Raw genomic sequence first — 230,686 nt, 5'->3', positions numbered from 1 at the left:
TGTAATTTACTAGAGTATATGAAAAAAGGAAATAACCTGCACCAGAAGATGAATAAATATGATAATGCTGTGATAACGGCAAGTTTATTTGTCCGGCTTTTCACGATTAATCCAGTTCTATAAAATATTGATCCTTTCTGTAAGACACTGCCTCCATGGTTGCAATCAGGTTTTGCTCATGGAAAATATCAATGCGATAGAATCCTGTACGATAATTTCTTTTAATTTCTTTTGCACAAGCTACTATCTTGTCACCAGGTTTTGCAGATTCAATAAATTGAATGGTTGTCGAAAGGCCTAATGATGTTTTTCCATATGCATTACAGGCTACAGAAAAAGCATGGTCTGCTAATGCATAAATAACTGCCCCATGAACAGTTCCATATGCATTTTCCATATGGTTTTTCACTTCAAGAATGGCTTCTGCAAATCCAGCCTCAAATTTAGTTAATTGAATACCAAGCGACTGAGCAAACGGATCATTTTTTACTTGCTGGAATATTTGCTCGTAGTATTTTTCATAAATTTGATAATCATCAACTTTCTTCTTCACAAATCCTCTACTCCTTAAATAGTATTAATTCCAAATACATATAAATTATTATTCTCTCAGCTATTAATAGGAACATCTTTTTCTTCAAATATGTAGGAGTCCTACAATCGAAATTCCAATAAATATAGAGACAAAATGATTTCCTGATTTTAATCGTATTTCCTTAAAATCTACACTACAGACAGAATTATATTTTTATTTCCTCTTTTTTCTCTAATTTAAGTTATACAATTTTTCATGCCAATGTTTTAATGCAGTTACTATATTTTCTCGTAACTTTAAATTACTATTTTTGTATAGAAGCCGAAAATAAAATCCCCGTAAGAAATTTACAACATTGGACCTTTTCCTAAAGAAGTTTAAACTATAACCTTCATTTTCTAGTAATTCATTTAATTTATTCGAAAGTTCCACTACCCAAGATTCAATCTCATTACTAGTTATTCCTTTTTCCATAAGGGCTTCTACAGCAAGTAATAGCCTTTCCTCTTCATCATCAACATATGGTGTATCACCTGTACTTTCTTTGAATAAACAATGTTTAATTGTTTCGAGACATTTAGAAGAAAACTTAGTGTTAAAAAGTGGATGTCGTATTGTTTCTGACAGTAAATCTGCTCCATGTGCAATACTATGTGCCCATCCCTTCTCTTCTACATAGCCACGAATGTCTGTTTCAAGATTCAAATACTCAATACTTCCATTAATTATCTTTAAGATGATATCATCTGATAAAAACCTTTTTTCTCTATCTTTTTCAATAATAAGTGCTATAACTAAAGCCGAAAACGAACGTGTAAACACTGTATCACTAGCTTTTTGACCAATGTCAAAAAACAAGTTCTTGTAACAGACATCAATAATGTGCTGCATTTGTTTCACAGTTAAAAAATCCTCCATAATTAACTTTCCAAAAGTATTATAAATTAATTTGTCCCTTAGTTCAGAGTCGACTGAGCCAATACTTCCTAACATTTTTTCAATAAGAGTATCCATATCAATATCACTTTTTTGTAAAGTCTTGTCTATATTTATTAGTTCCAGTTTTAATGTCATTTTCTTTCACCACTTTTATTTATAATTGAACTACCGAACAACAAAAGAAAAGAATGCAGCTAATCCTCAATTGAATCTTCATCTTATTTGCCATTAATACATTTGTTCATTAAGAAAAAGTTTTATTTCACTTCACATAGATTCCATAATTTTAAACATTTTGCCCATAATTGCAATCATGAGTTGATAATAACGTACTATAATCACATCCTTTTATCATCCATACAAGGAATTTTTAGCAAACTCGTTTTCTATGGGATGGATGTACATTTAATTTTTACAAGTGACATTCTTTAACAGCTGTTTCATACTTCTTATTGTCTTAACACCTCTGAGTGTAACTAGTCATAGTCTTAAATGACTCATTATTTCTATTGGCAATCAATGGTTTCGGATTGTTTTATATCTTTACCTATTTCTAAACCCTTACCAATAAAATCACCCTTCTAATTTTATTTATTTAAGAGCACCAGATAAATGATCCTTCTTAACTTAGCTGCCATATGAGTTAACTATATCAACAAAAAGATGTATCCAATCTATTAATGTTTATCGTACCTTTTATATACATCTTCAAATTGTTTTATTCTAGAGTGTATAATTAATTCATTTTTTTATACTTTAGCGAATTTTTAGTAACTAGTCTAATAATCGGAGGTAAATGGCATGACTTATGATGTAATCGTCGTTGGAGCAGGTTCCATGGGAATGGCTGCAGGATATTTTTTATCTAAGAGTGGGAAAAAAACTTTACTATTAGATTCATTTAATCCACCACATAACAACGGCAGTCATCACGGGGAAACAAGAATTATTCGGCATGCTTATGCTGAGGACGAGCAGTATGTTCCATTTGTCCTGAAAGCTCAAGAATTATGGCATGATTTAGAAAGGGAAACAGGAAAGCAATTATTTATCAAAACTGGAGTTTTGAATGTAGGAAATAAAAATTCGGACTTTATCCAAAATACTGTTTCTAGCTCTGATAAATATTCTTTACCCCTTGAAATTATTGAAACAATAGAAGTTCATAAACGCTGGCCTGGTATTACTTTATCTAATGATTTGATTGGCTGCTTTGAACCAACTTCCGGCGTATTAAAATGTGAAGAGAGTATTAAAGCATACCAAAAACTTGCTACATTAAATGGTGCTACGATACTGACTAATACTAAAGTAAAAGAGATCTCTATTCATGATGATAAAGTGACGATCAAGACAGACAAAAAGACTTTTTACTCAGATGCATTGGTTATTTCGGCAGGTGCATGGGCAAAACAGCTCCTTTCTATGCTAAATTTGGAACTTCCCCTTACACCCGTGAGAAAGACATTCGCTTGGTTTAACGCTAATGAACAAATCTATTGTCATAAGCATTTTCCAGCATTTGCTTTTGAAACACTTCAAGGTCTATATTATGGTTTCCCAAGTATTGATGGCTCTGGTTTAAAGGTAGGGCGTCATGATGGCGGAGACCAAATAAATCCAGATGAATCAATTAGAAAATTTGGTGCTTTAGCAGAAGATGAAGGAGATCTGGTACATTTCTTGAGTCACTATATTCCTGATATTGGGCAATTGAAGTATGGTAAAACTTGTATGTACACACTTACTCCTGATGAGAAATTTATTGTAGATTTACATCCTAAGTATTCCAATGTTGCGATTGCAGCTGGATTTTCAGGACATGGATTCAAATTTAGCAGTGCTATTGGTCAAACTTTAAGCAATTTAATCATTTCAGGGAAAAGGGAAAAAGATATTGCTCCGTTTTCAATCAATCGTTTTAATACTAAATAACGAACAAGTTTCTAAAATAATTATTTAAGCACATCCTATCAATAGGATACTAAGGAATTGGGATTTTTTTAATTATTGTTTTTCTCTTCATTTGTATATAAGCATTTTTCTTGAATTCTAGTTAAAACTAACCACTACCAGTAATAGAATAATAATGAGAACTGTTGATCATCAACTTTTGCAGTCCTTTTTTCAAGAAGAAGAAACATTATTAAAAAACGTTTAAGTTTAATAAAACGCTCAACAAAGTTTTATGAAGTAACAATATCAAGAATCTTATTTGATAAAGTTTCACTTTCAATGTGATTAAATTTTTTTGGATCGGCTGTTATAACAATTGAAATCCTTTCCTTGGGATATGTAAGAATTTGTTGACCGCCTGAACCTAAAGCACGATAAATTTTACTATCTTTATACGTTTTTATCCACCATCCAAATCCGTAATCACCGTAACTCAAATTCGTTCGGATGCCATTTTCAGTAGACAGATTTATCCAATCATTAGGTATAATATCATTTGTTTTTTCTATCCCATTTGTAACAAGTATTTGAGCTATTTTTATTAAGCTTTCAAACGAAATTTTTAATCCTGTACTCCCTACTGTCACACCTTGAGGGTCAGTTTCCCATTCAATATCATTTATTCCGAGTGGTGAAAAGAGATTTGACTGAGCAAATTTGGACATCGATAAACCCGTTGTCTTACTAATAATTGCTGATAGGAGGTGATAATCAACTCCTTTATACCTAAAAGTGCCTCTTCCTGCTAACGGAAGGTTTAAGATATCTCTTACCCAATCATTACTATTTTGAACTAGTCGATATAAATCCTTGTCATCAATATCGAAACCAGAACTCATTGTAAGTAAATCTTTTATTGTTATTTGACCAGGGGCATCATGCAGGATGGAATGAATCGGAGTTTCGATCGAATCAATATATTCTTTTTTTAATGCAATTCCAATTAAAAGTGATACAATACTTTTTGTCATTGAACGAATATTTATTAAATGAGCACTTTTCTTATCATGTAAACTAATTATTTCTCTATTTAATATGGAAACATATAAATTATGAATGGATTCATTTCGTTCATATATATCAAGAATTTCTTTATTCAAAAAACTCATTCCCTTTATATTTATATCCTTTTTTTTCGATTGATTTGCTATATATCATTAGATAGTGTAATATTTCTTTTTTTAAATTCTATGTGTAAAACTAAAACTACCTTCTATAAATAATCTAACATTGTACAAAAATTTATATTTTCAACCATGTTATATGGAGTCTGATAGTTTTAATGCCTCTTTTATTATATGAATTGATAATTCATGATCGTCCAAAACATATTGAATTTCCTCAGGTTCAACCCAAATGCGAGTTAAAGTTTCGTTTTCTCGAAGAAATGGGAATACCTTTTTGACATCCACTCGATAAAATAATTGATAACCTATCATTGGATATGGACCATTGTGTATAAAATTTTCGTTTTCTTTATGGTTTACTTCTATAGCACCAAGATACTTAATTGTTCCCGTAACATAGCCTTCTTCATAAACTTCCCTATGAAGGGCTTGTTCAGGATCTTCGTTTAATTCAATGTGTCCACCAGGTGCATTAAATCCTCTTCCTTTAACTTGGACTAGCAAAATTTTCCCATCCTTGAAGCAATAACCATGCACACTAGTTATTAACTGAGAGTTATCTATTTTCTTAGAAGGAAACCATGTCAGACAAACTTTACTTCCTTCCCAATTAACAGCTATTTGATTATTCACATTACACCTCATTTAACTCTAATTTTCACTTTAATTATTTTCTATGTAAACATAGAAATTCCTAGTTCAGCCTACCAGCTTACGTTAGTTGTCCGCTTTATTTTCTATAATCAAAACAAATCGAATTGAAAGATTCAAACTAGAAGCATGAAAAGAATATCCACTTCATGTTTTTGCATTTGAAATGATCCAAAATGACATGTAATAGATTATTAGATTATGTGCTTCCCCCTTAATAAACATATATAGCCCTATTATTGAGAGTATAATTCCTATAAAAAACGGCCAAGGATTATCTTCTTTTTCCTTATCAAATGTAAACATCGTTACTATGCAGAAGATAAGGGTAATAACAGGAATAAAACCAAATTTGGGTCCAAATGCGAAAGCAATTGCACCAATTATTAAACCTATAATTCCATAAGGATTTTGAGTTGGCAGACTGTCGATATGTTCTTTATCTTTAGCAGATAATCCTTCATATCTGTCTCCCATAATATCTATGTTTTTTAATTTGTTAAGGTATACGATTATATTTTTAAATACCTTCATAATCCCACCTTCTTTCTAAATCCTAACTCTTTTGCAGGACTAACGATCTATTTTTAGGTTTGTATTCCATTACATAATTCCTTAACCTGCAATATTCAGCTAAGCCCCTCTACTTCCTTTTCTCTGCCTGTTTGAAGTCCAAATCGTTCACAAATAAAGAGTGAATGAAAAAAGATCTTTTGTTTATGTACGATTAAAACAACAATAAGTTCTTTTTTAAAGATCGTATTCCTTTTCAAGACTACAGTCAGTCCTAGCTCAAAAATGGATTTATCAGAAATATATTTATTTAAGGCTCTTTTCTCAAACTTTGTTGCTTTTATCATAATTGGGTAGAAGTTGATTTGCGCTCCAGGATGGCAGCGACCCGCGGGGTGGGCGCTGAGCTTCCTCGCCGCTAACGCTCCTGTGGGGTTTCACCTGTCCCACTCCTCCCGCAGGAGTCTCGCACCTTCCGCTCCAATCAACTAGTCTTTTGGTAAACGGAAAATTTCTCTAAAACAACAATCTTTTAGAAAACAGCCTTATTTAAAAAAAGCATCATGTATAAGTTGATACGTTATTTAACTAATTCTACGATAGAAGAATAAACTTTCACACCCTATTAATGTGAAAAAAGGCCGTTATCAGATTAATAACGCCCTTCTTTACAAAAATAATTAATGAGTTATATTATAAACCAGTATATCAAATATCTTTCCATCAACATAAAGTATTATCGCCCACTCCCCTGACTGCGGTAAATTCACACTTGAGGGAGCATGTGCATCTGCTCCTTTATTCTCTCCTCCAAGCCCAATTGACCATCCTGCTGTTAAGATTTGATGGACCGTTTGCGTTTCTCTATGAAAGCCAACAACTGTTACTTTCGTTTCTTTTGGATTTTCTATGCCCCAAAGAAGCCACATCCATTTTTGATTTATGCCCAAGCTTGGCTTATCCGCACCAATAACACCGGATTTATTTTCATTCCCCATAATATGGTTTCCTAGATTTACAGCCCTCCGATTCCAGTCAATCTTCTCAAAGTCTCTTCGTTGAACAAAATTAGGGATATTTACAGGTAAAGTACTCTCATCCCGAACTTCTAGTACTACATCTCCATATAATTTATTATTGAAGTAGAACTCATATCTCCAAAGTCCACCTTTAGGAATCAACAGTCTTGTGGTAAACCTCCCTAAACTTGTATAACCAGAAGAAGGTTCAGTAATCTTGGTTGAAGGCAATACCTTTACCCGCTCACCAGTTTCCTTATGGATTGCAAAAATTTCAAGTTTCTTCCCCTTATATTTTTCAAATGGCTCCTTAAAACTAATCATATAGCCAAATGTTTTGCCAGCATACAGATAAGGATCAGGAAAAACACTGAATAGTGTCTTGCCATTTCTTGAGTAGTGATACCTAACCTCCCACTCATTTGCTAACCTCTGGTTGGTTCCTTGGATGTTATTTTTATTAATTGATAGATTGTCAATTATATTTGTATAAAAGAGGAGTACGAACAAAGAAGCAGCCAAAGTGGTGATTAAGTAGATAGATAATTTTGGTTTTTTCTTTACAGCTAGATTTTCCCGATAAACGGCTGCTCTAATTTTTTCTTTATGGCTTTCTGTAAAATGGATTCCTTTGTGAGTGGAGGAATCCATTGCCTTCCGCAAGTTATTAAGATCCTTTTCCATTTTATCTCCACCTTTCCATTAAAGACTTTAATTTTATTCTTGCCCTACTTAGTCTAGTCTTTATTGTATTTGGATTTATTTTCAAGATTTCACTTATTTCTTCAATTGATAATTCCTCATAATAAAATAACGTAATAACCTCACGATATTTTATTGACAGTTCCAATACACAAGCAGACAAAAACTCCTCTTCACTTCGCTTCATTATCGTCATTTCTGGAGTTAATTCTGAAGACTTTATAAATGCGAGTAAGTTTGAATCTGCGATTACCCTCTTAATAATCGAACTCTTTAATACATCTTTACACTTGTTAATCGTGATCCTATATATCCACGCTTTAAAAGATACGATTTTATCCAGATTTTCATATTCTTTATAACAAGTAACCATAACATCCTGAACAATATCTTCTGCAAGACACCAATCTTTTGTATAGTTATAGGAAAGTTTCATTAACTTCTCACCATATTGATTCATTATTTCTTCAAACCAACTATCTCTATCCCACTTTATATTTTCTGTACTTATTCTTCTGTTCAACCTAATACCACCTCAATTCTCACTTACTGCTAAGACGACTAAATGATGATTTGGTTTCATTTTAAAATAAAATTATTTGATCATCGTTTAATACAATTTACAATTTTCGGAAACTAAAAAGCCGACTAGTTTTTATTCAAACCAGTCGTCCATATTTGAAACTATATTCAATCTCTCCTGTGTTGTCATTACGTACCTGTCTATTTGAAAATCCCCTTACAAACCTTGTATTAGGTATCTTTCCCTTTTTATTTCAGTTTATGCTTATTCAGCTTTTCCTTTATTCGAATGCATTTATTTAAGTGTAAAAAATTGTGTCTTGTCGCTGGCATTAGTATTAATCCCGCAATCGTTTTTTTACTCCAGTAATCTGCTAACCATTGTGATTCTAGTAAAATTGCATTTTCGTCAAACAGTCGTTTGATTCTGTTTTGGTCAACCTTCATTTTAAATTGGCCCACGTCCATTGTAGAAATAATCTTACGTGTTTGCCTACCTACTGCTTCTCTATATGCCAATAATTCTTTACAATCGATAGTTGAACTTAGCTTTGTCATATCCTCATTGTTCATATCATTGCCAGAGTGAGAGAAATCGATATTCATTTTTTTAACCAGCAATCACTAAAAAGTATTTGTTCAACATTCCCGATCAATATATTCATAGTCCTATCTTCGATTCGAGCAATATGCCATAAATGCCAAACTATTGAGTTTTTCGTATCAGAATTAGGTACTGGATATTTTCTGTTAATCTCTTCATCAAGGTTTTTTACCAATACATCTACAAGTGTCACCACACTTGAATCATCAATTGCGGAAGAATGCAGCAAAGCATGGTGCGATAGGAACAATTGTATAGCTTGAGAATGTTTTTCAGGTTTATTTATTATATTTGTCAATAGCTTATGGTTTTCATTCCATCTTATTCGTTCTTTTAAGTCCATTCGTACCCACTCTCTTCAAATAATAGTTACGTAATAATTCGAGGTTGACACTTCCGTTTCCTGTTAATATGAATATTTTCCCATCTCAGGACCTTCTGCCATCAACTCTCACCATAACTAATAGGATGAATGGTTTCAGATTCACCTAATCAAAATTGATCATTTCGATAGACAAGTGACAAAAAGCCACAGATGATGAAAAAGAAGTATGTTATATACAGATAAGAGTGTAAATAACATACTTCTTTTTCCAACTTTTATTTTGTTTTATTAATAAGGTTCATATATTGTGAATCTCCATAGCCTACTGTTGGGAACAGAGCAAATAACCTTTTAATTAATTCTGATAATGGTAAATCTTTATTTTTAGAAATATACCTTATTACTTCATTATCTTCTTTTAGCATTTCTAAATAAATGTTTATTGCCTGATACATTACAGGAAGTAATTCATTTGATGGTTTTTTATGATTAACCAATACATCCTTGTAAACTGAATCATAATAACCTAACCGAAGTTCAGTTTGACTAACTTTAAAATCATCTTCTCTAAAGCAATTTAAGTATACTTTTCCTTCATACCCAGACTGTTCAAGATAGGAAAGGATAGTAAGCAGGTTCATCTGACAGAACATGTCTTCACCAAACCATAAAACGATGCATTTATACTTTTTATTAAAAAGATTGTCTAATGGACTTATTACCTTCTTGATATAATTCTCTATTGATTCATTATGCCCAGCAGCACGTATGTTAATAAACTCTCTATCAAATACTTGTTTAGTAGCCGCGTTTACACACATTGCTTCATTAAAAGGTGCGTAATGAGAATCTTCCATCAGCCTATTTTCTTTAAACATCTCATACATAGCTTGACCATTCAATATATTGAGTACATCTTTGTCAAACAATTCACTCCTTACACTTCGCAGCCGTTCAACCTCAATTTTTCTTGAAATATTCATGCTATACCATTCCCCGTCTTTATTAATAGAGAGTTTAACAAATGACTGGACAGGCAGCTTGCTAAGTTGATATTCCCTAGGATTGATACCAAAAACAGTTTTAAATGCTCTGCTGTACGCTTCTTGCGAAGAATATTCGTATTCAAAGGCAACGTCAATTATTTTCCTTTTTCTAGCCAAGTCTTCCGTTGATAAAAACAATCTTCTAAGAAGAATATAGCGCCTAATACTTATACCTGTTACTTGGTGAAATTTAAACGAACAATAATATGGGGAATATCCCATATAATTAGATAGTTCATTCAAAGAAAATCGATTTTTTAAATTGTCTTCAATCCAATCTATCATTAGCTGTATCTGTTCATTCATTTATCTCACTCCTAATTAAAATTATAAGAGTTATTAATTCCATGTTTTGATATTTCTTGTGATACATTAAATTAAACCATCAAAAAACATTGTCCATAAAAAAGCTTTATTACATAAAAGCAATTTCTATTAAACTTAAATATTAAAATTTGCTGGTAATATTCCATTTTCTACATCTTAAAATAATAGTAATCAAATAATTTACATTGTCTTCGACTTCGGTTACTGTTGTTGAAAACAAATTAGATAATACCTAAAAAATCCTAAGGTAGTGGATACTTTCATTTGTTATTGCAATTTAATAAGAAAGACTGCTTTATTTTTGGGATTTGCATAACTAAATGCAAGTAGTAAATGTCCATTAACTCGTCCACTCTAATAAATTATCTGGTCAGTATACCCCCTCAATTTCTTATTCTCAACTGTATGTGCATTGCTCTTGGATTTAAAGCGCACATATTATTCAAGATTTACTTATGAATATGTAGGTAGGTAGCCACCTCTCATTGTTATAGAAGTGTTTATTAAAGCTTAAATAAAGCACAAATTAACGGGTGTCTGTACTTGACCATTCTCCTCAGTAAGTACAATAAAAAAGATCTGCCTGTTTTAGCAGCCAGATCCTAATGTAATAACACCTTTTAGCTCAAAGAAACGAACCTTTCAACAAAAAGCCAATCGTTTGAATTTATTCTTTTTTCGTCATATGTACTAATCATTTAATCCCTTTCCATTGAGGATTTGCTGCATACATTTTTCAACCCTTGATACTCGAGTTTTGGATTGTTTCGGCTGAGAAAAGTGAAAAATATAGGCTCTTTGTCTTCCTGGTGTCAGTTCTTCAAATGCAGCTTTCAATGCAGGGATTTCATCGAACTTGGTTTGAAGCTCTTCAGGTATCTCGTATTCTGTATGCTTTTTGTAATTTACTTCTAAACCTGCTTTTTCTACTTCGATGGCTTCATTAATATACGCTTTAATAATTGGTTCCATATCAACTATTTCTTGAACATTAGTAAACCGAATTTGGCGAGCAGCTTGGACATTCTCGGTTTGTTGGATTAGAATCCCATGTGTATCCTTTAATAAGGCACCTTTGTGAAACAGAAGCGCGCAATATTCTTTAAATCCATGGATTAAAACAATATTTTTGTTTTCGTACATGTAACAAGGATGCATCCACTTAATATCTTCAGTTACCTCACAGTCAAGAACAATATTTCTTAACGTCTCAAATTCTTCCTTCCACTTTTTTGCTTTTCTTAAAAAGCCATCAACCTTACGATTCTTTTTATTATTTGTCATTTGAGCACCTACCTCGAATTTTTCCAATCAGCTAACAGCCAAGATATGGATTCTAAATTTTTTCTATTATTTTTTATTTCCTTAAATATCCACCTTTTATTCCAAAAGTTTTCGTAAAAAGATAGACAATCTTTAACTGCCAGTATATGTGCTGAATTTAGTCGATAGTATGTTTCTCTCCAGCTTTTAATTCTGAATTCTAGACTAGATTTTAAGGATGGGCAAATGTTTATAAACACCGGAACGCCTTTTTGAAATTTGCCGTTATATTTGAGAAAGGGGAATTCTTTTGGAACCGTCAATAAATGACTCGTAGGATTTGTAATAGCTGCCTAATCTTTTGATCTATATCCTTCCGCAAAAAACCATCCTTTTTTAAGAAAAAAGGCACTTAATCTCTTTTTTAGATTAGCACCCCTTGGTCAAATTATGGATATTAAAGCCTCCAAAAATAATCAGTTTCAAATCCAAATTTAGATGGCTGCACACAATTTAGACCCTTAGTGACGCACGAAATCCCCTAGCTGCATAGTAGGAATCTGCTCCATTGTGATACATGAAGACATGCCCATATCGCCAGTCACAAAAAATTGCCCCGCCGAGTTCTCTAATATCAGAGGGTGTTTGCACCCAACTAGACGTTTTCTTATCGAAATTGCCAAGTTTCTGTAACGCCCGATATTGTTCTTCCGTCAAAAGTTCAATGCCCATTGCAGTCGCCATTTCAATTACACTATTTTCTGGTTTATGTTTTTTTCTTGACTCCAGCGCTTCATGATCGTAGCAAAGACTTCTCCGGCCTGCAGGACTCTCCGCTGAACAATCAAAAAAAAGGTACTCGTCCTTCTTTTCATCATGTTCAACAACGTCTGGTTCACCGCCAGTTCTTTCCATTTCATTGAGTGACCACAATTTTTCTACATTAGCTTCTAACTTTGTTTGGATTTTAGCCCATTCAAGACCTTTATGGCGGTTCATGTTATTCTCAAAACGATCTTTCAATATTCTTAATAATTCCTCGTGCTGGTCCGGTGACAATTCCACTTTATTCTTTGACATATTAGCTTCCCCCTTTAATTTACTAATAATGATAATTCATTCTTATGTAATAATCTAAAGAATCACGATATTATCCACTATATAAGTAAGATAAAGCCCCTTTGTAAGCTTATCTTAATTTTACCTTAAGACAAAGATTTTTTGAAATACGTTTAACATTTTTCTCGCTGCACCCATTGACCTAAATGTTAGGTTTAAACTCTTAACTCCTATAATTCTAATTACAAAAATATTAAGAAAAGTACCGACACACTTTAAGCGTCTTAAGTTTAGGAAAGTAGTTTTCCCAGTTAGTGAATCAAATGATCCATGAGAATATGTTCCCTGATCAATACTTGCAAATGAATAGAACTATTTTTTTATAGCCAAGTTCCAATATAGTTAATTCAAATATTAGGTGAAGTGTTTTATATCTCTTCCACAAAAAATTCCCCCCTTTTAAGTTGGTTACTTAAGTTTAGAAATGTTAACTTTTAATACTCATCATATTTTTTCTTTTTTCTTTATCCTAAGAATACATACTATAGCAACCAAAATCGAGAAGGTTACAAACATAAAATAAGTATTTAAATTAAAGTATTGATTATTTACATGGATGGACAGTACTTTCGTAATTGTCCGAACATATTCCTCGTCTACATTGCCGTACCTTTTGAATAACGTATTTTTTATAACCTGCCGATATTCGTTTATTTCTCTTTTTTGATAGGAAAAGGCTATAATCTGGTGGATGATTATCACAAATAACCACCCAAGAGAAAAAAAGGTATTTATCGAATACCTACGTAAAATTCTGATCCATAAAAGAACCGAAAAATAAAGTAATGGCAGTATAACCCACGCTAAGAGCAAAGCAGGATTACCGTTTCCAGATGAAGCACTTGGAGTTGGTGTCATTTGGTTAATTACAAGAAAGACTCCTAATACTAAAAGGTAAACAATAAGCAGAATAATTTTAACGCCCTTCACTTAACCCACCTTCCATTGTACAAACTAATACAAATTATTTGTAAGCAGCAGATAGTGAATAAATTTTTGAATAAAAAACCAATTCTTTTTTTGTTAACGTATATGGCAATTTTAATTCATCTTCACAAACACCATTCATTTTTTCACAATATGTGAAATCGAGTCTTCTATATTTTCCGAAGGTCCTGTAAAATCCTTAACATCAATTCCCCAATCAGAAGAAATATTCATAATATCTAAAAGGTCCATATATGCTCCTCCACACTAAATGATACTGGTATATATTCTGCTATTTCTATTTAAAACCCTCTGAAATATGGAAATTCTCATTACCAAATCCCTTCTATTTTCAATAAAAAAAGCTATTCTCCATCTTGAAGAATAGACTCTGTTAACTAAATAAAAACATCCTCTTAATTTAACTTTTATCTTATAAAGATTCAACTAATAACAAGTGCAGAAAACAGGAACTTTCTCAGTCTATTCATCCAGTACTACAAGTATCTGCACTTTTGCTCATCCCAGGGATAAGGAGTATTGGAAACATACAATTATTATAAAGAATAAGATTCTTACACCTATAATAAATAGATGAATAAGCGGTCGCCGATTTAGTCCTTTCTAATTGCAAAAGTTAATTTTCATGGTAGTTTAATATCTCAAGTAATTCTTCTCTTGATTTGTTGTATTTAAGTTTATAAGTACCGGACCTAGTATCACTTTCTAATAAGTCATAATCTAGACCAAAACCTATCCAAATTCTAACAGTTTCATTTGTTTCATCTGGGTAGAATAATATTAATTTATAGTCTTCGTGGAATTCCTTTTCATATATAGTGTTTTGGTGATTTGCCTTATTTAATATCCTTGTAAGTTTATTAATTGTATCATTATCTTCAATTTCAATCAGTTCACTAAAATTTCCATCAGAATGATTATATTTTTGATAAACTATCCTGGTGATTTTTGAAAAATCATTAGAAAACAGGAAAACCATTATCGTAACAATTAAAAACACCAAAATCATAACACCTACAGCCTTTTTCAACTAGTTCCCCCCCATAACTATTCAATTAAATTATCAAATATAGAAAGTTTGTGTTTTTATTTGGTTTTAACTGTTTTCTTTTAAACATTTGTGCTGTGAAGTGGAAAAACAAAGAAACAATCATTCCTAAAAAATATCTTTTTCTATTCCTGTTTATATGAAAAAGTGAACACTGCAAATACAAAGGAAGTTACTGTAGCAAGAATGATAAAATTTATAATAAAAAATGCAAATTGCTCTGTTGTTGACAAAGCAATTGGGTCTAGAAGAATTATAGAGAGAGTAACTAGTAAACTTAATATTAAAAAGGAGTAACTTCTCTATGAAAATCTCATATACATTTTAATCCCCCTTACTGATGAACAAACTTAACTGATCTCTAAGTTATTCCCTCATAAATATATTAAGAGTCATTCTTTGTAAAGTGCTTTTCTTATTAATTGTTTAAAGGCTATCTCATAAACAAAATCAAATTTTTATCAAAATCTACCCCGTTTTATACAAGTATATTTTTTAAGCTCACTAAATTTTCTTCAAGAAATACAGCATTTTTTTCAATCCCACGGCGTTTACACCAACCGATGCTATTGAAAGAATCTGTAAATCGATAAAAAGGCAAAACAACCTCTAAATCAATTAAGGATCTGATGCTGTTATAGCCTTCTTGATAAGCATGAAACAAGGTATTATCGAAGCGTAGGAAGTCACGATACAGTTTGGTAAAATCGATCTCTGTTGAACCAAATCGAACGCTTTCAAAATCGATCATGCCTGAAACTTTATTTCCATCAACAATTATATTGGCTGGACGAAAATCCATATGTATTAAGCTTGGACCGTCTGGATGAGGGAGGAGCTGCTTCATTTCTTCAAATTTATCAATGGCTTGGTTATATAAATGAACATCCAATACATCCCTTACATCTTCAGCAAAACTATAAAATTGCTTTTCAATAAAATTGGACCAGTTCTGAAATTCATTTTGTATGCCGGTTAATGTAAGCTCAACGGGCGGCTGGATGGTATGCATTGAGGCATGAAGGACTCCTACTTGAAACGCAACCGACGGTGAAGCGTCAGATGATAATGGTTCCCCTTTTAATTCCGATAATAAAAAAGCACCAGTACACTCCTCATCACCAGACCAATAATCCAACATTTCTGGAATGGCAACATGCCCTTTTAACATTTCATAAGCTTCTAACTCCCGCTGATATTTCAATTTCGTATAAGGGATTTTTAAAAATACATGTTGACCATTAACCAAATGACATTTATAAACTGTTGAACTATAGGAATCTTCCACCTCATTAATCGATCGTACATGTAACCCAAATTGTTGAATAACACGATTTATCATTAAGCTTACCCCCTATATTAAAACGGTGTTCCACTTATCTAATTCCCTATATAATTTCTAGCCTTTGACTATATCGAACACAAAGCGTTTTTCTGCAATGCATTTAACCTTCCACTTAGCAACATAAAAAACTGTCATTATGACAGCTTTGCCCATAACCGTTTACGGTAAGGAAGTTTGTTTGAAAGAGTACTTGAGCCTTTGCTTAGAAAAGTTTTTTTCAATGTTATAATAATAGTTTTACAGAATCCTCTTCCTCTTATTTGAGCTATTCGTTAATCAGCTTTTTTACTTTTTTACAGCTTTAATAATCATAGTTGTAGGGAATCTCTTTGCTTTGTATAAAGAATAGTAGCGATCGGACACTTCTTCTTTTATCGAATGATCATTTGCTGATACGTCACTTTCAATGACAGAATCGATTGTAAATCCTGCTTTTATCAATTCATTTATATATGTACTCAGTTTTCTTTTATGAATCACCATTGGTGCATCTTCACCTTTAAAGGTTTCGTAAGTTACCACTTCCTCATTCTGGTAGGACCCAGTAAGGGATATTTCTCCGTCTTTGCTTGTTATGTGAGCGTATAAAGGATGATCCCAGCTAAATATAAAGCTGCCTTCTTGTTTCAAATAAGAGTGAATTAATTTAAAAGTAATTTGTAAATCTGTTGTCCATCCAATTGCATAAATGGAGTAAACATAGTCAAAATATAATTTGGGCAATCCTATTTCCTTTTCCATTGGTGAACAAAATAATTGTGCATCCAAACCACTTAGCGTTTCTTTTGCTGTATTTATTTGTGACTGGGAAAAGTCAACTCCCCACAATTCACCAGCACCTTTATTAGCCATATAAAGTAATGAGTGTCCACTTCCACAACCAACATCAAGAACTTTTTTATTCTTCATTTCTCTAAATAATCCTAATTCATCTTCTGTTTGGGTAAAAGGTCCATAACTAGGTAAAGCGTCTTTTCCATTAAAATGATGGGATACGGTATCCCAGCTTTTTTGATTTTGTTTAATAATTTCGATATTCATAGTTTCCCTCCACTATCTATTAACCTGTTCAAATGATTCAAAAAATTATTCTATAAATATAAATGGATTGATTGTCTATTTTCGATAGTTAAAAGCTTCATTCATAATGGAATCTAGATTTTCATTTACATACCTCTAATACTATTATTACTTCAACAAAAAAAGCGTTAATCCTTTGATCAACGCACAAATTCATGCCTAATGGCTAATAAGCAGTTTCTTAATTGTACTTACAAGTCTCATCTTTTAATTGAATGAACGATAATAATAAATAAACTCATGATATTGATCATTTATTTTTTCATTTAAGCCTTTAGATTGGTTATCAACCTTAAAACCATTCTTTTCTAAAACTTTTTGTGATCCAATATTATCAACCGTTGTTTTTGCTGATAAAAGTTTTATCGAATTCTCTTGAATGATCATCTCTTTTAGCAGTTTTAGTGCTTGGCTTGCAACCCCTTTACCTGTGTATGAGTAACCCACTCTATAACCTAAGTTACCATGGCCATTGGAAGGATCAATATCTACTATATTCATCCTTCCAAGTATCGTTCCTATCTCATTCTTAATTAAATAAAAATTACATTCACCATTGTCTTGTTCCTCTAAAAGTGAATCTAAAATAATAATAAACTTATTATAATCATAATAATCATCCCCTCTTGATGGGACTGACTTTTCGAAGAATGCTCTGTTTTCACTTTCAAATTGATATAAATCTTCAGCATCTGCTATAGATAATCTTTTCAAAATTACTGTCATATCGTTTAACTCCAATCCCAAATTTATAAATGAGTATTTTTTATCTATTTTAATAGAAAATTCTTACGAATAATAGACAATAAAAAAGACAGGAATATAATCTGCGTGTTTTGGTTCTTAAAAAGAGTATGATTCCCCATTCTCCGGGACGAAAAAATTAGTGGATATCTCTTTTTCATTAATCCTTCTCTAGATAATGTCCAATAGTTACAGCTTCCATATGGCTTGCGATATTTTTTGTATTGGGTGCTGCAGCCATATACAAATCGTAAATATTCTCTATGCCTATTACTAGTAAACCGCCTTCTAAGAATTGATTGTCACCAGCATTTACAACTATAATATCTGGTTTGTGTGTATCGATTACTTATGCCTTACAGTGTCTCCAGCTACATATAAAGTTTTTCGTTTGGATGTTTAAAGACAACTCCACTCACGAGTCCTGCTAGTTTAAAATATCTCCTCTGCCCATGCTCGCCTTGTGTATTTTTAGTTAGACATTTTCAAAGACTGTCCCTTCCTGTAATACTTCTACATAAAGAAAATCATCATTATTAATTACTTTGGCATCTTCATCATTTACACACACATTTTTACATCTTTTGGCAATGCTTTTTTGGCTGCGTAATCATAATGATCTGGGGATAAATGAGTTACAATAACAGCAACAGCGTTATTTATTATCTCATCAATGGAAGTTGGTAAGTTGACTAGGGGATTAATTTTGATCTTGTCTTCCTTATTTTTATCCTTCATCCACTTATTGAACGACCTTTCCTCGGGCCTTTCTCTCGTTTTCGTCCTTCATACGCTTTATGAACGACCTTTCCTTGGGCTTTTCTTTCGTTTTCGTCCTTCAACAGCTTTATGAATGACCTTTTTCAGTGCTTTTCACTCGTTTCTGTCCCTCATCCGCTTTATGAATGACCTTTCTTCAGGCTTTTCTCTAGTTTTCGTCCTTCATACGCTTTATGAACGACCTTGCCTCGGGCTTTTCTCTCAATTTCGTCCTACATACGCTTTATGAACGACCTTTCCTCGAGCTTTCTCTCAATTTCGTCCTACATACGCTTTATGAACGACATTCCGTCGCTTTTTTCACTCGTTTCCGTGTTTCATCTACTTTATGAACAACATTATCTCGCTCTTTTCACTTGTTTTTGTCCTTCATTCTCTTTATGAACGACCTTCCTACGCTTTTTCACTCGTTTACGTCCTTCATCCACTTTATGAACGACCTTTATCAGTGCTTTTCACTCGTTTCTGTCCCTCATCCGCTTTATAAACGACCTTCCTACGCTTTTTTCACTCATTTTTCTTCCTTCATCCACTTTATGAACACCTTTCCTCGGGCTTTTCTCTCGTTTTCGTCCTTCATCCGCATTATGAACCACCATCCCATTCACAAATCCCATTCCAAGGAAACATTAATTGTGTTTTGTTGTTTGATACCAGTTCATTGCTTTTGCTTCTATTTCTTTAACGAAATGGTCCTTACCATTAATATAAGATTCCACATCATACGGAAATTGTTGTGCCAGCTTCTCTTTTAGTTCCCCATAATTCTTTTTTATGTCTGGATGATTTCGCAGATAATCCCGAAAAGCTAAATGGCGATTTATTTCAGGACTTCCAACCTGATATATGTGTACATGATGGCTACGATTGTCTTCACCTTTTTGAAAGTATCTTCGACCAGGTATTCCATTTTCCCCTTTGCATTTGTATCCAATCTTCTCCATCTCATCATTGTATGAATCAACAATATATATATCATAAACAACTGGCATAATGTCTATTATTGGTTTAGCCTTTAACCATTGAACAGATGTACTGCCAATGTGATATATGTCTACAATTTCTTCCCCAAAAATTTGTTTAAGTTTTTCTGCTTCTTCCGCAAACATTAGAACCCATTTTTCATTATACGAACACACTTCAACCTTTCTCAAAATGTTACCCTCCTACCTATCAATCCTTCCCAATTATTACATAACTTCAATAAACGGATTTTCTTTTCCTCCATATTTTTGGCAATTGATATTGGGTCAGTAAAACCTTTTGAAATAAAACGACCTGAATATTTTAACCTATGTCTCTTATAAGATGGAGACTATCATAAAAATAGATTAGACTATTTGGTTCCCTTAATTAATTATTTAAGAAAATGGATTCTGCTTTTTTAATAATCCTTAATTGTTGCCAAAAAAAAAGCTGCCAAAAATGGAAGCCTTTGTTTAAATATAACTCAGTGTTTATTTGTCATTATCTAATTCTTTATGAAGAATTGATTGTTTATTCTCATTGACACCATACTTTTTTTCGATCAGCTGACCAACCACTGACTTGTTTATACCAGCTTTGACTCCAGCTGAAATGACAATGTACAGTAGAAATAGACCAACAATCAAGAAAATAATATTAAACACTAGAACGATACTAGAAGCTCCTATATTTGCTAACATATTCTCCCCTCCACCTCCATGTTAGCCTATATTTACTATCCATGAACAAAATAATTTGAAAATTTTGGTACAACTTAATGATCTCTTAGTTTTACGAAAATTACAGTTGTTGGACTACGTCCTCTTTACTATTGAACCCTTTCCCTTATAAAAATTAAATGAACCTTCACTTTAGGCAGACTGAGTTGCTCGATATAATTCAATGAATTGTAAAACACTTTGTGATCCTTTAAATGTTTAAATTAGAAAACCGCCAATTGTATCCAGTTTCAATGGCGGCGGTTTTCTTTATTTGTATAAACAGAGATATAACAATAATCAAGGACAAACAAATTCTTGAATTACGTTTCTAAGTTAAGCCTGAGAGGTAATGGGATGTTTGAAATACTTAGGAAATTTAATATTGCCGGTATTCCTCACAAAAAGGACATTTTCCCCCATAGTTTTTTCCTTATGAACGCCATCAATGCCAGGGGAAAAATGGAATTCTACTTTCGATGTAGTCTCCGCACTCAATTGGTTTATTATTTCCTGCAAATTGACTTGATCACTAGAGATCACATCATAAAGATGAAGTATTTTGCCATCAATCTTGTAAACTACGATAACCCTTTCCTGTTCTAGATAATACATATCCTCTGCGAAGACGTTTATTGCATAAAACATAAACAGTTCTTCTGCCTCTCTTGTTCCGAAATGACATATAGGTTGCCTTCTTTTCATGCATTCGTAAATAAAATCTAAATCTCGTATTTTAGGAGGAGGAATGTTCCCTTTAGGCTTCACATCTATGCTATAAAGTGTCTCATCCATCCGCTCAAAACCAAATTTCGGATAAAAGTCAAGAACTGTCTCATTAGCAAAAAGATACATCAAATCAATATCCTTATAATCACTAAGCACTTTTTCCATAAGCTGTCTTGAAAGTCCACGGCTCTTGTATTTTTCGTCGGTCATGACAGTACCAAGTTGAATGGCTGGAACTGTTTGTCCGTCTATAACCAATTGAAGGATGTTAACAGAAACATTGGCAATAACTTTTCCTTTTTCAACAAACGAGTATGGAACATATTTATCTGTCCAGTAACCCAATTGATACCAATCCTCAAATTTGATCCCAAAGGTTTTCTTAGCAAGTTCATTAAAGCTAGCTCTTAGTACTGCATTTTCTTTATACCCTTTTATAAAATCCATTGCCGCTCTCCCGTCTGATACTAAATGAGATGAATTCAACTAGGATGTTAAACCATTATGTTTCAATATTCATATTCTTCTAATCTAGCATCAGACGTTTTGAAAGTCTAGGCGGCGGTTCTATGTTCCCTTGCCATTGCCGGTCTGGTTAATGAAAAGACAGCACATAGTAAAGCGATAATAACAATAACACTTCCAAACCATGCCGTACTTGAAACGCTGCCTGTTTGGTTTAACACGATTCCACCAATGGCCGATCCTAGCGAAATACCAATTTGCAATGCTGAATTATTAAAACTTTGCTGGATATCCGAAGTTGCAGGATCCGTTTGAATCAAATAACTCTGTTGCGGTGGAGCAAGACTCCAGCTTAGTGCCCCCCAAACCATCATGACTGGAATAAATAAGACAAGTGAGAAAGTCGTTAATGGTAATAAACATAAGACAATTGCAAACGCACTGATGACAATGATAATGCTTTTAGGAGCTCCAATCCAATCTGAAAGTGTTCCTCCAAATGCACCGCCAGCTACAGCGGCAATTCCAAAAATAAAATAACAAATACTAATCCAGTTGGAATTCAACTGAAGATTTGTTTCTAAAAACGGAGTGAAGTAAGCATAAAGTGTATAATGTCCTGCCAGCATAAACATGGTTGCTAGATGCGCACTGCCAAGTTTTGCACTGGCAACTGCTTTTAACTGCTGGGAAAGCGGAATCGTTTTTTCCCCGGGAATACGTTCCAAAAATAGTGTAATCAATACCATTGATCCAATTGATAATACAGCGATTCCAAGGAAAATGATACGCCATCCGAATGTATTCGAAATTAAGATACCTAATGGAACACCAAGCACAAGTGATGAACTTATCCCCATATAGATAAGTCCAAGCGCCTTTGCTCGGTGAGCAGGAGTGACAATTTTCGCAGCAATCGTTAAAGAAAGTACGACGATAAGTGCTGTACTTGTAGCAGTCAATACCCTTGCAATCATCATAAAGGTAAAATTAGGACTGAAATATGTCATTACATTCCCAAGGAAAAAGATAAATAAAGATGAAAGGTACAGTTTCTTCCGTTCGATTTTGCTTGTTATTACAAGTAATACAGGTCCGGCAATAGCATATATAAGTGCAAACACAGTAATCAGCTGTCCGGCAGCGCTTAATGAAATCTTGAAATCGTCAGCGATTGTAGGCAAAATTCCGCCTACAACTAATTCTACCAACCCCACTGCGACAGTTGATAAGGCTAAAATAAAAACTTTCAAATTCATATTCTTTTTTCATCCTTTCTTATAAACTTTAAAAGAAATAGGCTTGAAGGGCCCTTTTTAGAAAACATAAAAAATCCTGATTACAAAAAATGATTCATTCATTTTCTGTAATCAGGATTTTTAAGGTTCCTGGTAGAGACCCCCAAGCCATATTCTTGAGGTTATACAGGTAATATTAATTTATTTTTGATCACTTTTTACATGTTACTACGCATTAATTTATTTTTCAAGCAAAAAACTTTTTTAACACAAATTTTAGGACAAACACTGCTTTCATTATTCAAAATTAAGCACGGATAGATTCTTCCAAAGCAAGGATCATCTTTTATTCAATTTTTTGATCCTCGGATTCATCTTTGCGTTTTTAAGATCAATCTAAACATCCTTTGTCGCGTTATGTGTACAATTTCTAAGTCACCTAGTTAAGTGGTTAGCCTTTTTAGCCGTTGGAGCAAAAAAATTGCAGGAGTCATCTATATCAGTCTTGGTCTAAAAGTCGACCGTAAAAAGAAAATTATTGCAATAAGGCTGTCCAATGATGCATGGACAGCCTCTTACATTTAATCTAAATTCAAACTATTGTGTCATATTTATCTCAGAATCATTATGAGTTGCTTTTCTTTTCTTTATTATCCAAGAATAAAGAATAGCTGCAATAAGGACAAAGCCTAGATATCCTGTTAACGGATACACTGTACTGACTAGCGTAATAAAACCGATAAAGCTGGCACCGAAAGCAGCAATCCCAAATATACTTACATACAAATTGAACTGATTACTTTCTCTTTTTACAAATCTAGCTGTAAATGCATACAGCATACCAACCGCCGTATTATAAATCATCCCCAACAATACGATAAACATTACTATACCAAAGACTGGTGAAATTTCATTGGCTAGAGCCAGAATCGGCATTTCTGATCCTTCAATCACATCAATTTTTACGAGCATAGATAGATTCATAAGTATAATAAGAAGACCTAGTCCAAGTCCGCCTAAGATTCCACCTAAACCTGCCTGCTTTTCATTTTTTGTTGTTCCTCCCATGACTGTCAGCATCGCAGCGCCCGCAGCAATATTATAGGAAACATAGAGAAGTGCCCCCATAAACCAATTGGATACAGCAGGAGTTTGTGCTTTTGCCAATTGCTGTACTTGACTAAACTCAATATCCATTGTTGCGAATGAATACCCTCCTAAAATGATGACCATCAAAAGTAAAAATGGTGTCACGATACCGATAATGGAGATGACTTTTTGGATATTCAGACAGACCGTAGCAATAGTTAAAATAGTCATAATAAAACTGCCAACAATATGTGGAATGCCAAACTGTTCTTCAAAAATGGAACCTGAGCCTGCGAGCATAACCACCGCTACACCAAAAAGGAAAAACGAAATAATGAAATCGACTGCCAGTCCTAAATATCGTCCACAAATAAAGTAAATAACCTCTTTATGGGAATTAGTTTGTAAACGGCTCCCAAGCTGTGTTAAACTCATGCCCAGAAAAGCAAATAATACAGTAGCAATGACAGCACCAAAAACTCCCATCCACCCAAAGCTCGTAAAAAACTGTAGAATTTCCTGACCGGACGCAAAGCCTGCACCAACGATAACTCCTATAAATGCACCTGCAATCTGGATACTCTTTTTCATGCACACCCTCCTTTTGTTTGAATATTAAGATAATTTATGGTAAAAGGATAGAGAGTATGCTTCTCTATCCTCCATTTCTATATTAAGAATATGTCTTTTCATAAACTGTAAATTTCTTGATCGTTTCCAAATTGGGTGCATAACCGATTCCGGGCTTCTCTGGGACTGTAATCATTCCGTTTTCAACTTCAACTGCTGGATCAATCAAATCTTCTTCCCAATATCTTGAGGAAGCTGCTGTATCTCCTGGCATAACAAAGTTTGAAAGAGTTGTTAGAGCAATATTATGAGCACGTCCAATCCCCGCTTCGAGCATGCCTCCACACCATACTGGTATATGATGTTCTAGACAAAGATCATGAATTCTCTTCGCCTCTGTTAACCCGCCAACTCTGCCAATTTTTATGTTGATAATTTTGCAGCTTCCTAATTCTATCGCTTTTCTGGCATCTTCATACGAATGAATACTTTCATCTAAACATATCGGTGTATTGATTTCTTTTTGTAAGATAGCATGATCAATAATATCATCTGATGCTAACGGCTGCTCGATCATCATGAGATTAAATTCATCCAGCTGTTTGAGTAAAGAGATGTCCTTTAGACGGTATGCTGAGTTGGCGTCTGCCATCAGTGGAATATTTGGAAAGTGCTTTCTGACCTCTCTCATCACCTCCACATCCCATCCTGGCTTAATCTTTACTTTCATTCGCTTATACCCTTCATTTACATATTCTTCAATGAGACGAAGCAGGTCTTCGATTGTATTTTGAATGCCGATGCTAATTCCAACCTCGATTTGGTTTGCCGATCCACCGAGTGCTTTAGCAAGTGGAATTCCCTTTTGTTTTGCATATAAATCCCAGATAGCTCCTTCAATTGTGGACTTAGCCATATTATTTTTCCTGATGTAAGATAGTACTTCTGAAACATCGTCAGGGTGTTCGATTTCTTTCTTTAATAGATTGGGAATAATAAAGTCTTCTAACATATGCCAATTTGTTTTTAACGTTTCTTCATTATACCAAGGGGAATGAAAGGCTACAGATTCACCCCATCCACTCAGTCCCGTTTCATCCCTCGCTTCCAGTAAAAGAAATTCTTTATCCTGGAATGTTCCAAAGCTTGTAGTAAACGGGGATTTCATTTTCATTTTCATCTGACGTAAAACAACTTCTGTCACTTTCATCATCATATCCACCTTTATCTATTATTTAATATCCAGTCTGTTTTTTGGAACCATTACATAATGATGTACAGGTTTCTCTTTCTCTTTCAAAAAGCTAACCAACGCATAATCTTTAGCAAATAATGATTGCAGCACTTTTCTTATCGATAGGCGCCAGTTCAAAGCGAGCTGATAATTCTTCTTTTTTATTATTTGAAAGTTTGCTGGAATAGGGACGAGGATTGGTTCGTCATTATTTTCAGGAATTAAATCAAGATCTTCATATGGCAAGAATTCTGGTAAACTTTCTTCTGTCATTCGCCATTGAAATGGACAGTGCATCTTTTCAAAATTAATCACGTACGGTTCTTTGACATGTGAACTAGAAATCCACCATTCTACTTTTAAACGATCTGATGGAAGCCCGTTGTTCAAGCTATCCTCCATTTCTCCGTAACAATTTTCAACATATGTGGAACAGATCGCACGTAATTTAGCAAGATTTAAATAAGCATTTCTGCTTTCAAGCGGATCAAAGGTCCAAGTAATTAAGTCATATCCAAGTTCGGCTGCAAATTGTTTTTGTTTCGCTTTTAAGAGTGCACCAATCCCTTTATCTCGATGCTTTGGATCAATGCCAAGCATGTGCGAACATAAATATCCTTTACCACTTTGAAAACCCGCAAAACCGTAATTGAAACCGATCAGCTCTTGATGTAGAAAGGCACCAAGTAACAAACCGCCATTTTGGGAGGCTGTAATCGTTTGATGAACGGGAAGTGGATCCATATTCCAAATCTCGCGCTCCAATTTTTGTATAAGATACATGTCAGCTGATGTTTTTAAAATTCTAATCTCAATTTCTGAATTCATCATTACTCCTCCTTTCGACTTTCTTCTAACGTGTATACCAGCGTTTTTGCCAGTATTTCTATTCCATCGCATATGGCATTTTTATTAAATGTCATTTTGGGATGGTGGAGGCCGGGTTGTAAATCACAGCCCAATCCGAGCATGGTTGCTTTTATATACGGCTTCTTTAAGGTGTAAAAATGGAAGTCCTCACCACCACTTGAAATGATCGGGGGCGTCAAATGCTCTTTCCCTAGTACCTCAATGATGGCTTTTTCCATAAAACCAGCTGCTTCTTGATTAACGATAGCTGCAGCAACGTTTGCTCCTGTTTTTAATGTAATTTTCACACCATATAATTTAGATAAGGATTCTGTTATAGTTGAAATTTTTTCAGCCAATTGATTGATTACTTCATTCGTTTGCGCACGTAAATCTAAGCTGAATACTGCTTTACCAGGGATAATGTTCCCTGAGTCACCTCCAGCATGAAACTTCGTCATTTTTGCTGAGTGAGGAATCATTGGATCTAAATGAATATTTTTTATTTCGTGAATGAGTGAAGCCCCTATTTCTATCGCATTCTGCCCAAGATGAGGACGTGCCCCATGTGCATCTTCTCCAATAATTTCTCCTGTCAAAAATCTTGCAGCTCCATGATATATAGCAGCAGACGCATACCCATTTTGAATCTCTTGAATCGGTCTAAGATGGACACTATATAAATAATCCACGTCATCTATTAGACCTAAGTCGATCATCTTTAAGGCTCCAGTGCCTTTTTCTTCAGCTGGCTGAAAGATAAATTTCAGTTTCCCATTAGAAGGAAAGCCCATTTTTTGAAGAAGAAGCAAAGCTCCCACGCCCATAGTCATATGTGCATCATGTCCACATGAATGAATCGCCTGAAATTGTCCATCCACCTCCTGCCAAAGGGCATCCATATCTGCCCTTAATCCCACACAAGGACTGCCTTCTCCAACTTCAACCACTAGTCCTGGACAATCTGCGAATGTCTGTACTTGAAAGCCTTTATTTTCTAAAAGACCTTTTAAGTACTCCGTTGTTTTATATTCATTCCAACTAAGTTCAGGATTCTTATGTAAGTGAGAAAATATATCATTGATTATCGGCTTTAACTGTTCTACATGGTCTTTCAATCTAGCTTCCTCCTATCTATCTGAAAAGTGATCTCCATCTAGTTTTTTCATAGTATTCCTTCTTTTTTCAAAACACTTCTATACCCTATATTGCCAATTGCCTCGAAATCACTTAAGTGATCCATTAAATACGTACCAGTCCTTTGCAGGAACTATATCAGCCAAATGAAGTCACTTTGAATGATTTCTTCCTTATTTTATCATTCTATCTCAAAAGAGAAGTTTGTACTTTATTACCAAACAACATGAAGTTGTTACTTCATTTATAAAAATCTAACACATTTCCAACGTTAATACAATGATAATTCTGAAAATTATTGTCATTACGAAGAAATAAGACAGATGGCTTATTAACACCCTTCTGTCTTATTTTTTAAGTTAGCAACGAGTGACTTGCTCATCATTCAAAACGATCTATTGCTCAAAGATGTTATTTAAAGTTCCTTTCTTCATTTCGAGATTAAAGTGACCGCCTATAAACTGGAACATCTGCCCATTCCCCATGTCTTTTCCATTTATCCATTATTCATTTAGTAACAACATATTCATTATTTTTAGAGACATAAAACCTTGTCCCAATCCTAAACATAATAAAGGACAAGCGAACTGACGATAAAACCTAAGGAACTATCTTCTAAGGGGTGCTTGTGTTCAAATTTTTAAACATAAGACTCCTTCATCCATCGTTTTGTTACTTCGACCATCTCTGGACTAATATCAGCTGCTACAACAATCGCCACTAAATAAATGTATCATTGTTCACGTGTCATAATCGTATAAAGCTGATTGTATGCTACTTTTACAATATTATTAAAAAACTAATATTTTTTTTCTAAAAGAAATATCAAATGATCTTTCACTTTATCCCACTCAGTATCTAGGATGCTGTAATAAACATTGTCATGGATGGTCCCGTCTTTTTTTACTCTATGTTTACGAAATGTTCCTTCTTTAATGGCACCTAATCGTTCAATTGCTTTCTGGGAGCGTATATTTAGACCGCTAACAGAAAACTGGACACGATAAACCTTTAATACTTCAAAACAATATTGCAGCATGAGTAATTTACTTTCCGTATTTACCGGTGACCTCCACAACTCAGGCGTAATCCAAGTCCAGCCGATTTCAACATTTCGATTTACTATGTCTATATCTCCAATTCGTGTAGAACCTACTATTTTTCCTGTTGCTTTACTTTTAATTATAAAAGGGATCTGGGTTCCTTCTTTTTTATTATGAATAGCTGTAGAAATGATTTCATTCATATCCTCGATTGAATGAACTTCCCTCCAGGTATATTTCCAAACCTCAGGATTTTTTAAAGCTTCAAATAATTCTTCATTATGAACTATTTCCAATGGAATAAGGCTTATTGTATTCCCATGTAAGATTACATCCGTATCAATAACCATTTGTAAACCCCCCTCAAAAAATATTTAGGATAATTTCATTTCATATTCAACAGAAACTCTTTAAATCCTTCCATCCGTTCATTCCATACTAATGAATATTCCTTCTACTCAATTTATTTAAATCACAAAAATTTACATTTAAATAAAAAAGGGCTTACCAAAATACTCCAGTTATGTTATAGTTGATTACACAAGTAATCAACTAACCAACAACATTTGAAAAGAAGGAGAGAAATGTGAAATCTACTTTTGATGATTCAAAACCAATTTTTCAGCAAATTGCGGATATGATTGCTGATGATATCGTTGATGGACAGTTAAATGAAGGAGATCAAATTGTTTCTACAACTGAGCTTTCAAAGTTCTATCAGATCAATCGAGCAACTGCACAAAAAGGTTTAGCAATTCTAGTTGATGCTGGCCTTGTATTCAAGCAAAGGGGTGTTGGAATGTTTGTCGCAGATGGAGCCAAAAAGACGTTGCTTGCAAAGCGTAAACAGGATTTTTATAAGCAGTTTGTTCAGCCCATGTTAGATGAAGCAAAGCGGATTCATTTAACGGAAGAGGAGATTATTCATTTTATAAAGGAGGATACCAATGATTAATATAAAAGACTTATCGTTTTCATATGGCCAAACAATCGCACTGAAAGATGTCAATTTACTTGAGGAAGAACCAATCATTGTCGGCTTATGGGGCAGAAATGGTGCAGGGAAAACAACGTTAATGAAATTGCTTTCCGGACAAGAAAAGCCTGATACAGGCCAAATACTCATAAAAAATCTTTCACCTTATAATAATAGCGACGGCATGAAATATATTAGTTATTTGCAAGAAAATCACCCCTTTTCTGAGTTTTGGAACGTGAACGATGCACTTCGGTTCGCTTCGTATTTTAATGAGAACTGGGATCAAGATTTAGCAGAAGAGCTCGTTGAAAGGTTCGAATTGCCAAGAAGGAAAAAAATAAAAAGCTTTTCCAAAGGGATGCAGACAATGACAACGATGGTGATTGGATTAGCATGTAAATCACCCATTACGATTATGGATGAACCAACAAATGGCCTCGATGCATATATGAGAAAGGTTTTTTACGATGCCCTGCTTGATACGCATGAAGAACATCCGCGTTTATTTATTTTATCGTCCCACCATATTGATGAAATTGAACCGATTTGTGAAAAAATTGCTATTGTCGATAAGCAAACGATTACCCTATATGATGAGACAGAAAAGATGAAGTTGCTTGGAATCATATTAACTGGTGATGCATCTTCAATCGAACCTCTGACTGCTCGAAGCAGAATCTTAGATCAGCGCAAATTAGGCAATCAGATGAGCATCATGTTAGATGAACCGTATAATAATGAATGGATTTCAAGGGCAGCCCAATTGAATATCAATATTGAGAAGGCACCTCTACAAGACTATCTTGTTAATATTACAAAGAGGAATAAGGAGGCAAAACGTTAATGAATACATTTAATGGACCATTTCGTGTCATTTTCGAAGATTTGCGTATCCAATTTTATATTTTGACTGGGGCCACCTTGGTCCTATCCATTGTCTATCTTATTATAGGCAAGATATTGTCATCCCACGATACGTTTACAATTGGCGCAAGCTTTGGACCTTACTATAGCTTGTATATATACTACCCTTTCTTAGCTTATACAAAAGCATATAAATACACACTTTCTTTAGGCGGTACAAGAAAACAGTTTTTACTCAGCACCATTGCTAACATTGGATTATTTCTACTAATGACCACATTCATCTTAAATTTTTTCTATTACCTTACTGATTATTTATCTAATCAGGGGATTATTTCGACTTCATTAATTCATATGGGTGATTTAGTTAAAGGAGCTAGTCCCCTACTCTATCCTTGGATTGATTTATTATGGGGGCTCATTCTTTTCGGCATCGGATTATTTGTTAGCAGCTTCTGGTTCTACTTTGGTACAGTACGAACAATGGTCGGTGCAACATTGATTCTCGTCCTTGCCATCTCCTATATAGCTTTAGGGGACATTATCCCATTCATTGAATTCGTTAATAACGAGCATCTTGCTTTTGTTCATATTCTAGCTGGTATCTCTTGTCTTCTGATTGTCCTATCCTATTTCATAATGAGAAACGGTCCACTTGAAAGATGCACAAAACTAAATTTTAGTATTTAAATTAAACAAAAAAAGAAAAGGCATCCTATGATGTCTTTTCTTTTTGCTTACTGCGAACTCCTAAATATCCATTTCCAGTACAACTGGGCAGTGATCGCTCCCCATGACTTCACTGTGAATTTCAGCCGCATGTATCGAATTCTTTAATCGTTCTGAAACGATGAAATAATCAATCCGCCAGCCAATATTCCTTTCTCTTACTTTCATCATATAGGACCACCAAGTATAAGCACCTTCAGCATCAGGATAAACATATCTGAAAGAATCAACAAAACCAGAATTCAGTAGTGTCGTCATTTTCCCCCGTTCTTCTGTTGTAAATCCAGAATTACCATGATTAGATTTTGCATTTTTTAAATCTATTTCATTATGAGCGACATTTAAATCCCCGCAATATACAACTGGTTTTAATTGATCAAGCTCTTGAAGATATGTTCGAAGCTCTTCTTCCCATTCCAATCGATAAGAGAGTCGTGCTAGATCCCTCTGCGAATTCGGTGTATACACATTAACTAGGTAAAAATCTTCAAACTCAAGCGTAATAATTCTGCCTTCATTTTCACTCTCATTTTCCCCTACTCCATACTTAACAGAAATTGGTTTTTTCTTCGTAAAAACAGCCGTTCCTGAATACCCTTTTTTTAAAGCATAATTCCAAAATTGATGATACCCTTCTAAATTCAAATCAATCTGTCCTTCTTGCAGTTTCGACTCTTGTATACAGAAAATATCTGCATCAACTTCATTAAAATAATCTAAAAAGCCCTTCTTCACACAGGCTCTAAGTCCATTAACATTCCAAGAAACAAATTTCATTGTTGAATTACTCCTTATAAATAATCTATTAAAATACTAGATTAACATGGATTTCACTTTCATGCATACAATTGAAAGCTGCATGAAATTCAGCAGTAAAATGCGAGAATTTTTTTCAAACATCGTTTATAGTTAAAAGAAAAGGAGGAATTGACATGGCAGAACATCAATTTCATTTACAAGCTCATTGGCCGGGCTTGCGCAATGATGTTGGTCATATTGAAACAGGACAATTACAAACAAAGGTTTCCATCCCACCTGACATGGATGGACCAGGAGTAGGAACCAATCCAGATGAAATGTTGCTTGGTGCCGCTGCAACATGTTACATCATTACGTTAGCTGCGATGATGGAGCGGAGTAAACTGGAAAAAGCCGATTTAAGGATGGATTCGGTGGGTATTGTCGATGTGACTAAAGGGATTATTACCTATAAAAAAATCATTCACCGGCCAGTCATTGTTCTTAATACAAATGCAACAGATGAGGATTCCGACCTTGCATTGAAACTTGCGAAAAAAGCTGAAACTTCATGTATGATTTCACGTGCTTTAAAAGGGAATGTGGAAATTGAATTGGAAGTTTCTATTTTGAAAAATTAATTACCCGTATATATTTTAATTTGAGCCATTATTGACGATGATTCCCTATGTTTTTGATAAACTGGTCACCTTTTCTAATGCTACGGCTAGTTTGCAGCAATCGATCTCACCTAAACACGTATTTTCATTAGACAAACATCATTTTGAATTCTAAACAATATGCTAACTGTATAACATCATTGGTGGTGATTTTATGGCAGTGGTAGCTCATAAAGAAGCTGATATTGATTTATTGGCAAGATTGCTTCGTGCTGAGGCCGAAGGCGAAGGAGTCCAAGGAATGATGCTTGTCGGTGCTGTTGGCATTAATAGAATTCGAGCAAATTGTTCGGATTTTAAAGGATTAAGGACGATCCCAGATATGGTCTATCAGCCGCATGCCTTTGAAGCTGTACAAAAAGGATATTTCTATCAAAGAGCACGTGAAAGTGAAAGACGGTTGGCACGGCGGGCGGTACGTGGAGAAAGACCATGGCCTGCAAAATATTCTTTATGGTATTTCCGTCCTCCAGGGGAATGTCCACCCACTTGGTACAACCAGCCATTCGTTGATCGATTTAAACTGCATTGTTTCTACGAGCCATTAGCAGTTGAATGTGAAAATGTCTATAATACGTTTTAATATCTTTGCTTATTCCGTAAGACGGGGTAAGCTTTTTTTATTTTATGTGTATTGGATGCGAAAAACGGTTATAAGTATGAAAAGCGTACATAAACGCAAACTACTTATAGGATTGAATAGAAAGGAGCTTATCATGCAGAAAGGAAATTTCCAGTTAACCTTACAAACATCCAGCCTTGTTCTTGGCTTTATGGTCTGGGTCATACTCTCTTCTTTAATGCCTTACATTTCTGCAGATATTACACTCACAGCCAACCAAATGACCCTAGTAACAGCAACACCTGTTATTCTAGGATCACTCCTGCGAATACCCATTGGATTCTGGACGAACAGATATGGCGCTAGAATAATCTTTACGATTAGCTTTATCATTCTTATTTTGCCCATCATTATAATTAGCTTAGCAAATTCATTTTTCATGTTGATTCTTGGCGGTTTACTCGTAGGGATTGGAGGAGCCGTTTTCTCCGTCGGGGTTACATCTCTTCCTAAATATTATCCAAAGGAAAAGCACGGCTTCGTTAATGGTATTTATGGGGCAGGTAATATTGGGACCGCGCTAACATCATTTTTAGCACCCGTTCTTGCTGACTCATTTGGATGGAGATTAACAATTCAATTTTATATCATCTTATTAATTTTAGTCGCACTATTAAACTTTACTCTTGGCGACCGCAAAGAGAAAAAAGTACACGCTATTTTTTCGCAGCAATTTAAAAGTGTATATAAAAATCCAAAGCTTTGGCTGCTTAGCCTATTTTATTTCATTACATTTGGATCATTTGTTGCGTTTACCATTTACCTTCCTAACTTTCTTGTTAACCATTTTGGATTAGAGAAAGTGGATGCAGGCTTCCGAACAGCAGGATTTATCGCACTTGCAACCATTCTCCGTCCTATTGGTGGGTGGCTAGGGGACAAGTTTAATTCGTTTTTAATATTAGTTGTTGTCTTTTCAGGCCTGACATTTGCAGGATTTTTATTATCCTTTACACCTTCCCTTCCCATATACACGGTTGGCTGCTTAGCAGTAGCTATTTGTGCTGGTATAGGAAATGGAGTTATTTTCAAGCTTGTCCCTCTCTATTTTTCAAAGCAAGCTGGTATTGTCAATGGGATCGTATCTGCAATGGGGGGACTAGGAGGCTTCTTCCCTCCAATCATACTAACCATTTTACACAATTGGACCGGGCACTATGCCATTGGGTTCATGTCCCTGTCTGAATTTGCACTGGCAAGCACAATTCTCGTTGTATGGCTTTATTACCAAGACAAATTGACTCTTGCCAATCAAATTGTAGAAAGCACTGGTCAAGGAATTATGGTCACTGATTTAAATGGTGTGATTCAGCAGGTTAATCCAGCTTTTTCAAAAATGACTGGCTTTACATTGGATGAGGCAGTAGGAAAAACACCAAATATCTTGCATTCTGGTAAGCATGATAAGGAATTTTACAAAAATATGTGGAAAGAAATTGATGAATATGGATATTGGCAAGGTGAAATATGGAACAAACGAAAAAATGGCGAAATCTATCTTGAATGGCTGACTATCAGTACACTTAAAGACGATTCTGGCCATCCCAAAAAGCATGTGGCTATGTTTAGTGATATAACAAAACAATGACAATGCTTGATAAATCTGAGATGTTGCAAGATAAATGGTAAGAACCGCTAGATAAATTTTTAAGTTGCTAGATAACTCTTAATCCATGCCCGATAAAGACCTAAAAGCACTAGCTAACTTATAAATTGCATAAAAAATAATCACTTTCCAATTTGGAAAGTGATTATTTTTTATGGGCGGCTGTTTTTATATCCGTCACGTGCCCGATATTGCTGTGGGGCACGAGCGGGATAACGGCCAGGAAAACTAAACATATGGATCAGCTGTGTAAAAGGAATGGCTGCAAATAAGATGAAAGAAGATAACACATGTAATTGGAACAATAATGGAACCGCAGTCATCAGTTCATACTCGGGCTGAAGAGTGAATAAGCTACGAAACCATGGTCCTATCGTTACCCGATATTCATAAGCTACAACCGTCGTATTATAAACAAGTGTCATATACGTACCCAAACCAGCAACAACAATCAGCCAAATAACTGTAAAGTAGTCAGCAAAGGAAGCATGAACCTTTACTCTCGGATTGGAAAACTTCCGGATTAACAGAATTATCAAACCAATGACAACCATAAGGCCAGCAATACCGCCGCCTGCAATTGCTCCAATATGGTATAAATGATCAGTCACACCTATTGACTCGTAAAATTCAATCGGTATTAAAACTCCCATTACATGTCCAATAAAAGCAAAGAGAATTCCCCAATGAAAAAGTAATGAACCGATTCTTAACCACTTTTTTTCAAAAATCTCTGTAGAAGGTGCATGCCAGCTCGTACCGCGAATGACAAAGCGATAAACGGAAGCAACGACTAATATGGTACCGACAATATAAGGAAAAACCCCCCACCAAAAAAATCCCATGTCTGTCCTCCTTAGTAGTTTTCATTTGTATGAATAAAATCAATGGAAATAATTAAAGCGGTTCTTTTCAAAATGTAAACCAGTAATTAACGATAAATCATTGGGTAAGGCAGTTCGTCTAAATCAGCTTCCTCTCGTTCGTTAACTAACCGGGAAATTTCTTCAGAACTCGGCACTTCAAAAATATGAGTCATTAAAGCATCAAAAATTTGATAATAAGGATTGTTCTTTGAAATATGGGTAAAGATTCGATGGATTGCATAGGCAAGTCTCCGTTTTAGATGATGAATTTCCTCATTTTCAGGAGCTACAGCAAGCAGCTCCATTAGCATGGGAATATAGTCCGTCAATTCGATTCCTACCTTTTCAAATCCCATATCTGCAATTAATTTCTGCAAGCGAATTAACGCGTCCCCGCGCCTTCTGCTATCACCTAATTCTTGGGCAGTTAAATACAAGCCTGTTTTCTCTTTATAATCAAAGGTTTCTACATAAAGTTCTTGTAAATCCTTTAATTCTAGTGAAAAAAGTGGCATTAATCTCTGAGACATTTCTGAGTGCAACTCTTCAGAAGTGATGGATTTTCTTAAGTATGCATCCAGGTTTGAACATTCCCTATAAAACGTTTGATCAGGATAATCCAAAAAGCGAGAAGTTACAACGAGCAGTTCTGCTATTTCATCCTTCATCCAAGATCACTTCTTTCATACGGATACGTAACCATGCCTTCAGCCGGCGCTAACCCTTCAATACTGCAAGCACCTTGACGATAATGTAAGTTATCATCCATCTCACGTCTTCCTGTCGGAATGACAAACCGTTCATTGTATTTAGCTACTCCTAAAAGCCGTGCCATATCTTCTAATTCTTCCATTGTAGTCCCAGCCTCTTGAAGCAGCTTGCTGGTTTTCATTTCATCCATGCCTCCGACTGTTTTTGCTCGCATATGAACGCGCATCGCAGCCATCTTTAGCAGAACCCTGCGGATGACACTTGTATCATCAGCCGATAATAACGAAGCTAAATATTCCATTGGAATCCTCATATCATCTACCGCAGGAATATAGCCATCCATACTTAAATCCTGCTCATTTGTAATATGATTCATTATTGGACTTAGCGGAGGAACATACCAAACCATTGGCAGTGTACGGTATTCAGGATGAAGAGGCAATGCAATTTTCCACTTCATTGCCATTTTATAAATTGGTGAATCCTGCGCACTTTTGATCCAACTCTCATTTATGCCAGCTTCACGTGCTTTTTCAATTACTTCTGGATCATTAGGATCAAGGAAGACAGACAGCTGTGCTTCATATAAATCCTTAGGATCTTCAACAGATGCAGCTTCCTTTACACGATCCGCATCATATAGCACAACACCTATATAACGAATCCGTCCGACACATGTTTCGGAACATACCGTAGGAAGTCCAGCTTCCGTTCGTGGGTAACAGAAATTACATTTCTCCGCTTTATGTGTATTCCAATTGTAGTACACCTTATGATATGGACATCCGTTCATACAAAAGCGCCAGCCACGACAGGCTTCTTGGTCAACAAGGACAATCCCGTCTTCATCTCTTTTATATAGTGCTCCAGATGGGCAAGAGGCAACACAAGATGGGTTCAAGCAATGCTCGCATATTCGCGGTAAATACATCATGAATGTTTTCTCATACTCCATTGCAATGTGCTCTTGGAGCTTTTGCACATTTGGATCCATTGGAACAATTTCACTGCCTCCAGCTAGGTCATCATCCCAGTTTGAGCCCCACTCTGGCTTATCAATAAACTTACCAGTAATCATCGACTTAGGACGCGCCACAGGTAAGTTTTCTTTTTTGGGAGCTTTATGAAGATGCTCAAAGTCATATGTCCATGGTTCGTAGAAATCATCGATCGTTGCCATATTAGGATTGTAGAATATATTTGCAAGCTTCGATACAGGTCCGCCTGCGCGTAAATGCAATTTCCCATTTCTTAACGTCCAGCCGCCTTTATAGCGGTCTGTATTTTCCCATTCCTTCGGGTAGCCTGGGCCTGGGCGAGTTTCCACATTGTTATACCAGACATATTCCATACCAGGTCGGTTTGTCCACGTATTTTTGCACGTCACTGAACAAGTATGACAGCCAATACATTTATCCAGGTGCATCACCATCGCTACTTGAGCTTTAATTCTCAAGCCAATCGACCTCCTTCAATGGACGGATTACGGTCATTGTGTCTCTATTGCTTCCTGTAGGTCCATAATAGTTGAATCCATAACTTAGCTGTGAATATCCGCCTATCATATGTGTCGCCTTAGGATTAATTCTTGTCACACTATTATGGGTGCCTCCGCGTTTTTTGTTAATGGAGTTACCAGGAACCCCCATCGTTCGATCCTGCGCATGATACATGTAGGCCACACCTCGTGGAAGACGGTAAGTTAGGATTGCCCTTGCAGCAACAACTCCATTTCGGTTATAAACCTCAATCCAATCATTGTCTTTAATCCCTGCAGAAGCAGCGTCCTTCTCATTAAGCCAGACAACTTGCCATCCACGGAATAGCTGGACCATTTGATTTGTATCGGTGAACATCGTATGAATGCCCCATTTCTGGTGTGGGGTCATATAGCGGAGTGTTAATGATTTACCTTTGTTTTCCACTTCCTTTTCCCCTTTTAAAAATGGCGACAAATTCACAGGAGGCAAATATAATGGGAGTCCTTCACCATAATCAAGCATTACTTCATGATCAAGGTAAAAGCTTTGCCTTCCTGTAAGTGTATGCCAAGGGATATTGTATTCCTTGTTCACTGTAAACGGAGAATAGCGCCGATTATCATTTTCTAACCCGCTCCAAACCGGAGTTGAAATCGTCTGCCGCGGCTGAACACTTAAAGCATCTAATGTATAATCTTCCTCTTCACGCGCTTCAGATATATGACCTAGCTTTTTCCCTGTTTTTTCTTCCATAGACTTCCAGCCCTCAACTGCTCTTTTCCCATTTGTTGCACCTGACATAAGGAGAATAGCGTTAATGGCTTGTTTATCAGAATAGAGATCTGGATGCCCTTTGCCAACACCTTCACGCTTTGACACACCAAGACGACTGAGCAACTCCTGGTATGCCTTCTCTCCATTCACCTTTACACCTTTTGTCCCATAGCCATTGCGGATATTTGGACCGACTGTTGTCCACATGTTGTATACATTCGGATAATCTCGTTTGACGATATTCAAGTTTGACATCGTTTTACCAGGGATCGCTTCTACTTCCCCATTTCGCCAATCTTTCACTTTCCCCATCGGCTGTGCCACTTCATTAACCGTATCATGGGCTAATGGAGACATCACTAAATCTTCCTGTGCAGGGAGATGCTCTTTAGCAAGTTCAGTAAATTCCTTGGCAATTTCTCTAAATGCATCCCAATCGCTTTTGGTTTCCCAAGGCGGTGAAATTGCAGCATTAAATGGATGAACAAACGGATGGAGGTCTGTTGTACTAATATCGAATTTCTCGTACCAAGTTGCTGCTGGCAAAATAATATCGGAAAACAGTCCAGAGCTTGTCATTCGAAAATCCATTGCTATAAATAGATCGGTTTTTCCTTCAGGTGGTTTTTCATCAATATTTATCTTTTCTGGCTGCCAAGAATTTTCGGTATCTGTAAGGACTGAATCATCTGAACCAATTAAATGCTTAACAAAATATTCATGCCCTTTCCCGCTATCACCTAGCAGATTTGAACGCCAGTTAAAGAAAATATGAGGGAAATTTCGTGGGTCATTTGGATTCTCAATTGCATAATTTATTTTCCCATCTGAAATCTGTTTTGCGACATCTTGGATAATCGCTTGCTCATCTTCTTTATATTTTTCTCGCGCTTCCTTCATTACATCAAGTGAATTCTGTGTCCACTGCGGAAAACTCGGGAGCCAGCCTAACCTTGCAGACATCGCATTGAAATCGGCTGGGTGCATTCTGCTGTATTTGCTGCCCCACTCACTCTTCTCTCCGTTTGCCATATATTCATACCTAAACTGTTCAGTTGCAAAATAGAAAAATGACGTCCCATTCATAAATCTTGGTGACTTTACCCAATCATTGGCAAATGCAATTTGGGAAAACCCTTCAATTGGCCGCACCTTCTCTTGCCCAACATAATGGGCCCACCCGCCGCCATTCACACCTTGTGAACCTGTTAATAAAATCAAATTTAGAATAGAGCGATAAATTTGGTCACTATGATACCAGTGATTCGTACCACCACCCATGGCAATCATTGATTTTCCATTTGTCTGCTCTGCATTTGCGGCAAATTCTCTTGCAACTTGAATGACATGTTCCTTCTTGACACCTGTAATGCTTTCTTGCCAACCAGGCGTATACGGTTTGTTTGGATCGTTATAATCTAACGGATAATCGCCTTCTAGCCCACGATTCACACCCGTATGTGCCATCATTAAATCATAAACAGTTGTAACAGTAACCTCATTGCCTGATTGATCAGTAATCACCTTCACTGGTACTCCGCGGCCAACCTTTCCACCTTCTTTTTCTGCAAAATAAGGAAAATCAACCAAGACAACCTTATCCGAATCCTTAAAGAAACTAAGCTTCGGATTGATTTCCTGACCGTCCTCACTCTTCAAATCGAGATTCCACTTATTACCATTATCCCAGCGGAAGCCTTGACTTCCTGTAGGAATAACCATTTGATTCGTCTTTTCATCCCAAACAACTGTTTTCCATTCACCAAGCTCCTGATTTGTTTTAATATCAGAGGCTCTTAAGAAACGGTCTGATCGAAACTCCCCATTCTTCTTATCTAAAATCACGAGGAAAGGAAGATCCGTATATTGCTTTGCATAATCAAGAAAATACGGTGTTTCTTTATCAACATAAAATTCTTTTAAAATAACATGAGTCATCGCCATGGCAAGCGCCCCATCCGTACCAGGCTTTGCTGGCAGCCAGATATCGGCGAATTTATCATATTCAGCATAGTCTGGGCTTACTCCGACAACTTTCGTACCATTGTAGCGGGATTCCACCATAAAATGTGCATCAGGGGTTCTCGTTTGCGGGATATTAGTCCCCCAAATAATAAAATATTTTGTATTATACCAATCTCCGCTTTCCGGAACATCCGTTTGATCTCCCCATACTTGTGGAGACGCAGGCGGCAAATCAGCATACCAATCATAGAAACTGAGTATAGTCCCGCCAATTAAAGATAGGAATCTTGTCCCACCCGAATAACTAATCATCGACATCGCAGGAATCGGACTAAATCCCACAATCCGGTCTGGCCCATATTTTTTGATCGTATAAATGGTAGACGCAGCAATTAATTGACAGAGCTCCTTCCAGCTCCCTCTAACAAAACCGCCTTTTCCTCGCGCCTTAACATATTTGTTTCGCTTGTCAGGATTTGTAACAATATTCTCCCATGCCTTGACAGGATTATCCGCTGTTTTCAACTCCGCTTTCCACAATTCATAAAGATCCCCACGGACATATGGATGCTTCACTCGAGTCGGACTATACGTATACCAGGAAAAGCTTGCTCCCCTTGGACATCCTCTGGGTTCATAATCTGGGAAGTTTTCACCAGTGGAAGGGTAGTCTGTTTGCTGAGTTTCGTATGCAATAATTCCATCCTTGACATGTATTCTCCAGCTGCAAGAGCCTGTGCAGTTCACTCCATGTGTGGAACGGACGATTTTATCGTACTGCCAGCGCCTTCTATAGAGATCTTCTGAGTTACGAGGACGAGGGCTTTCTTCCGTCCAGCCATCATTAATTCGTTCTCCGCGCTTCAAATGCCTGAGTGCCTGTATGAGCTTATTTTGTCTTTGCTCCATCTATGCCTTCTCCTCCTTTTAAGTGATCTCTTAGTGGATTAAATTCTTCTCCAAGAATGCGAAATGAGTCTTTACTAGCTAGTAATTCCTCTTCAAAAACTGCCCAATTCGCAGCATTGGCTGCGGCAAGAATCAATCGCTGCAATGTGCTATATTCATTTATTTCATATATTTTCTCTATGATTTCGCCAGACAGGGTTCCGAATCTCATACGTAATACTGCTATTAGGTCTTCTCGATCACCTACAAGTAATGCATCTGTTTCGAATGAAAACACGCTACCAGCCCTTTCTAAAGCTTTATCATTTTAAAATAGTCTGTGATTAATTGATTCTTGCATTTTTCAGCTGCTTGTTCAAAAAAGAAAGAAATTTCTTCATCAGGATGCTGTGCTTGATCCAAACTTATTTTTGCATGAGCAATCTCAGTAAAATGATTTGTAAGCCTTAAAGTTATTTCAAGCCCCTCTTGCGTTTTAATTACAGTTCCATGGGCATCATACGGGTGGATATTATATTTTTCAAAGGTTTCAATCATCCTTTTATATACATTTGGTGCAGTAATCCGAAGTGATTCTTCCTTTTGCAGTTTGAATTCTCCCATTTGCATCCTCCTCGCTACCAATTTCCTTAATTTCCCTGCGTTAGTGTTTGTTGTTTGGCAGTAATTTATTCATTTCATCCTCATTATGGATCAGATCAACGATGATAACGCCATCCATTAATGTTGTGAACTCCTCATCAACCTCTTGTTTTTGGAGCATTTCTTTCATTTGCTGAACTATTCTTCTCATAATGTCATGATCTCGAGTAAGTTGAACGACTAAATCCTTTAATTGAGGATTCTCCAAAACCATTTCCTTGTATAAACCTTCTTCTTCTGATTCTGCATGCTTTAGTGTCCGTGTCTCCCAATGTTCAATGATCACTTCAGCAACTTGGAGTGCTTTTTCCTTTTGCCCATCTTCCAAACAGCGCTGAAAAATATCTCTCAATTCTTTTGCTTCATTTAATGCCGCCTCATGAATCAATGAATGGGCATCTTGTTTTTTTAAACTTGGTCCTGACATTCTATTTCTCCTTCCATCCAATCTACTGTTTAGTAGACCTAGTAAACTTATTAGTCAGTTTCCCCACATTAGTAGTTACTAAACTTATCAATACGCCTTAAATTGTGAACATTTTGAGTTTTTGACGTAATTTGCAAAAAAAAGATGAATGTCTCCAATCTGGAAACATCCATCGTCTTAATAAAGTTATCTATTTTATCTATTTGCCTTCTACTAAATCATAAGTTTCCTTATTCACCATCATCTAAAAAAAGCTCATTCAAAAACCGATCCCGATTTTGCAAGAAGTATTTTGTTATCTGGTAATGTTCCGTATCCTCATAGGTCACTTCGGCAATCTCACCATCATCAAAACTAAATATTTTTGCATTCGGATAGCCTAATAGAATAGGTGAATGGCTGGCAATAATAAATTGAGCATTTCCATTGCGAGTTAAATCATGAATAATCCGCAGAAATGATAGTTGTCTTTGCGGTGATAGTGCAGCTTCTGGCTCATCTAAAAGATAAATGGCATTTTCTTTAAAACGATTTAAAAATAAAGAGAAAAAAGATTCCCCATGTGATTGCTCATGAAGTGACTTTCCACCATAATTTCGGTATCCTGTAGTATCCACCTCATCTAAATAGGAGGCAAAATGATAGAAGGATTCCGCTCTGAGGAAAAAGCCATTTGTCACCTTTGGCATCCAGGATAAACGGATGTAATCTGTTAAAGAAGATCCTGATGCATGGACTTCATATATATTATTTCTACCACCACCAGCGGTATTAAATTCACATTTATCTGCAATAGCTTCTAATAAGGTTGATTTCCCAGATCCATTTTCTCCGACGAAAAATGTAACTGGATGATCCAATATAATTTCTTCAATACTATTAATAGAAGGAATAGAGAATGGATATTGATTGAAGGATGGGATTTTATCACGTAAAAAACGAATTCTTTTTAAAAACATAATCGATTGCAACTCCTATTCATAGTTTTATTGTGAGAGCCAACTGCCAAGAAACTCGATTTTCTCCCACAAAAAAATGATTGCCGCTAATCTGCAGCAAAACTTGCCCTACTTGTGTATGCTAATCGTAAACTTCATTAATTCTTTGTCTTATGTAACTTAAAATGAGATTGAAGGAGTAAATGCATATTATTTCTTGTCCCTTTAGGGTAAATGCCTCCTCTATATATCCCCCTTCGTTACCTGCTAATTCGCCCCATACCCGAATTATACTTTTAATACCAGAATCGTCAAACTAAGAAGTATAAAAATTCATTTTGTCCTCCGTATAACCTCAAACATTTAAACTGGAACCTTTTATTGATAATAAAAAACTCCTTTTAGACAATGAGAATAAAAATTCTGCCTTTTTGCTGAAATCCGTCTTCTTTTGATAGCTTTTGTCACTAGGCAGGAAAATGCAAGTGGTCATGCTGAATTAATAAAAAAAGAATCCAATATAATTAACATTTCATTTCTCAGAAAGGGCTGGAAAACAAAAATGACAAAATCCTACGCGATTAAAGAAGCAGCAAAAAAGCTAAGTGTATCACCTGGTAAACTAAGACAATGGGAAAAAGAACTTAATGGGCTGCTTACTATTCCCCGTACTAAGCAAGGGGCACGCTATTATACAGATGATGAAATGAGTCTATTGGAAACAATTAAACATCTATATGATAAAAGTCTTAGTAAGGACATGATCAGAGGAATAATCGAAAAAGATTTTCAACTCCAGAAAGTGGCCGGCATACCTGAAACAACACTATTACCAGCCATTCCAAAAGAAATGGAAACCGCAACCTCAACTAATGATATTGACGAATTTCTGGCCGCGATGAAATCATGGAAAGATGAAATAATCGATGATGTACGAGATGAAATCCGGCATGGGGTTCGTAAAGAAGTAATCGATGAGGTGAAAAAGGAAATTCTTAAAGGTTCAGTACACACAGTTAAAAGTTTATCGGACTCCATTTATAAATCAAACAAAAGAACAATCGCTGAAATTGATCATCTTTCCGAAGACTTACATAAAATATCTGAGCATACATCAGAAAAGCTTGGTACATTATCTAAAAGGATTGCAAAGTCTTCAAAAGGGACAACAGAGCAAATTCGCAATCTTGCTTCGCGAGTGGCAGATTCTTCAGAAGCGGCAGCAGAAGAGTTTAAAACAATGATACACTATATTTCCAGCTCAGCAGAGGTTACACATACAGAAATAAGCGCACTTATAGAAACTTTAAACACTGATCGAGAAATCTATTTAGAAACGATACATAGAGAACGCGAGGAGTATTGGAAGGACGTCAACCAGCGTGAGGTGATGTTTCAAGATATGATTTTAAGCTTTAGAAGCGCTGCTGCAGCTGAAGAAAAGAAGGACGCATGGTGGAAGTTCTGGAAATAGCCCCCTTCCACTTGCCTAAAGCGAATGTAAAATCATTCAATAAACAATGAAAAAATCCACATAATCCTGACACCATTTAGGTGTCAGGATTATGTGGATTAAATAGATTCAAAGTTCGTTCCATAAAAGATTTCGTCCATCTCAGTAGTCAATCTTTCAGTAATTTCTTCTACTTCCTCTAAATCGAGCTTTTCCTTTGTATAGCCAAATAAATAATTGTTTAGATCAAAGTCACGAATTCTGCATTTCGTATGAAAAATATGGGATTGATAAATATTAACATCAATCATATCAAATTCATTTTTCACTTCTTCTGGAATATAATTTTGAATGGAACTAATATTGTGATCAATAAAAAGCTTATGTCCGTCTTTATCCCTTGTAAATCCCCTTACCCGGTAATCAATTGTCATGATATCGGTATCAAAAGAATGAATTAAAAAATTTAATGCTTTCAGTGGAGAAATCTCTCCACACGTAGACACATCAATGTCTGCTCGAAACGTACTAATCCCTTCAGAAGGATGGTATTCAGGATAGGTATGTACAGTAATATGACTTTTATCAAGCTGCATTACCACAGATCCTGGGAGAGGTCCAGGTGATTCATTGTATGATTCTGTTGGCACCTCAACAACTGGTCCTTCTGATACAAGCATTGTCACACTTGCACCTTGAGGTACATAATCCTGTTGGGCAACATTTAACACATGTGCTCCTATAATATCTGAAACACTTTTTAGTATTTTCGTTAATCTTTCTGCACTATACTCTTCATCAATATACTCAATGTATGCTTCACGTTCCTCTTTCGTTTTTGTATAGCAAATGTCATACATATTAAAGCTTAACGATTTCGTTAAATTATTAAAGCCATGAAGTTCAATTCGCTGCTCTGGCGTTAATTCCAATCGTATGCCCCCCTTATAAATTTTTTCCACTATTAAATATTGTTATATTACCCTAATTCAACATTAAAAATCAGCATTTTTCTTTTGAGCATTTCATCAATTGTTTCAAACACTAAATATAGGGAAAGTGCTCTGGCTATTCAATTTTATTATTAAAACTTATAATATAGGGAATAAATGATTTTATTAAATGGCAGAAAGGTGGGGTGAATCAATGAGAAAGTTATTCCGTACTTTGATCCTGCTGTTCATTTTGTTTGTTTCATGGCCTTTTATCGAGAAACAGATTCAGAAAACAGATTATTATCCTTTTTTGGAATCAATAAAAACTGAAATTCGCGGCATTGTCGAACATCCAGAAGTTGCCGACGCCTTAAATACAATTTATCAAAAGGTCAATGAATTAACAGGAAAGGAAGATCCATTCAGTTCGATTAATGATAGCCAGTCTGATACAAATCAAGCGAAAAAGCCAAATTTATCTATTCCAACTGAACAAGTTTTTTCGATTCATAACATCACACTTGGAGAACAACTGTCTGAAGTTGAGAAACAAATCGGTACGGCAAAGCGTGCCTCATTGAATGAATATGGAACTGAATGGCATACCTATCATGATGATTATCAAAATTTTTTAATGGTTTCTTATGATGAAAATAATATGGTAGCCGGTCTTTATACAAACCAGGATTTAATTACATCTTCAGCTGGGATTAAACAAGGAAGCACAAAAAATGATGTTCATGAAAAATTAGGAGAGCCATTAGACAAAATACGCAAGGGAATGACCTACTTTCAACTGGAAAACGATCGTGATTATGATGTATACGTTCTAGATGACAGCTATGTGACTATTTTTTACGATAAACACGAGGGTAATACTGTCACTTCTCTTCAAATTGTTTCCCAGAAACTTGAATTAAACAAGAAAGACTTTTATTCTAATGGAAGCAAACAATTAAAAGAAGGCTTTGAATATCAGCTTTTTGATTTAACAAATGCTGCCCGAGTCAATCATCATTTGAATGTATTAGAATGGGATGATCACGTCAAAGAAACGGCTAGAAAACATAGCAAGGATATGGCAGTAAATAATTACTTTTCCCATACGAATCTCGAAGGACTTTCCCCGTTTGACCGGATGAGTGAAGATGATATTTTCTTTACATTTGCTGGAGAAAATTTAGCAACTGGACAATTCAGCAGCATTTTTGCTCATGAAGGACTAATGAATTCGCTTGGTCATCGGGAAAATATTCTTCGGCCTGAGTATCAATATTTAGGTGTTGGCGTTGCTTTTAATGAGGAATCTCATCCTTATTATACAGAGAATTTTTTTAGGAGGTAATAGGCTGGGCGATCGATAGGCCCAGCCATTTATTTTCAAGGAAAGTATAGCTCTACTCGGTTATTATCTTTCTCTAAAAAATAATAATTCTTAAAATCAGTCCGTTGGGTGAAGTTCATACATCCATTAAGAGGCAGCGCAAAAATAATCCTTCCCTCCTTGCAAAATTGAATCCGACAATCGACAATTCGAATGGATTCAAAAAAAAGACCTTCTCTTTGAACTAATTCATCTTCTTCGTAATAGTTTATAATCACTTGTTGATTTTTAAATTGGCTGAGAGATTGTATTTTGCTTATAGTTTCCATACGCGTAATACATACCCCCCACATCCGCACTGATCGATAAATTTCATCTGAATCGAATCACCAAAAACTTCTGTTAATAATGGGACAAAATATTCAGTTGGATTTCCGAATCGTTCTGAGGTCACCAGATTCACATAGCAGCCAGGTTCTGTCTCGTACACTGCTTTAATTCCATCCTCAATGATTAGCTCAACATCTTCTTCATATTCATTATGCTCAAGATCCATTGACCAATTTTTCCCCATCCACTATTCCCCCTTTGCCGCAAACACCCTACTTTATCTATTATAATATTATATATATTCCAATCCCATCATATAAAAAAATTAATTCGCAGCGCTTTAGGGGGAGCTATAATTGTTGCAGAAAAACAAGATGATCTGTAGATCGTGCATCATCCGGAACTCTATGTTTGTCTATTTCGCTATCCATAAAAAAACGTCTAGACAGTACCTAGACGTTTTTAAATGACATTCTTTTTTATTAAAAAGTATGGGCAAAATCCTTGGCACGAGCGAGCGCATTTGCCTTTATTTCCTCCGCTTTATCTGGCTGTGCATTATGTCCCTCTATAAACAATCCTTCTAAAATTGGTATGCCAAAGAATTGCATCATAATTTGAATATAACGATGCCCCATTTCCATTTCAGCTGCTGGACCTTCTGAATAATATCCTCCTCGAGCCTGAATATGTAAGGCCTTTTTATTTGGCAGCAGTCCAATCGGTCCTTTTTCCGTATACTTAAATGTTTTGCCCGCAACTGCAACAGAATCCAAATATGCTTTCATAATTGGAGGAAAGGAAAAATTCCATAAAGGGGTTACAAACACATATTTATCCCCTTCTACAAACTGATTGCTTAATTCATCCAGACGGCTTACTTTTCCTTTTTCCTCTGCTGTTAAATCGTCAAAGGCTGAACCAGTACGCAGTTTCCCCCACCCGCTAAACACATCTGCATCAATATGAGGAATATGCTCTTTATATAAATCAATGGTCACAATCTCATCATTAGGATTAACCACTTTATATTCTTCAATGAATGATTTTCCAACCGCCATACTGTAGGATTGTGTTTCATTATGTGGGTGTGCTGTTATGTATAGAACTTTTGCCATCTTATACTCAACCTTCCTAATTGAATTAAAATCTTATTCCTCGCTGTCTACTGAATAAGGGTTTTGCCCAATACTTTTTCTCATTTCTTCTGTTACTTCGAATGGGATTTCCTTGTCAAATTCATTGTTGATTTCGCTGTTTTGGTGAAACCTTCCATCATAATGCAAAGGATGCTGGTTCATTATTTTACCCCCTTCTGTTTATCTTAAAATACAAACCTTCCCCCAATAGAAGGTTTACTATCATCATCCCCCTTTTTTAATAAAAAACACAAAATTAGCCTTGTTTTTATAATTATTGTCTAGGTGCTATCTTCCTGATCTCATGATCCTCATCTGTTTCATCTTCAATTTCCTGACCAAGCATTGCTTCAATGATATCCTCATGTGAAATAATGCCTTTTGTTCCACCGTATTCGTCAAGAACAATCGCCAAATGCTTTCTTTCTTTCATCATCATTTTAAAAACTGTTTCTATAGAGTGAAATTCATATACAAATAAGGGATCATTATCTGTAAACTCTTCCAACATCTTCTCTGGTTCAAGTGACCAGGCAAGCAATTGTTTCGCATGAAATACCCCTATAATATGATCCATGTTCCCCATAAAGACAGGGTATCTTGTATACTTATTACTTAAAACAATTTCCCTTGTTTGATCAAAATTGGAGGTATATGGAATCCCCTCAATGTCTATTCTTGGCGTTTTCAATACATCTCTAACATCTAAGCTATAAAAATCGATTACACCTTTAATTCTTTTTGTCTCCTCATTTTTGAAGGTTCCCTCAACAGTGGCGATATCAACCATTATCATTAATTCTTCCTTAGAAACAGAAACGGAGTCCATCTTATCCTTCGCAAGCAGACTGACAATTGCTCTAGTAAACCTGGATAATAGAAAAGTGACCGGCTTAAGGATATATAGCAAAATTCGAATAACTGGGAAAACTAAATAGGCTATATTATCTGCAAAAGAAGCTGCAATTGACTTTGGAAGTACCTCTGCAAAAATGATCAAAACAACGGTCAAAATCCCTGTAGCTAAGCCAACATTAAAATCATATTTAAGGGCAATAATCGTAACCAATGTAGGAAGCATGATATTGGCAATATTATTTCCAATTAAAATAGCAGTGATTAATTCATCTGGCTTTGATACAAGCTTAAGAAGCTTCTGTGATTTAGCATCGTGATGTTCTGCCCTTGTTTTTAGCTTCATCTTGTTAACAGCGGTAAGAGCCGTCTCGCTTCCTGATAAGAAAAACGACATAATCATAAAAAACGCTATAGCAATAAACAAAGTGTGTAGCCTCCAACAACAGTATTCATTCTATTATTCCCACTTTTAGGAAATACATTTATGTTTTTCAAGTGTATTTGCAGATATTTGAATATAAAATCACAGATTTTAATAATTGGATAAATAATGAAAAATAGACTTCGGATGATATTTGGGTTACAAAAAGAGGGGAATATTAAAGTGATAAAACTGGAGAGGAGCAAACTAAAATTTGTTAAAGCTATAGCATAAACAGCCAGAATGCTGACATCCCGGCTGTTTAACTTACACTTATCTCCTTTTGATGAATGGACAAAAAAACTTCTTCTAGCGTTTTGCACTCATGGTCACGATATATACTGTCCAGAGTTCCAAATGACTTAACCTTTCCATTAAATAAGATTAACACTTTGTCTGCGATTTCAATGGCATCTCTCATAATATGGCTGCTAACAATCACTGTTTTCTGCTGTTTTTTCAATGTTTGAATGACTTCTTTAAATTGAATGACCCAATACGGATCTAAGCCGTTCGTCGGTTCATCTAGAATATAAATATCTGTATTCGCTAATAGGCATTGGGCTAAATTTAACCGCTGAGACATCCCTTTGGAGAATCCCCCAACTCTTTGATTCCGTTTCTCCCATAAACCCACATTTACAAGAACCTCTTGAATTCTCGCTTTAGGTGTGTTCAAAAATGTACCATAATAATTTAAAATCTCAATTGGTGTAAATTCCGGAGGAAAATTCATTTGGTCAGGCATATAGGCAAATGGCTTTTTCTTATCTGAGTGAAAAATGACCTGGCCAGTAGATGATTTTTCAATGCTGGTTAAGATTTTAATCATTGTACTTTTTCCTGCACCATTCCCGCCGCATAATACTACGCATTCACCTTTATTTATTGTTAGATCGACAGGTGACAAAGCTGTTTTGTTTTTATATTTCTTTGAAATATTCCGCAGCTCTACTATCATATTAAACACCCCTTTTTTTCAATAAATAAGTGGATGAAGCAATGGTTAGAAACAGTAGAATGATTATTGATAGGAAAAGAGCTCCAGTCAGCATGCCAGAGTCTGCCCACTTTTCTATCATTAAATATTCTGGTCCAAATACATATTCTGCATTTAATTTTGATATTGACCAAACGCGTATGGACTCCACAGGGTTTAATAAGATGAGAGAGAATAAACTGCCTAGCTTCATTGAATAAGGGATCCAATCAACTATCGAAAAGATGACAAATTCATAGACAAATACAACGATACTCCAGAAAAATAACGCAAAGGATAAACCTTGCATTCTTGTTTTGCTGACTGCTCCGATGAACAAAGCTGCAGCGGAAAATACAACAATGAGCAGCATGTTAACAGCCATAAAAACAAGATAGATCGATCCTTCAAATGATTTACCTATCAGTGAAAGAATAAGTCCAAATGAACCGTATGATATCCCCATTACAACGAATAATGATAAGACTAAGGAAACAAACTTACTGCACATGTAATGCCAATACGAAACCTGATAGGTCTTAAACAATGAAAACCTGCCACTCTCCTTATCGGCGATGATCGAATTTGCTCCTAATATTAAACAAATGATTGGAATAAGCCATAAGGATAAATTGATTAACATCGCAATAGATCTATTATATGCGGATTGGTTCACTTCTTCTGATGAGCTGACCTCTTTCTTAATCTCTTTTAAACCATACCATTCCGGATTCACATTCATCGTCTCAATATTTGTATTAACAGATTCTAAGCCATATGTCGTTTCTACAGGATCAGATTTAATCGATTGTAAACCGTAAAAATAAAGCAATACAGATAAAAATAGAAATAATATCATGAAGTTTAAAAGCCACTTACTGCGTAATAATAGCTGCAATTCGTGCTTTACCATTGAGAATAGTAATGCAGGCTTCATATCCATTGCCTCCTAGTCAGTTGACCTTCACCCTTTTCCTAATGTCCATGTTCCATACCACCTGATTTAAAGCTTTTCATTTCTGCTTTTAACAGCTCTTCTTTTGAATACAATTCGCCGCCATCTTTTTCTTTGAACTGAGCGGCTTTCTCTTCGGAATCGAATCCTGCAATTCCATAACTCATTGGACTTTCAATCGATGAATTTTGGACAAATGTACTTTTATCAAAGTCAATCCATTCCTTTGTTTGGTAATCATGAATAAATGCAGCCTGATATTTAGGGCTATTTTGCTGAAGATAGGTAATCATACAGCCAATATCATCGAACAAAAGCGGCTTTCCGTCCTTTAGAATGATTTGTGCGGCTGATTTCAGTTCCTCAATCCCCATTTTACATTCAGCACATGATTCCTCATTTGCATTTATTTCAATTGGTGCAGCTGCCTTTGACTGGCAGCCTGCTAATAATAGAAGAAATCCACCCATTAGTATCAACACTTTAAACTTCATCTTTACCCCACCCCAACTTCAATAGAATTGAAAGACTTCCAACTACAACAATAAGAAAGGTGACAATCTGCCATCCATTTAATGGAGCATTAGAACTAACCGATTCTTCAGAATTTCCATTACTCCAGCTAACTGGTGCAGGTTTAACTAGCGGAGATTCATCAATAACAAAGGAATCTGATGGCATCGGTGTGTATTGCTCTATCATATTCCATAGCTCTACGGCTGGGCTTTGATAAAATATGCTTAAATATGGTTCCTCACTCGTCATATTGTAAAAAACATCACCGCTTTTGTAAGCAAAATCTACAAGCTCGTCGTTGTTTAAATTAAGTGAGCCATGATCATCAAAATAATTTCCATACTTATCCTTAGTAAATTGATTGGTATTTTTCTGATCAGAAATAATTTGTCTCGTGTTATGATAAAAATTATTTAAGTAAATCGTATTTTCATCCGAAGCCTTTCTCAATTCCAGCCCTGTGTGATTTCCGATAAAGGTGTTGAACTCGATGGTATTCCGCTTGGCATTTTCAAGCAATATCCCCTTGAAATTTCCCTGCATGATATTAGAAGAAATTTTCGAATCAAAGGTATCAAAGATAAACATGCCTGATCCATCGATCTTCGTATTTAAATAGAAAGAATTTGCCAGGATCGATACTTCATTACTCTGCATAATCATCAGCCCATTAACACTTTCTCTAACCTCATTCTGTGCAATGAGTACAGTTTTTGAATCCATCGTGTGGACACCATACCTTGCCCTCACCATTTGATTCCCTCTAATTTCACAGTAATCAGAATACGATACATAAATACCATCCTGAGTATCATAGATAAAGTTGTTTGCAGCTACAGAATTCGGTGCTTTAACTAAATAAATGCCATACCCTTTATGATTGCTGCTTCCTTTAAAACTAGTAATCACATTATTCTCCATCCGGTGCCCATAGCTTTCCTTTGCATAAATTCCATGGAAAACATCTTGGATGAGATTTTTTTGTATAAAGGAACGATTCCCTTTCACGTATATTCCGGCATTTTGTGATCCACTGCCTTCAATTTGAAGACCTTCAACTGTCACATCATCCGCCTCAATCGTTAGGACATTTCCGCTTCCTGGACCAATCAGTTTCGCCCCTTCTTTACCAATTAAATGAACGGGTTCACTGATCGTAAAAACACCTACATACTCTCCTGGCTCTAACCTTATGATTCTATTTTCACCCGTTTTTGATAATGCCTCTTGCAGCTCATTCCCATCTGTTACTGAAATTTCTTCAGCATTTGCCTTGCCAATAAAAATGAACCAAACGAGCACGATAAATATACCAATCTTTTTATACATGTGAGCTTCACCTGCCCTGCACATTTCCACCATATAAAAGGGCAGCATTCCCATTCGATCAATTTTTTATCATTCAGGGAAAGTACTGCCCATTAATTTGTCAAAAAGGGTTCACTTTTTCGTTTTTTTTATATATAATATGTGTGTGTTGTTTTTATAAAATTAATTAATGGCCCATTGTTGCCGTGCCGTCATCTTCTCCAGTTTCAGTCACCTTTAAGATAGCGACGGCTCCTTTTTGAGCATGGTTGAATTGATGTGTTAGAATTGAATAGCTGCCTTCTCGTGTTACTGTAAATTCTACAACTGCTCCACCACTAGCTGGCAGCATAACTGTTTGTAGACCTTTCATATGATTAAATGGATTGCCGTCCACATATACATCATCGAAAACAGTTCCAACTACATGGAATGAGCTAACTTCATTCGGTCCAACGTTATTTACATAAATTCTGACCTTGTCACCGACCTTGGCTAATAATGGTTTATCTTTAAGACTGAAAGTATCTCCGTTTGTGTTTTGGTCGCCTTCTTTCAAAGCTTTCGTTGACATGACCACATGACTAGGTACACCATTTGTAAAGTCTTCTAAATCATTGTACTTATACCATTCATTTTGAACGATGACAAATTCTCTATCAATATCTTTATCTGTTGGATAGCCAGCTTTTGGTTTAACAATGATTGTACCATGCATACCATTTGCAATATGTGATAGTACTGGTGATGTACCACAATGATACATGAAGACTCCTGGCTTATTCGCTGGATAGCTGAATGTTCCTGTTTCATCAGGCTCTACATTTGTAAAGTCTTTAGAAGGTGAAGCGTGTACTGCGTGAAAGTCCATGCTATGCGGAATTGCTGGATCCATGTTCTTTAGTGTAAAATTAATTGTATCTCCTTCATTTACTACTACTACCGGTCCTGGTGCCTCTCCATTAAAAGTCCAAGCCTTGTATATTTTTCCTTTGTCAATTTCAATATCTGTTATTTGTGAAGTCATCTCCACGTTCACTTCGTTCGGACCTACCCGCTCCATTTTCAATGGAATTGGTTTTTGATTCAGCCCTTGATGAGGCTTAATTACTTCTACCTCGCCTTTTTCTGCTGCTAATACCTTTTGTTCCATATCTTTGTCATTTTTTGAATCTGCTGCTTGCTGATTGCATCCTGTCAAAAGCCCAATGCCTAAAGCGGAAGTAAGAAGAATTTTTACACCTTTATTCATTTGTGTTTCCCCCTTTTTTGTTTTCCTTTCATACTTTTATAATAATGACATTTCTCTGCCAAATAGGTGATTTTTCTCACATAAGCATATAAATGTGTGAAGGATTTGTGAAGAAGTATGCAATCAAGTGATAAAGGTTGTTTTGTTCTGAATTTATTTCGAAAATATTTCTAGGTACCTTTAAATTGGAAGGATAAGATCCTTTTTTGGTGTCAAACGAACGGGATTCTTCAGGTAATTTGTTATCGATCTGATATAAACATGTTTTGAATCGCCAGCATACAATCTTTCTATCCTTTTCTTTATCATACGAACTTCTGACTCAACACCACTTGTGTTTCTCCCACTTCCCCAGTATTCTAGCAAACACAAAATTCAATAGGCCCAACAATCCAAATTTTATTCATACCAATGATTCGTTATAATAACTTACAAAAAAAGGGGATGAAAACCGTATTGCCGGTTTCATCCCCTTTTAACCTATCAATTCTTTTCTTTTTTCTTTTGATCTGAGGCTAATTCATCAACGAGCTTTTCTGCTGCTCTCCGATAAAGATTACTCATATTTGCGAGGGAAGCTATCATAAGTATTTTTTGAAGATCTCCTTTTTCAGGATCATCGAGTAAATCAATTTCATTTTTGACATCGGTTGATTTTCCAACAATATCCTCATTAAAGTTTACGATATTTTTACTAGCCACATGGAGGTAGCTTTCATAAAAGCCATTTAAATTGAATAGATTCATACTGGTTTTTTCATTTACTTTAAAAAGCGTCTCTTTTATATCATTAATTGAAAGTGCGCCTTTTAATTGATAGATAAGACTAATTAATATGAGATGTTCTTTAGAATACTTTTTGTTCTTGATTGGAAAAAACAATTTGCCTTTTGCATAATTATTAATCATTGTTTTGGTAAGAACTTTTTCATCTTCATTCCGTTTGGAGCTGCTAAATTTATTTTCAAATAATTGAATGACTTGATCCATGTACAAATCAATTTGCGGGATGTCATCTAAAGTAATTTGATTATCTAAGCCTAATTTATCTATCATTTCCTGTATATGATCCATATCTAGTCCCTCTAGTATAATATTTTATAATTTCATCTTACTTAAAAAAAGGGATTATGTAAATGTTGACTACTTGGCAGAATGGTTATATTATTATAAGTAGTTATCAATACTACATTACATGTTATTAGGGGGATTTACTTATGAATTCTTATATACGTGAGCCAATTAATGGACTTACCCATCTTGCAGGTGCGATCCTTTCCTTTATAGGGTTGTTAGCCATGGTTATTAAAGCTTCCTTAACTACCGCATCTGCGCTTGCCATTACAGCAGTTATTATCTTCGGAATCAGTATGATTCTCCTTTACTCAGCTTCGGCAACCTATCATATGGTCATTGCTAAAGATAAAGTAATCGCGTTTTTAAGAAGGCTTGATCATTCTATGATTTTCATCCTAATTGCTGGTTCTTACACCCCTTTTTGTTTGATTAGCCTCAACGGAATAACAGGCTGGCTATTATTTGGAATTGTTACTGGTGTCGCCATCTCTGGCATCTTATTTAAAATGATTTGGTTTAACTGTCCAAGATGGCTTTCAACCGCTCTTTATATTGCTATGGGATGGATCATTATATTCGCATTTTCACCACTTTCAGAGTCATTAAGTTTTCAAGGTCTATTTTTATTAATTTTTGGTGGTGTTCTATACACCATTGGCGGAGCCATTTACGCGATTAAACCTAAATTTTTGGAGTTCAAACATTTCGGTTTCCATGAAATATTTCATATTTTCATCATGCTTGGCAGCCTTGCCCATTTTCTAAGTGTCTACTTATATGTGATATAAAAAAAGAACCGTTCTGCACATCAAAGCAGAACGGTTCTTTTTTCTATTGCATATTAAATAATGCGGCAATGATAACAGCAAAAAACAAAATTATTATGATGACGAATATAATAAATAGTACAACAATAATCCAACCTAATACTTTTCTTCCTGTAACGATAAGGTATATACCAAGTCCTAATAATCCTAAAATAAAGCCGAGAATTCCCCATAAAACTGGACTTTTATTATGCTTAGGTGCATCAATAACTAAATAAATTGTTACAGCTACACTAATCAGTAACCCTAATGAAAACTCCATCTTATTCCCTCCTTTTATTGATATAAGTCCACAATTTAATATTATACTATTTTTACCGAATTATTACATCGCATTCTCACTTTGCTAGGTTTTAATTTAAAATCCTTTTAATGAACTTCAATCCATTTTTCATCGTTGGGTATCTAAAGGGAAGATCAAACATGGTTGTTTGTTTCAGGATACTTTTTTCATGGGTAAAAACATCAAAACTCCCCTTCCCATGATATGCTCCTATCCCACTCTCTCCTACTCCTCCAAATGGCAAATAAGGAGAGCTGAGGTGGTAAACAGTATCATTAATACAGCCTCCTCCAAATGAAACCTCGGTTAATATTTTTTTCTGCATCTGTTCGCTTTCAGAAAAAACATATAACGCTAGCGGCTTCTGACGACTTTGAACTTCACTGATTACTTTTGGTAAGGATTCATATTCCAGAACAGGCAAAATCGGACCAAATATTTCCTCCTGCATCACTTCATCGCCCCAGTGAATCTTATCTAAAATTGTCGGCTCAATAGTGAGTCTTGTTTGATCATATTTTCCTCCAAGATATTGTTCGCCATTATTTAGGAATGAAATTAGGCGCTCGAAATGTCTCTCACTCACAATTTTCGTAAATTGACCCGAATCAAAAACATTTTCACTATATAATTCATGAATCGCCTCTTTCATTTCGCGTAAAAATTCCTTCTTCACACGATTGTGTACATATAAATAATCAGGTGCCACACACGTTTGTCCTGCATTCGTAAATTTCCCCCAGGCTATCCTTTTTGCAGCTAATTTCAGATTGGCATCCTCATGAACGATACAAGGACTCTTACCGCCTAATTCAAGCGTAACCGGCGTTAAATTTTTTGCTGCTGCCTGCATGACAACTTTTCCAACTGAAACACTGCCCGTAAAAAAGATATAATCAAACTTTTCATTCAACAAAGCAGTGCTCACTTCAACACCGCCTTCCACAACAGCGATATACTCCTTAGGAAAATGTTTGCTGATTAGTTTGGCCAAAAGTGCTGATGTATTTGGCGTTAATTCAGACGGTTTCAAAACTGCACAATTTCCGGCAGCAATGGCACCAGCCAATGGAGCAATAGCTAATTGAAATGGATAATTCCACGGAGAGATAACAAGAGCAACTCCATACGGTTCTGGATAGATATAGCTTTTTGAACCAAGCGTTGCCAGAGATGATTTCACCCTTCTTGGTTTTGCCCAGTCTCGTAAATGCTTCAGCGTAAATTTTATTTCTTCCAGTACTATACCTATTTCTGTTAAGTAAGTATCAAATTCACTTTTATTCAAATCTTTCTTTAAAGCATTCATCAACTCTTTTTCATTTGTTCGAATAATACTCTGCAGCAATTTCAGAGATTCTATCCGTGAAGAAAGATCCTTAGTCTTCCCTTGCAAAAAGAACTCCCTTTGTTTCACTATCAATTCTCCATATTTCCCCATATAAACGCCCCCTTTTATCAACAACATAGAATTATTTAAATTGTAGCATTATCCATGAACGAATGACATTCCCCATACAACTCATTACATAACTTCATATAATTGTGGAACACTTATTATTGGGAGGGATAGCAAATGTTAGGTGATTTACTAAAAAAAGCTTTTTCATCAAATAAGAAGAGCAATCCGTTTCATGAGAAGTCAAATAAGGAAGAAATCCAAATAAAAGAACAAAAGATACATTCAGACCTTGAATATTCAATGACAATATTTAAAGAAATCTATTCCTTTCCTGATAATAAGGATGTCAAATTCCGGACGTTTCAAATCGGCGGATTGAAAAAGCAGGCCTGTCTTATTTCTATTTCAACCATAACTGATATTAAACTCCTAGATGAATACGCTATCCAGCCTTTACTGAGAAATGATAATCCATCATTTAGCATAGAAAATGTCTTAGCGGTTCAAGCATTATCAACTGTCGAATACAATAAAGACGCAATCTATGAAATCAATAAAGGAAATGCTGTTTTATTTATTGAAGGCTATACGAAAGCTTATAGCATTACCGCAGCTAATTTTCAAGGCAGAGATGTTAGTAATGCTGATAATGAAATCGTCCTAAAAGGGCCTAAAGAGGCATTTACCGAAAAGGCTGCGTCCAATATCTCCCTGATTCGAAAAAGGATTAGGGATGAGAACCTTATTGTTGAGTCGGCTGTTATATCTAAACGAACAAAAAATGAACTCTTTATTGTCTATATCAAGGATTTAGCCAATAAACAGCTTCTTGATAATATTAAAAAAAGGGTTAGCTCATTAAATGTAGATTCCGTTCAAAATCTTGCTTTATTGGAGCAGCATATAGAGGAAAGAAAACTTTCGTTATTCCCATCCATTCTTTATACAGAAAGACCAGATCGTGCTTCAGCATTTATCGAAGATGGCTATATTGTTTTGTTAATGGATAATTCACCAGATTCATTAGTATTGCCCGCAACCTTTTGGTCTTTTTTCCATATATCTGAAGATCACTATTTAAGGTATATTTATGGGAACTTCACAAGAGGTTTACGGATGATAGCCATTTTTATAACCTTATTTAGTTCTTCCATCTATGTTGGCATTACAAACTACCATACAGAGATGATTCCTCCTGATTTATTGCTTGCAATCTCAGCAACAAGAGAAAAGGTTCCATTTCCAGCAATCATCGAAGTCATATTGATGGAATTTGCATTTGGATTAATACGTGAAGGCGGGCTTCGCGTCCCTACCCCAATTGGTCCTACCATTGGAATTGTAGGAGCATTAATATTAGGACAAGCTGCTGTACAAGCGAATATCGTTAGTCCAATCGTCGTTATTGTTGTCGCTCTAGCAGGTGTTTGTTCCTTTTTAGTATCTGACATTAGCATGAACTTTGCCATTCGAATTATTCGATTCTTTTTTATCCTATCAGCAGGCTTCTTTGGTTTCTATGGGATGACGGCTGTATTTACAGCTGGACTTTTTTACATTGTATCCATTAAATCCTTTGGTGTTCCATATTTATCACCCATGACTCCAAAATATACTTCATCCAAAGACACTGTATTTAGAAGGCTGCTTAAAAATGAAATTTTTCGCCCGGGTTACGTGAAGCCAAAGGATATGAAAAAAACATAGGAGAATGTGGATGGAAGATTCAAAGGGAAAAATCGGAATTAAAGAATTTATCGCCATCATTATTTTAACAATTGGAACAAAGCTTACTGACGACACAACCGTCATTTTGTACAAGCAAATGGAAAATGCTGCGTGGATGTCCCCTTTTGTGATATGTGCATTCTCCATTTTACCGATTTTTTTACTTATAAAAGTCATGAATATTTACGAAAATAAAAATTTAGCAGACGTAATCAATCAGTTGTTTGGAAGATTTTTTGGCTTTTTCACGGTAATGATCTTATGGTTTTTATTATTTTCAGCCCTAACAATTGATTCAGCCGTATACACGGATATTATCTCAACGATGTATTTTGAAAAAACTCCAGTCATTATGATTTATGGCTTATTAATGCTCGTTAGTGCTTTTGGCGCTAAAAAGGGGATTGAACATATCGGATCTGTTGCTTGGTCTGTTATTTTTTGGATTAAATTATCACTGCTTGCTGCTTTAATATTAACCTTCATGCAAGGAGAAATTTTGTTTTTATTTCCTATTTTCGGTAATGGTGCATGGGAGGTTGTGAAAGAAAGCTCGCTTAGAACATCCCTTAATGCTGAATTTCTTTACTTAGGGCTTATCTTTCCTTACTTAAAAAATAAGAAGGATTACAAGAAAGGAACATGGATTGCTTTAGCAATCATAACCACTGAACTTTCCTTCTCATTAGCAGCTTTTATTATGTTGTTTGATCATAAGGGGATTCAACTAATGGACTTTCCTTTTCATGAAACCATTCGTTATATTGAAATTGGCTTCTTAGAAAATATTGAAACTTTTTTCTTTCCATTTTGGTTAATTGCTTCATTTATACGATTTGCTTTCTATTTATACTTAACGGCAATATTATTTGGAAGTCTGTTTTCTATTAGAAACTTCGAACACTTACTTCCAATTATTGCCACTTTAGTTGTTTTCCTCGGAATAATTCCTGAGAATCCAACGTTTACTATCTTTAAATTAAGGGAAAGTTTACTTTTTATCACTACACCCATATTTATTATTCTGCCATTTTTATTATGGGCTGCTGCCAAACTAAAAGGAGAATTCAAAAATGAAAAAGCAAAAGCATCTGATTAAGATGGTTTGTTTAATATTACTAGTGGTCTCTCTTGGTGGATGCTGGGATAAAAAAGAAATTGAAAGAAATGCATATGTTGTTGCCATAGGTCTCGATAAGGGCAAGGAAGCCAGCTTAAAAATCACTTATTTAATTTCAAACCCTGAATATGGATCGATACAGCAAGGCGGGTCAACAAATGAACCACCTGTTGAAATTATTAGCTTCGAAACCGATGATCTCGTTTCACCACTATATAAAGCGAATGCAGTTATAGCGAAGGAAATTTCTTATAATTTAATGAAGAACATTATTGTTTCTGAAAAACTTGCAATGGAGAAGGAGTTTATCAGATGGATGTATGATACTACAAAGGAAAAGGATATTCGAAGAGATACATACCTTATTTTCACAAAGGAGGACGCTAGTAAATTTATTCTTGAAAATCAACCAAAACTTGAAACGAGAGCAAATAAATATTTTGAGTTTATCATTAGAAGAGGTATTGCCACAGCCAATATACCTGACTCCACCCTCCATCGATATTTAAGAATTACTGAAGCGGATGCTGACTTATTCTTAGGGATTTATGCGACAACCGAACATGAGGATACTGATCAAAGTAATAAAGGAGATGAAATCTTTGCGGGGCAGCTTGATACGACAGGAAAAACAAATAAAACACAGTTTTTAGGATCGACTGTTTTCAAAGAAGGCATGATGATTGGAAAGCTTACAGCAGAAGATACTAGGATTTCTCTCCTTCTAAGTGTGGCTGAAAAGTCACCACCAATGTTAATCTCTTTTCCAGATCCTAATAAGAAAGAATATCGGATCGCTGCAAAAATCACTCAATTGAAAAGCCCCAAGGTTGATTTAAAAATGAATAATGGGATATCGAAGGTTGACGTTTTCCTCCCCATTCATATGGATATATTAACGGATCACGCAATGGAAAATTATGCAAAAGACACTCAAAAAAGAGAGGAACTCAAGAAATATATAGAAAATAGATTTGAGAAAAAAATGATGAAATTTGTAACGAGGACACAGGAAGAATTCAAAGCGGATCCATTCGGCTGGTCTTTAATCGCTAGAAAAAAATTTGCGAGCCTGCCAGAATATAAAAGATTTGGCTGGATGCAGGCTTACCCACAAATGGACGTGAACATTTCTGTAAATATAACATTCGGAGATTTTGGCAGACAAAGCAGACTGCCAAAGCTCGAGAAAGTAAGGGATTAAAATGACTGTAGTTATTTGGAGTGTTTTAATCATCATCACACTTTATTCTCTAGGATTTACGATTTCATTATGGAGAGATAAGAAAAGATTGGGATCCATTGCCGTATTTTCATTAGCTGCAGCAACAGTTGTATGTGCTTTAGTTGGTGTGCTCAAATAATTCATTTAACTCATTTCGTAGAAAAATGATCAAAATTTTAGTAGAATAGACATTATATTTAGTAACTCTAAATATTATTCGTTTTAAATGTATCTACTAAATCAGTAATTAGAACCATAGAGTCCTAAATAAGTTATAAATACAGGAGGAAATCTTTAATGAATAGTGGTTCACATTCAGGTTCTGCATCAACTCAGCAGATGCAGTCTGAGAAAATTTGGACACGTGATTTTGTTCTCATTTGCTTGTCCAATTTTTTTATTTTTCTTGGTTTTCAAATGACATTACCAACCATCCCTCTATTTGTAGAAGAACTTGGAGGAAACGATCAATTAATCGGGATCGTAGTTGGAATTTTTACTTTTTCCGCTCTTCTTTTACGCCCATATGCTGGGCATGCCCTTGAATCAAAAGGAAGAAGGTTTGTTTACCTTACTGGACTTGGAATTTTCGTTCTATCTGTTGGATCGTTTGGCTTTGTGAAAAGTTTAGTTTTCTTATTTATCATGAGAATTATTCAAGGATTGGGATGGGGATTTTCAACAACAGCTTCTGGTACTATTGCAACAGATCTTATACCAGCTAAAAGACGCGGAGAAGGTATGGGCTATTACGGACTTTCTGGGAACTTAGCTCTCGCCTTTGGACCAACTCTAGGCCTCGCTTTAGTTGGTGTAGTTTCTTTCACCCAGCTATTTTTAATCTGTGCGATTCTTGGTCTCGCAGCATTTTTCTTATCCTCGACGATTCGTTATAAGAAAGCTGAACCCCAGACCGCACAGCTGAAAAAATGGGATATTTACGAAAAAAGTGCCCTTCCGCCATCCATGCTACTATTTTTTATCACAGTTACGTTTGGAGGAATTGCATCATTTCTTCCACTCTATTCCGCACAGAAAGGGATTTCAGGTATTCAATGGTACTTCCTGCTTTATGCACTTGCGTTATTGGTTAGCCGAACCTTTGCAGGAAAACTATATGATCGAAAAGGGCATCAAGCTGTTTTTATCCCTGGAGCAATTTTAATTATTATTTCAATGATCCTATTATCATGGCTGCCTAACAGTCTATTCCTTTATATTGCAGCGATTTTGTATGGTTTGGGATTTGGAACTGTACAGCCTGCTTTACAAGCTTGGTCTGTTAAAGAGGCGCCTGCCAATCGCAGGGGAATGGCGAATGCAACCTTCTTCTCTTTCTTCGACCTTGGTGTTGGAATCGGAGCAATCATGTTTGGGCAAATCGCACATTGGTTTGGATACAGTACGATTTATGCGGTTGCGGCAGGTTCTGTTTTTTGTTCAGTCCTTCTTTACCTCGGCATACTTTCGAAATATCGGAAAATGCAAAGAGCTTAGATTATTTAATTTAGAATCTTCCTCCTCTTCACTCAATGAGAGGAGGAAGATTTTTTATCATGATTTCCATTCACTACTCAATGATACCTGATTCTAAAATATCCATCGTGACTTGTACAGATATATTAATATCTGGATAGATTTCTTCCCATTTCTCCTTGTTCCACTTACGTGTTCGTGTACGAACTTCTTCACCAATGCCGAGGGGGTCAATTCCTTTTTCTTGAAATTTTTTAATCATTTCTTCAGAATTCTTTTTTATATCCTCTTCCATCGCCTTTTCTAACTCTTTAATCTTACGATCGCGTAATGGCCCATCATTATATTCTCGAATCATTGATTTTAATTTTACATGGATCGTAATATCAGAGTTTGTCATTGGTTTTGGGATTTGATATTTTCTCTTTGAACGAATGTTAAATATAGAAACTTTCGTCTTTTCATCTAATTTAATCGCATGTGTATCATTTTCACCTTTTCGATTTAAAAGGATTTTCAAATAAAAATATTCTTTTTCCTCAATTCGATCGACCATTTTATCTCCATCAAATAACCCAATCGCTTTTAGATTTATCTTCCCGTCCTTCTTCCCAATTATAGGAAGCATCGGGTCCATTCCTTCTGCATAATACTTATATGTAAATTGATGTAAATTAGTTTTATGGATCAAGCCTGATTCGATATTCTGTTCAATTAGATTGGATAAAAATATTCCATTATCCATATTCCCATACTGCTTACTTAACAATTCTTTAGGACTTCCATCTAATACAGCTAAAAACACATTCGATCCAACTGATGGATCCCTTTCTAACGTATCTAATAAATCCTTTATCCCTCTTTCCGCTGTTTTTGTTTCATATAAAGTAACCTCTAGTTTCCCGCTGAGTAATGGTTTCTCTGACTGTAAGCTATGTTTATCACGAACTTCTTTACTCATAATTGAAGAAGCAACCAATATTTCGTTTTTCACAGATTTATCTGGTTGAAAATTCGGGAAGACTGCAGTAACCTCTATTTTATCTTCACCAATGTATTCATAGCCAGCTGCTGTCGCCAATTGAATATCGTCTAGGACCCTTTCCCTTATATGCATACAGCCTGAAAGAAACATAAGCATTACTAGGAAAAGAATGAACAGGTTAATTACCCTTCTCAAACTTCCCCCTCCTTATTTTAGATAGTAGAAATGATATAAGGGTGAGTAAAGGCATATAAATAAAGATTAAACATATTCCTAAATAAGACATTGTTTTACTTAACAAAGCAATATTCTCTCTGCCTTGGACAGCTACTGTCACACAAAATAATATCCCTAGCGTAACGACTACAACTTTTTTGGATTTTAAATTAAAAATTTTCCGAATGCCTTTCGTAGAAGCCCAGACTGAAAAGCAAATATTTGGGAGTATAATTAAAACCCATGAGGTAATCCCAATGTACTCAAACCTTTCCACAAAGGGCATCTCAACAATCTTCCATAATGATAAGGTTGCCCAAATTTGTTTACTTACTTGCTTCTCACTAAAAAAGCCTATAGTAACTATTAAAATAAATAAATAAATGACCATTGTTAATATATTTCCTAATTGTGCCCACTTATGTGATTTTTTTGGGTGTTTAATGTTTGGATAATACATGAGCAAAGTTGAAAAACCTAGATATCCTAAAATCATATCCTTAGTAGATAGTGTGATTTCCTTAATCGAGTGGTTCCAAATGGGCAGTAAATTTCGGAAATGTGCAAACTCAATAGGAAATAAAAACGTAAAGAATAAATAAAATGGGATGCATACACCTAAGAAGCTAAGACCGGCAACAATGCGGAATCCTCCAGTAACGCAATAGTACGCTAGAATGATAAAGATCAGACTAAACATGTAAATATTAATGGTTGGAAACATCCATACTTCAACAATTTCAATGTAATTTCTTAAAGTAACCATTCCAATCATCAGCCAATATATAATCCAGATAAAGCTTATCATGCCGCCAATCCATTTTCCAAAAAGGTCTTTGTGGATTTCTACAATGTCCTTCTGATGCCTATTTAGTAATACATACATTAGCCAAATGATGAAGCTTACTATTATCCCAGCAACTAGAACAACGATCCAGGAATCATTTCCAGCTGATTTCATAATTACTCGCTGGAATCCTAACACCCCTACTCCAACTTGTACCGCATGAATGTTAAAGAAAACAAGAAAAGGTGATATTTGCATCTCTTTTTTTTCCAATTCAAACACCCTTTCTCTTTCTCAATTCCTTTTTTATTCATTCTTTTCTTTAGCTTTTGCTGTATTAAAACGCACTGTATCTTCCGTTTGTTCAAGGATGGGTCTTTTCGATTGTTTTGAAAAAGGCAGACGAATAAGCGAATCCTTTAAATCCTGAACTCTTAGCGGATAAAATGGCTCAAGGAACGGTCTTCCTAATGAGGATAATCTTAATAAATGAATAAGAAGAAAACAAAAGCTAACTGCAACGCCTAATAAACCAATATAGTGTGCCATCAGCAAAAAAGGAAAGCGTATTAGCCGGATTGTATTGCCCATTTGGTAAACAGGAGTAGTAAAAGAGGCAAGTGCTCCTAGGGCAACGATAATTAATAAAACATTACTTGTTAAACCCGCTTCTACTGATGCCGTCCCGATAACAATACCGCCAACGATACCGATTGTCTGTCCAACCTTTGTAGGGAGTCTTGCCCCTGCTTCCCTTAATAATTCAATCGTCAATTCCAAAACAAGTGCTTCCAAGATGGGAGGCAATGGAATAGCACTTCTAGAGGTGATGAGTGTACTCAACATGTCCTTAGGAATTAATTCATAATGATACGTAAGAACTGCAACATAAATGGGCGTGACTAAAATAGAAAATAGGACAGCAAAAAATCGGACTAAGCGAAAAAAGGAAGCCACAGTCCAATTTAAGAAATAATCCTCAAATGCAGAGAAGAATTCAAAAAAGGTTGTAGGTCCAATCAAGCCATGAGGGGCACCATCTACTAATATTGCAACCTTTCCATCCCCAAGCACCGAAGCAATCCGATCTGGCCGTTCTGTATCAATTAATTGCGGGAAAGGTGAATTTTGGTTGTCCTGAATTAACTGTGTAAGGTAAGAACTATCATTAATCTGATCCACCTTTAATTCTGATAGCCTTTGAATAACTGTATTCACGTTCTCTTTATTCGCAATTCCTTCAATATAAAGAACAGAAACTCTCGTTTTCGATATTTTCCCAATTTGTAATTCCTTGATGATTAACTCTGGCAATGGCAGTCTTTTTCGGACAAGATTAATATTCGTATCCAGCGATTCTACAAATGCCTCTTTCGGACCTACGACACTAAATTCTACCTCAGGAATGGTAACTTGACGTGTTCGCTCCACACTTGCTTTTGCAAGACCCACTTGGTTTAAATTATTTGTATCAAAAATAAGTACATGCCCTCTTAACAGTTGGTCCTGTATCACCGTTGTATTCTTTTCAAGAGTAACTTCTTCTATGGGAATGACATTAGGCAAGGAAGAGATGAGTTCTAGCTCTTTTAGATAGGGCAGGATATCCCTATGCAAAATTTCTGTATCTATTAAAGACGAATAATATCCAATACAAAGCATTGATGATCTAGATGCATAAGTAAATTGTGTAAATTCATCAGATTCCGTTAGTTGCTGCAGCAATACTTGAAAAGAATCATCCTTTACTTGATCCTTCTCATTTCTGTCTGTTTTCCTTTTGTTTCTCCATATGCGCATCAGAAGCTCACCTGTCTACAAATAAATGAATACCTATTTTCATACTTTACAAGAACCCTTGAAATTATACGCTTATGCTTTTCGTTCCTGCTATCCTGAAGGGTGTATAAAAAAACTGACCCAAAATGATTGATTCATTTTAAGTCAGCTTTTTTACCTGTTTACATTGATCTTATATGCTGATTTAAGATTTTCCCGCTCGCATTTCGTGGGAGTTCTTTGACAAAAGTATATTGCCGAGGCCTTTTGCAAAACAAATTCACGTAATTCATTTTCTGAAACATCATCTTTTGCAACGGTGACTGCTTTTACCTTAAGGAAGCAATTATTCAATTTGAGAGAATTAGTACTGCTCCAAAAAAATTGTGCAACAAATGAAGGTGCAGATGTTTTGCGGGAGGCAATTTCTGTCTTTGCCGGGCATGGAGGAATGGAGGAATTTTCTTCCCTGCAAAGAATTTTCAGGGACGTTGTTGTGAAAGAACGATGGGAAAGACCTCGAAATCTCCTTTTAACGCAAATTTACCGCGATATCCAGCGGGTATCAGGCTGGTATTCTCCTGAGGCGTTTGTTGCCAGTGTATTAGATGGGGCATCACAAGAGGAAATTAAAAAGTTTAACGAACAACTTGAAGATTTATTAGAAAGGCCAGTCATAGGCGAAGTTAGTGAAGCTTCAATTGATGCAGCTATAGAATGGGATAGTTTTTGCACGTCCTTTTTTAAAGCATATCAAGAAATGGCTCTAAAGGAGATTGAATAAAAGAAAATGAAAAAAGGCATCCGTTTTAAGCTAGAACGAATGCCTTTTTTGTAGCTAAGAAATTGAGATGGGCGGCAAGGTATTGCCTGTTTCAAGCAGGCTCTTTAAATTACTAATGATTGCAGGCCAGCCATTGTTAAATCCTTCAAACGTATCATTCCGCTCCACTATATCAGATGAAACCAAATTTTCATGTATTAAAGTTAATTTTACAATTTTGCCCATCGGCTTTATTACAAAAGTTACTTTAGTCGGCTCGTCACGTATAGCTTTATCACTTACATACGTCCATGTAAAAGAAAGAATGCGCTCTGGCACACATTTAAGAATTGTTCCATAGTCACAAACTTCCCCATTTCTAGAATAGGTAACTTCTGACCCCTCTTGCCAATTAGATTCAATCTTACTGCCAAAAAAATACTTCTCAGTAACCTCTCCTTCTGTAAGAGCATGCCAAAGTTTATCTGGTGCTGTTGCAATATAGGTCTCATAAACAAACGACAGATTAGTCATTTGTTACCTCCTCATTCTACTATTTGATTTATCCATGCTGTTCTTATAAGTTTATAATGGTGATAGTTTTGATTATCTATTTCAACATCAGTTATTAATTCAAAACCACATTTTTGCAGAACTTTATTTGAACTTACATTTTCTATTAGTGCAACAGCATTTAGAACTTCAAGATTCGTTTGTTCAAACAAATATCTTATTAATCCCCTCGCAGCCATTGTTGTATAGCCTTTATTCCTATGTTCCTTTGAAATCGCATATCCGATTTCTCTGTTTGGAGCAGGTAATTCATCCTTTATTCCAGTATTGCAAAAGCCAATAAATTTACCCGTTTCTTTTAATATAATTCCCAAGTTCAGATAATTTTGATCTTCAATATTTGGAACTGCTGATAAGAATTCTTTATTGGAAGGAATTTCGTATTTCTCCATCCAAATGAGCCGCTGTTCCCTAGATGCCTTGCTATTCGGGATAAATTCATATACTTCAGGTTGTGAAGTCAGCTCATATAGCGCATCTACATCTTCCATTTGATATTCTCGAAGGAGAATGTCTCCACAGTCGATTGTTAATATTTCTTTCATGTTGTTTCAGCTCCTGATATGTAAAGTCCCTTCTTAATTCCACTTCCTTCTACAATATTCCTTCTTAAATGTTAGAAATTAAATATGCACAATTTTAATTATTCAATTGACTTTAAGAATGTAGAAATGCTATATTTTATGTATTCTAAAAAAAGGTGTGGGGATTTATGTCGGGAGTAGGTATCAACTAATTTAGTTGAATAAGGTTTTTAATAACTGGTATAGCCAGTTTATTAATTATGCCTTTTTTCACAATGTGCTTCATTGTGAATACCTACCTAAAGACTGCTTCCTTTTCCATATATTCGTGTAGCATATAAGTATGTTATAGCGAAAAGCATGGCGGGATTTGTCCTGTCATGCTTTTTTGCTTCATTCTTCTTATTGTTTTTACGATAGGTATGCTTTGTTTCTAACAATGCATATGCCCGCAGGAGCTTTCTATCCAAATAACGGATTTTTTTGTTATTCGGAAAGGTAGGAGCATTTTTGCGGGCATTTTTTTATCTAAAAAACAATACGATGGAGGCAAACATGAATACAATGACATTTGAAAAATTACAATATAATGAACTTAAAGAAATCGTAAAATCTTACTGTATTAGCAGTCTTGGTAAAGGATTACTTGATAAACTTCAGCCTAGTACAAACATGAAGGTTGTAAAAAACCGATTAAATGAGACAACGGAGGCACGAAATTTATTGAATGCTGAAAACCATCTTCCGTTAAAGGGGATTACAAATATCGGCATTCACATTGAAAAGCTCGAAAAAGGCATGATGTTAAGTCCTTCAGAGCTAATAGCAATATCCGATTTTTTAAGAGGCTGCAGAAACATTAAAAAATTTATGGCAGATAAAGAATTCTTTGCTCCAATTTTACACTCTTATGCACGCTCAATGACTGAGTTTAGAGGGATTGAAGATGAAATTAATTTCTCAATCAAAGGAAACAGTGTGGATTCCGAAGCAAGCAAAGAGTTAAAACGAATTCGTAATCATATTTCAAATACGGAAGAAAAAATCGAGGATCTGTTAAATAAATTTTTAAGAAGCAGTGCAAATAAAGAGTGCATTCAAGAATTTTTTATAAGCAAAAAGGGCGATAGGTTTACCATTCCTATTAAAGCATCTTATAAAAATAAAGTGGCTGGTTCAATCGTTGAAATTTCCTCTAAAGGTTCCACTGTGTTTATCGAGCCTGCAGCTGTTTCTAAACTAAATGCAGAATTAGCTGTTCTAAAATCCGAGGAAGCCATCGAGGAATATCAAATTTTAGCTACCCTTTCAGGAATAATCCTTGAAGGGATTCAAGCAATTAAGATAAATATTGAACTTATAGCGCAGTACGATATGATCTTTGCAAAGGCAAAATTTAGTAAAAGTATGGATGCCATTGAACCGAAATTAAATAATCATGGATATATCAAACTTGTGAAGTGCAGGCATCCCCTTTTACGAGGTACCATAGTGCCGCTAGACTTCGAAATTGGAAACGAATACCGCAGTTTAATTATTACCGGTCCAAATGCAGGCGGAAAAACAATCGTCCTGAAAACAATTGGCATTTTGTCACTAGCGGTTATGTCAGGGTTTCACATAACTGCTGAGGAAGGAACAGAGCTGGCTGTGTTTGATCATATATTTGTCGATATTGGCGATAATCAAAGCATTGAAAACTCGCTCAGTACCTTTTCATCTCATATGAAAAATCTATCAGAAATATTGAGTGCATCAAATAATCATACATTGCTGCTTTTTGATGAAATCGGAAGTGGAACAGAACCAAATGAAGGGGCATCATTAGCCATCGCCATTCTTGAGGAATTTTACAAAAAGGGATGTCTTACAGTTGCGACCACACATTATGGAGAAATTAAACGATATTCAGAAATCCATAGCGATTTCATGAATGCCGCGATGCAATTCAATAGTGAGACACTTGAACCACTGTATAAATTATTAATTGGGAAGTCTGGAGATAGCAATGCGCTCTGGATAGCTAGGAAAATGAATATCGCTGAACATATTTTGCAAAAAGCACAACAATATATAGAGAATAAAAATTACGATTTAGAGCGAGTAAATGAAAGCAAGATACGTAAAACCAAGAAAGAGACATTTGAAGAAACAGCCGAGTATGAATTTGAAGTTGGAGATAAAGTAAAGCTAACAGAATATGATGATTATGGCATCGTCTACAAAAAGAAAGATTCATTTAATCATGTAGCTGTTCTTTTTAATGATACATTCCTAGAAGTAAATGCAAAAAGACTGGTACTGGAGATTAAGGCAAGCGAATTATACCCTGATGGATACGATATAAATTCTTTATTTGTCACTTATGAAGAGAGAAAATTCCACCGAGATATAGAAAGAGGCTCAAAAAAGGCATTGAAAAAAGTGAGTAAAGAGATTAGAAATCGAAAGGACCAATAAAGTGTAGGATGCCACGCTATTTTGCATAAAATATTTAGTGACCAGTATTTTTTTACTTTAATACTGGTCACTAAATGATTATTAAAGATAACTTTCCTAAATATGTAATATTTGGGTTATAAAGGGTATTTATACACCTATTTTTCCCTTTTAATATAATTTTCAGGTTCTATAACCTCATTATGAACCCGCTTTACCCTTTTATTGTAATTTCCAGACCCTATAACCTCTTTACGAACCCATTTTTCCCTTTTTTTGTAATTTCCGGGCACTATAACTTCTTTATGAACCCTCTTTTTCCTTTTATTGTAATTTTCGGGTCCTATAACCTCTTTATGAACCTCTTTTCCCTTTTATTGTAATTTTCGGGTCCTATAACTTCTTTATGAACCCTCTTTTCCCTTTTTTTGTAATTTATGGGCACTATAACTTCTTTATGAACCCTCTTTTCCCTTTTATTGTAATTTTCGGGTCCTATAACCTCTTTATGAACCCTCTTTTCCCTTTTATTGTAATTTTCGGGTCCTATAACCTCTTTATGAACTCCTTGTCCCCTTTATCGTCAGTTATGGGAAGTGCATCTTGTTTACATAATATTATTATTGTTATCTTTTTTTTAAACCAAACATCGATTCTACGACTAACCCGTTTCTCCCTTTTGTTGTAACAGCTTGGGAGAGCGAATTTAATATAGCCTCCTCTGTTGCTTCTGCTGCACCGGCAAAAAGCTGGTTCATTAATGGATGATCTTCCCTAATATGTGTTACAGTTTGAAGAACTGCTTCACTATTGTGGGGAATTTTATTTGCAGTTGAAAATGCAATAACAATATCCCCGCTCCCATGGCTAAAATGGCTGCCTGTTCTGCCCAAGCCAATGCCGCATCGTTTGGCAACACGTAATAGTTGTCTGTCACTTAACGGAGCATCTGTTGCAAGAACCATAATGATGGATCCATCTGATGTTTCATCAATTCCTTTCCTAACGTCTTTAATCCCAGGATACTTTTCAAAAGGAAACTCTATCTTCCCTCCAAAATTACTAAGAACCATACAGCCAATTGTATATGTTTGAACTCCCTCTTCAATCACTCTAGATGAGGAACCTATGCCACCTTTATATCCAAAGCAAACCATGCCTTTTCCTGCGCCAACAGCCCCCTCTAAAGAAATATCCGCCGTTGCAGTCTGTATGGCATCAATCGCATGATTTGGCTTCACAGGAAATTTCCTAATTGAATTTAACTGACCATCATTGCATTCACCAACAACAATATTTATTGTACCTGTTGTATCACCGATCTCAGGGTTTTCTTGTAGTATGTACTCTAAGGTTCCCTGTGTAACTGCTGGCACACCGAATGTATTTGTGAGCATAATTGGCGATTCAAGCACGCCTAACTCATTTAACTGGACAAGACCTGTTGTTTTTCCGAACCCGTTTAACACATAGCTTGCTGCAACCACTTTTTCTCTGAAGAGGTTTCCCCCATGAGGAAGAATAGCGGTCACACCGGTGCATGCATAATCTCCATCATCTAATGGATAGTCCAAGGTCAAATGGCCAACTTTTACACCATCCACATCAGTTATGCAGTTCTTTTTTCCCGGTAAAAGGGCTCCAATTGTCATTCCACGATTTCTTAATTTCACAAGTATTTCCCCCTATTTTGCAACTGTCATATTCTTATTCCTCTTAATTTTGCGATACATCTCTTCATAAGCACCAGAACCAAGCACTACACCAAATAATATAAGGATAAAGCCCAACACTTGGGTAACGGTAATTTTCTCTCCTAGAAAGAAAGCTGCCCCTACAAGTGCGAAAAAAGGATTTAAATTAAGGAACATAGATGCTTCTGCTGCCCCAACTTTTCCAATTGCACTGTTATAGCCCATATGTCCCATTGCTGTTGCAATAATCGCGGAAGCAAAGAAGATAGCCCATAAATTGATTGAATGATTGGCCATGCTAGCTAATCCTTTTGGTTCAACAAATAAACTAATAATAAATAGAATTGCCGCCCCTATTACCAGCATGTAGCCAGTCATTAATCTTGGGTCCAATGACTCTGATCCTTTTTTTATAAGGATAAAGCTTGCTGCCTGAGCAAGAATAGAAATGAATATAAAAATATCCCCCGCGGAAACACCTGCATTTCCCCCGCTGCCCTGAAAGACGATAAAAGATACGCCAGCAAGTCCTAGTACAATTCCAATGATACGAATACTTGTTAATGAACTTCCTAAAAATATTACTGCCAAAATAGCCGTTAACAGTGGTCCAAGTCCGAGGATCAATCCCCCATTTGCTGCGGATGTCTGTGCAAGACCTGTCGATAAAAAATACTGGTGTGCGACCACATTTAATAATCCGCCAATAAAGACATAAATGAATTCCTTCTTTGTAAGCATTCGGACTTTCTTTATTGAAAAAAGGAAAATAAAAACAGTCAACCCCGAAACAAAAATACGCAGTGCTGTCATTGTCACAGGCATAAAATTCTCGACTAAAACTTTAGTCGCGGTTACATTGAATCCCCAAGCAACCATTATTAAAAACAAAATAAAATAGATCTGTTGTTTTTTCATTCGAGTCACTTCTTTCATCAATTACATTTGTTTACATGGCTTGCTTTTCTTTAATGATACGCGTTCGATTAAAATGGCGATCCATCATCAACCCATAAATGGATGCCAATACTTGCTGAAAGAGCATGCCAATAACGACTGGTACTGCGACCTGAGGAGGAAAGTAAGAAACCGCAATAACAGCTCCTGCACTAATATTTCTCATTCCGCCGGTAAAGGTTAAAGCAATAATTGTTTCTTTATCACACTTACACCATTTCCCTATAAAAAATGAAAATAAGTAACCGGTAAACGCAATGAAAAAAACGGTCACCGTAATAATGATTAGTTTTATATTCACTTCTTGCAAATACGGAGCCACCACAGCACCATTTAACATAACAACTAAACCCATGCCCATCTTTGAAAATGGTGCTAGACGCGGACTCCATACATCCTTTGCCTTCTCATTTGTCCATTGATTCAATAGCATACCAAGGAGTGAAGGAAGAACAATCATGCCAATTAAGCCCTCCATCATGCTAAAGATATCCATTTCTATTTTTTCACCGACTAGGATAGATAGAGTTAAAGGCACGATAAATGGAGAAAGGAATGTATCAATTAAAATGATTGCTAGTGTAAAAGGAATATTTCCTCGGTAAATTGAAACCCATATAAAGCTAGAAATCCCTGTCGGTATTGCCATTGCTAAAATAAAGCCAGTAATCGTATATAAATCCCCGCTAAATACGATATGTCCAACTCCCCAAGCCCATGCTGGCATCAAAATATGTAAAATAAAAAGAACAATAATCAAGGAGAATGGATGATTCAAAGTTTGTTTTAGTGAGGAAAAATTGGAGCTAAGACTGCCTGCAAATGTCATAAATGCAAAAATCCATGGAATAAAAAACGAATAGTCTTTGAGAATGCCAGCAAACAAAACACCTAGTACAACACTAGTTGGCGTGATTACGGGCATCATTCTTTCTAGTTGTTTGTTTAATTTTTGTAACAAAATCTATTCTCCTCATTAGATTATTAGAAGAAAACGATTCTTCCTTTATTCGGAAAAACCGTTTTCTTTGCCAAAAGCAATGATCATAAATCTTCCACTGCTGTTACATATTGCTCATACCATTTTTGCCATTCTACTTTTCTGGAATTAACAGTTTTCCCATCAAGGAGTTTCTCGATTACATCTAAACATACATGCCACCCGGCAAGATCTCTTGGGGTATGATCGGTGAGTTTATTGATTTTTTCAATTAAAACGAGCCTGCACCCATTAGGTTCTTTTGCTAATTCAAAACGGACGATGTCCTCACCCCATGTGTATTCTAAAACAGCCTCATCTGTTAACTCGAGAATTTCCATTTTTTCAAACGTGCCATCACCCATATCAAACTTAATATATCCGCCTTCACGTAGTTCATCTGCCTTTAACTCAGGAAACCAGGTTCCCAATTTTTCATTTTCAGTCAGCATTCCCCAAACTTGATTAACTGGATGATTGAGGTGACGTTCAAATATGGCACAATAACCGCCTTCAGTGCTTTCTATAACTGCGAGCATATGTAAATACCTCCCAACTATAATACAACAGCCCTACTTCACTCAATTAGTAGGGCTGACTTTTTATTATTATACCATTACCTTGCAAATGTCATTTGTAAATTCAACAGGATCCTGAATTGGCAAGCCTTCGATAAGAAGTGCTTGATTATAAAGAAGATTTGTATATAAGCTTAATTTTTCTTTATCCTTTTCAAAAGCATCCTTTAATGACTTAAATACATCATGGTTTAAATTGATTTCTAATACTTTATCTGCCTTTACATTTTGATTGTCAGGCATCATATTTAATACTTTTTCCATTTCGATCGTTACTTCCCCATCTGCCGATAGGCATACAGGGTGTGATTTCAACCGTTTTGAAACTCTTACTTCCTTGACTTTTCCTGATAAAATTTCTTTCATCGCATCAAAGAGCTCTTTATTTTCCTCTTTCTGCTCATCATTGTTATTATCATTTTCATCCGCTTCAATGCCTAAATCACCGCTAGAGACAGATTTGAATTCCTTCTCTTTATAAGTCATCAGCATTTTGATAGCAAATTCATCGATGTCCTCTGTAAAATATAAGAGCTCATAGCCTTTCTCAGCAACGATCTCTGTCTGTGGAAGCTTATCTATTCTTTCCACTGAATCGCCAGAAGCATAGTAAATAAATTTTTGATCCTCAGGCATTCTTGAAACATATTCATCGAGTGTGACCATTTTCTTCTCTTTTGATGAATAGAACATTAATAAATCCTGAAGCATCTCTTTGTTGCTGCCGAAATCACTGTAAACACCAAATTTCAATTGGCGACCAAAGGATTTGTAGAATTCATCATATTTTTCACGGTCATTTTTTAATAAGCCTTGAAGCTCACTTTTGATTTTCTTGCTGATATTTTTAGCAATTAGCTTTAACTGGCGATCATGCTGAAGGATTTCCCTTGAGATATTGAGTGAAAGGTCCTCTGAATCGACCATCCCTTTGACAAAGCTGAAATAATCAGGAAGTAAATCTGCGCACTTGTTCATAATTAAAACGCCATTTGAATAGAGCTCTAATCCTTTTTCAAATTCCTTAGAATAATAATCGAATGGAATTTTCTCCGGGATAAATAGAATCGCATTGTAGCGAATCGTTCCATCGACGCTTACATGAATATGCTTTAACGGCTTATCAAATCCATAGCGCTTCTCCATGTAAAATTTCTCGTAATCCTCATCAGACAGCTCGCTTTTGTTTTTCCGCCAAATTGGCACCATGCTGTTGATTGTTTGTTCCTCAATATACTCTTCATATTCATTCTCACTGCCTTCTTTCGGACGGCTGCTGCTCATATCCATCTTAATCGGGTAGCGAATGAAATCGGAGTATTTTTTGATGATAGATTTTAATGAATATTGTTCTAAATACTCATCATAATTATCATCTTCTGTATTCTCTTTAATTTTCAAAATGATTTCTGTTCCAACTGAATCTTTTTGAACAGGCTCGATTGAATAGCCATCTGCCCCTTCTGATTCCCATTTGAAAGCTTCATCACTTCCTTGAGCCTTACTGATTACAGTTACAACATCTGCAACCATGAATGCTGCATAAAAACCAACACCAAATTGACCAATAATATCATGACCATCTTTAATTTCATTTTCAGTCTTAAAAGCTAGAGAGCCGCTCTTCGCAATAATTCCGAGATTGTTTTCCAGCTCCTCTTTGGTCATTCCTATACCAGTATCCATAATTTTCAGCAACCGTTTTTCTTTATCTGGAACAACCTTTATGTAGTAGTTATCCTTTTCAAAGGTTAAATTATCATCTGTTAATGCCTTATAATAGATTTTATCAATCGCATCACTTGCATTAGAAATCAACTCACGTAAAAATACTTCTTTTTGAGAATAAATGGAGTTGATCATCATTTCTAATAGTCTTTTAGATTCAGCTTGAAATTGCTTTTTTTCCATTTTAAGCGCTCCTTTCAGTTCTATTCACTATTTTAGCACTCTACTCTCCAGAGTGCTAAAACCTTTTATTAATTTAATAACATATCCTAGTATTTCTAGTCAATATATGAACTTATTTTTTCATAAAGCTTTTACCATACCGCCATCAATTAAAATCGAGCTGCCAGTAATATATGTATTTGCATCTGAAGCAAGAAAAGTAACCATATTTGCGAATTCCTCTGGTGTCCCGTACCTTCCGAGCGGGATTGCTTTGATTGCTTCTCCAACGATTACATTTTTAGATACATTACGATTATCTGCATTTAATTGATCTAAATAGTCAACTCGCTCGGTAGCAATTCTGCCTGGAGCTACCGTATTAATCAATATATTATACGGACCAAGCTCTTCTGCTAAAGTTTTTGTCATCCCTACCAACCCTAAACGGAACGTATTTGATAGGATCAGCCCTGGAATCGGCTGTTTAATCGAGGACGAGGCAATATTAATAATCTTGCCTCCGTTTTTCTTTAAATCAGGCAGTACTTCGCGAATTATTCTGACATAACTAAATAAGTTTAACTGAAAGGCATTTTCCCAATCCTCATCAGTTAATTGATCAAAATTACCACCAGGCGGTCCGCCTGCATTATTTATTAAAATATCAATATCCCCGAAGACCTCCCTTGTTTTTTCTACAAGAGTTTTAATATCCTCTAGCTTAGTTACGTCAGCAACATGATATTTCACTTCACAGTGAGGTTCTTGAAGCAATTCTGCCTGCACCTTTTGTAGTTTCACTAAACTTCGGCTCGTAATCATCACACGAGCCCCTTCTCTGGCAAGCTGAGCTGCAATTGCTTTTCCAAGTCCTTGACTAGAAGCAACTACAAGTGCGACTTTCCCGTTTAGATTTAAATTCATCGAACACTCTCCCTTCATTTGATTCATGCTTAACAAAATCATCCACCCTTTTAATATCAGTTTAAAGAAATAAGGGAAAAAATCAATTTTTCAATATAAAAATAGGGCTTATCCAAACTGAAAAACATTTGGATAAGCCCATCCTTAAAAAACTTATGTTGATTCTGGAATATCTCGATAGAGCCCCTTCTTCAACAAATTCATTTCTATCAAGTACGAATTCATTGCTTCTTCAATCGGAAGATCCCGAGCAAATTTATCAACAAAGCTTCGGAAAGTTACTGCTGCAATAATTTTCAAAACATAAAACAATTCATTCGCATCCAATATGTTTAACAACGACTTATCAATTAATGAACTAAATTTCTCGAAGCTTTCATTTCTCTCATTCGAACTGAAGCTTCTAGAAAAAGTACTTTCGATCCGATGAGTCATATTTAAGAAGGTATTTTTTAAGAAATTAAAATTTTCTTCTTCAGAGATAATGATTCGAAAAAATTCAATCATTGTTTCGAAAATGTCACCATTATTTCTGGTTAATATGTGAATAAAAATATACTTATGTTCTTTCGTAAGTTCATTTAATAAAAAGAAAAAAGCGTCTTCCTTGTCTTCAAAATATTGATAAAAACTGCCCCGGGGGATGCCAGCTTCTTTAATTATATTCGCAATCGAAGCATCGTATAAAGGTACCCTTGAGAATTCCTTTTTTGCTGCATGGATTAATGTTTCCTTCTTATCTTCAGGTAAATTAAAAAACGTAATTTTGGGCATTTGCTCGCTTCCTATCTACAAATTATTCAACTAGATTAGCTTTTTTCATAATTGGTAATAAAAAGTCTACAGGGAGACGGAATCTTTCATTATTGATTGACAGTTCGTTTAAGTCTTCTTCATGATTTAAAAGTTCTTTAATTTTATTCATTTCTTTATGAATGCTCTCCATTTTCTTATCTAATTGAGCTGCAGTCATTGCGGCCTCACGCAGATCATCTTTAATCGTTTGCGGGACCTCTTTATTGTACTTGTAATAAATTTTATGTTCTAAGCTTGCCCAAAAATCCATAGCGATGGTTCGGATTTGAATTTCTACATGGATATGGTCCTCTCGATCGGACATAAATATAGGAATTTTCAAAATCAAATGCAAGCTTTGATATCCGTTGGGCTTTGGGTTTTTAATATAATCCTTACATTCAACAACGGTTATATCCTTTTGATTCTGGAGCATACTGCTAATTTCGTAAATATCAGAAATGAAAGAACAGGTAATGCGAATTGCCGCAATGTCCCTAATATGTTCTCTAATCGATGGCAAGGATAGCTCATATCCTTTTCTCTGTATCTTCTTTAGGATACTTTCAGGAGATTTTATCCTGGATTTCACATGTTCTATCGGATTATAGTCGTGAATATATTGAAATTCTTGTTTTAATATATCTATTTTCGTATTCATTTCGTCCAGTGCAAATTTGTATGACATCATGAAACGAATTAGTTCTGTTTTCAATGTCTTTAATTGCTGTAAATTGCTAGGTGCCGTACTTTCCATGTTTATCTCCTTTACGTGCGATTAATGGCTTATGGCAGTAATTGGTTTATTTATTGGTTTTTGAATGATTGCTGGTCTTTTGCATAATGAAGCATTTACGCCTTTCGATTTTAACTCATTAATAAGCTTCTTTAATTTTTCAATTTCCATTGTTTGCTTCACTCCAATATGACATCTTGTCATCTTATACTTCTATTCTAAATGACACTATGTCATATGTCAATCCTTTTTATGACACCATGTCATTCATTAAAATTAAACAATCCTATTATTTAAAGTCAAGTCCAGTATTCCAGAATGGTCTCCTTTATGTTTTCTCGATGCATAACTAATGGCAGTTGTGCCTTCTTTACTAATTTTGAGCATTTCAGACATATTCTTATGAGCGATGTTTTCTTTTTTTACCATTCTCGGGCAATTGTGTCATCTCGCTCAAAAATAACAATTTCTAATAATAAAAAAACCTTACTGCACAAATGCGCAGTAAGGCGTCAAATTATTCTTTCACAAAATCTATTGTACTTCTGACTGTATCAATCGGCCGAACTAACTTTTCAATTTGCTCTCGTTTATGTTCTAGGAATGGAGGAAGGGATAGCTTCTCACCCAATGTTTCGTATGGTTCATCACCCATAAACCCAGGACCATCTGTAGCGAATTCAAAAAGAATTTGTGGGGCCACTCTTGCATAAAGGGATGCAAAAAAGAAACGATCAACGAAGCCAGATGTTTGAAATCCAAAGCTAGCCATTCGTTCAATCCATTCTTCCAAAACAGAGCGGTCTTCAACTCGGAATGCAGCATGGTGCACTGTACCGTATCCTTGTCTTGCCTGTGGGAGAATAGCATTGTATTCGGCAATAACCTGAGCTCCATTTCCTCCTTCACCAACCTCAAACAAATGGAATGAACCTTCTTGATCTATTTCCTTAAATAATAGAACCTTTTCCGTCATTTCTTTGAAGTAGTCAAAATTTGCGACCCGAACAAAGATGGGACCTAAGCCAGTAATCGCATACTGAAGTGGAATCGGCCCTTTTTGCCATGGAGTTCCTGCCTTGACTCCATTATTTTTTTCATCTGAAATTAACTGATAATGCTGCTCATCAAAGTCAACAAACGAAAGAGTCAGCTTGCCAAATTGCTCCTTTATTCCCGTATGTTTAACTTCAAGCCGATCAAATCGCTTCACCCAATAGTCAAGTGCCGCATCACTTGGAACACGAAAAGATGTTTTTGAAATTTCATTCGTTCCGTGAACACCTTTTGGAATCCCGGGAAAATCGAAGAAGGTCATATCCGTTCCTGCGCTGCCTTTATCATCCGCAAAAAATAAATGATAAGTCTGAATATCATCTTGGTTTACTGTTTTCTTAACTAATCTCATTCCTAAAACATATGTGAAAAAATTATAGTTTTTTTCTGCACTGCTTGTAATAGCTGTTACATGGTGAATTCCTTTTAATCCATTCATTTACTTCTCCTCCATTTATATAAAGTTTAACTTCCATTCTTAAAGAGGTTTTTATCCCCACGAATGGATAGTCAGACCAATCAATCTCAAATACGCCACGGGTTCTCATGCCAACGCATGAATAGAACAATCCTACCCTTCTTTGATATTTACTGGCAGTTGATTCCACACATGCTCTTCTTTGTTTCCCTAGATTATTGAAGTGAGTGGCAGTAAATCAGTGATAAAAATACACTTAATTAATATATTTTGATTTCGAGATAAATATAACATGGTTTAACTTTAATGTAAAGCCTCCTTCTATCATTCCCAATCCTTTCTTTTCTAGCACATCATAAGAATTTCCTTTACAATTATTTTAGTTACTAAGAAAAAGTGTGGTGCTTGCAATGTTTAAACTGTTATTAATAGAAGATGATCGTACATTATTTCATGAAGTTAAGGAACGATTAACTGGTTGGTCATACGATGTATACGGTATTCAAGATTTCAGTAAAGTCATTCAGGAATTTTCGGCTGTGGGTCCCGATTTAGTCATTATCGATATTCAATTGCCTAAATTCGACGGATTTCATTGGTGCCGTATAATTAGAAGTCACTCAAACGTTCCCATTATTTTCCTCTCCTCACGTGATCATCCAACTGATATGGTGATGTCCATGCAGCTCGGCGCAGATGATTTTATACAGAAGCCTTTTCATTTTGATGTACTGGTTGCCAAAATACAGGCAATTCTCCGTCGTGTCTATAATTACAATTCGACTGTGACTAATCTAAAAACCTGGTATGATGCGAAAATCGATTTCGAGAAAAATACAATTACTAATGATGTCGGGACAGTAGAATTGACAAAGAATGAAATCTTTATATTGAAACTGCTTATTGATAGAAAAAATCAAATCGTAAGCCGAGAGGAACTCATTACAAGCCTTTGGGATGATGAGCGATTTATTAGCGATAATACATTAACAGTTAATGTTAATCGACTGAGGAAAAAGCTAGATGAAATCAGATTAGGCTGTTATATAGAAACGAAGATCGGACAAGGATATATAGCGATTGAAGAGGAACTGCCCCATGATTAGAACCTTTCTCAAAGAAAGACGCAGCTGGATCGTCTTTTTTGTTTCAATCCAATTGCTCGCGCTTATCATCGGATATATAGATTCGGCAGGTTCTTTTCGATCTGTTCAATATTATGTTTTTTTATCAACGATTATTTTTATGGTCTTTATCTATGTACGCTATATTAAAGAATCCCGATTTTATCAATGCCTAGAAGAACGTGAAGATGATCTTGATGTTTCAAACATTCCAGAGCCAGACAGTCCTTTTGAATGGATTATCGATAATAGCATCTCTAATCAAATAAAAAGATTAAAGCATGAATCAGAACAAAATCTGCTGTTGCTGGAACAAGAAAAGGATGAGTTGCTGTTATGGATTCATGAGGTAAAAACACCTTTAACAGCTATGCATTTAATGATTGACCGAATAGAAGATAAAATGCTAAAAACTCAGATGACTTATGAATGGCTGCGGATTCATCTTTTACTTGATCAGCAGCTTCATCAAAAAAGGATTCCGTTTATTAAAAATGATTTATATATCGAACATACGAATTTGGAGGACTTGATTTTCAAGGAAATAAGAACATTACAGTCCTGGTGTATGCAAAAAGGCATTGGGTTTGACATTAATTTAGAAGTAGAAGAAGTGCTAAGCGATACGAAATGGCTTAGTTTCATTATCCGTCAGCTGTTAACAAATGCAGTGAAATATAGTGATTCTGCTGATATTATTATTAGGAGCTATCAGGAGGATGAGCATACGAAGCTTGAAGTAAGAGACTTTGGCCGAGGCATTGATCAAAAGGACCTATCACGTATTTTTGATAAAGGATTTACCTCAACAACCAATCATCATGATACTTCATCAACGGGTATGGGATTATATTTGACTAAAAAAGCGGCAGATTCGCTGCAAGTTCGCATCAATGTCCAATCGAGGCTTAACGCAGGAACCACCTTTACACTCATTTTTCCGAAAAAGAATGAATTTGTAAACATAACAGGCATGTGACAAAATTGTCACATGCTATTCTTAATTGTTCGGACAATCGAAGGAAAAGAAAAATGGAGCACTCTATAATAAAAATAGAATTTCACTTTTAAAGGAGAAGACAATGAATATACTCGAAGCTAGTAAGATCCATAAAAGCTATGGCAATAAATTTAACAAGCAAGAAGTTTTAAAGGGCATAGATGTAAAAATAGACAAAGGAGAATTTGTCAGTATTATGGGCGCATCAGGATCAGGAAAAACTACCCTTCTGAATGTACTATCCTCTATAGATAAATCGAGCTCAGGATCTATAATGATTGAAGGCAAAGAAATGACGAGTATGAAGGAAAAGCAGCTAGCAGTTTTTCGGAAGCACTATTTAGGCTTCATTTTTCAAGATTATAATTTGCTTGATACACTTACAGTAAAAGAGAATATCTTATTGCCGCTCTCTATACGAAAAATATCCAAAAAAGAAGCAGATAAAAAATTCAATGAAGTTGCTGCAGATTTAGGGATTCTGGAGTTAAAGGATAAGTATCCAAACGAAATATCCGGCGGACAAAAACAGCGCACGTCAGCCGCGAGAGCTTTTATCCATGAACCAAGCATCATTTTTGCTGATGAACCTACTGGTGCCCTTGACTCTAAATCTGCCTCTGATTTATTGAACAAATTAAGTCAATTAAATAAGAAAAGACAAGCAACGATTATTATGGTTACTCATGACCCTGTTGCGGCAAGCTATTGCAATCGCGTGATTTTCATTAGAGATGGGCAAATCTATACACAATTAAATAAAGGCGAAGAAACAAGGCAAACCTTCTTTAATGACATCATGAAAACACAGGCGATTCTAGGCGGGGTGCAGAATGAGCATTAATCATCTTATCATCCGCAATCTGAAGAAAAATCTAAAGAACTATTATCTTTATGTCTTTGCTCTAATCTTTAGTGTTGCACTTTATTTCGCGTTTGTCACATTACAATACGATCCATCCATGGATGAAACAAAGGGGTCTGTAAAGGGAGCTGCATCCATCCGTGCCGCAACGGTCTTGCTAATTGCGATTGTCTCAATCTTTCTTTTATATGCCAATAATATTTTTATTAAAAGACGCAGCAAAGAAGTTGGCTTATTTCAATTAATCGGCATGACCAAGGGCAAAATTTTCCGTACTCTAACTTTAGAAAACCTTATCTTATATACTGGTTCATTAATTGTCGGTATATTATTAGGTTTCTCAGTCTCAAAATTAATCATTATGATTTTATTAAAAATAACAGGGATTGAAGGAATCGCTTCACTTCAGTTTTCACTAAAGGCGCTAGTCCAGACGGTTATCGTATTTGGTGCGATCTACTTACTCATCATGCTGATGAACTATCTATTTATAAAAAGACAAACCATTCTTTCTTTATTTAGGGTAACCTCAAATACAGAAGGAAAAGTAAAAAAACTGTCTATTTTTGAAATTTTCATAGGGATAGTTGGAATTATTCTAATTATCTTGGGCTATTATGTTTCCTCTAAGCTTTTTGGCGGAGATTTTACCTCTATGATAGAGCTGCTGATTGCCATGCTCTTTATACTTGGATCTGTCATATTAGGGACCTATTTATTTTATAAAGGATCTGTTAGTTTTATCTTTAATCTCATTCGAAAGAAGAAAGATGGCTATTTGAATATCAATGAGGTGCTATCACTTTCAACCATTATGTTTAGAATGAGATCAAATGCTTTATTACTTACTATTATTACAACAGTTTCAGCACTTGCTATTGGTTTACTTTCATTAAGCTTTATATCCTATTACTCAGCTGAAAAAAGCGCTCAGAACAATGTTCCATCCCATTTTGCTTTAACAAACAAGCAGGATGCGGAACAATTAAAAAAAGCTTTAGATGATAATCATATCAAGTACACGGAGAAAGCGATTGATGTCATCCAGATTGGAGCAAATATAAAGAATATAGCTGATTTTAATATGGATGGGATGAACTTTAATCCTGATATCATGCAAATTCCTGTTGTAAGTGACACCGAAATTGAAGATTTAGATTTATCATCAAATGAAACACTTTTTACTGGTTATAATGATTTGCTGGATAAATTTATGACTTTAAAAGAATCTGGCGATATAACATTACTAGGGAAGTCTGAAAAAATCCCCCAGAAATTTATAGGCTTGAATAAAGAATTTATTGTTCCCTATTATTTCACTGGCGGAGGCTTGCCTGTTGCAATTGTAGATGAATCAATATTTGAACGAATGAAGAACGATCTAAATACGGAAATCCAAATGGAATCTAATTTGTATATCAGTATTAATCTAATCAATGATAAAAACCTTGAAAAAGCAAATAAACTTTTTCAAAATATTCATTTCACTGGTCGAGCTGATTCCCAATTAGACATGAGCACAAATCAAAAAATAAACATGGGACTAATCATGTTCATTGTTGGATTTTTAGGGTTAACTTTCTTGATTACATCTGGCTGTATTCTCTATTTCAAGCAAATGGATGAAAGTGAAGATGAAAAACCAAATTATACAATTTTAAGAAAGCTTGGATTTACCCGGGGAGATCTCTTAAAAGGAATTCAAGCAAAACAATTCTTTAATTTTGGGATTCCCCTTGTCATTGGGCTTCTGCACAGCTATTTTGCTGTTCAATCAGGATGGTTTTTATTTGGCTCTGAAGTATGGACACCAATGATCATTGTTATGGTACTTTACACAGCTTTGTATTCCATTTTTGGAGTCCTATCTGTTCTATATTCTAAAAAAGTTATCAAAGATGCGTTGTAATTAGATAAAAAGCGCTTGCTCCCTCTAAATAAATAATAGGGAGACAAGCGCTTTTTCTATATTAACTTATTTTTTCAATAAATTGCTTCATTCGTTTGACCGCTTCCTGCAGCTGCTCCATGGAGGTCGCATAGGAACAGCGAATATGTCCTTCCCCGCTAGCACCAAAGACATTTCCTGGAACAACAGCCACACTCTCCTCTAGTAAAAGCCGCTCTGCAAACTCTTCAGAGCTTAGGCCAGTTGACTCTATCGATGGAAATGCATAAAATGCTCCGCCTGGCAGATGGCACGTTAAACCCATATCATTGAAAGACTGGACAATATAATTTCGGCGTCTTCGGTAGCTTTTCACCATTTCCTCTACATCTGAACGACCATTTTTTAGTGCTTCAATAGCAGCAAATTGAGCCATTGTTGGTGCACACATAATGGCATATTGATGGATTTTCAGCATCGCCTGTGTGATTTCTTCAGGTGCACAAACAAATCCCAGTCGCCAGCCTGTCATGGCAAATCCTTTTGAAAAACCAGAAATTAGTATGGTTCTTTCTCTCATTCCATTTATTAATGCAAGACTTGTGTATTCCTCATCATATACAAGCTCCGCATAGATTTCATCTGCAATGACAAGTAAGTCATATTTATCTGCTATCTCTGCAATATCCTCTAGTTCCTTTTTATTCAGCATCGATCCTGTTGGATTATTTGGCGAACAGAGCATAATGGCTTTCGTCTTTTCAGTTATCACTTCTTCCAGCTGTGAAGGCAATATTTTGAAATCATTTTCCTTTAATGCCTGCACATGAACCGGAACACCGTCTGCCATTTCAACCATTGGTGAGTACGAGACAAAGCATGGTTCAATAATAATAACTTCATCACCTGGATCTAGAATGGTCCTCATCGCGATATCAATCGCCTGACTTGCTCCAACTGTAACAATAATTTCTGTACTTGGAGAGTACGCCACATTAAATTGTTTTTGCATGTAACTAGCAATTTCTTTCCTTAGCTCTAGCAAACCCGCATTGGCCGAATAGGATGTATACCCTTGTTCGATGGAGAGAATAGCAGCCTCTCTAACCGTCCAGGGGGTGACGAAATCAGGCTCACCAACACCTAGTGAGACAACCCCTTTCATACCGGCAGCTAAATCGAAGAACCTGCGAATACCCGAGGGTTTTAATGCTTGAGCTTTTTTTGATAAATAGTTTTTCTTCATTATGGTGACACCACAATTCGTTTGTCATCATCATCAGATTCAAAAATAGTTCCATCATGCTTATATTTTTTCAATATAAAATGAGTAGTTGTTGAAATAACAGAGTCCAGCGTCGAGAGTTTCTGCGAAACAAAATGGGCCACTTCATTCATGGATTTCCCTTCAATTTCAACCGATAAATCATAGGCACCTGACATTAAATAAACAGACTTTACTTCTTTATAACGGTAAATTCTTTCTGCTATTTCATCAAAGCCTACGCCGCGCTGAGGTGTAACCTTTACATCAATCATAGCGGTTAAACCTGAATGATCTTCTACTTTCCCCCAATCAATCACTGACGTGTATTTCACAATGATCTTTTGTTCTTCGAGCTTTTTGATGATCTCTTTTGTTACTGGCAAGCTTAATTGAACCATTTTGGCAAGATCATCCGTATGTATACGCGCATCTTTTTCCAAAATCTCTACAATTTCCAATTCTTTCTCAGTCAGTTTCATCGATGAACCTCCATATATCAAAAAATACGTCTTATTATATCAAATCCGAATCGATTCGAATAGAATCCATTTCCATAGAATAACCGTTCTTTTTTAACAGTATCTGCATTTTGGGAAGAGATATGAGTCAAGCTAGTATTTAATATTGAGCTTTGAGCAATCAGGAATACAAGAAATTTTAAAAGACTTTGTGCTCCAATTTAAAAAAATAAGCGCATGTCCATTATCAAATATAATGGGACATGCGCTTATTAGCTATTTAATGGAACATTTAGTTTTCAAACAAACTCCTATACTCGCCATACCCCTCTTCCTCCAATTTACCTTTCGGAACAAATCGAAGTGCCGCAGAGTTAATGCAATAACGATTATAAAAAGGACCCGGACCATCATCAAAAACATGCCCTAAGTGAGAGTCAGACGTTTTTGAACGAACTTCAATACGGCGCATGCCATGTGAAGTGTCCAATTTTTCTTCAATTTCTGACTTCCGCAATGACTTTGTAAAGCTTGGCCACCCGCAGCCTGCATCGTATTTATCCTTTGAGCTAAACAATGGCTCTCCAGAGATAATGTCTACATATATCCCCTCCTCTGTATGATTCCAAAATTCATTTCGAAATGGAGGCTCTGTAGCATTATTTCTAGTAACTTCATATTGGATCTCCGTTAAATCCTTTCGCAGCTGATCATCGCTTTTCGTCTTTTTCCAGTTTTCACGGATAAAGGGAGCACGGCCGGACCCCTCTTTATATAGATTATAATGAAAAGCGTTCTTTTTATAATAATGCTGATGCTTTTCTTCCGCATGATAAAAAGGAGAAGCTGGTAAAATTTCCGTAACAATCGGCTTGGAGAAACGGCCACTAGCTGCAAGCTCCTGTTTCGAAGCTACAGCCATTTGTTTTTGTTCTTCATTATGATAAAAAATCGCTGTTCGATAAGATTGACCACGGTCATTAAACTGGCCACCCGCATCTGTTGGATCAATTTGCTGCCAAAAAAGCTCAAGCAGCTTCTTGTACGGAAAAATCATTGGGTCAAACGTAATCTGAACGGCTTCATAATGACCTGTTGTATCTAAACAAACCTCCTCATAGGAAGGATTTTCAGTATGTCCGCCAGTATATCCAGAAACTACTTCTTTAATCCCCGGCTGCTCATCAAATGGCGCTACCATACACCAAAAACAGCCACCAGCAAAAGTTGCTTTTTCATAATTATTAGACACTGTTACACCACTCCTTTATAAAAAAACACATTATTAATATTGCATCAAGAATATATTCTAAGATTACCACTATATCTAAAAGAAAAACACTAATGAAGCTGTTTACTCTTCATAAATCATTTTCCGTGTCATCCCTCCATCAACCACAAGATTGACACCCGTTACAAAATCATTTTCTTCTGATGTTAAATAAAAGCAAGCTCTAGCTAAATCTTCTGGCTTGCCAACACGCATAGATGGATGCTGCTCATGATCAATTTTTCTTAAATCAGAATAATTACCTGTTTCAATCCAACCAGGTGAAATGGCATTAACAGTAATTTTGTCACGACCTAACGAAACAGCAAGCGCATGTGTTAAGGAAATAATTCCTCCTTTTGAGGCTGCATAGGCTTCCGAATTCGGTTCTGACATTAGTGCACGCGTGGAAGCAAGATTGACAATCGCTCCGCCATTTTTATTTTCTTTCATAAACTTCGCTGCCTCTCTTGAACAAAGAAATACACTGCGAAGATTTGTATGTAGAATATCATCCCACTCATTTGCTGATAATTCATACAGCGACTTCCATTTTGAAATGCCAGCATTATTAATCAGGATATCGATTTGCCCATACACCTCCTTCGTAGTTTTCATTAAATGTATGATTTCTTTTTCTTTCCGGACGTCTGTCTGAATAAAAAGGGCATTTCCATTATGGCTATTAATATCTGACGCAATTCTTCTTCCAGCTTCCTCATCCATATCAGCAATGACAATTATCGCCCCTTTTTCAGCATAAGCAGAAGACAATCCTTTTCCAATTCCATTAGATGCACCGGTTATTACAACAACTTTTTTTCTGAAATCCATTTTCCCGCGACCCCTTCATCCATATTATTTATTTATACATTATTGCATTTTTAATGCAAAAAAGAAAAAAAACACCCATTGGATTAATGAGTGCATCGTTACGATTATTCGATTACCTTAATATCTGACATTCGAACCAGCTCTACATTATAAAGATGTTTGATATCTTTAATTTCCACAAAACCGGATTCATAAATATGTACAATAATATAGATATCCTCATTATATTTCACCTTATTACCTAAGAATACCAAATCATCCCCACCTTTATAAAGGTTGCCCAATACCAGGGTTGTATGAGTAATTCATTACTATCTCAAACATCTTGTAGCTGATATCCTTATTTTTTAAAATGTCAATATCCAAAGCAAGGACATGCTTTGGATATTTATCTAACAATATATTAATGTTCGAACGGCAGTGTGACATCTTTTTCAGATGCGCTTACTTTTGGAACGGAAACACCAACTTGTGAAAATAAAATTCCTGCTAGTAATAGAATTGCTACTACTTTTTTCATTTTTTCATCACCCTACCCTTATATTTATAACTGTATTCTAAAAGATTTCATATTTTGTTGCGTTCTCGATTCTAGGCTGTTAAAAGGGGTATGATATAATAATAGTTGGAAATAATAGTTTTTTCTAAAATAATATAAAATTTTTTATATAATGGTGAGAAAATGATAGTTTTAAATGCTAAAGCTCTAGGCGAAGAAATTAAAAGATTAAGAAAATCAAATAATCTTTCACAGGCTCAGCTTGCAGAAGGGATTTGCACGCAAGCAACTATCAGTGGCATTGAAGCTGGAAGGGGATATCCAAGCGTAGATATACTATATATACTCTCGATCAGATTAAAAGTAAGCTTGGATTACTTTTATAAAATATTATTGAATGATGCGCAAGGCTACATACAAGACACTGAATGTATGCTTGAAGAATTAATGAAAAAAAAAGACTACAATGAAACATTTGAAATTACCTCTAACGAACTAAAACAATCTCCTAGGAATTTAGGATACAAATTTGATCAATTAATTAATTGGGTATATATCATTTCTAGTTACTATTTAAAAAAAATAAACTGGAAAAAAGCAGTAAGTATGCTTGAAGACTTATTAGACAATAATCATCCCCTTTTTGGACAAGACTTTATAGATTTCAAAATCCAAAACAGCATCGCGATTATTTATGCAGAAAATAGTATGTTTCAAAAAAGTCTGCAGAAATATAATACCATACTATCCTATCATGATTTTCTTAAACAGCATCATCGTTTTCAAATAAAAATTCATTATAATTTAGCCAAACTGTATTTTTTACAGCAGGATTATGAACATTCCCTAATCCATGCTGAATTAGGAATTAAACTTTCTTCAGAAAATGAAGATGTATCAATGGCTGGTCAGCTTTATTACCAACAAGGCCTGTCCTTGGAAGAATTAGATGCTGATCTACAAAAAATAAGAAATGCATTTAAAACATCCATTTTCATTTTCCAATTATTAGATAGACAAGAATACATTCAAATGATATACAAGAAAAAGGGAGAATTTCTAGGCAGTGATTAGTTACGGGAAGAGGGGCAAAATAATGTCCCTCTTATTTGTCTGAACTGCTTTATTTTCCTTTTACATATGCAAAAATAATTGCCAGTATCAGTATTCCACTAATAAGGAATGTACCGAAACCTGAATTATACACTACATAAATAGAAATGTTACGGAAAGCACTCACAACTAGAAATATTAAAAGGATTGAACATAAAATTAATACGATTCCTTTATTTTTTTTTCTATACATAGTGACCAGCTCCTTCCCAAAAGCAGAACAGCTTGGGCTTTCCCTATTTATCAAACGTCAAAAAATTAGACATTTTATAGTACACTATGTAAATACAATCTTGTATTATTCTTAAAACAATTATTATTTCTTTATAGGAATTCTTCCCTCAAGATTGAATAAATGAACAAATCATCATATTTTCCATTCGTATATTCATATTTTCTAAGTAGCCCTTCCTTCACAAATCCATTCTTTTCAGCAAGTTTTTTAGATGCATTGTTCTCGGGTTCAATTAGTGCCTGTATTCTCATCAAACTCATCTCATTAAACCCATAACCTAAAATAGCTCGAAAAGCTTCAGAGACAATTCCGTTACTCCAATATTCTTTCGCTAACTCAGCCCCTATCTCTGCACGAGCATGTTGCTTTGTAAAATTAAGAAATCCACAGCTTCCTATTACCTTATCATTGCCTTTTAGAGTAATCCCCCAGCGAATGCCGGTATTATGATCAAAAATCTTTCGATACCAGTCAATCTCCTCCTCTGCATCTTTTAAAGACTCAAATGGGGCTAACCCATAATACCTCATCACTTTTTCATCTGAAAGATAATGATAGATATCATTAGCATCCAAATAAGTAACCTCCCTTAAGACTAGACGATCTGTAAAAAGGATTGGAAACTCGTTCTTATTTTGATAGGTCATGTTATATAACTCCTCTCTAATTCTAAGACAAGGGTATTCATTATCCTTCCTAATTATAAAATAATCATATAATAATTGGGATAATTAAATAATTTCTCAAAAATAGGACAAACTAAAAGTACCACTCACTTCTACCACTATTTGCCTGATTTGTATTTACTGTTATTTTCTTAGCCGTTTCAGATGCATCCTCACACCCAGATATCAGAGTAAATGCAAAAAAAACCTGTAAAAAATAATTTCATTAGCTTATTCATTTAGTTGAACTCCATTTGTCAATAACCATTGACTAAAAAAATATTCTAAGATAAAGAAAAAAATCCCGCCTCCTACTCTTTGAAAATAGGAATGCAGGATTCTATATCTTAGTTTAAGTTCCCAGGTACTGATTTTATCACTTTTCCTGAATTTGTATTAGTAACTGGTGTGGTAGCAGGACGTAGTACACGCATTATTTCACCCCCTTTTTATGCAGCTTAATCTTCATTGGAACTTTATTCATTCAAACTATTCTTCCAAATAAGGTTTAAAACTCTTTTTATATTTCTTTTTTCATATGGGCAAGGTCTTTCACCCGTTCTCATCCGATACAATGGACAATGGTTTCCTTGGCATGCAGGACGATAAAAGCAAGACTGGCAGACAGTATCCGTTTCTTCTCCTGATGTAGTCCAGAGAGCAATTTTGTCATAATCAAGAGTTACACCGCCATCTTCGTGAATTTTTCCAACCTTATTGATTTCTTCATTCATAGAAACGGTACATTTAAATAATTGTCCATCTGATCCAACAACTAGAGAAGTGGGTTTGGCTGCATAACAAACCGATCCTGTTGGCATTAAGGAATCTGCTATCATGGAACCAATTCTCAGTCCATTCGTAATTGCTTCATTTGTAAACTCCCATATTTTTTTATTGGATGTAATTTGACTGCATACAGGAAGTTCATCATCATTTGCCCCGCCCCACCTTCCAACTGGGCGAAAAAAGATGCCAAATCGCTTATCATCAGCAAATCGATCCCTCAGGAATTCGATTAATTTAGACGTTTCTTGTAAATTACTTTCATCGAAATTCACACGAATGGTAAGATCAAATTCTCCTTGTACTTCTTTTACCTTCATTAGATTTTCAATTATTTTGTCAAAGGTTCTCCCGCCTCCAGCTAAATATCTCCTGTGGTCATGAATTTCTCCAATTCCATCAATTGTGACCATCAGCTGGCGAATTTCCCAAGACAGCAATTTTTGACAAACCTCTTTTGTTAAAAAATAACCGTTAGTCACAAGATCAGAAGAATATTGGATACTATTTTCTTTCGCAACTGATAAAAATGAAGTAGACAGTTCTTCAATTACGTCTAAAGCCAGCAGTGGTTCTCCACCAAACCAGCTTATATTTAAGTTCGATAAGGTCGCTGCTTTTTCTTTCACAAAACGTTTCAGCCCGTGAATGGTTTCTTTATTCATTTTTCCCCGAGGAAATGTTTCATAGCAATAGGAACAGCGAAAATTACAAGCTTCCGTAGGTAATATCACCAGATGTATTAAATCTGTGCGATGCATTGATTGATGGAGATATTGAGCTCTCCTTTTCTCATCAACTTGTTCAGAAACTAAATAGCCATTTGTATATAACTCTTGTTTGATTTCACTCGCCAACTCATTCGTACCCGTTTTTTTTAAAGTACTTAGAACCTCATCTTTCTCTTTATCGGAAAAATAACAAATAGCCCCATTATAACTATTCATTAAGACGACACCATTATCATCTGTATGTGTAATGGCATTAAACCTTGATGGAACATATGTAATCTCGTCCCGCATATTCAAATCCCTCTTTTCGATAAACAAACAAAGACAAAAAAATTTGACGTACAGTCCATTATATAAGTTCATTTGAACATCTTCTGTGATTCACATCAATGTATACAAAAAAAAATCCTATTCTGCTGAATAGGATTTTTTATGCTGGATAGTAAATGGTCATGCTCAATCTAATAATTGCTTCACCCGTGTTCTGATAAGTATGCGGCCTATCAGCCTTGAATCGGATCGAATCCCCACTTTTAATTGTATATTCCATGTCATTTACGTGAATCATTAATTCCCCATCAAATACAGTAATAAATTCTTCCGTCCCCTCCCCATGAGAATCAGAACTTAGAAATCCTCCTGGCTCAATCTCTACTGTATAGCCCTCAAATCGCCTTTCGTCATGAAATGGGAAAAAGGGATACACCCGATACTTTCCATTATCTTCAGCTAATACTTGAACATCTTTTTTGAGGATAACTTTTGTATCCGGCTGGTATTGATGGATGAGGGAAGTAAAGGAAATCTTAAGACCATTTGCGATTTTCCAAATCGTTGTAATCGTAGGACTTGACTCCCCTCTTTCAATTTGGCCAATCATCGTTTTGCTTACTCCTGTTAAGTCTGATACCTTTTCTAGACTTAATTTTTTCCTTTCCCTGTACGCTTTTAAATTTTTGGCGAGGATTAAATGAATTTCCTCCATTAGAAAAACCCCCTTTTCTTATGTACAATATAACGACTATTATGTACAATAAAAAGTAATACCGTTATATTGTTCATTTAGATCATTATAACATACAAAAAAATGGAGGATACGACCATGCCAATACTATCTTTTTTGCTGTACGTTTTTATTGCCAGCTTTACTCCAGGTCCAAATAATATCATGGCGATGTTATTTGCCAACAAATATGGACTAAAGAAGACCATACGATTTTGTATAGGAGTAAGTGCAGGTTTCTTTGTTATTATGATAGCTTCCAGCTACTTCAATCTAGTTCTTAAAAACATTATCCCTAAAATTGAATTTGTCATGATGATTATCGGCACAATCTATATGCTTTATCTTGCTTATAAAATACTCATCAGTAAAGCAAATAACACGAATGATGAAGGAGACAAAAACAACCGTTTCTTAACAGGTATGCTATTACAATTTATTAATCCAAAAGGAATATTATATGGGCTTACAGTTGTATCTACCTTCATCCTTCCTTATCACACGTCCAATTTAAGTCTGTTTCTATTTTCATTATTTCTAGGATTTGTTGGATTTTTAAGTACATTTACTTGGGGTCTGTTTGGATCATTGTTTCAAAGGTTTCTAGTAAAATATCGAACGCAATTCAATATTATCATGGCCTTGTTACTTGTATATTGCGCAATTTCTATACTAGTTGTATAACGGGACACTAGGAAAGGTTCCTTGTCCCACTTTCTCAAGTTTATTCTTTTTACTTTTGGGACAGGAGATCTGTCTCTATGTCCAGTTTCTATTAATTTTTATTTTTCAAGTATTTTGATTTTATAAATAGTGTGTTACAATCTTTAACAAGCTGTCGTAGTACACTGCTAAAATAAGAGAATAAAATTATAGCAGTTTGAACAAACAACTAGAATAGAGAGAGTGGGAGTATCTATGCAGGAAGAAAAACTAGCTAGAGGTCTTAAAAACAGGCATGTACAGCTCATTGCCATTGGAGGAGCAATTGGTACTGGATTATTTCTAGGTGCAGGGAAATCGATTCATTTAGCTGGTCCATCGATTTTATTTGCATATATCATTACAGGGATCATCTGCTTTTTAATTATGCGAGCATTAGGTGAACTGCTGTTGAGCAATCTTCAATATCATTCCTTTGTTGACTTTGTAAAAGACTATTTAGGCGATATGGCTGCTTTTATTACAGGATGGACATATTGGTTTTGCTGGATATCTATCGCAATGGCAGATTTAACTGCTATTGGGCTTTATACTCAGTTTTGGTTTCCAGATATTCCTCAGTGGATGCCAGGCTTAATCGCTCTTGTTATCTTGCTGTTTATGAATCTTGCAACCGTTAAGCTATTTGGCGAAATGGAATTCTGGTTTGCTCTAATAAAAATTATTGCTATTTTAGCTTTAATAGTTATTGGATTAATCATGATTGTCAAAGGATTTTCTACTGATTCTGGCGCATCAAGCTTTACTAATTTATGGAGCCATGGCGGAATGTTCCCGAATGGAATAAATGGGTTTATTCTCTCCTTCCAGATGGTTGTCTTTGCGTTTGTCGGCATTGAGCTTGTGGGATTGACTGCTGGAGAAACAGAAGATCCTGAAAGAGTTATTCCAAAAGCCATCAATAATATCCCCATCCGGATTTTAATTTTTTATGTCGGCGCTTTAATTATTATCATGAGTATTTATCCATGGAATGCGATCAACCCGGCGGAAAGTCCATTCGTTCAAGTTTTCCTTGTCATCGGAATTGCGGCAGCAGCAGGCATTGTTAACTTTGTTGTTCTAACATCTGCAGCATCTGCATGTAACAGTGCAATTTTTAGTACAAGTCGGATGTTATACTCCCTTGCGAAGGATAAGAACGCACCCATACCGCTTACGAAGCTTACTTTCCGGAAGGTGCCTTCTAATGCGTTATTCTTTTCCACGGTTGTTATTTTGATTGCTGTTCTATTAAACTATGTCATGCCTGAAGGCGTGTTTACACTGATTACTAGTATTTCTACCGTATGTTTTCTATTTATATGGGGAATAACAGTGATCTGTCATTTAAAATACCGCAAAACGAGACCGGATTTAGCACGTGTGAGCAAGTTCAAATTGCCGCTTTATCCATTTTCAAATTATATGATCCTTGCCTTTCTCGCATTTATTCTTGTAGTACTTGCGCTTGCCGAGGATACTCGCGTTGCCTTATTCGTCACTCCAGTATGGTTTATCCTTCTTATTGCTATTTATCTGATCCGAAAGACGAAGGTCGGTTCACCAAATAGCCTAAGCAAATAATATTTTTAAAGAATAGCAAAAGGCAGATGCTCGATAAAGCAATCTGCCTTTTCTATTTAATGTCTTAAATTTTTCCAAATAATTAACTGCCTAAACACAATTTATAGTAAAAGAAATCATGTTTAGACAGTTAATTGGGACGATTTGGTTTAAACCTCATTCCAAATCCTATTAATATTCAATGGTACATAAATTCTCTCCCCACTTATTTCCTTATGAATAATCGGATTCCTAAAATAGTCTTCTAATGTGCGCTGATCACTCTTGGTATGTCTGGCAGTTTTCACAGCACCTAATAATGTATCTAAGCTTTGATTAGAAATTTTCATATCCATTCACCTCATATTTTTTTTAGACATTCATCCTAAACCTAATTTTCAAGCTTGCTAGGAAACAAAAAGTGGCCTTTTTATTTCCTAGCAAATCTTCAATTATTTCTATCTATGCTGATCTAGCTGCCAGGACTACCACTTTTCCTTGATCCATTTCTCTTTCGTATTGCTCAGCTTCTGATGAAGATACACCAAGTGACTCTAATTTCGACCGAAGCTCATCCCCTCTTGTTCGAAAAACATTTGCAAATGAATCAAAAAAACCTTGTTCTGCTACCCCGACATTGTTAATATCCAAAGCATTTGTTAGATCATTCGAACGGTTGTTGTCATGAGCTAATAAATATATGTCGTCCTTTGTAAATCCCTGATCGATAAATTGCTGAATTTGTTCCCTTGCCTCCACGCCATTTTCTACAATAATCACATTTGCCATTTGATTTTCCTCCTTAAATGTAAAAAATCTAGTGGCTGATAGATAATGCTCATCAGCAAATAGTTCTATTAGTTGTATATCCTGTTTAGGAGATTTCAAAACATATATTTAACTTAATCTATTAAATAGATGTAAGTTTATTTGATATAAATGTCTTTACATCGATTTCTATCGAAAATGTTTATCTTTTAAAAGGGCGGGTAAACAGTAGCTATAAATATTTAAAAGGAGTGATAGTATATGGGATTTATTTGGGCATTAATTATAGGTGGTATTATTGGGTGGTTAGCAGGACTCATTCTTGGACGTGATGTACCAGGTGGAGTAATTGGCAACATTATCGCAGGATTCATCGGAGCTTGGCTTGGATCATTCATTTTAGGAAATTGGGGACCAGTTATTGGTGGCTTTCATCTTATCCCAGCACTAATAGGTGCCATTGCTCTAGTTTTCATTGTCAGCATCATTTTAAGAAGTATGAGACGCTCCGCTTAAAACACTATAGAGGATATTCCAATAACATCCTCACAGTTCTTCTTTTCGGAGAATAAACTTGTATTCACATTAAAATCACAGCTTATTAAATATTCTAAATCACTCAAAAAGAGCTGGTCCTACTTGCTCTTTTTGTTATTCACTAGAGTATCTTTTAATTTTTGTGCGTCTTCTTTTATCAATGTTCCTAGCGCATTTTTTTCTTTGTCAATAATGGTTGCTGCTTTATCTCTTTGATTAAACCATATCGCATATTCAAATATTCTTTCTGGCATATCTTTATCATATGTGAAGAATAAAGAAGCTTTCACATCTTCTTTTCGAACCATTTCAGCTTTTACGTTTTGTTCCCATTTAATTTTTGCAAATAATTCTCTCAACGTTAACATTTTTTCTTTTTCTGTAATTAATGTTTCAATTGAATTGTTTTCCCCAGTGAATATTTGAACATCAACTCTAGTAAGTTGGCTCCAATCAAACTCTTGAGGGACTTCATTTGAACACCCAAAGAGAGTGAGGAGGAAGACAGTAAACATAGAGAAATTGATAAGATTTTTTTTCATTCATGAACCCTCACTTTTTTATTCTTATTAATATGTTCTCCCTTTATCAATTAATCCCTTTTTAACTATAGTAGAGAATGTGCTACTTAGTATCCGAAACCAGGGTTATTTTTTTCACGACTGAATCATTTAGTTCGATGAATAGATTCGCCCTCAACCAATTGCACTTCTATAGTGCGTTAACCCGTTAACCTTAAAGAAAGCCTCCTGAAAAGAGATTCTAAGTCCTTTCAGGAGGCTTTCTTTCTACTTTTAATAATCGCTTACGACGGAATTACAGATAGGTTGTACAATCACAATCTATTGTTCCGCTCAATCTTAAGCTCTTTTCGTAATTTTTCAATTGCTTTTTTTTGAAGTCTTGAAACATGCATTTGTGATATTCCCAATTGCTTTCCTGTTTCTTTTTGGCTTTTATTCTCAATAAACGTACAATGGATGATTTCTTTTTCTCTTTCTGATAAAACATGAAATGCACTTTCAAGCAACAACTTTTGATCTACTTTTTCAAATCCGGTCTCTTGCGAACCTACCACATCCAAAGTTGTTAATAAACTGCCATCTCTCCCTGTTTCAATCGGCTGATCGACGGAAGCAGCTTGATAGCTTTTGCCCATTTCCATTGCTTCCAGCACTTCCTCTTCAGTAATGCCAAGATAATAGGCGATTTCATTAATCTTGGGTGACCGTTGATTTAGATTGGTCAGCTCGTCCACAATGGCATTTATTTTTGGCCAGATTTCTTTTATACGCCTTGGCACATGGACACTCCATGTTTTATCTCTAAGATACCGTTTGATTTCTCCAATGACAGTAGGAAATAAAAACGACTCAAATGAACTTCCTTTATCTACATCATATCTTCTAATTGCAGATAATAACCCCAACATCCCTACTTGTACCATATCTTCATGAAAATTTCTTCCCCGGGAATACTTTCTTGCAAGGCTCGCCACTAGAGCTGTATAGTGTTCTACCAAAATAGTTTGGGCCGATGTGTTTCCGTTTTGAAACTCTAAGATTAGGCTTTCAATCTCTTCTTTAGACCGTTTTACCGATTGGGTTGATTGTGTCATAAGTTTCACGCTCCCCATTTAGATACTTCATCATGAAGACCGTTACCCCTGAATGATTCATTACACGGACTTCATCCATGAGGGTTTCTATTAAATACAATCCTAGCCCTCCCTCAGTTAGCTGTTCCACAGTACTTGATTCAGTATACGGACCAATCTCAGCCCTTACTTGGTTAAAATTAAAGCTTTTTCCGGAATCGGCTACCATCATTTCTAGCTTGTCCTCATAAATCCCAAATCCTACAATCACTTCTCCAACCTCATGTTTATCATACGCATGCTGAACGCTATTCGTACATGCTTCACTAACGGCAATCTTTAGATCCTCAACATCTTCATATGTAAATCCCATGCTGCTGGCAATCCCCGACAACGTTAGTCTAATGATGCCAATATTATCAGGCTTAGCAGGTAATTTCATTTCAATATATTCCATCATCGTCCTCCATCCTCTGTATTAACACTAATATTTATAATGTTTATTAATCCAGTCATTTCGAAGAGTTTCTTCAATCGGTTTGATAATTCAATTAGTTCTAACTCTCCATTTTTACTTTTTAATCGTTTAAATAATCCGACAAACACACCAAGACCAGTACTGTCCAAGTAGGTGACATCCTTTAAATTAATAATTATGATGTTATTTTCTTTTTCAGACAAAGACCAAAGTTCCTCTCTTAGCTTTGGAGCTGTATAGGCATCGATTTCTCCTTCTAAATACACCATTACTTCTTTTTTTTCATGATGTTTATGGATGTTCATCTTCATATCATCACACCTTTTAAATATTTGTTTTTTTATACCCTCATCTATTAGAAGTGAAACATAGTTCTTTTAATAAATTTATACTATGAAAAATTTGAATTGGCAGGTGATAAGATAATTTTCAAGAAAGAAAGACTTGCATTTTTGGGATGCAAGTCTTTCTTATACTCCCATTCATTCAAAGATTCTCTCTCATTTTTTTCTCTTGAACCCTGGATGTGACATTTCCATATCGAATTCCGGTTTGTTCTTGCATATCTAAATCAGTGACATGTCCATACTTTTGACTTCCCTGTTCTAGATACTCATCTTCTCGCTTTTTTGTACCTGTTTCATTCGTTTTATTTTTTGATATGAACTTGTCTACTTGATTAAGATCATACATATTCATATCAGTCTCCTCCTTTTTTAGTTAATATATGGTTAACCCTTCTTCGACTTATTCTGTCTTCTTTCCTATCATTTCCATATTTTTATCACTCACCATCTACTAGATTTTAAGCCAATCAGGTTACCTAACTTATAACCCTGTTAGTTTTCTACCACTAATGGATTATTACAAAACTTTTAATCTGGGAAATTAATCTATTTGAAATATTTGTAATCTACTCAAAGTACTTGTTACCTAAAAAATGACCCCTTCTTTTTCCCTTTTAATAAGTCTCCAGTCCATCCCTTTACCCTTAAATAAGCATATAGAAGGAAAGTAGAGGAAACGATTAAAACAATGGACAATATATAGCCGTATTTCCAATCAAGCTCAGGCATATGCTTAAAATTCATGCCCCATAATGCTCCTAAAGCCATTATTGGAGTGAAAATTGTTGTCATTACAGTTAACGTTTTCATAATTTCGTTGCCGCGATGAGAAGAAATAACTTCCTCTAAGTTAATAATCGAATCGATTTCCCGCTTGTACTCATCTAGCAATACCATTGCACGCTCAATGCGCTTACATGTACAAGAGAATATCTCCCCTTTAAGATTATCTTGAAAATTAATTTCATCTATTGCCATTTTTAATTCGTTAATTGGAATTAGCAGGTTCTTCCAAATCAATAGTTCATGTCTGCATTTAAAGACTTGTTCAAGAATTCCTGTTCCATTTCTTTTCCGAACATTCCATATAAGCTGTTTAAGTGCTTCTTCAAACTGATCAATCTCCACGAGCATTTCATTCATTAGCTCACCAAGAAATAATAAAAACCCATCAACCGCATTTTCAGTAAATTCTATTCGCTGATAAAAAGTCTCAAGGTTGATATGTTTAAATTCCTGGAAATCAAGATTAATCGTAATTAAACGATCAGTCGTCAGATAAAAATGGAAGATTTTAAATTCTTCCTCCACATCAATATTTTGTTTATAAATGAGTGAACCTTTCACCACTTTTCCCCCATTTGTTAAGCAATCTACTCGAAGGCAATTCTTATTATTTTTATGAACCTGTTTCAACCAAGAGTGTAGTGCCTCGTCCTCTTCCATAAGTGATTGAGAATCTTCCATAACGACTTGTTTCCATCTCCATTTATTCCCGCCTATATATTCCTGCAAATAACCCACTCCTTCTCTAGACTTTTTATTATTCTTCCCTCTTCTTTCGTTAAGCAAAACTTCAACTGAATGTTTTAGCACAAATGATCATGGGTATTTATAGGTTTACATTCCTGTTGATTCACGTAGATCTAAGTATTTTTATGAGGTGACCTATGAATATTTTATTTTTATTCATCTATTTAATTATTATCTTGATTGTTATTGAAATATTTGTAATTTTATTTCGCTTAACCGGGTTAAAAGTAGAAGTATCTAGGTTCCAGGTTATTTCCATGATGACTGGTACAGGATTTACAACGGATGAGTCCGAGCAGATTTTAGGGCATCCCATTCGACGTAAATTGGCCACCTTCTTAATATTGTTTGGTGCCTTTTCCCTAGCTGTAATTATTTCATCCATTAGTCAATTTCTAGCACAGGATATACGAATGACAGAAATTTTAACGATAGCTGGTACAGTCATTTTTATCTTTTGTATGCTGAAGCTTTCAGTTATTCAAAGGATGTTAACGAAATATTTTAATAAAGAATTAATTAAGAGAAAACCAAAAAAATAGATGTTTGAATTCACTATTTTTCTTCAAAGAAAAAAGCCCCAATTGAGGCTTAACTCTTTTTTATATCTAAATAGGAGATATGATAGCCATCAACCTCTTTTATTTTAAACACATATCCCTCTGCTTCTACTGCTGTCCCTTCACTTATTTTGACAGTAGTATTTTGTGTGAGGAACCATCCCCCAATCGTATCTACCTCTTCCTCCGATAAATGAATTTGAAGCAATTGATTAACCGTACTAATCAATACCTTGCCATCCACAATATAATGGGAATCTGAAATGCTGCGTATCTCTGGAACTTCATCCGTATCAAATTCGTCCCTTACTTCACCAACAATCTCTTCAATAATATCTTCTACCGTTACCAAACCTGAGGTTCCGCCATATTCATCTATCAAGATAGCCATGTGCGTCCCTTCTTTTTGCATTTTTATTAGCAAGTCATGAATAGGAATGGACTCAATAACCTGAATAATCGGCTGCATAAAATGTTTGATATTCCAATCATGAACAGGATTTTTTTTCTTGAATTTAGCCATGATAAGCATTTTAATATTAATCATTCCAATGATATGATCCTTATCGTCTTCTACAACTGGATAACGTGTATAACTTTCAGTTTTTAATTTATGAATGACTTCTTGGAACGAATCATTAATTGATATACAGCTCATTTCTGTACGCGGAACCATTATTTCTTTTGCAATCCGTTCGTCAAACTCAAAAATATTGTTCACATATGTCCATTCATTATGATTGATTTCCCCGCTTTTATAGCTTTCTGCCAGTAGAATTCTTAGTTCCTCCTCAGAATGCGCTAATTCATGTTCGGATGCAGGCTTTACACCGAATATCCCAACAAGTAATCGAGCCGAGCTATTTAATAGCCATATGAACGGATACATAATCTTATAAAATATGATGATTGGTTTTGCGAAGAGCAGTGTAATTTCTTCCGCTTTTTGAATGGCAATTGATTTAGGAGCTAATTCGCCGATCACAACATGGATAAAGGTGACCAATACAAATGAAAGCAGAAATGAAATAATATGAGTAATAGATACATTCAAATGGAGTGCTGTTAATAAAGGATGAAAAAGCTTTTCAACTGTAGGTTCACCCAACCAGCCTAGTCCTAAGGCTGTCACTGTAATGCCCAGTTGACAAGCAGACAGATATTCATCCAAGTGGGTGACTACCTTTCTAGCAGAAAAAGCACTCTTTTTCCCTTCAGCCATTAATTGTTCAATTCTAGACCTCCGTACCTTAACAATGGCAAATTCAACTGCAACGAAAAAGGCAGTTAATGCAATTAATATTATAATCAGCAATACATTGATTATAAGCAATTGGCCTTCCCCCCTTTAATCTACCAATACCTAATATTCACAATCCGAAATCATATACAGATTCCGGATTGTAAACGTTCCATCTTAAAGTTCCTCTGGTTTCTCTTCCAACTTTTTATCTAATTTCCCTAAATATTTTGCCGCAAACGATTTGCCTCCCAGGCCAAATGCAAGACCAAATGCTAGTGCCAAACTTCCAAGGATCAGAATAAAGGCAGCATTTACAATTGAATGAGCAACACCTAGCTGGTCTAATGCCATAAATAGGGTCATGGCAAAAATTGAATATTTTGCAATAGCTGCTAGTGTACGAGAAAATTTTAGTTTTAATAGATTTTGGAGAATGCGTTCTACTAGATGCCCTACATATAAACCAATTCCTATAATTAATACGGCTGTTAGCAGCATTGGCAAATAAGCAATGACACCTGATGCTATAGTAACTAAAAAGTCTAAATGAACAATTTGCAATGCTTCTGCAGTAAATAGAAGGACAACCACGATCTTCGCGAGTAAGCCTGCTAGCTGAGATAAGGAATTCTTTGATTGCTGCGGTGTCAGAGCCCCAATCCCTATCTGGTGAAATACTTGATCAAACTTTAAACGCCACAGCATTTGTACAACCATTTTTTCTACCCATTTTCCTAGCCATACACCGATTAAAATAAAAATAACAGCAACCAGTACATTTGGAATCATGGTTAAAATATCATGCAGCATAGCAATGGCGGGCTCCGAAATCCCTTTAAGGTCTAATTTTTCTAATGCTGTAATTACAGTAGGAATCAATATGAAGATAAAAGCAATATTTCCAATAATACTTGAAAGATTGATTCCCGAAGGGCTTTTGAGTAAACCCATACGATGCCCAATGCGATCTGTTCCAATACTGCTTAAAAAGTTCGTTAATAAATCACGAACAAATTTTGCTGCTAGCCAGCCGATTAACACAATGAGTGCGGACGCAAATAACTTAGGGAGAAAAGCAAGAATCGTAGACAACATATTTGAAAATGGCTGAGAAATTCCTTCCATTTGCAGAGCAGCAAGTACTCCGGGTAAAAATAACAGTAGGATAAAGTAAAAGATTGCCTTTGCCAAACCATTTACTTTACTAGCAGCATCTTGTTCACTCTTTGCCATTTTCCAATTAACTAGACGACTAGTTATATGACCTAATTTTGCACCCTTTTCAATGAATAAGCGCACAAGATAGGCGATGATCCAAGCAAATAGAAAAATAAGAGCTGCTTTTAATAGATTCGGAATAGCCGAAGTCAATGTTGAAACCATACTTACAAGCGGTGTTGCGATCAAACTTAAATTAAGCATATTAAAAAAGATAATCCACACAAATACGAATAAAATATAAAAAACTATTTTTCCTATGATCACTTCTGAAGGGTATTTTCGATTATCTACATTTGAAAATAACCGATTATCTAAACTTGTTTTTTTCAAAGCCCCTTCCACCGCTTTTCCAATTCCTTTAGCCACGAAATAGCCAATTAATAATACGAGAAGTGCTAATAATAGATTCGGAATCAGGTCAGTATATCTGTACCAGCCTGCCGTAATTTCTTCTACTTTCATGAACATCTCTCCTTTTTTCAAATTGAATTGGTAGCTCGGATTATGTAATACCCTGTCCATTTTTTTCAAAACATCTTGAAATATCCATGTTTCATCTTGTTTTTTGTTGGGAATACAATCAACAGTTCGATTAATAGAAGGAGGAGTTTAGAAATGAATAGGAAAATATTCTTAACAGGCGGATTAGCTGCACTTCTTATATTAGGTGGGCTAGCGGGATGTGGAGACGGTGTTGATCAGGATAATGGAATTAATGACGGAGAACAAAAAGATGCAGTGGATAATGATACAAAACAGGATGCAGAGGATGCTTTGCAAGAAGCAAAAGAGAATATGGCGGAAGCAAAGAAAAATATTGAAGATACATTAAAAGAAAAGGGAGTTGGAGATGGCGTAGATCAGGATAATGGCATCGATGATGGAGAAAAGAACGATGAACTTGATAATGACAAGGAATAGAATAATGATTATGGAACTTCATACTATACAAAAGGAATGCCCCTGTTAGTCAAAATAAAAAGTACCCTATAGAGTAGTCACTAAAAAAAGATCTCTCTATAGGGTACTTTTTTGTATTATGAATGAAAAAATAATCTATCCTGAGGAATTAGGTGGGTTTTATTTCAGAGAAAGAAATCATACTCCTACTATCAACGAATCCATATGTAAAATTGGTTAGTACAAAGGGATTACCTATTCAGAGGATTTTAAGCAGATAATCTCATTTATATAGTGATAATAAAGTTATTGAATTTTGATTATTAAAAGCCAAGAGCCTTACTACATTCTACATAGCAAGGCTCTTTAAAGTTGTTTCAAATTACATCCATCTGTTTATATAATACTTAAAAAATGAATAATAAAGTTGTTTACTTCTTATTGACCAAACGCACCTGTTCTTTTAAGTGTAACTCTTCAAATTACTTGATATTATATAGGTGAATAGAAAGAAAAATTAAAATTTAGTTTAGTAGTTGTAAAAATAGGTTATTTATATTATTCTTTTATAATTTTTTAAAAAGGAGAGTTTATGAAAAAGACTATTGCTTTTGTATTAACGATATTCATAATATTCTCAGGATTCGCAACACAAAGTTATGCGTTGTCAGATTCCAAATCTTCGGCAATACAAGCGTTGCTAGATGATGCCTGTCGTATATCAGGTGTGCCGGGAATGTCAATCTCAATACTTGTTGATAATGAAGTGTTCTACTTTTCTTCAGGGTATGCAGACCGTGAAAAGGGGTTGTCTGCAAGTGAAAATACACTCTATGAGTTGGCCTCGGTCAGTAAAGCTTTTACCGGTATGGGCATTATGCTGTTGGAAGAGCAAGGGCTGCTCTCAATGACTGACCCTGTCCAAAAATATTTACCTTGGTTTACGTTAAAGTATCAAGGGAAACCTGTTGATATGCAAAGCCTTACATTAAATAACTTTCTTCACCATACCAGTGGTCTAACAAATATTAGGCATAAGGTTCAAAATATTCCACAAGGCAATACGCCGGATATGTTGCAAAAGACTGTGGAAATGCTCGTAGATGCTGAATTGGCGTTCCCTCCCGGTGAACAGTATAACTATGGAACCGTTAATTATGACGTATTGGGTTTGGTTATTGAGATTGTGTCGCGACAAAGCTATGAAGACTTTATGAGGGAACAGGTATTTCAGCCGTTAGGTCTTAACCAGACGTATGTTTATAAAGAAGATGCTCAAGCCACTGGACAGTTGGCACAGGGCTACCGTTCTTCCTTTTTTATGACAACTCCTTTTAAAGCTCCGGATTATGCTGGGAATAAACCCGCAGGCTACATCATTTCTAATACAAAAGATATGGCGCGTTGGATGGGCATACAGATGGGTATCGTGCAGGACATACCCGAAATATTTCACACGGTTATCGAAAAATCACATAGGGGTGATATGTCTGTTTCGGCTGTCAACGATATGTATTATGCGGCAGGCTGGTTGGTAAACGCCGACCAAACGATTATAGAACACACTGGGGGCAATCCAAATTTCAGAACCGAAGTAGCCATACTGCTAAATGAACGAACAGCCATCAGCTTGCTGAGCAACGGCGCAAATACCAATATAAACCTGGTACTAAAAGTTAAAGATATATTAGACGGCAATTTAACTCAGTCATATGAAATAAGTGGCACACAGCTTTTGGATATCATTTTGTCGTCTATCACAATTATTCTTTGCCTATTGGCCGTTCTGCTATTTCTCTTAGGATTACGCAGAAGGAAAACGAATGAACGGCAGCCAATGACAAAAAAGAGAATAATCGTAACAGTTATTTTCCTGATCGCTACGATTGCCCTGGGGATACTGTGCTTTGCTTTCGATTGGTCAACGATACTTATTTGGCAAACATATAGTGTTCTTACAGCTTTGATTTCATCAGCATTATTAACAGCAAGCATTACATGGTTTGTATACACTCACCGATAAAATACCTCGCTCCCAAGATCAGCATAATGTTAAGTAATTATATTTCAATTTATCGGTATGCTTAATTTGAAAAACATAAGACACTTCGGTGTCTTTTTTAATATCATCGACAATTTTCCCAGTCAAACCAAATTACTATTGCTTCCACTAACCTACTCCGTTCGTGGAATAAGGATTTTTAAACAACTTTATTATTTCTGCACATCATTGAGAATTTGGGTAGACCTCAAGTTAATGAAATTTCGCTACCTGTCCAATAGTATCATTTTTTGATTACTTAAAAGACGAAGTAATAAAAGTCATGTAAGACTTTAGATGAATTAAGAAGTGAAATAGCCCAGTGTATTACTTGTTATTATCACCTCAGGTACAATGGAACATAAAAAGATGACCCCTGTTCAAAACAGAGATCATCTTCATAAAGCTGTCTGACCTTTTTTTAAATGTCCTCTAGAGAGGGTGCATTTAATTTTTTTTGCCTTTATTTTTCCTAAACGCTTAATTAGAAGCTGTAAATGATTCTCTTAAGAAGCAAAAGGCGAAGGGATTTCTTCCCCTTTTGAATTTGTAAATTTAATAGAGGAAGGATCTGCCTTTTTGTCCAATGACCAAAGCAATACATTCTCTGCCCCTCTAATTTCCTTTACCTTATTCGTTTCAATTAGAACTTCCTTAATTTCTGTTCCAGTAAGATCAACAACCGTACCCTTTTGTGCAGAGCTTATAACAACTCTTGTTTTCTTTAAGCCTTCCCCTTTAAGGGTGGCTGATTTTTTAAGCCAAATTCCTTCGGTAATTGTTGAACTTTTATCCATAATAATTAACGTATTGTCCTGACCGATGACAAGTTTTTTTGCTTCGTAATTGACAAGATCGTACACTTTGTCATATTTCGGCTCTTCTGGCTTAACCGGATCCTTTAGATTTGTTTGAATTAATACAGGATCATGGTCGCTAGCACGTCCATGTTCTTCCATAAAGCCTGAATTAATATGAATAATATCCACTTGAGTTGAAGCTGCTAAATTGTTCGATACTAAAATATGATCTAATACCTGTGCATTCCCTTGATAGTTATAAGTATAGCGCTCTTCTGCTGGAACCTTTTCTAACATATTTGTCAATGCTTGTCCTTTTAATGCTTTCAGCGGATTAGAAAATTCAAAATCATTAAAATCACCGAGCAATACAATATTTGCATTCGGGTCCTTTGATTGAATATCGTTGACAAAATTGTTTACAACCGCAGAAATTTCCATCCGCTGTTTTTCACTACTTAAAACTGGAGGCTGCGTTTTTCCAAACAGAGGAAGATCCCCGCCTTTAGAGTTAAAATGGTTTGCAACAACAATGACATTTTCCCCTTTAAATTCAAACTGTGCTGCAAGTGGTTTGCGGCTTGAATTGAAAGCTGAATTTGCAGGGTCGATACGGCCTGGATTAAGTGTAAGCTTGCCATTCTCAAATCCGACTGCTTCAGTTGGAGATCCTTTTATTCCGTCCATTAATGATACTCGTTCAGGATTGTAAAGGAAGCCAACACGAATATTTCCACCTGGCTGTCCGCCATCTAATTTATCTACTGGGGCAATATCTGTATAAATATATGCAGGGCCGCCTAAAGACACTATTTTTGCGATTAATTTCGCGGCACTTTGGCTAGCATCAGTTGTTCCGCTGTCCGTTGGTCCATCATTATCCTGAACTTCCGTCAAGCCAATAATATCTGGCTGTTTCATATTCGTCACAATAGCCTCAGCAAGTCTAGTAACTTTTGAATCATCTGTTTTCGTTGAAAAGTTTTCTACATTGTATGATGCTATTGTCAGTTTTTCATCTTCCGGTGATATTGCTGTTGTTTCGCGCTCATTTACACTAGGCATCAGTGGCGGCAATGTTGCTTTATCACTTAGGATTTTATAATTGCTGTAGCCATAGCTTACAATCCCCTGAATAGATCCATTGAAGCGATCTCCCATTTTAGCAACAAATGATTGATCATTAATATCAATTGTCATTCTTTCTGGGTTAAAATCCGTTTCTGTAATGCGCAATCCACCCGCTTTTGTATTTGTGGGAATATTCTCAGGAACAACGATAATTTCTCCATATTTTTGTGGTGCTACAACCTTTGGATTTTTAACCTGTACGAGCATTCCTTCAACGCTCTCAAAAAAGTCAATACCATCCTCCTCAGGATCAAAAGAAGAAAAACGATCGTTGTCGATCACTTCTAAAGGAAGCATACGGTCTGCTCCTATTACAACAGGAGAAGGCAGTTCTTGATTGCTTTTAATCACTTGAATATTAGTTGCATTTATTTCTGTCACTGGAAGGTCCGTTTGCAGTTTTTCAGCATACCCCTCCAATACCCATTCCTTCACTTGACCACTAGCTTTTACTACATCCCCCACTTTTACATTATGGGACTTTTTATATACTAAAATACCTTCAGAAGTGTTTGGGTCGTCATCCGGCTGCCCGTCTTGCATATAAAAATTGCTTCCATCAACTACATAGGTAACGATTCCCTCAATACCTGCCACTATCTGATCTGCGTATGGGGAATAATGGCCAGCACCCTGAATATCATGAATACGGATTGCATCCTCCTGTTGGATGTTATAATCAAATTCAGTTATTTCACTGTCTGTAAGACCATCTTTCACGGCAATCGCTTTGATGGTAACTGGAGCATTTATTTCGATCGGCCCAGTGTAAAGTGTGCTGAATTTAGTAGGCTGAGACCCATCCAAAGTAAAATAGATTTCTGCACCTGCAGTAGCTGTAGCTAACTCTACTTTTGTACCTATAAAAACTGCACCTGCACCTGGGGTAGCAGTAACTGTTTGAACCTTACCAGGATCCGTGTCCTCGGCGAATGAATAAGAAGTAGGGCTTTTCAAACCTGGAACAGCAAAATAAGCTGTCAAAGTACCAGAAATAATAATTTTCTTTCCTAAGTTCTCCGGGTGATCCGCTAGATTCAATGTAGATCTAATAGAACCTGATGGCAGCTGAACAGGCAAAACTTTTGTTGCATCTGTTTCATCTGCTGAATCTGCAATGGCAATATTGGTGGTAACTGTAAAAGGTCCACTATGCTGATACTTAGGACCATTATTTGTGACACCAACAATGTATCCTTCTACCGTGGCAGAACCACTATTATTGGCAATTGCCTCCGCAACTGTAATTGTTGCCGCTGCTCTTGATTCATTCTCAGGAAACGGATTAAACAGACTAAAAATCATTGTGAAAATCAGAATAAGGCTGAATGTCTTCTTCTGAATTCTACCTATCATTTGAACTCCTCCAGATTCTATTAATTTATTTATTCCTTCTTCTCATATAGTTAAGCACGCCTCTATTATCTTCACAATTATATTTTTGTAAATTTTATATAAAATACCAAAAATGAGAAAAAGAGACTAGTCGCATCATAGGTTTATCTACTCAAATTCGAAAAAGAAATATAGGCTAGTAATCATTGCGGTATTACTATGCTTCAAATAAATATAAAGTAAACATTCAAACAATGGTTTTTATCATAAAGCTGAAATTGTTTGTTAACAATGATGCCTACGGATGCCGAAAGAGCCATTTCTCGTGTAAACAATTACTTAACGAAGGATATCCTTGTTAAATCCATTTTAGCCGGTGTGGCGATCAACAGCATCGAACGCTTAGCTGAAAAGAATTGGGAAGGTGTTTGTGGCAGAAATAAAGGTTTTGAAAGCATATTTTAAATTTTAAATAGCCAAGCATTAACTAAGTAAAAATGAAAGCCGCCAATTGACTGAACCTTCAATTGGCGGGCGTATGAATAATTATTTTTTTACAATCCTCCTGGAGTTCTTACGCTCAATGGAATGTTTTCATACTTTTCTGGATTTAATTGGTGAACAGATCCATCTGTCACACCATTGATAATACCCATGAGGCCTGTTTCAACTGTTTTTACGAGCTGTCCTCTCTTCTTTTGGCCGAAATTTTGCGTTTGCCCACTTACCTCGAATAGTACGGCTCCACTTCCATTTAATGCAAATGCTCCTAGAGCTGTACCTGGCAAATCGATAGTTTGGTCATACAATGAAATATTTGTAAATACAGAATTCCCCTTTTCCTGAAGTGCATTATATAGGGCGAGATTTAATTGCCTTGAAAAATCATAATTATAGTTTTCTGCGTATTCAGCATACTTTTCCCCGCCAGGGCTGTTTGGATGCTTGACAAACTTTCCTGAAATGGACATTGTTACACGATCATCTGTCCCCTCTACATATGGGAATCCTTGATGGTGAAGATCAATGAAAACGTCTACTTTTCCGAATTGTTCCTTTAATTCCTTATAGACATCTCTAAGTGTTTGCGCTTCAGGTGTAATATACCAGCCGTATTTATTCGATGCTCCAGGAAAATCTTCAGGCTTTGGAACATAGTTTAAATCTGGATTAAAGTCTCGATTCACATCAAATCCAGGGTTGAGATCATAATTATAACTTCCAGGATAATTGTAATAATTCCAGGAAGGCTGAACATTTGCTAACTGAGGAAATTTCGCAACTACCTCCGCCCAATCCATGTCATTCGCACGGCGGTCAAGCTCGGAACCGTCGGCATTCATCATTGGAATAACGACGATCGTTAATTCATCCAAAATCTTTTTCGCTTCTTTTGAATTACTTGATCCAAGATTTTGCAAAATATTAAGCAGTGCAACCGTTCCTGTTTTTTCATTTCCATGAATCTCACTCTCGATTAATACAACCTTATCACCATGACCAACAGTTACTTTATAGATGTCACGTCCTAAATTTGTTTTACCAGCAGATTCCACTTTTACTTTCCCTTGACTCGATTTTTGAATCTGCTCTAATTTTCTTCCTAACTCTTCATAGCTAATGAATCCTTCAATTGATAAATTTTCCCCTTGTTGCGGACTTGGCCCTGGTTCAGCAAAACCAACATTTGGTACAGCTAATAACGATGCAGCTAAAGCCGTTGAACTTAGAACCTTCCAAAGCTTATTCATTCTCCATTCCTCCACCCTTTTATTAGTAAGATCCTTGACATATTTCTATAATATCTCCCCATTTCCTCTTACTTTTTTGAAAATGAATATTAAAGACTAAACAACGAAAAAACAGCTCAGTAACTAAGTATTTGCTATTTTCAGAATATTTACAAATGCTGGTTCTATCGAACTATTTCTAGTCACGAAAATTTCAGCTTACGAATGTTGAGGAATAAATTGTATAATAGAAGAATAGAAAGAAAAATTCCTAAAAAAACGGAAAGTGTATTTGTAAAGTCGGACATTTATTGTGGTTACTCCGTTTAATAATCTCGAGGAAATGTCATTACCCATCCTGATTTCCAAAATACCAGTAAAAAATCAGGATTATGTCAGTCGATGTCTAGACGAGGATACAGTTGGGACAACGCACCAATAGTATCTTTTTGTAGTTACTAAAAAACGAATCAATTATTAAGTCATGTTAGACTTTAGATTTACTAGTAAGTGAAATAACCAAGTATATTACTTGCTATCATTACCACAGGTATCAATGGAACCTAAAAAAGATGATCCCTGTGCAAAACAGAGATCATCTACTTAATGCTTCATGACTTTTTTATAAAGATGTCCTTTTCAGAGGGTACATTTTAATAGGAACATCCTTTTTTAATGAATTTTATTGAACTTCAGGTTCTGGATAATTATAACCCTTCGTATCTACCTTTACCGTTTTCATCTTTTGCTCCTTTAATGGCAGATCTGACCCATTCCTTTCCACAGAAACAATGGAGTCCACCACCTCCATACCTTCAATCACCTTGCCAAAAGCTGCATATTGCCCATCAAGTTGAGTGGTTTCATTAACCATAATAAAAAATTGGGATCCTGCCGAATTTGGATCATTCGTCCGTGCCATGGATAGGACGCCACGTTCATGCTTTAAATTATTCTCAAAACCATTGGCAGCAAATTCACCAAAAATGGAATAATCCGGACCGCCTGTCCCATTGCCTGCGGGATCGCCCCCTTGAATCATGAAATCAGGTATGACTCGATGGAAAATTAGTCCATCATAAAAACCTTTGTTAATTAAAGTTACGAAATTTGCAACCGTATTCGGTGCAATGTCCGGATATAATTCAAGCTTAATCACTTCATTATTTTCCATCGTAATAGTAACAACAGGATTTTCAGTTACATCGGATGGATATTCTGATTTTTCACTTGGTTTGTTTCCTGATTTTCCATCATTACTATCTTTTGAAATCCCTTTTTCTGCTTGTGTTCCGCATCCAGCAAGGCTGAATAAAACCAATAATACTGTAAGAACGAAAGCTAAAGATTTATATCTTGATAACATATTCTCCATAATCCTCCTTATGAATTGAAAATTCTAGTGCGACGAATGGCTCTATTATAGCATTTATGGTTCAATTGGAAAATGCTGATACCTACGTGGAAAGATTAATTATTTTTTTAAACTTAGGTTTGTAACACGATTGTAAATTTCCTTTTCTTATACTTGCCACCCCCATCACCAAAGCCCAAACATGCGCATAACCTACTTTACAAGAAGTTATTACGTTATTTACCTTGAAGGGAGTGTTACTTGCGTATGGATTTAACTGCCGCTCATTGGATGTATTTAATTGGAACATGCATTATTATTATTACCATGTTATTTCGACAAAATGTTGTTGTACCTTCTATCATTGTAACCTTTTTAGTTGGCTGGATTTTTACTGGTTCATTTACGGCAGGTCTGCAGACAATCTTTAATGGCAGCTTAGTTGCAGCTGGTGAATTATTTAATATTTTCCTCATTATTGCCATAATGACCGCCTTGCTGCATTCTTTAAAATCTATAGGATCTGATCAGCAAATGATCACACCATTTCAAAAGGTCATGAAAAATGGGCATATTTCATTCTGGGTGATTATTTTTGTTACGTATGCAATCTCTCTATTCTTTTGGCCAACGCCAGCTGTCCCGCTGGTCGGTGCTTTGCTTATCCCAGTAGCTGTTCGATCTGGTCTTCCGCCAATTGGTGCAGCTATTGCTATTTCACTTGCTGGGCAAGGAATGGCCTTATCGTCTGATTATGTCATTCAAATTGCTCCTACACTAACTGCAACAGCTGCGGGAATTGATGTTGCACCAGTTGCAGATCGTGCGTTTGTATTGTCAATCATTACAGGTGCTGCAGCAATCATTATCGCTTATTTCATGCTAAAAAAACACATTTTAAAGCCTTCTGGCAAGCACCTTTCTGCTTGGGAAAATAGCGGCCAAATTAATGATGAACTCCAGGTAGAAGCACGGCAAGAGAAAAAAGGTAAATATAGTCTCTTCTTTGCTATCCTCGTCCCTGTAACATTTTTGATTATTGTCATTTATATGGCTCTTGCCAAATTCTCTGATGCACTCCCTTCCATTGAAGGGGGAACTGGTGCAGCTTTAATAGGCGGTGCTTCCGCAGTACTCCTAATTTTGACCGCAGCCTTCCGAGATGTTCGCTCATCATTAAATAATGTTAGTGACCATCTCGTAAAAGGATTTGTATTTGCCTTTAAAGCAATGGGACCCGTTATTCCAATTGCAGGGTTCTTCTTCATAGGAAGTGGAGATCTATCCGCAAAAATATTAAACACTGGGGCGGAGAATGCACCATCCTTCCTCTTCGATTTAGTCGTAGCTGGGCAGCAATACATTCCAGAAAGCGCATTTATTGCAGGGTTTGGGATACTAATCATTGGCGCCATCACAGGACTAGATGGATCAGGGTTTTCAGGGCTGCCATTAGTAGGTTCATTATCGGGAGCATTAGGGGATAGTGTTGGAGTGGATGCTGCTACTTTGTCAGCTATTGGACAAATGGGATCCGTTTGGGTCGGCGGTGGTACTCTCATCGCTTGGAGTTCACTTGTAGCAGTTGCAGGCTTTGCAAAAGTGCCAGTAATGGAGCTTGTTCGGAAGAGCTTCTTGCCAGTAATTATTGGTTTGATCCTGTCCACGATTGTTGGGTTGCTGATATTTTAGCTTGTAAAATATTTCCGAAGATATAATTAGATGATAAAGTAGAAAATGCAGAAAAATAAATGATCAGTTTAATATACTTTGAATTAAGAATGCCAAACCTTTGTTTTAAAGATTTGGCATTCTTTCCATTATTAATTCTTATTAAATACAACGAGCTTGAGCTCAGTCATTTCCTCAATTGCATATTTTATTCCTTCCCTGCCCACGCCACTTTCTTTTACTCCTCCATATGGCATATGATCTACGCGGAAGGTGGGAATGTCATTAATTAAGACTCCGCCTACATGAAGCTGCTCAGCAGCAGCCAAAGCAGTATGAATATTATCGGTATAAATACCGGCCTGCAGTCCGTAGCTAGAATCATTCACAAGTTCTATGGCCTCTTTAACTGTTTTCACTTTATTAATCAATACTATCGGAGCAAAAACCTCTTGACAGGAAACTCTCGCTGTTGGATCAGCCTCAACAATGACTGTAGGCAGTAAAATATTTCCTTCTGCATATCCGCCCATAACAATTTTTGCCCCTTGCTCTCTTGCTTCCTCGATCCATTCAATAGTGCGGCTTACATCTTTGGGTGTAATCAACGCTGAAACGTCAGTTTTCGGATCAAGCGGATCACCGATCGTAAGTTCCTTTGTAGCAAGTACGAATTTATCTACGAAGGCATCAAATTGCTGCTCATGCACATAGATACGCTGTAAAGAAATACACACTTGACCTTGAAAGCCAAAGGCTCCAGCCACACAACGCGAAATGATTTTGTCTAAATCCGTATCTTTATCAATAATAACTGCCGCATTCGAGCCTAGCTCTAAAGTCACGCGCTTTAGGCCCGCTTTATTTCGGATGCCAATCCCTACAGCAGGGCTACCGGTAAATGAGATCTTTTTAACTCGGTCATCTGTTACAAGCTTATCACCAATTAGTGAGCCACTTCCAGTAACAACATTTAATGCACCAGCCGGGAGCCCTGCCTCTTGAAATAATTCAGCAATAAACAAAGCTGATAATGGCGTTTGCCCAGCAGGCTTTAAGATAACGGAATTTCCAGAAGCAATGGCTGGTCCTACCTTATGTGCAACTAAATTCATTGGAAAATTAAAAGGAGTAATCGCCCCAATTACACCGATTGGTTCACGTACTGTATAGGCGATTCTCCCCTCTCCGCCTGGAGCTGCATCTAGCGGAATTGTTTCCCCATGAATCCGCTTTGCTTCCTCGGCTGCAAATTTATACGTTTGAACGGTTCTTGCAACCTCCGCATATGCGGCTGTAATTGGTTTTGCAGCCTCGGTGGCAATGATCTCGGCAGCTTCTTTTGCCCTCTCTTCTAATAGCAAGGCTACTTTTTCTAATATAGATGCACGCTGATGACTAGGCATCACTGCCATTGCTTTTCTTGCATGAAAAGCAGCTTCTAAACCCTTTTCAACTTCAGCAGCAGTTGCTGCAGGTATTTCTGCTATTACCTCTTCACTATAAGGAGAACGTAGAGACACATATTGACTAGCCTCTACCCATTCCCCATTTATATATAACTTCCTTTTCAATGGTAGTCCTCTCCTTTGATTCAATTCATCCGTTTATATTGAACATCGATTAATGAAGAACCTCATTTTCAACTGCAACAATTGTTTCATGAAGGATGTCGAGCAATTTAGCCAATTCTTCTCTATTTATAATTAATGGAGGTGCAAATACAACTGTATCTTGCCCATCAAAAACGACAGATCTGCAAATAAGTCCGCGTTTAGCTGCTTCCGCCACAATTAAAGGAGCGACAGGTGTTTCAAAACTTTCATTTGTCCTGTGGTCTTTAACAATTTCCAAGCCGCCCATTAATCCAAGTCCTTTTACCTTGCCTATGATTCTGCACTTTCCCTGGATCCAATGAAAGCCTTTAAGCATTTCTTTTCCCATCTTTTCAGCGTTTGCAATTAACTCTTCCTGCTCAATTAATTCTATATTCTTTAATGCAACAGCACAAGCCATAGGGTGTCCACTATACGTATATCCATGCAAAAGTGTTCCAGTTGAAAGCTCCATCAAATCTTGATGAATGTTCTTCGAAAGCATCACACCACCTAATTGGGCATACCCGCTGGTTATCCCCTTCGCAAAGCACATCATATCTGGAGAAACGCCATAATGTTCAATCCCAAAGTATTTCCCTGTCCTCCCAAAACCTGTTATTACTTCATCCGTAATAAATAAAAGACCATACTCATCACAAATACTTCTAACTTCTTTAAAATAGTCTTTAGGAGCGACATGAAGACCTCCTGCGCCTTGTACAGGCTCGGCAATAAAGGCTGCAATGGTATCTGGCCCTTCTGCTTCAATAACGCACCGTAAATCCTCCGTTGAAAAATGATCAGCATAGCAGAAATCCGGATCAAAGGAGTTAGTAAACTCACGAAAAGGCTTCAATCCAGTTGCATTTGTTGAACCCATCGCAACGCCATGATATGACTTCGTACGGGAAATAATTTTCCTTCGATTTGGCTGCCCTTTTAATATCCAATAATGCCTTGCTAATTTATAAGCTGTATCGTTTGCCTCCGAACCGCCAGAAGTAAAAAAGGTTGTACTTAGATCGCCGGGGGCGATTTGCGCAAGTTTTGCTGCTAAACGAATGGCTGGCTCATTGCTAAATGTTGCAAAACAAGAAGAGAAGGCAAGCTTTGACATTTGTTCCATTGCCACTTTTCCTAATTCCTCTCTCCCATGGCCAACATTTACATTCCACAAAGAGGACATCCCATCTATTACTGTATTTCCAACGATGTCTGTAAGCATGATCCCTTTCCCCTCAGTGAATATAAAAGAGGGGCCTTGATCCTGCTGCTGTTTAATCGGAGAGGTCGGATGGAGAAAATATTTCTTATCTAATTCCAATAGTTCCTGAACACAGTTATCAACCTTTGTCATGATTTGATTCCCCCTAAAATAATAGTTTTATATTTATATAGATTTAAGATGCCATTTTTATGCCATTTTTTAATAAATCTTCTAATCGCCTTCATGGTGTTCTATCAGAAAACATAAATTAAAAATTCTATAAAAATATTATTTAAAAGTGTTTCAAATACTGTCCCCGTTCATTTATGCAGTTCTTCTTCAGGAATCAAAAAAGACCAAACATGCTGTAAACATATCCGGCCAAAAATATTCTTATTCAAATAATGGACTTACTGCTTTTTGATTATGAATCCGATCAATTGCTTCAACTAGTAATGGAGCAACAGATAAAACATTGATTTTATCAATCCGTTTTTCTTGGGGCACCCTAATCGTATTCGTAATCACTAATTCTTCAATGGATGAAGACTTAATACGATCGATAGCTGGTCCTGATAGAACGGCATGTGTGCAGCAGGCATAGACTGCTTTTGCTCCATTTTCGATTAATGCATTCGCACCAGTTGTAATGGTACCAGCTGTATCAATTAAATCATCTACAATAATGGCGTTTTTTCCCTCAATATTTCCGATGATGTGCATGATTTCTGTTTCATCATGTTCCGGACGCCGACGATCAATCAGGGCAAGAGGGACATTTAGGATATTAGCTATCTTTCTAGCTCGAACCACTCCCCCATTATGCGGAGCAACAATAACTAGATCGTCTAATGATTTTTTCTTAAAATAATCCGCAAGAATCGGTATCCCTGTTAGATGATCTACTGGTATGTCAAAGAACCCTTGAGCTTGCGGTGAATGAAAATCTATCGTTAAAATTCTAGTAGCACCTGCGGTCTCCAAAAGGTTAGCAATGAGCCTCGCAGTGATTGGCTCCCTTGATCTAGCTTTCCGATCTTGACGGGCATAGCTGAAATATGGCATGACAACATTTATCATCTTAGCTGAAGCTCTCTTTAAGGCGTCAATCATAATAAGTAGCTCCATGATGTATTCATTAGTCGGCTCTGAAGCGGATTGAACCAAAAAGACTTCACTTCCCCGGACACTTTCTTCAATATGAATTTGAAGCTCTCCATCACTGAACTGTGTACTTGAACTTTTTCCAAGTTCACAGCCTAAAAGGTGAGCCATCTCTTCAGCGAGTTCTCGATTTGAATTAAGTGCAAACATTTTGAAATTCTCTTTAAGTATGTATGACACCATTTTTCCTCCAAGCCAAATTACAATAATTTTTATTTCCTTGTTCTATTTTACATGAAATGGACTTTCCAAGAAACTATATTAGGCTTTTTCTATTTATCGCAACTATTCACCATATAGTCTTAAAAAATGTTTATTTAATTCATCTTCATCTATGATTAACCTGCGCTTTAAATCTTGGGTACGCAAAACAAATTCTTTAACTCCGATAAATTCAGATTCAGCCACAACATAAAATTTTGTCCCTTTCACGAAGCTTTTATAGTCATGCTTCAAACAATATCTCTTCATCATGGCTCCCCTGTTGTTCTTTAATCTACTTAGAACTTCTTCTAACTTTGCTAAGTCTCTTAATCATTAAACCCTATCTAACACTTTTTATGCATTTTGAGTAATGATCAGCTAACGAATTAAAATGATCCCACAGTCATGGGATCATTTTATAATTATAGCATGAATCTTTCAACGGAAAATCATTGGTATAAATTTCACTATAAATACAATTACATTTAGAATATCATAATTTTTTTCTTATTACTCCTCTTGCTGAACACGTTAGCTAATGTAAATAAGAGCACAGCCAAATAGGGTTAGCAGTTTAAACTTTAAGAAATATTATTTCTCATCAGCAGGTTTTCGTTTATGTTTTTCGTTAATAATTTTCTTGTTAAGAATCCTTACTTTTCCCACCATTAGCAATCTCATATCTTCTACAATATATCTAGCTAGCTCTTCATCAGTTATGTCATCTCCTTCAATATCAAGGCGGAATTCCTGCCCTTGAATTCCGCCTCCATTTGTAAACTCAATTTCAAAATCAAATAAAACTCTTTTTTCCATTAAAGCCCCACCTTTCACATAGTGTTAGAGAGCTATAAATATATTCAGGTAACTATAAACTAATACCATCACGAATAAACTGCCACTATAAGATAAAGAAAAAACCCTGCACTCACAGGATTTTAATCAAACTTTTTTTCAAATGATCAATCATATCTATATCAATATCAATGATCGGCTTCGCAATCAAACCCTTTACAGCGGTACTTCCAATATGGTGAATATTTAGTGTGTACTGACCAATCGCTTTTTGAATAGACTGCTTTTCAACTTCGAATTCTCTAATCCATTTATTAGTCCAAGGAACTAGAAAAACCTCACCTCTGGGTAATCCAAGCATTTGCTTATCCTCACCTAATTTTTTATACATAATTACACTATTCACTTTCCTCGAATTTAACTGCTCTAGCTTAATACAATGATTTCTTTATACAGATAAGAGCTAGTTGGTATTCTAGTAAAACGGTCTTAAATTGAAAAGTGTGCAACAAATATTTTAGCTATTCTTCAGAGGAGTTGATCTACTACCCGGCATATAGAAGAATTAACCGATAAATTGCTATACAAAGTCCTAAAATACTGGCTTTTATTTTAGAGGGATGGTTTCTTTTGCTACTAAATAAGTATATTAAAACTGCAATAAATCCCAATGGAATCCAAAGTTGAAAAACTCCTTCTTTTGTACTGTGAGAAAAAATTGGAGCAATGTAAGTACTAATAAGAAAGTAAAAGAAAACCGTAAAACGTCGTATTTCTAATTGGTTGCTCCATCTGACTAAAAAAATAATAATTATTATTGCGATAATCGTAATATGTAACGGTGGCAGAACAATGGCGCCATCTCCAATTTTAAATTCCAATCAATATCTCCCTCCTTTTCTATATTATATCACCATTTTTGGTAAAATTAGGTATATATTTTAAATACCCCCTATTTTCCTCCAGAAGCATTATTGACTACATCCTTGTTTCAACTAACCAGCTCTTTAGTATAAGCAGACCTTTTCACAAAATTTTATGGTGATTAAATATAACCAACCAATACTGTTTTAGGTTCTTTTTTATTAAATGGTCAAGACATAAAGAAAGAGCGAAATTCTTGATAAAGAATTTCGCTCAATTATGGATGATTACTAATTATAGATGTCCTTTTATCAGAGTTACGCAGCCTCCAATAAACTCTACTTTATCCCCTCTAATCTTTAGTTTTATTTCTCCCCCTCGCTCTGAATCTTGAAATGCAGTGAAGTCTTTTTTATTTAAGCGATCACTCCAATAGGAAGCTAATGCGCAGTGTGCTGAACCAGTTACGTAGTCTTCATTAATTCCAATTTTTGGAGCAAAATATCTCGATACAAAGTCATACCTATCTGTTCCACGGCTAGTAATAATTATACCGGGGCCCTCAAGTTCTCTAATTGCTTCCAAATTAGGTTTTACGTCATGAACCATCTCATGATTTTCCAGTACTAAAATGTATCGATCTTCTGCCCAAGCAGCATCTTTTATTGGAAATTCAGTAACACGCTTTAAGTCCTCAGACACTTCAATTTGAGTGGATTCTTTTATATTAAATCTTAGAATTATTTGCTCTTCTGATCGTTCCGTTCGAAGGAGACTAGATCGTGTATAAAAATTAATTGTTGACTCTGATGAACAAAAACCCTCACTCCATAGAATATGAGCAGCTCCTAAGGTACCATGCCCACATAGATTAATCTCTTCAGTAGGTGTGAACCATCTAAGATTATAGTTATTGTCATTTTTCATTGAAATAAAGGCTGTAATTGGTTGATTGAGTTCTTTTGCTAAGGATTTCATCCACTCGTCTGTTTTTTTCTCTCTTAAGAAAACTATTGCTGCTGGATTGCCCTTAAATTTTTCTTTTGTAAAGGCATTGATCAAATAATATTGGCTATTCATTGGTTCCCCATCCTAACATAAATTTACATTGCTTATGCTATCATAGATAAAAAATAATTCTTTCCTTGTTAAGGAGTAATGAACAGAGGCTTGTGCATTAAGTTATTTACCTTTTTTAACGTTTTGTATGCTCCTTTTTGTAAAGCTCCGATAGCTTCCCTACCTAACTTCTCAACCACTTGAGCTTTCTCATCCAATCTCAAAGGTTAATTTTTGCTATAATGACCACGATGCAGATTTAATTTTGAATAAATAGGAGATTAGATTATGGATACTAACGTTTTTGAACAGATGGCAAAAAGATATGATACGGTAGAAAGAATGGAATTAGCTAAAGTTATAGTTAAGGAAGTAAAAACAGAATTACAAAATAATAAATCAAAATCCTTAATTGACTATGGGAGTGGTACTGGTCTGGTTAGTTTGGAATTAACAGATTTAGCAGATTCTATTTTGTTGGTCGATTCATCAAAACAAATGTTGGATGTAGCAAAAGCTAAAATTACTCTCAAAGGAATTACGAACGCAAAAGTGCTTTATTCAGATTTTACTCAAGATACACCTGAACTTAAGGCAGACATAGTTCTTATGTCTTTAGTCCTGCTACATATTCCGGATACTAATAAAATTTTACATGAGTTGTTCAACATTTTAAATAATGGCGGCAAGCTAATTATTATTGATTTTGACAAAAACGATAAAATACAGCATCCGAAAGTTCATAACGGTTTTTCGCATGAAGAACTGAAAAGAAGATTAATTGAAGTTGGATTTAAATCAATTGAAATTAAGTCATTCTATCATGGTAACAAAATTTTTATGAATCAAGATGCCTCAATGTTTATATCTAGCAGCATAAAGTAATTTCTTATTTTTTTCTTTCTTATTACTGACACAGTCTTTAGAATAGAGCCAATCATATCAATGGCTTTGACCTTATGAAAGGTCATTGGTCTAGTTTATTTCCAGTTGATGTGACTGGTTCTCTGAACATTTTTGGTTAGTTAAACCTTTTGTTGCCGATCGTTTCTTCTGTTTTTTTTTGATTAAGCTTCAGGATTACATTATTTAATGATTAAATTGTACATGTTTTTGTGTTAGAGCTGATTAATTTTTTCTTTCTTTTTTCTACCGCCAATAATTATAATTGAAACAAACATTAAGCCCCATCCTATAATATCTATAACGATATTACCTATTTCACCAATGACATGGCTCGTTAGTCCAATCAAAAAAGCACCAATAATAAAAGGGATTGCAAATAAAAACCTCAAATTATTCATCCTCCCTAAGTGAGATTCAATCATTCACAATGAACGATCTGCCACTTAATTGGGTAAAAGCCTAGAAAAATGCACGGCGATTACAACTATCTTTCTATAAGTATTCAATTCCACCTGATTCTCTTCCTTCATGAAACGATTCTTAAATGAAAAATAGACGCATTTCTTAGGGAAACGCGTCCTTTAACAAAATCCCCCCAAACCTCTAAAAGCTTGTTGAGTTAAATATAGAATTGTTACATTTTATTCCTGGCAAACTGCTTAATTAGTCGCAACACTTCATTGCACCGGAATAACTTGAATATAAAACCTGCCCAAGGGTTCTGACTCATATTAAAAGGTTAATCGCAGCTATTTCGTTTTACTTTATCTTCTTTCTCTGACAAGCTTATCAGCATCAATGAAAGGCAGCAATGGCTGTATTTCACTAAATCCCTGTTTCTCAAGCGCATCCTCCGCCAGATCTTGCAAGAATTCTTTTTTAAGGAAGGGTGCGATACTACAGAGTGAGGAGAAGCCATTGCGTTCATAGCTTTCCTTACTAATCTCCTCCTTGCATTTCTCGTTTAAAAAAGGAAAGAGTTCATTCATGTCAAGAAGTCCCTTTTTCGAAAATTCCTTCCTTGCGATAACTTCCAGGCTTTCTGCAGATAAAAATGGCAGAAGATATTTCAGTGCTTTTATTCCATTAGAAGTATGCTCTCTTTCTGCCAGTTTTGCCAAGTATTCCTCACTTAGAAATGGAAACAAATTCACTAATTCATTCAGCCCTTTTTTATGGTAAAATCCCTCCACTAATTCTTCCAAATACGCTTCGCTCAAATGGGGGGCGAGCGCATTCAAATCTGCGGTTCGGAGTGTCTTCTCATTCGGCTTTACTGATTGATCGACTTGATTTGCTGTCAAAATGGGGGCAATTGTCCTCAAATCTTCAAGAGGAACATCGGCTGGTTCTCCCCCCTCTCTTTCAATTAGCTGTTTAACAGCAGCTGTCTCTTTTTGATTTAATAATAGTTCATCAATGCTAACGCTAAATAAAGAAGCTAATTCCGGCAGCTTTGTGATATCTGGCATGGTTTCCCCACGCTCCCAATTGCTAATGGCCTGGTAGGTAACTCCTAATTTATCTGCCACTCCCATTTGTGTGAACTGGTTATCTTTCCTCAATTTTGCAATTTGCTTGCCTATTTTCTTCATATCCATCGGCTACATCACTCCCTTGGTTTGAATAGTTTAAGTCTAGACAGTCTACGGGAGAAAGTATATCAAGTTATCATTGAGTCGCTGGATTCCCTTAAGAAAACCATTTGCATTCGAGTGTTTTGACTATCAGCTATACAAAGAGTGCATACGCTCATAACACCAACTAAATCAATGCTTGAGTTCTGCATCGATTTCAATACTTAAGTTTCGCAACTCTTCACCCGCTTGACTACAAATTCTAAAAAAATCGCTATAGTATAAAAATAAGCGCAAATCCTTGTTACAGGAATGCGCCAGATTATTCATACTAAATACTGCCGAATCTGCATTAACTGTAAAGATTGCATTGTTATGTAGCGATGTTCATAAAAGCGGGCAAAAGAAAAATCACAAAAAAGTATTGAGGCTTCATAAAGAAATTCTATTCAAACAAGCTAGATAGAAAACAAATCGTTAACCTAATGATGTTCATTCCATCGGTCTTCAATATCAAGAGCATCTATCCCTACTAGAAACTGAAATAGATGCCCTCATTAAAGAAATTGAAGGCTTTAAATTATTCATCGTATTTCTAGTATCGAATTAAAGATTACGGCAACGGAGAAATAGATCGGTTTAAGCGACCTAAGAAGCAACGAAAACGATTAAACCTCCAGCGCTGAGGATCCCCAATTTAAAGATAAGTATTTCTAAACATTTTAAAAAAACAAACTCTTTTTAAACTCGTTCCATGGTAGGTTTTTGGGTGGATACTTGTAAAATTCAACAAAGGTGAATTGACAAAATAGTACTTCTTCATTGCAACATTACTGTCCAGTTTGTTCAATAAATAGCCGACACCGCTTATAGACAAAGTGCGTCTTATAAATGGTTTCAATGCATCTTCAGATAGAATTCTCTTCTTAATGAGCATTGACTGGCTTCCTGCTGGAACTGGGGAGCATAGTGGCTCAATTTTTTAATAAAATAACAAGTTTCAGGAAAGTGATGTATTAGAAAGCGTAGCGTTTCCTTATTTAAGAGCTTGTTTTCTCTATATTTCATTGTCATTGCATAGATAAATTGGCTCATTTCGAGTGTAGTTTTTCCAACTTCTAAAGCGAATTCAGTTTGTCTTGCAAAACCGGGCTCTTTAAACCGTAAATATCCTTTTAAATGATGATTTTGTACAATGAAGGCTTGATATTTGCCGATATATAAATCTGCTCGATTGGAAACCATAATTTCGATGGGATCAAGTAAATTTTTAAATAAGACCGCATGTCCCAGCTGGTCCTCCAGCCACAGGTCCATTAATTCGATTAGACTCAGAGGAACTGGTTCTGACCCTTTTATCAAGTAAGATAAGATTCTTAAATATTCCTGGTTTTCACTTAATGTGCCGTTTAGATAAGTTGGGGATAAATTTAAGTTCACTGCATTCTCAATTCGAAGGGCTTGCAGAGCCCCCTCAAAATCAAAATATCCTTTCACAACCGGCCAGACCTTTCTTGAAAACTCTATTGATGCAGGATTGCTATGCGAAATTGCAGGTGATAACCGGTTCAATTGTTTCAACAAATCATCAAACAATTGAATAAATTGTTCAGCAGTTTGGACATACTCAACTTCACTTACTGATAAATGATCCCTGACAAAATAGGCATGGTCCTGAAGTATTTCTAACCAAAATAAATGCTCTTCCCATAATGAAACCATTTCTCCCGCCCCTTTCATGCTGCTCCTCTTACTAAATGTTATTGCTGACTCTAGAAAAACTGAACACTTGGGTTAGAAAAAACACAATTTTTATTCACTCACATAAACATGCATGAAAATGGAAAATATATAAATATATATCAATTTTTTTAAGGGAGAATATTATTTGTATAAAAAAGATAAATTATTGATGATTTTAATGATTATATTACCTTGGCTTAGTATTTTGTTTATTGGTAAGAAAACTCTGAAAAGATTTCTACCAGGCAGCATTTTTATGAGTTTGTATCTTATTGCAGAAGGTAGATTTGCGGAAAAGAAGAAATGGTGGTGGTTCCCATACTCAATCAAACCAAATGTTTTGGCAGAATTCCCATTGATATTTGGTCCTTTTTTAGTAGGTTCTCTTTGGATTTTAAAATATACGTTTGGAAAATTTAATCTTTATCTTTTGGTTAATATAATTATTGACTCTTTTTTTACTTACTTTGGATTAAAATGGTTAAAGAAAATAGGCTATGTCTCATTAATTCGGTTAAATAAAGTTAAATTATCCATTGTATTTTTAATAAAATCGTTTGTATTATATGGGTTTCAAGTTGTTTACGAAAGATATTTCCCTTTATCAAAAAATTCCCTTTAGTGACCTTTGCTCTAGCTTACAAGCAAAGGTCTTTTTTCTAATATTTAATTCATACTAAGTTTTGGATAATTTCATTAGAACATTCATTTTAAGGTGGGGTGTTTGGAAGAATTCATCCATAAATTCTATTAGAAAAGCATAAACCAAAATACTGATAGGTGCTAAGTTTACAATTAATGAAAAAATTCTTCTAGCAAAATTTTCTTTGCTGAACATTGAAACGATGCTTAAAGGGATGCCAAACACGGAAGCATAGAACGTAAGGAATTTAAATATTCCAAGGATAGATTCTATAGTGTCATTCGATGTTTTTGATGAGATATATGAAGAAATGGGAATAGTAATAATCGTATTCATCGCTATAAAGAAAGAGATTTTAGTGAATACCCTGAGATTTTTCCTCTCCAACACTTTCACCTCTCCTATTAGATGGAGTGAAAAGTAATATCTTGTCTATCAATCTAGCATTATTCTTTTCTTGGATTTTCAGTTCATTACAAATTAAATGCCATTCACACTCAAACGTATACAGACTAGATAGCATTATAATCGAGGCTTTCCCTAATTTACAGCCATACTTACAGCACCTTTCACCTGATAGTTATATAGTCAGCAATATGAACAAAAGAGAGAATATCCTCCAGCCCTCGATTAGGAACAAAAATATCGAGGCTCACCTATAACGATGTTAAGAGCAATGAATAACACCGCCATATCTAGATATGTATAAGTCATTCATACATTTTCTAAACGAATATATTGGGTGATGTATTAACGATTGCCTCAAGTTGTAGAAATTCGCGCTTATAGCTGCTAAGTATGATGTCACATGAAGATTTTTGGGAAGTGTATTTAAGTAAGTACCCTTTTGTACCAACATTCACACCCGATTACGAAGGATTGTTTTAGAATTAAATAAAATAAACACTGCACCCCATTTAATTGATCAGCTTCTTTTCAAGAATGATTTTAGGTTCTCCCTCGTTATCAGTGTAAGTTCCAATAATATCGAAGCCACTTTTAATATTTAAAATCAGCATATTGCGCCACTTGTTTTTGGTCTGTGTTTGAACTGCTTTGTATCCATTTTCTATTAAATGTTGGTGCTGTTGTTCCATTAATTTAGAGGCAATGCCTTTGTTCCTGTACTCAGCATCCACTCCTCCTAACCAGCTATAAAACTGGTCACGTTTATGCGCGTATCCAATCTTATACCCGACCACCTTTTTATTATCTATAGCAACGTCAATTCGCAATTTAGGCTTTTCCACCATTCTGCCTGCTAAATCTTCCGATTCACCAAAAATTTCATTATGTAATTGTATAATGCCATCCATAATCTTAGTATCTGGAATTGATTTAAAATGAAAATACTCAAAATCCATATAAACTCTTATCCTCTCTTATCAACATTTTTTAGTATATATTCTTCATCATAGTTGAACATCAATCTTATCTAAACCTAAAAAATAAGTAAGCTCCATAATTGAACAAACAAAATAGGTTCCCCATTTTTTGATCATGAAATTCTTCTTTCGCTATGTCCAACCTTTAATCTTCTTTTATAAAACAGTATTAAGGACATGATTAACAAAATAAATCCTGCTATTCCTGTAAAAAAGGGATATAGGAAAGGAACAAAGAGAGACGGATAACCTTGTGTAATATCGGAGTAATATCCTAAAGACATAAGTGAAGTGCCAGAGAAATTTATTAATTTAACACCTAATTTGTTTTCGCTTCTCTCGAAGTATTTTAAGACATCTTCACTAACAACACCATTTTGAGAAATTGTGATCAACTTCCATTCTCTCTTTTCCATTGGGTGATTATCATCTGTCAGCCTCTGAACGATATTAATCTGTTTTTTTCCAGTCAGAGCATCGGTAACAGTAATTATATCTAACCATGAATAATATCTGCTCCCTTTATTGCGATTAGAAAGCCATATTTCATCCGGTATAGAAATCTCTTTTCCATTTAATAAAAGATGTATCTTAACAATATCACCTGGAGGTACATTTTCATTTTTATCCCAATATGTTAAAGGGGCTTTCTTGTTTGTCTTTTCTTCGATTATTTGTATAGTCATATCATTTATTGTAAGTTCTTGAACGTCCACAATATTGTTGAATCCCTGAGTGTCTCGATAAGCGTGGTCTATTTCATAGCGTTCATTTAACTTATAATCAATCCAAAACTCACGCACAATATTTAATAGTGGGGTAATAGAAAAAATTAATAAGGTTAGCGATATACCAATAAGGCCAATAATCTTTTTCATCAAAATCCCCTCTTGATTAGTTAACAAAAATTTAGCGTTATATATGTCCAACTGATTCTTTGAACTTTATTAAAAACTAAACTAATCCTCCCAATAAAATATCGCATCCATGACCAAATACTCTCCAGGTTCACGAAAAATGGTTGGAATTTTCGCTTGGAAAGATAATGGCTGATGCATTATTTCATCTTCTAATAGTTCATAATCAAACTCTTTTAAGACACGTTTCAAATTTTCTGCAACTGTTTGGAATTTTCCGCTAAAATCTAATTGGTTTCGACCACCAAGTAAAGAGCCATACGCCCCGCCAACTACTTCGTTCGTATCGCTACGAATTGTTTTATATCTGTCATCTTCTCCCATGATTGCTACTGGTGCTAAACGACAAATATCAATAATAATCCCATCTATCCTAATCTCTTGACGACCGTACTTCTCTTCACCGACTATAACATCTTCTTTTCTATAACAAAAAAATTCAACAAAGGAGGCGTAACCACTGCCAAAATGATTCCACTCTCCTTCACATACTAGTTGAGGAATACGATTTATTCGATGAAATAACTGTCTAATATGTCCTTCAATATTCTTCTCGTTATTGGTATCATAGGGAAACTTGTTCCCAACAATTTTCCCATCAATTAATGCCTGTAGTTGTTTATTAGAAAACATATATGAATCTCCTCATGTGTTTATTCGCCACGTCTCTATTTCGGAATCGCTCACAATTGTTGGAACACCCTTGAACTTAAGCACTCTTCCTTTAAGCAGTAATTTATATATTAAATTGGTTTTCGGATTTCATCGTTGCTTTTAATTTGAACAACAAAGGTGAAATTAGTAATCCTCCTGCAAACCCTCCTACATGTCCAGTCATACTGATATTAGGCAATAAAATCGTTCCTGCAAATCCGAACAATAAAAAGAATAGGATGAATCTTTTATCAACAAGAGTGAATAAATGACTTTTCTTAAAAAGTAAGAATATGTATATTCCCATTAAACCATAACCAACACCAGATGAACCAGCTAACGGTACTGGATAATTTGAAAAAAAATGAATGATTAAACCAGTAAAAATACTAAGGAAAATATATATAATTAAGAAAAATTTACTTCCTAACAGATTTTCAAGTGGTCTTGAAAGCAGCAATAAAAATGGAATATTGATAAGAAAGTGAAGAAAACTCATATGTCCAAGTGAGTAGGTTAACAATCGCCAAATCTGTCCCTCATTAACTTTTTGTTTTTCATAAGCACCTAAAATTAAACGAGTTTCAGCATCATGACCTCCTATCAGAGCTATGCTTGTTAAAACAGCACAAATAAATAATACTGCCGTTGTTATTGGATATACTCTAATGAATGTAGAAAAATCCTCTCTAACTTTAAACATATTCTCACCCTCAGGTTACTTTAAGTCTAAACTCGAACAAATGTATCCTATTTTCTTTATAATGTTGTTCAATCTTAATTAAATTGGCTTTAACATAAAGAAAACGCGTAATTCATGGAGCAGAATCGCACCCTATTAAAAAATAATGAAAATATAAACACAAGGATTAATTAGCTTGCGCCTAATAACATCAAAGCATCCGTTGACCAATAAACCATTTTTATCTTCATCAACTGTAATCTTCAATTAATAATATTTTTCCATCTTTTATCTGAAATACCGACTTTCCTTTGAGCTGTAATTTATCTCCTGCTTTTAATCCATTAGGTAAATCAACTGCAAGTATCCCTTCATACTGAATTTGCACTTCAACATTGTTGTCTATTGCACTATAGCTGACAATTGTCTGGCGGCGACTAGCAAAAATCTTTGATGAATTTTCCGCAAGCTCTTTAAACTCCTGTATTCCTTTTGTTTCCGTGTCAACTTCACCATTTGAGAAATTCCTGAACATGATTTCTTTATGCAAAAGTTTTACAATACCTTCTACATCAAATGAATTATAAGCTTCAACAAAATAATCAATAATTTGTTTTGTCTCGTCACTATTCATAGTCATCCCCTTTTCCGGTTACTAAGATATTTCATACTAATTTCTATAGAATTTAGTAATTTCCTTTATTTATAGCTTTGTATATAGTAAAAGGTATTTATACTGCTGAAGACTCATTGCTTATTCTAGTAAAGCACCCATTTATTTTAGGTACTTTTCTTCACTATCTGTCTATACATAATAAAAAGGCTGTTACATCAACAATTTTTCCAAAGTCAATTTAAAAATTTGTAGAGAAACCATTTTAATCTAAGAAAATTCCCATTTTCTTTTTACATCCACCAATTCCTGGTGATTGAATTCCATTCTGTATATATCTGGTTTTGATGTATGTAATAGGAAATCCAAGTCGTACTTACTATCAAAATAGCTCATCATCAATGCCATTACAGCTCCGTGAGTTCCTACCACTACTTTCTGTCCTTGATAGGTATGTAACAGTCCTTTTAAAACTTTTATTGCACGATTCTGGCAATCTGTATTAGACTCTCCCCCCATTAAAGTGAAATTGGGATCAGAAAACGACTTTTTTAATAGTGGGAATAATTCCTTATCAGATAATCGCTCATCTTCAGCTGAAAAAATTCTTTCCTTTAAGTCCTCAAATACTATTACGTCTTGTCCTAATTGTTTTGCTAACGGCTCTACGGTTAAAATTGATCGAGTAAATGGACTTGAGATAACAGTGTTTATCCCTTCATCCTTTAAAACTTCAGTTATTCTTTGTGCGTCTAATTTTCCTTTTTCAGTTAGGCTTCTTGTTCTTTCATTACCTCTTTTTGGTGAATCCCCGTGCCTTACCATATATATATAAGTTTTCATAGCTTCCTCCCAAGTTTTTTCGTATCTAATTATTCCAAACGTAGCAAATAGTATTTTAAAAGAATATCCCCCATTTAATACACTTTAAATTCTAATTAACAAACCGTTGCGTTAACTCCACTGCTTCACAGCCACCTAATTACTTAAAGAATAAACTATTGTTTTATATTAAAAATTTGTTTAACTGCATTTCACATAATGAATAAGCCTAATACTTGCTGCAGGATTGCACACGTATGTTGAAGATTATTACTAAGCACATTACTAATGAAAACAATTAGCCATACACATAGTGCAAAACAGCCATTCACAACAGGTTTGAAATACTGGAGCTATCTCAATCTATGTAACACTGTATATTAACTCTCCCATTTTAATTTTAAACAAATGTAATGGAGATTGTTTTGTTCGAAGTTACAATAATTTTTTTATAGTACTTGTAAGTATTCATTTTCTTTATATTCATCTTCCATTAAATAGCCCTTAATATAAAGAAAGAGCGAAATCCCCTTCAAGAATTACGCCCATTTATTTGTACCTTTTAGTTTAAATAAAGATGCACCCATCGTTGTTGAAGCTTGCATCCCAATATTTATTGGCAACATAAATCAATTTAATTCTAAGCGGAGTTTGTCTAACCTATAATCCTCAATTAAGTCGATACTTCCTTTGTGGTTTACATAGTTTTTGATTTGCTGGTTAATATTTGGTATCAGTAAAATGGAGTCTAGCTCATCTAGAGGAATCCACTTCACCGCCGATTGGTGTTGATCAGGAAAGTCGGGTAATCTTGGTTTTGAATTGTTTTTTATTTTACATTCAAAAATGAGATGTAATGAGTGTTGCTCATTGAGTTTATAATCGCCTGACTGTTTATGAGGAGTAAACTCATAAATTAATACTAACGGTCCAACATCTACTTGAACTGTAGTTTCTTCTAACACTTCTCTTGCAACACCCTCCATTATCGTTTCACCAGGTTCCAGTCCTCCACCAGGTAAATTATAATGAATTCCGTTATCATCATATTCCACTAAAAGTACAGAATTGTGTTCGATAATTAAACCGGTACAACGAATTCTCACATGTGACAAGATTTCACCTCATTTTAAAATTAAGATAACAGTTTGATCAATTTTCATTGTTTAGTGTTAAGATACTCCCAATAAAAATTCGGTAAGAATTTAAAAATCCCTTCTGATCTTAACCGCTTCCGATTGACTATTTCGTATGATAGAACAATGAGTAACTCAATAATCTGGCCCTATTCAAATAAAGAAAGAGTGAAATTCTAGCTTCATAATCTTGCCCTTTAATTGAATACTTTTGTTGATGCCAATTTTTACAGACTATAATCTAAATTTTTCTTCATCATTTTCATCCTTTTGTTAATGAAAATACTTCAACATTATAAGAAGATCTGTTCTGTAATCAACTTAATATTGTTCATATTTTTGTTTAAGTATCCAGAATAATCATTGAGTGTATTCAAAACAACTAAGAAGAGCTTTTGGCTAGTTTTTGTTTTGCTTAAGTATTCTCATACTTCACTTTTTCTCTCTCAAAGCCTAAATATCGTGTCCCTTGAAAGTTTAATATTCCAATATCATCTTCAGAAAGTAAACCATACTCCTTACCAGAAACGTGAAACTCCGAACGGTCACCGCTTTCGAACTCGAAAGTAACAAAATATCTTGTATGTGTACTTGAAGAATGATGGTGATGGTTATCTGGCTGATGATGATGCATATTTGACCTTCTGGAAACATCTGCTCGTTTTGATTTAACTATAGCTGGCACTCTTAATTCCGGAGACTGCTCATTTTTGTGCCACTGGCCAATTCCTTTGAAAATTGAAAATAAAATACCGCCAAAAACGATTACAAAAATAATTCCAATAAAAATAGGGACAATTTGAAACATATAATCACCCACAATAAATGGATCTGACATGTAAACACCCCTTCGGTTATAGCTTTTAATCAATACGAGTATAAAATTGAAAAGTTTCATAAAGTAGACACTGACAAACTCCGTATAGGTATTCCTTCATTAAACAGAACCGATGCTTTCAAAAAAAAAATTGGCTCCATATTGCATCGGTTCCCCCTATACTCTGGCCATTTGCAAAAAGAAATAGCGTGATTCTTGTAGCAGATATACACCTTTATATTGGAAAACCCAGATTATCCTCAAACCTAAATACCAGCTATCTCTAGTTTATTTAACGCAACCAGTTGTTGAAAGTCATAAGTATATCCCATATAAAATGAAGCTCCCTATATAAATTTAAGTGCATTTCCTCACATAATAGTTTAAAAACCTTATATGAAACACTTAAATTGTATCAATTGGTTGTTTGCTCCTAAGTCATCTTCATAACCCACCCTGTCATTTTTATCTTTTAATGTGAAATGATATTGAGTATTTGAACTCTCTCAGCCTGCTCTAAACCCATATTCAGTAAAAAAAAATCTGCCTTTATTCGATTAATTGAACTTTTATATCTATAAACATCAAGATAGAAAAAATAAAAATCAATCTATATTAGCATCTTTATCCTTACCATGATCGAAAGCTATTTCAATTAAGGCAATTACCAATGCAATAATAATCTCTGTTTTCCATGAAAGTGTCATACTTTCCATAAACTCATCTACTGTAAACAGGACAAGCCAGTTCGAAGTAAGTTCAAAACTGATCCGGATAAAAAAGACCCATATTTCTCCTGTTATATTTCGAACGGATAACTTAAAAATTGTTTCGGAAAACAATTCGACAATGATACCAAGAATATAGTAACTAACAACAAAGACAGCCAATGACCAGAAAGACTCATACTGAACACCGAGAAGTTTAAAAATCCCTGCCATACCAAAGAAATAAAGCCCAAATACAAAGCCTATCACCAGGATAATGAGCAATGTTATTCCTGCAACTGTTACTGTTTTATCTTTAGCATTCATTTCACGAAATGAATCTTTTTTTTCTGGCATAAAGTCTATTTCTCCTTCTGCTAGGATTCTCCTTTATGAAAGTATAAAACTACATTACCTCTTCTAAACTTAATATTTAATTTTTAATTAGCCCAATAAAAAAAATCCTTATAATTGAATTGCCGCCGAATATGGTAGATTACTTAAAAATATATGTTTTATAATCACCAGTATCGGAGGAGAATTTTAAGATATTTCCATCTGCGGGTATTCCCTCAAAATAAGCACCAATACAGCCTGTTGTACATCTGTGACCAGTTATAAGAATATTTAATTCCTTCTTTCCTTTTTGATTTTCAAGTTCTTTCATAAAGCTAAATACTCTTTTAACAAAACTATTTGGTTCTTCCACCCCATTATAGACAGAGGAATCAGGTAATGGACCAGCCATTTTTACTTCACTGATATGTAATCTGTCGGCTTCACCCAAATCAAAAACATCCAATCTATTATCTATTACAGCTTTTACCCCGGTAACAATTTTCGCTGTTTGTACGGCTCGCTCTTGAGGGGAAGAAAAAACAAAATCAAAATGAATACTTTGTATTTTATCTCTTAAAGTTTTAGCTTGTTCTATCCCATACACGTTTAATGGTAAGCCTCTTCTCCCCCTGCATTTTCCGTTCTTTATTCAAATCTGTTTGTCCATGTCTAAATACATATAACATGCGGAAGTCCTCCTTTTTAATCTTAATGGACTTCTTGTTAACAAATATACAATTCACCAAAAAAACTATCTATACTAAAAGTATTCAATTCTTCTTGATATTCTTATGCATTCATACGCCCGATTTGGAATATGCCTGATACCCTTCAATTACTTACCGAAGCCCTTCAATCTTTTACTTATTATCTAATGTTGTCATCATATCCCACGATGTTCCATTTATACCGACTTTCACAAATCCCTGCCTTTCATACAAATGGAGAGCAGGATTTTTGGGGTCAACACTTAATGATAATGAGAAAAAACCAGAATTCTTAGCTTTTCGAAGCATTTCATTAAGAAGTAAGGTTCCTACCCCTTGACCTCTATATTCTGGTACAACAGCCATGCTAAGTACTGGCGTGTTTTTGTCAATAAATCCATACGTTTTATTTGTTTCATCAAATAAACGTGCCCATATGGCTCCCACTGGTTTTTCACTTGAGTCCATGGCGATTAATGCTATGTCTCCCTGTCTTCCCCAATTACATAAATACTTAAATATCTCAGGCTGATTTAAAATCTCTCGTGAAGGCTTGATTTCCCCTTCAGCCATAAAAATGGCTTGATAAAGCATTTCCCATAAAAAATCTATGTCCTGTTCCGTTTCTGTTCTTACCTTGTAATCTGTCATGTTCATTCCTCCTTCAAATATTTAATAAGCCAAATAAAGACGCCTTTTTATTGAGTAATTGCTGCCTTTCTAGGTATATTGCTACAATTAACAGGTTCATTTGATTACAAATTTCCACGAACAACATACCCTCGTTACCATAAGTATTCAATTTTTTCAACATTCTTCCTCCACTAAATCCTGTATACAAAGAAAAAGCAAACTATTTAATCCAAAATCGCGCCTTTTCTTACAATAAGTGCTAATTTCACATTTTCGTTTCCAGTTTCTTGATTTAACCCCTGCCAATTTTTACAAATTTCAGTGTACATTTATATCATTCAATAGTAAAATATAATTGACTAATAAAATTTTTTTTATTAAAGAGAGGTGTATTCTTATGAATTATTTAGACTTATATTTACAGAGAAATCATTGCAAAAGATATGATGTCTTTAAAAAAACCGGTGTGAGTCAACAGTTACTTTCAACTCACACAAATAAAAGCATTGAAAAATACTCCAGTAAAGTAATCATTGCAATTGCAGAAACATTAGATAAAACTCCGGGTGATGTCCTAAATGAGCTATTGCATATAGAGAAAGAAAAGCCGATTTATGAAGCTTATAATCCAAATGATTTATTAGTGGCGTTAAAGGCAAAGTATGACAAAATTATTATTCAAGGAGCATACTACAAAGAGGTTAAAAAAATAATGGACACTCATCTTTCAGATAAAGAACTATTAGGCGTGGAATTGGGGAGTGCAGGTGTGTTAACCATTCTAATCTATGCGATTGAATCCGTCATGGGCTTGTTTAGTAATGCAGAAAAAATTCAAAAAGAAATTGAAAAAAGGCTTAAGCTGTATAAAATTATAGAAATGTCTGAAGATCGCTTAGTTTTAGGCTTAAAACAATTAGATTATTAATTTTATTTCAGTTTCATTATTCCTTTTTGTACAAATTAATGCTTAAATGCCCTAGTAAGTGCATTAACCAAGTAACGCAAAACAAAATCAACTCCCAAAAGGCTATGAACGAATTTGGCTTTACTATAAAGTAAGAGCGTCATTCTTCCTGTAGAGTTGTGCCAGATTAAGGAAATTGAAGAACTATAAAACAAAATAGTTCACCCATTTGATTATTGTTCATCATTTTCTCACTCCCCAAAACTTTATAATTGTTCTCTATTCTTCACTGTAAACCAACATATCTTTTTTTAGAAAACTGCCCTTTAACATAATAGCAGTGATCTTATATTTCTATTTATCCCGCAATACGTACCTCCTATTAAATGGTCCATAAATAAAAATAACCCAATTTCCACTAAGAAATTGGGTTATTACTGTTTAACTATTTAACTTTGGGAATCAAAAAATAACAGGAACAGATCTTCCTCTACATTTCTATCAACCGAAAAGTGTTTAACATTGTAATGACCATAGTGAGTATTTTATAATGATGCTTCACCAATTTTCATATTCTCACTCTTTTGATTCACCTATTTCTGAAACTTTCTAACATGTGCTTTAAAACGATCATCACTTCTTCTTTTACATCTTTTTGATCAGAGTGGTCAGAAATCCATAGCACTGCTTCATTCATTGCTCCAGAAAGACAATGGGTCATTGCCTCGACAGAAATAGGCTTTATTAGCTCGCGTTCCTGCATAAATTGTAATTGTTCCCTAAGTGAATTCATCGAATATTTTTCGTCCATTTTTCGAAAGGTATCCCAGCCTAATATAGCTGGCCCATCAATCAAAAGGATACGTTGATTTTGTGATACTACTGCTCCTTCCAGATAAGCTTGGCACCCGTTAATTAATTGCTGCCAGCTATTATTACTTTGTGCAGCAGCTGCTTCGACATGTTCACCGATCTCTTTCTGAACCACTTCAAATACAGCAAGAAACAGCCCTTTTTTATTTTTAAAATGATGATATAAAGCACCCCTCGTTACATTCGCTTCTTGTGCAATTTCTTCAAGGGTAACGTTCGCATATCCATACTCAGTAAAGTGCTGCCGTGCTTTTTCCATGAGGTTTTGTATTGTTTGTTCTGTTTCTGTTTTATTTTTTTTCATACGGCCTACACTCCTTACTCCACTTGACGGGATAACTCCAATGCATGTTCATGATTTACTTTTATTAAAGTTCTTAATCCATGTTTAATGATTTTTCGGTTTATACCATTATTATCTGATATATACTTCTGTATCCATGTTAGGACTGCTTCGGGGTTTTCTTTTGTTAAATCATTTATGTGGTTGGCTACAGACTTTTGAACATAGCGAGAGCTGTCACACATTAATTCTTCTAGCAAACTCAGATTATTTTGTACATCATTTTTTAATAGAGGTATCTTTTTAGCCCAAGGCAGCCGTGGCCGCGTTCCTTCACTTACTAATCTCCTAACATGTGAATTTGGATCTTTTGCCCAGAATTGAAAATAATCCATGCAGCGATCGCTATTTGCAATTAAATAGGGGCGGATTGCATATTCTGCTGTATGTCGTTTAGTAATTTCATACATGGCATTTAAGGATAAATCAAAGTGATCCATGCCATACTTTTCGACAAAACAGGCGACTGGCATTAGAAAATACCCCTTGGTAAACATCCCTTCTTCTGTTTTATTTTCTGGTCCTAAAATCTTTAATAAGATAGCTAAAGCTTCTTCATAATCAGTTGGAAGATGTTGCTTTAAGATGTTCGCAATTACCTCAACACGAGCCTTCAATTCTTTATTTTCTACTTCTATAGATACAGTATCTACAAAAGACTCTCTAGTAAAATGAGGATACTGCTGCTGGATTAAATCTGCCAGATGAAGGGCCAATTCTCTATCAAAATAATATTTAAAAGGTATATACTCACTCATTATGACTCCCCTCTCTCACTTTCTATTTATAATGATTTTGAAAGGACGTATCATGCGGAATAACCGTAATGATATCAATCAATACTCCATTTGGGTCACTTGTAATAAAATGCCTTTGACCAAATGCCTCGTTACGTAATTCGAGATGTAAGGGCAGCTGTTTTTCCTTAATCAATTGATGATACATTTCATCTACATTTTCAACTTCAAAATTTAATATTAATCCTTGGATAGACTTTCCATAAGAGAAAGGAACAGTTTCGTGATCAGACTGAAGGATTGCCAATTCAACACCAGTCTCTTCTTGCTTTAGACTCACATACCAATCAGCTTCAAAAACACTTAAAAATCCAAAATTCTGTTGATAAAATTCACTCGTTTCCTTCACTTTCATTGTCATTAACACTGGGTAAAAACTGCTAAATCTCATTCTCTTCACTTCCCTCATCGTAAATTAAACATATTTTATCATACGTACAGCACGTATGTAAAATAATCTTTCAATTATGATCTTACTTTTGTGATCATCCTATTCCCCCAATATCTTACCCTTTAGCTTCCTATAGGTAAGTTCAAATAAATAATTTACGAAAGGTTAAAGTCCTTTACTAATTAATTTAAATAAATAACTACTTTGCCAATAATAAGTTGGCAAACATTCGAATACTAGGTTTACTAATCCTCCACCTCAGTTCCTCCGAGCAAAATTCTCTCCTCCATGAAAAAGTTAGGCATTGCTGCAATGCCTTGCCCATTTTCAAGAGGTATTCATTTGATTCCACACAGCAAGCTAATTGACATATTTTAGCTCATAAATACTCTATTCTTGCATCCTCTTATTGAAGAAAAAGGAAGGTTCTATTAACAGTTTTAACGAAACAAATCCTATTAGAAAAAAAGCCGATTGCAATTGCAATCGGTTTTTTTCTTCAAATGGAATATTAAATTCTATTTAGTTTTCATGTATTTTTATAAACTTCTGTATTCATCCTATTGGATTTAATATACTTAGTAAATATATAACGGACTAATGGTCCCATAATAATGATCTGTAATGGTAAGGCCATAATTAAATTCTTGCTAAAAACTGCAAAATAATCGGCTGCCACTGAGTTAGAAGTAAAACCATTATGTATATATGTTGAAATTAATCCGTAAAATGACATAAAAAACGCCATTCCCAAAACCATGCATCCTGATATGGCAAGGACTGTATAGATTTTCTTAGTTGTATTTACAGTTAGTTTTAATGCTATTTTTTTAGCATTTGGCCCTACTATTAACATGTCAAGTCCAAAAGCAATCACAAATCCAATTAAAAAATCAGATATCCCTTCTTTAAATGTCATCTTCCCGATTGTTCCATTTAGGTAAAAATTATATATAGTCATAACTAATACCATCCCAAAACACATGATTAAACCAAATTGTAAACTTTCTTTCTTATTTGTTGGCAACATAATCATCCCTTCTTTTTACTACCTTTGTATTATAGGGATAGTGAGAACCTCTTCGTAAATGAACATTTTGTGAACATTTTTTTGACTGATTCATTCATTTTAGCTTTAACTTGCTTCAACGGAACTCCACCAAACTTTGATAAATTATCTAATAACATTCTCCTTGTTTTTAACAAAAAGTTTAATATCCTTTACGTGCTACTACACAAAATGGAAATATCAATATATTAAGAATCGTTCATTTCTAGTTTCAGAAATGGTTTAAACAAGATTTTATACATATATGTGTAAATTGGGTCTTTCATACTTGACTTTTAGATTAAGCTATTCATTTATTTTTAATGTTCTCTTAACTAGACTACTCTTCTGCTGAAAATTACTATTTACTAGATAGATACCAATAATAATAAACATGCCACCAACTATGTTTGAAAGGTATAACGACTCCCCTAATAGTAACCAGCCTGATAATACACCAAAGAAAGGAGCCAAAAATAAAAATGCACTCGTTTTTCCTGGTTCACCTTTTTGTAAAAGATAATACCAGAGGGCAAATTGAACAATAGAGGACATTATACTTAACCATAATAAAATGAGCAATGAATTACCATTTAAAATAAAAAATGGTTTTTCGAGTATAAAACTGCTAAGTAAAAGCAGGAACCCACCAAAAAGCAACTGATAGGCTGATAAAACCCACGTATCGAAATGTAAACCCCATTTATTTGCTAATAATGTGGCAATTGCCCAAAAAATAGCAGAAAGAAGCCCAAAAAGAATACCAATCTTAAATTCAATTTGCGCCCCCATTGTTATACTTACCCCTACTAATCCAAAAAGAACACCAATCCATTGATAAAGTTTATAGTGTGTTGTTAAAAAGATGGTACTGAATATAACAACTAGTAACGGGTTCGTGAATGTAAGAACTGAGGATTCACTTGCTGTGATGGTTCGTAAACTCAAGAAAATACATCCCATCACACCTGATGTTTGAAAAGCACCAATAATAAACACTTTTATCCAACTACTAATGGATGTCGGGTGCGGCCTTTTTAAAATGATTACGATTACAGCCATAATAATTCCAGCAAGTGTAAAGCGTAGTGCTGCTAATAACAGTGGGGATGAGTAAGGTAAGCCAATCTTAACTACAGCAAAAGAAGAACCCATTAAAAATGTTGTTATGAGTATTAGCAATGTAAATTTGAAAGTATTCATTTTTTATCTCCCTACATATTTATTGATCAATCTGGGATTATTATAACTGCTGAATATTCCAGCATTAATCGAAATATGGAATGCAAATGGAGATAAATAAATATATAGTTTCTATGTTGTCTACTCCCTTTTGGGAACAACCTATGCTGCAATGCAAACAAATTTAATATATGGGTGTTTCCATACGGGTAGTGGACTTGCTTATAGGAGTGTTGATAAACAGGCACACAATAATCTTTTGACTTTAAATGCATGAGATGAAAAGTAACAGTCCTAAAAAAAGGGCGTAATTCTTACTTCAGAATTGCGCCCGAGCGTGAAATTAGCAAAGGAGTCTATTTATCGAACAGCCCTCTTCCTCTCAGATTTGCAGAAATAGGTTCTATCCCTATTTCGCGTGCCCATATAGATAATTGGCCAATATGGTGAATTTCATGAACAATGACATGACGTATAATCTCTCCGTGTGTACATTCAATGACACGGCGTCTGATTGGAGCGTCTCTAGAGCTTATCGGTTCTTCAATGAAATCAGTTTCTGAAAGTTTCCGAGATTCCATTTCATTTGTCCATGATGTCACAAATGGCTTCACTTTCTTATGATAGAGAACTGAAAGATCTTTTACTTTTTGTAAGCTGGCATAATCCTCAAACAATGGTGCCTCAGGAACTGCTTCACCTCGCAAACCTAAGATCCACATATATTCAACATCAATTATATGAAATAAGGTATTCAGAATACTGCCGAACCCTCCGACCCGTTTCTTTAATAGTTCTTCATCCGGTATGTCTTCGCACAATGAAAACCAATCCTCACGAACTTGCCAGTTATATTGAAACAGTGTTAACATCCTCCAGCCCCCATGTTTTATAGATTTAATATTTAATCTTCATCAAAAGACTTCAAAAACCTTTTTTTAAAATCAAGTTAAAATCTTCAACAAACTTGCACGGTTGTTGAATAACAGTATTCGGCGTTTACTAACAGCTTCATTCCAATTTTCATAGAGCCAGTTGGTCCTTGCACTTCTAATTTTCTATATAAAGCATTTACTATCAAAATTGATAATAAAGTTATCTCCCACTTCAGAACTCCCCTTCAAAGTCATGGAATCTATTACATCTAAAACAAACATTCATCAATCAATTCTTTATTTGCCAATTTTTCTACCCAATCAGAAGGAATTTGTTCGTATCCGTATATGATACCAGCAAGTCCGCCAGCAATTGCGGCAATAGTGTCAGTATCTTCGCCAAGATTTACCGCTTTCAGAACACAATCCCTATAATTATTTGTAGTACACACACACCAAAGGGCTGCTTCCAATGTATGTACCACATATCCAGATGAAATGATGTCCGATTCTGAAAGCTGTGCCAGTTTTCCCATATTTTCAAACGGTTCTAACCATGTCCCTCTTGAAAGAATGAATTGCAGGGATTCTCCCTGTATTAATTGCTTTGCGATATTTATATAAATGACACACGCCTCTATCGATAAGAAGTGAGCATGTGTAAGGCTGGATACATCTCTTAGATCATTCTCTTCACATGGTATAAAAGCTAGGGGGAGTATTCTCATAAGCGAACCATTTCCATTTGAAAAAATGTCGGTTTGGCCACATTTCAATGGGGTTGTCCCTAAACGATATTGTTCGATGGCCGCTGCGGTAGTATTCCCAATGTCAAACCGTTCACAATGAGCAGTGTAGTCAGCTCTTGAATACCACTGCTCGAATTTTCCCATCATATCATCAACATGTATAACTGCATAGTGTTTCTTAAGGGAATCGCAAGTTGCCAAAAGCATCGAGGTATCATCTGACCACGTCCCAGCTTTCTGTTTCCATGTACCATAACCAACCATATCCGTACAGTGAAATGACCCTCTTTTTTTAAATTCAAATGGCACTCCTAGTGCATCGCCTACTGCAAATCCATAAACAGCATCTTTTAAAAGTCTCATTACTCATCACCTGCTTCATTAAAATCCCTCAAACGTTTTGTCAATAAGCACTATGGACTTTTCCAAACGTTCTTGATACGTCCCGCCAATGCTTACAAAATCCATCCCATTTTCCTTCAATAGTTCCTTTAATCGGAGATTATTTTCCTCCCTCACTTTCTGTTCTCCGTGCACTCTTAATCCATCATCAACCCATTTGACATCTGGCTCCAAATATAGGCATAGATCGTACTCTTGATTCCGTGCAACCTCATTTAAGACCGTTTGGTGTTTTTGATTGTACAGTTCAGAGTAAAATTGAGTAACTACTGCCTCTGTGTCGATAAAAACGATTTTATTGGCACTTTTAATTGCTTCATATTCTTTCAGTTTGTGGCCATATGCAATCATCGGGTAATCTTCCTCTAAAATAATTCCATCACAGCCTCCTAAGTCTTCACAATAATCTCTTCCATACTCTTTGACATAAGTTGTGTTATAAATAAGTGCTAAATTCTTAGTAAGGGTAGATTTCCCGCAGCTTTCCGTCCCTAAAATGACAATCTTCTTTATAAAATAAGGTTTGGCCACATCGGGAATGTAATCCCAATAGGCAAACACCCCTTTTTCCCGAATTTGGGTTGCTGAAATGGGAATCTGCTCTCTTTTTTCATCGATCAAAATATGTTCCGCTTCGGGATACAACTCCTTAAAAATTGGGCCATATTCGATTTCAGAGCTAAAAACAGAATCAATTTCTCTCCCAATTGCTTCCCTTATTTTCAAGGCTCCTTCTTTCCAATCATAGTCCTCATTCCCATCATGGTCCTCTACTTCCACAACCTTTATATTATTCATTTCCTTTGTTAATTGAGAAAGCCACCGAAGCCTAATCTGGCCTGGGATGTAGGATAGCTTGCTACCAGCGCATAATTCCTGGTCTCTTTTTTCACTATGTGAAAGCACGACATATAATTCATCCACCATCGTAGAAGCTTTAATAATAGAATAAACATGACCTTGATGGAAGGGCAGAAACTTTCCGCCAAAAAATCCAACTCTTTTCATTTACATCCCTTCTCCCTTCTGTTTCTTATAAACTTTAGACCAGTTGTAATATCCATATATACTGTTGATTAAAAAAGCTGACCACATCACAAGCATCGATACGTCATTGCCACCTTGCAAAATCAATGCCTTCAGCCAAAGTACAATTGAAAGCACGTTCACTGCAATCCAGAATAACCATTGTTGAGTGTATCGTTTTAACATGAGGATTTGTGCAATGACAGATAAGGTCGTTGTAGCAGAATCGATCCATACCACATTTCCACCTAGCTTTTTTAAGAGGAACGCATAAAGAATAAAGATTGCCAGAAAGGATACGATCGTTCCAATCCATCCTTTTTTCGTTAAAACATTGATTTGGATATCCTCCCCTTTTATCTTGCGATCAGTTGTATGCTGCTTCCATAAATAGATACCGACAAATTGGAGCGGAAAATAAAACAGGGCATTGAGCATCACTTCACCATAAAGACCATAGCCATAGGCAATGTAGGCATAGGTTCCCGTTTGAATGATGCCAAAATAATAGTTACTCACCTTCCCTTTTGCAACTAACACCACACATAGCATTCCAGAAATGGAGGTGATCAGCCCAAGAATAGTATCTTCCCAGGCAAAAAATAGATAGATATTAATTAATGTAAAAATTATAAGCCATAGCTTTTCAAAAATAGTCCAATCTTTCATGATCTTCATTTTTACCACTCCTCGCAGTTTATTAATTAACAATTTGTTAATTATAACTTCTAAAAAAATTAATATTTAGCATTGTATATTGAGACGTATGGCTCAAAATCGTTAAATCGATACAGCTGTGCTTTATTTTTTGACCAGCGATTGGTCTTTTGCGGCACTCCATCCTTTACAACTTTTTCAATAAAAGGCAGAGAGGGTGCTTTCCGGAAAAATTGGGCATCAAGTTTAAGCCATGGCTCATCCATAACAGTTAACAAGACCCCTTGAAGTTCCGAAAGAACAAATTGCTTTGGCAAAAAGTTTTTCGCAACTGTTGTTAAGGACATATCCTTTTTAATAAACCATAAAGCTTCCTCGATAATTTGCTTATGATCAAATGCCAAGTCCAGCTGGAACACTTCGTCCATAGAAAATAGCTCTACTTCCGATGCATCATCAGCTGCTCTCCTTTTTACCAGCTTATTTTCTGGCACGATGGCATAATGAGCATTTGAAATAATCCATCCCCGCTTATCACGTCCAAATTGATCGTATACACCAAAGTGCTTAATTCGCAACCCCGTGATTCCTGTTTCTTCGCTTAGTTCTCTAACTGCAGCTTCATATGCTGTTTCTTCAGGTTTTATAAAACCGCCAGGCAATGCCCATTTTCCCCCTTCTAAGTTGGAGTGGCCTTCTTTGGTTTTCTCGGTTCGTTTAATAAGCATAATTTTTAATGTTTTTTCAGGAGGCTTATACTGGCCTACTTCGGTTGAAATAATCGTGAAAACGGCAATATCACTCGTATAGCCATCAGGCGTGCGATAGTTGCTTACATCATAATTTAAAAAATTATCATTCATCTGATTCACACCTTACGTTTTTAAATTAACAATTCGTTAATTGTTATTGATAGATTAACACAACATTTATTACCTGTCATTAGCTCAAATTTCCTAATTTTAAATCATTCTTTATTAAAATCTTCCTGGCAAAATAAAATGAACGCTCATTGATTCATCTGACGTTCTTTAAATATAGGCTTACACATGCTATAATTAAAAACTTAGGATCATTACGATATTACTCATTATTGAACGGATGCCCGAATAGCCTCCGACTAGTGAAAAAATATGGAGGGGTAAAAAAATGAATAAACGATGGACAATAGATAAAATTAAAGATTTTGTTGAGAAGAATTCGGAAAGTAAACTGCTAACGACGGAATATCACGGTTTTTCTCAAAAGTTACTTTTTAAATGTGCATGTGGCAGTAATTTTGAGAAAACATTTACGAAATTTAAAAATAATCATCAACGGAAATGTGATGTGTGCCAACCGCCTAAGGAATCACGATAAATAAAGTGCCGATTTCCATCATAGGAAATCGGCACTTTATTTATCGTGATGAGTTAATAATTATATCTATGTAAAGAAAAATGCAGCTGCTTATTTAATTAAAGCCATACCCGACAATTTATTCACAGTTGGCAAATCAGCAGGTGCCCAATCCAGAGATTCAAGCTTATCTGGCTCTACCCATTTAATTTCTAAATGTTCCGTGAGCTGCGGTTCCCCTTCTATTAACTTGCAAAAGAAGGTGGATAAATGAACGGTTCCAAAATCATACTCGTATATGGTATGATCAATTTCTTTCCCAATCTCAATATGACAAAGCAATTCTTCGTTAATTTCTCGTTTTACTGCTTCTTGAGGGGTTTCTCCTGCTTCAATCTTACCACCCGGGAACTCCCATTTATATGGTAAAATCTCATCTTGTCCCCTTTGTGCACACAGGACCTTCCCTTTTTCAATGATCACTGCGCCTACAACATATATATCCTTTTTCATACAGGCCTCCTTATACAAAGAACATCTTTGTTCAAAATTGAGAAAATTACTTTCCCCTACCAAAGGGACAGATTTCACCGATACCAATCTGCCTGCTCCATATTTACAAAAGGAATATCCGTTTCAACCATTCCTTGTATTCTCTTAATAGAGAGGTCCTCGCCATTTACCCAGTTTGAAAAGTCAATTTGTTCTGGTTCTTGGTCTCCACCAAGTGCAATCCAAGATTCCAGTTCTTGTGGAAAATAAGCGGAAGTATGAATCGTTCCTGCCCAGCTTCCGTAAAGCTTTGAGAATATGCCTCTATCTGTATCATTTAATAGCCTAAAAGCTTCTTTTCCACTTAATTGATTTCCCAGGTATTCTTCAATTACTTGCATTCTTTTCTTTGAATCATCTAGGACGTGGCGATTCTCTTCCGTCATGATTTTAAAATGATTGGTGCAAGCATTTCCCTGTCGCACCTCTACTCTTCTAGGTGAAGTCTCCACAATATACGGCAACTCCCCTTTTGAATCGTATAAAACGTAGCTAAATGAACCTCGATGTGGAATCTCTTTCAATAAATCAACCGCTTCTCCTGTATTGGTGCACAGTTCAAGAATTAGCCTGCCGATCATATGACATATAAAGCCATCACCTGGACGTTTCCTGTTCATAAAGGTATACCCCATTGCTAGACCTTTTTCATTCATTCCGTCACATCTGCCAGTGATTTTCTGGCTCAAGCCGATCGTGGCATATCCCTGGTCCTTCGGTTGAAATACGACACAGCGGCCATCGTACGTTTTTGGATGATAATCATAATTGCGAATCATGTAATGGTCGCCTACATAAATGGAGCATCCAGAAGGATTGATATTTACTCTGTACCCGCCAAACTCTTGTAATACTTTTTCCATCGGCCATTCTAGAGCATCCCGTAATCCTAGAAATTCTTCCCAAATCATCGGTGCCAGCTTCTTGAAAACTTGTTGAGTTTCATCAAGGTCAATCTTAAAGAGGGGCTTTCGAACCTTCCATTGCCGCTCTCTGTTTTTGATCAAGATCGATTCTCTAAGCACTTCCCCTTGATAATAGCCAAAATCATAATGCGTGCCACGAAATTGAATGACATCTGCAAAAACTTTTTTCATGATATAATCCTCCATTTTCTACATTACAACTAGGATACGCGGAATGAACAGAAAAATAAAGGAAAGAAAAATTGGATGGTCAAACCACCAATTTTTTCCTTTCCCTAGTCTCATTGCCCCTGAATTTATAGAAAAGGCTCTTTTTCTAACCCTCTATGCCATACCCATTAATAAAATACTCAATCGTTTCATGCTCATCTTCATTTAATTCTCGCTCAACTTGTTCTTTATATGCTTTAACAATAGCCTCATATCTCCCAGTAAATTGTTCAGTTAGCTTAGCGATATTCCTTAACAAATTAGCCTCTTGCTCATATTCTTGCTTTGATACTGGCTTCCAATGCGAAAGTATATAGATATCCGCATCAAATTGATCGATCTCATCTAAAAGCTGTAGTGTTCTCTTCACCGTGTGATTCCTTTTACTAGAATAAAGGTTAGCGTATATTGCATCTGCTAAAAATAATATTTTTTCTTCCTTTACATACACAATTACAGAGTCTTGAGCGTGATCTCCGCCAACATGCTGAAGTTGACAAGTGACTCCGCCAAGGTCAATCTGCATCATTGTTTCGAAAGTTATTTCTGGAAGTGTGATTGTAATATTCCTTTCTCTTCCATACTCTTCTTTAATTGCATTTGCGCAAAATTCTATTTCCACACCAGACTGAACTCGCTCATCCAAGGCAGCATCAGTCCATTCAAACGGGACCTGTTTTTCAAGCTCAGCTTTTGTTTGTCTAGAAGCAACTGAAATCATGTCTAAACCGGATAGCCCAAAAGTATGATCCCAATGCCAATGTGTAAGTACTACTATACTCGGCAGCGGAATATTATTCTTTTCTAACTCACTAAGAAAATATTTCGCATGATCTTCTGAATTTCCAGCATCGATCATTAAGGATCGCTTATCACCTATAACCACTCCCAATATAGGCCGATCTGTTTCTGACACTGGTGTTTGATACCAAAACCGATCACTGATTTTCTCTAATGTTTGCATGTACATTGCTCCTGCCGCATATATTTTTGGCTAGCCTTAATAAATACTTTTTCCATATTAGAATACTAAACTATCAGTCAGCCTGAAAGTAAAAAAATGTCTTTGATTCTCCACGCACATATAAAAAACAGCCAAGAAATTCTTGGCTATTTCCATTGTATCACTTTGAATTCCTTTTACCTGTATTATCATTTGGTGAATCACCGGTTCCATTCTTACTCTTACTATTCGGTGTTCCATATATTTGATTATCTCTAGTCACCTTAGCTCCCTCTAAAAAGTTATCCTTTGATTTCATTCTTCTCAACTCCTAATATGTTTTATATATATCACAAGATGCTAACTTTAATATTATCTGCTGGAAAAATAGGATATATACAAATACTTTTCTAATCCTGTTGTTTGCTTTTTCAAGTACTTTAAGTATAATAAATATATAGAATAATCATATAATAAAAAAGACCGTCAGTGCTGGTTACACTGAACGGTCGATGCAATAGCTAGGTCCTTATAGGGGATCAGCAGGATAAAAAAGTAATCCATCTCTCTTGCCGGGCGAGCTCAAGGGTGGATTACTTTTTTTGTGTTAAAGCAATGATCGATACAATCAAACTTGCAAACGCAATCATGATCATGATTGTCTGAAAGACCGACATAGGCAGCACCCCCTTTCACTAGGGAATGCTAACCACCCTTGAGCTTCCTATCCTATTGCTATTAAAATTATAACACAACAGGAACGTTTGTTCTGTAAGTTGTTAGATTTGTCTAAAAAATAGATATATTTTCTTATATTTGCTATATAAAGCCTTAGGTTTATCCTAGAAGGAACAATATTACCTTTCTTCTCTTTCCCATTTTGCTACTTCTTCCCGAACTATAGGTGCCACTTCTTTCCCTAACAACTCAATTGCCCCCATGACTTCCTCATGCGGCATCGTTCCAACTGGTACATGGAGCATAAAACGAGTAATCCCAACATTCTTTCGTAAATAAATGATTTTTTCTGCAACAGTTTCTGGATCACCGACATATAATGCACCTTCTAAGCTGCGGGCATCATCGAAACTAGAACGAGTATAAGGTCCCCAGCCACGCTCTTTCCCCAATTTATTCATTACATAATGAGTGGAAGGGAAAAATTTATCTGCTGCTGATTCCTTATCTTCAGAAATAAAACCGTGTGAATGAGAAGCGACGGTTAACTTTGATATATCATGTCCAGCATGTGCTGCTGCTCTCTTATATAGCTTTACAAGTGCAGCAAACTGCAGGGGGCGTCCACCTATAATTGCAAGTACGAGCGGAAGACCTAATATCCCAGCGCGAACGACAGATTCCGAATTTCCACCGCTTCCAATCCATACTGGGAGAGGGTCCTGAACTGGGCGTGGATACACGCCCAGATTTTGAATGGCTGGTCGATGTCCCCCTTTCCATGTCACCTTCTCAGCCGCCACAATTTTCAACAATAATTCAAGCTTCTCTTCGAACAACTCGTCATAGTCATTTAAATCATAGCCAAACAATGGAAACGATTCGATAAAGGAACCCCTTCCTGCCATGATTTCTGCACGCCCATTTGAGATCGCATCAACGGTTGCAAAATCCTGAAATACTCTTACTGGATCAGCTGAAGATAAAACGGTTACTGCACTCGTAAGTCTGATCTTCTCTGTTCGTGAAGCAGCCGCAGCTAGGATAACAGCTGGTGATGATGCGGCATAATCAATACGGTGATGTTCACCTACTCCAAACACATCCAAGCCAACCTGATCAGCAAGGACAATCTCTTCCACTACTTCTCGAATACGCTGTGCATGACTAATTACCTTTCCAGTTTTCACATCAGGTGTTGTTTCTACAAATGTGCTTACACCAATTTCCATCTAAATTCCTCCTATTAAATCTATGTACTTTTTTATACCAAAGGTTAGCATACTTAACGGATAAGTCTAGTATAATTAACACATACAAATTGTACTTACTTAATAGTGTTGTTTTAACGTATTTTTCGCAAGAAAAAAGCATTTTAAATGACAAATATTCATTTCTATAATCATAATCGTTAAAATTTACAGAATATATAAAAGGAAGGAAGAATACTATGAACTTTAATTTGAAAGAAGCTATTGAGGTTTTGGAAAGAACCCCACAATCCTTATCGTATTTTTTAACAGGTTTATCAGAAGGATGGCTGCGATGTAATGAGGGCGATGAAACGTGGAATGCTATTGAAGTCGTAGAACATCTTATTGAGGGTGAGAAAAATAATTGGATACAAAGACTGGAATTGATCCTATCAGATGCCAGTAATAAAACCTTCCCTCCATATGATCGGTTTGCACATTTAAATAACGAAATCAACGTTCCCTTAGAACAAAAGCTGCAGGAATTTAGCATATTAAGAGCACAAAATATTTCAAGACTAAAAGAGTTAGTAAACCCTGAACAGCATCTTGAATTATTGGGTACACACCCCGTATTTGGTTCAGTGAAGGTAAGAGAAGTGATATCCACTTGGGTCGCTCATGATTTAACCCATATCGGGCAAATCATTCGAGTGATGGCTAAAAGATATGGAACAGATGTGGGTCCTTGGATTGAATATTTAAGTATATTGAAAAAATAGTGTGAAATGAAAAAGATCAAGCCCCTGGTTAGATTTTACTGGGAGGGGTTGATCTTTTTGGCTGATTCCGAATTGCGTTTATTGAGTTTCATATATCTTCTATCGTATCAAGTTTTTGAAATTTCACATTCATAACTCTCCTAGTGAAATTATTCCTCTTCATACGCCAGAATTAACGCATTCATATTAATTTTTTTCTTCGTTTGAAGGAGTGCTTTCATCACTCTTTCTGTTTTATTTGGATTTGGATCACTCAGCCATTTGTTCAAATTAGAGGGAACGATTTGCCAAGAGACTCCATATTTATCCTTCAGCCAGCCGCACACTTGTGCTTTTTCGTCTCCTCCTACTGAAAGGTTATTCCAATAATAGTCAATTTCTTCCTGCGTATCACAATTAACAATAAAAGAGATCGCTTCATTAAATTTGAAGTGCGGACCGCCATTTAATGCGATGAAAGTTTGTCCTTCTAATTCAAATTCTACAGTCATGGCAGTACCCTCTGTTATTCCACCTATTATATGCCTTTCTTTTCCATAACGGATGATTCTCCCTAATTTTGAATGATTAAAAATAGTAGTATAAAATTCTGCTGCCTCTTCTGCTTGTGTATCAAACCATAGGTTTGCAGAGATTTTTTGGATCTTACGTTCCACAAGTATGTCCCCCAATTAAAAATAATAATAAGTTAAGCAGATAATAACGAATAGATAAGCTAATTTATTATGTTCCGCAAAAAGTTCGGTATAGACGTTCAGATGGTGAAGGAGGTGTGCAATATTCTGCTTGTTTTTCTGTATGTTCGTATGGGTTTGATAAAACTTTAAGAAGCCTTTCCATGACACTGTAATCTCCCTCATTCACTGCGGAAGCAAGTGCTTCCTCCACCCGGTGATTACGTGGAATGACCGCTGGATTAGAATCCCGCATTAACTGGTTTGATGCTTCTTTCGATTCCTGCTGCCTTTGCAGTCTTACCTGCCACAACTCTACCCATTGGCTAAATTCTGCCTTGTTAAATAAGTCTAAATCCTTGTATTTATCAAAGGTTAGTGCACGAAATGTATTTGTATAATCTGCTTGATATTTCTCCATTAATTTTAGAAGTTCTTTAACAAGGGTTTCATCTTGCTCGTCAGCATGGAATATCCCTAGTTTTGCTCTCATCCCTGCTAGCCAGTTTACCTGAAATGATTCTGTAAATTGTGCAATCGCATTCTGAGCCATTTCAAGCGCTTTTTCCTCATTATCATGCAACAGCGGCAATAGGGTTTCTGCGAACCGCGCGAGATTCCATGAAGCGATATACGGCTGGTTGCCATACGCATATCGTCCTCTTGTATCTATTGAACTGAAAACAGTTCCCGGATCATAAGTATCCATGAAAGCACACGGGCCGTAATCAATCGTTTCTCCGCAAATGCTCATATTGTCGGTGTTCATCACCCCATGAATAAAACCTGCTAGCTGCCACTTAGCAATCAGCTTTGCTTGACGATTGATGACTTCTTGAAGAAGAGAAAGGTAACGGTTTTCACTCGAATTCATTTCTGGAAAATGGCGATTGATTGTATAATCTGCAAGAATCTTGAGATTTTCCTCTGAACTTAATTTGGCTGCATATTGAAAAGTCCCAACACGAATATGACTAGCTGCCACCCTAGTCAGTATAGCACCCGGTAAATAGGTTTCGCGGATAATTGACTCCCCAGTTGTAACCACCGCTAAACTGCGGGTAGTTGGAATTCCAAGCCCATGCATTGCCTCACTAATGATGTACTCTCTAAGCATCGGTCCAAGTCCTGCCCTTCCATCCCCTCCTCGGGAATATGGGGTTTTGCCTGAGCCCTTCAGCTGTATATCGAACCGTTCACCTTTAGGAGTTATCTGCTCTCCTACCAGTAAGGCTCGCCCATCTCCTAACATGGTAAAATGCCCAAATTGATGACCTGCATAGGCTTGGGCAAGCGGGAAAGCATTGTCAGGGAATAAATTTCCACCAAACATTGAAACATTTTCTTCCAATTGCAGCTCCTGGATATTAAGTCCAAGTGATTCTGCTAATGAACCATTAAGTATGACAAGCTTTGGTTCGCGAACAGGATTTGGACTCATGCTAGAATAAAATGTTTTCGGCAGCATAGCATAACTGTTATTAAAATTCCAGCTCGTCTCATTTAATTTGTATTGTTCATCCATTGGACCAAGAACACTTCCTCTTTCAATAGTTATTTCTATTTATTATACCCTTCTGTTTAAAAGTTGACCCCTTTCTATATTATAATTAAAGAACTTCAACTAAATAACGCCCTTATCCTATAACTGTTTGGAGTTTCCTTCCATAAGTTTCGTTAATAATTTCTCAAATTTGTTTGCGCTGATAATTTCGTGTGTGATGAACACCCCATTATAAAAAATTCCAAACGTTGTCCATATTGTTGGTGCGTTTTGCGCTTCCTCTCTTGTTCTGATATGGAAAGTTTTAAACAACACATCTTTGCTCTCTGCTACTTTCCTTAAATCATCTATGATACCGACAGCAAATGGACACTGAGCTGTGTAATAAATAGAAATACCTTTATCATCTGATATTGTTTTTACCTGTTTGTTAAAAGCAGGCATTACTGCTTGGTCATTCCATTTCAATGTTACTAATTGAAAATAAGGGTCAGCTTGATCTACTTCCTCAAACCCCATGTATTGAAAAAATTGTTTATCACTCAAATAAGGGTATTTCTTCTGGCCAACGATATGTACAATCCCATCCATTCCGCGATTCCGTGCATCTTCTCTACATTCACTTAACAATTGCTTTGCATACCCATTATTTTTATACCTGCCTGAAATCCACAAGCAGTTAATATACATATAATTTGGTGCTTGTATAGGAACCCACGCCATTTCAGCAGGCAAATATTCTATAAATACTTTTGCGCGTTCATCTAGCCGACTAAATACCAGTCCTTCATCCATTCTCTCTCTTATCCACTTCTTCTTTTCACTTACAGCATTTTCATATTGCTTTGCCCCTAAAGCACAGCAGATATGTTCGGTTTCAATTGTATTTTTAGTTAATTGAATGATTCCCATTTCTTCAAACCTCCCCATTCGAAAAAAGGTTCATACGTTTTCATTGCTTTTCTCAAACATTTTTTCTGATTGCTTCTTAAACAAAATTACTGAATGAGCATCCAAATATAACATTTCTTCAGTCTTTCTCTTTAAAGATCACGTCTTATAACAATTATAACGTGAACATATTATTTCTTATATATAGAAAGTTAAAGTAATCTGTTTGATTAATAAAAAATAAAAAGACCTTCAAGGTCGTTAGAAAACATGAAGGTCTCTGCATACTAAAATTCAATTGAACGATAATCATATGGGTCTATTTTCTTTAACGTAGCAAGCTCCAGATTAGTTGGGGAATCCGTATATTTGATCTCATCATATATCAGCTCAAAGCCTGTATTGTTCTTTACTTCTTCTAAGCTTGATGTCGGATGAATGCTTTCAAGATGCAGTTTTCCTTTTCGATATTCAAAAATACAAAGAGGAGTAACAATTCTCCATAAATTCCCTCTAGTAGTTGTAAAGTCAACCGTCTCTACAAACGTCCTTTTGTCATGCTTGACTCTCCAAATGATTGCTTTTTTGGCCGTAGGAATAAGAACCGCACTGCCTGCTCCACCAGGAAGTCTAACTTTCGGTTTATGATAATCACCAATAACCGATGCATTCACATTCCCATTCACATCGAATTGGATTCCACCAAGGAATGCAACATCTAGCTTACCACGCATTGAAAGGTCAAATACTTCTTCTAATGGAAAATATGCCTCAGCTGTACCCAATAAATCAGCACCTGCAGATGAATAGGATGCTTGTTTGATAGAACTTGGATTTACACCGCCAGGAATGTTTAAATGTACCAAATCCGGTGCATGCATCGATTTGGCTAACTTCATTGCAACCATTGGCAAATGAGAGGAGACTCCGTGAAAGACGGTTTCATTATCTTGAAGCATATTGGAAATACAGCATGTCATGATGTCACTAACCCTATATCCTTCAGTCATCATAGTCGTCTTCCCATCCTTTCTCCTAAGTAATCCTTTGTTTCATACGCTTTCAAGTAATCCCTAATTTCATCCTTACTACTCATTTTTATAAAAGCTGAAACCGATTTATCATCGACTTCATACTTTTTGTAACAAGAGGCAGGAGCTGCACCATTCGGAACTTGAACAATTGAGTGAACCAAAAATCCTGGAATGTCTATTCGTTCCGTATTTAATTTAATCCTGCTCTCTGGAACGATTTGTTCAGTTGTAATGATCACTTTATTTGCAGCTCGGCTTATGAGTATATCTTCAAATTTAGGTCCATAAATAATTGCATTCCCTTTTTCATCACACTCTTGTACATGGATAATCGCTACATCAGGGACAATAGTTTTTACAAGGGTAATTGGTTCTCCGCTAAACGGATCCTCTACAACTACAAAATAATCATTCTTCACTAAGAGATCACCAGCATTTAGCCCCTTCACAGGCATAAAGGGCACATTCATCGAAGCTCCTCGGAGAGCGCAAATGACCGTATAGCAAGCATGTTCATTTCCTTTAATTTTCCCAGATTGTACACCTTGGCGATAATGGTTGGCTAATCCATATTTCGTCTCATAGCTGACAAATCCTGCATCTACAGATTCCACGCAATCCATCGCGCATAATAAATCGATATCCTGTGCTCCCGCTGTTTTCACTAGCTTTAGAGATTTTTTATTTTGCCGGGCTATTTCTCGAACAGCTGCCATTGGTGCACGATGAAGAACATTTCCTCCAAATGAAACGGTATCCCCATCATTAATGAGGTTCACCGCTTCCTTTAAGCTTTTAACCTTTTTCATATTGGCCACCTCCATCTTTCAGGTGTCATTTTAGTCTATTATTAATTTCATAAAGTAATGTATTACTTTACCGCATTACAAGCGATATGAACTGCATCCCATACACCTGCAAATGGAGGCGCATACACTAAATCAGTCATACCTAATTCATCAGCAGTCATTTGATTATGTATAGCAACAGCAAAAATATCGATTCGAAGGACCGCTCCCTTATTTCCTATCGCTTGAGCACCAAGAATCCTTCTTGATCTCTTTTCACAGATTAGCTTAATCCATATCGGGGTTTGATTTGGGTAATAGCCTGGATGGTCAGCACTTTTCACAAATACAGTTGTATAGTCTATCGCTAATTTCTTTGCTTCTTCTTCTGATAGTCCCGTTCGGCCCATTTCTAAGTCACATATTTTGATCGCTGCGCTGCCTAAAGTTCCAACATACTTGTTATGCTGTCCTGCTATATTAGAACCAGCGATCCGTCCACACTTATTGGCATTAGTTCCAAGCGGAATATGTGTATTTTCCTCCATTACCTTATGATAGACCTGTGCACAATCCCCAGCAGAATACACATCTTGCATATTCGTTCTCATCTCTCTATCAATAATGACTGCACCGTTTTCACTTAATGCAATGCCAGAACCTTCTAAAAATTTCGTTGCTGGCTTAACACCTATAGAAAGGAGAACTAGATCAGCCCGATAAGTACCCTTATCTGTTTGTACAGACTCAACTTGTTCAGTACCAATAAAGGCTTCAACTTTTTCCTCGAGATTTAACTTAACCCCATGTTTAACTAACTCGTCTTCTGCAAGATCAGTCAATTCCTTATCAAATGTTTTCAATATCCTGTCTGAAAGCTCGATCACTCTGACTCTTTTTCCCTGTCTAATCATCGCTTCAACAACTTCAATTCCGATATAGCCGCCGCCTACAATTACTACATCTTGAATCTCGGGCTGCTCTGTAATTTCCTTTAAGCGAATGCCATCTTCTAATGTTTTCAGCCCGTATATATTCTTCATACTGACACCTGGAAATGGCGGTACTATAGGGACTGTTCCAGAGGCAATCATCAGTTTGTCATAGGTATCAATAAAAAGCTTGTTCTTGACTAGATCCTTTATCATCACCTGTTTCTTTTCAGGAACAACCTTAACAACCTCGTGCTGAAGAAAAATCTCCATACCCTGTTCCTCAAATTGTTCCTTTGTTCTAGCAATCATTTTTGTATAATCATCGTTTTCTCCTGATACATAATACGGGAGTCCACATGCTCCATACGACAAAAATTTGCCTTTTTCATAAACAACAATTTGCGCATCTTTATTTAATCTTTTTAGTTTAGAAGCAGCAGACATACCCGCTGCTACCCCTCCAATAACTAATAACTTCATATGCTCGCATCTCCTACGGTCAATTTGCACTCACTACGTTACCAAAATGATCGATTTTTTCATCTCTTTGGGTCCGTGTAGGCGAATACGTCGGATCACTAACAGCTAGGACCTTAGTTTAGTATTCATTTTTACGATCTATATTACTCATATTAATGGCCGGCTTCTCATCAATGAGTCCCACAACAAGAGCATCAATAGGCGTATCTTTAATTAAGGCATGTTGAGCAGCTTGGCCTCTAGCAACTAAAACGAGTTCACCTTCACCGGCGCCTAGTTCATCAGCTGCAACAAAGCAGTCATCCTTACTGCCAAAGCAGGGCTGTATAACTAAAAGCTTGAATCCTTGCAAGCTATCATATTTTCTTGTAGAAACGACCCTGCTAATTACTTCGCCGATAATCATCGTTATGAACCTCCATTAATCAGCTATTATTTTTAGCCACTCATTTCCTTTTAAATCAAAAGCATTCGCATCATCCGTATCAATATGCATGTCCAATGCATAACGATCATTCACTCTGATTGTGACCTGCCCCATCACTCCGCCTTTTGCTCCTTCAATAAGGACGGACACCCTTTGCTTGTCCTTTACAGCAAATTCATCCGCATCTTTCGAGGTCATATGGATATGCCGGTCTGCAATAATACATCCTTCTTGAAGGGAGATGGAACCTATTGGCCCAATCAGCGTAATACCGGAAGAGCCTGCAATATTCCCAGAATTTCTTACAGGCGGGGTTACGCCTATTTTTCTTGCATCTGTACGTGATATTTCTACCTGGGTATGTTTTCTTAGTGGACCAAGCACCCGAACATTCTCGATTGTTCCTTTTGGGCCTTTTAAAGTTACTTTTTCATTACATGCATATTGTCCAGGCTGGGATATTTCTTTATATTTCGTTAGTTCATATCCTTTGCCAAATAATAACTCAACATGCTCTTGCTGAAGATGAAGATGTCTTGCCGAAATACTAACCGGCACATGAGTTTTTCTTTCCCTTTTGATCAGTCGATGACTTTCAAGCTCTTTTACTACTAATCTAGTAATGTTCTCTATCAGCTCAGATTGATTCATGTTATTCAACGTTCTTCACCAGCTTACTTTAAAAAAGGCAGTAATTTTTCAACATCTGCATGTGGTCTTGGAATAACATGAACGGCTACCAGTTCACCTACTCTTTGTGCCGCCTCTGCACCAACCTCAGTTGCAGCTTTAACTGCTCCAACTTCACCTTGAACGATAACAGACACTAATCCAGAACCAATTTTTTCACTTCCGACAATTTCTACATTTGCTGCTTTAAGCATGGCATCTGCCGCTTCAATTGCTGCTGTTAAACCTTTTGTTTCAATAATTCCCAAAGATTTGCTCATTTTAAATCCTCCTAAGGTTCGTTTTTTCTATTATTATAAATTTATTTTAAACTTGGCAGTAATTTAGAGACATCCCCATGTGGTCGTGGAATAACATGTACTGCAACAAGTTCTCCAACTCTTCCAGCTGCTTCTGCTCCAACCTCAGTTGCTGCTTTTACAGCACCGACATCACCTTGAATAATAACAGAAACTAGCCCTGAACCAATTTTTTCACTGCCTACAATTTCAACGTTTGCTGCCTTAAGCATGGCATCTGCTGCCTCAATCGCTGCTGTTAAACCTCTTGTTTCAATAATTCCTAAAGATCCATTCATGATAAAATCCTCCAAATCAAATTTTTAATTTTTTTTAGCTGTCTTTTTTTTACCTTTAGAATTTTCTGTTTTTAAAGATTCTAATTCAGTATCCTCAACTGTCATATTTGGTTGTGAAGATACAATGTATTTCATAATTTCTGAATGAGGATTGGAAATGACAAGCGCCATTTTCAAAGGGTTATTTGCTTTATGTTCTGCCGCTTGCTTAGCTGCTTGAACAGCTACATCCACATCAGAAAAACTTCCGCCTACAATCAAAGTAACAAGTCTTCCACCTAAGTAATTTTCACTAGCAAGTAATTCTACATCTGAAGTCTTACACATCTGATCCAACAATTCCATTGCTACAGTAAAATACTGTGTTTCAATTACCCCTAATGCTTCGTAATTTGTCATTCTTTCTCACCTTTTTCTTCGGGATCAAGCAGTCTTTCAAGACCCGGATAAGGTCTCGCAATTACCTTCATCGCAACTACTTTACCATGTCGATGAGCTGTTTCTGCTCCAAGCTCTAATGCTTCCTTTACAGAGGCAAGATCGCCCTTGATAATAATCGTAATTAATCCAGAGCCGGTACGCTTCATATCGTGAAGTTCAACAAAAGCCGATTTAACCATTGCATCTATACAAGCAGCAGCTGTGACAAAGCCAATGACTTCGATTAGACCGAAAGATCGATACATTCCCGTACACCTCTTTACTTGCGTTTTACTTTTCCAATTGTAAGTAACTTCGCTATTTCTTCCATTGAAGAAGGGATTAGATGAGTAAGGATATCTCCTTCACTGATATACTTCCTTGCCTCGTATTCCGCAACCTCTAGTGCAACTTTTACATCGGAGATTTCTCCGCTAAACTTCACTTGGACGACAACCGGAATGGAAGCTTGGTCACCATTTTTGGGATTGTTTACATCAATTCCTTCAATTGTTATATTTGCTGCTTTACACGCTTTGTCCATTGAAGCAAGTGCGATACTATAACCTTGTACCTCTATAAACCCAACTGCTTTTGACAATATGCTCACCTACCCTATGATTCGGAATCCGCCTTCTGCTAGTACACACCTTCTTTGTCTTGTAAATGTCTTTGCGGATGTAATTCCTTCACCCGTAGGACCCGCAATTGTCATGGTTGTGTGTCCCTCTCCACCAAAGCCTACACCTGCCAAGGAAGAAGCATTCTTGACAAATATCGTCGTTTCGATTGCTCTAGCAAACTTCGTTAAATGATCCACATTTTTTGAATGCATAATAGCTGTGTGTCTATTTCCATGTTCCGCCAGAAGAGCCATTTCAATTGCTTCATCAAGATCCCCGACTCTAACGATAGGAAAGACTGGCATCATTTGTTCGAGCTGTACAAACGGATGATCAAAATCCACTTCACAAATTAATAGTTTAATATTTTCTTCGCAGGCTACTCCAATTTGTCGAAGAAAAGAGGCTGCATCCTTGCCTACCCAATCTTTCGAAACATGGTATTCTCGTTTATTATCAAGCGAACATCCACCCGCTTCTTGATGAACATTTTCTTCAAGTGCAAAACTCATTAATTTTGATAACTGCTGCTGATCAAGCATGTATGCGCCTTCATTTAACATTTGAAAAATTAAATCATCTGCTACGGAGTCAATAACAAACAATTCTTTTTCAGCAATACATAAAAGGTTGTTATCAAATGATGCACCTTCGATTATACTCTTGGCAGCTTGCTTTAAATCAGCTGTTTCATCCACAATTACTGGTGGATTTCCAGCTCCAGCACCAATTGCCTTCTTACCTGACTTTAATAAAGTCTTGACCATTCCTGGTCCGCCAGTGCCAACTAATAATTTAACTTTTGGACTTTCTATGATTCTATTGAGAGTTTCTAATGTTGGGTCTTTAACCATTGATACAAGATTCTTTGGACCACCAGCATCTTGTATCGCTTGATTAATTAGGTTAACTACAAATGCACAGGATGCTTTAGATGACGGATGAACGTTTAATACAACTGCATTGCCTGCTGCTAATAAACTAATAGAATTATTAATGATTGTCTCAGTTGGATTCGTAACTGGTGTTACAGCTCCTACCAATCCAAATGGGGCTTGTTCTACAATTGTTAAGCCCTCATCTCCTGAAAAAGCAGCTGTCGTTATGTCTTCAGTGCCTGGTGTCTTGCTGGCAACAAGTTCATGCTTCGCAATTTTATCTTCGTAACGGCCTAGTTTCGTTTCTTCGAAAACCATTTGGGCTAGTTTTTCCTTATTCTCAATAACTGCTTCTCTAATGGCAGCGATTATTTTTTCTCTATCTTTTAATTGGAAATGTTTAACATAATTCAGTTGCGCTATGTAACCTGCTTCGATTGCATCCTCTATACGGACAAAAACACCATTAGCACCTGGTTCATTAACCTGATGTGACAGTTCTGCCGTGTTTATTTGTTGTGATAATGGCAGAACTCTCTTCATCTTTAAAGGTTTCGGTGGATTTGTATTGTCATTCGAATGAAGTACTTGATGTCCTGAATTCTGTTCGGAAACTGCTTCTATATTTTGCAGAACAGATTGGATAATTTTCTGAATATCCTGCTCCGACATATTTACTCCCATAGTTCCTCCTCCTCATCCTATTTCATATAATTATTTAGTATTTCTTCAGTTACCTTTCGTACAATGCTCTCTATTACTGCATCATTATTGTTTACCGGCTCAGATTGTTGTATTTCTACTTCACATTGTGGGACCCCGCCAGTTTTTATACCCATTGATTCTCGAATGTTTATTAAATCTGAAATTTGTGAACAACTTAATTCATTCGCTTTATTGATAATATTATTAGAATACATAAGCATTAGAGCGTAGTGCTCAAGAGATTCCATGCGGTAATAAGCTTGAATTAAATCCGCACCCCAAGTAAGTGCCCCGTGATTGGCTAATAGCACTGCATTATAATCCTTGCAATAAGGTGCAATTGAATCAGGAACTTCTTGTGTGCCAGGAGTTGCATACGGTGCAACAGGCACAGTTCCTAGAAGAACAACAGCTTCTGGGGATACCGGTTTATCAAGATTGATCCCAGCAATTGCAAATGATGTCGCTACTGGCGGATGGGCATGAACAACCGCATTCACCTCTGGATTCTCATTGTATACTCTTAAGTGCATTTTTACTTCTGAAGAAGGCTTCATTTTCCCAGCAATAACCTTTCCAGAAAGGTCCATCTTCACCATCATATCTGGCGTCATGAACCCTTTGCTAACTCCTGTAGGAGTAGTCCAAATTGTATTTGGACCTACCTTAACAGATATGTTCCCGTCGTTAGCCGCTACAAAATTCTTATTATATATTCTTCTGCCAATCTCACAAATTAGCTTTTTCGCTTCAAAATCTGAATAGTATTTTTGTTTATCTATCATACAATACAACTCCTTAATCTTACATACGGTCTATTTCATCATTCACCTAATCCGTTTAGGTACGTTTAAGAGCTCTAGAAACAGTCATATTATGTTCTTTTACTACTTATAATTTTCTTACTAATTTGTGGTTTTGTCAAATGTTATTTTGGTTTTATAGTTATTTCTTGTTGTATTTTATTGTAGTTAAACAAGAAACCAAATTACACCTGCAATAAGTACTTTTTTCATTAGCTTTTAGCTGAAAATAATCCTTTATTTTCTTGGAGTGAACTTATTAAATACCACATAATATGGTATAATTTTTTTACAAACAAATAAAATTTAAGGAGAAAATCATGCTTCCTATCGCACGAAAGAAAAAAATAAAAGAAATCATTCTAGAAAAAAAGAGCGTGACTGTTGCTGATCTTACAAGTCAGTTTAATGTGACGGAAGAGACGATTCGCAGGGACTTGAAGCAACTCGAGGAAGAAGGAGTTTTAAACCGAACTTATGGTGGAGCATACATATCCGAAGGTGTTCAAAACGACGTCAATGTTAATTTAAGAGAACATATCCATGTGGAAGGAAAAAAGAAAATTGCAGCAAAATGTATTTCTGCTATTAAAAATGGCGATTCGATTTTCTTAGACGCCTCTACAACATCTTTAGTCATTGCTAGTATGCTTGAAGACAAAAAATTAACGGTTGTGACGAATTCACTTAAAGTGATCAACTCACTTGTCGAAAAGCCGAATATTAATATCGTTGTCATCGGGGGAACTTTATCTCCTACCTCCCTATCTAATACAGGTAGAAGCTCAGAATACACATTAAATCATTACTTCTTTGATACAGCCTTCATTTCGTGCCGCTCTGTTAGTATGCAACACGGCATAACAGATTCAAACGAGCAACAAGCTGGGATTCGAAAACTAGCTGCTGAACACGCAAACAACGTTTACCTTATTGCTGATTACACAAAATTTGATAAAACATCCTTTGCAAGAATATGTGACTTTGACAAAATTAATCATGTTGTAGTAGATAAAACACTTTCTTCAGAATGGAAGCAATTCTTAAAAGAACAGAATGTTGCTCTTCATGAATGTGAATAATATTAAACTAAAAGGGCTGAGGTAATTACCTCAGCCCTTTTGCTTATTACTTTGTATTTTTGAACATTTTCGGTAGAGACTCATTAAACGGCGCATATGCAATGCCGTTCTCAGTAATAATTCCTGTAATTAAAGAATGATCTGTTACATCAAAACAAGGATTATACGTCTTCACATCTTTAGGCGCCATTGGTTTTTCATACCATTTACTTGTAATTTCCTCGGAAGGCCTTAACTCAATATGTATATCATCACCTGTTTTGCATTCTAAGTCCACAGTAGAAAGCGGTGCACATACATAGAATGGTATATTATAATGCTTAGCTAAAATAGCCACACCAGAAGTCCCAATTTTATTCGCTGTATCTCCATTTTCAGCTACTCGATCACAGCCAACAAGAACAGCTTGAATTTTCCCTTCCTTCATTACAATTGAAGCCATATTATCACAAATTAATGTTACATCTACTCCTGCTTGCTCCAGTTCCCAAGCTGTTAGTCGAGCACCTTGAAGCAATGGCCTAGTCTCATCAGCATATACCTTAAAGTCATAGCCTTTTTCTTGTCCCAAATAAATCGGGGCCAAAGCAGTACCGTATTTGGCTGTTGCAATTGTACCAGCGTTACAATGAGTGAGGATCCCCCAGCCTGGCTCTAACAATGAAAGGGCATACTGACCAATCGATTCACAAATTTTTTCATCTTCTGCTCGAATTAATTCAGCTTCTTCCTTTAAAGCTGCCTTTACTTCAGAAACACTTTTCCCTGCCTCTTCTTTAAATCTATTATCCATTCGATTTAATGCCCAGAAAAGGTTAACAGCAGTCGGCCTTGAGGAAGCTAAGTATTCTTTCACCTTTAAAAAATCACTATAAAGCTCCTCGTATGTGTCTGCTGTTGATTTCTTCGTACCTAGGTAGACACCGTATCCTGCTGCAATTCCAATTGCAGGTGCTCCTCTTACCTTTAATTGATAGATTGCATCCCAAACATCTTCCATTTCTTTCAATTCAAGAAATACCGTTTCATTTGGCAATACTGTTTGGTCTAAAAGAATTAATGTACTGTTTTCATCATCTAATTTAACAGATTGTATTACTTCTACTGGATTTCCCACTTATTCCGCCTCCTTTAGAAGCTGTTCTTCGGCTGATTGAATGACATCAATAAAGTCAGCACCTGTTTTCATATTTTCCCTGCTAAGTATAAAGGTTTTTCCAATTGTCAAACATATTTTCTCTGCACGCACTCGAGCCTCTGCATTTGAAATAGACGTAATGTCTTTTACATGTGCTAACCCTACTATTCTTCTAATAAGTTCATGACCAGCAACTGCAGCAGTATCTCTAATAACATTGCCTAGATAATATTCTTTAAATCCAGCATACTTCGCAACAGATTCTGTTACATGTTTATCCCAAGTTCTGATGAATTTCTCATTAAATAAATCGATTACATCCTTGATTGTATTCCCTAGATAATCAAGATAATCTTTTCGCTTTAATTCATCTTCTATTGTAAAGTTTGCATTCGCATATGCAAATATCAGATTTGCAATGACATTTCCGATATCATAGCCTGCCGGTCCGTAAAATGCAAACTCTGGATCAAAAACTTTAGTAGAGTCTTCTTTTATGAATATGGACCCCGTATGTAAATCACCATGTACTAAGGATTGTGCATTCGTCATAAATTCAAATTTTAATTTAGCTGTCTCGAGTAACAATGCATCATCGTTCCAAATTGTATTTTGTACAAATTCCCTTGTCCCTGGAAAAACATCATTACGCGGGCAGTCATAAAATGGTTCAGAATATACAAGATCCTCAGAAATTTCACAAAGCTCAGGGTTAATAAAGCTCTTAACTAAAGCTTTCTTTTCCTTATGTTCCAAAACAACATCAGAAGTTAATAATAACGTATTGACTAGAAACGTAGAAATATGTTCTGCAAAAAGCGGAAATTTCTTATGCGCAATTAGAGCTGCACGCATCATTTCATGATCAGACAAATCTTCCATCGCACAGCAATTCATAATTGGATCATATTTATATATTTCTGGTACAAAACCTGGAGCTAATTTATATTGCAATTGTAAGATTTCACTTTCAATTCTATTCCGATCTGGAGATAATTTAAATTCATCAGAAATACGAGCAACTGGACCAGCTTGTTTAATGATTACTGACTGGTTTGTTTTTGAATCAACTACTTTAAAAACATAATTTAAATTCCCGTCCCCGATTTCCTTACATTGAAGCTTTGCATCCTTATCAAAGAGATCTAGGTGAGCTTTTGCATAATCTATCGCATCTTCTTCAGTCATCGTAAAATATTCTTTCGTAAAATCCTTCATTATTAATCCCTCCACCTTATTTTTGTCGATAATAAGTCAATGCCAGTGCAAGTGCTAAGACTGTTCCCTTAACAATATCCATGGCATAGTACGGTACGGACATCATGACTAATCCATTCGATAATATTCCGATTAAAACTGCACCTACAAAAGTACCAAAAGCATTCGGTTTTCCAGCACCTAAAACAGATAGACCTATAAATGCCGCAGCTACTGCATCCATTAGGTAAGGAGCACCAGAGTTAATTTCAGCTGTCATGACACGAGAGGCAAGAACAATCCCACCAATTGCTGCGAAGGTTGCAGACAATAAGTAAGCAAGCACTTTGTATTTATTAACAGGAATACCGGATAGTCTAGCAGCTTCCTTATTTCCACCAATCACATACATATAACGGCCATGCTTTGTATAATTTAAAAAGATATGAACAAGAGCTACTACTACAACCATGATAATAATTATCCATGGCACCTGACCAATTTTTGCAAAAAACGGCGGAATCACACCTGTTGAGAAACTTCCATCAGGCATGATCATATTTTGTGAAACAGTTGCCCCTTTCGTATATGTAAGAGCAATCCCTTGAATAATAAACATTGTAGCAAGCGTCATAAGCATATCTGGAATTTTCACTTTAACGATCATAAATGAGTTAAAAGCTCCTACAAGAAGCGCCGCTCCAATAGCCGCAAGAATGGCAATAAATATATTTTGGGAAAACCACACAAACATAGAAACTACAACCGCATTTGAAAGAGAAACAGTAGAACCAACTGATAAATCAAATCCATCTACTGAAAGTGAAATAGTAATTCCTATAGCTATAATGGTAACAATGGAAATAGACCTTAAAATATTGACAATGTTTGACCCTTGAATAAAACTTGGATTTGCAATCGCAAAGATAGCTATTAAAACAAAAATTGTAATAATCGTTCCATATTTATATAAGAACTCAAATAGTTCAAACCCTTTTTTTGCGGGCTTAGTGTTTGGAACAGGATTTGCCGTGTTCATCCTCATTTACCTCCTGTTGAATAGAATAATAATTCTTCTTCATTTGTTGCTTTTGTTTCAAGCTCTTTTGCCACTTCCCCGTCATACACAACATACACACGGTCTGTTATTCCGAGAATCTCTGAGAGTTCACAAGATGCGTAAATGATAGACTTTCCACGCTTTGCTAAACCAGAAATCAATTCGAAGATATCTTTCTTTGCCCCTACGTCTACACCTTTTGTAGGTTCATCAAAAATGTACACCTCAGCATCCGAAATCAGCCATTTTCCAATAGCAACTTTTTGTTGATTTCCCCCTGAAAGATTTTGCACTTTCGCTTCTTCTGATGGTGTCTTTATTCCTAAGTCTTTTATCATTTCTATTGAGATTTTCTTTTCTTCCTTTGTATTTACAAAACTGAGAAACTTCGAGAATTTACTCAGACTAGCTGATGTAAGATTTGTAGAAACAGATTCTTGAACGAGTATCCCTTCTTTTCTCCGCTCTTCTGGCACGAGTGCAATTCCTTTTCTTACAGCATCACTTGGATCTTTTATTTTTACACTTTTTCCTTTAATTTTAATATCACCTTTAGTTACCTTAGAGGCACCAAATAACGCTTTACATATCTCTGTTTTTCCAGCCCCAACTAAACCGGCAATTCCAACGATTTCCCCTTCATTTACATGCATACTAAAATTTTTCACTAATCCTATATCATGAAGCCCTTCAACAGAAAGGACAGTTTCTCCGATTTCAACGTGGTACTTCGGAAATTGTTCTTCAAGCTTTTCACCAAGCATATACTCCACGATTCTGTTTTGATTTGTGTCAGCTATCGTTTCCTTTATGACAAATTCGCCGTTTTTCATAACGGTAATCTCTTCGCAAATTTCAAATAACTCCGGTAATCGGTGAGAAATAAAGATTATTCCTACATCTTCTTTTACCAGCTCACGAACGATTCTAAATAGTTCAGTCGTTTCAGAGTGACTAAGAGGTGCAGTTGGTTCATCCAAAATCAAAAATTTACATTGCTTAGAGATGGATCTAGCAATAAGAACCATTTGTTTTTGAGCTAAAGTTAATTCACTTACAAGGGTTTTCGAAGAGATATTCACATTCATTCGAGTAAGTATTTCTGTAGCTTTTTTGTGTATTTTATTCCATTTAACAAACTGTCTTTTCCCCATATCATTAACAGTTTCATTTAACATAATATTTTCCCCAACTGTTAAATACGGGATTAACGCTGTATCTACTTCTTGATAAACAATCTGAATCCCATTCTCCTGGGCATCCTTCGGTGTTCGAATGTCGACTTTCTTTCCATCAATATAGATTTCACCAGTATAGTGTCCGTAGGCTCCGGAAAGAACTTTCATTAATGTTGATTTACCAGCCCCATTCGCACCGATCAAAGCATGAGTCATTCCCGTATTAGTAGAAAAATAGACTTCATTAAGCGCTTTTACCCCAGGGAACTCTATAGATATATTTTTCATTTCTAATAATATTGTCACGCACATAAGCCTCCTTCTATTTCAATCAGTATTCTCAACAATTTAAGGCCTATAATGGTTTTGAAACCTTATACCAGCTGCTTAACTCTGATATAAGGTTTCAATTTTAATTATTTATAGTATTCTTTTAAAGTCTTCATCCAATCTTCTTCAAATGCTGTTGAAACTCCCCATCCCTCAACTACTTCAGCAAGGTTTACCATATTAACAGGAGAAGTTGATTTTTGAAGTGCTTCTTGTGAAATTAAAGATGCCTCTAAATCGAATGTCGCAGGAGTTTCCTCACCAGCAATTTTCTTAGCAAGAATTCTCATATTTACTGATCCAATTAGTTTTGGATCAACAGCCGCAGTATATTTCCAAGGGCTTTTTTCTTCTTGCATAATTTGAAGGTCTGCATTTGACACATCAATACCATAAAGGGCAATTTCATCTCTTCCTGCCTCTTTAATTGCACGAGCAGCGCCAATTGCAAATGCATCCCATGTAGCAAAAATTGCATCAATTTCGCCTTTCTTATGTTTGTTTAACATAGCAGCCACGGCGTTTTGTGTTTGAACAGATGTATCAGCTGCAGCTACACCAAATCTTTCAATTTCTTTAATACCTGGGTTACTTTTTAATATTTCTTGATAAACTGCATTACGTCTGACCATAGGCGGGAAACCGTCTACCCATAAATAAACAATATTTGCTTCCCCATTTGTATCCTTAATTAATTGGTCTAATGATAATGTAGCCAATGCTTCATCATCCTGTGAAGTTAATGTCACTCCATTTATTGAGGCAATATCACCATTAGAATCAAATGTAACTACACTTTTTCCAGCTTCTACAATCTTCTTTACATCTTCTACTGTAGCCGCATCATCACCATGCGAGATAATAAATCCATCAAAATCCTCTTGTAATGCTTGAGCAATCGCATCATGGAATTTCGCGGTGTCACCGTTAGCTGTAAAAACATCCACTTTAAATCCTAGTGCTTCCCCTTCTTCCTTTGCTCCAGCTAAGAATTGGGCAGTATGATCGTCTCCGCCAATTTTTCTTACTACTTTAATTTTTACTTCTTTGCCATCTTTAAAGCGATCAGGAACATTTTCAAGTGAAACATTCTTGTTACCTTCTTTAGGCTTAGAGCTTTCTTCACCCGAAGCACAGCCCGTTAAAAGAAGTGAAACAGCGAGCAATAGGACTAATGCACTTTTTAAAAAGTTTTTCATTCTATATTTCTCCTTCTTTAATAGTATGTCCATCCTCCTTATTTTCAGATAGAATAATAGGCGGATAGAAGTTGTATAGCGCTTTCATTTCTAAATTAACTAAATTTTATCATGCGAGCAAATCTTATACAATATTTATTTTGAATTATTCATAGATTTTTTGGTTTTATACGTAATTCTTAACCTGCAAACCGAAAATTACCCATATATTATATTTGTTTAATGATAATTCTATTAACAATCAATATAATACTTCCTATATATGTCAATAATGTAATTAAAACAACAAAAATTCCTTCGAAACCAACATGTTTTTCCTTACAATAAAAAAATACCGATTCCAAAAAGGATATCGGTATTTTATCTGCACCTACTTATTTTTCATTTTTAAAGCTTTCATCCAGTCTTCTTCTAATTCTGTTGACAATCCCCAGCCAGGCAGTACCTCACCGAGATTATCCATTGTTACATTTTTCTTAGAAACTTGAAGCTCATCCTGTGCAATCAAATAAGCTTCTAGATTATAAGTTTTTGGTGTTTCTTCTCCAGCTATTTTTTTAGCTACCAATCGCATGTTTAATGCACCAATTAATTTCGGGTCTACTGCCGCTGTATATTTCCATGGGCTTCCATTTTCTTTCATCAATTGCAAATCTGAGTTTGATACGTCTATTCCATAAATCTTTACTTCATCTCTGCCTGCCTCTTTAATTGCTTCTACTGCGCCGATTGCAAAAGCATCCCACGTTGCAAAAATAGCATCAAGTTCACCCTTCGGGTGTTTCTTTAGCATCTCGGCTACAGCAGCCTTCGTTTCCCCAGATGTGTCCGCAGAGGCGACTCCAAATCTTTCAATTTCCTTGATCCCCGGGTTCTTCTGTAATTTTTCTGTATAAACAGCATTTCGTCTGACCATTGGCGGGAATCCATCCACCCATAAATAAGCGATATTGGCCTGCCCATCATAATCCTCAATTAATTGCTCGATAGCAAAAGTTGCTAATACCTCATCATTTTGAGATGTAAGCGTAACACCATCTATTTTTTCTAATTCTACATTTGAATCAAATGTAACAACACTCTTCCCTTTTTCTACTAACTTTTTTACACTTTCAATTGTTTCAGGATCATCTCCATGAGAAATAATAAACCCATCATATCCTTCTTCTAAAGCTTTATTGATTTCATTATGAAACTTTTGGCTATCCCCATCTGCAGAATAAACATCCACTTTCAACCCCATTGCCTCGCCCTCTTCTTTAGCACCTGCAAGAAATTGCTTTGTATGGTCATCCCCGCCTATTTTGCGAATTACCTTAATTTTTACGTCTTTTGCATCTTTAAATTTTTCTGGTACATTTTCAAGTGATACTTCACTGTCGGTTTGGCTTTTTTCTTTTTCCACAACTTCTTTATCACTTTTGCTTGAACATCCTGCCAAATATATGATTAATGCAAGAAAACCAATGATTAGTAACTTTATTTTGCCTTTCTTCATCTTCTCTTCTCCCTTATTAAGCAATATGAATCCCAATTTATATTTGTAGACATACTCAATAGATCAATTGCTTTATTGGACTTTAAAATGCTTAACTAAGCTTTCTAATTGTGCTGAAAGTGCTTTAAGTGATTCAGAGCTCTGAGCGATCGTTTCCATTGAAGCCACCTGTTGTTCTGCAGAGGCTGATGCTTCCTGAACACCTGCAGCAGATTGTTCAGTTACAGCTGATATCTCTTCACTAAACGCACTTAATTGTTCACTCCCTTGTTGAATTTGATCTAAGTTGGCAGATACTTGGTCAATCTGTTGAACCATCATTTGAACTAAATCCGAAATCGTATGAAAGGTCTCACCTGTTGTTTTTATTTGTTTATTGCCGATCTCTGACTGTATTACACCGTTTTGAAGTGTTTCTACAACAAGCTTAGAATCATTTTGAATATCTTGTGTAATATGTGTGATGTCTTGTACAGAGTTAGATACCTGTTCAGCTAGTTTACGAACTTCATCTGCAACAACCGCAAATCCCTTTCCAAATTCCCCCGCTCTAGCAGCTTCAATTGCTGCATTTAACGCAAGAAGATTTGTTTGTGCAGCGACATCCTGAATCACATGAACCAATTGGTAAATATTATCGTTTTTCATATCCAGCTTAACAACTTTATCCATCGATTCAGTTACAATTTGACTGATTTTCTCTATTTGATGAACGGATTCATTCATTAATTTTCTGCCCTCATGTGCTTTTACTAGCACTTCATCAGAAGCAGCTTTTAAATTCTTACCTGCTAGATCAGCTTGTTTTATCTGTACATTCACATCTTCAACTGCTCTGGCGGATTCAGACGCAGAGTTTGCTTGCTCCTCCGCTCCATATGCTAATTCATGCATGGTCGTCGCAATTTGTTGACTTCCTTGTTTCACTTCCTCCGACGAAACAGTCAGCTCATCACTCTGTTTATTAACAAATCCAGAAACATTGACAACTTCTGTAACAATTTTATGTAAACTGTTTTTCATTTCATTTACAGATTTCGCTAAAACACCGATTTCATCTTTACTATTTAATTCAATAGATGGGATAGATAAGTTTCCTTTCGATATTTCATCTATTCTATTTGTAACTAATCGTAAAGGTTTCGCTATCATTCTAGTAATAAATAGTGCAGCCCCAATTCCTAATATTAACGAAATAATAATACAAGTAATAATCGTAATAACTGTTTGGTCAAATACCTTTTCTGAATCCTTCCCAGCCTGCTCAGCACCCATTGTATTAATGGAAACAAGGTGATCCAAATTTTGTTTCATCGAATCAAATGCCATCGCACTTTTTTTGAAATAAAGATAGGCAAATTCCGCTTTTCCTTTGTCACTAAGCTTAAGTGTCTCCTCATTTACCTTTATGAAGAATGCCCACTTATATGTTAATTCATCGAAATTTTCCTTTGTTTCTTTTGAGGTTAAAAGCTTTTTATAGGAAGCCATCGTAGTCTCAGCTTGATCTATAAAATTCTTTCTTTCTTTTTTAAGCATTTCTTTTTCTTGCCCGTCATCGGACTGGATATATCTTAATGATAGGGTAATAACATGTTCAGTTTGAAAGCCTATCGAGTTGATTAGCTCTACTGAAGGCATCCACTCATCAACAATGGAGGTTGTCTTTTCTTGCATATGAAACATTCTATTGATTGCCACGAGAGCGAATACAACGAGTAATACCAGTACAACCCCAAACCCAGTCATTATTTTTTTACCAACGCTTAAATGTTGCATATATACGTCTCCTCCCACACAAAACCACATAAGTACAATTGAAATTATTGTTTAATACCTACAAATATAACATAATTTAGTCAAAAACACATATTTTTTTGAAATTCTCTGTTTCTTTTTACTCAGGTTATCGAATAAGCTGCTTTATCTATTTCACTTGGTTGAAATTTTTTTTCGTGAATAGGTCGAATTTTCTATACTTTTATTCAAATCACTTTGTCTTTTTCGCTGGAGATAATCATTTAGATTATAAAAAGGTTGTGCATGTAAGTGAATATAAAATCAGGCTATCTTGATCAATTTAAATAATTATCACAGTTTAAAAGTCACAAAAGTTATGTCCATCGGCAGCAGCATTTCTCACACCACTTTTAATGAATGATTGCTAAAACGAATGCACTTGACCTTAACGGAACGGAACCTGACTAGACCACTGCCAACTGCCCTTTGTACAGGTAGTAAAATATTTCTTTTCTATAGCCAAATGTATAGAAGAATTCTAGAGAATGACAATCACAGCAGCTTACCTTCAACCGAGAAAACGAAATTAAACAGGTTGCCATTACTCACCATTCTTTCCTTTAAAACCAGCACATTCGATAAATGAAATCAGCTGTAAAAGCAGGAACCCTATCGCGTATTATTATAAAATCCTGCATGAAAATTTGAAAATCTCTATTTTGAATTACTGTATGAGTTTGGATTTTCTACAGAGACCTAGAGTTTCGAGCTTTAATGACCAAAAAATGATAGTAAAAATTATTTGGACATTGAAGGAAGTTCTTATTTGCTATCTGAGGCTACAATTTATGTTAACCATAATTAATTTAGGTTGACATTTTAATTATTATTCTATTAATCTTAATTTATATTCATTCAATATTTGGAGGGAATTTAATGAAAAGACAGCTAAGTGCTATTGAATTAACAATTGCAGGAATGTTTGTTGCACTTATGTGTATTGGCGCAAATATTACCTCCATTGTTCCATTTATGGTTGTTGGAGGGGTCCCTATTACACTGCAGACTTTCTTTGCTATTTTAGCTGGAGCCATTCTTGGAAGCCGTTTAGGTGCTATCTCCATGCTTGTCTATGCTTTTATCGGATTAGCTGGAGCCCCAGTTTTTGCTAAATTCGGCGGCGGAGTTGGCCATTTGCTAAGTCCAACTTTTGGTTTTATTATTTCATTTATTTTTACCGCTTATTTAACGGGGAAATTAATTGAGCGGAATAAAAGTGTTTCAATTTACATAACAGCTGCTTTAGTTGGGATGACAGTTAATTATTTATTCGGAACCAATTGGATGTATTTTGCTTATAAGCTTTGGGCTGCTGCACCTGAAGGCTTTACCTATCATATGGCTTGGCTATGGATGATTCCGCCACTGCCAAAGGATATCATTCTTGCTGTATGTGCTGGTTTAATGGCCCATCGAATGGAAAATCGTGTACTATCTCGAAGTCAATTCAGAAAACTACAGCGAACGAATTAAAATGGAGGAGTAAAAAATGAGATATTGGGATGATCTTGCAGAAAAAGTACTACAAGGGTTTGAGCTATCAGATGTTGAAGCAATGAAAATATTAGAATGCCCAGATGAGGAGCTTTTGTCTCTTTTACAAAGTGCTTTTAAGATACGTTATCACTATTATGGAAAATTGGTAAAACTCAATATGATTATTAATACAAAATCTGGTCTTTGTCCGGAAAACTGCGGGTATTGCTCACAATCAAGTATCTCAAACGCACCGATCGAAAAGTATCGAATGATGGATAAAGCATCCATTGTCAAAGGCGCAAGCCATGCTCATGAATTAAATGTTGGTACCTATTGCATTGTTGCTAGCGGCAGAGGCCCTTCTAACAAAGAAATTGATGAGGTGGTCTCGGCAGTAAGAGAAATTAAAGAGCAGTTTAGTATGAAAGTTTGTGCTTGCTTAGGATTGCTACAGCCAGAGCAAGCAGCAAAACTAAAAGAAGCGGGGGTTGATCGATATAACCATAATATCAATACCTCAGCAAACCATCATGAAAATATTACTACCTCCCATACGTATCAAGATCGAGTAAATACGGTTGAATTAATTAAGCATGCTGGAATATCCCCTTGCTCAGGAGTAATCATTGGGATGAAAGAAACGAAGGAAGATGTGATAGCGATGGCAAGAAGTTTAAAAGTCTTGGATGCTGATTCTATCCCAGTTAACTTTCTGCATGCAATTGATGGAACACCGCTTGAAGGAACGAACGAATTAAATCCAAGATATTGTTTAAAGGTACTTTGCTTAATGCGCTTTATCAATCCAACAAAAGAGATTCGCATTTCAGGCGGTCGCGAAGTCAACCTCCGCAGCCTGCAGCCATTAGGACTTTACCCTGCAAATTCAATCTTTGTAGGTGATTATCTTACAACAGCTGGCCAAGAAGAGACTGCCGATCACCAAATGCTGATAGATCTTGGCTTTGAAATAGATTATGGATCTGCCAGAAACAAACTTGACAGCAAGATTTCTCCTTTACTTTAGAGTTGACTTATCCTTCGACGTCTTGAAGTAAGCATGTGTCATGATGAACAGGTTCTTTAACATCAGGCAGCAAAAAAAAGCAAGTGACAAAACCTGAAATAGGGTTTGTCACTTGCTTTTTTGAGCGGATTTTTCAAAAATAATGTTGGTTTCATAACCGAATGGACTTTTGTACTCATAGCTTATCTGTCCTTGATATAATTAGTTAGTTTTTTTTCACGTTTGATTCCCGCGTAACTCCCATCTTGGACTTTTCCTACACTTTTAAATCCAAGTCGATGATAATATTCGTTAAGCTTATGGTTAGATGCCTGACAGTCTAATCTAATTCTATCTTTCCCCTTTTTGATTGCCATCTTTTCACATTCAACTATTATTCTTGTCCCAACATTTCGGATCTGCATATCACTTACAAAGTTGTGGATATAGTAACTTTTTGAACGATCCATACTCCATCGCCTATCTTCTTCTAATAAGACAACAGCACCTGCTACCTTGCCTGAAAAACTGTCTTTCATAACATAAAGCTGCTCCAATGTCACCTTCTCTTCAAAATATTCCTTCGGATATGAATCTAGATAGTTTGTCTTATTCCATTGGCTTATTTCATTTTTATCCATCCACTTTATTCGTTTTATAATTAACCCATATACTTCTTCCACATCTCCATATTTTGCTTTTATAAAAATATAATTTTCCATACTCACCATCTTTTTCGAATTAATATAAAAAACCTTTCCTATTATACCAATTAGTTAAAATCACATGTACTTAATATACTCTTTTACACTTGATCTTTAAAGTCGAGCTTTCTTTAATTTGTTGACTATGCTGCGTCACTTAATTGGAATCATTGTTCGGCAGGAAGCGATGATTGCTTCGAGATAGCTTATTCCAAAACCTAGTTCTCCTTTTCAAATCTTGAAATACACTTTAGCACTATCTATCAAATTCTCAAAAACATTTAATAAGACGATTGTACCGGCATATATAACTAACAATTAACAAATACTAGTAGATATTTATGAATTTATGATAATTTATCCATAGATATAGGGGACATAACATGGAAGGCTTGATCCAAAACTTAGATTTATCAGCTAAAGGCATTTGGTTCCCTATTTTATTGGGAATTATTTCTTTATTATATATGCTGTTTTATGCCAAAACACATTAGCTGGAAAGTAACATACCTTACTTTTTGTGTAGGCGGATTTATCGCAATCTTATTCGATGTAATTATCATGTCAGGTTGGATAGATGTATTTGACTTGGGGCAGGCAAAGTTACCGGGACTTGGGGATTTAATTTGTTACAGCGTGATTGCTCCATGTTATGCAGTCATATTTCTTAATTACTATCAGCCAGAAAGAAAATGGATGCCGGTTGTCCTTTTCACCTTATTATCTTTTTTATCTGAATGGATGCTTGTTAAAGTTGGATATATGAAATTAAAGGGTTGGAATACATGGTGGCCTCTCCCTGTATACTTTTTGATCTTTGGTTTTTGGCTACCTTTGCATATAAGACTAATCAGAAAAGCATCAGAAAACTAAGTTTCTGAGAAACGAGTGATTATATGACCAAAAATCCTTTTCCTCCACCTGAAGTCATGTTTTTTGGCATATGAATAACAGCTTTCTAAGGCTCAAGTCTTAGTGGAAAATCATTCCAGAGCCTTTTTAGCCCTTCTCCTATTTCATTTACTATAAATGTAAGGAAGTCATTAGAGGAGGACTAAAAATGAAAAGTTTATTATTCACTAGTTCCATACTGGTCAGTTCATTCGTTTTGGCAGGCTGCAGCGAAAATGCCATTACTAAAGAAGATCAAGCCAACGTCCTTATTGAAAGGGACAAGGCAGAACAATTAGATGTGTCGTTGAACATTTCGGTTGGGAAATTAGACGTTTCAGAAGGCACAAAAGAATGGGTCGAAGGAGAGCTTGAATATACTTCTGATAAATTGAAGCCTAAAGTGTCCTATAAACAAACTGGAAAAAAAGGAAAGATCCTAATCGAACATCCAAATAAGAAATTTACTGATTTTAAAGGTACAAATATAAAAAGCAACTGGGATCTTCAGCTTTCAAACGAAGTTCCAATTGATTTAATGGTCAACACAGGTGCCTCTGAATCACATCTTGATTTGCAGGGATTACAATTAAGCAGTCTGAATGTGAATGTAGGTGTTGGAGATACAACCATAGATCTTAGAGGGGATTGGAAGCAGGATTTTAATGTTCAATTATCAATGGGTGTTGGGAAATCGACCATTATTTTACCTAAGGACGTCGGCGTTCAGATTAAATCTTCCAAGGGCATCGGTCAATCCGAATTTAGAGGCTTTATTTCAATGGGGGATGATGTTTATATAAACGAGGCTTACGAAGATGCAAAGGTGAAAATTATTGTCAACGCAGAAATGGGCATTGGAAAAGCTGATTTCATTATTGAAGAATAACTTATTCATCCAGAATTGTATGTTTATTAATAGAAAACAAAGCCATATTATAGATAGAGTCTAGCATTTGGAAAGGAGTAAAATAGGATGGAATCTCTCCCTCGTGAACAGCTTATAACTAACATGCAAAATTCGTTTCAGACTTATATAAATCAATATGGAGTGGATCATATTGGTATCTTTGAGGAAGAAGGTCAGGATGATTATTACTATCTAGGCTATACAGTTAAAAAGGCGGGAAAAACCTATCATATTCACAGCCCATACAGAAAAGATAGTCATGGCGATCTTTCACCTATTGTAAACGAATGGACAATCGAATCGGATGAACCCCAAAAACAAGATCTTAAAGGGTACCACAGCTTAGATAGCGCATTGCGTGACATATAATTAAAATTCAGTGGAGGATTACATATTCCTCCACTTATTGTTAGTTAAACAACTTTCAAATGATAATATACCTATTATTGTTTAAAATACTGTCTTTCAGTTTCAGCACAAGCTGTTGGGAATGGATTATTCCACAAAAAAACATCCATTCAAGTACTGATTTTATATCTTTTTAACAAATTCTGATTTTAACTTCATTGCCCCAAATCCATCAATCTTGCAGTCAATATTATGATCCCCATCAACTAAACGAATATTTTGTACCTTTGTGCCAATTTTTAATATAGAGGAGCTCCCTTTTACTTTAAGGTCTTTAATTATGGTAATTGTATCCCCATCATTTAAAACATTCCCATTTACATCCTTAATACTCTTATTCTCTTCTGTATGATCACTATCAGAGATTAAAGTCCATTCATGAGCACACTCTGGACAAACAAAAAGACTCCCATCCTCATATGTATATTCAGAATTACATTTTGGACAATTTGGCAAACCTGACATGATTAATTTCCCCTATTCATTATTATTTTTCTATATTTAGCCTTCATGCTATTTAGTCTCATCTATTTAATAGACTATCTGCATTCTCTCATATCTTACAATATAATCTGATATAAAAATAGATAGCCACTCTGGCAAAAACAATACTTAGCAATGTTAAAAAATCTGTTGATGCAAACTTTATATTGGGGAAATAAACTTATCGATTTTAAAATTAATTATTTCACAAATTTACTAAGCAACAAAAATAATGTTTAAATCACTAACATTATTTTTGTTGCTTCCAGCTAAATTAATTTATAATTCTTATGATTAACAACTGTTTTAATTGGTTCATCCGTTTTAGAATTCACACCAATTTCTACAATTACTGAGTTTTCACGAAGGACTATTACTTTTCCTTGTTTCCCTTTTGCCTCCCCTTTTAAGATTTGAATGATATCTCCCATACCAGGTTTTTTGGAGCTCCTTCCTTTCCCATCTTGTTGTTTATTCATTTCTTCAACCATCTTGCAGCCCCCTTCTCATACAATTAAGTAAGTAAATCGAATACTTCATTTTTAGTATGACCAAATTTCTTCCCTATACAACTCTATACAAAATTGCTTCACAAATTATCTTAAAGCAAAGAAACAAAAAGTCTCTTTAATGAAAATGACTTTTGTACTATAATAAAAGCAATAGCAAATCAATTGAAAAATTGAGACGCAAAACCACAGGTCTAAGGTAGCAATACTATGATGGCTGGGTTGCCGTATTTACTCTTACTTAAGATAAATCGTAAAGGAGCTTTACCTATGTTTAAGAAAACCTTTCTCGCACTTCAGTTTATTTTTCCTCTGCTTTTAACTCAATGCTTTCCTACAATGGGACAAGCACAAAACCCATTATTAGATGTTAATAGTTATCAAATTTATTACGGGCATGTTGATGATCTGAAAGCGAAACAGCTTGGCAAAAAGGATATGGTTGTTATCGAGCCTCATGAAACAACAAAGGAACACGTTGCTGAATTGAAGAAAAAGGGCACAATTACACTCGGTTATATTAGCATTATGGAATTGCAGGATTGGGATGAAGAGTTTGTCGCCAATGTGCAAGAAGATGACTATTTAAAGGTTAACGGAGAAAAGGTTTATGTTGAGGATTGGGATACATATTTAATGGATATCACCAATAAACATTATCAGCAATTATTGCTTAATGAAATTGAAGAAGAAATTGTTAAAAAGCAGTTTGATGGGATCATTCTAGATACAGTAGGGGATATTGACGATTTCTACGGTGATGACGAGGAATTGGCTACCCACCTTCGTAATGGATATGTCGAACTTCTTCAAGCCATAACAAGTAAACATAAAGAATTGCTTCTGCTCCAGAATTGGGGATTCGAAACTTTGAAGACTGCTTCAAAGGATTACGTCGATGCAATTATGTGGGAAGGCTTTAATAAAGAGCGTTTAACTAATAGCAAATGGGGACAGAATTGGATAAAATATTTCCAAACCCTCCAAAAGGAAGAAAACATCGCTGTATTTACTGTAGCTCCTAATAAAAGCAGTGCTAATTACAGTGTTAAGCAAGGCTTTGTTTCATACGAAAACAAAAATAGCATCTATAATTAATAATAAAGGTCAGCCTTACTTTCCAAAGGCTGACCTTTAATTGTATAAGATTAAGATGCATAATCCCCGCTGTACTGAACAAGGGATACATCTTTTACCCCTTCAATATTTGATAGCTTATGAACAAATGCGGTGTTATCGACTTTAAGCTTAATCTTCAACGTTAGCTCTGTCCAATTATTACGAACAATTTTCGATTTCAAATCATAATTGAATTTAACAAGCTGTGCTTTAATCTCTTCGTATGCCTTTTCATCATAATGAATAACAATCAAATAGGTATCATCCTTCCATTTCTTTTTTGAAAGAATAAAGACGGCAATCGAAATAAAAATAGATCCAAAAATGGCTACTGGGTATACATTTGCTCCAATTGCAATACCAGCAGTAATCGCCCAAAACAAAAAGACGATATCCAACGGATCCTTTAATGCTGTACGAAAACGTACAATACTAAGCGCACCAACCATCCCTAAAGATAGAACGATATTCGTACTGATAGTCATAATAACAAGAGATGTAATCATAGTCATTAAAACAAGTGTTACATTAAAGTTATGACTGTAAACAACACTCCGAAACGTCTTCTTATACACATAATAAATAAATAAACCGACAATAAATGAAGCAAGGGTTCCAAAGAAAATTTCTAGAATCGACACGCTTGTAAATGTATCTGCGTTTAAAATACTTTTTTTGATAATGTCGTCAAAATTAATCCGATCACTCATATATATGTTTCCTCTCTACTCTATTGCTTATAATAGGTCATGCCTGCTTCCCGGCAAATAACGTACTTAGAAATGGCCGAACGCTGATGGCTATCGAGCTGAAGAATATCTCGAATATAGTCAGGCAAATAAGAATTAAATTTCACTTCCATAATCATTAATGGTTCATTCAGTGCTTCAATGGTAACCATATCTTTTTCAAAGATATCGATTGAATTAATAGCAGCACTTAAATACTTATCAAAGGTTATTCTTACATCCTCAATATTTTCCATATAAGCCTCTCTTACATAATCGACAATGATTTTAGGAGACATATGCTGAGTCCTCATAAATAGGTAAAAGTCCTTTGCAGCGCTTGTTTTTTTATCCAGCAAAAAATCATAATCCCACATTAATAACCGCTCATATTCGTCCCTAGAAATGGATATGGATTCTTTGTTTATCATTTCTCCATAACGATTCTTTTTTTCTAGTTTGATGATTTGATCACTTTGATTATAAATGCGGACCCGAAACTTTTTCCTCTTGTAAATGCCATAATTCTTCTCGAATAAATCACTATCATACACATTATCAAAATAAAGACTTCGAATGTGATAACCCTCTTCATTCACCATATTCTCGTCTTTTTTCAACACTATCTGTAATTTTTTTCTTAAAATTTCATACTCACTGACATTAATATAAAACTTCAACTCATGCCGTAACTTTTTCATCCTTTACTTCCCTTTAGTATCATTCATTAATGATAATTTTTTTGACCCCAAAATACTTTGTTCCATCTTCGTCCTCGTATAAATCAAAGGCAGTTTGCACATTCCCCTTTGAGTCTTTTGCAATCACCCGCCAATAATAAGTTCCTTTAGGTAATTGATAAGTAAATTCTGTTTCAATCATATCGTTTTGTTCATGAATGATATGCGTAAATGACGGGTCAGTACTAATTTGCAGCGTATAAAATAAATCATCACCTTGGATATCATAAGATGGATCCCATGTAAAAGTATAATGCTTATTCTCAACTTCTCGATCATCTAAGAAAAATGGCATCGGTTTCTCGAGATTTTTGTAGTAAATTTCCTTATTAATCAGTGATTCATTTACAATTCCATAATATACATCATCATATTCTGCTATCTCTATATCTAAAAAATCTTTATCTGGTGAATTTTTCACAAATTGACTTACTGTTGGATAGTACTCATCTAATAATTTCTTTGTGTTTTCCGGGTTAATAATAGATGTAAGATCTTCAATTTTCTTTGATAATACTTCTACATTTTTTGAATCCTTGAAGAATCGTTTATGAAGAACTGACCCCCAATAATTTGATAAACCATCCTGCCAATCTGCCAGATCAGAATGCTGTTCCACAGTAGGTGAAGACCTCCAAGCCCCATCATAATCCCAAGGGAGAAAGTACCATTTTTCTGAATTAGAAGGACAATACAAATAAAAGTTCTGTGTTGTTACATCACTATTTCCCATAAGGATGTTTGTTGCTACCCAAGTTAAATAGTTTTCTTTATCAAAATGCTTCTCAACTACCTCATTAATATTCAACGAATAATTGTTTACATCATCTAACATAGCTAGTAATTTACGGTTGTCATTGCTCCCTTTGTTTTCTAATATCTTTTCAAATTCCATTTTATTAAATGCTGAATCCGTTTCTAGTTTCAATTGGTCAGGATAGCGGAAAAACTCAAAATTCGTAGCTTTATAGAGATTTCCATTAGAATCGAGCCCATGCGCTGCAAGAAAGCGTTCATTCGCCTGTTCAATCTGTGTGTACAACCCGTAGTCTACAAATGTTCCTTTCGAATCTTTATTCGTTAAATCCTTAACATATAAATGAACAAACTGTGTACGCATACTTGTCAAACCAGGAATTTTCGTGAAATAATCAAACGAAAGCTTATTGCGTACTCTTGAAGCATCATATGGATGTTTATTTAAATTTAACGTTTTTTGACCTCTCCAGAGTCCAGCGCTATCAAATAATTTTATTTTGAACGATTTTTGGGCAGCGACTCGAGTAGATTTTCCCCGCAACTGAATAGATGCATTCATTTCTGTTTCGTCAAAACCGAACAAGCCCTCTTTGATCCCTTTCTCTGTCCCTTCCTGAATCATAATATCCAGTTTTGGAGAGGTTGTATCGCTATTATGGATACTATACCAATTATTTAACTCATAAAAAGAGGCTTCATTTTCATTCCCAATGGTAATGTAAAAAGTAACCACAGAATCCTTTTTATCAAATTCATATAACCTTTCATCCTCACCGAATGCTTTAGCCTCACTGTTTTCATGAATTTGCTCCACTCCATTTATTTCTTCTTTAAGTGGTGAAGGATCTTTCGAACATCCTGAGATCATCAGCATGAGAGTGATTAGAGATAACCATACTGTATATTTTTTCATCTTTCCAATTCCTCCAACTCACAACTCTTATATTCTAAATTAAAATTGTTTTATTTTTTCTTAGGTACAAGCGGCTGTGAGCAAAACGTGTAATAGTCTATCCTATTTAAGTATTTAGTTAATTTCCATAAACCAAATAGTAAGCTGATGAATGCAGCTATAAATATCGGAAAGCCATAATTTCCGATATAAAAGAAAATAAATGTAATTAGCATACTCCCTACTGTATATATCGCAGTTGTCCAGCTGGCTCCTTTTTGATCATCATAATAAAGAAGCAGAAGAACGACGGTATACATAATGATAAAAAATAAAAAGCCAAGAACAAAAATAATAAAAAGTTGAATTTGGTCATAGGTCATTCCTAATAATGGAAGGAATTTCAGCCCTATTGCAATCGAGCAAACAGCAACAAATAATTGCATTTCTGCTATAAAGGAAAGTTCGAGCGACAATACCTTAAACATATCCCTTTTGGCGGATAGGATTTCCTTCAAAGGAAATGAATTTAAAATTCGATTATAGTAGGCTTTATATGCTTCATAAAAGTTTGTCTCAACTGTAACTACAAATAACACCATCGCTGGCAGAATACTTAAATAAGCAAAGAACACAGGCACATCATAAAAAGGAGCTATCACAAATGTATTTTCAACGACATGCTGGTGCTTTCCCTGCCAAACAATAAAATTATGGCCATAGAGCCCCAATGTATATAAAAACCCGCATATAAATAACAAGGGATACTTCTTTATATACGATAAAAAAAGAAAGTATTTGAAATTATTCACTTTAAAGAAATCACGTATATACTGCGTAAACTTTATCAGCATGAAAAAGAAGCCGATGTCCAAACAAATCATCATTGCAGTTGCACTATAAATTTGAAGAAACTTAATACAGATAAAAACAGCCAAACCTGAAATAAAAACACCGATAAAAAAACTTTTTACTATTTTCATATAATCTTTCAATGCAGAAACATACATACATTGGATCCAGATAATAATTAATTCAACAAAAAGAATGTAAGCAACAATTTTGAACGTTAGATCTAGTGGAGAAAAAGAAAAAAATACGAATGCACTGATGCCCCCGAGTAACACACATATCGAAATCACCCCGAACATGGATGCTAAAATATTCTCAAATTTTTCTAAGAATAGTTGATCTGCTACATACCTTGATACGATTAAGTTAAAGCCCCCTGTGATAATCTGAGAAAAAATCAATGCATATTGTGTGGCGGCCAAAAACAATTCTCTTTCAGCATATGGTGTATTTACAGAAATAAGGAGCTGCTGTGCAACAGTCATGAGTAAAATACATAATGCAAGCGGCCCAACTGTAACGATTGCAGAATAGCTATATGCACGTACATTCGCCAAAAGCCCTCGTTCATTGAACATTTTTTTTAATTGAAAACCTATTCCTGCCATATCCTATCCACCATATCTTTATAAAGTTGTTTGTATTGATCAATAAAGCTTTTCTTCGTATAAAAATTCGCCGCTCTTTCTCGACCGATATTCCCCATTTTCTTTCGCTTCCGATTATCTTTACATAAAAGGATAATAGCCCTTGCCATTTCAACATATTGCATAACGGGTACAATGATCCCTGCTTGACCTAAATCATCACTTTCACCCAACAGTATCCCTTTACAATTGCCAACATCTGTTGCAACAAAGGGCTTCCCACAAGCCATTCCTTCTAATAAGACGAGCGGCTGCCCTTCACTAATACTTGATAGAACGAGAACATCCATTTGATTAATGTAATCTCGAACATTAACCTCACCGGTAAATATCACATCTTCTATCATTAAGTTTTCGACTAGTCGGATGCATTCCTGATAGTATTCCTCATCCTCATCGGTTGGACCCAAAATGAAGAATTTTGCATCTTGCAGTTCCTGTTTTACAATGGCAAAACTTTGAATCATTGTTTTTATATCCTTAATTGGGACAACACGCACAATCGCACCAATATTTATTCCGTTCTCATTAAATGAATTTCTAGCAGGAAGCTGCTGATAATCCTCGAAATTCACCCCATTTGGAATGATGGATATTTTGCTGGAAGCACATCCTAGTTCTTCTTGTATTTCCATATTCTTTTGAAATAATGAAATCACTTTGTCTGCTGTATCATAGGCACATGTGGACATATTGTAAAAATATTGAATCCATAAATCTTTAAAGAACCCTTTTACCCATTGGGCTTTAATGATTTCTTCTTCTCTTTCTCTCGTATATATCCCATGTTCGGTTAACAGAAAGGGTTTCTGATACATATACTTTCCTAAGCTGCCAAGCACTCCTGCATATCCTGTTGAAACACTATGATAAAGATCTGCTTCTGGGAGCGGATGCTTAATACAAATAAACAAAGGCAAAACCATAGACCTCATCGACCAAAACATATCTGTAAACGGAACTTGTTCATATTTTTCCAAGCAAATTTCATGTACGATATCAAAGAAATCCTTGCTTTTTAAGAAATTTACTGCTGAATCAATCCTTTCCCCTGAAAACATAGACAACAGTGTATTCCAGTCAGGCTGCCTGCTATCTAATAACGATTTAAGCGCTTTTTTCTCTTTTGCCGTCAGTTTATAATCGCGGCCCCATTTGTTTTCTTCCTCAGTAAAGTCATCTAAAAATACTTCCTCCACAAAATTGATATTAGGTGGAAGCTGATACTTGAACTTTCCCTTTGCTTTTTTTTCGGCGCCAATCGAATAAATAATAAACTCATGGTCCTGCATATTCGTTACTATCGTTTGAATCCAGCTTGAAACTCCACCAGTTACATATGGATAGGAGCCTTCTGCAATGATGCATATTTTCATTACTCAACCAACCCTAACTCAATTGATGCTTTTTTCGCTTTCACGAAGTACACACCTTCATCTATTTTTTCTACTTCGCAATTTGTCAGCTTCCCAATTTTCTTCTTTGTTCGCAGGATAAAATGCATTTCACCAGGAAATTTATCTATTTGGACTGATAAGCGATCTTTCTTCTCGTCAATATATACATCTGCTTGTTTATAGTTGGTTAGCTGTTCCCCTGCATTTCTTGCAGTCATGCTTGATAGCCAAGGATAATCAGTATGGACTTCTCGCATAAAACGATTATATTCCTTCCCAAGCCTGCTCCATTTTTTTTTCGATGAACGGTCATCATCCAAAATATCATCAGGATGGATAAAGTGAGAAAAAACACCAAGCGATGTCACAGCATTTGCCATTGCCCACTTCTTCTTCTTCGTATATTCATACCCAGATGTGATTCTTGGAAAGTGGATGAACGTTTCTCCCTGGTCAAATTCATGAACTGTTGTATAATTTACGCTATCCGGAATATACATGGATGACAGAACACTAATCGATGGAATCGCATTTCTCAGTGCTGCTTCCCCTACGTGGTCAATCCGATTGGAAGGAGGCACATACGTTTTAATTTCGTAATTAGGGAAGATCTCTCTTACATAATTTTCTACTGTATTTAATGATGTCTCCATGTCTTCCTGATTTTTCCATGCATGATAACCTAAATCTTCAACAGCTTTCGCATTTACCGTTAATGATTGATGGTTATAGCCATGTATACCAATTTCTCCTCCCATTTTTAGCAGCTCACGTCCAAATTGAACAAATGAATTACGATTTTGATCTTCTTTTTTAAATGGAGGAGTAACTTTATCATCATAAGATTGAATGACAAGACCTGTATATTTCACATCATATTTAGCGGCAAGCTTCTGCATTTCTGGCCACCAAATATCCTGATAAAAACTAGGTGTATCTCTCCGATACTCTTCATAGATAATCTTGTTCTTCCCTTCTGGGATAGGTGCTGGAAAATCATCAATATATACTACCTTCATGTCCATAATTGGATAAATAAAATCCTCATTCAATAGACTAAAAGCGCCTGTTATTAGCCCTCTATTTTCTCTTGTTTCAAGCATCGTTCCATTGAAGACCATAAATTTCCCTTTTTTATATGTTGTGTCCCATAACAATGGAATATGATCAATGGATTCTGCATATACTATTGATCGGTCGTCTAAACCGACTGATAAGGAGGAGTTATCTGGAATCTCTCCTTTTTTCATAACCATCTGATCTTGCTTAATTAATAGATTGGAAGTGAGTTTCAACCCATTTGGCGTGATAAATTCTCCAATCTCATAAATTCCTAATTTTCGATATAAGTTGTACAAGGAGTTTTTAATTTCTGGACGAATAGCGAAAAATACACTCCCGCCTTTAGCCGTATATTCTTCAAGCACAGGAATATTTGGCAAGGCACTTACTTCTTCAAATGTAATGACAACATTCTTATATTGATCAAATGTATCAGTAACATCCGCAATTGTAACAGCCTTTGCCTTTTTCTTCATATAGGCGAGTGTTTGTAAAATATTTTCCTTCAACTGAATACTTGAAGAATCCTCTTCATTATAGAGAATTAAATACTCGTCTTCATTTAGTCCTTTCAATGTATCATCTGACAGCCTTGTGATGCTTGATTCACCGTCATTCACACCAATCACAGTCTTATTAGGCAAATACTTAAGAATATAATTTGAGTTAAATATCCCAAGAAACAGGCCAATAATTAATACAAACATGATAACAAGGTATATTGATTTTCCTAGTTTGAATTTATAATCCATTTGTCCCACCATGCAACCAAAATCTTATTTTGTTTAAACCTTGAGGAGTTAATCTAACCGGTGACTGCCTAAGCAATTGTAAAACCTCTTGAAATTTTAATTCATCCTTAATTGTGTAATAGAGTTTCATTGACATAAAATAGGCATCCTCTTCATTTGGACAGTGCTGTAAAAAGAATTGGCTATATTTTTTCGCTGTTTCAAGCTCTCCCAGCAGGAGGTCACAATTAATTTTCTCAATATAAAATTCTTTTTCTTTTGGATTCTTTTCAATAATACTTTCCATAATTTGTGAATATCGATAGGAATATTGTTTTACAGTTCGTTTATCTAAGAAACCTGTACTTAAATAGGATTTAGTCACTTGTCCAAATGAAATCAAAAGCTTCAAGTCATTTGGATTTTCTTCTACTTGATACTCCATCTCCCCAATGGAATTTAACAGCTTGCCTTTTATATCCTGTATTGCAGCAGCAGCATAATGTGATGTTTCTGTGTCGTCATTTTGGAGTGCTGTTTGCAAGATTTCAATTCGATTAAATGTTTCATTTTTCAATAAATCCAATAACATCCTTCGTTTTGTCTGATTATCATTTAGAAGTAAGGCATCCTTCATAGGAACAATGCTTGTCTCTTTATCCACATCTATCTTTTGTAAAATTTCAAATTGCTCATTTTCCTTTTTTATTAATCCATCTGGAATGATTTGTTCTTCATTCGTCCATTTACGGAACATAAAATACAAAATACTGAAGCCAACAAAGGGGCAGAAAAACGTAATCATCAACTTAACAGCAACGTTTCTTTTACTTTTGCGATATTCAATCACCAGATAGATAGCAGCAGCAAGGTAATATACCAATAAAGCACTAAACATGAACTTCTCCCTCTTTACACTGGTGTTGATCAATAATTTTTTGAATACGATTGATCACTGCTTTTGCATTCTCTTTATCCGTATTAGAAAGAAGAATCCAGTAGGAGTCATTTTCATCCTTACCTATATTGTCAGTATCTCTTAATGTTGCATGTATTCTCTTAATTAAATTCTCCATATTATCAATAGGAACAATTCGCAATAAGTAATAGGGAATATTTAGCTGTTCCTGTGCTTTTTTCTTACTTTCTACAGCTCTTTTAAAATATTCCGGTTTTAATATGCTCGTCCCAACAATATAACGCTCATGATGGGTCGCACTGACATGCTCATAGGCCCTTGTAACAGATGCAGTAATTAAATTGGTCACAACATGAAAGAGGTTCTCATGATATAAGGTTAGATGGTCAAAATTCATCTCATTTGTACATATAACAGCAACTGCACGATTTTCTTTCCAAATTGGAGCAATCATCATTGGAAAATTAGGATCCAATTCTCGATTAATAAAAGCTTTATTGTCTTCAATTGCTCTTGCATAAGGACTATTCGGAATGACCTCTATCGAAGTTGGAAATTGAGAATGTTCAACATTGGACTTTGAAACTAGTCGTAAATAACGATTCCCTTGACCAACTAGATAGATAGATGCTTCCTTCGTCTTCATAATTTGTTCAAGTACACTAATAACGCCATTGAACACATCATCAGGTTCGAGGCTATCTATCTTTTTAATAATAGAATAAATTTCTCCAACACTATCTTCAGAATAAAGAATTTGTGTTTGTAATTCGTCCTTTACTTTGCGAGTCTCCGTATAAATATCATCAAGCAATTGGTACTTTTCTCGAAATAGCTGCAATTCACTTTTAGCTGTTTCCTCTCTTAAATGCTTTCGATCAATTACATAACCAACGAGAAGGGCTACGAATAAATAAACGGCAAATTGAATTAACGTTGTATGATCGGTAAACAACGACACGACTTCTCTCCCGTTCATTAATCCTTGCCAGCTATATAATAGAACGGCTAGCCCACAACCAATTAAAGCCTGTACTTTTCCAAAAATAATTCCAGCAGAAAGAATATATAAAAGTAAGAAATCAATGTTGAATAAAAAATCTCCCACTTTAAGATGGAGAGCAGCAAGAATAATAAATAAAATGATATTTTCAATGTACGGAAGATACCTTTTTTCTGAATGTAAAACATTAAAAGCTGCCGGCTCAGGTCCTTTATCTTCACGAACATTCTCATTTAATGCAGCACTTTTTTCTGCGGCAAACCATTTATATGTTCGGTTTAACCCTTCCTCTAAAGAATATTTCGGACTCCAGTCTACCTCTCGTTTCACCTTCTGATTATCAAGTCGTGAATATTTAATATCTCCTAATCTTGAAGGTTTATAAATAATTTCAGGCAATGCAGCGATTTCTTTAAAATGATTGATTAGCTGATTAATACTCGTTTCTGTATTCGTTGAAAGATTCATTAATCCGGTTACATTACTTAATAAAGCCCGATAAATGGCCTCCGCCACATCTTCTACATATATAAAGTCCCTCGTCTGAGTGCCATCACCAAAAATATCTAATGAGTCATTATTCAATATTTTTTTGGCGAAAATGGAGATGACACCGCCTTCTCCTCTTGTCCCCTGTTTCGGTCCGTACACATTTGAAAAGCGAAAACATGTCGAATCAAGCTGGTATAAGTCATTCCACTTTTGACAATAGTACTCCCCAAGCTTTTTATTGATGCCATATGGGGAGGAAGGTTCACAGGAAGATTCCTCATTTAAGGGAACTTCCTTATTATCCCCATATACTGCAGCTGAAGATGCAAATACAAACTTTGAAACATTATATTTACTGGACAGCTGTAGGATGTTTACCAGACCCATAACATTTATTTTTGAATCTGCTGCTGGACTGAGAATAGACTTTTCGACATCAACTTGTGCAGCCAAATGAATCACAGCATCAAATTTATTCGTTCTAAACACTTGTTCACATTGTTCATCTTCAATATTAAGAAGATAGGATTGATGGCGGAATTGAACATTGCTCTTTTTTCCAGTAGATAGATTATCAAGAATGTGGACTTCATGCCCTTCCCGATAAAATTTCTCTGAAACAAAAGAACCTATAAAACCATATCCGCCTGTAATTAACACTTTCATGAAATACCCCTTTTAGACTAATTCTTAAATCCTATTTAATGACTAAAAAAAAAGTCCCTCTTGTGCTATTAAGTTATTTTACAATACACCAGTTATTAAATACTACATTCGCTATTTACACAGTAGCAATTTCATAAATAGCCCAAAATATAGTTTAATACCCATGTCTGAACAATTTCTGAACAAAATACCATAAGAATTGACGAATCACCTTGGTCATCACACGATATCTAGTTTTGACTCCTATCCCCTCTAGGTCAAAAGCAGCACTATACCGTGGTGAACTGAGCTATTCCTCAGTCTTTCTATTGTTTGTTCGTTCAAGTCTTCTTCAAAGACTTATTAAAAGAAAACACGTTGAGAGTGAACGTTGAGTTTTCTCAGAGAGGAGAAACTTTAAGTTTGATAGGCAGAAAAGCTACTAATGGCAGACAGTTCCCAAATAAAAATAAAAAAAGACGAAAGCCTAGATATGCCCTCGTCTTCTCCACTTTATTCTATTTATTTCCCGTCCACGACTTCTTTTAAGATTTCATATGAACGTTTTTGTTTAGCAGGATCATAAATATAAGAAACCGCCATGATTTCATCAACATGATATTGTGTTTGAAAATTGATAAGCTGTTCCCGAATGGATTGTTTGCTTCCTAACAAAGTCACACTGGACATAGAAGAAGCCATCTCTTTTTCAGGCTGACTCCAAATACGATCCATATCATCAACTGGCGGACTTAATGGTGTTCTCGACCCCCGGACAACATTTAGGAAAAATTGCTGCATCGTTGATGATTCGAATTTTGCCTCTTCGTCACTTTCAGCCGCAATCACATTTAAACATACCATCATATATGGGGATGCTAAGTATTGCGATGGCTGGAACCGTTCACGATAAATCGAGATTGCTTCCCGCATATACCTAGGGGCAAAATGAGAGGCAAAGACATAAGGCAAACCTAGTTTAGCAGCTAAATAGGCAGAATCCGTTGATGATCCAAGAATATAGATCGGAATATCTGTTCCAACCCCAGGATATGCTCTAACATAGCTTTGCCCTTCCTCTGGTCCAAAATAGTTAAGTAAAGCTTTCACATCTTCTGGGAATGTATAGACAGAATCATTTTTTGAGCGTCTGAGTGCACTAGCCGTCATCATATCCGTTCCTGGAGCACGGCCTAAACCTAGGTCTATACGATCAGGATAAATGGTTGCCATTGTCCCGAATTGTTCTGCGATAACTAAAGGAGAATGGTTAGGTAACATAATTCCTCCAGACCCAACCCGTATTTGTTTTGTATGTTCTAAAACGTGTTTTATTAAAATGGATGTAGCTGAGCTTACAAGAGTTGGGGAATTATGATGTTCCGCAATCCAATAGCGAGAATAGCCCATATCTTCCACTGCTTGTGCTAAATCAACTAATGCATCAATCGCTTCCTTCGCACCCTGCCCTTGGCGGATCGGTGCCAGATTTAAGACTGATACTGGAATTTGTATATTTGTCATTTCCAATTATCCTTCCTTATTGAAGATTCAATACAATAGTAACAATTGGAACAAAAGAAACAAAACTATTTGCTTCATCCTTTTTAGTCTAACAATATTATTATCATTTGTTGTCTCAAAGCAATTATCTTTTTATTCCTAGCAGAAACGTATCAATAAGGAAATGGAAGCTTTTATTTACATCTAGCTCCATCGCAAAACCGTCTTTTTGTTCAATTGATGCAAAGCCATGTAAAATACTCCTGAACCCTCTAGTCGCATGGACAGCATTTTCTCCTTGAAGTCCGTAGTGCTGTAAAACTTGGATAACTAAGTTCACTACTTTTTCAGATGCAAGCTTTATATCCTTATCCTCCATATCTATTGTGTAAAATGTTGCTTCATAAAGTCCGGGATTCCTTCGAGCAAAAGTGAGATAGGCTTCACCCATGGCACGAACCGCATTATCTCCAGATTTTCCTGCTGCAGCTTGCGACAAATATTGATTAAGTTCCGCAATTCCATATACGGCTAATTCCTTGCGAAGGCCTGGTAATCCTTCAATATGATTATATAAGGATGGCGGACGAATATTTAATTTTCTTGATAAGGTTGCCAATGTAACTGCTTCAAGGCCATCAATATCCGCAATTTCAGCTGCTGCCTTTACAATGGTTTTCAAATCAAGACCTATTCTTGGAGTCATCTTTTATCTCCCCTTCCCTAAGTTTTTTTCAGCCCGTTGAATAGCTAACTCTATCTGCAGTTTAGGATCCGATAAAATTTTTCCATGGCCGACAGCTAATACTGCAGGTGAGCAATCCCGTATTTTTATTGCACTCTTAACCGAAACCTCTTTACTCCACGTTCCAAATGCCGGAAAAGGAAACAACGGCTGCACTTGTCCTGCTACAGCTATTCCTCCACGAGTCTGGAATGCATCACCAGCTATAAGTGCATGATTTCGTGTATCAAGAAATGAAAATGAACCTGGTGTATGTCCTGGTGTAGCAATGGATAAAAGTGATCCAATCCGATCCCCATCATGAAGCAGAATATTAGCTCTTGTTTTTAAAGATTTGGGTACCCCCCCTTTAATAGGTGTATAAGCTTCTCCCTCATCCAAGCTTCGATCTCCTTCCATTAGTCGGGCATCCCTTTCTGATATCATTACATCCGCTTGCGGCAAGGCTTCTTTTAAGCGATCTAATGCACCAACATGATCATCATGTGCATGCGTTAAAACAATTCGAGTAATTGGTTTTCCAATTTTCTTAGCTGCTTCTAAAATGCCCTTGGTGCTAAATGGCAATGCGGCATCAATAAGAGTTAGAGTATCCTCTTCTTCAACTAAATAGCAATTAACTGGAAAAAAATTAGCCAGAAAGGTCATTTGATAAATTGTTCCTGATCTTGAAATTTTCATACGTTCCATTTCCCCCTCACAAAACTAATGTCGTTAGTTTTACAATAACTAATACCATTAGTTTTGGCAATAGGCTTTTAAAATTTTTTTTGCAGAAGCCAATCTCCTTTTTCCAACTGAAACATTGCCTTTTTATTAGCAAAAACGTGCGGGCAATTGTATAGTAGATTTAATAAAAACATAATGAGAGGGTTTTAAAGGATGAATCATCATGAAACGGATGAAAATGAAGATCTATTCGAAGAACCGCCATTAGAAGATTTTTTACCAAATACGGAGGATGAGTGGCTGCGAGAAAAGCAGATGAGGAGACAAACCATTGTAAAGAGGACGATTACAATCGGTATTGCAATCGCCTTGCTAGTAAGCTTACTTCAAATTTGGCCGCAAGTCTTTAATCTATCATCAATCAATTTTTTGCATAAATCAGCTGAATTATCCAAACAGGAGAATATTCAAACTTATAAAGAAGCTGTTGTTACCATTCAAGACCAGCATTCAAAGGGAACCGGATTTAATATCGCTAAAAAAGGATTAATCATTACCAATTACCATGTGGTCGAAGACATGTATCCCATAACGGTTACTTTCCCAAACGGAGAAATCTTCCAAGCAACCATTTTACAATCTAATCCAGACCTCGATCTTGCGTTTTTACATATTGAAGCAGAAAACTTACCTGCTCTTTCTTTAAGCGAACGCGGTAATTGGGTAGTAACTGATCAAATTTATGTGATAGGAAACCCGCTTTTACATAATCAGATTGCTATGGATGGAGAAATACTTAAAGGCTCTAATCAAAATGGGGTTCTGCTTCTTTCAGCACCAATATATAAGGGGAACAGTGGAAGTCCAGTCATTAATACAAGCGGAAATGTAATTGGCGTTGTCTTTGCATTATCTACAAAAGATCAAACGGGATTGGCGATACCAATCGAGAAGGTTATTGAGCAGATGCCGGAAGGATATTAAGAGAGACAAGTTCCTTGTCCCTCTTTTTATAACAGAGCATCTGCCTCTACGATTTCAACTGTTAAATACTCTTTCAGTGATAAATCAATTTCATATGGGGCGCTCTCTTGGCCATCTTCATCTGTTAAAATTCTAATTTCTGGTCTGCCAACTGCATGGAAATTGTATTTAGATACGATGCCTGTTCTTCCATCATTTAATTTAACAGTCAGTCCAGGCGGATAAATGGCAATGCAATTTTTAAATAATTGAACTTGCTGCCTATCAAATTGTGTACCACTGCCGCTATAAAGTATTTCAAGCCCCTGGTGCGGAAGCATCGCCGAACGGTATTCCCGATGACTTGTAACCGCATCAAATACATCAGCTACACTTAATATTTTTGCATACTTATGAATTTCGCTGCTTTGTAACCCTCTTGGATACCCCATACCATCCATTCGTTCATGATGTTGGAGTGCACAATGAGCAACTGTTAAGGGGAGTTCATGAATTTTTTTGAGGTGATCAAAACCTAATTCACAATGTGATTTCATCTGCTCATATTCTTCTTCTGTTAACTTTCCAGGCTTATTTAGAATTTCTTTAGGAATATATATTTTTCCAAGATCATGCAGCATTGCACCTAAGCCAATTTCTTCAATATTCTTAAGCGGCAATCCATTCTCAATTGCCAGCTGACAGGCGTAGATTGATACATTTAAACTATGTGTATATACATGATTTTCATATACTTTTGTTGTTGCTAATAAGTTAAGTGCTGTTCTATTTTCAGTTAAACTGCCTAGAATATCCTTATAAATCTTCTGTAAACTACGAACGGCTCTGCCTGACTTAGCCATTTGCTCTAATTTAGATCTATGCGGATTTAACCCTGCTATATCATCCAGACCTTCTGTAATAACGTTCATTGCCTCAACACGTAATTCTTCAGGTATAGAGTCGACTATTTCTATCCCTTCGGACATTTCATCTTCAACATATACTGTAAACACATTGAAATTCATTAATTTCCTTATCAAACTATCTGTTAAATACGTTCCCTTCGTCAAAAGAACCCTGCCGTTCTCTTGATAAACAGATTTACCTAACCTTGTCCCCGTTTTACATCCATCCAATTTAATTAAACGCATGACTCTTTCTCCAGTTTCCCTTATTAAATCCAGTTACTTATTTCCTATTAAGTTTCGCACTTAAAATCTTATAGGTACATGATACTACACCATTTGATATATTTGTATAAAAATACGTTATCATTTTAAATTTTCTTCTAAGAATGCTTCATTTTCTGTTGGTTAAAATAACAAAGGCTACAAATTTGGAGGAGGACATGAAAATGAACAACCTTATTAATCAAAAAAATGAATGGAGAGAAGTTCTAAAAATCGTTAAGCAATTAGATCCGAAAAAATTAGAAATTATAAAATCCACCTTACCAATTTTGAAAGAACACGGGGAAACCATTACAAAGCATTTCTATCAACGGATGTTCAAAAACCATCCTGAACTGCTTAATATTTTTAATCAGACTCATCAAAAGACTGGACATCAGCCCAAAGCATTAGCGGATGCAGTCTATGCAGCTGCAGCAAATATTGAAGATATGAGTAAAATCATACCGGCACTTGAAAGAATTGGAGAAAAGCACCGAAGCTTGCAAATTAAACCGGAACACTATCCAATTGTCGGGGAGAATCTTCTTGGTGCGATTAAGGAAATATTAGGTGATGGAGCAACAGAAGAAGTACTTGATGCATGGGCTGATGCCTATGAAATCATTTCGGATGTCTTTATTCGTATGGAAAATAAAATGTACAAAACAACTGAGGCTCAGCCTGGAGGCTGGGGCGGATTCAGGGACTTTATCATCGATAAAAAAGTTGAAGAAAGCGAAATTATTACCTCCTTTTACTTAAAGCCAAAGGATGGCCAAGAAATTGCGCAATTTATTCCGGGACAATATATTACGATCAAAGCGGAAATTCCCGGTGAAATCAATACCCATTTACGGCAGTATAGTTTGTCAGACAGACCAGGGCAGGACTATTACCGTATTAGTGTGAAACGGGAAGATAAGAAAGAAAATGACATTCCAGCTGGGATTGTTTCCTCATTCCTCCATCATGAATTGCAGGCAGGTGATATATTACCGATCACAGCTCCTGCGGGGGATTTTTATCTAAACACTGAGAGTCCTCTTCCAGTTGTCTTATTAAGTGGCGGGGTAGGACTAACCCCTACCATCTCCATGCTAAATTCTATACTAGACTCACAGCTCAAGAGAGATGTGTACTTTATTCATGCAGCTAGAAATAGCCGTGTGCATGCATTTAAGGAACATGTTCTAGCGCTAACTAAAGAAAATAAGCAAGTAAAATCTTTTTTTGTTTATGATAATCCTTCTGATGAAGACCGAACATCCAAAACAATAGCCAAGGAAGGCTATATAACTCTCGAATGGCTGCAGAAGATTCTTCCTACAAAAGAAGCTGAGTTTTATTTCTGCGGCCCAGAGGCATTTATGAGGGTAATAAATCGAGCGTTAAAACAATGGGAAGTACCTTCCGATAGAATTCATTATGAGTTCTTTGGTTCGTTTGGGGACTTAGATGCAAATATAGAGTAGGATGGAATTTAGCAATAGGGACAGGGGCAAATCCCCTGTCCCTATTCTGTTGAATAGAGGTGTAGCTCGTGCATCGCTCGAGTACATGCAGTATAGAAAAGTCTGCGCTCACTATCTTTACCATAAGCTGAAGTATTATAGATGATGACTGCATCAAATTCAATGCCTTTCGCTAAATAAGAAGGGATGATTATAGGACCTGATTCAAATGTCACAGTCCCTTTTTCCATTAATCTAATAGGTAAGTTTTCGCTAATTTCCGTAAATACCTTATAGCTTTCCGCTGCTGTCTTGCAAATAACTGCAATCGTTTCATGCCCTTTTCTTTTTAGCTCCTTCACTTTTTCAATAATAGAAGGAATTAAGTGCTCCTCTTTCACTACTGTTAAGGTCGGCTCCTCCCCATCACGGTTAAATGCTTCTATATGATGTCCATCCTTTAACAGTGTCTTTGTATATTCAACGATTGGACGAGTAGAGCGATAGCTTCGAGTCAGAACAATCGTTTCCTTTTCGTCCTCTTCTAATCCATTTACAGCCATTGCATCTTCCTTATGTGAATGCATGTAGATGCCTTGATTGATATCTCCAAGTAAAGTCATTTTACTATTAGGAAATAATTGCTTTAAATAAGCAAGCTGGAAAGGGCTGTAATCCTGTGCTTCATCGATGAATAAATGACGGATCGATGAATGAGTTTTCCTCCCTTCTATTTTATCTTTAAAGTAAACAAATGGAGTGGCATCTTCATAGCTGATTTCACTCGAATTCAGTTGATCGATTGATAGCTGACGTATATCATCCCAACTTTCAGGAAATGGTACATTCATTTTATCAAGCATCTTCTCTCCAAAAAGCTGAATGTACATTCCCAAATAATGAATAAATCCGAATGCTCTTACTCGTTTAATGATTGGCTTAAAATATCGGCTGACGACAACTTCGGAAAGTATTCCTTCTTCTTGAGCGAAATCATCGAACGTATCATCTTTAAATCTTTTTTCACCTTGAAGTTTTTTAAATGCATCAGCATAGTCTTCTTTTTCTAAGAATTGAATTTCTTCCTTTACCCAATCCTTCCTTTTTTCTAATTTCTTTCGTTTCTTTAATTCTTTAACGATCCATTCCTGTAAAAGCTGAATCCGGTTCGGTATGGAGATGTTTGTGTCAAAGGAATAAAATTTTTCACTTAGCTGCTCTTTAGTTATTAATGATTTACTTCTTAGCTTTATATCTCTAAATAGAAATCCTTCTGTACTTAATAATTGGAGATAGCTGTCAATGATGTCTTTAAATTGGATAGTTGATTTTAGCTGAATACTGCGGACACGACTTTCATATTCACATGATTCTTTTGTGTTAAGCAGATATTCTAATTGTGTAAACGGGTCTTCTAGTTTTAATGCCCTGCCTGCCCGGTGATTTAAATATTCCTGGAAAGTTGTTTGCTGCATATTTTCCTCCCCTAATTCAGGAAGAACAGTCGCGACATAGCTATTAAAAAGTGGATTAGGTGAAAATAGCATAATATTTTGCGAAGATAATATGCCTCTGTATCGATAGAGCAAATAGGCAATCCGCTGCAGGGCCGCAGATGTTTTTCCGCTTCCTGCCACGCCTTGGACAATCAAAAGCTTGCTTATTTCATTGCGAATGATTTGGTTTTGTTCTTTTTGTATGGTTGCAACAATGCTTTTCATTTGCGTATTCGCACTATTTCCTAATACTTCCTGAAGCATTTGGTCACCAATAGTAACACCTGTATCAAACATACCTTGCAACTCACTATTTCGAATAATAAATTGCCTTTTAAGTGTCATCTCTCCTTCGATGATTCCTTCAGGTGTTGTATACCTTGCCTCCCCGGGCGGATAATCGTAATAAAGACTGGAAATCGGCGCTCTCCAATCATAAATAAGAAAATTTTCATTTTCTTTATCTAAAAAAGAAGTAATGCCAATATAAATCGATTCCTGTAAGGATTCGCCCATTTCTTTAAAATCTACTCGACCGAAATATGGAGAATGTTTTAATCTGTTAAGTGTTTTGATTTGCCGGTCCAGTTGATTCTGACTTCTTTCTCGTTCTAAAAGAAGCTCGGCTTGCTGTTTAATACTAAAAAAGGTTTCATCGATGTCATCTTGACCATCCATGTTTACTTTCACATCATCCCAAAATGTTTTTCTTATTTCAAAAGCATCAGAGCTGACTTTCTTTACATGCTGACTCAGGCTGTCTATTTTTTGCTGAATTTCCATTCCGATAGTATAGATCCTTTTTTGCTCTTCTTGTTTATCCATTTGTTCATTACTCATGAAATCACTCCCAAATTTCAATGTTTGACAACTGGTCACTTTTGTGATAATGTTATAGGTGGATAGATGCAAACGTTAATACCTAAAATAAAATTTAGACGCGACTTTCATTTTAGCATTCGCTTGCTATTAATGCAAGGCGTTATTTTACATATACATACTATGTTATTAGCAGGCGAATTGCCTGCTTTTTCTTTTGTTCTGCATCGAATAATTTGAAAATAATAATTAATAACATTTCTATTGACCTTATAGTGTAATCCTTCTAAAATCATGAGTAGTCTAATAGTCATATTTTCATTATTACATAGTTTCAGAAAGAGGGTTTATCGTGTTTTCACCGCCTCCTATCAATAACGGCATTGAGGTTAGTGGGGAATACTCACTTCCAATCGTTATCTTATCCATCATCATCGCGAGTCTTGCATCATTTACAGCCATTTCAATGAATGAACGAATCCAAAAAAATAGCTTCTTCCACCGTAATTTTTGGCTAGTATTAGCATCTCTTGCGATGGGGTTTGGCATATGGTCTATGCACTTTGTGGGTATGAGTGCACTTTCATTGCCATTTATGATGCATTATGATTCCCTGCTTACATGTTTGTCCATTATCCCTTCTGTTATTGCTTCATTTTTGGCGTTTTACATCGTGAATCAAAAAAAACGATCAATTACTACCTATTTATTATCAGGCATTTTCATGGGAATTGGCATATCCACTATGCATTATACCGGGATGGCTTCTATGGTCATGGACGCTTATTATGTATATAATCCTTGGATTTTTATCACTTCAATTATCACTGCGATCTTGGTCTCATTTGTTGCTCTTTATATATTTTCCCGCCAGCAAAGGTATGCGAAAAATAATTATATAAAAGCCTTAACATCGGCCATAATGGGGCTTGCAGTTCCTAGTATGCATTACATTGGCATGGCTGGAACTTCCTTTTATCTGCCCAAGCAACAAGTTATGACAGCCGGGCATCATATGAATATAACATTATTGATTACAGGGGTCACAATTGGCATTACTTTGTTATTAGGTCTATTGCAATTATCAAGCCTAGTCGACCGTTATGTAGATTTTCGGGTGAGTCATATTGATATATTGACTAAACTGCCTAATAGACGCAGTTTTGAGAAGGCTTTAAATGATGAAGATGTCTATCGAAGCATAGCCGTCTGGAATCTCCACAATCTTGAAAAAGTGAATAATGATCATGGGTATCATTTTGGTGATGAAGTGATTCAATATGCTGCCAATGCGTTACATCAATTAAACATTCCACTAAGTGAGCTTTACCGAATTGACGGTAATCGTTTGGCACTGCTTTTGCAAGGCAAAGATCGACTCAATGAGCTTCAGCATGCCATGAAAAATATATCTGCAAAATGGAATCATCCTGTAATAATCCAGGAAAAGAAAATTTTGTTACAAGGTGTTTGTGCTATTTCAACTATAAATGATCAACAAAGCCAAAAAAGGTTATTTTCCGATATACTTGCCGTTCTGTCCAGTCCGGGCATTCAATATAAGAACGAGGTAATCCGTTTCGACCCGCTCATTCATACGTATTCATTTGAACAAGAAATCTTAAATACTATTGATCAAGCGATGAAAAATGATGATCTTTTTCTGGTATATCAACCAAAGGTAAACGCTGGTACACATAAAATTGTCGGACTGGAAGCGCTGATCAGATGGAATCATACCGAACATGGATTTCTGTCCCCTGGCGTTTTTATCCCGATTTTAGAACAAAGCCATCGGATAAGTGACGTGACAAACTGGGTTATCAATAAAGTGTGCAATCAGATTAAAGTATGGGAGGAACAGAATTTACCTACCTATCGAATAGCGATTAATATTCCTGGTGAATATGTTACTTCTCCAAGATTATTACGAACATTAAAGAAAGCATTAAATAGATACTCGGTTAATCCTAGTCTTGTAGAGTTAGAAATCACAGAAACAACCGTTATGGAATCGGCAGAATCTTCTATGCGGGCGATTAACACTTTTCGAGAAGCAGGTTTTTCCGTTGCACTCGATGACTTTGGGACTGGTATTTCCTCGCTCTCTAATTTAAGACAGATGCCTATCTCAACCCTTAAAATAGATAAATCTTTTGTGGATGAAGTGCCCCAATCAGAAAAAGATTCATCCATTTTAGAAGCGATTATCGCACTTGGACATTCACTAAATCTAAATATCGTAATCGAAGGAGTAGAAACCAAAAATCAAGTAGACTTCTTAACCTCTACAAGCTCCCTCCTCTCATTACAAGGCTACTATTTTGCTAAACCGATGGAACCTGATGAAGTAATGGAATGGATTAAAGCACGCAATAACGAATAGGTGGATAAAAACACAAAATAACGGTATACTAATCTGGGAATATTTAGCAAGGAGGTGTCTGAGTGTTACATGTAACTAATAATATGGAGTTTGAAATGAAAAGCTGCTTTACACCTAACTTTAGCAATTCTCATTCATTAAAGATTCTGGACGTTACTACTTCCAGTGTCATTATCCAAATGAATAACCCTGATTGCAGAGGCGTCTTTCCATTAGATAGCTTTCAATATTGGATAAAAAAGGGATCACTCATTCAAATCAGTGATACAGAGAAGAAAACATCATGAAAAACATCCTTACACAAGGATGTTTTTTCTCTTGTAAATACAGGTGAATTTTCTTAAAATTTAAGTAAAAACATAGGATGTGGGACATGATTATAAAACAGCGCTTCCAGCCAATAGAATTAAAAATCTGGAACTATTTAAATGGTAAAGCAAAGTTATCACCAGCACAGATAAAAAATTTTTCAGCATGTGATAAATGATTTGAAGGCGAAAAGGAGTTTGATAAATGGGGAGAAAATCTATCATGCAAGTGCCTAATCCTGAATGATTTACTACTTGAATATGATCAAAATATTTTTCAAATTGATACATTACTAATCACACATGAAACCATATATTTAATTAATGTAAAAAACTATGAAGGTGACTTTTACTATGAATCAGGGAAATGGTATACCCTAGCTCGTTCAGAAATAAAAGATCCTTTGCTCCAACTAAAGCGAAGTGAATACTTATTTAAGAAATTGATCCGAAGTATTGATTCTACCAACTATATCATTGAACCCCTTCTTGTATTTATCAATCCCTACTTCCACCTTTACCATGCTCCAATGAATCTTCCGATTATTTACCCAGCCCAGCTTGAACGTTTTATGACAAAATTAAATATGCAGACTACAAAATTAAATGATAAGCATCTTAAAATGGCTAAACAATTACAATCACTTCATAAAACAAATTCCTTTTATACTCAAATCCCTGATTATGATTATGACCAACTAAAAAAAGGTGTAGTCTGTTTGGCATGCAGTTCGTTCAAGCTTGATTTGAACAAGGATAAATTGGAGTGCTTGGAGTGTGGATGTGTTGAAGCAGCAGATTTAGCGGTATTGCGCAGTGTCGAGGAGTTTAAGCTGCTTTTCCCTGATAAAAAGATCACCACTCATAGTATTTATGAATGGTGCGGAGTGATTAAATCGAAGAAAACGATTCGGAGAATTCTATCAAAAAACTTTAAACTTTATGGACATGGAAAATCCTCACATTACGATAATAAATAATGTATCAAAAGACACGAAAGTACTTTAAAGGAAGTACAAACGATTAGGTTACTTATGTTAAGATTTATTAATTGGTGTCGGGAATCATTCTTTTGATTACCAACATCGGCGCTTTCCTACTTCTTCGGGCATCATAGGTCCACTTTGATTACCAGCATCGGCTTTTTTCTGCTTCTTCGGGCATCAAAGGTCTCCTTTGTTTACCGACATAGCCTTTTTTCTGCTTTCTCGGGCATCATAGGTCTCCTTTGATTACCGACATCGCCTTTTTTCTGCTTCTTCGGGCATCATAGGTACCCTTTGATTACCGACATCACCTTTTTTCTGCTTCTTCGGGCATCATAGGTACCCTTTGATTACCGACATCGGCTTTTTTCTGCTTCTTCGGGCATCATTGGTACCCTTTGATTACCGGCATGGGCTCTTTACTGTTTTTTCGGGCATCATAGGACTTCTTCAATTACCGACATCGGCGCTTTTTTACTTCTTCGGGCATCACAGAACGATTTGATTACCTTCACCGGCACTTCTGTACTTCCTCGGGCAACATACATCGGTTTAAATTAACGCCAACACCATTTTTCTGCGTTTCATGTATCCTAAGATTTTTCTTGCTTAATAGTTGCCAGATATCCAAATAAAAACTCGCAACTATTAAGCAAAATAACATATAGAAATCTACTTTACTCACAAACAAGTATTTGCCTAGAAAATACTCCTTTACTCGCTATACAGCGGTCTTGAATGTCAAAACCTGCTTCCATGATCATTTCATCAATTGTCTCAATCGTAATAATTACCGCCTTCTTGGCAATGCGGCGTGCATGTTTCAGAATATTAAACTGTTCTTCTGGTGTGGCATGGGTATACAGATTGTAAGGCAAATCAATGATCGCTGCATCATATTGTTCAGTTACATCTGATATGGGACCTATTGCGACTTCCCCTTCATAGCCAAAAAAGGCAATATTCTCTCTTGATCCTGAGGTAACAAGTGGGTTAATATCACGCCCAACAATATCAATACCCATAGAAAGCGCTTCTACTAAAACCGTTCCAATTCCACAGCAAGGATCTATGGCTTTTACTCCATCAGGTTTAGGAACTGCGATATTTGCCACTGCTCTAGCAACCCGTGTACTTAGAGCAGTAGAAAAAGTTTGCGGTTTCTTCATATGATGCAGCCATAGCGCTTCATTTTTCCGCAAGTTCCCGAAGTACCAGCGTCCGCCCAAGGTGACGATTCCAAACATATGATCAGGCTGCCGTACATCAGCTTCCCCCTTGATTTCCCAGCCAATTTCACGTTCAATTAAACGACGCTGATCATATTCAATTTTTTGACCTGCCTCTAAATCATTAATTTTAATAAAAATTACTTTGAAGGTTGATTCCTTCATATCAATTTGTCCAACTTGTTCCACGATTTCCGGCAAGCTGTCCCCTTCATATATCACTTCAATCCGCTCTTTAATAAATGGGCTGCGGCTTGGATCGATTTCAGTCGTACTTTTTAGAATACTGTTTTCTGCCTGTTCACCAAAAAGCGAGCGCATTTCTAGATGAGAAAGTGACTGTTCTTCCTTTTGGCATGCAAATGTATAAATAAATTCAGGACTTTCTTTTTTTATAAACAAATAATTACCATCCTTTTTAATTACTCAAATCATTCTTCCTATCACACCATATCTGTAATGTGGAAGAAATGCAATTAAAATCGTTCTTTAAATATCACATTTACTACTGTACATAAGGTATTCACTATATAAAATATTAAATGTAATTTTTTGTAAATTATGCTTGATATCCTGATTTCCTCCTCATTACAATAAATAAAGCCTTACTAAATTTTTATGAGATTGGAGGAACTAGCTTGGATTACATTAAACCAGCACAGCTAGTAGAGGATGTTGCACAAGCAGGTGCTTATAAATCTAAACTGGGATTAAAGGATATCTTAATTAAAGGAATTCTATCAGGTGCCTTTTTAGGCTTTGCCACTACACTCGCATACACTGCAACAATAGAGACAAATTTAAGTATTGTTGGAGCGCTTGTTTTTCCTGTTGGTTTTGTACTTATTTTATTATTGGGATTAGAACTGGTGACTGGAAACTTTGCGATGCTTCCGCTTGCTAAATTAAGAGGGCAAACTTCCATCACAAACATTGGCTACAACTTCTTTTGGGCTTTTACTGGAAACCTTTTAGGCAGCCTTTTATATGGTTTATTATTTTATATATCAGCAACAAAGCTTGGGCATGTAACAGATGGTCCAATGATCGATAAGATTATTAGTGTTGCAGAAGCAAAAACGCTAACATATAAAAATCTCGGCGGAGAAGGAATCATAGTTGCCATGACCAAGGCTATACTATGTAATTGGATGGTGACATTAGGAGCGTTTATGGCATTTGTTTCGAGCTCAACGATTGGAAAAATTGCTGCTATGTGGCTTCCGGTTTTTTTATTTTTTGCCCATGGATTTGAGCACGCCGTCGTAAACATGTTTGTCATTCCAACTGCCATCCTCATGGGGGCAGACCTCTCACTTGGAGACTGGTGGCTATGGAATCAAATTCCAGTTACAATCGGTAACTTTATTGGCGGGTTCATATTCACTGGATTAGCCCTGCATTTGGTGAATCACAAGAAAAAAACAAATATGGATTCGAATACCATACCAACTCCTCTGAGAATCAAAGGTTTGTAGAAACATCTTTCCTAACTTTTCTCGACATGATACACTTGAATCCTTCTGATTAATTTGCTAGTAAATCTTGATATCAACAAATTTTTCATGGTATTCTTGAAAAAAATTAACTTCTTAAGGATTGGTTATTATGCGTATTAATAAATATATTAGTGAATCTGGCTATGCCTCAAGGCGAGGGGCAGACAAATTAATTAGTGAAGGAAGAGTCACAATTAATGGAAAAGTTGCAAAGGTCGGCAGCCAAGTTGAACCTGGAGATGATGTTCTCGTAAGCGGACACCCCATTCGAATGGCTAGAAACTATGTGTATATTGCCTTAAATAAACCTGTTGGCATTACAAGCACAACTGAAAAAAATGTAAAAGGAAATATTGTTGACTTAGTCAATCATCCACTTAGAATTTTTAATATCGGCAGACTCGATAAAGATTCTGATGGTCTCATTCTTTTAACAAATGACGGGGATATTGTTAACGAAATACTACGTTCAGAGAATAAACATGAAAAGGAATACATTGTTTCTGTAGATAAACCGATAACACCAGAATTTTTGAAGAAAATGTCTGAAGGAGTGAAAATACTCGGTACAAAAACGCTTCCATGCGAAGTGAGACAGTTATCAAAATATGATTTTCAAATCATATTGACACAAGGGCTAAATCGCCAAATTCGCCGTATGTGCGCAGAACTTGGATATGATGTGTATCGGTTGCAGCGCACACGAATTATGAATATCCATTTAGGAAATCTGCCTGTTGGACAATGGCGTGATTTAACAAAAAAAGAACGCACTGCTCTATTTAATGAACTGAACTACCAGCCGAAAGAATGGTAAAAGATTAAAAGCGCATGGCTCCCAGTCCAATGATGGAAAAAGGAGACCAAGCGCTTTTTTATTTCCCTACTACCCGGCTCACAAGCTCAGTTACGTCTGCCCTGCTCATTTTTTCCTTCCCAGCTGTTAAAGCATCTAGCGTACCGTGCGCTAGCGCTAAAGGGATTTTACAAAAATGGAGTATCGTAGCGGTTTTAATATCCTTCACATACTCATCAGCTAAAGCTAGATTTCTGCGTGCATACGTTAACATATCTTCAAAATCCCAGCCTATAGGAAAAAAGTTAACTCCTCTGCTCGCATCTTCCGTATGATTTCGGAGAATGTTCACTGACTGCAATCCACGTCCAAACGCAATCGCAAGATCTTCATCTGTATCTGTTTGATCATACCACTTCCAAATATCTGTCAGCATAACCCCTACCAATCCAGCAACATAGAACGTATATTCATCTAAATCATTTTCATCTTTAATATCCCAATCTTTTCTAGCCCATTTTGCCATTCCCTCTGCCATAACAGATGTCGCATCCAGGATTTTTTCTTTAATTACTTCTGGGCATACTTTAATCCAGTCACCAAGTCGAATGGTGACTTCAGGTAGGATTGATAGATATGGCTGGAAAATGTCCATTAACTCATTGTCTTGAAATGGCCTACGTAATAATTTGCTTACAGCTAGCAATAGATCACTCTTTGCCGCCGATTCAAGTTCAGTATGATCTTCAATTTCATCAATCGCTCGCATGCATAAGTAGGCAGAGGATACTGCTTCTTTTAAACCCGGTGTTAAAAGACTAATGGGAATAAAAAAAGTCCGACTCGTCTCCTTCAACATCTCAATCGCATCATTATGTAAATTAGTCTCTTCGTTCACCGTATGCTGCCTCCCTTTTTCTTATATGTTGATTGTAATATTCCTTCGTTACGAGTGCAAATATAAGAAGCTATTCACAAAAAGTGAACAGCTTTATATTCGTGTACTCTTTATCTTCTATTTCATTTTAAGCTATTTTATCTTGTCCATCATGACCCTTTTTGAAATAGTGTAAAGCAAATGTTATAAGGAAAGCTAAAATGATAATTCCGAAAAATATGAGATGATCAATTTCAATGCCAAATACACTTAAGAACATTTTAATGGCAATAATGGCAATCAATATGAAAGCTGTGTTTTCAAGTTCAGGAATTTTTTCAATGAGAACAAGAAACCCTTTCGCAACTGTCCGCATCATTAATATTCCGAGCATACCGCCAATGAGTAATATCCAAACCTTTTCAGATACTGCAAATGCAGCCAAAATACTATCAACTGAAAACGCTAAATCCATAATCTCAACAGATATAACTGTTGCCCAAAAAACGCCAAAAGTTCGGGTAAGCCAGCTGTCCTTTTTCATTCCTTCGGCTTCGTCATCTCCTTCACCAAGCCAGAAATGTTTAATAACAAGCCACGCTAAATATCCAGCACCTATCACCTTGATCCACCAAAACTTAATTAGCAGCATACCAAGACCTATAAATAAGAAACGGAAGAAATATGCGCCAAACAAACCATATGTTAACGCCTTCTTCTGTTGTTTCTTAGGCAGATGCTTTACCATAACAGCCAGTACTAAAGCATTATCAGCAGATAGCAAACCTTCTAAAATGACTAGCGTACCAATATACCCCCATGATACTGGATCTGTTAACACCTCTCCCCACATTTCCAAATCGAAAAACGAGGCATATGTGTCTAACAGCTGATTCAGGATTTCCACTATAAAGACCCCTTTAAAAATAAAATGTTAGCATTTATAAATCACTAAAAAAAGATAGCTAAAGCTATCAATTAGTGTCATGCACATTGCAAATTTTATACATTTAAATAGAACAATCATAAAATGAGAACTAGTTCTATTATAATTATACTAGAATACCAATTAAATAGCCACTGATTATATCTTGGCAAGCAATATCAGTCTAAAGAAAAACAACTGAATGGGCATCCATCCAGTTGTTACCTTTTTCGTTTTGTATTGTCATTAACTATTATTTGACAAGCCTTTTTGCATGACAACTAATTCTTCTGCAAGTGCGTCAATTCGGGATAAAACATCCTCATCAATAATTTCATTTTCCGCATTGAAATGTTCTCCATTAGCATACACATAACTCGGTGCAACAAAAGAACGCAAATATCCAGCAATTGGCTTCATTTGATTTTCTACGACTAGATAATGCTGATAGGTCCCTCCATTCGCTACAAATCCCATCACTTTATGACGGAAAGCAGCCGGATGAACGATATCAAATACATTCTTTAAAGGTGCAGGAAATGATCCATTAAAAATAGGAAAGCCAATTAAATAAAAATCTGCTTCCGAAACCGCTTTAATCATTTTTTTCGTGTCCTCGTTATATAGATCCGGATTTCGTCCATCACAAAATTCCATTTGAAAGTCTCTCAAGTCGAGCAGATCTATTTCGATTTCAGGGTATTTTTCCTTGACCTTTTTTAAGACAGCATCCACTAGAATAGCTGTTTTGGCACCTAAGATGGTTCCAGATATTCCGAGTAATTTCATTCGATGTTTTCTCCTTCCAATGGTGTTCCTATTGCTCAAACCTACTTACCTTTATTATCAGCATACGAACAATAGTTACAATTCTTGACTTTATCATACACTTTTTCCTGCTAAATGAGAATTAAAACACTCCGAGTATAAAAACTGCCCTTTTAATAAAAACTAAGAGAAAAAGCTGGGGTGAATAATATGGGATTATTGAATTCATTTAACGAGTGGAGGGCCAATCGGCACGAAAAGCATCTATCGAATATGAAAGATGCCAACAAATGCCCAGAATGCTACGGACGCGGATTTTCCATTTATCCTGGAAACGAATATGCTTATCACTCAAATTTATATGATTGTCCAGGCTGCAACGGCGGTGGCACATATTCAGACTGGGAGGAATACCAATAGTAATGCAGAAGTGCCTTATTGACTCCAAACTGAAATTGGTGTGCATTGTGACATAGTTTTTGTCCAGAGAGGTTAGCCGCTGGAGCTAGAGATGCACGGTTACACTACTTCTCTTACAAAGAAAAAGTACCGACACAGCATCAGTTACTTTTGCCGTGTCGGTACCTATGTTTTCAAGCGGTAACCATTTGGTTCCCACCTTGTTTTTTTGCTCGATATTGTGCTTGATCAGCAGATTTCTTTAACGAGTCAACGCTTGACCCATGTTCTGGATAAACCGCAACACCTGTACTTATCGAAACAGTTATTTTATTTTCTCCTACATTGATTGGGTGCTGGACTAAATACTCTGCTAAATTCTCATGGATCGTTTCAACTAGGCCGTTTAAACTAGAATTTATGATAATCATAAATTCATCTCCTGCATAGCGATATCCAACGATATGTTCATTACAAATGCTTTTAATTCCATCTCCTAATACTTTTAAATATAAATCTCCAATATCATGACCAAAATTATCATTTACTTTTTTTAATCGATCTGAGTCAATCATCATTAAGGTTACTTCTTTTCCGTACTCACCAATTAAATTCGAAAGATCATTATGGAATGCACGATGATTCTTTAATCCAGTTAATTCATCTGTTTGTGACATTAAATAGATTTTTTCATAAAGCCGCGCCGTCTCAATGGAATGAATAACTTGATTGCCAATTATTTGCAATAACTCCTCATGCTCTTTTCGATAAGCAAAATCAGAAACACTTTGTGCAGAGATTACCGCTTTCACTTGATCATCAATAATAACCGGAACAAAAATACCGGATTTGGTATCGGTTACACCGAAAGTCGCATCCGTTTGATCATGACTTACTTTTTTCGGATGGACGATTTCTTTTGTCCGAATCGCCCTTGAAGTAAAATTATTTCCTATTTTAACGTATTCTTGAGGGTAGAATATCCCTTTTTCAATCATAAAAATAAAGTCTATAAATGAGTCTCCTTCTGTATATAAAGCGATAAAAAACGAATCTGTCGGCATCACTTGAGAGACCATTTCATATGCCTTTTTTAGTAGAATTTCCTCATTTAATGTCTTACTGCATACCTGTGCAAAATCATGTAAAATTTTATAATGCTCGTTCAGCCAGCTCATATTTTCCATCTGCACATTTACTTTTTGCAATTGTGATAATAAGGACTCAACCGCTTCTTTGTCTTCATTGTCTCCTATTGTTTTTACAATGTCTGAATAAACATCTCTTGTAATGATGTTTCTTTCTGTCCCTACTTTCTTCAGCAGATTTGTAACAATTCGAAGAACCTTATGAATTCCTTCCATATCCATACACTTCCAACGTATTATTTTTCAACAAAAAATAGATTAATCGCATACCGATTAATCTAACTCGTTTATAGTTATCTTCGGTAGCTGGCTGGCATGATCGTTTGACTTTAGCCCCTTTAGCTTTGCGCCCTCATTTTTCAATGAATTTGCCTTTCTCTTATTAAGTTAGAATTCTGAAAAATCACAAAATAGGTTATATTTATACTATATAGTTCTTATTTACTATAGTCAATTGATTTTCATATAATTTCCATTAAATATAAGAGCTGATCATTATTTTTAATATGAGCCTGATGTTTATATTTTATCATATAGTCAATCAAATTTAATAATAGAATGCGCTTAAAAGGGAAATATAACTAACTTTACTTTCCCCTTAAAACGAATTACCCTGCTTGTTCTATAATAAACTTTTTCTTCTGAACATAGATAAGTCTTAATGATAGACAAACACCCGCTGCAAGTAAGCCAATCGTTAACCCAATCCAATATCCTGTAGCACCTAAATTGGTTTGGTGTGCGAGGAGATAGCCCACTGGGAGACAGATTAACCAGTACGCAATTAATGTAATGATAAATGATAGATTTACATCCTTATATCCTCTTAGAGCTGCTTGTGCTGTGGCTTGAATCGCATCAGATATTTGGAAAAATAGCGCATAAATTAGAAAATGTGCAGTGAGTGAAATTACTGCCGCTTCATTAGAGTAGAATCCCGCAACCTGATAACGAAATAAAACAACTAGTAAGCCTGTTACTAACGCAATAATAATGGATAAATAGATGCCTAACCAACTATATGCCTTCGCATCTTTATACCTTCCCGCTCCAACCTCAAATCCGACAAGTACAGTCTGAGCCATGGAAATACTCATTGGTATCATATACAAAAAAGATACGATATTAAGAGCTGATTGATACGCAGCAATGGTCGTCACATTAAATTTACTTAATAGAATGGTTACGACAGCAAACATACTTGTTTCGAAGAAAATAGATAGCCCCATTGGCACACCGATTTTCAATATCTCTTTACACTTTTCAAAAGAGTACCCTTTAAAATTTGAAAATACGTTAAAAGATGAAAATGGGCTTTGCGTTTTAATAACGAATATAATCATAAATAATATTAACCAATACGTGACCGCCGTTGCATAGCCTCCTCCTGCACCACCTAGTTCAGGAAAGCCAAAGCGGCCAAAAATTAGTACATAGTTAAATATTAAGTTTATCGGTAAGGCCAAGATTAAAATAACCATGACGACACGTGTTTTTCCTAATGCATAAATAAAAGATCTTAATACATTGAAAGCAAATAATGGAATGATCCCAAAACTCAGGCCAATCAAATAATCACGAGCTGTATTTTGTACATCATTTGGGAGATTCATCTTCGTTAATAAAGGGTCTAACAGAAAGAATCCAATAATGATAACTGAAACGGCTATGAAAATCGCTAAATACAGGCCATTTTTAACAACTGATGTCACTTCTCCTGTCTTCTTTTCTCCGTAGCTTTGTGCCACAATTGGTGACACAGCGAGAAGGATTCCGCTTAACCCTGTAAATACCGGATTCCAAATGGATGAGCCAATGGCGACTCCAGCTAGATCTGATGAATGATACTTACCCGACATAATCGTATTGAAAAATACCATAGAAAACATGCCGAGCTGTGTAATTAAAATAGGAATCAATAAAATGAATATTTGCTTCATCTTTTCCTGTATGGTAAATGTTTGGTTCATTATGGAAAACTCCTTGAATATAATATTATCCAATAATAGCAGACTCATATTTTTACTTAAATAGATTTCTATTATTTTTTATAACAATCTTTTATTGCGAGACTAATTAATCTATTTTATGATAATATCAACTAATATTTCGATAATAAAAATATTTATGAAATCAATATAGAAAAGTCTGCCGCACTATGCTGATACATAAAGGCTAATTCTATAAGCTGTCAAATTATTTAATATACAGTAAAGGAGATTACCAATGACCGCTTTTGTTAACCAACGCGATGGAATTTTCCCATCAGTTTGCCCGCTCGATTGCCCTGATCAATGCGGATTGCTGCTCCACAAAAAAGACGGAAAAATTATCAAGGTAGAAGGGGATCCAAATCATCCAGTAACACAGGGAAATATATGCAATAAAGTTAGGAATATGAAGGAAAGAATATACGATAAAAACCGCCTAACATCTCCATTGAGAAGAATTGGAGCAAAAGGCGATGGGAAATTCAAACAAATTAGCTGGGATGAAGCCATTGATATAATCACTTCTCGCTGGAAGAAGCTAATCGAAACAGATGGACCAGAGAGTATTCTTCCTTATAGCTTTTATGGAAACATGGGGAACCTTACCGCAGAAGGAATGGATCGTCGATTCTTCCATCGGCTAGGAGCCTCCCAATTAAACCGGACCATTTGCCAGTCTGCTGGTACGACAGGCTATAAATATACAATGGGGGGCAGTATTGGCATTGATCCAGAAGATACTGTTCATTCCAAACTGATCATCTTATGGGGGGTCAATGCAGTCAGTACGAACATGCACCAAATCACACTTGCCCAAAAAGCTCGAAAAAATGGTGCAAAAGTGATTGTTATTGACGTTCATAAAAATCAAACCGGCAGAATGGCAGATTGGTTTATTCCGATATTACCAGGGACAGATGGTGCACTTGCACTTGGACTGATGCATATTTTATTTGCTGAAAACCTGGTTGATGAAGGTTTTTTACAGAAATATACTATAGGACATAATGAACTGCGTGAGCACGTGAAGCAATACGATCCTTTATCCGTTTCCAAGATTACTGGTATACCTGTAGAAGACATTTATAGCCTGGCAAGAATGTACGGCGAAACCACTCCTTCTTATATTAGAATTGGAAACGGACTGCAGCATCATGATAACGGTGGGATGTCTACACGGACGATTGCATGTCTTCCAGCCTTAACAGGGCAGTGGCTTACAAAGGGCGGAGGTGCCATCAAATCGAATTCAGGCTTTTTAGCTTTTAATGAAGCAAGCTTGCAGCGCCCAGATCTATTAAAAAACAAACAAACACGAGTAATTAATATGAACGAAATTGGCAAAAAGCTTCTCGAGCTAGACCCTCCAATTAAATCCATGTATGTATATAGCTGCAACCCTGCAGTTGTTTCACCTGAAGGGAATAAAGTTCGGGAAGGATTGGGACGTGAGGATTTGTTTCTTGTCGCACATGATCTATTTATGACCGAAACAGCCAAATACGCTGATATAGTGTTGCCTGCGACATCTTCATTTGAGAATACAGATTTTTATGGGTCTTACTGGCATCATTATATGCAAATTCAACAGCCAATCATTGAATCCTATGGCGAATCAAAATCGAATGTAGAAGTGTTCCGATTACTAGCAAAAGGTATGGGATACACTGAGGATGCTTTTACTGAAGCAGAATCTGAAATGATTACTCGTGCGCTCGATCATCCAGCAAATCCTTATCTCACTAACATAAATTATGAGGCATTAATAGAGCAGCAATATGTAAAGGCGAATGTAAAGCCGCTATTACCAGGAAAACTGCCAACACCTAGTGGGAAAATTGAGTTGTTTTCAGAGATGATGAAACAGGATGGGTATCCTCCGTTGCCAACATATACACCAATTGTAGAAGACGGCAATTTTCCTTACTTGTTTGTTCCTGCTCCTAATCATAATTTCTTAAACTCAACTTTTTCAAACATTCAAAAGCACCAATCGCTTGAAAAAGAGCCGCGAATTCATATGAATGTTAATGATGCAGAGACTGCAGGAATTACGGACGGAGAAATTGTGCGCGTTTGGAATCAGCGTGGAGAATGTAATTTAAAGGTTTCAGTTGGCACCAATGTTCTACCAGGTGTAATTGTTTCACAAGGTCTATGGGCAAATATTCCTGGAACAAAACAACTTGTCAATTCTCTTACACCGGATCGTTTATCAGATATGGGCGGTGGTGCAACCTTCTTTTCTGGACGAGTAGAGGTAAGTAAGATTTAATTTGGAGGATCCATTTCCTTATACCAAATCATATCAATCTCATTAAAAAATGGAAAAAGTGCTTAGTATATAGCTCATGAGGAGCTTTCCATGCTAAGCACTTTTTATTATTTTAACGGATGAAAGTCCGATAGATGGTTTCAAATTCTTGCTTAGGTAAAGGCCTGCTAATGTAATACCCTTGAATTTCATCACAGCCAATATCCTCTAGAATATCTATCACTTCTTTTGTTTCTATCCCTTCTGCAACAACCTTTAAATTCAGTTCATGCGCGAGAAATGTAATTGCTTTCACAATAGCGATATCTTCTCTATTTTTAGATACTTCGTGAATAAAGCTACGATCAATTTTGAGCGAGTGTATAGGAAATTTTCTTAAGTAATTTAACGAAGAATAGCCCTTTCCAAAGTCATCGATTGCAACGCCAACACCCATTTTTCGTAATTTCTCTAAACATTCAATACATTCATCTATATTATCGATAAAGCTATTCTCCGTAATTTCTAATTCTAACAGGTGTGGGTCCAAACCCGTTTTCTCTAATACCTCTTCAACAACTCTGTGGAAGTTTGGTAAGCGGAAATGTAATGGCGAAATATTTACTGCCACTCTTAAAGGAGAAGAAAAGCAAGATTGATTCCACTCCTTGTTTTGTGCACAGGCCATTTCTAATACCCAATTATCAATTTTAATAATCAAACCGGTATCTTCAGCAATGGGGATAAATTTATCTGGCGGGATGTTTCCAAACATGGGACTTTTCCATCGTAATAGAGCCTCCATCCCATTGATCTTTCTTGTATTCAATTCTAACTTTGGCTGAAAATATAATTCTAGTTCTTTATTATCAATTGCTTTTCGCAGGTGATTTTCAATTAACAGTGCTTCTTCATTTGCTTGGTTCATTTCTTGTTCATAAATACAAAAATGATTACGCCCTTTCAGCTTTGCTGCGTACATAGCAATATCTGCCTTCTTCAATAATGAATCACTATCTTCCCCGTGCTCAGGATAGAAGCTGATCCCCAGACTGCATGTAGTAATGATTTCGTTTCTATCTAAATGAATAGGCTGTTCAAAGATTGTTAGGATCTCTGCTGCATATTTACTTGCCATACCTGAACTTATCATTTCTGGATAAATAATAATAAATTCATCTCCAGCAAGTCGATAAATTTCCGCATCTGATCTTATACCCTGTTTCAATTTTTTAGCTACTGCCTGAATTAATTGGTCGCCAACCGTATGCCCTAAAGAATCATTAATTTGTTTAAACCGGTCTAAATCAAGAAAAAAAACGGCAATTTTTTTATTTGAATGTTTCATTAAGTGATGTAAATCATCACAGAACTTTCTTCGATTTGGTAAACTTGTCAATATGTCATGAAAGGCCATGAATTCTACTTCTTCTTGAACTTGATGCAGTTCTGTGATGTCATTGGTGCAGCCAATGATTTCTACTACCTTGCCATCACGATAAATCGGGGATAAATAGGTTAATAGCTGTCGTTCCTTATAAGCATAATTATATGTAATTGGCTGACCAAGAAAGGCATGATCATATTTACTTTTAAGCATATTAGCTATTTCTATTGGATACACTTCATCTGGTTTTTTGTTGCGCATTTTTTCATTTTCTAAGCCTAATCGATAAGCAAGTTTTCCTTCATTCAGAATGTAAACAAAATTTCCATCTGGATCTTTAGTTACTTTGAAAATTAGGTTATTCATAGAATTAACGACATGCGTGAAATCATTTTGCAATGCTTCAACTAATTTTTCCTGGGCAAGCTTTCCTTCGGAAATATCTGTTCTTATCGCGATATGCATAACAGGTTTTCCATCTTGATCCTTTAAAGGAACGATCGTCGTTTTTACCCAATAAAAGCTCCCATCCTTTGCCTTATTTTTCACCTCACCCTCCCATATTTCTCCTTTGTTAATCGTTTGCCACATTCTTCTGAAAAAAGATTTCTCATGGTAGCCAGAATTTAGGATTTTATGATTTTGGCCAACTATCTCTTCCATATCATATTTTGACAGTTCGCAAAACTTCTTATTAGCATATATGATTTTACCGCTCGTATCTGTAACAGCAACAATAACTGATGCATCTAACGCATATCTTAAATTTGCATAATCCTCTAAGAAGGTTCCTATCTGCTGAAAATCCTTTTCCATTTGAAGCAAATTATTATAATTCGAACGGCTATTTCTAAAAATCTCCTGTAAAGAATCAATCCATGGCTTTACTTGATTCTGATCGAACATATACTCACTCCCTTACACAAAACAAAAACGACAGAACTTATTTTTATACATCATTATGGATACTATCAATATACTAGTTCTTTTTTATCATATTTTGTCAATTACTACAATATTATGTCGAATTTACACTGTACTCAACGTGTGAATAAAAAAAGTTGAATTATAGGGTTTTTGATGATAATATGATTGAATTTTGAACGATTTGTAATATTTTAAACCCTTTATGTAATTGCCATTAATATTTTGGACGTTACTAACATGCGTATAATTATTCAATTTTTAACAAAAAAATAAATAGAGAGCATAGCTGCTCTCCATTTATTCTAAATTTTTTTCAACTCATAGGACCGCTGATCAATTAATCTTTTTCCATTACGATCGATATGTCCTTTTTTTATTCTTGTAAGAATTGGTGATACACGAATGACATCTTGCAGCTTTTCACCTAGATCCGTTTGCAAATCAGTATCAGATTCAATGAATAACTCGAATATATCTTGATTATTTTCTCTTTTAATGATTCCTTGGAATGAGCTGTATCCAGCTTGTTCTAGCACGAGTGCTAGCTGTTTTTCTCTCACGAACATCCCCTTCACTTTCACGCCATCACTTATTCTTCCGAGTACACCTGCTAACCTTACCCCTTCATGGCCCTCAACCCATCTCGAAAGGTCCCCTGTTCCGAATCGAATAAGCGGATAACTTTTATCAAAAAGTGTGACAACCACTTCTCCTTCACCAGTTAAAAGCTCCTCTCCTGTTAGAGGATCACAAATTTGGATAATAGCTGAACTAGATATCTTTAATCCTGGACCTAATTTATCTTCATATGCTAAACAGCCGCAGTCTGCAGTTCCATAACCTTCAAAAACAGATATTGCCTTTTCCTCGCATCGTTTCCGCATTTCGGCTGTCAGCATTTCAGCTATAAAAAATGCCTTTTTCAAATGAATATCTTTTCCAAAAGTCCAGCCCTTCTCTTCAATTGCATCAAGTAAAATTGAAAAGAAACTTGGCGTCCCTACATATCCTGTAACCTGTAAATCCTTCATAACTTGAATTTGAAGTTCCCGATTGCCAGTTCCTGCAGGAATTACTGTTGCTCCTAATTCTCGAAGTGCAGAATCAAACATAAATCCTGCGGGAGACAAATGATAAGAAAATGTATTTTGGACAATATCCTTTTCACTATAGCCTGCAGCAAGAAGAGCTTCAGAAAAACGCCAAAAATCTTTTTCATGTGTTTGGGGATCATAAATCGGTCCTGGAGACATAAAAATTCTTGCCATATCTGATGTTCTTATCGTTGCTAAATGGCCAAATGGCAGATTTTCATTTTGTACTTCAGGCAAATCATCCTTTTTCAGCACCGGAATTTTTGCTAAATCCTTTATTGATTGAATATCTTCTGGACCCAAACCGGCTTTATCCATTTGTTTCCTAAAGCCATCTGCATTCTTGTATGCATATTGGATAACAGCCTTAAGTGATTCCATCATAGCCACCTCTTTCTTCTTTTATACGATTTAATATTTTTATAGTTTTTTCTCCCTTTGTCACTCATGCCTAAATAGAACTCTCGCACATCCTGGTTTGCTAATAAACGTTCAACCGAACCGTCCATAACGATTCTGCCATTTTCCATAATATAGCCATAGTCTGCAATTGAGAGCGCTACATTTGCGTTTTGTTCTACTACTAGAATCGTCGTACCTTCTTCTTTGTTTATTTTTTTGATGATTGTAAAGATTTCTTTTACAAGTAATGGAGCTAATCCTAGCGATGGCTCATCTAATAGCAATACTTTCGGCTTTGCCATGATTCCTCTGCCGATTGCAAGCATTTGCTGTTCTCCTCCTGATAAATAGCCTGCCTGTCTATTTTTTAGCATTTCAAGTTTTGGAAAATAATGATAGACCTTTTGGATATCTTCCTTAATATTTTTTCGGTCCTTTCTTGTATGTGCACCTGCAATTAAATTTTCCTCTACAGTTAATTGTTCAAATACACGGCGTCCCTCCATACATTGGAAAATTCCCTTTTTGACGATTGTTTCCGCATCGCTCACATCAATCCGCTCACCATAAAGTTCAATAAATCCATCCGTTACTTCGCCATTTTCACTTTTTAGTAATCCGGAAATGGCTTTAAGTGTTGTTGTTTTTCCGGCGCCATTGCTTCCTAGAAGAGCAACTATTTTTCCTTTGGGAACGACCATGGACATTCCTTTTAACACAAGAATGACCCGATCGTACATCACTTCTACATTATTGATCGTCAGCATGGATTTCCTCCTTTTTCATTTTATTCGGCACTTTGAACGGATATTGCCAGCTTCAATTGTTTATCGTCCAGTATTCTAGTTTTAAAGGCCACTCTCGTCCTAATACGAGCTACTTCTTTATATTCAAATACTTATAAAAAGGAGCGTCGGCCGAACGCTCCTCCTACTTCTTAGTAACTTATATAATCAGTTATTACTTCAAATTTCCCACCCTTAACTTTTGCAAGACGGATTTTGTTTGTACCTGCATGATTATCAGCTGTAAATGTAACCGGTGCAGCTAATCCGCCAAGATCTAAATCTTTTAGCTGCTCAATTCCCTTACGAATCCCTTCTCCTGTCGTAGGGTCATCAGCTATTTTAATCGCTTCCACCATAATTTTTGCTGACACCCAGCCCTGAATAAACTTTTGGTTTTTATCTTCTAATTTCTCCCCATTGTCCTCCAAATACTTTTTAATTTCCTCCATACCTGGAAGGTCTTCATAAGGAAAGGCATGTGTAACGACACCAATGAATCCTTCTGCTGCGTCACCCGCAAGCGGGATTAACCCTTCTCCTGTCGCCCAGTTTAAGCCAATAAATTGCGTATCAATCCCAAGCTTTTTCGCATCCTTTAATATCGTTGCAGTGGCACCCCATGTTTGCTGGATAATCGCATAATCTGGATTTTTCTTTTCCATATTTAAAAGCTGAGAAGTTGCATCTAATGCCTGTACATCGATAATTTGCTCATCAACAACTTCCATTCCTAATTCCTTTGCAAAGCTTTTCCCATCTTCAATAGGAGATTTTCCAAAAGCAGTATCATTATAAAGGAAGGCGATCTTTGGTGTACCGCCGCTATGGTTTTCCTTTATCCATTTCAAAGCCGACCTTGCCTGATCGGAATAGGAGGCTGCCGTTAAGAAGTTATATGGACTCTCTTTAATATCTTTAAGGTTTTCTGAATATGAACCAGAGAAATATGGAAGTTTATCAGCTGCTACTTGTTGCCTCAGAGCCTCAGTATCGCCGGTTCCCCACCCTAAAATGCCTGAAACTTTATCTTTTGATTTTAATTTTTGATACATTTTTTGTGCTTCAGGAATCTTGTATGCATAGTCGTCACCAATTAACTCTAGCTTGTAGCCATTGATTTTCTCATCTTTAATAAAATCAAAATATGCCTCTGCTCCTTCAGCATACGGTGTGCCCACATCCCCTGTTCCACCAGTCAGGTCAAAGATACCGCCGATTTTGATGGTTCCCTTGCCATCGCCTGAACTTTTTTCTTCGCCTGAACATGCCGCAAGTACTCCTACCGCTAACACCAATACAAGAAAACTCGCCCAAATCTTTTTCATTCTTCTCCCCCTCATATTGTAGAAATTTTTTTCATAAGTGAAAGTTCTATAAAATTACTTTCATCATTAGTAAATTAGTAGGAAAATGGCCATAGCTTAAAATAGTCTTTAATATTCTTCCATATTTTCGCTAGACCCTCTGGCTCATAAATTAGAAATAGAATGATAACAAGTCCGAATACGACCTCTTTCATCCCATTTAATACGTTTGATAAATCAGGGAAAACTCCGCTTAATAATTCGACTCCTGTTCGAAGAAAGACAGGAAGCAATGTAATAAAAACAGCTCCATAGATGGAACCAAACACACTGCCTAATCCACCAACGAGAATAATAGCTAAATATTCAATAGAAACAGTAATGCTATATAATTCTGGACTCACTACCATCGTATAGTGTCCAAGCAACGCACCTGCCACTCCAACAAAGAATGAACTGACAATAAAGGCGAGTACTTTATATTTAAACAAATTGATTCCCATTACTTCTGCAGCAATATCACGGTCTCTTACAGCAATAAAGGCTCTTCCAACACGGGAGCGGAAAAGATTCAAAGTAAAGATAGTAGTACCTATAAGAATCACAAACATTAAATAGAAATAGCTTGTTTCACTATTAAAAACGAAGCTGCCAATTTCTGGTCTTGAGAGTACCATACCCGCGGTTCCGCCAGTCAATGTATCCCACCTGGAAATGACAAACAGGATTATCACTTGGGCTGCAAGTGTAGCAATGGCTAAATACAACCCTTTCAGCCTTAAGGATGGCAAACCAAAAAGCCCGCCAACGATTGCCGTAATAATGCCAGCTGTCGGCATCGCAATCCAAAAGCTTAAACCGAGTTTTGCTGTCAAGATAGCCGATGTATAACCGCCTACTCCTAAAAAAGCTCCTACCCCAATGGAGATTTGTCCAGTGAAGCCAGTTAGAATATTTAGTCCTAAGGCACCGATCGCGGCTATTCCACATAATGTAGCAAGACCAACAATGTAATCGGAAGCAATTAATGGAAAGATGGCTAGCAGTGCGACCATAACCATTACACGCACCCTTACTCTGGAGATTTTCCAAATGGCCAAATCTTGCTTATAATTCACATGGAACTCCCCACACCCCATTACAAAAGGATTCTTCATCCGATTACACCCTCTCGATTTCTTTTTTCCCAAATAGGCCATATGGCTTAAACATTAGAATAAATACTAAAATAATAAAAGGCATGACTTCTTTTAAACCGCCTCCTACTAATGGATCCAAGTAACCGCCAGTCATCGTTTCGATTACACCAATAATTAAACCGCCGATAATCGCACCGGGAATGCTATCAAGTCCGCCAAGAATGGCAACTGGCAATACTTTCAATCCAATGGCCGACAGCGAGGCATTGACCCCATTGATATTCCCCAAAAGAATTCCCCCTACTGCAGACACGACCGCAGCAATCGCCCATGAGACGGCGAAAATTGTTTTCACACTAATCCCCATCGACATCGCAGCCTGCTGATCATCTGCGGTTGCTCTCATAGCAATTCCAAGCTTTGAATATTTGAAAAAGAAGGTGAAAATGATAAGCATGATGATGACGATGACAAGCGACCAAATATAGACAGGTGAAATAACTACTTCTCCTAACCGAACGGGTGCTTCTGGGAATATCTGTGGAAATACTCTTGTTTCATGTCCCCAAATAATATGAACAAGTCCAGCCAATGCACTCGATAACCCAATGGTTGCCATAATCATGGAGATGACCGGTTCCCCAATAAACGGACGGAGTACAATTCGCTCGATGACAAAACCAAGAACAGCACTGAACATAAGAGCAATAAATAATGCAACAATAAAAGGAATATTGTAAGCGGTTATTAATGTTAGACAAACATAGGTCCCAATTAACAAAAATTCACCTTGTGCAAAATTGATGGCATCACTAGATTTATAGATTAATACAAATCCAAGTGCTACCAGGGCATAAACACTGCCAACAACGATCCCTGTAACTAGCATTTGCAAAAAAAAGGCCATTAAGCAGCTCCCTCTCCTTCATCCATAAAGATTACTTGAAGTGTTGTATGAATCGTTTGTTCCTTTCCGTCACGGTATCTAATTTTCCCTTCTACATGTATTCGTTCTTCTTGTGTGTACATCCCTTCGATAAGTGCTTCATATTTTTTGGCAACAAATTGTCTTCGTACTTTCTTTGTTCTTGTCAGCTCTTCATCATCCGCATCAAGCTCTTTATATAAGAGAACAAACTTTTTCACACGTGCTTTTTCAGGCAATGATTGATTTATTTCATTTACTTGTTTTTGAATTAACGCCAGCACTTGTGGTTTTGATGATAAATCTGTATAGGTTGTATAGCTAATTTGATTTTTCTCTGCCCATCTCCCTACATTTTCCATATCAATATTAACCATTGCCACAACATATGGACGATCTTTGCCAATGGCTACTGCCTCTTGAATATAGGAGCTAAATTTTAGTTTGTTCTCTATAAAATTTGGTGAGAACATTTCACCCGACTGAAGGCGAATGACATCTTTTATCCGATCGATAACATAGAGATGACCTTCATCATACAATCTTCCGGCATCTCCAGTATGCAGCCACCCCGATTGAATTGTTTCTTTCGTTGATTTTTCATTTTTATAATAGCCTTTGCAAATACTTGAACTCTTGATTAGAATTTCTCCTTCATTTGAAATTTTCACTTCTGTTCCAGGGATTGGAATGCCAACACTGTCCAATTTTATATCCCTATCCCGATGAACAATCGAAATCCCTGAAACTTCTGTCTGTCCATAAATACTTTTCACATTCACACCAATACTATGGAAAAATTCAAACACATCCGGCCCTAAAGGAGCACCGCCAGTATATGCACGCTTCATACCAAGCAAGCCTAAGTGATCTCTAATTGCACTGAACATAAAATAATCGGCTATTTTGTATTGCAGCTTCGTTTTAAATGAAATTTCTTTATTTTCAAAATGGGCTCTTGCAACCTTTTCTCCGATTGGCTTGCACAAATGATAGATTTTTCTTTTTAGCCAGCCGGCATCTTGAATTTTCACTTGAAATCTTGAAACCATATCTTCATAAATTCTAGGTGGGCTAAACATTACTTGAGGTCCAATTTCACGCAGATTCTCTAACACGGTGGAAGGTTCTTCAGGGAAATTTATCGTCATGCCATTGTATAGGCCCATTCCCATTGTCATCATTTGCTCGCCAATCCAAGCAAGAGGCAAAAAGGATACATACTCATCCTTTTCTGTTAGCGGGTCAATAGTTGAAAGGTTTTTTGCCATATCAAGCAGGTTTTTATATGTAAGCATGGTTGCCTTCGGATTGCCAGTTGTACCGGATGTATAAGAAAATATTGCGACATCATGCTCACTTCCTTTCTTAACTTCTGATTGAAAAATGTCGGGTTCCTCTTCAGCTAAGGATTTCCCAAGTGCTTGGACTTCTACAAAACTCATCAAAGCATCATCCTGGTAATTCCTCATTCCACGCGGGTCATAATATATAATGTTTGTTACCTTTGGAATCTCCTCTTTTATTTCAAAAATCTTATCAACCTGCTCTTGGTCTTCAACAACAACAATCGTTGCATCACAATGGTCCAATATAAAGCTTATTTCATTCGGCAGCGACTCTTGGTAAATTCCAACTGAGATTCCGCCTAAAGCTTGCGCTGCCAATTCACTTATTACCCACTCAGGCCGATTATCTCCGACAATGGCTACCTTATCACCTCTTTTTAAGCCTAGCTTTGCAAATCCAAGGCTTAGACTTATTACTTGATCAAGATATTCTTGATACGTAATCTCATTCCAAATGCCAAAATCCTTTTCCCTTAGAGCAACTTTCGAACCAGCTCTTACTGTCCTCTCAAGTAATAATTGAGGAAATGTCTTATTCAAACTCGACATAGAATGGCTGCCTCCTCTTTAAGTACCAAGTATTCCACTGCCTTTTCCCTTTTATCGAGATATTGCCTAGCCAACATTTTCTTCTCCAAGATACGCGTCAATTACTTTTTGGTTATTTTGGATTTCATAGGGAGTGCCGTAGCCAATTAATTTTCCAAAATCAAGAACAGCAATATGATCAGAAAGATCCATGACAACTCCCATATCATGTTCTATTAGAATGATCGTTGTTTCCATTTCCTCATGTATGTCAATGATATAGCGTGCCATATCCTCTTTTTCTTCACTGTTCATCCCTGCCATTGGCTCATCTAATAATAAAATCTCCGGCTCTAGAGCTAATGCACGTCCTACTTCCACACGCTTTTGCAATCCATAGGCTAGTCTTCCAACAGGTGTGTCACGGATATGTTCAATTTCTAGAAAATCAATTACTTCCTCTACTTTTTCGCGATGCAGCACTTCTTCTTTTTGGGCTTTTCCCCAATAAAATCCACCAGCGAGAAGTCCAGTTTTCATTCGAACATGCCTGCCAAGCATCAGATTGTCCAACACAGACAAATGCGGGAATAATTCGATATTTTGAAATGCCCTAGCAATTCCAAGTGCGGCACGTTTATGGGGTTTAAAATGTGTAATTTCTTCTCCCTTAAAGTGCACAGAACCTGCAGTTGGCTTGTACAGCCCGCTGATGCAATTTAACATACTCGTTTTCCCAGCCCCATTTGGGCCAATTAATGAGAATATCTCTCCTTTCTTTACCTGATAGGAGACTTTATCAAGTGCAACTACGCCTCCAAATTTTAGTGTTATGTTGTTCATTTCTAAAATACCCACCTACCCATTCAACCTCCAGTCTTCTGAAAGAATGTTTATACTTTTATAAAATTTTGAATATTTAAATATACTCTTTACCATTCATATTATTCCTTCCGCCAAAAAAATATTAGATGATTATTTATACATATATTTTTATATCTATGAGACGAAGCACTAGAAAATGCAGCTACTGCTTACGGATTTGTTCATTACTCATAATTATTCCTCTCACATGTAGATTTTTACTGTTAGATTGTGATACCATCTATAAAGATTAGGAAGTGATAACAATGATAAAAATTGATATGCCCTCTCCAGAAATTGTGATAACAAAAAAACGGAATCAATCCGGAGAGACAAGTGGTTCAGAGATAAGCAGTGTATACGGATTTACAGAATATCATCGTATCCCGAGAGATAAAGGCGGACTTATTCTTTTCTTTAATAAAGATGAGGAGCTTTTATTTGTTGGTAAGGCGAGGAAATTAAGACCGAGAGTTAAGAAGCATTTTGAGGATACTGTTTCTCCAATGAAAAAGTATCGAGATGAAGTTTATAAAATTGCTGTTTGTTTGGTCGAAGACCCTATGGAAAGAGAAATATACGAAACATATATTATTAATACTCTTAAAGCAAAATATAATATTGATAAAGTTTTCTATCGATAATAAAAAAAGGATGCTCTGCCTCCTTTCAGATTGTCGACAAAAGGGGTTCGGAATGGTCTCATTCCGAACCCCTTTTTATAAAAAAGTCCTTAATTTTT

At 35.8% G+C, this 230,686-nt stretch carries 226 protein-coding genes, 5 pseudogenes and 3 riboswitches; of the genes and pseudogenes, 55 read left to right on the top strand and 176 right to left on the bottom strand.

The window, feature by feature from the left end; genetic code table 11:
• Nucleotides 1–106: 106 nt before the first annotated feature.
• Both ASU02_RS07965 and ASU02_RS07960 read right to left on the bottom strand, forming a co-directional pair.
• Entirely contained in the window at nt 107–553 is a 447-nt protein-coding gene (locus tag ASU02_RS07965; protein WP_057762786.1) for a PaaI family thioesterase, read from the bottom strand.
• Between the two features lie 213 nt (nt 554–766).
• Nucleotides 767–1,609, bottom strand: coding sequence for a DUF2785 domain-containing protein (locus tag ASU02_RS07960; protein WP_057762784.1), 843 nt, complete (start codon nt 1,607–1,609; stop codon nt 767–769).
• A 666-nt stretch (nt 1,610–2,275) separates the two neighbouring features.
• Between ASU02_RS07960 and solA the strand changes: the two genes are divergently transcribed.
• Nucleotides 2,276–3,409, top strand: coding sequence for an N-methyl-L-tryptophan oxidase (gene solA / locus ASU02_RS07955; RefSeq protein ID WP_057762782.1), 1,134 nt, complete (start codon nt 2,276–2,278; stop codon nt 3,407–3,409).
• Between the two features lie 251 nt (nt 3,410–3,660).
• On the opposite strand, the gene ASU02_RS07950 is transcribed toward solA, so the two are convergent.
• The 25 genes and pseudogenes from ASU02_RS07950 to ASU02_RS07835 all read right to left on the bottom strand — a co-directional run bounded on the left by ASU02_RS07950 (nt 3,661) and on the right by ASU02_RS07835 (nt 28,982).
• A complete protein-coding gene (locus tag ASU02_RS07950) occupies nt 3,661–4,530 on the bottom strand; it encodes a serine hydrolase domain-containing protein (RefSeq protein ID WP_057762780.1) in 870 nt (289 codons plus the stop codon).
• Between the two features lie 159 nt (nt 4,531–4,689).
• A complete protein-coding gene (locus tag ASU02_RS07945; protein WP_232426202.1) occupies nt 4,690–5,190 on the bottom strand; it encodes an NUDIX hydrolase in 501 nt (166 codons plus the stop codon).
• 165 nt (nt 5,191–5,355) lie between these two features.
• Complete coding sequence (locus ASU02_RS07940) at nt 5,356–5,742, bottom strand: hypothetical protein (RefSeq protein WP_057762777.1); 387 nt, start codon at nt 5,740–5,742, stop codon at nt 5,356–5,358.
• A 659-nt stretch (nt 5,743–6,401) separates the two neighbouring features.
• Nucleotides 6,402–7,424, bottom strand: a complete 1,023-nt coding sequence (locus tag ASU02_RS07930) for a helix-turn-helix domain-containing protein (RefSeq protein WP_057762773.1) — start codon at nt 7,422–7,424, stop codon at nt 6,402–6,404.
• Nucleotide 7,425: 1 nt separating this feature from the next.
• Nucleotides 7,426–7,965, bottom strand: a complete 540-nt coding sequence (locus tag ASU02_RS07925; RefSeq protein WP_232426200.1) for a sigma-70 family RNA polymerase sigma factor — start codon at nt 7,963–7,965, stop codon at nt 7,426–7,428.
• 248 nt (nt 7,966–8,213) lie between these two features.
• Nucleotides 8,214–8,570, bottom strand: a complete 357-nt coding sequence (locus tag ASU02_RS26910) for a hypothetical protein (protein ID WP_232426198.1) — start codon at nt 8,568–8,570, stop codon at nt 8,214–8,216.
• On the bottom strand, nt 8,567–8,911 hold the full coding sequence (locus ASU02_RS26905) for a hypothetical protein (RefSeq protein WP_232426195.1): 345 nt from the start codon (nt 8,909–8,911) through the stop codon (nt 8,567–8,569). Before ASU02_RS26905 ends, ASU02_RS26910 begins: the two co-directional genes overlap by 4 nt.
• A 257-nt stretch (nt 8,912–9,168) precedes the next feature.
• Nucleotides 9,169–10,245, bottom strand: coding sequence for a helix-turn-helix domain-containing protein (locus ASU02_RS07915; protein ID WP_057762771.1), 1,077 nt, complete (start codon nt 10,243–10,245; stop codon nt 9,169–9,171).
• A 711-nt stretch (nt 10,246–10,956) separates the two neighbouring features.
• Nucleotides 10,957–11,550, bottom strand: coding sequence for a YdeI/OmpD-associated family protein (locus tag ASU02_RS07910; protein WP_057762769.1), 594 nt, complete (start codon nt 11,548–11,550; stop codon nt 10,957–10,959).
• A gap of 492 nt (nt 11,551–12,042) precedes the next feature.
• Entirely contained in the window at nt 12,043–12,609 is a 567-nt protein-coding gene (locus ASU02_RS07905) for a DUF4256 domain-containing protein (RefSeq protein ID WP_057762767.1), read from the bottom strand.
• A gap of 483 nt (nt 12,610–13,092) precedes the next feature.
• Nucleotides 13,093–13,578: a hypothetical protein gene (locus tag ASU02_RS07900; protein WP_057762764.1), complete on the bottom strand. Its 486-nt coding sequence runs from the start codon at nt 13,576–13,578 to the stop codon at nt 13,093–13,095.
• Nucleotides 13,579–14,212: 634 nt separating this feature from the next.
• Nucleotides 14,213–14,626, bottom strand: coding sequence for a hypothetical protein (locus tag ASU02_RS07895; protein ID WP_057762761.1), 414 nt, complete (start codon nt 14,624–14,626; stop codon nt 14,213–14,215).
• A 496-nt stretch (nt 14,627–15,122) separates the two neighbouring features.
• Nucleotides 15,123–15,986 carry an aminoglycoside phosphotransferase family protein gene (locus ASU02_RS07890; protein WP_057762759.1) on the bottom strand — a complete coding sequence of 288 codons (864 nt, stop codon included), beginning with the start codon at nt 15,984–15,986 and terminating at the stop codon, nt 15,123–15,125.
• A gap of 288 nt (nt 15,987–16,274) precedes the next feature.
• Nucleotides 16,275–17,030, bottom strand: a complete 756-nt coding sequence (locus ASU02_RS07885; protein WP_057762755.1) for a class I SAM-dependent methyltransferase — start codon at nt 17,028–17,030, stop codon at nt 16,275–16,277.
• A 246-nt stretch (nt 17,031–17,276) separates the two neighbouring features.
• Nucleotides 17,277–17,795 carry a GNAT family N-acetyltransferase gene (locus ASU02_RS07880; protein ID WP_057762752.1) on the bottom strand — a complete coding sequence of 173 codons (519 nt, stop codon included), beginning with the start codon at nt 17,793–17,795 and terminating at the stop codon, nt 17,277–17,279.
• A 117-nt stretch (nt 17,796–17,912) separates the two neighbouring features.
• Nucleotides 17,913–18,531 (bottom strand): annotated as a pseudogene (locus ASU02_RS26900) (MBL fold metallo-hydrolase); the annotation flags it as partial.
• A 691-nt stretch (nt 18,532–19,222) separates the two neighbouring features.
• Nucleotides 19,223–19,747 carry a GrpB family protein gene (locus ASU02_RS07875; RefSeq protein ID WP_082631724.1) on the bottom strand — a complete coding sequence of 175 codons (525 nt, stop codon included), beginning with the start codon at nt 19,745–19,747 and terminating at the stop codon, nt 19,223–19,225.
• A 303-nt stretch (nt 19,748–20,050) separates the two neighbouring features.
• Nucleotides 20,051–20,260, bottom strand: coding sequence for a hypothetical protein (locus tag ASU02_RS07870; RefSeq protein ID WP_057762749.1), 210 nt, complete (start codon nt 20,258–20,260; stop codon nt 20,051–20,053).
• A 354-nt stretch (nt 20,261–20,614) separates the two neighbouring features.
• Nucleotides 20,615–21,454: a GNAT family N-acetyltransferase gene (locus tag ASU02_RS07865; RefSeq protein ID WP_057762747.1), complete on the bottom strand. Its 840-nt coding sequence runs from the start codon at nt 21,452–21,454 to the stop codon at nt 20,615–20,617.
• A 107-nt stretch (nt 21,455–21,561) separates the two neighbouring features.
• The gene (locus ASU02_RS07860; protein WP_057762744.1) at nt 21,562–22,731 is read right to left on the bottom strand and encodes an MFS transporter; all 1,170 of its coding nucleotides are present in this window, start codon (nt 22,729–22,731) and stop codon (nt 21,562–21,564) included.
• A gap of 88 nt (nt 22,732–22,819) precedes the next feature.
• A riboswitch (purine riboswitch) is annotated at nt 22,820–22,920 on the bottom strand.
• 387 nt (nt 22,921–23,307) lie between these two features.
• Entirely contained in the window at nt 23,308–24,390 is a 1,083-nt protein-coding gene (locus ASU02_RS07855; RefSeq protein WP_057762741.1) for a YkvI family membrane protein, read from the bottom strand.
• 82 nt (nt 24,391–24,472) lie between these two features.
• Nucleotides 24,473–25,579 carry an o-succinylbenzoate synthase gene (menC, locus tag ASU02_RS07850; protein WP_057762739.1) on the bottom strand — a complete coding sequence of 369 codons (1,107 nt, stop codon included), beginning with the start codon at nt 25,577–25,579 and terminating at the stop codon, nt 24,473–24,475.
• Between the two features lie 21 nt (nt 25,580–25,600).
• Nucleotides 25,601–26,431 carry a GNAT family N-acetyltransferase gene (locus ASU02_RS07845; RefSeq protein ID WP_095396695.1) on the bottom strand — a complete coding sequence of 277 codons (831 nt, stop codon included), beginning with the start codon at nt 26,429–26,431 and terminating at the stop codon, nt 25,601–25,603.
• 2 nt (nt 26,432–26,433) lie between these two features.
• On the bottom strand, nt 26,434–27,570 hold the full coding sequence (locus tag ASU02_RS07840) for a M20 peptidase aminoacylase family protein (RefSeq protein ID WP_057762732.1): 1,137 nt from the start codon (nt 27,568–27,570) through the stop codon (nt 26,434–26,436).
• 818 nt (nt 27,571–28,388) lie between these two features.
• On the bottom strand, nt 28,389–28,982 hold the full coding sequence (locus ASU02_RS07835) for a GNAT family N-acetyltransferase (RefSeq protein WP_057762729.1): 594 nt from the start codon (nt 28,980–28,982) through the stop codon (nt 28,389–28,391).
• 236 nt (nt 28,983–29,218) lie between these two features.
• Between ASU02_RS07835 and ASU02_RS07830 the strand changes: the two genes are divergently transcribed.
• From ASU02_RS07830 to ASU02_RS07820, 3 genes are read left to right on the top strand one after another with little or no spacing between them, the layout of a single operon-like run.
• Nucleotides 29,219–29,587, top strand: coding sequence for a GntR family transcriptional regulator (locus ASU02_RS07830; protein ID WP_057762727.1), 369 nt, complete (start codon nt 29,219–29,221; stop codon nt 29,585–29,587).
• Complete coding sequence (locus tag ASU02_RS07825) at nt 29,580–30,455, top strand: ATP-binding cassette domain-containing protein (RefSeq protein WP_057762724.1); 876 nt, start codon at nt 29,580–29,582, stop codon at nt 30,453–30,455. Before ASU02_RS07830 ends, ASU02_RS07825 begins: the two co-directional genes overlap by 8 nt.
• Nucleotides 30,455–31,165, top strand: coding sequence for a hypothetical protein (locus tag ASU02_RS07820; protein ID WP_057762720.1), 711 nt, complete (start codon nt 30,455–30,457; stop codon nt 31,163–31,165). Before ASU02_RS07825 ends, ASU02_RS07820 begins: the two co-directional genes overlap by 1 nt.
• 60 nt (nt 31,166–31,225) lie before the next feature.
• On the opposite strand, the gene ASU02_RS07815 is transcribed toward ASU02_RS07820, so the two are convergent.
• Entirely contained in the window at nt 31,226–31,981 is a 756-nt protein-coding gene (locus ASU02_RS07815; protein WP_057762716.1) for an exodeoxyribonuclease III, read from the bottom strand.
• A gap of 155 nt (nt 31,982–32,136) precedes the next feature.
• Here ASU02_RS07815 and ASU02_RS07810 point away from each other — a divergent pair, with 155 nt between their 5' ends.
• The 3 genes from ASU02_RS07810 (at nt 32,137) to ASU02_RS07800 (ending at nt 34,832) form a co-directional block, all read left to right on the top strand.
• The gene (locus tag ASU02_RS07810; protein ID WP_057762713.1) at nt 32,137–32,583 is read left to right on the top strand and encodes an OsmC family protein; all 447 of its coding nucleotides are present in this window, start codon (nt 32,137–32,139) and stop codon (nt 32,581–32,583) included.
• Nucleotides 32,584–32,776: 193 nt separating this feature from the next.
• Nucleotides 32,777–33,205 (top strand): cell wall hydrolase, encoded by a 429-nt coding sequence (locus tag ASU02_RS07805; protein WP_057762710.1) that lies wholly within the window; start codon nt 32,777–32,779, stop codon nt 33,203–33,205.
• A gap of 133 nt (nt 33,206–33,338) precedes the next feature.
• The gene (locus ASU02_RS07800; RefSeq protein WP_057762707.1) at nt 33,339–34,832 is read left to right on the top strand and encodes a nitrate/nitrite transporter; all 1,494 of its coding nucleotides are present in this window, start codon (nt 33,339–33,341) and stop codon (nt 34,830–34,832) included.
• A gap of 170 nt (nt 34,833–35,002) precedes the next feature.
• On the opposite strand, the gene narI is transcribed toward ASU02_RS07800, so the two are convergent.
• From narI to ASU02_RS07760, 8 genes are all read right to left on the bottom strand, one after another.
• On the bottom strand, nt 35,003–35,695 hold the full coding sequence (gene narI / locus ASU02_RS07795) for a respiratory nitrate reductase subunit gamma (RefSeq protein ID WP_057762704.1): 693 nt from the start codon (nt 35,693–35,695) through the stop codon (nt 35,003–35,005).
• A gap of 86 nt (nt 35,696–35,781) precedes the next feature.
• Nucleotides 35,782–36,384 carry a nitrate reductase molybdenum cofactor assembly chaperone gene (narJ, locus tag ASU02_RS07790; protein ID WP_057762701.1) on the bottom strand — a complete coding sequence of 201 codons (603 nt, stop codon included), beginning with the start codon at nt 36,382–36,384 and terminating at the stop codon, nt 35,782–35,784.
• On the bottom strand, nt 36,381–37,883 hold the full coding sequence (gene narH / locus ASU02_RS07785) for a nitrate reductase subunit beta (protein WP_057762698.1): 1,503 nt from the start codon (nt 37,881–37,883) through the stop codon (nt 36,381–36,383). Before narH ends, narJ begins: the two co-directional genes overlap by 4 nt.
• The gene (locus ASU02_RS07780) at nt 37,873–41,556 is read right to left on the bottom strand and encodes a nitrate reductase subunit alpha (RefSeq protein WP_057762696.1); all 3,684 of its coding nucleotides are present in this window, start codon (nt 41,554–41,556) and stop codon (nt 37,873–37,875) included. Before ASU02_RS07780 ends, narH begins: the two co-directional genes overlap by 11 nt.
• The gene (locus tag ASU02_RS07775) at nt 41,537–41,833 is read right to left on the bottom strand and encodes a hypothetical protein (RefSeq protein ID WP_057762693.1); all 297 of its coding nucleotides are present in this window, start codon (nt 41,831–41,833) and stop codon (nt 41,537–41,539) included. The genes ASU02_RS07780 and ASU02_RS07775 overlap by 20 nt, the downstream gene beginning before the upstream one ends.
• Before the next feature lie 14 nt (nt 41,834–41,847).
• Nucleotides 41,848–42,159 (bottom strand): hypothetical protein, encoded by a 312-nt coding sequence (locus ASU02_RS07770; protein WP_232426194.1) that lies wholly within the window; start codon nt 42,157–42,159, stop codon nt 41,848–41,850.
• Between the two features lie 40 nt (nt 42,160–42,199).
• Nucleotides 42,200–42,625, bottom strand: a complete 426-nt coding sequence (locus tag ASU02_RS07765) for a hemerythrin domain-containing protein (RefSeq protein WP_057762688.1) — start codon at nt 42,623–42,625, stop codon at nt 42,200–42,202.
• A 230-nt stretch (nt 42,626–42,855) separates the two neighbouring features.
• Nucleotides 42,856–43,584: an AAA family ATPase gene (locus ASU02_RS07760; protein WP_057762685.1), complete on the bottom strand. Its 729-nt coding sequence runs from the start codon at nt 43,582–43,584 to the stop codon at nt 42,856–42,858.
• 541 nt (nt 43,585–44,125) lie between these two features.
• Between ASU02_RS07760 and ASU02_RS07755 the strand changes: the two genes are divergently transcribed.
• The gene (locus ASU02_RS07755) at nt 44,126–45,037 is read left to right on the top strand and encodes a MerR family transcriptional regulator (protein ID WP_057762843.1); all 912 of its coding nucleotides are present in this window, start codon (nt 44,126–44,128) and stop codon (nt 45,035–45,037) included.
• A gap of 98 nt (nt 45,038–45,135) precedes the next feature.
• On the opposite strand, the gene speD is transcribed toward ASU02_RS07755, so the two are convergent.
• Nucleotides 45,136–45,948: an adenosylmethionine decarboxylase gene (gene speD / locus ASU02_RS07750; RefSeq protein ID WP_057762680.1), complete on the bottom strand. Its 813-nt coding sequence runs from the start codon at nt 45,946–45,948 to the stop codon at nt 45,136–45,138.
• Nucleotides 45,949–46,162: 214 nt separating this feature from the next.
• Between speD and ASU02_RS07745 the strand changes: the two genes are divergently transcribed.
• On the top strand, nt 46,163–47,296 hold the full coding sequence (locus ASU02_RS07745; protein ID WP_057762676.1) for a CAP domain-containing protein: 1,134 nt from the start codon (nt 46,163–46,165) through the stop codon (nt 47,294–47,296).
• Between the two features lie 295 nt (nt 47,297–47,591).
• On the opposite strand, the gene ASU02_RS07735 is transcribed toward ASU02_RS07745, so the two are convergent.
• The 10 genes from ASU02_RS07735 to ASU02_RS07695 form a co-directional block, all read right to left on the bottom strand.
• The gene (locus ASU02_RS07735; protein WP_057762670.1) at nt 47,592–47,849 is read right to left on the bottom strand and encodes a CGCGG family putative rSAM-modified RiPP protein; all 258 of its coding nucleotides are present in this window, start codon (nt 47,847–47,849) and stop codon (nt 47,592–47,594) included.
• A 238-nt stretch (nt 47,850–48,087) separates the two neighbouring features.
• A complete protein-coding gene (locus tag ASU02_RS07730) occupies nt 48,088–48,723 on the bottom strand; it encodes an FMN-dependent NADH-azoreductase (RefSeq protein WP_057762668.1) in 636 nt (211 codons plus the stop codon).
• Between the two features lie 33 nt (nt 48,724–48,756).
• Nucleotides 48,757–48,906 carry a hypothetical protein gene (locus ASU02_RS26370; protein WP_157684495.1) on the bottom strand — a complete coding sequence of 50 codons (150 nt, stop codon included), beginning with the start codon at nt 48,904–48,906 and terminating at the stop codon, nt 48,757–48,759.
• 112 nt (nt 48,907–49,018) lie between these two features.
• Nucleotides 49,019–50,026: a CNNM domain-containing protein gene (locus ASU02_RS07725; RefSeq protein WP_082631723.1), complete on the bottom strand. Its 1,008-nt coding sequence runs from the start codon at nt 50,024–50,026 to the stop codon at nt 49,019–49,021.
• A gap of 259 nt (nt 50,027–50,285) precedes the next feature.
• On the bottom strand, nt 50,286–50,984 hold the full coding sequence (locus tag ASU02_RS07720) for an ABC transporter ATP-binding protein (protein ID WP_057762665.1): 699 nt from the start codon (nt 50,982–50,984) through the stop codon (nt 50,286–50,288).
• 1 nt (nt 50,985) lies between these two features.
• Nucleotides 50,986–51,939: an ABC transporter permease gene (locus tag ASU02_RS07715; protein WP_057762663.1), complete on the bottom strand. Its 954-nt coding sequence runs from the start codon at nt 51,937–51,939 to the stop codon at nt 50,986–50,988.
• Between the two features lie 38 nt (nt 51,940–51,977).
• Entirely contained in the window at nt 51,978–52,451 is a 474-nt protein-coding gene (locus ASU02_RS07710; protein ID WP_057762661.1) for a nitrous oxide reductase accessory protein NosL, read from the bottom strand.
• Complete coding sequence (locus tag ASU02_RS07705; protein ID WP_057762659.1) at nt 52,441–53,802, bottom strand: right-handed parallel beta-helix repeat-containing protein; 1,362 nt, start codon at nt 53,800–53,802, stop codon at nt 52,441–52,443. The genes ASU02_RS07710 and ASU02_RS07705 overlap by 11 nt, the downstream gene beginning before the upstream one ends.
• A gap of 166 nt (nt 53,803–53,968) precedes the next feature.
• Complete coding sequence (locus tag ASU02_RS07700; protein ID WP_057762657.1) at nt 53,969–55,033, bottom strand: multicopper oxidase domain-containing protein; 1,065 nt, start codon at nt 55,031–55,033, stop codon at nt 53,969–53,971.
• 483 nt (nt 55,034–55,516) lie between these two features.
• Entirely contained in the window at nt 55,517–56,107 is a 591-nt protein-coding gene (locus ASU02_RS07695) for a DUF1836 domain-containing protein (protein WP_057762655.1), read from the bottom strand.
• 143 nt (nt 56,108–56,250) lie between these two features.
• On the opposite strand from ASU02_RS07695, the gene trhA reads away from it, so the two are divergent.
• Entirely contained in the window at nt 56,251–56,898 is a 648-nt protein-coding gene (trhA, locus tag ASU02_RS07690; protein WP_057762653.1) for a PAQR family membrane homeostasis protein TrhA, read from the top strand.
• 43 nt (nt 56,899–56,941) lie between these two features.
• Here trhA and ASU02_RS07685 read toward each other — a convergent pair whose 3' ends face one another.
• Nucleotides 56,942–57,199 carry a hypothetical protein gene (locus tag ASU02_RS07685; protein WP_057762650.1) on the bottom strand — a complete coding sequence of 86 codons (258 nt, stop codon included), beginning with the start codon at nt 57,197–57,199 and terminating at the stop codon, nt 56,942–56,944.
• A gap of 91 nt (nt 57,200–57,290) precedes the next feature.
• Nucleotides 57,291–58,661, bottom strand: a complete 1,371-nt coding sequence (locus tag ASU02_RS07680; protein ID WP_057762648.1) for an aldehyde dehydrogenase — start codon at nt 58,659–58,661, stop codon at nt 57,291–57,293.
• Nucleotides 58,662–58,796: 135 nt separating this feature from the next.
• Between ASU02_RS07680 and ASU02_RS07675 the strand changes: the two genes are divergently transcribed.
• The 5 genes from ASU02_RS07675 to ASU02_RS07660 all read left to right on the top strand — a co-directional run bounded on the left by ASU02_RS07675 (nt 58,797) and on the right by ASU02_RS07660 (nt 64,192).
• Nucleotides 58,797–60,329, top strand: a complete 1,533-nt coding sequence (locus tag ASU02_RS07675) for a spore germination protein (RefSeq protein ID WP_057762647.1) — start codon at nt 58,797–58,799, stop codon at nt 60,327–60,329.
• 10 nt (nt 60,330–60,339) lie between these two features.
• The gene (locus ASU02_RS07670; RefSeq protein WP_057762645.1) at nt 60,340–61,449 is read left to right on the top strand and encodes a GerAB/ArcD/ProY family transporter; all 1,110 of its coding nucleotides are present in this window, start codon (nt 60,340–60,342) and stop codon (nt 61,447–61,449) included.
• Nucleotides 61,424–62,674, top strand: a complete 1,251-nt coding sequence (locus ASU02_RS07665; protein ID WP_057762642.1) for a Ger(x)C family spore germination protein — start codon at nt 61,424–61,426, stop codon at nt 62,672–62,674. Before ASU02_RS07670 ends, ASU02_RS07665 begins: the two co-directional genes overlap by 26 nt.
• 1 nt (nt 62,675) lies before the next feature.
• A complete protein-coding gene (locus ASU02_RS26365) occupies nt 62,676–62,834 on the top strand; it encodes a hypothetical protein (protein ID WP_157684494.1) in 159 nt (52 codons plus the stop codon).
• Nucleotides 62,835–62,992: 158 nt separating this feature from the next.
• Complete coding sequence (locus tag ASU02_RS07660) at nt 62,993–64,192, top strand: MFS transporter (RefSeq protein WP_057762640.1); 1,200 nt, start codon at nt 62,993–62,995, stop codon at nt 64,190–64,192.
• Between the two features lie 73 nt (nt 64,193–64,265).
• On the opposite strand, the gene ASU02_RS07655 is transcribed toward ASU02_RS07660, so the two are convergent.
• The 3 genes from ASU02_RS07655 to ASU02_RS07645 are packed head-to-tail and all read right to left on the bottom strand — an operon-like array spanning nt 64,266 to nt 67,959.
• Nucleotides 64,266–65,351, bottom strand: a complete 1,086-nt coding sequence (locus ASU02_RS07655) for a Ger(x)C family spore germination protein (protein ID WP_057762638.1) — start codon at nt 65,349–65,351, stop codon at nt 64,266–64,268.
• Complete coding sequence (locus ASU02_RS07650; protein ID WP_057762634.1) at nt 65,335–66,432, bottom strand: GerAB/ArcD/ProY family transporter; 1,098 nt, start codon at nt 66,430–66,432, stop codon at nt 65,335–65,337. Before ASU02_RS07650 ends, ASU02_RS07655 begins: the two co-directional genes overlap by 17 nt.
• 33 nt (nt 66,433–66,465) lie before the next feature.
• On the bottom strand, nt 66,466–67,959 hold the full coding sequence (locus ASU02_RS07645; RefSeq protein WP_057762632.1) for a spore germination protein: 1,494 nt from the start codon (nt 67,957–67,959) through the stop codon (nt 66,466–66,468).
• A gap of 334 nt (nt 67,960–68,293) precedes the next feature.
• On the opposite strand from ASU02_RS07645, the gene ASU02_RS07640 reads away from it, so the two are divergent.
• Nucleotides 68,294–68,722: a hypothetical protein gene (locus ASU02_RS07640; protein ID WP_057762630.1), complete on the top strand. Its 429-nt coding sequence runs from the start codon at nt 68,294–68,296 to the stop codon at nt 68,720–68,722.
• Nucleotides 68,723–68,776: 54 nt separating this feature from the next.
• On the opposite strand, the gene ASU02_RS07635 is transcribed toward ASU02_RS07640, so the two are convergent.
• The gene (locus ASU02_RS07635; RefSeq protein ID WP_057762628.1) at nt 68,777–69,235 is read right to left on the bottom strand and encodes an SRPBCC family protein; all 459 of its coding nucleotides are present in this window, start codon (nt 69,233–69,235) and stop codon (nt 68,777–68,779) included.
• A gap of 11 nt (nt 69,236–69,246) precedes the next feature.
• On the bottom strand, nt 69,247–69,819 hold the full coding sequence (locus ASU02_RS07630) for a GNAT family N-acetyltransferase (protein WP_057762626.1): 573 nt from the start codon (nt 69,817–69,819) through the stop codon (nt 69,247–69,249).
• Between the two features lie 534 nt (nt 69,820–70,353).
• On the opposite strand from ASU02_RS07630, the gene ASU02_RS07625 reads away from it, so the two are divergent.
• Nucleotides 70,354–72,258 carry an endonuclease MutS2 gene (locus tag ASU02_RS07625; RefSeq protein ID WP_057762624.1) on the top strand — a complete coding sequence of 635 codons (1,905 nt, stop codon included), beginning with the start codon at nt 70,354–70,356 and terminating at the stop codon, nt 72,256–72,258.
• A gap of 605 nt (nt 72,259–72,863) precedes the next feature.
• Here the strand turns inward: ASU02_RS07625 and ASU02_RS07620 are convergent.
• From ASU02_RS07620 to ASU02_RS07580, 10 genes are all read right to left on the bottom strand, one after another.
• Nucleotides 72,864–73,910 (bottom strand): DmpA family aminopeptidase, encoded by a 1,047-nt coding sequence (locus tag ASU02_RS07620; protein WP_057762622.1) that lies wholly within the window; start codon nt 73,908–73,910, stop codon nt 72,864–72,866.
• 12 nt (nt 73,911–73,922) lie between these two features.
• On the bottom strand, nt 73,923–74,849 hold the full coding sequence (locus tag ASU02_RS07615) for a DMT family transporter (RefSeq protein ID WP_057762620.1): 927 nt from the start codon (nt 74,847–74,849) through the stop codon (nt 73,923–73,925).
• A 31-nt stretch (nt 74,850–74,880) separates the two neighbouring features.
• Entirely contained in the window at nt 74,881–75,849 is a 969-nt protein-coding gene (locus tag ASU02_RS07610) for a bile acid:sodium symporter family protein (RefSeq protein ID WP_057762619.1), read from the bottom strand.
• An 83-nt stretch (nt 75,850–75,932) separates the two neighbouring features.
• Nucleotides 75,933–76,406, bottom strand: coding sequence for an SRPBCC family protein (locus ASU02_RS07605; RefSeq protein ID WP_057762617.1), 474 nt, complete (start codon nt 76,404–76,406; stop codon nt 75,933–75,935).
• A 69-nt stretch (nt 76,407–76,475) separates the two neighbouring features.
• A complete protein-coding gene (htpG, locus tag ASU02_RS07600) occupies nt 76,476–78,356 on the bottom strand; it encodes a molecular chaperone HtpG (protein WP_057762615.1) in 1,881 nt (626 codons plus the stop codon).
• A gap of 120 nt (nt 78,357–78,476) precedes the next feature.
• Nucleotides 78,477–79,262, bottom strand: coding sequence for an SDR family oxidoreductase (locus tag ASU02_RS07595; protein WP_057762613.1), 786 nt, complete (start codon nt 79,260–79,262; stop codon nt 78,477–78,479).
• Nucleotides 79,263–79,415: 153 nt separating this feature from the next.
• A complete protein-coding gene (locus ASU02_RS07590) occupies nt 79,416–80,036 on the bottom strand; it encodes a TetR/AcrR family transcriptional regulator (protein WP_057762612.1) in 621 nt (206 codons plus the stop codon).
• A 22-nt stretch (nt 80,037–80,058) separates the two neighbouring features.
• A complete protein-coding gene (locus ASU02_RS07585; protein ID WP_057762610.1) occupies nt 80,059–80,814 on the bottom strand; it encodes a GTP pyrophosphokinase in 756 nt (251 codons plus the stop codon).
• A 21-nt stretch (nt 80,815–80,835) separates the two neighbouring features.
• Nucleotides 80,836–80,997 carry a hypothetical protein gene (locus tag ASU02_RS26360; protein WP_157684493.1) on the bottom strand — a complete coding sequence of 54 codons (162 nt, stop codon included), beginning with the start codon at nt 80,995–80,997 and terminating at the stop codon, nt 80,836–80,838.
• A gap of 313 nt (nt 80,998–81,310) precedes the next feature.
• Nucleotides 81,311–82,288, bottom strand: a complete 978-nt coding sequence (locus ASU02_RS07580; protein ID WP_057762608.1) for a ring-cleaving dioxygenase — start codon at nt 82,286–82,288, stop codon at nt 81,311–81,313.
• A gap of 389 nt (nt 82,289–82,677) precedes the next feature.
• Here ASU02_RS07580 and ASU02_RS07575 point away from each other — a divergent pair, with 389 nt between their 5' ends.
• From ASU02_RS07575 to ASU02_RS07560, 4 genes are all read left to right on the top strand, one after another.
• On the top strand, nt 82,678–83,373 hold the full coding sequence (locus tag ASU02_RS07575; RefSeq protein ID WP_057762606.1) for a response regulator transcription factor: 696 nt from the start codon (nt 82,678–82,680) through the stop codon (nt 83,371–83,373).
• Nucleotides 83,366–84,370, top strand: a complete 1,005-nt coding sequence (locus tag ASU02_RS07570) for a sensor histidine kinase (RefSeq protein ID WP_057762604.1) — start codon at nt 83,366–83,368, stop codon at nt 84,368–84,370. The genes ASU02_RS07575 and ASU02_RS07570 overlap by 8 nt, the downstream gene beginning before the upstream one ends.
• Nucleotides 84,371–84,473: 103 nt before the next feature.
• A complete protein-coding gene (locus tag ASU02_RS07565) occupies nt 84,474–85,235 on the top strand; it encodes an ABC transporter ATP-binding protein (protein ID WP_057762602.1) in 762 nt (253 codons plus the stop codon).
• Complete coding sequence (locus tag ASU02_RS07560) at nt 85,225–87,165, top strand: FtsX-like permease family protein (RefSeq protein ID WP_057762600.1); 1,941 nt, start codon at nt 85,225–85,227, stop codon at nt 87,163–87,165. Before ASU02_RS07565 ends, ASU02_RS07560 begins: the two co-directional genes overlap by 11 nt.
• 61 nt (nt 87,166–87,226) lie before the next feature.
• Here ASU02_RS07560 and ASU02_RS07555 read toward each other — a convergent pair whose 3' ends face one another.
• The 5 genes from ASU02_RS07555 to ASU02_RS26355 all read right to left on the bottom strand — a co-directional run bounded on the left by ASU02_RS07555 (nt 87,227) and on the right by ASU02_RS26355 (nt 91,227).
• Nucleotides 87,227–88,390 (bottom strand): aminotransferase, encoded by a 1,164-nt coding sequence (locus ASU02_RS07555; RefSeq protein ID WP_057762597.1) that lies wholly within the window; start codon nt 88,388–88,390, stop codon nt 87,227–87,229.
• The gene (locus ASU02_RS07550) at nt 88,390–88,890 is read right to left on the bottom strand and encodes an Lrp/AsnC family transcriptional regulator (protein WP_057762595.1); all 501 of its coding nucleotides are present in this window, start codon (nt 88,888–88,890) and stop codon (nt 88,390–88,392) included. Before ASU02_RS07550 ends, ASU02_RS07555 begins: the two co-directional genes overlap by 1 nt.
• 271 nt (nt 88,891–89,161) lie before the next feature.
• Nucleotides 89,162–90,121, bottom strand: a complete 960-nt coding sequence (msrA, locus tag ASU02_RS07545) for a peptide-methionine (S)-S-oxide reductase MsrA (protein ID WP_057762593.1) — start codon at nt 90,119–90,121, stop codon at nt 89,162–89,164.
• Nucleotides 90,122–90,223: 102 nt separating this feature from the next.
• Nucleotides 90,224–90,973: a glucose 1-dehydrogenase gene (locus ASU02_RS07540; protein WP_057762591.1), complete on the bottom strand. Its 750-nt coding sequence runs from the start codon at nt 90,971–90,973 to the stop codon at nt 90,224–90,226.
• Between the two features lie 104 nt (nt 90,974–91,077).
• Nucleotides 91,078–91,227 carry a hypothetical protein gene (locus ASU02_RS26355; RefSeq protein ID WP_157684492.1) on the bottom strand — a complete coding sequence of 50 codons (150 nt, stop codon included), beginning with the start codon at nt 91,225–91,227 and terminating at the stop codon, nt 91,078–91,080.
• 428 nt (nt 91,228–91,655) lie between these two features.
• Here ASU02_RS26355 and ASU02_RS07535 point away from each other — a divergent pair, with 428 nt between their 5' ends.
• Nucleotides 91,656–92,546, top strand: coding sequence for a helix-turn-helix domain-containing protein (locus tag ASU02_RS07535; protein WP_057762589.1), 891 nt, complete (start codon nt 91,656–91,658; stop codon nt 92,544–92,546).
• A 363-nt stretch (nt 92,547–92,909) separates the two neighbouring features.
• Here the strand turns inward: ASU02_RS07535 and ASU02_RS07525 are convergent, their stop codons facing one another.
• The 3 genes from ASU02_RS07525 to ASU02_RS07515 form a co-directional block, all read right to left on the bottom strand.
• On the bottom strand, nt 92,910–93,467 hold the full coding sequence (locus ASU02_RS07525; RefSeq protein ID WP_057762585.1) for a GNAT family N-acetyltransferase: 558 nt from the start codon (nt 93,465–93,467) through the stop codon (nt 92,910–92,912).
• Between the two features lie 494 nt (nt 93,468–93,961).
• Nucleotides 93,962–95,293 carry a radical SAM/SPASM domain-containing protein gene (locus ASU02_RS07520; RefSeq protein WP_057762583.1) on the bottom strand — a complete coding sequence of 444 codons (1,332 nt, stop codon included), beginning with the start codon at nt 95,291–95,293 and terminating at the stop codon, nt 93,962–93,964.
• Nucleotides 95,294–95,432: 139 nt separating this feature from the next.
• Entirely contained in the window at nt 95,433–95,987 is a 555-nt protein-coding gene (locus ASU02_RS07515; RefSeq protein WP_057762581.1) for a helix-turn-helix domain-containing protein, read from the bottom strand.
• Nucleotides 95,988–96,104: 117 nt separating this feature from the next.
• On the opposite strand from ASU02_RS07515, the gene ASU02_RS07510 reads away from it, so the two are divergent.
• Together ASU02_RS07510 and ASU02_RS07505 are read left to right on the top strand one after the other, a co-directional pair.
• Entirely contained in the window at nt 96,105–96,689 is a 585-nt protein-coding gene (locus tag ASU02_RS07510; RefSeq protein WP_057762579.1) for a LysE family transporter, read from the top strand.
• Nucleotides 96,690–96,923: 234 nt separating this feature from the next.
• Entirely contained in the window at nt 96,924–98,294 is a 1,371-nt protein-coding gene (locus ASU02_RS07505; protein WP_057762577.1) for an amino acid permease, read from the top strand.
• A 149-nt stretch (nt 98,295–98,443) separates the two neighbouring features.
• Here the strand turns inward: ASU02_RS07505 and ASU02_RS07500 are convergent, their stop codons facing one another.
• Together ASU02_RS07500 and ASU02_RS07495 are read right to left on the bottom strand one after the other, a co-directional pair.
• A complete protein-coding gene (locus ASU02_RS07500) occupies nt 98,444–98,623 on the bottom strand; it encodes a hypothetical protein (RefSeq protein ID WP_057762575.1) in 180 nt (59 codons plus the stop codon).
• A gap of 112 nt (nt 98,624–98,735) precedes the next feature.
• On the bottom strand, nt 98,736–99,062 hold the full coding sequence (locus ASU02_RS07495) for a general stress protein (RefSeq protein ID WP_057762573.1): 327 nt from the start codon (nt 99,060–99,062) through the stop codon (nt 98,736–98,738).
• 240 nt (nt 99,063–99,302) lie between these two features.
• Here ASU02_RS07495 and ASU02_RS07490 point away from each other — a divergent pair, with 240 nt between their 5' ends.
• Nucleotides 99,303–99,557, top strand: a complete 255-nt coding sequence (locus ASU02_RS07490) for a GlsB/YeaQ/YmgE family stress response membrane protein (RefSeq protein ID WP_057762572.1) — start codon at nt 99,303–99,305, stop codon at nt 99,555–99,557.
• Nucleotides 99,558–99,676: 119 nt separating this feature from the next.
• Here the strand turns inward: ASU02_RS07490 and ASU02_RS07485 are convergent, their stop codons facing one another.
• The 6 genes from ASU02_RS07485 to ASU02_RS07460 all read right to left on the bottom strand — a co-directional run bounded on the left by ASU02_RS07485 (nt 99,677) and on the right by ASU02_RS07460 (nt 103,515).
• Nucleotides 99,677–100,120: a hypothetical protein gene (locus tag ASU02_RS07485; RefSeq protein ID WP_057762570.1), complete on the bottom strand. Its 444-nt coding sequence runs from the start codon at nt 100,118–100,120 to the stop codon at nt 99,677–99,679.
• 293 nt (nt 100,121–100,413) lie between these two features.
• Nucleotides 100,414–101,196: an RNA polymerase sigma factor SigB gene (gene sigB / locus ASU02_RS07480; RefSeq protein ID WP_057762568.1), complete on the bottom strand. Its 783-nt coding sequence runs from the start codon at nt 101,194–101,196 to the stop codon at nt 100,414–100,416.
• The gene (gene rsbW, locus ASU02_RS07475) at nt 101,162–101,635 is read right to left on the bottom strand and encodes an anti-sigma B factor RsbW (RefSeq protein ID WP_057762566.1); all 474 of its coding nucleotides are present in this window, start codon (nt 101,633–101,635) and stop codon (nt 101,162–101,164) included. The genes sigB and rsbW overlap by 35 nt, the downstream gene beginning before the upstream one ends.
• Nucleotides 101,632–101,964: an STAS domain-containing protein gene (locus ASU02_RS07470; RefSeq protein ID WP_232426192.1), complete on the bottom strand. Its 333-nt coding sequence runs from the start codon at nt 101,962–101,964 to the stop codon at nt 101,632–101,634. The genes rsbW and ASU02_RS07470 overlap by 4 nt, the downstream gene beginning before the upstream one ends.
• 175 nt (nt 101,965–102,139) lie before the next feature.
• Entirely contained in the window at nt 102,140–102,352 is a 213-nt protein-coding gene (locus tag ASU02_RS07465; protein WP_057762563.1) for a hypothetical protein, read from the bottom strand.
• 230 nt (nt 102,353–102,582) lie between these two features.
• Nucleotides 102,583–103,515: a magnesium transporter CorA family protein gene (locus ASU02_RS07460; RefSeq protein ID WP_057762561.1), complete on the bottom strand. Its 933-nt coding sequence runs from the start codon at nt 103,513–103,515 to the stop codon at nt 102,583–102,585.
• A gap of 155 nt (nt 103,516–103,670) precedes the next feature.
• Here ASU02_RS07460 and ASU02_RS07455 point away from each other — a divergent pair, with 155 nt between their 5' ends.
• On the top strand, nt 103,671–104,075 hold the full coding sequence (locus ASU02_RS07455) for a hypothetical protein (protein WP_057762558.1): 405 nt from the start codon (nt 103,671–103,673) through the stop codon (nt 104,073–104,075).
• Nucleotides 104,076–104,124: 49 nt separating this feature from the next.
• Here the strand turns inward: ASU02_RS07455 and ASU02_RS07450 are convergent, their stop codons facing one another.
• Nucleotides 104,125–105,426 (bottom strand): hemolysin family protein, encoded by a 1,302-nt coding sequence (locus ASU02_RS07450; RefSeq protein ID WP_057762556.1) that lies wholly within the window; start codon nt 105,424–105,426, stop codon nt 104,125–104,127.
• An 84-nt stretch (nt 105,427–105,510) separates the two neighbouring features.
• Nucleotides 105,511–107,019, bottom strand: coding sequence for a mechanosensitive ion channel (locus tag ASU02_RS07445; RefSeq protein WP_057762554.1), 1,509 nt, complete (start codon nt 107,017–107,019; stop codon nt 105,511–105,513).
• 153 nt (nt 107,020–107,172) lie between these two features.
• Between ASU02_RS07445 and ASU02_RS07440 the strand changes: the two genes are divergently transcribed.
• Both ASU02_RS07440 and ASU02_RS07435 read left to right on the top strand, forming a co-directional pair.
• On the top strand, nt 107,173–107,478 hold the full coding sequence (locus tag ASU02_RS07440) for a hypothetical protein (RefSeq protein ID WP_057762552.1): 306 nt from the start codon (nt 107,173–107,175) through the stop codon (nt 107,476–107,478).
• A 571-nt stretch (nt 107,479–108,049) separates the two neighbouring features.
• Nucleotides 108,050–109,480: a serine hydrolase domain-containing protein gene (locus ASU02_RS07435; RefSeq protein WP_057762549.1), complete on the top strand. Its 1,431-nt coding sequence runs from the start codon at nt 108,050–108,052 to the stop codon at nt 109,478–109,480.
• A 524-nt stretch (nt 109,481–110,004) separates the two neighbouring features.
• On the opposite strand, the gene ASU02_RS07430 is transcribed toward ASU02_RS07435, so the two are convergent.
• Nucleotides 110,005–112,785 carry a DUF6359 domain-containing protein gene (locus ASU02_RS07430; protein ID WP_057762547.1) on the bottom strand — a complete coding sequence of 927 codons (2,781 nt, stop codon included), beginning with the start codon at nt 112,783–112,785 and terminating at the stop codon, nt 110,005–110,007.
• 261 nt (nt 112,786–113,046) lie between these two features.
• Here ASU02_RS07430 and ASU02_RS07425 point away from each other — a divergent pair, with 261 nt between their 5' ends.
• Nucleotides 113,047–113,229, top strand: a complete 183-nt coding sequence (locus tag ASU02_RS07425; RefSeq protein WP_057762545.1) for a hypothetical protein — start codon at nt 113,047–113,049, stop codon at nt 113,227–113,229.
• An 89-nt stretch (nt 113,230–113,318) separates the two neighbouring features.
• Here ASU02_RS07425 and ASU02_RS07420 read toward each other — a convergent pair whose 3' ends face one another.
• On the bottom strand, nt 113,319–114,515 hold the full coding sequence (locus ASU02_RS07420; RefSeq protein WP_057762543.1) for a M14 family zinc carboxypeptidase: 1,197 nt from the start codon (nt 114,513–114,515) through the stop codon (nt 113,319–113,321).
• Nucleotides 114,516–114,997: 482 nt separating this feature from the next.
• On the opposite strand from ASU02_RS07420, the pseudogene ASU02_RS27365 reads away from it, so the two are divergent.
• Nucleotides 114,998–115,111, top strand: a pseudogene (locus ASU02_RS27365) (IS3 family transposase); the annotation flags it as partial.
• A 65-nt stretch (nt 115,112–115,176) separates the two neighbouring features.
• Here the strand turns inward: ASU02_RS27365 and ASU02_RS07415 are convergent.
• A complete protein-coding gene (locus ASU02_RS07415; protein ID WP_057762839.1) occupies nt 115,177–115,860 on the bottom strand; it encodes a peptidylprolyl isomerase in 684 nt (227 codons plus the stop codon).
• 255 nt (nt 115,861–116,115) lie between these two features.
• On the opposite strand from ASU02_RS07415, the gene ASU02_RS07410 reads away from it, so the two are divergent.
• The gene (locus ASU02_RS07410; protein WP_057762541.1) at nt 116,116–117,540 is read left to right on the top strand and encodes a hypothetical protein; all 1,425 of its coding nucleotides are present in this window, start codon (nt 116,116–116,118) and stop codon (nt 117,538–117,540) included.
• 131 nt (nt 117,541–117,671) lie between these two features.
• Here ASU02_RS07410 and ASU02_RS07405 read toward each other — a convergent pair whose 3' ends face one another.
• The 8 genes and pseudogenes from ASU02_RS07405 to ASU02_RS07370 all read right to left on the bottom strand — a co-directional run bounded on the left by ASU02_RS07405 (nt 117,672) and on the right by ASU02_RS07370 (nt 124,431).
• A complete protein-coding gene (locus ASU02_RS07405) occupies nt 117,672–119,093 on the bottom strand; it encodes an aldehyde dehydrogenase family protein (protein ID WP_057762539.1) in 1,422 nt (473 codons plus the stop codon).
• Between the two features lie 49 nt (nt 119,094–119,142).
• Nucleotides 119,143–120,474: an aminotransferase family protein gene (locus ASU02_RS07400; RefSeq protein WP_057762537.1), complete on the bottom strand. Its 1,332-nt coding sequence runs from the start codon at nt 120,472–120,474 to the stop codon at nt 119,143–119,145.
• A gap of 243 nt (nt 120,475–120,717) precedes the next feature.
• Nucleotides 120,718–121,671, bottom strand: a complete 954-nt coding sequence (locus ASU02_RS07395) for a ribose-phosphate diphosphokinase (protein WP_057762535.1) — start codon at nt 121,669–121,671, stop codon at nt 120,718–120,720.
• Between the two features lie 102 nt (nt 121,672–121,773).
• On the bottom strand, nt 121,774–121,959 hold the full coding sequence (locus tag ASU02_RS07390) for a hypothetical protein (RefSeq protein WP_057762533.1): 186 nt from the start codon (nt 121,957–121,959) through the stop codon (nt 121,774–121,776).
• Nucleotides 121,960–122,283: 324 nt separating this feature from the next.
• A complete protein-coding gene (locus ASU02_RS07385) occupies nt 122,284–122,508 on the bottom strand; it encodes a hypothetical protein (RefSeq protein ID WP_057762531.1) in 225 nt (74 codons plus the stop codon).
• A gap of 151 nt (nt 122,509–122,659) precedes the next feature.
• Nucleotides 122,660–122,848 (bottom strand): annotated as a pseudogene (locus ASU02_RS07380) (GrpB family protein); the annotation flags it as partial.
• Between the two features lie 184 nt (nt 122,849–123,032).
• Nucleotides 123,033–123,368 (bottom strand): hypothetical protein, encoded by a 336-nt coding sequence (locus tag ASU02_RS07375; RefSeq protein WP_057762529.1) that lies wholly within the window; start codon nt 123,366–123,368, stop codon nt 123,033–123,035.
• Nucleotides 123,369–123,645: 277 nt separating this feature from the next.
• Nucleotides 123,646–124,431, bottom strand: a complete 786-nt coding sequence (locus tag ASU02_RS07370; RefSeq protein ID WP_057762527.1) for a PhzF family phenazine biosynthesis protein — start codon at nt 124,429–124,431, stop codon at nt 123,646–123,648.
• Between the two features lie 267 nt (nt 124,432–124,698).
• Between ASU02_RS07370 and ASU02_RS07365 the strand changes: the two genes are divergently transcribed.
• On the top strand, nt 124,699–125,295 hold the full coding sequence (locus tag ASU02_RS07365; RefSeq protein ID WP_057762525.1) for a class I SAM-dependent methyltransferase: 597 nt from the start codon (nt 124,699–124,701) through the stop codon (nt 125,293–125,295).
• 233 nt (nt 125,296–125,528) lie between these two features.
• Here the strand turns inward: ASU02_RS07365 and ASU02_RS26350 are convergent, their stop codons facing one another.
• Together ASU02_RS26350 and ASU02_RS07360 are read right to left on the bottom strand one after the other, a co-directional pair.
• Nucleotides 125,529–125,705, bottom strand: a complete 177-nt coding sequence (locus ASU02_RS26350; RefSeq protein ID WP_157684491.1) for a hypothetical protein — start codon at nt 125,703–125,705, stop codon at nt 125,529–125,531.
• A 375-nt stretch (nt 125,706–126,080) separates the two neighbouring features.
• Nucleotides 126,081–126,917, bottom strand: a complete 837-nt coding sequence (locus tag ASU02_RS07360) for a helix-turn-helix domain-containing protein (protein WP_057762523.1) — start codon at nt 126,915–126,917, stop codon at nt 126,081–126,083.
• 481 nt (nt 126,918–127,398) lie between these two features.
• Between ASU02_RS07360 and ASU02_RS27360 the strand changes: the two are divergent.
• A pseudogene (locus tag ASU02_RS27360) lies at nt 127,399–127,549 on the top strand (IS110 family transposase); the annotation flags it as partial.
• A 241-nt stretch (nt 127,550–127,790) separates the two neighbouring features.
• On the opposite strand, the gene ASU02_RS07355 reads toward ASU02_RS27360, so the two are convergent.
• Nucleotides 127,791–128,615, bottom strand: coding sequence for a DUF2935 domain-containing protein (locus ASU02_RS07355; RefSeq protein ID WP_082631731.1), 825 nt, complete (start codon nt 128,613–128,615; stop codon nt 127,791–127,793).
• Nucleotides 128,616–128,781: 166 nt separating this feature from the next.
• Between ASU02_RS07355 and ASU02_RS07350 the strand changes: the two genes are divergently transcribed.
• Nucleotides 128,782–129,258, top strand: coding sequence for a hypothetical protein (locus tag ASU02_RS07350; RefSeq protein ID WP_057762520.1), 477 nt, complete (start codon nt 128,782–128,784; stop codon nt 129,256–129,258).
• Nucleotides 129,259–130,196: 938 nt separating this feature from the next.
• Here ASU02_RS07350 and ASU02_RS07340 read toward each other — a convergent pair.
• The 12 genes from ASU02_RS07340 to ASU02_RS07290 form a co-directional block, all read right to left on the bottom strand.
• Nucleotides 130,197–130,643, bottom strand: coding sequence for a GNAT family N-acetyltransferase (locus tag ASU02_RS07340; protein ID WP_057762517.1), 447 nt, complete (start codon nt 130,641–130,643; stop codon nt 130,197–130,199).
• A gap of 134 nt (nt 130,644–130,777) precedes the next feature.
• Complete coding sequence (locus ASU02_RS07335; protein WP_057762510.1) at nt 130,778–131,542, bottom strand: hypothetical protein; 765 nt, start codon at nt 131,540–131,542, stop codon at nt 130,778–130,780.
• Nucleotides 131,543–131,623: 81 nt separating this feature from the next.
• On the bottom strand, nt 131,624–132,214 hold the full coding sequence (locus ASU02_RS07330) for a hypothetical protein (protein WP_057762506.1): 591 nt from the start codon (nt 132,212–132,214) through the stop codon (nt 131,624–131,626).
• A 103-nt stretch (nt 132,215–132,317) separates the two neighbouring features.
• Nucleotides 132,318–132,938, bottom strand: a complete 621-nt coding sequence (locus tag ASU02_RS07325) for a rhomboid family intramembrane serine protease (RefSeq protein WP_057762504.1) — start codon at nt 132,936–132,938, stop codon at nt 132,318–132,320.
• A 229-nt stretch (nt 132,939–133,167) separates the two neighbouring features.
• Nucleotides 133,168–133,551, bottom strand: a complete 384-nt coding sequence (locus ASU02_RS07320) for a nuclear transport factor 2 family protein (protein WP_057762502.1) — start codon at nt 133,549–133,551, stop codon at nt 133,168–133,170.
• Nucleotides 133,552–133,800: 249 nt separating this feature from the next.
• The gene (locus tag ASU02_RS07315) at nt 133,801–134,373 is read right to left on the bottom strand and encodes a histidine phosphatase family protein (RefSeq protein WP_057762500.1); all 573 of its coding nucleotides are present in this window, start codon (nt 134,371–134,373) and stop codon (nt 133,801–133,803) included.
• 608 nt (nt 134,374–134,981) lie between these two features.
• A complete protein-coding gene (locus ASU02_RS07310; protein WP_332307632.1) occupies nt 134,982–135,458 on the bottom strand; it encodes an NUDIX domain-containing protein in 477 nt (158 codons plus the stop codon).
• A 445-nt stretch (nt 135,459–135,903) separates the two neighbouring features.
• On the bottom strand, nt 135,904–136,326 hold the full coding sequence (locus ASU02_RS07305) for a DUF2500 domain-containing protein (protein ID WP_057762496.1): 423 nt from the start codon (nt 136,324–136,326) through the stop codon (nt 135,904–135,906).
• A gap of 584 nt (nt 136,327–136,910) precedes the next feature.
• Nucleotides 136,911–137,369 (bottom strand): YrvL family regulatory protein, encoded by a 459-nt coding sequence (locus ASU02_RS07300; RefSeq protein WP_057762494.1) that lies wholly within the window; start codon nt 137,367–137,369, stop codon nt 136,911–136,913.
• A 139-nt stretch (nt 137,370–137,508) separates the two neighbouring features.
• Nucleotides 137,509–137,955: a histidine phosphatase family protein gene (locus ASU02_RS07295; RefSeq protein ID WP_232426190.1), complete on the bottom strand. Its 447-nt coding sequence runs from the start codon at nt 137,953–137,955 to the stop codon at nt 137,509–137,511.
• Nucleotides 137,933–138,037, bottom strand: coding sequence for a histidine phosphatase family protein (locus ASU02_RS26895; protein WP_232426188.1), 105 nt, complete (start codon nt 138,035–138,037; stop codon nt 137,933–137,935). Before ASU02_RS26895 ends, ASU02_RS07295 begins: the two co-directional genes overlap by 23 nt.
• Before the next feature lie 174 nt (nt 138,038–138,211).
• Nucleotides 138,212–138,709, bottom strand: a complete 498-nt coding sequence (locus ASU02_RS07290; RefSeq protein WP_057762492.1) for a GNAT family N-acetyltransferase — start codon at nt 138,707–138,709, stop codon at nt 138,212–138,214.
• Nucleotides 138,710–139,088: 379 nt separating this feature from the next.
• On the opposite strand from ASU02_RS07290, the gene ASU02_RS07285 reads away from it, so the two are divergent.
• On the top strand, nt 139,089–139,619 hold the full coding sequence (locus ASU02_RS07285; RefSeq protein ID WP_057762490.1) for a helix-turn-helix domain-containing protein: 531 nt from the start codon (nt 139,089–139,091) through the stop codon (nt 139,617–139,619).
• A 568-nt stretch (nt 139,620–140,187) separates the two neighbouring features.
• Here the strand turns inward: ASU02_RS07285 and ASU02_RS07280 are convergent.
• From ASU02_RS07280 to ASU02_RS07235, 10 genes are all read right to left on the bottom strand, one after another.
• Nucleotides 140,188–140,775: a TetR/AcrR family transcriptional regulator gene (locus ASU02_RS07280; protein ID WP_057762488.1), complete on the bottom strand. Its 588-nt coding sequence runs from the start codon at nt 140,773–140,775 to the stop codon at nt 140,188–140,190.
• Nucleotides 140,776–140,789: 14 nt separating this feature from the next.
• Nucleotides 140,790–141,572 carry a DNA alkylation repair protein gene (locus ASU02_RS07275; RefSeq protein WP_057762486.1) on the bottom strand — a complete coding sequence of 261 codons (783 nt, stop codon included), beginning with the start codon at nt 141,570–141,572 and terminating at the stop codon, nt 140,790–140,792.
• A gap of 22 nt (nt 141,573–141,594) precedes the next feature.
• Nucleotides 141,595–142,002 (bottom strand): VOC family protein, encoded by a 408-nt coding sequence (locus tag ASU02_RS07270; protein WP_057762484.1) that lies wholly within the window; start codon nt 142,000–142,002, stop codon nt 141,595–141,597.
• A gap of 529 nt (nt 142,003–142,531) precedes the next feature.
• Nucleotides 142,532–143,029 carry a DUF2798 domain-containing protein gene (locus ASU02_RS07265; protein ID WP_057762835.1) on the bottom strand — a complete coding sequence of 166 codons (498 nt, stop codon included), beginning with the start codon at nt 143,027–143,029 and terminating at the stop codon, nt 142,532–142,534.
• 327 nt (nt 143,030–143,356) lie between these two features.
• Nucleotides 143,357–144,253 (bottom strand): DMT family transporter, encoded by an 897-nt coding sequence (locus ASU02_RS07260; protein ID WP_057762482.1) that lies wholly within the window; start codon nt 144,251–144,253, stop codon nt 143,357–143,359.
• 335 nt (nt 144,254–144,588) lie between these two features.
• The gene (locus tag ASU02_RS07255) at nt 144,589–145,104 is read right to left on the bottom strand and encodes a DinB family protein (RefSeq protein WP_057762479.1); all 516 of its coding nucleotides are present in this window, start codon (nt 145,102–145,104) and stop codon (nt 144,589–144,591) included.
• A gap of 272 nt (nt 145,105–145,376) precedes the next feature.
• Nucleotides 145,377–146,219 (bottom strand): ADP-ribosylglycohydrolase family protein, encoded by an 843-nt coding sequence (locus ASU02_RS07250; protein ID WP_057762477.1) that lies wholly within the window; start codon nt 146,217–146,219, stop codon nt 145,377–145,379.
• Between the two features lie 18 nt (nt 146,220–146,237).
• On the bottom strand, nt 146,238–147,266 hold the full coding sequence (gene nadR, locus ASU02_RS07245; protein WP_057762475.1) for a multifunctional transcriptional regulator/nicotinamide-nucleotide adenylyltransferase/ribosylnicotinamide kinase NadR: 1,029 nt from the start codon (nt 147,264–147,266) through the stop codon (nt 146,238–146,240).
• Entirely contained in the window at nt 147,267–147,962 is a 696-nt protein-coding gene (pnuC, locus tag ASU02_RS07240) for a nicotinamide riboside transporter PnuC (RefSeq protein WP_057762473.1), read from the bottom strand.
• Nucleotides 147,963–148,021: 59 nt separating this feature from the next.
• Complete coding sequence (locus ASU02_RS07235; RefSeq protein ID WP_057762471.1) at nt 148,022–148,804, bottom strand: NUDIX domain-containing protein; 783 nt, start codon at nt 148,802–148,804, stop codon at nt 148,022–148,024.
• Between the two features lie 286 nt (nt 148,805–149,090).
• On the opposite strand from ASU02_RS07235, the gene ASU02_RS07230 reads away from it, so the two are divergent.
• Complete coding sequence (locus ASU02_RS07230) at nt 149,091–149,300, top strand: hypothetical protein (protein ID WP_057762469.1); 210 nt, start codon at nt 149,091–149,093, stop codon at nt 149,298–149,300.
• 90 nt (nt 149,301–149,390) lie between these two features.
• Here the strand turns inward: ASU02_RS07230 and ASU02_RS07225 are convergent, their stop codons facing one another.
• The 6 genes from ASU02_RS07225 to ASU02_RS07210 form a co-directional block, all read right to left on the bottom strand.
• A complete protein-coding gene (locus ASU02_RS07225) occupies nt 149,391–149,792 on the bottom strand; it encodes a (deoxy)nucleoside triphosphate pyrophosphohydrolase (protein WP_057762467.1) in 402 nt (133 codons plus the stop codon).
• A 74-nt stretch (nt 149,793–149,866) separates the two neighbouring features.
• Nucleotides 149,867–150,928, bottom strand: a complete 1,062-nt coding sequence (locus ASU02_RS07220) for a C45 family autoproteolytic acyltransferase/hydolase (RefSeq protein ID WP_057762465.1) — start codon at nt 150,926–150,928, stop codon at nt 149,867–149,869.
• Nucleotides 150,929–151,073: 145 nt separating this feature from the next.
• Nucleotides 151,074–151,931 (bottom strand): MBL fold metallo-hydrolase, encoded by an 858-nt coding sequence (locus ASU02_RS07215; RefSeq protein WP_057762463.1) that lies wholly within the window; start codon nt 151,929–151,931, stop codon nt 151,074–151,076.
• Nucleotides 151,932–152,091: 160 nt separating this feature from the next.
• On the bottom strand, nt 152,092–152,229 hold the full coding sequence (locus ASU02_RS26630) for a hypothetical protein (protein WP_198317417.1): 138 nt from the start codon (nt 152,227–152,229) through the stop codon (nt 152,092–152,094).
• A 274-nt stretch (nt 152,230–152,503) separates the two neighbouring features.
• Entirely contained in the window at nt 152,504–152,587 is an 84-nt protein-coding gene (locus tag ASU02_RS27355) for a putative holin-like toxin (protein ID WP_408607259.1), read from the bottom strand.
• A gap of 180 nt (nt 152,588–152,767) precedes the next feature.
• Nucleotides 152,768–153,820 carry an LLM class flavin-dependent oxidoreductase gene (locus ASU02_RS07210; protein ID WP_057762461.1) on the bottom strand — a complete coding sequence of 351 codons (1,053 nt, stop codon included), beginning with the start codon at nt 153,818–153,820 and terminating at the stop codon, nt 152,768–152,770.
• A gap of 218 nt (nt 153,821–154,038) precedes the next feature.
• Between ASU02_RS07210 and ASU02_RS07205 the strand changes: the two genes are divergently transcribed.
• Complete coding sequence (locus ASU02_RS07205) at nt 154,039–154,563, top strand: DinB family protein (protein ID WP_057762459.1); 525 nt, start codon at nt 154,039–154,041, stop codon at nt 154,561–154,563.
• Between the two features lie 149 nt (nt 154,564–154,712).
• Here the strand turns inward: ASU02_RS07205 and ASU02_RS07200 are convergent, their stop codons facing one another.
• The 15 genes from ASU02_RS07200 to ASU02_RS07130 form a co-directional block, all read right to left on the bottom strand.
• Nucleotides 154,713–155,219 (bottom strand): VOC family protein, encoded by a 507-nt coding sequence (locus ASU02_RS07200; protein WP_057762457.1) that lies wholly within the window; start codon nt 155,217–155,219, stop codon nt 154,713–154,715.
• 67 nt (nt 155,220–155,286) lie between these two features.
• Nucleotides 155,287–156,762, bottom strand: coding sequence for a protein adenylyltransferase SelO (locus ASU02_RS07195; protein WP_057762454.1), 1,476 nt, complete (start codon nt 156,760–156,762; stop codon nt 155,287–155,289).
• Between the two features lie 117 nt (nt 156,763–156,879).
• Nucleotides 156,880–157,653: an N-acetyltransferase gene (locus ASU02_RS07190; protein WP_057762452.1), complete on the bottom strand. Its 774-nt coding sequence runs from the start codon at nt 157,651–157,653 to the stop codon at nt 156,880–156,882.
• Nucleotides 157,654–157,919: 266 nt separating this feature from the next.
• Entirely contained in the window at nt 157,920–158,642 is a 723-nt protein-coding gene (locus tag ASU02_RS07185) for a CoA-transferase subunit beta (RefSeq protein ID WP_198317416.1), read from the bottom strand.
• Nucleotides 158,642–159,475 (bottom strand): CoA transferase subunit A, encoded by an 834-nt coding sequence (locus tag ASU02_RS07180; protein WP_057762448.1) that lies wholly within the window; start codon nt 159,473–159,475, stop codon nt 158,642–158,644. The genes ASU02_RS07185 and ASU02_RS07180 overlap by 1 nt, the downstream gene beginning before the upstream one ends.
• 62 nt (nt 159,476–159,537) lie before the next feature.
• The gene (locus ASU02_RS07175; RefSeq protein WP_057762446.1) at nt 159,538–160,869 is read right to left on the bottom strand and encodes a CoA-disulfide reductase; all 1,332 of its coding nucleotides are present in this window, start codon (nt 160,867–160,869) and stop codon (nt 159,538–159,540) included.
• Between the two features lie 118 nt (nt 160,870–160,987).
• Nucleotides 160,988–161,275: a EutN/CcmL family microcompartment protein gene (locus tag ASU02_RS07170; RefSeq protein ID WP_057762444.1), complete on the bottom strand. Its 288-nt coding sequence runs from the start codon at nt 161,273–161,275 to the stop codon at nt 160,988–160,990.
• 15 nt (nt 161,276–161,290) lie between these two features.
• Nucleotides 161,291–161,947, bottom strand: a complete 657-nt coding sequence (gene pduL / locus ASU02_RS07165; RefSeq protein ID WP_082631730.1) for a phosphate propanoyltransferase — start codon at nt 161,945–161,947, stop codon at nt 161,291–161,293.
• A gap of 23 nt (nt 161,948–161,970) precedes the next feature.
• Nucleotides 161,971–162,246: a BMC domain-containing protein gene (locus ASU02_RS07160; RefSeq protein ID WP_053476390.1), complete on the bottom strand. Its 276-nt coding sequence runs from the start codon at nt 162,244–162,246 to the stop codon at nt 161,971–161,973.
• A gap of 41 nt (nt 162,247–162,287) precedes the next feature.
• Nucleotides 162,288–162,563, bottom strand: coding sequence for a BMC domain-containing protein (locus ASU02_RS07155; protein WP_053476391.1), 276 nt, complete (start codon nt 162,561–162,563; stop codon nt 162,288–162,290).
• 24 nt (nt 162,564–162,587) lie between these two features.
• A complete protein-coding gene (locus ASU02_RS07150; protein ID WP_082631720.1) occupies nt 162,588–162,962 on the bottom strand; it encodes a BMC domain-containing protein in 375 nt (124 codons plus the stop codon).
• A complete protein-coding gene (locus ASU02_RS07145; protein ID WP_057762442.1) occupies nt 162,959–163,249 on the bottom strand; it encodes a BMC domain-containing protein in 291 nt (96 codons plus the stop codon). Before ASU02_RS07145 ends, ASU02_RS07150 begins: the two co-directional genes overlap by 4 nt.
• Before the next feature lie 14 nt (nt 163,250–163,263).
• A complete protein-coding gene (locus ASU02_RS07140; protein WP_232426184.1) occupies nt 163,264–163,593 on the bottom strand; it encodes a BMC domain-containing protein in 330 nt (109 codons plus the stop codon).
• A complete protein-coding gene (locus ASU02_RS07135; protein ID WP_057762439.1) occupies nt 163,594–165,168 on the bottom strand; it encodes an aldehyde dehydrogenase family protein in 1,575 nt (524 codons plus the stop codon).
• A gap of 17 nt (nt 165,169–165,185) precedes the next feature.
• Nucleotides 165,186–165,974, bottom strand: a complete 789-nt coding sequence (locus ASU02_RS07130; protein ID WP_057762437.1) for a class II aldolase/adducin family protein — start codon at nt 165,972–165,974, stop codon at nt 165,186–165,188.
• Between the two features lie 338 nt (nt 165,975–166,312).
• Here ASU02_RS07130 and ASU02_RS07125 point away from each other — a divergent pair, with 338 nt between their 5' ends.
• Nucleotides 166,313–167,074: a DeoR/GlpR family DNA-binding transcription regulator gene (locus ASU02_RS07125; RefSeq protein WP_057762435.1), complete on the top strand. Its 762-nt coding sequence runs from the start codon at nt 166,313–166,315 to the stop codon at nt 167,072–167,074.
• Nucleotides 167,075–167,120: 46 nt separating this feature from the next.
• Here ASU02_RS07125 and mtnA read toward each other — a convergent pair whose 3' ends face one another.
• The 7 genes from mtnA to ASU02_RS07090 all read right to left on the bottom strand — a co-directional run bounded on the left by mtnA (nt 167,121) and on the right by ASU02_RS07090 (nt 176,453).
• The gene (gene mtnA, locus ASU02_RS07120; protein ID WP_057762433.1) at nt 167,121–168,191 is read right to left on the bottom strand and encodes an S-methyl-5-thioribose-1-phosphate isomerase; all 1,071 of its coding nucleotides are present in this window, start codon (nt 168,189–168,191) and stop codon (nt 167,121–167,123) included.
• Nucleotides 168,192–169,430, bottom strand: coding sequence for an S-methyl-5-thioribose kinase (mtnK, locus tag ASU02_RS07115; RefSeq protein WP_057762431.1), 1,239 nt, complete (start codon nt 169,428–169,430; stop codon nt 168,192–168,194).
• 16 nt (nt 169,431–169,446) lie between these two features.
• Nucleotides 169,447–170,448, bottom strand: a complete 1,002-nt coding sequence (locus ASU02_RS07110) for an ABC transporter permease (RefSeq protein WP_057762429.1) — start codon at nt 170,446–170,448, stop codon at nt 169,447–169,449.
• A gap of 2 nt (nt 170,449–170,450) precedes the next feature.
• Entirely contained in the window at nt 170,451–171,959 is a 1,509-nt protein-coding gene (locus ASU02_RS07105; protein ID WP_057762427.1) for a sugar ABC transporter ATP-binding protein, read from the bottom strand.
• 104 nt (nt 171,960–172,063) lie between these two features.
• Nucleotides 172,064–173,176 (bottom strand): sugar ABC transporter substrate-binding protein, encoded by a 1,113-nt coding sequence (locus ASU02_RS07100; protein ID WP_057762425.1) that lies wholly within the window; start codon nt 173,174–173,176, stop codon nt 172,064–172,066.
• A 370-nt stretch (nt 173,177–173,546) separates the two neighbouring features.
• Nucleotides 173,547–174,674: a sugar ABC transporter substrate-binding protein gene (locus ASU02_RS07095; protein ID WP_057762423.1), complete on the bottom strand. Its 1,128-nt coding sequence runs from the start codon at nt 174,672–174,674 to the stop codon at nt 173,547–173,549.
• 72 nt (nt 174,675–174,746) lie between these two features.
• The gene (locus tag ASU02_RS07090) at nt 174,747–176,453 is read right to left on the bottom strand and encodes a HAMP domain-containing methyl-accepting chemotaxis protein (protein ID WP_057762421.1); all 1,707 of its coding nucleotides are present in this window, start codon (nt 176,451–176,453) and stop codon (nt 174,747–174,749) included.
• Between the two features lie 897 nt (nt 176,454–177,350).
• Here ASU02_RS07090 and ASU02_RS07085 point away from each other — a divergent pair.
• Together ASU02_RS07085 and bioB are read left to right on the top strand one after the other, a co-directional pair.
• The gene (locus ASU02_RS07085; RefSeq protein WP_057762419.1) at nt 177,351–177,947 is read left to right on the top strand and encodes a biotin transporter BioY; all 597 of its coding nucleotides are present in this window, start codon (nt 177,351–177,353) and stop codon (nt 177,945–177,947) included.
• Nucleotides 177,948–177,963: 16 nt separating this feature from the next.
• A complete protein-coding gene (gene bioB / locus ASU02_RS07080; protein ID WP_057762417.1) occupies nt 177,964–178,980 on the top strand; it encodes a biotin synthase BioB in 1,017 nt (338 codons plus the stop codon).
• Nucleotides 178,981–179,162: 182 nt separating this feature from the next.
• Here the strand turns inward: bioB and ASU02_RS07075 are convergent, their stop codons facing one another.
• Nucleotides 179,163–179,681, bottom strand: coding sequence for a GNAT family N-acetyltransferase (locus ASU02_RS07075; RefSeq protein WP_198317415.1), 519 nt, complete (start codon nt 179,679–179,681; stop codon nt 179,163–179,165).
• Between the two features lie 459 nt (nt 179,682–180,140).
• On the opposite strand from ASU02_RS07075, the gene ASU02_RS07070 reads away from it, so the two are divergent.
• The 3 genes from ASU02_RS07070 (at nt 180,141) to ASU02_RS07060 (ending at nt 181,833) form a co-directional block, all read left to right on the top strand.
• A complete protein-coding gene (locus ASU02_RS07070; RefSeq protein WP_131237749.1) occupies nt 180,141–180,536 on the top strand; it encodes a hypothetical protein in 396 nt (131 codons plus the stop codon).
• Between the two features lie 187 nt (nt 180,537–180,723).
• Nucleotides 180,724–181,443 (top strand): toast rack family protein, encoded by a 720-nt coding sequence (locus ASU02_RS07065; protein ID WP_057762411.1) that lies wholly within the window; start codon nt 180,724–180,726, stop codon nt 181,441–181,443.
• 87 nt (nt 181,444–181,530) lie between these two features.
• A complete protein-coding gene (locus ASU02_RS07060; RefSeq protein WP_057762410.1) occupies nt 181,531–181,833 on the top strand; it encodes a DUF5634 family protein in 303 nt (100 codons plus the stop codon).
• Nucleotides 181,834–181,995: 162 nt separating this feature from the next.
• Here ASU02_RS07060 and ASU02_RS07055 read toward each other — a convergent pair whose 3' ends face one another.
• Complete coding sequence (locus tag ASU02_RS07055; protein WP_057762408.1) at nt 181,996–182,337, bottom strand: zinc ribbon domain-containing protein YjdM; 342 nt, start codon at nt 182,335–182,337, stop codon at nt 181,996–181,998.
• 287 nt (nt 182,338–182,624) lie between these two features.
• The gene (locus tag ASU02_RS07050) at nt 182,625–182,846 is read right to left on the bottom strand and encodes a DUF2187 family protein (RefSeq protein ID WP_057762406.1); all 222 of its coding nucleotides are present in this window, start codon (nt 182,844–182,846) and stop codon (nt 182,625–182,627) included.
• 163 nt (nt 182,847–183,009) lie between these two features.
• Nucleotides 183,010–183,094: riboswitch (cyclic di-GMP riboswitch) on the top strand.
• 40 nt (nt 183,095–183,134) lie between these two features.
• Here ASU02_RS07050 and ASU02_RS07045 point away from each other — a divergent pair.
• Nucleotides 183,135–183,962: an endo alpha-1,4 polygalactosaminidase gene (locus tag ASU02_RS07045; RefSeq protein ID WP_057762404.1), complete on the top strand. Its 828-nt coding sequence runs from the start codon at nt 183,135–183,137 to the stop codon at nt 183,960–183,962.
• 50 nt (nt 183,963–184,012) lie between these two features.
• On the opposite strand, the gene ASU02_RS07040 is transcribed toward ASU02_RS07045, so the two are convergent.
• From ASU02_RS07040 to ASU02_RS06990, 11 genes are all read right to left on the bottom strand, one after another.
• Complete coding sequence (locus ASU02_RS07040) at nt 184,013–184,693, bottom strand: DUF4956 domain-containing protein (protein WP_057762402.1); 681 nt, start codon at nt 184,691–184,693, stop codon at nt 184,013–184,015.
• 20 nt (nt 184,694–184,713) lie between these two features.
• On the bottom strand, nt 184,714–185,412 hold the full coding sequence (locus ASU02_RS07035) for a polyphosphate polymerase domain-containing protein (protein ID WP_057762400.1): 699 nt from the start codon (nt 185,410–185,412) through the stop codon (nt 184,714–184,716).
• A gap of 19 nt (nt 185,413–185,431) precedes the next feature.
• Nucleotides 185,432–187,123, bottom strand: a complete 1,692-nt coding sequence (locus tag ASU02_RS07030; protein WP_057762398.1) for a CotH kinase family protein — start codon at nt 187,121–187,123, stop codon at nt 185,432–185,434.
• A gap of 50 nt (nt 187,124–187,173) precedes the next feature.
• Nucleotides 187,174–188,562 (bottom strand): exopolysaccharide Pel transporter PelG, encoded by a 1,389-nt coding sequence (gene pelG / locus ASU02_RS07025; protein WP_057762397.1) that lies wholly within the window; start codon nt 188,560–188,562, stop codon nt 187,174–187,176.
• Nucleotides 188,550–189,977: a GT4 family glycosyltransferase PelF gene (gene pelF / locus ASU02_RS07020; RefSeq protein WP_057762395.1), complete on the bottom strand. Its 1,428-nt coding sequence runs from the start codon at nt 189,975–189,977 to the stop codon at nt 188,550–188,552. The genes pelG and pelF overlap by 13 nt, the downstream gene beginning before the upstream one ends.
• The gene (locus tag ASU02_RS07015) at nt 189,977–191,812 is read right to left on the bottom strand and encodes a DUF2194 domain-containing protein (RefSeq protein WP_057762393.1); all 1,836 of its coding nucleotides are present in this window, start codon (nt 191,810–191,812) and stop codon (nt 189,977–189,979) included. The genes pelF and ASU02_RS07015 overlap by 1 nt, the downstream gene beginning before the upstream one ends.
• Nucleotides 191,802–192,689 carry a tetratricopeptide repeat protein gene (locus ASU02_RS07010; protein ID WP_057762391.1) on the bottom strand — a complete coding sequence of 296 codons (888 nt, stop codon included), beginning with the start codon at nt 192,687–192,689 and terminating at the stop codon, nt 191,802–191,804. Before ASU02_RS07010 ends, ASU02_RS07015 begins: the two co-directional genes overlap by 11 nt.
• Entirely contained in the window at nt 192,682–194,871 is a 2,190-nt protein-coding gene (locus ASU02_RS07005; protein ID WP_057762389.1) for an NAD-dependent epimerase/dehydratase family protein, read from the bottom strand. The genes ASU02_RS07010 and ASU02_RS07005 overlap by 8 nt, the downstream gene beginning before the upstream one ends.
• Nucleotides 194,872–195,372: 501 nt before the next feature.
• Nucleotides 195,373–196,374: an LLM class flavin-dependent oxidoreductase gene (locus ASU02_RS07000; protein ID WP_057762831.1), complete on the bottom strand. Its 1,002-nt coding sequence runs from the start codon at nt 196,372–196,374 to the stop codon at nt 195,373–195,375.
• A 124-nt stretch (nt 196,375–196,498) separates the two neighbouring features.
• Nucleotides 196,499–197,059 carry a TetR-like C-terminal domain-containing protein gene (locus ASU02_RS06995; protein WP_057762387.1) on the bottom strand — a complete coding sequence of 187 codons (561 nt, stop codon included), beginning with the start codon at nt 197,057–197,059 and terminating at the stop codon, nt 196,499–196,501.
• A 3-nt stretch (nt 197,060–197,062) separates the two neighbouring features.
• On the bottom strand, nt 197,063–197,779 hold the full coding sequence (locus ASU02_RS06990) for an MBL fold metallo-hydrolase (protein ID WP_057762385.1): 717 nt from the start codon (nt 197,777–197,779) through the stop codon (nt 197,063–197,065).
• A gap of 201 nt (nt 197,780–197,980) precedes the next feature.
• On the opposite strand from ASU02_RS06990, the gene ASU02_RS06985 reads away from it, so the two are divergent.
• A complete protein-coding gene (locus ASU02_RS06985; RefSeq protein ID WP_057762383.1) occupies nt 197,981–198,751 on the top strand; it encodes a S1C family serine protease in 771 nt (256 codons plus the stop codon).
• A gap of 26 nt (nt 198,752–198,777) precedes the next feature.
• On the opposite strand, the gene ASU02_RS06980 is transcribed toward ASU02_RS06985, so the two are convergent.
• Nucleotides 198,778–199,884, bottom strand: a complete 1,107-nt coding sequence (locus ASU02_RS06980; RefSeq protein ID WP_057762381.1) for an HD-GYP domain-containing protein — start codon at nt 199,882–199,884, stop codon at nt 198,778–198,780.
• Between the two features lie 203 nt (nt 199,885–200,087).
• Here ASU02_RS06980 and hmpA point away from each other — a divergent pair, with 203 nt between their 5' ends.
• A complete protein-coding gene (gene hmpA / locus ASU02_RS06975; protein WP_057762379.1) occupies nt 200,088–201,377 on the top strand; it encodes an NO-inducible flavohemoprotein in 1,290 nt (429 codons plus the stop codon).
• A 41-nt stretch (nt 201,378–201,418) separates the two neighbouring features.
• On the opposite strand, the gene helD is transcribed toward hmpA, so the two are convergent.
• Nucleotides 201,419–203,692: an RNA polymerase recycling motor HelD gene (gene helD, locus ASU02_RS06970; RefSeq protein WP_057762378.1), complete on the bottom strand. Its 2,274-nt coding sequence runs from the start codon at nt 203,690–203,692 to the stop codon at nt 201,419–201,421.
• A 331-nt stretch (nt 203,693–204,023) separates the two neighbouring features.
• On the opposite strand from helD, the gene ASU02_RS06965 reads away from it, so the two are divergent.
• From ASU02_RS06965 to ASU02_RS26890, 4 genes and pseudogenes are all read left to right on the top strand, one after another.
• Nucleotides 204,024–206,057 (top strand): bifunctional diguanylate cyclase/phosphodiesterase, encoded by a 2,034-nt coding sequence (locus ASU02_RS06965; protein ID WP_057762376.1) that lies wholly within the window; start codon nt 204,024–204,026, stop codon nt 206,055–206,057.
• 62 nt (nt 206,058–206,119) lie between these two features.
• The gene (locus ASU02_RS06960) at nt 206,120–206,344 is read left to right on the top strand and encodes a hypothetical protein (protein WP_232426183.1); all 225 of its coding nucleotides are present in this window, start codon (nt 206,120–206,122) and stop codon (nt 206,342–206,344) included.
• Between the two features lie 215 nt (nt 206,345–206,559).
• A pseudogene (locus ASU02_RS27350) lies at nt 206,560–206,850 on the top strand (nuclease-related domain-containing protein); the annotation flags it as partial.
• A gap of 87 nt (nt 206,851–206,937) precedes the next feature.
• Entirely contained in the window at nt 206,938–207,345 is a 408-nt protein-coding gene (locus ASU02_RS26890; protein WP_232426182.1) for a hypothetical protein, read from the top strand.
• 683 nt (nt 207,346–208,028) lie between these two features.
• Here ASU02_RS26890 and ASU02_RS06950 read toward each other — a convergent pair.
• Nucleotides 208,029–208,901, bottom strand: a complete 873-nt coding sequence (locus ASU02_RS06950) for a TRM11 family SAM-dependent methyltransferase (protein ID WP_082631729.1) — start codon at nt 208,899–208,901, stop codon at nt 208,029–208,031.
• A gap of 317 nt (nt 208,902–209,218) precedes the next feature.
• Between ASU02_RS06950 and ASU02_RS06945 the strand changes: the two genes are divergently transcribed.
• A complete protein-coding gene (locus ASU02_RS06945) occupies nt 209,219–210,058 on the top strand; it encodes a formate/nitrite transporter family protein (protein WP_057762371.1) in 840 nt (279 codons plus the stop codon).
• A 130-nt stretch (nt 210,059–210,188) separates the two neighbouring features.
• Entirely contained in the window at nt 210,189–210,896 is a 708-nt protein-coding gene (gene rluF, locus ASU02_RS06940) for a 23S rRNA pseudouridine(2604) synthase RluF (RefSeq protein WP_057762370.1), read from the top strand.
• A 58-nt stretch (nt 210,897–210,954) separates the two neighbouring features.
• On the opposite strand, the gene ASU02_RS06935 is transcribed toward rluF, so the two are convergent.
• The 3 genes from ASU02_RS06935 to ASU02_RS06925 all read right to left on the bottom strand — a co-directional run bounded on the left by ASU02_RS06935 (nt 210,955) and on the right by ASU02_RS06925 (nt 213,466).
• On the bottom strand, nt 210,955–211,773 hold the full coding sequence (locus ASU02_RS06935) for a squalene/phytoene synthase family protein (RefSeq protein ID WP_057762369.1): 819 nt from the start codon (nt 211,771–211,773) through the stop codon (nt 210,955–210,957).
• Between the two features lie 127 nt (nt 211,774–211,900).
• Nucleotides 211,901–212,659, bottom strand: coding sequence for a TerC family protein (locus tag ASU02_RS06930; RefSeq protein ID WP_057762367.1), 759 nt, complete (start codon nt 212,657–212,659; stop codon nt 211,901–211,903).
• Nucleotides 212,660–212,923: 264 nt separating this feature from the next.
• Entirely contained in the window at nt 212,924–213,466 is a 543-nt protein-coding gene (locus ASU02_RS06925) for an NADPH-dependent FMN reductase (protein WP_057762366.1), read from the bottom strand.
• A gap of 189 nt (nt 213,467–213,655) precedes the next feature.
• On the opposite strand from ASU02_RS06925, the gene ASU02_RS06920 reads away from it, so the two are divergent.
• Nucleotides 213,656–213,865, top strand: coding sequence for a hypothetical protein (locus ASU02_RS06920; protein WP_057762364.1), 210 nt, complete (start codon nt 213,656–213,658; stop codon nt 213,863–213,865).
• Between the two features lie 173 nt (nt 213,866–214,038).
• Here ASU02_RS06920 and ASU02_RS06915 read toward each other — a convergent pair whose 3' ends face one another.
• Nucleotides 214,039–215,208, bottom strand: a complete 1,170-nt coding sequence (locus tag ASU02_RS06915) for a sensor domain-containing diguanylate cyclase (RefSeq protein WP_057762362.1) — start codon at nt 215,206–215,208, stop codon at nt 214,039–214,041.
• 82 nt (nt 215,209–215,290) lie between these two features.
• A riboswitch (cyclic di-GMP riboswitch) is annotated at nt 215,291–215,375 on the bottom strand.
• Between the two features lie 225 nt (nt 215,376–215,600).
• Entirely contained in the window at nt 215,601–216,962 is a 1,362-nt protein-coding gene (locus ASU02_RS06910) for an MATE family efflux transporter (RefSeq protein WP_057762361.1), read from the bottom strand.
• Nucleotides 216,963–217,218: 256 nt separating this feature from the next.
• Here ASU02_RS06910 and ASU02_RS06905 point away from each other — a divergent pair, with 256 nt between their 5' ends.
• Nucleotides 217,219–219,258, top strand: coding sequence for a molybdopterin oxidoreductase family protein (locus tag ASU02_RS06905; protein ID WP_057762359.1), 2,040 nt, complete (start codon nt 217,219–217,221; stop codon nt 219,256–219,258).
• Nucleotides 219,259–219,370: 112 nt separating this feature from the next.
• Here ASU02_RS06905 and ASU02_RS06900 read toward each other — a convergent pair whose 3' ends face one another.
• The 8 genes from ASU02_RS06900 to ASU02_RS06865 form a co-directional block, all read right to left on the bottom strand.
• The gene (locus tag ASU02_RS06900) at nt 219,371–221,530 is read right to left on the bottom strand and encodes a sensor domain-containing protein (protein WP_057762357.1); all 2,160 of its coding nucleotides are present in this window, start codon (nt 221,528–221,530) and stop codon (nt 219,371–219,373) included.
• 323 nt (nt 221,531–221,853) lie between these two features.
• On the bottom strand, nt 221,854–223,026 hold the full coding sequence (locus ASU02_RS06895; protein ID WP_057762356.1) for a phenylacetate--CoA ligase family protein: 1,173 nt from the start codon (nt 223,024–223,026) through the stop codon (nt 221,854–221,856).
• Complete coding sequence (locus tag ASU02_RS06890) at nt 223,026–223,814, bottom strand: ABC transporter ATP-binding protein (RefSeq protein WP_057762355.1); 789 nt, start codon at nt 223,812–223,814, stop codon at nt 223,026–223,028. Before ASU02_RS06890 ends, ASU02_RS06895 begins: the two co-directional genes overlap by 1 nt.
• Nucleotides 223,815–223,984: 170 nt before the next feature.
• Nucleotides 223,985–225,160: an ABC transporter substrate-binding protein gene (locus ASU02_RS06885; protein ID WP_057762354.1), complete on the bottom strand. Its 1,176-nt coding sequence runs from the start codon at nt 225,158–225,160 to the stop codon at nt 223,985–223,987.
• Nucleotides 225,161–225,234: 74 nt separating this feature from the next.
• A complete protein-coding gene (locus ASU02_RS06880; protein ID WP_057762352.1) occupies nt 225,235–226,296 on the bottom strand; it encodes a branched-chain amino acid ABC transporter permease in 1,062 nt (353 codons plus the stop codon).
• A 4-nt stretch (nt 226,297–226,300) separates the two neighbouring features.
• The gene (locus ASU02_RS06875; protein ID WP_057762349.1) at nt 226,301–227,185 is read right to left on the bottom strand and encodes a branched-chain amino acid ABC transporter permease; all 885 of its coding nucleotides are present in this window, start codon (nt 227,183–227,185) and stop codon (nt 226,301–226,303) included.
• A complete protein-coding gene (locus ASU02_RS06870; protein ID WP_198317414.1) occupies nt 227,185–229,101 on the bottom strand; it encodes an AMP-binding protein in 1,917 nt (638 codons plus the stop codon). The genes ASU02_RS06875 and ASU02_RS06870 overlap by 1 nt, the downstream gene beginning before the upstream one ends.
• Nucleotides 229,102–229,167: 66 nt before the next feature.
• Complete coding sequence (locus ASU02_RS06865) at nt 229,168–229,923, bottom strand: ABC transporter ATP-binding protein (protein WP_408607258.1); 756 nt, start codon at nt 229,921–229,923, stop codon at nt 229,168–229,170.
• Between the two features lie 287 nt (nt 229,924–230,210).
• Between ASU02_RS06865 and ASU02_RS06860 the strand changes: the two genes are divergently transcribed.
• A complete protein-coding gene (locus tag ASU02_RS06860; protein WP_057762345.1) occupies nt 230,211–230,588 on the top strand; it encodes a nucleotide excision repair endonuclease in 378 nt (125 codons plus the stop codon).
• Nucleotides 230,589–230,686 lie beyond the last annotated feature (98 nt).

Origin of the sequence: Cytobacillus praedii (assembly GCF_001439605.1) — a bacterium.
GTDB lineage: Bacteria > Bacillota > Bacilli > Bacillales > Cytobacillaceae > Cytobacillus > Cytobacillus praedii.
The sequence above is the reverse complement of the archived record's forward strand: the minus strand, read 5'-3'. Positions and strand labels throughout refer to the sequence as shown.

What these genes read in the sequence shown, in the direction of transcription:
- ASU02_RS07960 (WP_057762784.1), bottom strand. Translation starts at nt 1,609, where the DNA reads ATGACATTAAAACTGGAACTAATAAATATAGACAAGACTTTACAAAAA.
- solA (WP_057762782.1), top strand. Translation starts at nt 2,276, where the DNA reads ATGACTTATGATGTAATCGTCGTTGGAGCAGGTTCCATGGGAATGGCT.
- ASU02_RS07940 (WP_057762777.1), bottom strand. Translation starts at nt 5,742, where the DNA reads ATGAAGGTATTTAAAAATATAATCGTATACCTTAACAAATTAAAAAAC.
- ASU02_RS07930 (WP_057762773.1), bottom strand. Translation starts at nt 7,424, where the DNA reads ATGGAAAAGGATCTTAATAACTTGCGGAAGGCAATGGATTCCTCCACT.
- ASU02_RS26910 (WP_232426198.1), bottom strand. Translation starts at nt 8,570, where the DNA reads ATGAATATCGATTTCTCTCACTCTGGCAATGATATGAACAATGAGGAT.
- ASU02_RS26905 (WP_232426195.1), bottom strand. Translation starts at nt 8,911, where the DNA reads ATGGACTTAAAAGAACGAATAAGATGGAATGAAAACCATAAGCTATTG.
- ASU02_RS07915 (WP_057762771.1), bottom strand. Translation starts at nt 10,245, where the DNA reads ATGAATGAACAGATACAGCTAATGATAGATTGGATTGAAGACAATTTA.
- ASU02_RS07910 (WP_057762769.1), bottom strand. Translation starts at nt 11,550, where the DNA reads ATGACAAATAATAAAAAGAATCGTAAGGTTGATGGCTTTTTAAGAAAA.
- ASU02_RS07905 (WP_057762767.1), bottom strand. Translation starts at nt 12,609, where the DNA reads ATGTCAAAGAATAAAGTGGAATTGTCACCGGACCAGCACGAGGAATTA.
- ASU02_RS07890 (WP_057762759.1), bottom strand. Translation starts at nt 15,986, where the DNA reads ATGATAAATCGTGTTATTCAACAATTTGGGTTACATGTACGATCGATT.
- ASU02_RS07885 (WP_057762755.1), bottom strand. Translation starts at nt 17,030, where the DNA reads ATGAATATCGAAATTATTAAACAAAATCAAAAAAGCTGGGATACCGTA.
- ASU02_RS07880 (WP_057762752.1), bottom strand. Translation starts at nt 17,795, where the DNA reads ATGACAGTAATTTTGAAAAGATTATCTATAGCAGATGCTGAAGATTTA.
- ASU02_RS07870 (WP_057762749.1), bottom strand. Translation starts at nt 20,260, where the DNA reads ATGTTAGCAAATATAGGAGCTTCTAGTATCGTTCTAGTGTTTAATATT.
- ASU02_RS07865 (WP_057762747.1), bottom strand. Translation starts at nt 21,454, where the DNA reads ATGGATTTTATAAAAGGGTATAAAGAAAATGCAGTACTAAGAGCTAGC.
- ASU02_RS07860 (WP_057762744.1), bottom strand. Translation starts at nt 22,731, where the DNA reads ATGAATTTGAAAGTTTTTATTTTAGCCTTATCAACTGTCGCAGTGGGG.
- ASU02_RS07855 (WP_057762741.1), bottom strand. Translation starts at nt 24,390, where the DNA reads ATGAAAAAGAGTATCCAGATTGCAGGTGCATTTATAGGAGTTATCGTT.
- menC (WP_057762739.1), bottom strand. Translation starts at nt 25,579, where the DNA reads ATGAAAGTGACAGAAGTTGTTTTACGTCAGATGAAAATGAAAATGAAA.
- ASU02_RS07845 (WP_095396695.1), bottom strand. Translation starts at nt 26,431, where the DNA reads ATGAATTCAGAAATTGAGATTAGAATTTTAAAAACATCAGCTGACATG.
- ASU02_RS07835 (WP_057762729.1), bottom strand. Translation starts at nt 28,982, where the DNA reads ATGGTTATTGATACGGATGTAATCTTACATGGGAATACAATAAGCCTT.
- ASU02_RS07825 (WP_057762724.1), top strand. Translation starts at nt 29,580, where the DNA reads ATGATTAATATAAAAGACTTATCGTTTTCATATGGCCAAACAATCGCA.
- ASU02_RS07820 (WP_057762720.1), top strand. Translation starts at nt 30,455, where the DNA reads ATGAATACATTTAATGGACCATTTCGTGTCATTTTCGAAGATTTGCGT.
- ASU02_RS07815 (WP_057762716.1), bottom strand. Translation starts at nt 31,981, where the DNA reads ATGAAATTTGTTTCTTGGAATGTTAATGGACTTAGAGCCTGTGTGAAG.
- ASU02_RS07810 (WP_057762713.1), top strand. Translation starts at nt 32,137, where the DNA reads ATGGCAGAACATCAATTTCATTTACAAGCTCATTGGCCGGGCTTGCGC.
- ASU02_RS07805 (WP_057762710.1), top strand. Translation starts at nt 32,777, where the DNA reads ATGGCAGTGGTAGCTCATAAAGAAGCTGATATTGATTTATTGGCAAGA.
- ASU02_RS07800 (WP_057762707.1), top strand. Translation starts at nt 33,339, where the DNA reads ATGCAGAAAGGAAATTTCCAGTTAACCTTACAAACATCCAGCCTTGTT.
- narI (WP_057762704.1), bottom strand. Translation starts at nt 35,695, where the DNA reads ATGGGATTTTTTTGGTGGGGGGTTTTTCCTTATATTGTCGGTACCATA.
- narJ (WP_057762701.1), bottom strand. Translation starts at nt 36,384, where the DNA reads ATGAAGGATGAAATAGCAGAACTGCTCGTTGTAACTTCTCGCTTTTTG.
- ASU02_RS07780 (WP_057762696.1), bottom strand. Translation starts at nt 41,556, where the DNA reads ATGGAGCAAAGACAAAATAAGCTCATACAGGCACTCAGGCATTTGAAG.
- ASU02_RS07770 (WP_232426194.1), bottom strand. Translation starts at nt 42,159, where the DNA reads ATGGGAGAATTCAAACTGCAAAAGGAAGAATCACTTCGGATTACTGCA.
- ASU02_RS07765 (WP_057762688.1), bottom strand. Translation starts at nt 42,625, where the DNA reads ATGTCAGGACCAAGTTTAAAAAAACAAGATGCCCATTCATTGATTCAT.
- ASU02_RS07760 (WP_057762685.1), bottom strand. Translation starts at nt 43,584, where the DNA reads ATGTTTTTAAAAAGAATTCGTTTTTTACGTGATAAAATCCCATCCTTC.
- ASU02_RS07755 (WP_057762843.1), top strand. Translation starts at nt 44,126, where the DNA reads ATGACAAAATCCTACGCGATTAAAGAAGCAGCAAAAAAGCTAAGTGTA.
- ASU02_RS07745 (WP_057762676.1), top strand. Translation starts at nt 46,163, where the DNA reads ATGAGAAAGTTATTCCGTACTTTGATCCTGCTGTTCATTTTGTTTGTT.
- ASU02_RS07735 (WP_057762670.1), bottom strand. Translation starts at nt 47,849, where the DNA reads ATGGGGAAAAATTGGTCAATGGATCTTGAGCATAATGAATATGAAGAA.
- ASU02_RS07730 (WP_057762668.1), bottom strand. Translation starts at nt 48,723, where the DNA reads ATGGCAAAAGTTCTATACATAACAGCACACCCACATAATGAAACACAA.
- ASU02_RS26370 (WP_157684495.1), bottom strand. Translation starts at nt 48,906, where the DNA reads ATGAACCAGCATCCTTTGCATTATGATGGAAGGTTTCACCAAAACAGC.
- ASU02_RS07720 (WP_057762665.1), bottom strand. Translation starts at nt 50,984, where the DNA reads ATGATAGTAGAGCTGCGGAATATTTCAAAGAAATATAAAAACAAAACA.
- ASU02_RS07715 (WP_057762663.1), bottom strand. Translation starts at nt 51,939, where the DNA reads ATGAAGCCTGCATTACTATTCTCAATGGTAAAGCACGAATTGCAGCTA.
- ASU02_RS07710 (WP_057762661.1), bottom strand. Translation starts at nt 52,451, where the DNA reads ATGAAGTTTAAAGTGTTGATACTAATGGGTGGATTTCTTCTATTATTA.
- ASU02_RS07705 (WP_057762659.1), bottom strand. Translation starts at nt 53,802, where the DNA reads ATGTATAAAAAGATTGGTATATTTATCGTGCTCGTTTGGTTCATTTTT.
- ASU02_RS07700 (WP_057762657.1), bottom strand. Translation starts at nt 55,033, where the DNA reads ATGAATAAAGGTGTAAAAATTCTTCTTACTTCCGCTTTAGGCATTGGG.
- ASU02_RS07695 (WP_057762655.1), bottom strand. Translation starts at nt 56,107, where the DNA reads ATGGATCATATACAGGAAATGATAGATAAATTAGGCTTAGATAATCAA.
- trhA (WP_057762653.1), top strand. Translation starts at nt 56,251, where the DNA reads ATGAATTCTTATATACGTGAGCCAATTAATGGACTTACCCATCTTGCA.
- ASU02_RS07685 (WP_057762650.1), bottom strand. Translation starts at nt 57,199, where the DNA reads ATGGAGTTTTCATTAGGGTTACTGATTAGTGTAGCTGTAACAATTTAT.
- ASU02_RS07680 (WP_057762648.1), bottom strand. Translation starts at nt 58,661, where the DNA reads ATGGGGAAATATGGAGAATTGATAGTGAAACAAAGGGAGTTCTTTTTG.
- ASU02_RS07675 (WP_057762647.1), top strand. Translation starts at nt 58,797, where the DNA reads ATGTTAGGTGATTTACTAAAAAAAGCTTTTTCATCAAATAAGAAGAGC.
- ASU02_RS07670 (WP_057762645.1), top strand. Translation starts at nt 60,340, where the DNA reads ATGGAAGATTCAAAGGGAAAAATCGGAATTAAAGAATTTATCGCCATC.
- ASU02_RS07665 (WP_057762642.1), top strand. Translation starts at nt 61,424, where the DNA reads ATGAAAAAGCAAAAGCATCTGATTAAGATGGTTTGTTTAATATTACTA.
- ASU02_RS26365 (WP_157684494.1), top strand. Translation starts at nt 62,676, where the DNA reads ATGACTGTAGTTATTTGGAGTGTTTTAATCATCATCACACTTTATTCT.
- ASU02_RS07660 (WP_057762640.1), top strand. Translation starts at nt 62,993, where the DNA reads ATGAATAGTGGTTCACATTCAGGTTCTGCATCAACTCAGCAGATGCAG.
- ASU02_RS07645 (WP_057762632.1), bottom strand. Translation starts at nt 67,959, where the DNA reads ATGCGCATATGGAGAAACAAAAGGAAAACAGACAGAAATGAGAAGGAT.
- ASU02_RS07635 (WP_057762628.1), bottom strand. Translation starts at nt 69,235, where the DNA reads ATGACTAATCTGTCGTTTGTTTATGAGACCTATATTGCAACAGCACCA.
- ASU02_RS07630 (WP_057762626.1), bottom strand. Translation starts at nt 69,819, where the DNA reads ATGAAAGAAATATTAACAATCGACTGTGGAGACATTCTCCTTCGAGAA.
- ASU02_RS07625 (WP_057762624.1), top strand. Translation starts at nt 70,354, where the DNA reads ATGAATACAATGACATTTGAAAAATTACAATATAATGAACTTAAAGAA.
- ASU02_RS07615 (WP_057762620.1), bottom strand. Translation starts at nt 74,849, where the DNA reads ATGAAAAAACAACAGATCTATTTTATTTTGTTTTTAATAATGGTTGCT.
- ASU02_RS07605 (WP_057762617.1), bottom strand. Translation starts at nt 76,406, where the DNA reads ATGCTCGCAGTTATAGAAAGCACTGAAGGCGGTTATTGTGCCATATTT.
- htpG (WP_057762615.1), bottom strand. Translation starts at nt 78,356, where the DNA reads ATGGAAAAAAAGCAATTTCAAGCTGAATCTAAAAGACTATTAGAAATG.
- ASU02_RS07595 (WP_057762613.1), bottom strand. Translation starts at nt 79,262, where the DNA reads ATGAATTTAAATCTAAACGGGAAAGTCGCACTTGTAGTTGCTTCTAGT.
- ASU02_RS07590 (WP_057762612.1), bottom strand. Translation starts at nt 80,036, where the DNA reads ATGCCCAAAATTACGTTTTTTAATTTACCTGAAGATAAGAAGGAAACA.
- ASU02_RS07585 (WP_057762610.1), bottom strand. Translation starts at nt 80,814, where the DNA reads ATGGAAAGTACGGCACCTAGCAATTTACAGCAATTAAAGACATTGAAA.
- ASU02_RS26360 (WP_157684493.1), bottom strand. Translation starts at nt 80,997, where the DNA reads ATGACAAGATGTCATATTGGAGTGAAGCAAACAATGGAAATTGAAAAA.
- ASU02_RS07580 (WP_057762608.1), bottom strand. Translation starts at nt 82,288, where the DNA reads ATGAATGGATTAAAAGGAATTCACCATGTAACAGCTATTACAAGCAGT.
- ASU02_RS07575 (WP_057762606.1), top strand. Translation starts at nt 82,678, where the DNA reads ATGTTTAAACTGTTATTAATAGAAGATGATCGTACATTATTTCATGAA.
- ASU02_RS07570 (WP_057762604.1), top strand. Translation starts at nt 83,366, where the DNA reads ATGATTAGAACCTTTCTCAAAGAAAGACGCAGCTGGATCGTCTTTTTT.
- ASU02_RS07565 (WP_057762602.1), top strand. Translation starts at nt 84,474, where the DNA reads ATGAATATACTCGAAGCTAGTAAGATCCATAAAAGCTATGGCAATAAA.
- ASU02_RS07560 (WP_057762600.1), top strand. Translation starts at nt 85,225, where the DNA reads ATGAGCATTAATCATCTTATCATCCGCAATCTGAAGAAAAATCTAAAG.
- ASU02_RS07555 (WP_057762597.1), bottom strand. Translation starts at nt 88,390, where the DNA reads ATGAAGAAAAACTATTTATCAAAAAAAGCTCAAGCATTAAAACCCTCG.
- ASU02_RS07550 (WP_057762595.1), bottom strand. Translation starts at nt 88,890, where the DNA reads ATGAAACTGACTGAGAAAGAATTGGAAATTGTAGAGATTTTGGAAAAA.
- ASU02_RS07540 (WP_057762591.1), bottom strand. Translation starts at nt 90,973, where the DNA reads ATGGATTTCAGAAAAAAAGTTGTTGTAATAACCGGTGCATCTAATGGA.
- ASU02_RS07535 (WP_057762589.1), top strand. Translation starts at nt 91,656, where the DNA reads ATGATAGTTTTAAATGCTAAAGCTCTAGGCGAAGAAATTAAAAGATTA.
- ASU02_RS07525 (WP_057762585.1), bottom strand. Translation starts at nt 93,467, where the DNA reads ATGACCTATCAAAATAAGAACGAGTTTCCAATCCTTTTTACAGATCGT.
- ASU02_RS07520 (WP_057762583.1), bottom strand. Translation starts at nt 95,293, where the DNA reads ATGCGGGACGAGATTACATATGTTCCATCAAGGTTTAATGCCATTACA.
- ASU02_RS07515 (WP_057762581.1), bottom strand. Translation starts at nt 95,987, where the DNA reads ATGGAGGAAATTCATTTAATCCTCGCCAAAAATTTAAAAGCGTACAGG.
- ASU02_RS07510 (WP_057762579.1), top strand. Translation starts at nt 96,105, where the DNA reads ATGCCAATACTATCTTTTTTGCTGTACGTTTTTATTGCCAGCTTTACT.
- ASU02_RS07505 (WP_057762577.1), top strand. Translation starts at nt 96,924, where the DNA reads ATGCAGGAAGAAAAACTAGCTAGAGGTCTTAAAAACAGGCATGTACAG.
- ASU02_RS07500 (WP_057762575.1), bottom strand. Translation starts at nt 98,623, where the DNA reads ATGAAAATTTCTAATCAAAGCTTAGATACATTATTAGGTGCTGTGAAA.
- ASU02_RS07495 (WP_057762573.1), bottom strand. Translation starts at nt 99,062, where the DNA reads ATGGCAAATGTGATTATTGTAGAAAATGGCGTGGAGGCAAGGGAACAA.
- ASU02_RS07490 (WP_057762572.1), top strand. Translation starts at nt 99,303, where the DNA reads ATGGGATTTATTTGGGCATTAATTATAGGTGGTATTATTGGGTGGTTA.
- ASU02_RS07485 (WP_057762570.1), bottom strand. Translation starts at nt 100,120, where the DNA reads ATGAAAAAAAATCTTATCAATTTCTCTATGTTTACTGTCTTCCTCCTC.
- sigB (WP_057762568.1), bottom strand. Translation starts at nt 101,196, where the DNA reads ATGACACAATCAACCCAATCGGTAAAACGGTCTAAAGAAGAGATTGAA.
- rsbW (WP_057762566.1), bottom strand. Translation starts at nt 101,635, where the DNA reads ATGATGGAATATATTGAAATGAAATTACCTGCTAAGCCTGATAATATT.
- ASU02_RS07470 (WP_232426192.1), bottom strand. Translation starts at nt 101,964, where the DNA reads ATGAAGATGAACATCCATAAACATCATGAAAAAAAAGAAGTAATGGTG.
- ASU02_RS07465 (WP_057762563.1), bottom strand. Translation starts at nt 102,352, where the DNA reads ATGAATATGTATGATCTTAATCAAGTAGACAAGTTCATATCAAAAAAT.
- ASU02_RS07455 (WP_057762558.1), top strand. Translation starts at nt 103,671, where the DNA reads ATGAATATTTTATTTTTATTCATCTATTTAATTATTATCTTGATTGTT.
- ASU02_RS07445 (WP_057762554.1), bottom strand. Translation starts at nt 107,019, where the DNA reads ATGAAAGTAGAAGAAATTACGGCAGGCTGGTACAGATATACTGACCTG.
- ASU02_RS07440 (WP_057762552.1), top strand. Translation starts at nt 107,173, where the DNA reads ATGAATAGGAAAATATTCTTAACAGGCGGATTAGCTGCACTTCTTATA.
- ASU02_RS07435 (WP_057762549.1), top strand. Translation starts at nt 108,050, where the DNA reads ATGAAAAAGACTATTGCTTTTGTATTAACGATATTCATAATATTCTCA.
- ASU02_RS07430 (WP_057762547.1), bottom strand. Translation starts at nt 112,785, where the DNA reads ATGATAGGTAGAATTCAGAAGAAGACATTCAGCCTTATTCTGATTTTC.
- ASU02_RS07420 (WP_057762543.1), bottom strand. Translation starts at nt 114,515, where the DNA reads ATGAATAAGCTTTGGAAGGTTCTAAGTTCAACGGCTTTAGCTGCATCG.
- ASU02_RS07415 (WP_057762839.1), bottom strand. Translation starts at nt 115,860, where the DNA reads ATGTTATCAAGATATAAATCTTTAGCTTTCGTTCTTACAGTATTATTG.
- ASU02_RS07410 (WP_057762541.1), top strand. Translation starts at nt 116,116, where the DNA reads ATGGATTTAACTGCCGCTCATTGGATGTATTTAATTGGAACATGCATT.
- ASU02_RS07400 (WP_057762537.1), bottom strand. Translation starts at nt 120,474, where the DNA reads ATGACAAAGGTTGATAACTGTGTTCAGGAACTATTGGAATTAGATAAG.
- ASU02_RS07395 (WP_057762535.1), bottom strand. Translation starts at nt 121,671, where the DNA reads ATGGTGTCATACATACTTAAAGAGAATTTCAAAATGTTTGCACTTAAT.
- ASU02_RS07390 (WP_057762533.1), bottom strand. Translation starts at nt 121,959, where the DNA reads ATGAAGAGATATTGTTTGAAGCATGACTATAAAAGCTTCGTGAAAGGG.
- ASU02_RS07385 (WP_057762531.1), bottom strand. Translation starts at nt 122,508, where the DNA reads ATGGAAAAAAGAGTTTTATTTGATTTTGAAATTGAGTTTACAAATGGA.
- ASU02_RS07370 (WP_057762527.1), bottom strand. Translation starts at nt 124,431, where the DNA reads ATGAATAGCCAATATTATTTGATCAATGCCTTTACAAAAGAAAAATTT.
- ASU02_RS07365 (WP_057762525.1), top strand. Translation starts at nt 124,699, where the DNA reads ATGGATACTAACGTTTTTGAACAGATGGCAAAAAGATATGATACGGTA.
- ASU02_RS07360 (WP_057762523.1), bottom strand. Translation starts at nt 126,917, where the DNA reads ATGGATATGAAGAAAATAGGCAAGCAAATTGCAAAATTGAGGAAAGAT.
- ASU02_RS07355 (WP_082631731.1), bottom strand. Translation starts at nt 128,615, where the DNA reads ATGGTTTCATTATGGGAAGAGCATTTATTTTGGTTAGAAATACTTCAG.
- ASU02_RS07340 (WP_057762517.1), bottom strand. Translation starts at nt 130,643, where the DNA reads ATGGATTTTGAGTATTTTCATTTTAAATCAATTCCAGATACTAAGATT.
- ASU02_RS07335 (WP_057762510.1), bottom strand. Translation starts at nt 131,542, where the DNA reads ATGAAAAAGATTATTGGCCTTATTGGTATATCGCTAACCTTATTAATT.
- ASU02_RS07330 (WP_057762506.1), bottom strand. Translation starts at nt 132,214, where the DNA reads ATGTTTTCTAATAAACAACTACAGGCATTAATTGATGGGAAAATTGTT.
- ASU02_RS07325 (WP_057762504.1), bottom strand. Translation starts at nt 132,938, where the DNA reads ATGTTTAAAGTTAGAGAGGATTTTTCTACATTCATTAGAGTATATCCA.
- ASU02_RS07320 (WP_057762502.1), bottom strand. Translation starts at nt 133,551, where the DNA reads ATGAATAGTGACGAGACAAAACAAATTATTGATTATTTTGTTGAAGCT.
- ASU02_RS07315 (WP_057762500.1), bottom strand. Translation starts at nt 134,373, where the DNA reads ATGAAAACTTATATATATATGGTAAGGCACGGGGATTCACCAAAAAGA.
- ASU02_RS07305 (WP_057762496.1), bottom strand. Translation starts at nt 136,326, where the DNA reads ATGTCAGATCCATTTATTGTGGGTGATTATATGTTTCAAATTGTCCCT.
- ASU02_RS07300 (WP_057762494.1), bottom strand. Translation starts at nt 137,369, where the DNA reads ATGCCAGAAAAAAAAGATTCATTTCGTGAAATGAATGCTAAAGATAAA.
- ASU02_RS26895 (WP_232426188.1), bottom strand. Translation starts at nt 138,037, where the DNA reads ATGTTATATGTATTTAGACATGGACAAACAGATTTGAATAAAGAACGG.
- ASU02_RS07290 (WP_057762492.1), bottom strand. Translation starts at nt 138,709, where the DNA reads ATGACAGATTACAAGGTAAGAACAGAAACGGAACAGGACATAGATTTT.
- ASU02_RS07285 (WP_057762490.1), top strand. Translation starts at nt 139,089, where the DNA reads ATGAATTATTTAGACTTATATTTACAGAGAAATCATTGCAAAAGATAT.
- ASU02_RS07280 (WP_057762488.1), bottom strand. Translation starts at nt 140,775, where the DNA reads ATGAAAAAAAATAAAACAGAAACAGAACAAACAATACAAAACCTCATG.
- ASU02_RS07275 (WP_057762486.1), bottom strand. Translation starts at nt 141,572, where the DNA reads ATGAGTGAGTATATACCTTTTAAATATTATTTTGATAGAGAATTGGCC.
- ASU02_RS07270 (WP_057762484.1), bottom strand. Translation starts at nt 142,002, where the DNA reads ATGAGATTTAGCAGTTTTTACCCAGTGTTAATGACAATGAAAGTGAAG.
- ASU02_RS07260 (WP_057762482.1), bottom strand. Translation starts at nt 144,253, where the DNA reads ATGAATACTTTCAAATTTACATTGCTAATACTCATAACAACATTTTTA.
- ASU02_RS07255 (WP_057762479.1), bottom strand. Translation starts at nt 145,104, where the DNA reads ATGTTAACACTGTTTCAATATAACTGGCAAGTTCGTGAGGATTGGTTT.
- ASU02_RS07250 (WP_057762477.1), bottom strand. Translation starts at nt 146,219, where the DNA reads ATGAGACTTTTAAAAGATGCTGTTTATGGATTTGCAGTAGGCGATGCA.
- nadR (WP_057762475.1), bottom strand. Translation starts at nt 147,266, where the DNA reads ATGAAAAGAGTTGGATTTTTTGGCGGAAAGTTTCTGCCCTTCCATCAA.
- pnuC (WP_057762473.1), bottom strand. Translation starts at nt 147,962, where the DNA reads ATGAAGATCATGAAAGATTGGACTATTTTTGAAAAGCTATGGCTTATA.
- ASU02_RS07235 (WP_057762471.1), bottom strand. Translation starts at nt 148,804, where the DNA reads ATGAATGATAATTTTTTAAATTATGATGTAAGCAACTATCGCACGCCT.
- ASU02_RS07230 (WP_057762469.1), top strand. Translation starts at nt 149,091, where the DNA reads ATGAATAAACGATGGACAATAGATAAAATTAAAGATTTTGTTGAGAAG.
- ASU02_RS07225 (WP_057762467.1), bottom strand. Translation starts at nt 149,792, where the DNA reads ATGAAAAAGGATATATATGTTGTAGGCGCAGTGATCATTGAAAAAGGG.
- ASU02_RS07220 (WP_057762465.1), bottom strand. Translation starts at nt 150,928, where the DNA reads ATGAAAAAAGTTTTTGCAGATGTCATTCAATTTCGTGGCACGCATTAT.
- ASU02_RS07215 (WP_057762463.1), bottom strand. Translation starts at nt 151,931, where the DNA reads ATGCAAACATTAGAGAAAATCAGTGATCGGTTTTGGTATCAAACACCA.
- ASU02_RS26630 (WP_198317417.1), bottom strand. Translation starts at nt 152,229, where the DNA reads ATGAAATCAAAGGATAACTTTTTAGAGGGAGCTAAGGTGACTAGAGAT.
- ASU02_RS27355 (WP_408607259.1), bottom strand. Translation starts at nt 152,587, where the DNA reads ATGTCGGTCTTTCAGACAATCATGATCATGATTGCGTTTGCAAGTTTG.
- ASU02_RS07210 (WP_057762461.1), bottom strand. Translation starts at nt 153,820, where the DNA reads ATGGAAATTGGTGTAAGCACATTTGTAGAAACAACACCTGATGTGAAA.
- ASU02_RS07205 (WP_057762459.1), top strand. Translation starts at nt 154,039, where the DNA reads ATGAACTTTAATTTGAAAGAAGCTATTGAGGTTTTGGAAAGAACCCCA.
- ASU02_RS07195 (WP_057762454.1), bottom strand. Translation starts at nt 156,762, where the DNA reads ATGGATGAACAATACAAATTAAATGAGACGAGCTGGAATTTTAATAAC.
- ASU02_RS07190 (WP_057762452.1), bottom strand. Translation starts at nt 157,653, where the DNA reads ATGGGAATCATTCAATTAACTAAAAATACAATTGAAACCGAACATATC.
- ASU02_RS07185 (WP_198317416.1), bottom strand. Translation starts at nt 158,642, where the DNA reads ATGACTGAAGGATATAGGGTTAGTGACATCATGACATGCTGTATTTCC.
- ASU02_RS07180 (WP_057762448.1), bottom strand. Translation starts at nt 159,475, where the DNA reads ATGAAAAAGGTTAAAAGCTTAAAGGAAGCGGTGAACCTCATTAATGAT.
- ASU02_RS07175 (WP_057762446.1), bottom strand. Translation starts at nt 160,869, where the DNA reads ATGAAGTTATTAGTTATTGGAGGGGTAGCAGCGGGTATGTCTGCTGCT.
- ASU02_RS07170 (WP_057762444.1), bottom strand. Translation starts at nt 161,275, where the DNA reads ATGATTATCGGCGAAGTAATTAGCAGGGTCGTTTCTACAAGAAAATAT.
- pduL (WP_082631730.1), bottom strand. Translation starts at nt 161,947, where the DNA reads ATGAATCAATCTGAGCTGATAGAGAACATTACTAGATTAGTAGTAAAA.
- ASU02_RS07160 (WP_053476390.1), bottom strand. Translation starts at nt 162,246, where the DNA reads ATGAGCAAATCTTTGGGAATTATTGAAACAAAAGGTTTAACAGCAGCA.
- ASU02_RS07155 (WP_053476391.1), bottom strand. Translation starts at nt 162,563, where the DNA reads ATGAATGGATCTTTAGGAATTATTGAAACAAGAGGTTTAACAGCAGCG.
- ASU02_RS07150 (WP_082631720.1), bottom strand. Translation starts at nt 162,962, where the DNA reads ATGACAAATTACGAAGCATTAGGGGTAATTGAAACACAGTATTTTACT.
- ASU02_RS07145 (WP_057762442.1), bottom strand. Translation starts at nt 163,249, where the DNA reads ATGTATCGATCTTTCGGTCTAATCGAAGTCATTGGCTTTGTCACAGCT.
- ASU02_RS07135 (WP_057762439.1), bottom strand. Translation starts at nt 165,168, where the DNA reads ATGGGAGTAAATATGTCGGAGCAGGATATTCAGAAAATTATCCAATCT.
- ASU02_RS07130 (WP_057762437.1), bottom strand. Translation starts at nt 165,974, where the DNA reads ATGATAGATAAACAAAAATACTATTCAGATTTTGAAGCGAAAAAGCTA.
- ASU02_RS07125 (WP_057762435.1), top strand. Translation starts at nt 166,313, where the DNA reads ATGCTTCCTATCGCACGAAAGAAAAAAATAAAAGAAATCATTCTAGAA.
- mtnK (WP_057762431.1), bottom strand. Translation starts at nt 169,430, where the DNA reads ATGAAGGATTTTACGAAAGAATATTTTACGATGACTGAAGAAGATGCG.
- ASU02_RS07110 (WP_057762429.1), bottom strand. Translation starts at nt 170,448, where the DNA reads ATGAACACGGCAAATCCTGTTCCAAACACTAAGCCCGCAAAAAAAGGG.
- ASU02_RS07105 (WP_057762427.1), bottom strand. Translation starts at nt 171,959, where the DNA reads ATGTGCGTGACAATATTATTAGAAATGAAAAATATATCTATAGAGTTC.
- ASU02_RS07100 (WP_057762425.1), bottom strand. Translation starts at nt 173,176, where the DNA reads ATGAAAAACTTTTTAAAAAGTGCATTAGTCCTATTGCTCGCTGTTTCA.
- ASU02_RS07095 (WP_057762423.1), bottom strand. Translation starts at nt 174,674, where the DNA reads ATGAAGAAAGGCAAAATAAAGTTACTAATCATTGGTTTTCTTGCATTA.
- ASU02_RS07090 (WP_057762421.1), bottom strand. Translation starts at nt 176,453, where the DNA reads ATGCAACATTTAAGCGTTGGTAAAAAAATAATGACTGGGTTTGGGGTT.
- ASU02_RS07085 (WP_057762419.1), top strand. Translation starts at nt 177,351, where the DNA reads ATGAAAAGACAGCTAAGTGCTATTGAATTAACAATTGCAGGAATGTTT.
- bioB (WP_057762417.1), top strand. Translation starts at nt 177,964, where the DNA reads ATGAGATATTGGGATGATCTTGCAGAAAAAGTACTACAAGGGTTTGAG.
- ASU02_RS07075 (WP_198317415.1), bottom strand. Translation starts at nt 179,681, where the DNA reads ATGGAAAATTATATTTTTATAAAAGCAAAATATGGAGATGTGGAAGAA.
- ASU02_RS07070 (WP_131237749.1), top strand. Translation starts at nt 180,141, where the DNA reads ATGCCAAAACACATTAGCTGGAAAGTAACATACCTTACTTTTTGTGTA.
- ASU02_RS07065 (WP_057762411.1), top strand. Translation starts at nt 180,724, where the DNA reads ATGAAAAGTTTATTATTCACTAGTTCCATACTGGTCAGTTCATTCGTT.
- ASU02_RS07060 (WP_057762410.1), top strand. Translation starts at nt 181,531, where the DNA reads ATGGAATCTCTCCCTCGTGAACAGCTTATAACTAACATGCAAAATTCG.
- ASU02_RS07055 (WP_057762408.1), bottom strand. Translation starts at nt 182,337, where the DNA reads ATGTCAGGTTTGCCAAATTGTCCAAAATGTAATTCTGAATATACATAT.
- ASU02_RS07050 (WP_057762406.1), bottom strand. Translation starts at nt 182,846, where the DNA reads ATGGTTGAAGAAATGAATAAACAACAAGATGGGAAAGGAAGGAGCTCC.
- ASU02_RS07045 (WP_057762404.1), top strand. Translation starts at nt 183,135, where the DNA reads ATGTTTAAGAAAACCTTTCTCGCACTTCAGTTTATTTTTCCTCTGCTT.
- ASU02_RS07040 (WP_057762402.1), bottom strand. Translation starts at nt 184,693, where the DNA reads ATGAGTGATCGGATTAATTTTGACGACATTATCAAAAAAAGTATTTTA.
- ASU02_RS07035 (WP_057762400.1), bottom strand. Translation starts at nt 185,412, where the DNA reads ATGAAAAAGTTACGGCATGAGTTGAAGTTTTATATTAATGTCAGTGAG.
- ASU02_RS07030 (WP_057762398.1), bottom strand. Translation starts at nt 187,123, where the DNA reads ATGAAAAAATATACAGTATGGTTATCTCTAATCACTCTCATGCTGATG.
- pelG (WP_057762397.1), bottom strand. Translation starts at nt 188,562, where the DNA reads ATGGCAGGAATAGGTTTTCAATTAAAAAAAATGTTCAATGAACGAGGG.
- pelF (WP_057762395.1), bottom strand. Translation starts at nt 189,977, where the DNA reads ATGAAAATATGCATCATTGCAGAAGGCTCCTATCCATATGTAACTGGT.
- ASU02_RS07015 (WP_057762393.1), bottom strand. Translation starts at nt 191,812, where the DNA reads ATGGATTATAAATTCAAACTAGGAAAATCAATATACCTTGTTATCATG.
- ASU02_RS07010 (WP_057762391.1), bottom strand. Translation starts at nt 192,689, where the DNA reads ATGTTTAGTGCTTTATTGGTATATTACCTTGCTGCTGCTATCTATCTG.
- ASU02_RS07005 (WP_057762389.1), bottom strand. Translation starts at nt 194,871, where the DNA reads ATGAAAGTGTTAATTACAGGCGGATATGGTTTTATAGGTTCTTTTGTT.
- ASU02_RS07000 (WP_057762831.1), bottom strand. Translation starts at nt 196,374, where the DNA reads ATGACAAATATACAAATTCCAGTATCAGTCTTAAATCTGGCACCGATC.
- ASU02_RS06995 (WP_057762387.1), bottom strand. Translation starts at nt 197,059, where the DNA reads ATGACTCCAAGAATAGGTCTTGATTTGAAAACCATTGTAAAGGCAGCA.
- ASU02_RS06990 (WP_057762385.1), bottom strand. Translation starts at nt 197,779, where the DNA reads ATGAAAATTTCAAGATCAGGAACAATTTATCAAATGACCTTTCTGGCT.
- ASU02_RS06985 (WP_057762383.1), top strand. Translation starts at nt 197,981, where the DNA reads ATGAATCATCATGAAACGGATGAAAATGAAGATCTATTCGAAGAACCG.
- ASU02_RS06980 (WP_057762381.1), bottom strand. Translation starts at nt 199,884, where the DNA reads ATGCGTTTAATTAAATTGGATGGATGTAAAACGGGGACAAGGTTAGGT.
- hmpA (WP_057762379.1), top strand. Translation starts at nt 200,088, where the DNA reads ATGAACAACCTTATTAATCAAAAAAATGAATGGAGAGAAGTTCTAAAA.
- helD (WP_057762378.1), bottom strand. Translation starts at nt 203,692, where the DNA reads ATGAGTAATGAACAAATGGATAAACAAGAAGAGCAAAAAAGGATCTAT.
- ASU02_RS26890 (WP_232426182.1), top strand. Translation starts at nt 206,938, where the DNA reads ATGACAAAATTAAATATGCAGACTACAAAATTAAATGATAAGCATCTT.
- ASU02_RS06950 (WP_082631729.1), bottom strand. Translation starts at nt 208,901, where the DNA reads ATGCGCTCGCTTTTTGGTGAACAGGCAGAAAACAGTATTCTAAAAAGT.
- rluF (WP_057762370.1), top strand. Translation starts at nt 210,189, where the DNA reads ATGCGTATTAATAAATATATTAGTGAATCTGGCTATGCCTCAAGGCGA.
- ASU02_RS06925 (WP_057762366.1), bottom strand. Translation starts at nt 213,466, where the DNA reads ATGAAATTACTCGGAATATCTGGAACCATCTTAGGTGCCAAAACAGCT.
- ASU02_RS06920 (WP_057762364.1), top strand. Translation starts at nt 213,656, where the DNA reads ATGGGATTATTGAATTCATTTAACGAGTGGAGGGCCAATCGGCACGAA.
- ASU02_RS06915 (WP_057762362.1), bottom strand. Translation starts at nt 215,208, where the DNA reads ATGGAAGGAATTCATAAGGTTCTTCGAATTGTTACAAATCTGCTGAAG.
- ASU02_RS06910 (WP_057762361.1), bottom strand. Translation starts at nt 216,962, where the DNA reads ATGAACCAAACATTTACCATACAGGAAAAGATGAAGCAAATATTCATT.
- ASU02_RS06905 (WP_057762359.1), top strand. Translation starts at nt 217,219, where the DNA reads ATGACCGCTTTTGTTAACCAACGCGATGGAATTTTCCCATCAGTTTGC.
- ASU02_RS06900 (WP_057762357.1), bottom strand. Translation starts at nt 221,530, where the DNA reads ATGTTCGATCAGAATCAAGTAAAGCCATGGATTGATTCTTTACAGGAG.
- ASU02_RS06895 (WP_057762356.1), bottom strand. Translation starts at nt 223,026, where the DNA reads ATGGAATCACTTAAGGCTGTTATCCAATATGCATACAAGAATGCAGAT.
- ASU02_RS06890 (WP_057762355.1), bottom strand. Translation starts at nt 223,814, where the DNA reads ATGCTGACGATCAATAATGTAGAAGTGATGTACGATCGGGTCATTCTT.
- ASU02_RS06885 (WP_057762354.1), bottom strand. Translation starts at nt 225,160, where the DNA reads ATGAAAAAGATTTGGGCGAGTTTTCTTGTATTGGTGTTAGCGGTAGGA.
- ASU02_RS06880 (WP_057762352.1), bottom strand. Translation starts at nt 226,296, where the DNA reads ATGAAGAATCCTTTTGTAATGGGGTGTGGGGAGTTCCATGTGAATTAT.
- ASU02_RS06875 (WP_057762349.1), bottom strand. Translation starts at nt 227,185, where the DNA reads ATGGCCTTTTTTTTGCAAATGCTAGTTACAGGGATCGTTGTTGGCAGT.
- ASU02_RS06870 (WP_198317414.1), bottom strand. Translation starts at nt 229,101, where the DNA reads ATGTCGAGTTTGAATAAGACATTTCCTCAATTATTACTTGAGAGGACA.
- ASU02_RS06865 (WP_408607258.1), bottom strand. Translation starts at nt 229,923, where the DNA reads ATGAACAACATAACACTAAAATTTGGAGGCGTAGTTGCACTTGATAAA.
- ASU02_RS06860 (WP_057762345.1), top strand. Translation starts at nt 230,211, where the DNA reads ATGATAAAAATTGATATGCCCTCTCCAGAAATTGTGATAACAAAAAAA.